This is a genomic window from Lysinibacillus pakistanensis (genome assembly GCF_030123245.1).
Classification (GTDB): Bacteria; Bacillota; Bacilli; order Bacillales_A; family Planococcaceae; genus Lysinibacillus; species Lysinibacillus pakistanensis.
Genome location: NZ_CP126101.1, coordinates 872,229 through 1,102,914 on the forward strand (window position 1 = coordinate 872,229; position 230,686 = coordinate 1,102,914).

At 36.6% G+C, this 230,686-nt stretch carries 214 protein-coding genes, 4 pseudogenes, 1 riboswitch and 1 other annotated feature (2 of these 220 only partly in view); of the genes and pseudogenes, 159 read left to right on the plus strand and 59 right to left on the minus strand.

Features of this window, described 5'->3' with window-relative positions; translation table 11 throughout:
* From QNH24_RS04065 to QNH24_RS04075, 3 genes are all read left to right on the plus strand, one after another.
* On the plus strand, positions 1–883 hold the 3' portion of the coding sequence (locus tag QNH24_RS04065; RefSeq protein ID WP_283870868.1) for a fumarylacetoacetate hydrolase family protein. Its footprint begins 20 nt before the window's first position; the window shows 883 of its 903 coding nt (coding positions 21–903); its start codon lies off the left edge, out of view; its stop codon occupies positions 881–883.
* A 134-nt stretch (positions 884–1,017) separates the two neighbouring features.
* Entirely contained in the window at positions 1,018–1,383 is a 366-nt protein-coding gene (locus tag QNH24_RS04070) for a DUF1516 family protein (protein WP_283870869.1), read from the plus strand.
* A gap of 333 nt (positions 1,384–1,716) precedes the next feature.
* A complete protein-coding gene (locus QNH24_RS04075) occupies positions 1,717–3,186 on the plus strand; it encodes an alpha-amylase family glycosyl hydrolase (RefSeq protein ID WP_283872734.1) in 1,470 nt (489 codons plus the stop codon).
* Positions 3,187–3,234: 48 nt separating this feature from the next.
* Here QNH24_RS04075 and QNH24_RS04080 read toward each other — a convergent pair whose 3' ends face one another.
* Positions 3,235–4,092, minus strand: a complete 858-nt coding sequence (locus tag QNH24_RS04080; protein WP_283872735.1) for a DegV family protein — start codon at positions 4,090–4,092, stop codon at positions 3,235–3,237.
* A 118-nt stretch (positions 4,093–4,210) separates the two neighbouring features.
* Entirely contained in the window at positions 4,211–5,020 is an 810-nt protein-coding gene (locus tag QNH24_RS04085) for a Cof-type HAD-IIB family hydrolase (RefSeq protein WP_283870870.1), read from the minus strand.
* A gap of 121 nt (positions 5,021–5,141) precedes the next feature.
* On the opposite strand from QNH24_RS04085, the gene QNH24_RS04090 reads away from it, so the two are divergent.
* Entirely contained in the window at positions 5,142–5,906 is a 765-nt protein-coding gene (locus tag QNH24_RS04090) for a prolyl oligopeptidase family serine peptidase (protein WP_283870871.1), read from the plus strand.
* 52 nt (positions 5,907–5,958) lie between these two features.
* Positions 5,959–6,267: a metal-sulfur cluster assembly factor gene (locus tag QNH24_RS04095; protein ID WP_283870872.1), complete on the plus strand. Its 309-nt coding sequence runs from the start codon at positions 5,959–5,961 to the stop codon at positions 6,265–6,267.
* Positions 6,268–6,319: 52 nt separating this feature from the next.
* On the opposite strand, the gene QNH24_RS04100 is transcribed toward QNH24_RS04095, so the two are convergent.
* The gene (locus QNH24_RS04100; RefSeq protein WP_347342971.1) at positions 6,320–7,006 is read right to left on the minus strand and encodes a Crp/Fnr family transcriptional regulator; all 687 of its coding nucleotides are present in this window, start codon (positions 7,004–7,006) and stop codon (positions 6,320–6,322) included.
* A gap of 260 nt (positions 7,007–7,266) precedes the next feature.
* Between QNH24_RS04100 and QNH24_RS04105 the strand changes: the two genes are divergently transcribed.
* Positions 7,267–9,393: an ATP-dependent Clp protease ATP-binding subunit gene (locus QNH24_RS04105; RefSeq protein ID WP_283870874.1), complete on the plus strand. Its 2,127-nt coding sequence runs from the start codon at positions 7,267–7,269 to the stop codon at positions 9,391–9,393.
* A 50-nt stretch (positions 9,394–9,443) separates the two neighbouring features.
* Here the strand turns inward: QNH24_RS04105 and QNH24_RS04110 are convergent, their stop codons facing one another.
* Complete coding sequence (locus tag QNH24_RS04110; protein ID WP_054770133.1) at positions 9,444–9,638, minus strand: YjzD family protein; 195 nt, start codon at positions 9,636–9,638, stop codon at positions 9,444–9,446.
* Between the two features lie 495 nt (positions 9,639–10,133).
* Between QNH24_RS04110 and QNH24_RS04115 the strand changes: the two genes are divergently transcribed.
* The gene (locus QNH24_RS04115; RefSeq protein ID WP_283870875.1) at positions 10,134–11,072 is read left to right on the plus strand and encodes a beta-ketoacyl-ACP synthase III; all 939 of its coding nucleotides are present in this window, start codon (positions 10,134–10,136) and stop codon (positions 11,070–11,072) included.
* Positions 11,073–11,102: 30 nt separating this feature from the next.
* Positions 11,103–12,344: a beta-ketoacyl-ACP synthase II gene (fabF, locus tag QNH24_RS04120; protein WP_283870876.1), complete on the plus strand. Its 1,242-nt coding sequence runs from the start codon at positions 11,103–11,105 to the stop codon at positions 12,342–12,344.
* A gap of 381 nt (positions 12,345–12,725) precedes the next feature.
* Here fabF and trpS read toward each other — a convergent pair whose 3' ends face one another.
* On the minus strand, positions 12,726–13,712 hold the full coding sequence (gene trpS / locus QNH24_RS04125) for a tryptophan--tRNA ligase (protein WP_283870877.1): 987 nt from the start codon (positions 13,710–13,712) through the stop codon (positions 12,726–12,728).
* A gap of 114 nt (positions 13,713–13,826) precedes the next feature.
* Positions 13,827–14,051, minus strand: a binding site (T-box leader).
* Between the two features lie 515 nt (positions 14,052–14,566).
* On the opposite strand from trpS, the gene spxA reads away from it, so the two are divergent.
* The 4 genes from spxA (at position 14,567) to pepF (ending at position 19,188) form a co-directional block, all read left to right on the plus strand.
* Positions 14,567–14,962, plus strand: a complete 396-nt coding sequence (spxA, locus tag QNH24_RS04130) for a transcriptional regulator SpxA (RefSeq protein ID WP_025116803.1) — start codon at positions 14,567–14,569, stop codon at positions 14,960–14,962.
* A 430-nt stretch (positions 14,963–15,392) separates the two neighbouring features.
* Positions 15,393–16,061 carry an adaptor protein MecA gene (gene mecA, locus QNH24_RS04135; RefSeq protein ID WP_283870878.1) on the plus strand — a complete coding sequence of 223 codons (669 nt, stop codon included), beginning with the start codon at positions 15,393–15,395 and terminating at the stop codon, positions 16,059–16,061.
* 145 nt (positions 16,062–16,206) lie between these two features.
* Complete coding sequence (locus QNH24_RS04140) at positions 16,207–17,328, plus strand: competence protein CoiA (RefSeq protein WP_283870879.1); 1,122 nt, start codon at positions 16,207–16,209, stop codon at positions 17,326–17,328.
* 48 nt (positions 17,329–17,376) lie between these two features.
* Positions 17,377–19,188 (plus strand): oligoendopeptidase F, encoded by a 1,812-nt coding sequence (gene pepF, locus QNH24_RS04145; protein WP_283870880.1) that lies wholly within the window; start codon positions 17,377–17,379, stop codon positions 19,186–19,188.
* A 411-nt stretch (positions 19,189–19,599) separates the two neighbouring features.
* On the opposite strand, the gene QNH24_RS04150 is transcribed toward pepF, so the two are convergent.
* The 4 genes from QNH24_RS04150 to QNH24_RS04165 all read right to left on the minus strand — a co-directional run bounded on the left by QNH24_RS04150 (position 19,600) and on the right by QNH24_RS04165 (position 22,491).
* Positions 19,600–20,409, minus strand: a complete 810-nt coding sequence (locus QNH24_RS04150) for a DsbA family protein (protein ID WP_283870881.1) — start codon at positions 20,407–20,409, stop codon at positions 19,600–19,602.
* The gene (locus tag QNH24_RS04155; protein ID WP_054770130.1) at positions 20,402–20,809 is read right to left on the minus strand and encodes a globin domain-containing protein; all 408 of its coding nucleotides are present in this window, start codon (positions 20,807–20,809) and stop codon (positions 20,402–20,404) included. Before QNH24_RS04155 ends, QNH24_RS04150 begins: the two co-directional genes overlap by 8 nt.
* Positions 20,810–21,106: 297 nt before the next feature.
* Positions 21,107–21,859, minus strand: coding sequence for a lytic transglycosylase domain-containing protein (locus QNH24_RS04160; protein WP_283870882.1), 753 nt, complete (start codon positions 21,857–21,859; stop codon positions 21,107–21,109).
* A gap of 32 nt (positions 21,860–21,891) precedes the next feature.
* Positions 21,892–22,491, minus strand: coding sequence for a CYTH domain-containing protein (locus QNH24_RS04165; RefSeq protein ID WP_283870883.1), 600 nt, complete (start codon positions 22,489–22,491; stop codon positions 21,892–21,894).
* 187 nt (positions 22,492–22,678) lie between these two features.
* Between QNH24_RS04165 and QNH24_RS04170 the strand changes: the two genes are divergently transcribed.
* The 6 genes from QNH24_RS04170 (at position 22,679) to QNH24_RS04195 (ending at position 27,689) form a co-directional block, all read left to right on the plus strand.
* A complete protein-coding gene (locus tag QNH24_RS04170) occupies positions 22,679–23,062 on the plus strand; it encodes a UPF0738 family protein (protein ID WP_283870884.1) in 384 nt (127 codons plus the stop codon).
* Between the two features lie 62 nt (positions 23,063–23,124).
* Positions 23,125–23,796 (plus strand): GTP diphosphokinase, encoded by a 672-nt coding sequence (gene yjbM, locus QNH24_RS04175; protein WP_283870885.1) that lies wholly within the window; start codon positions 23,125–23,127, stop codon positions 23,794–23,796.
* Complete coding sequence (locus tag QNH24_RS04180; protein ID WP_054770129.1) at positions 23,793–24,587, plus strand: NAD kinase; 795 nt, start codon at positions 23,793–23,795, stop codon at positions 24,585–24,587. Before yjbM ends, QNH24_RS04180 begins: the two co-directional genes overlap by 4 nt.
* Position 24,588: 1 nt before the next feature.
* On the plus strand, positions 24,589–25,512 hold the full coding sequence (locus tag QNH24_RS04185; protein WP_283872738.1) for an RluA family pseudouridine synthase: 924 nt from the start codon (positions 24,589–24,591) through the stop codon (positions 25,510–25,512).
* 346 nt (positions 25,513–25,858) lie between these two features.
* Positions 25,859–27,235 (plus strand): magnesium transporter, encoded by a 1,377-nt coding sequence (gene mgtE / locus QNH24_RS04190; RefSeq protein ID WP_054770128.1) that lies wholly within the window; start codon positions 25,859–25,861, stop codon positions 27,233–27,235.
* 52 nt (positions 27,236–27,287) lie between these two features.
* Positions 27,288–27,689 carry a hypothetical protein gene (locus QNH24_RS04195; RefSeq protein ID WP_283870886.1) on the plus strand — a complete coding sequence of 134 codons (402 nt, stop codon included), beginning with the start codon at positions 27,288–27,290 and terminating at the stop codon, positions 27,687–27,689.
* Between the two features lie 65 nt (positions 27,690–27,754).
* Here the strand turns inward: QNH24_RS04195 and QNH24_RS04200 are convergent, their stop codons facing one another.
* Complete coding sequence (locus QNH24_RS04200; protein WP_054770126.1) at positions 27,755–28,279, minus strand: CotY/CotZ family spore coat protein; 525 nt, start codon at positions 28,277–28,279, stop codon at positions 27,755–27,757.
* Between the two features lie 133 nt (positions 28,280–28,412).
* Here QNH24_RS04200 and QNH24_RS04205 point away from each other — a divergent pair, with 133 nt between their 5' ends.
* The 6 genes from QNH24_RS04205 (at position 28,413) to QNH24_RS04230 (ending at position 31,268) form a co-directional block, all read left to right on the plus strand.
* The gene (locus tag QNH24_RS04205; RefSeq protein WP_283870887.1) at positions 28,413–28,814 is read left to right on the plus strand and encodes a YhcN/YlaJ family sporulation lipoprotein; all 402 of its coding nucleotides are present in this window, start codon (positions 28,413–28,415) and stop codon (positions 28,812–28,814) included.
* On the plus strand, positions 28,815–29,270 hold the full coding sequence (gene spoVAC / locus QNH24_RS04210; RefSeq protein WP_283870888.1) for a stage V sporulation protein AC: 456 nt from the start codon (positions 28,815–28,817) through the stop codon (positions 29,268–29,270).
* Positions 29,264–30,259, plus strand: a complete 996-nt coding sequence (locus QNH24_RS04215; protein WP_283870889.1) for a stage V sporulation protein AD — start codon at positions 29,264–29,266, stop codon at positions 30,257–30,259. Before spoVAC ends, QNH24_RS04215 begins: the two co-directional genes overlap by 7 nt.
* Before the next feature lie 16 nt (positions 30,260–30,275).
* The gene (gene spoVAE / locus QNH24_RS04220; RefSeq protein ID WP_376781232.1) at positions 30,276–30,635 is read left to right on the plus strand and encodes a stage V sporulation protein AE; all 360 of its coding nucleotides are present in this window, start codon (positions 30,276–30,278) and stop codon (positions 30,633–30,635) included.
* A 65-nt stretch (positions 30,636–30,700) separates the two neighbouring features.
* A complete protein-coding gene (locus QNH24_RS04225; RefSeq protein ID WP_283870891.1) occupies positions 30,701–30,892 on the plus strand; it encodes a YjcZ family sporulation protein in 192 nt (63 codons plus the stop codon).
* A gap of 127 nt (positions 30,893–31,019) precedes the next feature.
* Positions 31,020–31,268, plus strand: coding sequence for a stage VI sporulation protein F (locus QNH24_RS04230; RefSeq protein ID WP_283870892.1), 249 nt, complete (start codon positions 31,020–31,022; stop codon positions 31,266–31,268).
* Between the two features lie 85 nt (positions 31,269–31,353).
* On the opposite strand, the gene QNH24_RS04235 is transcribed toward QNH24_RS04230, so the two are convergent.
* From QNH24_RS04235 to QNH24_RS04245, 3 genes are all read right to left on the minus strand, one after another.
* Positions 31,354–31,782, minus strand: coding sequence for a GNAT family N-acetyltransferase (locus tag QNH24_RS04235; protein ID WP_283870893.1), 429 nt, complete (start codon positions 31,780–31,782; stop codon positions 31,354–31,356).
* 3 nt (positions 31,783–31,785) lie between these two features.
* Positions 31,786–32,301, minus strand: coding sequence for a YjcG family protein (locus QNH24_RS04240; RefSeq protein ID WP_283870894.1), 516 nt, complete (start codon positions 32,299–32,301; stop codon positions 31,786–31,788).
* Between the two features lie 83 nt (positions 32,302–32,384).
* The gene (locus tag QNH24_RS04245) at positions 32,385–33,104 is read right to left on the minus strand and encodes an alpha/beta hydrolase (protein ID WP_283870895.1); all 720 of its coding nucleotides are present in this window, start codon (positions 33,102–33,104) and stop codon (positions 32,385–32,387) included.
* 112 nt (positions 33,105–33,216) lie between these two features.
* Between QNH24_RS04245 and QNH24_RS04250 the strand changes: the two genes are divergently transcribed.
* Both QNH24_RS04250 and QNH24_RS04255 read left to right on the plus strand, forming a co-directional pair.
* Positions 33,217–33,798: a phosphatidylglycerophosphatase A family protein gene (locus tag QNH24_RS04250; RefSeq protein ID WP_283870896.1), complete on the plus strand. Its 582-nt coding sequence runs from the start codon at positions 33,217–33,219 to the stop codon at positions 33,796–33,798.
* Positions 33,799–34,161: 363 nt separating this feature from the next.
* Complete coding sequence (locus tag QNH24_RS04255; protein ID WP_430675476.1) at positions 34,162–34,317, plus strand: transcription initiation factor TFIIIB; 156 nt, start codon at positions 34,162–34,164, stop codon at positions 34,315–34,317.
* Between the two features lie 898 nt (positions 34,318–35,215).
* On the opposite strand, the gene QNH24_RS04260 is transcribed toward QNH24_RS04255, so the two are convergent.
* From QNH24_RS04260 to QNH24_RS04270, 3 genes are read right to left on the minus strand one after another with little or no spacing between them, the layout of a single operon-like run.
* A complete protein-coding gene (locus tag QNH24_RS04260) occupies positions 35,216–37,015 on the minus strand; it encodes an ABC transporter substrate-binding protein (protein WP_283870898.1) in 1,800 nt (599 codons plus the stop codon).
* Positions 37,016–37,030: 15 nt separating this feature from the next.
* The gene (locus tag QNH24_RS04265; RefSeq protein WP_283870899.1) at positions 37,031–38,527 is read right to left on the minus strand and encodes an ABC transporter permease; all 1,497 of its coding nucleotides are present in this window, start codon (positions 38,525–38,527) and stop codon (positions 37,031–37,033) included.
* A 13-nt stretch (positions 38,528–38,540) separates the two neighbouring features.
* The gene (locus tag QNH24_RS04270) at positions 38,541–39,971 is read right to left on the minus strand and encodes an ABC transporter permease (protein ID WP_283870900.1); all 1,431 of its coding nucleotides are present in this window, start codon (positions 39,969–39,971) and stop codon (positions 38,541–38,543) included.
* Between the two features lie 224 nt (positions 39,972–40,195).
* Here QNH24_RS04270 and QNH24_RS04275 point away from each other — a divergent pair, with 224 nt between their 5' ends.
* The 4 genes from QNH24_RS04275 (at position 40,196) to QNH24_RS04290 (ending at position 45,380) form a co-directional block, all read left to right on the plus strand.
* On the plus strand, positions 40,196–41,935 hold the full coding sequence (locus QNH24_RS04275; protein ID WP_283870901.1) for an ABC transporter ATP-binding protein: 1,740 nt from the start codon (positions 40,196–40,198) through the stop codon (positions 41,933–41,935).
* Between the two features lie 158 nt (positions 41,936–42,093).
* Positions 42,094–42,309, plus strand: coding sequence for a hypothetical protein (locus QNH24_RS04280; protein ID WP_283870902.1), 216 nt, complete (start codon positions 42,094–42,096; stop codon positions 42,307–42,309).
* A gap of 740 nt (positions 42,310–43,049) precedes the next feature.
* Complete coding sequence (locus QNH24_RS04285) at positions 43,050–43,865, plus strand: thermonuclease family protein (protein ID WP_283870903.1); 816 nt, start codon at positions 43,050–43,052, stop codon at positions 43,863–43,865.
* A gap of 477 nt (positions 43,866–44,342) precedes the next feature.
* Positions 44,343–45,380: a DUF418 domain-containing protein gene (locus QNH24_RS04290; RefSeq protein WP_283870904.1), complete on the plus strand. Its 1,038-nt coding sequence runs from the start codon at positions 44,343–44,345 to the stop codon at positions 45,378–45,380.
* 758 nt (positions 45,381–46,138) lie between these two features.
* Here QNH24_RS04290 and QNH24_RS26230 read toward each other — a convergent pair.
* Positions 46,139–46,225 (minus strand): annotated as a pseudogene (locus QNH24_RS26230) (DUF3231 family protein); the annotation flags it as partial.
* An 875-nt stretch (positions 46,226–47,100) separates the two neighbouring features.
* On the minus strand, positions 47,101–47,334 hold the full coding sequence (gene tlp, locus QNH24_RS04295; RefSeq protein ID WP_036221151.1) for a small acid-soluble spore protein Tlp: 234 nt from the start codon (positions 47,332–47,334) through the stop codon (positions 47,101–47,103).
* Between the two features lie 224 nt (positions 47,335–47,558).
* Between tlp and QNH24_RS04300 the strand changes: the two genes are divergently transcribed.
* A complete protein-coding gene (locus QNH24_RS04300; RefSeq protein WP_054613295.1) occupies positions 47,559–48,203 on the plus strand; it encodes a hypothetical protein in 645 nt (214 codons plus the stop codon).
* Between the two features lie 668 nt (positions 48,204–48,871).
* Here the strand turns inward: QNH24_RS04300 and QNH24_RS04305 are convergent.
* Positions 48,872–49,909 (minus strand): hypothetical protein, encoded by a 1,038-nt coding sequence (locus QNH24_RS04305; protein WP_283870905.1) that lies wholly within the window; start codon positions 49,907–49,909, stop codon positions 48,872–48,874.
* Positions 49,899–50,474 carry a sigma-70 family RNA polymerase sigma factor gene (locus QNH24_RS04310; protein WP_103117924.1) on the minus strand — a complete coding sequence of 192 codons (576 nt, stop codon included), beginning with the start codon at positions 50,472–50,474 and terminating at the stop codon, positions 49,899–49,901. Before QNH24_RS04310 ends, QNH24_RS04305 begins: the two co-directional genes overlap by 11 nt.
* Before the next feature lie 89 nt (positions 50,475–50,563).
* Here QNH24_RS04310 and QNH24_RS04315 point away from each other — a divergent pair, with 89 nt between their 5' ends.
* A complete protein-coding gene (locus QNH24_RS04315) occupies positions 50,564–50,860 on the plus strand; it encodes a hypothetical protein (RefSeq protein WP_347342945.1) in 297 nt (98 codons plus the stop codon).
* A gap of 337 nt (positions 50,861–51,197) precedes the next feature.
* Here the strand turns inward: QNH24_RS04315 and QNH24_RS04320 are convergent, their stop codons facing one another.
* Entirely contained in the window at positions 51,198–52,067 is an 870-nt protein-coding gene (locus QNH24_RS04320) for a LysR family transcriptional regulator (protein ID WP_283870906.1), read from the minus strand.
* A gap of 91 nt (positions 52,068–52,158) precedes the next feature.
* Here QNH24_RS04320 and QNH24_RS04325 point away from each other — a divergent pair, with 91 nt between their 5' ends.
* Positions 52,159–53,346, plus strand: a complete 1,188-nt coding sequence (locus tag QNH24_RS04325) for an MFS transporter (RefSeq protein WP_283870907.1) — start codon at positions 52,159–52,161, stop codon at positions 53,344–53,346.
* Between the two features lie 548 nt (positions 53,347–53,894).
* Here the strand turns inward: QNH24_RS04325 and QNH24_RS04330 are convergent.
* Positions 53,895–55,130 carry an IS110 family RNA-guided transposase gene (locus tag QNH24_RS04330; RefSeq protein ID WP_283870908.1) on the minus strand — a complete coding sequence of 412 codons (1,236 nt, stop codon included), beginning with the start codon at positions 55,128–55,130 and terminating at the stop codon, positions 53,895–53,897.
* 379 nt (positions 55,131–55,509) lie between these two features.
* On the opposite strand from QNH24_RS04330, the gene QNH24_RS04335 reads away from it, so the two are divergent.
* The 4 genes from QNH24_RS04335 (at position 55,510) to QNH24_RS04350 (ending at position 58,318) form a co-directional block, all read left to right on the plus strand.
* Positions 55,510–55,851: a GNAT family N-acetyltransferase gene (locus tag QNH24_RS04335; RefSeq protein WP_054771313.1), complete on the plus strand. Its 342-nt coding sequence runs from the start codon at positions 55,510–55,512 to the stop codon at positions 55,849–55,851.
* A 183-nt stretch (positions 55,852–56,034) separates the two neighbouring features.
* Entirely contained in the window at positions 56,035–56,217 is a 183-nt protein-coding gene (locus tag QNH24_RS04340; protein ID WP_283870909.1) for a hypothetical protein, read from the plus strand.
* Between the two features lie 115 nt (positions 56,218–56,332).
* Complete coding sequence (locus QNH24_RS04345; protein ID WP_283870910.1) at positions 56,333–56,755, plus strand: VOC family protein; 423 nt, start codon at positions 56,333–56,335, stop codon at positions 56,753–56,755.
* A 360-nt stretch (positions 56,756–57,115) separates the two neighbouring features.
* Complete coding sequence (locus tag QNH24_RS04350) at positions 57,116–58,318, plus strand: IS110 family RNA-guided transposase (RefSeq protein ID WP_283870911.1); 1,203 nt, start codon at positions 57,116–57,118, stop codon at positions 58,316–58,318.
* A 181-nt stretch (positions 58,319–58,499) separates the two neighbouring features.
* On the opposite strand, the gene xerA is transcribed toward QNH24_RS04350, so the two are convergent.
* Positions 58,500–59,339: a site-specific tyrosine recombinase/integron integrase gene (gene xerA / locus QNH24_RS04355; RefSeq protein ID WP_283870912.1), complete on the minus strand. Its 840-nt coding sequence runs from the start codon at positions 59,337–59,339 to the stop codon at positions 58,500–58,502.
* A 209-nt stretch (positions 59,340–59,548) separates the two neighbouring features.
* Here xerA and QNH24_RS04360 point away from each other — a divergent pair, with 209 nt between their 5' ends.
* The 6 genes from QNH24_RS04360 (at position 59,549) to QNH24_RS04385 (ending at position 62,899) form a co-directional block, all read left to right on the plus strand.
* Positions 59,549–59,938 (plus strand): hypothetical protein, encoded by a 390-nt coding sequence (locus tag QNH24_RS04360; protein WP_283870913.1) that lies wholly within the window; start codon positions 59,549–59,551, stop codon positions 59,936–59,938.
* A 177-nt stretch (positions 59,939–60,115) separates the two neighbouring features.
* Entirely contained in the window at positions 60,116–60,298 is a 183-nt protein-coding gene (locus QNH24_RS04365; RefSeq protein ID WP_283870909.1) for a hypothetical protein, read from the plus strand.
* A gap of 180 nt (positions 60,299–60,478) precedes the next feature.
* Positions 60,479–60,934, plus strand: a complete 456-nt coding sequence (locus tag QNH24_RS04370; RefSeq protein ID WP_283870914.1) for a YoqH family protein — start codon at positions 60,479–60,481, stop codon at positions 60,932–60,934.
* Positions 60,935–61,471: 537 nt separating this feature from the next.
* Positions 61,472–61,666, plus strand: coding sequence for a thermonuclease family protein (locus QNH24_RS04375; protein WP_283870915.1), 195 nt, complete (start codon positions 61,472–61,474; stop codon positions 61,664–61,666).
* A 67-nt stretch (positions 61,667–61,733) separates the two neighbouring features.
* Positions 61,734–61,967, plus strand: coding sequence for a hypothetical protein (locus QNH24_RS04380; RefSeq protein ID WP_283870916.1), 234 nt, complete (start codon positions 61,734–61,736; stop codon positions 61,965–61,967).
* A gap of 83 nt (positions 61,968–62,050) precedes the next feature.
* Entirely contained in the window at positions 62,051–62,899 is an 849-nt protein-coding gene (locus tag QNH24_RS04385; RefSeq protein WP_283870917.1) for a CPBP family intramembrane glutamic endopeptidase, read from the plus strand.
* Between the two features lie 111 nt (positions 62,900–63,010).
* Here the strand turns inward: QNH24_RS04385 and QNH24_RS04390 are convergent, their stop codons facing one another.
* Entirely contained in the window at positions 63,011–63,874 is an 864-nt protein-coding gene (locus QNH24_RS04390) for a glycine betaine ABC transporter substrate-binding protein (protein ID WP_283870918.1), read from the minus strand.
* A gap of 338 nt (positions 63,875–64,212) precedes the next feature.
* Here QNH24_RS04390 and QNH24_RS04395 point away from each other — a divergent pair, with 338 nt between their 5' ends.
* From QNH24_RS04395 to srtB, 8 genes are all read left to right on the plus strand, one after another.
* Positions 64,213–64,782, plus strand: coding sequence for a manganese efflux pump (locus QNH24_RS04395; protein ID WP_054770122.1), 570 nt, complete (start codon positions 64,213–64,215; stop codon positions 64,780–64,782).
* Between the two features lie 277 nt (positions 64,783–65,059).
* Positions 65,060–65,659: a heme uptake protein IsdC gene (isdC, locus tag QNH24_RS04400; protein WP_283870919.1), complete on the plus strand. Its 600-nt coding sequence runs from the start codon at positions 65,060–65,062 to the stop codon at positions 65,657–65,659.
* Positions 65,659–67,158: an NEAT domain-containing protein gene (locus QNH24_RS04405; protein WP_283870920.1), complete on the plus strand. Its 1,500-nt coding sequence runs from the start codon at positions 65,659–65,661 to the stop codon at positions 67,156–67,158. The genes isdC and QNH24_RS04405 overlap by 1 nt, the downstream gene beginning before the upstream one ends.
* Positions 67,159–67,239: 81 nt before the next feature.
* On the plus strand, positions 67,240–68,505 hold the full coding sequence (locus tag QNH24_RS04410) for an NEAT domain-containing protein (RefSeq protein ID WP_283870921.1): 1,266 nt from the start codon (positions 67,240–67,242) through the stop codon (positions 68,503–68,505).
* A 15-nt stretch (positions 68,506–68,520) separates the two neighbouring features.
* Positions 68,521–69,444 carry a heme ABC transporter substrate-binding protein IsdE gene (isdE, locus tag QNH24_RS04415; RefSeq protein ID WP_283870922.1) on the plus strand — a complete coding sequence of 308 codons (924 nt, stop codon included), beginning with the start codon at positions 68,521–68,523 and terminating at the stop codon, positions 69,442–69,444.
* A gap of 96 nt (positions 69,445–69,540) precedes the next feature.
* Positions 69,541–70,506: a FecCD family ABC transporter permease gene (locus tag QNH24_RS04420; RefSeq protein ID WP_283870923.1), complete on the plus strand. Its 966-nt coding sequence runs from the start codon at positions 69,541–69,543 to the stop codon at positions 70,504–70,506.
* Positions 70,507–70,512: 6 nt separating this feature from the next.
* Positions 70,513–71,283, plus strand: coding sequence for an ABC transporter ATP-binding protein (locus QNH24_RS04425; RefSeq protein WP_283870924.1), 771 nt, complete (start codon positions 70,513–70,515; stop codon positions 71,281–71,283).
* A gap of 12 nt (positions 71,284–71,295) precedes the next feature.
* Positions 71,296–72,066: a class B sortase gene (gene srtB / locus QNH24_RS04430; protein WP_283870925.1), complete on the plus strand. Its 771-nt coding sequence runs from the start codon at positions 71,296–71,298 to the stop codon at positions 72,064–72,066.
* A 15-nt stretch (positions 72,067–72,081) separates the two neighbouring features.
* On the opposite strand, the gene QNH24_RS04435 is transcribed toward srtB, so the two are convergent.
* Entirely contained in the window at positions 72,082–72,492 is a 411-nt protein-coding gene (locus QNH24_RS04435; RefSeq protein ID WP_283870926.1) for a hypothetical protein, read from the minus strand.
* A 519-nt stretch (positions 72,493–73,011) separates the two neighbouring features.
* On the opposite strand from QNH24_RS04435, the gene QNH24_RS04440 reads away from it, so the two are divergent.
* From QNH24_RS04440 to QNH24_RS04480, 9 genes are all read left to right on the plus strand, one after another.
* Positions 73,012–73,539: a YceI family protein gene (locus QNH24_RS04440; RefSeq protein ID WP_283870927.1), complete on the plus strand. Its 528-nt coding sequence runs from the start codon at positions 73,012–73,014 to the stop codon at positions 73,537–73,539.
* Between the two features lie 152 nt (positions 73,540–73,691).
* Complete coding sequence (locus tag QNH24_RS04445) at positions 73,692–74,618, plus strand: NAD-dependent epimerase/dehydratase family protein (RefSeq protein ID WP_283870928.1); 927 nt, start codon at positions 73,692–73,694, stop codon at positions 74,616–74,618.
* Positions 74,619–74,884: 266 nt separating this feature from the next.
* A complete protein-coding gene (locus QNH24_RS04450; protein WP_283870929.1) occupies positions 74,885–75,196 on the plus strand; it encodes an ArsR/SmtB family transcription factor in 312 nt (103 codons plus the stop codon).
* A gap of 152 nt (positions 75,197–75,348) precedes the next feature.
* On the plus strand, positions 75,349–76,521 hold the full coding sequence (locus QNH24_RS04455) for an MFS transporter (protein WP_283870930.1): 1,173 nt from the start codon (positions 75,349–75,351) through the stop codon (positions 76,519–76,521).
* Positions 76,522–76,936: 415 nt separating this feature from the next.
* Positions 76,937–78,214 carry an AAA family ATPase gene (locus QNH24_RS04460; protein ID WP_283870931.1) on the plus strand — a complete coding sequence of 426 codons (1,278 nt, stop codon included), beginning with the start codon at positions 76,937–76,939 and terminating at the stop codon, positions 78,212–78,214.
* Complete coding sequence (locus QNH24_RS04465; RefSeq protein ID WP_283870932.1) at positions 78,211–78,786, plus strand: RloB family protein; 576 nt, start codon at positions 78,211–78,213, stop codon at positions 78,784–78,786. Before QNH24_RS04460 ends, QNH24_RS04465 begins: the two co-directional genes overlap by 4 nt.
* Before the next feature lie 177 nt (positions 78,787–78,963).
* The gene (locus tag QNH24_RS04470) at positions 78,964–79,734 is read left to right on the plus strand and encodes an ABC transporter ATP-binding protein (RefSeq protein ID WP_283870933.1); all 771 of its coding nucleotides are present in this window, start codon (positions 78,964–78,966) and stop codon (positions 79,732–79,734) included.
* Between the two features lie 15 nt (positions 79,735–79,749).
* The gene (locus QNH24_RS04475) at positions 79,750–80,703 is read left to right on the plus strand and encodes an ABC transporter substrate-binding protein (protein ID WP_283870934.1); all 954 of its coding nucleotides are present in this window, start codon (positions 79,750–79,752) and stop codon (positions 80,701–80,703) included.
* A 12-nt stretch (positions 80,704–80,715) separates the two neighbouring features.
* The gene (locus QNH24_RS04480; RefSeq protein WP_283870935.1) at positions 80,716–81,471 is read left to right on the plus strand and encodes an ABC transporter permease; all 756 of its coding nucleotides are present in this window, start codon (positions 80,716–80,718) and stop codon (positions 81,469–81,471) included.
* 72 nt (positions 81,472–81,543) lie between these two features.
* Here the strand turns inward: QNH24_RS04480 and QNH24_RS04485 are convergent, their stop codons facing one another.
* Positions 81,544–81,972: a winged helix-turn-helix transcriptional regulator gene (locus QNH24_RS04485; protein ID WP_283870936.1), complete on the minus strand. Its 429-nt coding sequence runs from the start codon at positions 81,970–81,972 to the stop codon at positions 81,544–81,546.
* Positions 81,973–82,098: 126 nt separating this feature from the next.
* Between QNH24_RS04485 and QNH24_RS04490 the strand changes: the two genes are divergently transcribed.
* The 5 genes from QNH24_RS04490 to ssuE all read left to right on the plus strand — a co-directional run bounded on the left by QNH24_RS04490 (position 82,099) and on the right by ssuE (position 89,109).
* Positions 82,099–82,617 (plus strand): DUF4242 domain-containing protein, encoded by a 519-nt coding sequence (locus QNH24_RS04490; RefSeq protein WP_283870937.1) that lies wholly within the window; start codon positions 82,099–82,101, stop codon positions 82,615–82,617.
* A 44-nt stretch (positions 82,618–82,661) separates the two neighbouring features.
* Entirely contained in the window at positions 82,662–83,720 is a 1,059-nt protein-coding gene (locus tag QNH24_RS04495; protein WP_283870938.1) for an acyl-CoA dehydrogenase family protein, read from the plus strand.
* A 156-nt stretch (positions 83,721–83,876) separates the two neighbouring features.
* Positions 83,877–85,958 carry a catalase gene (locus QNH24_RS04500; protein ID WP_283872739.1) on the plus strand — a complete coding sequence of 694 codons (2,082 nt, stop codon included), beginning with the start codon at positions 83,877–83,879 and terminating at the stop codon, positions 85,956–85,958.
* A gap of 303 nt (positions 85,959–86,261) precedes the next feature.
* Positions 86,262–87,599: a dihydrolipoyl dehydrogenase gene (lpdA, locus tag QNH24_RS04505; RefSeq protein ID WP_283870939.1), complete on the plus strand. Its 1,338-nt coding sequence runs from the start codon at positions 86,262–86,264 to the stop codon at positions 87,597–87,599.
* A gap of 976 nt (positions 87,600–88,575) precedes the next feature.
* Entirely contained in the window at positions 88,576–89,109 is a 534-nt protein-coding gene (gene ssuE / locus QNH24_RS04510; RefSeq protein ID WP_054770117.1) for an NADPH-dependent FMN reductase, read from the plus strand.
* A 63-nt stretch (positions 89,110–89,172) separates the two neighbouring features.
* Here ssuE and QNH24_RS04515 read toward each other — a convergent pair whose 3' ends face one another.
* Entirely contained in the window at positions 89,173–89,325 is a 153-nt protein-coding gene (locus QNH24_RS04515; protein ID WP_283870940.1) for a hypothetical protein, read from the minus strand.
* 210 nt (positions 89,326–89,535) lie between these two features.
* Between QNH24_RS04515 and QNH24_RS04520 the strand changes: the two genes are divergently transcribed.
* The 7 genes from QNH24_RS04520 to QNH24_RS04550 all read left to right on the plus strand — a co-directional run bounded on the left by QNH24_RS04520 (position 89,536) and on the right by QNH24_RS04550 (position 101,661).
* Positions 89,536–90,924: an aldehyde dehydrogenase gene (locus QNH24_RS04520; RefSeq protein ID WP_283870941.1), complete on the plus strand. Its 1,389-nt coding sequence runs from the start codon at positions 89,536–89,538 to the stop codon at positions 90,922–90,924.
* A 332-nt stretch (positions 90,925–91,256) separates the two neighbouring features.
* Positions 91,257–92,723 carry a UDP-N-acetylmuramoyl-L-alanyl-D-glutamate--2,6-diaminopimelate ligase gene (locus QNH24_RS04525; protein ID WP_283870942.1) on the plus strand — a complete coding sequence of 489 codons (1,467 nt, stop codon included), beginning with the start codon at positions 91,257–91,259 and terminating at the stop codon, positions 92,721–92,723.
* A gap of 204 nt (positions 92,724–92,927) precedes the next feature.
* Complete coding sequence (locus tag QNH24_RS04530) at positions 92,928–94,505, plus strand: peptide chain release factor 3 (RefSeq protein WP_283870943.1); 1,578 nt, start codon at positions 92,928–92,930, stop codon at positions 94,503–94,505.
* A 296-nt stretch (positions 94,506–94,801) separates the two neighbouring features.
* Positions 94,802–97,855: an efflux RND transporter permease subunit gene (locus tag QNH24_RS04535; protein WP_283870944.1), complete on the plus strand. Its 3,054-nt coding sequence runs from the start codon at positions 94,802–94,804 to the stop codon at positions 97,853–97,855.
* 18 nt (positions 97,856–97,873) lie between these two features.
* Positions 97,874–98,959 carry an SDR family oxidoreductase gene (locus QNH24_RS04540; protein WP_283870945.1) on the plus strand — a complete coding sequence of 362 codons (1,086 nt, stop codon included), beginning with the start codon at positions 97,874–97,876 and terminating at the stop codon, positions 98,957–98,959.
* Positions 98,960–99,442: 483 nt separating this feature from the next.
* A complete protein-coding gene (locus QNH24_RS04545) occupies positions 99,443–100,207 on the plus strand; it encodes a TerC family protein (protein ID WP_283870946.1) in 765 nt (254 codons plus the stop codon).
* Positions 100,208–100,305: 98 nt separating this feature from the next.
* Complete coding sequence (locus QNH24_RS04550; protein ID WP_283870947.1) at positions 100,306–101,661, plus strand: TrkH family potassium uptake protein; 1,356 nt, start codon at positions 100,306–100,308, stop codon at positions 101,659–101,661.
* 394 nt (positions 101,662–102,055) lie between these two features.
* Here the strand turns inward: QNH24_RS04550 and QNH24_RS04555 are convergent, their stop codons facing one another.
* Positions 102,056–103,795 carry a B12-binding domain-containing radical SAM protein gene (locus QNH24_RS04555; RefSeq protein ID WP_283870948.1) on the minus strand — a complete coding sequence of 580 codons (1,740 nt, stop codon included), beginning with the start codon at positions 103,793–103,795 and terminating at the stop codon, positions 102,056–102,058.
* A gap of 259 nt (positions 103,796–104,054) precedes the next feature.
* On the opposite strand from QNH24_RS04555, the gene QNH24_RS04560 reads away from it, so the two are divergent.
* Together QNH24_RS04560 and QNH24_RS04565 are read left to right on the plus strand one after the other, a co-directional pair.
* Positions 104,055–105,476 carry a PAS domain-containing sensor histidine kinase gene (locus QNH24_RS04560; RefSeq protein WP_283870949.1) on the plus strand — a complete coding sequence of 474 codons (1,422 nt, stop codon included), beginning with the start codon at positions 104,055–104,057 and terminating at the stop codon, positions 105,474–105,476.
* A gap of 121 nt (positions 105,477–105,597) precedes the next feature.
* The gene (locus tag QNH24_RS04565) at positions 105,598–106,044 is read left to right on the plus strand and encodes a MarR family winged helix-turn-helix transcriptional regulator (RefSeq protein ID WP_054770115.1); all 447 of its coding nucleotides are present in this window, start codon (positions 105,598–105,600) and stop codon (positions 106,042–106,044) included.
* A 186-nt stretch (positions 106,045–106,230) separates the two neighbouring features.
* On the opposite strand, the gene QNH24_RS04570 is transcribed toward QNH24_RS04565, so the two are convergent.
* The 3 genes from QNH24_RS04570 to QNH24_RS04580 all read right to left on the minus strand — a co-directional run bounded on the left by QNH24_RS04570 (position 106,231) and on the right by QNH24_RS04580 (position 107,856).
* Positions 106,231–106,908, minus strand: a complete 678-nt coding sequence (locus tag QNH24_RS04570) for a DUF8580 domain-containing lipoprotein (protein WP_283870950.1) — start codon at positions 106,906–106,908, stop codon at positions 106,231–106,233.
* A 61-nt stretch (positions 106,909–106,969) separates the two neighbouring features.
* A complete protein-coding gene (locus QNH24_RS04575; protein WP_283870951.1) occupies positions 106,970–107,587 on the minus strand; it encodes a CPBP family intramembrane glutamic endopeptidase in 618 nt (205 codons plus the stop codon).
* Positions 107,588–107,667: 80 nt separating this feature from the next.
* Positions 107,668–107,856: a YkvS family protein gene (locus QNH24_RS04580; RefSeq protein WP_054770113.1), complete on the minus strand. Its 189-nt coding sequence runs from the start codon at positions 107,854–107,856 to the stop codon at positions 107,668–107,670.
* 125 nt (positions 107,857–107,981) lie between these two features.
* On the opposite strand from QNH24_RS04580, the gene QNH24_RS04585 reads away from it, so the two are divergent.
* From QNH24_RS04585 to QNH24_RS04605, 5 genes are all read left to right on the plus strand, one after another.
* Positions 107,982–108,170, plus strand: a complete 189-nt coding sequence (locus tag QNH24_RS04585; RefSeq protein WP_054770112.1) for a hypothetical protein — start codon at positions 107,982–107,984, stop codon at positions 108,168–108,170.
* A 92-nt stretch (positions 108,171–108,262) separates the two neighbouring features.
* Entirely contained in the window at positions 108,263–108,439 is a 177-nt protein-coding gene (locus tag QNH24_RS04590; RefSeq protein ID WP_283870952.1) for an aspartyl-phosphate phosphatase Spo0E family protein, read from the plus strand.
* Between the two features lie 298 nt (positions 108,440–108,737).
* Complete coding sequence (locus QNH24_RS04595; protein ID WP_283870953.1) at positions 108,738–109,601, plus strand: NAD(P)-dependent oxidoreductase; 864 nt, start codon at positions 108,738–108,740, stop codon at positions 109,599–109,601.
* 633 nt (positions 109,602–110,234) lie between these two features.
* Positions 110,235–110,741: a helix-turn-helix domain-containing protein gene (locus tag QNH24_RS04600; protein ID WP_283870954.1), complete on the plus strand. Its 507-nt coding sequence runs from the start codon at positions 110,235–110,237 to the stop codon at positions 110,739–110,741.
* Positions 110,720–111,580, plus strand: coding sequence for an IS3 family transposase (locus tag QNH24_RS04605; protein WP_283872741.1), 861 nt, complete (start codon positions 110,720–110,722; stop codon positions 111,578–111,580). The genes QNH24_RS04600 and QNH24_RS04605 overlap by 22 nt, the downstream gene beginning before the upstream one ends.
* 266 nt (positions 111,581–111,846) lie before the next feature.
* Here QNH24_RS04605 and QNH24_RS04610 read toward each other — a convergent pair whose 3' ends face one another.
* The gene (locus tag QNH24_RS04610; RefSeq protein ID WP_283870955.1) at positions 111,847–112,239 is read right to left on the minus strand and encodes a DoxX family protein; all 393 of its coding nucleotides are present in this window, start codon (positions 112,237–112,239) and stop codon (positions 111,847–111,849) included.
* A 149-nt stretch (positions 112,240–112,388) separates the two neighbouring features.
* Here QNH24_RS04610 and QNH24_RS04615 point away from each other — a divergent pair, with 149 nt between their 5' ends.
* The 7 genes from QNH24_RS04615 (at position 112,389) to QNH24_RS04645 (ending at position 121,757) form a co-directional block, all read left to right on the plus strand.
* Entirely contained in the window at positions 112,389–112,706 is a 318-nt protein-coding gene (locus tag QNH24_RS04615) for a winged helix-turn-helix transcriptional regulator (RefSeq protein WP_283870956.1), read from the plus strand.
* Positions 112,707–112,856: 150 nt separating this feature from the next.
* Positions 112,857–114,179 carry an MFS transporter gene (locus QNH24_RS04620; RefSeq protein ID WP_283870957.1) on the plus strand — a complete coding sequence of 441 codons (1,323 nt, stop codon included), beginning with the start codon at positions 112,857–112,859 and terminating at the stop codon, positions 114,177–114,179.
* 68 nt (positions 114,180–114,247) lie between these two features.
* Positions 114,248–115,150, plus strand: coding sequence for a chemotaxis protein (locus tag QNH24_RS04625; RefSeq protein WP_283870958.1), 903 nt, complete (start codon positions 114,248–114,250; stop codon positions 115,148–115,150).
* A 190-nt stretch (positions 115,151–115,340) separates the two neighbouring features.
* Positions 115,341–116,894, plus strand: a complete 1,554-nt coding sequence (locus tag QNH24_RS04630; protein ID WP_283870959.1) for a Ppx/GppA phosphatase family protein — start codon at positions 115,341–115,343, stop codon at positions 116,892–116,894.
* Positions 116,884–119,037, plus strand: coding sequence for an RNA degradosome polyphosphate kinase (locus QNH24_RS04635; protein ID WP_283872742.1), 2,154 nt, complete (start codon positions 116,884–116,886; stop codon positions 119,035–119,037). The genes QNH24_RS04630 and QNH24_RS04635 overlap by 11 nt, the downstream gene beginning before the upstream one ends.
* A 29-nt stretch (positions 119,038–119,066) precedes the next feature.
* On the plus strand, positions 119,067–121,073 hold the full coding sequence (locus QNH24_RS04640) for a putative bifunctional diguanylate cyclase/phosphodiesterase (protein ID WP_283870960.1): 2,007 nt from the start codon (positions 119,067–119,069) through the stop codon (positions 121,071–121,073).
* A 156-nt stretch (positions 121,074–121,229) separates the two neighbouring features.
* Positions 121,230–121,757: a hypothetical protein gene (locus tag QNH24_RS04645; RefSeq protein WP_283870961.1), complete on the plus strand. Its 528-nt coding sequence runs from the start codon at positions 121,230–121,232 to the stop codon at positions 121,755–121,757.
* A gap of 81 nt (positions 121,758–121,838) precedes the next feature.
* Here the strand turns inward: QNH24_RS04645 and QNH24_RS04650 are convergent, their stop codons facing one another.
* Positions 121,839–122,465, minus strand: coding sequence for a TetR/AcrR family transcriptional regulator (locus tag QNH24_RS04650; protein ID WP_283870962.1), 627 nt, complete (start codon positions 122,463–122,465; stop codon positions 121,839–121,841).
* 287 nt (positions 122,466–122,752) lie between these two features.
* On the opposite strand from QNH24_RS04650, the gene QNH24_RS04655 reads away from it, so the two are divergent.
* The 15 genes and pseudogenes from QNH24_RS04655 (at position 122,753) to QNH24_RS04725 (ending at position 140,989) form a co-directional block, all read left to right on the plus strand.
* Positions 122,753–124,267 (plus strand): CoA-acylating methylmalonate-semialdehyde dehydrogenase, encoded by a 1,515-nt coding sequence (locus QNH24_RS04655; RefSeq protein WP_283870963.1) that lies wholly within the window; start codon positions 122,753–122,755, stop codon positions 124,265–124,267.
* 22 nt (positions 124,268–124,289) lie between these two features.
* Positions 124,290–125,051, plus strand: coding sequence for a 3-hydroxybutyrate dehydrogenase (locus QNH24_RS04660; RefSeq protein WP_283870964.1), 762 nt, complete (start codon positions 124,290–124,292; stop codon positions 125,049–125,051).
* A gap of 17 nt (positions 125,052–125,068) precedes the next feature.
* A pseudogene (locus QNH24_RS04665) lies at positions 125,069–126,141 on the plus strand (iron-containing alcohol dehydrogenase).
* Between the two features lie 198 nt (positions 126,142–126,339).
* Positions 126,340–127,107 (plus strand): 2,4-dienoyl-CoA reductase, encoded by a 768-nt coding sequence (gene fadH, locus QNH24_RS04670; protein WP_054770761.1) that lies wholly within the window; start codon positions 126,340–126,342, stop codon positions 127,105–127,107.
* A 67-nt stretch (positions 127,108–127,174) separates the two neighbouring features.
* On the plus strand, positions 127,175–127,414 hold the full coding sequence (locus QNH24_RS04675) for a short-chain dehydrogenase (RefSeq protein ID WP_283870965.1): 240 nt from the start codon (positions 127,175–127,177) through the stop codon (positions 127,412–127,414).
* Positions 127,415–127,613: 199 nt separating this feature from the next.
* The gene (gene cbpB / locus QNH24_RS04680; protein WP_054770762.1) at positions 127,614–128,054 is read left to right on the plus strand and encodes a cyclic-di-AMP-binding protein CbpB; all 441 of its coding nucleotides are present in this window, start codon (positions 127,614–127,616) and stop codon (positions 128,052–128,054) included.
* 69 nt (positions 128,055–128,123) lie between these two features.
* Positions 128,124–129,011: a transcriptional regulator CcpC gene (gene ccpC, locus QNH24_RS04685; RefSeq protein WP_283872744.1), complete on the plus strand. Its 888-nt coding sequence runs from the start codon at positions 128,124–128,126 to the stop codon at positions 129,009–129,011.
* 172 nt (positions 129,012–129,183) lie between these two features.
* A complete protein-coding gene (locus QNH24_RS04690; RefSeq protein WP_283870966.1) occupies positions 129,184–131,580 on the plus strand; it encodes a DUF8725 domain-containing protein in 2,397 nt (798 codons plus the stop codon).
* Positions 131,573–132,508, plus strand: coding sequence for an ABC transporter ATP-binding protein (locus tag QNH24_RS04695; RefSeq protein WP_283870967.1), 936 nt, complete (start codon positions 131,573–131,575; stop codon positions 132,506–132,508). The genes QNH24_RS04690 and QNH24_RS04695 overlap by 8 nt, the downstream gene beginning before the upstream one ends.
* Positions 132,505–133,350 carry an ABC transporter permease gene (locus QNH24_RS04700; RefSeq protein ID WP_283870968.1) on the plus strand — a complete coding sequence of 282 codons (846 nt, stop codon included), beginning with the start codon at positions 132,505–132,507 and terminating at the stop codon, positions 133,348–133,350. Before QNH24_RS04695 ends, QNH24_RS04700 begins: the two co-directional genes overlap by 4 nt.
* Positions 133,351–133,362: 12 nt before the next feature.
* Positions 133,363–134,775, plus strand: a complete 1,413-nt coding sequence (locus QNH24_RS04705) for a DUF8809 domain-containing protein (RefSeq protein WP_283870969.1) — start codon at positions 133,363–133,365, stop codon at positions 134,773–134,775.
* A gap of 11 nt (positions 134,776–134,786) precedes the next feature.
* Complete coding sequence (locus QNH24_RS04710) at positions 134,787–135,782, plus strand: AAA family ATPase (RefSeq protein ID WP_283870970.1); 996 nt, start codon at positions 134,787–134,789, stop codon at positions 135,780–135,782.
* Positions 135,779–136,654: a DUF58 domain-containing protein gene (locus QNH24_RS04715; protein ID WP_283870971.1), complete on the plus strand. Its 876-nt coding sequence runs from the start codon at positions 135,779–135,781 to the stop codon at positions 136,652–136,654. The genes QNH24_RS04710 and QNH24_RS04715 overlap by 4 nt, the downstream gene beginning before the upstream one ends.
* Before the next feature lie 11 nt (positions 136,655–136,665).
* Complete coding sequence (locus QNH24_RS04720; RefSeq protein ID WP_283870972.1) at positions 136,666–138,411, plus strand: vWA domain-containing protein; 1,746 nt, start codon at positions 136,666–136,668, stop codon at positions 138,409–138,411.
* Positions 138,395–140,989: a VWA domain-containing protein gene (locus QNH24_RS04725; protein ID WP_283870973.1), complete on the plus strand. Its 2,595-nt coding sequence runs from the start codon at positions 138,395–138,397 to the stop codon at positions 140,987–140,989. The genes QNH24_RS04720 and QNH24_RS04725 overlap by 17 nt, the downstream gene beginning before the upstream one ends.
* A 139-nt stretch (positions 140,990–141,128) precedes the next feature.
* Here QNH24_RS04725 and thiW read toward each other — a convergent pair whose 3' ends face one another.
* Positions 141,129–141,617 carry an energy coupling factor transporter S component ThiW gene (gene thiW, locus QNH24_RS04730; protein WP_283870974.1) on the minus strand — a complete coding sequence of 163 codons (489 nt, stop codon included), beginning with the start codon at positions 141,615–141,617 and terminating at the stop codon, positions 141,129–141,131.
* Positions 141,618–141,730: 113 nt separating this feature from the next.
* A riboswitch (TPP riboswitch) is annotated at positions 141,731–141,838 on the minus strand.
* A 75-nt stretch (positions 141,839–141,913) separates the two neighbouring features.
* Positions 141,914–143,110: an MFS transporter gene (locus QNH24_RS04735; RefSeq protein ID WP_283870975.1), complete on the minus strand. Its 1,197-nt coding sequence runs from the start codon at positions 143,108–143,110 to the stop codon at positions 141,914–141,916.
* 398 nt (positions 143,111–143,508) lie between these two features.
* Between QNH24_RS04735 and QNH24_RS04740 the strand changes: the two genes are divergently transcribed.
* The 8 genes from QNH24_RS04740 (at position 143,509) to QNH24_RS04775 (ending at position 151,891) form a co-directional block, all read left to right on the plus strand.
* Positions 143,509–144,687, plus strand: a complete 1,179-nt coding sequence (locus QNH24_RS04740; RefSeq protein ID WP_283870976.1) for a LuxE/PaaK family acyltransferase — start codon at positions 143,509–143,511, stop codon at positions 144,685–144,687.
* Between the two features lie 14 nt (positions 144,688–144,701).
* A complete protein-coding gene (locus QNH24_RS04745) occupies positions 144,702–145,055 on the plus strand; it encodes an iron-sulfur cluster assembly scaffold protein (protein ID WP_054770764.1) in 354 nt (117 codons plus the stop codon).
* A gap of 9 nt (positions 145,056–145,064) precedes the next feature.
* On the plus strand, positions 145,065–146,234 hold the full coding sequence (locus QNH24_RS04750; protein WP_283870977.1) for a cysteine desulfurase family protein: 1,170 nt from the start codon (positions 145,065–145,067) through the stop codon (positions 146,232–146,234).
* A gap of 15 nt (positions 146,235–146,249) precedes the next feature.
* Positions 146,250–147,206, plus strand: coding sequence for a peptidase U32 family protein (locus QNH24_RS04755; protein WP_283870978.1), 957 nt, complete (start codon positions 146,250–146,252; stop codon positions 147,204–147,206).
* 11 nt (positions 147,207–147,217) lie between these two features.
* Positions 147,218–148,093 (plus strand): hypothetical protein, encoded by an 876-nt coding sequence (locus tag QNH24_RS04760; protein WP_283870979.1) that lies wholly within the window; start codon positions 147,218–147,220, stop codon positions 148,091–148,093.
* Positions 148,090–149,250 carry an acyl-CoA dehydrogenase family protein gene (locus tag QNH24_RS04765; RefSeq protein WP_283870980.1) on the plus strand — a complete coding sequence of 387 codons (1,161 nt, stop codon included), beginning with the start codon at positions 148,090–148,092 and terminating at the stop codon, positions 149,248–149,250. Before QNH24_RS04760 ends, QNH24_RS04765 begins: the two co-directional genes overlap by 4 nt.
* Before the next feature lie 30 nt (positions 149,251–149,280).
* Positions 149,281–151,005, plus strand: a complete 1,725-nt coding sequence (locus QNH24_RS04770; protein ID WP_283870981.1) for an MFS transporter — start codon at positions 149,281–149,283, stop codon at positions 151,003–151,005.
* A 190-nt stretch (positions 151,006–151,195) separates the two neighbouring features.
* Entirely contained in the window at positions 151,196–151,891 is a 696-nt protein-coding gene (locus QNH24_RS04775; RefSeq protein WP_283870982.1) for a transglutaminase-like domain-containing protein, read from the plus strand.
* Positions 151,892–151,989: 98 nt separating this feature from the next.
* Here the strand turns inward: QNH24_RS04775 and QNH24_RS26235 are convergent.
* The 8 genes and pseudogenes from QNH24_RS26235 to QNH24_RS04810 form a co-directional block, all read right to left on the minus strand.
* Positions 151,990–152,364 (minus strand): annotated as a pseudogene (locus tag QNH24_RS26235) (polyprenyl synthetase family protein); the annotation flags it as partial.
* Between the two features lie 240 nt (positions 152,365–152,604).
* Positions 152,605–153,243, minus strand: coding sequence for a response regulator transcription factor (locus QNH24_RS04780; protein WP_283870983.1), 639 nt, complete (start codon positions 153,241–153,243; stop codon positions 152,605–152,607).
* Between the two features lie 5 nt (positions 153,244–153,248).
* Complete coding sequence (locus tag QNH24_RS04785; protein ID WP_283870984.1) at positions 153,249–155,552, minus strand: sensor histidine kinase; 2,304 nt, start codon at positions 155,550–155,552, stop codon at positions 153,249–153,251.
* A gap of 316 nt (positions 155,553–155,868) precedes the next feature.
* Positions 155,869–156,942, minus strand: a complete 1,074-nt coding sequence (locus tag QNH24_RS04790) for an ABC transporter substrate-binding protein (protein WP_283870985.1) — start codon at positions 156,940–156,942, stop codon at positions 155,869–155,871.
* Positions 156,939–157,736, minus strand: coding sequence for an ABC transporter permease (locus tag QNH24_RS04795; protein WP_283870986.1), 798 nt, complete (start codon positions 157,734–157,736; stop codon positions 156,939–156,941). The genes QNH24_RS04790 and QNH24_RS04795 overlap by 4 nt, the downstream gene beginning before the upstream one ends.
* Entirely contained in the window at positions 157,733–158,542 is an 810-nt protein-coding gene (locus tag QNH24_RS04800; RefSeq protein ID WP_283870987.1) for an ABC transporter permease, read from the minus strand. Before QNH24_RS04800 ends, QNH24_RS04795 begins: the two co-directional genes overlap by 4 nt.
* Complete coding sequence (locus QNH24_RS04805) at positions 158,532–159,638, minus strand: ABC transporter ATP-binding protein (RefSeq protein WP_283870988.1); 1,107 nt, start codon at positions 159,636–159,638, stop codon at positions 158,532–158,534. Before QNH24_RS04805 ends, QNH24_RS04800 begins: the two co-directional genes overlap by 11 nt.
* Positions 159,639–159,654: 16 nt before the next feature.
* Complete coding sequence (locus QNH24_RS04810; RefSeq protein WP_283870989.1) at positions 159,655–160,197, minus strand: helix-turn-helix domain-containing protein; 543 nt, start codon at positions 160,195–160,197, stop codon at positions 159,655–159,657.
* 406 nt (positions 160,198–160,603) lie between these two features.
* On the opposite strand from QNH24_RS04810, the gene QNH24_RS04815 reads away from it, so the two are divergent.
* The 7 genes from QNH24_RS04815 to QNH24_RS04845 all read left to right on the plus strand — a co-directional run bounded on the left by QNH24_RS04815 (position 160,604) and on the right by QNH24_RS04845 (position 164,853).
* On the plus strand, positions 160,604–161,146 hold the full coding sequence (locus tag QNH24_RS04815; RefSeq protein WP_283870990.1) for a peroxiredoxin: 543 nt from the start codon (positions 160,604–160,606) through the stop codon (positions 161,144–161,146).
* A 90-nt stretch (positions 161,147–161,236) separates the two neighbouring features.
* A complete protein-coding gene (locus QNH24_RS04820) occupies positions 161,237–161,692 on the plus strand; it encodes a TlpA family protein disulfide reductase (RefSeq protein WP_054770780.1) in 456 nt (151 codons plus the stop codon).
* A gap of 224 nt (positions 161,693–161,916) precedes the next feature.
* On the plus strand, positions 161,917–162,210 hold the full coding sequence (locus QNH24_RS04825) for a transposase (RefSeq protein WP_283868388.1): 294 nt from the start codon (positions 161,917–161,919) through the stop codon (positions 162,208–162,210).
* Positions 162,210–163,088, plus strand: a complete 879-nt coding sequence (locus tag QNH24_RS04830; RefSeq protein ID WP_283868389.1) for an IS3 family transposase — start codon at positions 162,210–162,212, stop codon at positions 163,086–163,088. The genes QNH24_RS04825 and QNH24_RS04830 overlap by 1 nt, the downstream gene beginning before the upstream one ends.
* 316 nt (positions 163,089–163,404) lie before the next feature.
* A complete protein-coding gene (locus tag QNH24_RS04835; protein ID WP_283870991.1) occupies positions 163,405–163,629 on the plus strand; it encodes a hypothetical protein in 225 nt (74 codons plus the stop codon).
* A 75-nt stretch (positions 163,630–163,704) separates the two neighbouring features.
* Positions 163,705–164,367: a potassium channel family protein gene (locus QNH24_RS04840; protein ID WP_054770830.1), complete on the plus strand. Its 663-nt coding sequence runs from the start codon at positions 163,705–163,707 to the stop codon at positions 164,365–164,367.
* Between the two features lie 6 nt (positions 164,368–164,373).
* On the plus strand, positions 164,374–164,853 hold the full coding sequence (locus QNH24_RS04845) for a hypothetical protein (protein WP_283870992.1): 480 nt from the start codon (positions 164,374–164,376) through the stop codon (positions 164,851–164,853).
* Positions 164,854–164,899: 46 nt separating this feature from the next.
* Here the strand turns inward: QNH24_RS04845 and QNH24_RS04850 are convergent, their stop codons facing one another.
* Entirely contained in the window at positions 164,900–166,162 is a 1,263-nt protein-coding gene (locus QNH24_RS04850; protein WP_283870993.1) for a dicarboxylate/amino acid:cation symporter, read from the minus strand.
* A gap of 403 nt (positions 166,163–166,565) precedes the next feature.
* Between QNH24_RS04850 and QNH24_RS04855 the strand changes: the two genes are divergently transcribed.
* The 5 genes from QNH24_RS04855 (at position 166,566) to QNH24_RS04875 (ending at position 173,236) form a co-directional block, all read left to right on the plus strand.
* Positions 166,566–168,167 carry an ATP-binding protein gene (locus QNH24_RS04855; protein WP_283870994.1) on the plus strand — a complete coding sequence of 534 codons (1,602 nt, stop codon included), beginning with the start codon at positions 166,566–166,568 and terminating at the stop codon, positions 168,165–168,167.
* The gene (locus tag QNH24_RS04860) at positions 168,168–168,872 is read left to right on the plus strand and encodes a response regulator (RefSeq protein WP_283870995.1); all 705 of its coding nucleotides are present in this window, start codon (positions 168,168–168,170) and stop codon (positions 168,870–168,872) included. It begins immediately after the preceding gene.
* Positions 168,873–168,957: 85 nt separating this feature from the next.
* Positions 168,958–169,449 (plus strand): GNAT family N-acetyltransferase, encoded by a 492-nt coding sequence (locus QNH24_RS04865; protein WP_283870996.1) that lies wholly within the window; start codon positions 168,958–168,960, stop codon positions 169,447–169,449.
* Between the two features lie 228 nt (positions 169,450–169,677).
* Positions 169,678–172,200: a bifunctional lysylphosphatidylglycerol flippase/synthetase MprF gene (mprF, locus tag QNH24_RS04870; RefSeq protein ID WP_283870997.1), complete on the plus strand. Its 2,523-nt coding sequence runs from the start codon at positions 169,678–169,680 to the stop codon at positions 172,198–172,200.
* Between the two features lie 40 nt (positions 172,201–172,240).
* Positions 172,241–173,236, plus strand: coding sequence for a S66 family peptidase (locus QNH24_RS04875; RefSeq protein ID WP_283870998.1), 996 nt, complete (start codon positions 172,241–172,243; stop codon positions 173,234–173,236).
* Here the strand turns inward: QNH24_RS04875 and QNH24_RS26240 are convergent.
* Positions 173,196–173,538, minus strand: a pseudogene (locus tag QNH24_RS26240) (hypothetical protein); the annotation flags it as partial. The gene QNH24_RS04875 and the pseudogene QNH24_RS26240 overlap by 41 nt on opposite strands.
* Positions 173,539–173,997: 459 nt before the next feature.
* On the opposite strand from QNH24_RS26240, the gene QNH24_RS04885 reads away from it, so the two are divergent.
* The 3 genes from QNH24_RS04885 to QNH24_RS04895 all read left to right on the plus strand — a co-directional run bounded on the left by QNH24_RS04885 (position 173,998) and on the right by QNH24_RS04895 (position 177,665).
* Positions 173,998–174,498 carry a sigma-70 family RNA polymerase sigma factor gene (locus tag QNH24_RS04885; RefSeq protein WP_054770785.1) on the plus strand — a complete coding sequence of 167 codons (501 nt, stop codon included), beginning with the start codon at positions 173,998–174,000 and terminating at the stop codon, positions 174,496–174,498.
* Positions 174,495–175,754, plus strand: a complete 1,260-nt coding sequence (locus tag QNH24_RS04890) for a DUF4179 domain-containing protein (protein ID WP_283870999.1) — start codon at positions 174,495–174,497, stop codon at positions 175,752–175,754. Before QNH24_RS04885 ends, QNH24_RS04890 begins: the two co-directional genes overlap by 4 nt.
* A 342-nt stretch (positions 175,755–176,096) precedes the next feature.
* The gene (locus QNH24_RS04895; RefSeq protein WP_283871000.1) at positions 176,097–177,665 is read left to right on the plus strand and encodes a glycoside hydrolase family 10-like protein; all 1,569 of its coding nucleotides are present in this window, start codon (positions 176,097–176,099) and stop codon (positions 177,663–177,665) included.
* Positions 177,666–177,867: 202 nt separating this feature from the next.
* On the opposite strand, the gene QNH24_RS04900 is transcribed toward QNH24_RS04895, so the two are convergent.
* Positions 177,868–180,957: an efflux RND transporter permease subunit gene (locus QNH24_RS04900; RefSeq protein WP_283871001.1), complete on the minus strand. Its 3,090-nt coding sequence runs from the start codon at positions 180,955–180,957 to the stop codon at positions 177,868–177,870.
* Between the two features lie 99 nt (positions 180,958–181,056).
* Here QNH24_RS04900 and QNH24_RS04905 point away from each other — a divergent pair, with 99 nt between their 5' ends.
* Positions 181,057–181,890: a TetR/AcrR family transcriptional regulator gene (locus QNH24_RS04905; protein ID WP_283871002.1), complete on the plus strand. Its 834-nt coding sequence runs from the start codon at positions 181,057–181,059 to the stop codon at positions 181,888–181,890.
* Positions 181,891–182,242: 352 nt separating this feature from the next.
* Here the strand turns inward: QNH24_RS04905 and rnjA are convergent, their stop codons facing one another.
* On the minus strand, positions 182,243–183,910 hold the full coding sequence (gene rnjA / locus QNH24_RS04910; protein ID WP_283871003.1) for a ribonuclease J1: 1,668 nt from the start codon (positions 183,908–183,910) through the stop codon (positions 182,243–182,245).
* Positions 183,911–183,915: 5 nt separating this feature from the next.
* Positions 183,916–184,125 (minus strand): DNA-dependent RNA polymerase subunit epsilon, encoded by a 210-nt coding sequence (locus QNH24_RS04915; RefSeq protein WP_054770786.1) that lies wholly within the window; start codon positions 184,123–184,125, stop codon positions 183,916–183,918.
* A gap of 598 nt (positions 184,126–184,723) precedes the next feature.
* On the opposite strand from QNH24_RS04915, the gene QNH24_RS04920 reads away from it, so the two are divergent.
* Positions 184,724–185,494, plus strand: coding sequence for a Cof-type HAD-IIB family hydrolase (locus QNH24_RS04920; protein WP_283871004.1), 771 nt, complete (start codon positions 184,724–184,726; stop codon positions 185,492–185,494).
* Between the two features lie 60 nt (positions 185,495–185,554).
* Here QNH24_RS04920 and QNH24_RS04925 read toward each other — a convergent pair whose 3' ends face one another.
* Positions 185,555–186,313, minus strand: a complete 759-nt coding sequence (locus QNH24_RS04925; protein WP_283871005.1) for a DeoR/GlpR family DNA-binding transcription regulator — start codon at positions 186,311–186,313, stop codon at positions 185,555–185,557.
* A gap of 151 nt (positions 186,314–186,464) precedes the next feature.
* On the opposite strand from QNH24_RS04925, the gene QNH24_RS04930 reads away from it, so the two are divergent.
* From QNH24_RS04930 to phnX, 5 genes are read left to right on the plus strand one after another with little or no spacing between them, the layout of a single operon-like run.
* The gene (locus tag QNH24_RS04930; RefSeq protein WP_283871006.1) at positions 186,465–187,217 is read left to right on the plus strand and encodes an ABC transporter ATP-binding protein; all 753 of its coding nucleotides are present in this window, start codon (positions 186,465–186,467) and stop codon (positions 187,215–187,217) included.
* Positions 187,210–188,841 (plus strand): ABC transporter permease subunit, encoded by a 1,632-nt coding sequence (locus QNH24_RS04935; RefSeq protein ID WP_283871007.1) that lies wholly within the window; start codon positions 187,210–187,212, stop codon positions 188,839–188,841. Before QNH24_RS04930 ends, QNH24_RS04935 begins: the two co-directional genes overlap by 8 nt.
* The gene (locus QNH24_RS04940) at positions 188,838–189,824 is read left to right on the plus strand and encodes an extracellular solute-binding protein (protein ID WP_283871008.1); all 987 of its coding nucleotides are present in this window, start codon (positions 188,838–188,840) and stop codon (positions 189,822–189,824) included. The genes QNH24_RS04935 and QNH24_RS04940 overlap by 4 nt, the downstream gene beginning before the upstream one ends.
* A 13-nt stretch (positions 189,825–189,837) precedes the next feature.
* Entirely contained in the window at positions 189,838–190,938 is a 1,101-nt protein-coding gene (gene phnW / locus QNH24_RS04945; protein ID WP_283871009.1) for a 2-aminoethylphosphonate--pyruvate transaminase, read from the plus strand.
* Positions 190,928–191,731, plus strand: a complete 804-nt coding sequence (phnX, locus tag QNH24_RS04950; RefSeq protein ID WP_283871010.1) for a phosphonoacetaldehyde hydrolase — start codon at positions 190,928–190,930, stop codon at positions 191,729–191,731. The genes phnW and phnX overlap by 11 nt, the downstream gene beginning before the upstream one ends.
* A 182-nt stretch (positions 191,732–191,913) precedes the next feature.
* Here the strand turns inward: phnX and def are convergent, their stop codons facing one another.
* A complete protein-coding gene (gene def, locus QNH24_RS04955; RefSeq protein ID WP_283871011.1) occupies positions 191,914–192,471 on the minus strand; it encodes a peptide deformylase in 558 nt (185 codons plus the stop codon).
* Between the two features lie 393 nt (positions 192,472–192,864).
* On the opposite strand from def, the gene pdhA reads away from it, so the two are divergent.
* From pdhA to QNH24_RS04990, 7 genes are all read left to right on the plus strand, one after another.
* Positions 192,865–193,980: a pyruvate dehydrogenase (acetyl-transferring) E1 component subunit alpha gene (pdhA, locus tag QNH24_RS04960; protein WP_283871012.1), complete on the plus strand. Its 1,116-nt coding sequence runs from the start codon at positions 192,865–192,867 to the stop codon at positions 193,978–193,980.
* A gap of 3 nt (positions 193,981–193,983) precedes the next feature.
* Positions 193,984–194,961, plus strand: coding sequence for an alpha-ketoacid dehydrogenase subunit beta (locus QNH24_RS04965; RefSeq protein WP_283871013.1), 978 nt, complete (start codon positions 193,984–193,986; stop codon positions 194,959–194,961).
* A 23-nt stretch (positions 194,962–194,984) separates the two neighbouring features.
* Positions 194,985–196,331 carry a dihydrolipoamide acetyltransferase family protein gene (locus tag QNH24_RS04970; protein WP_283871014.1) on the plus strand — a complete coding sequence of 449 codons (1,347 nt, stop codon included), beginning with the start codon at positions 194,985–194,987 and terminating at the stop codon, positions 196,329–196,331.
* A gap of 5 nt (positions 196,332–196,336) precedes the next feature.
* Complete coding sequence (lpdA, locus tag QNH24_RS04975) at positions 196,337–197,752, plus strand: dihydrolipoyl dehydrogenase (RefSeq protein ID WP_283871015.1); 1,416 nt, start codon at positions 196,337–196,339, stop codon at positions 197,750–197,752.
* Positions 197,753–197,959: 207 nt separating this feature from the next.
* Positions 197,960–198,742, plus strand: coding sequence for an SDR family NAD(P)-dependent oxidoreductase (locus tag QNH24_RS04980; RefSeq protein WP_283871016.1), 783 nt, complete (start codon positions 197,960–197,962; stop codon positions 198,740–198,742).
* A 210-nt stretch (positions 198,743–198,952) separates the two neighbouring features.
* Positions 198,953–199,396 carry a CidA/LrgA family protein gene (locus QNH24_RS04985; protein ID WP_283871017.1) on the plus strand — a complete coding sequence of 148 codons (444 nt, stop codon included), beginning with the start codon at positions 198,953–198,955 and terminating at the stop codon, positions 199,394–199,396.
* Positions 199,389–200,066, plus strand: a complete 678-nt coding sequence (locus QNH24_RS04990; protein WP_283871018.1) for an LrgB family protein — start codon at positions 199,389–199,391, stop codon at positions 200,064–200,066. Before QNH24_RS04985 ends, QNH24_RS04990 begins: the two co-directional genes overlap by 8 nt.
* 49 nt (positions 200,067–200,115) lie before the next feature.
* On the opposite strand, the gene QNH24_RS04995 is transcribed toward QNH24_RS04990, so the two are convergent.
* Complete coding sequence (locus tag QNH24_RS04995) at positions 200,116–200,718, minus strand: class I SAM-dependent methyltransferase (protein WP_283871019.1); 603 nt, start codon at positions 200,716–200,718, stop codon at positions 200,116–200,118.
* Between the two features lie 218 nt (positions 200,719–200,936).
* Positions 200,937–202,406, minus strand: a complete 1,470-nt coding sequence (locus tag QNH24_RS05000; RefSeq protein ID WP_054770791.1) for an aminotransferase class I/II-fold pyridoxal phosphate-dependent enzyme — start codon at positions 202,404–202,406, stop codon at positions 200,937–200,939.
* Positions 202,407–202,551: 145 nt separating this feature from the next.
* Here QNH24_RS05000 and QNH24_RS05005 point away from each other — a divergent pair, with 145 nt between their 5' ends.
* Positions 202,552–203,511: an NAD(P)H-dependent flavin oxidoreductase gene (locus tag QNH24_RS05005; protein WP_283871020.1), complete on the plus strand. Its 960-nt coding sequence runs from the start codon at positions 202,552–202,554 to the stop codon at positions 203,509–203,511.
* A 20-nt stretch (positions 203,512–203,531) separates the two neighbouring features.
* Positions 203,532–203,819, plus strand: a complete 288-nt coding sequence (locus QNH24_RS05010) for a UPF0223 family protein (protein WP_054770792.1) — start codon at positions 203,532–203,534, stop codon at positions 203,817–203,819.
* 274 nt (positions 203,820–204,093) lie between these two features.
* Here QNH24_RS05010 and QNH24_RS05015 read toward each other — a convergent pair whose 3' ends face one another.
* The gene (locus tag QNH24_RS05015) at positions 204,094–204,720 is read right to left on the minus strand and encodes a YktB family protein (protein ID WP_283871021.1); all 627 of its coding nucleotides are present in this window, start codon (positions 204,718–204,720) and stop codon (positions 204,094–204,096) included.
* 126 nt (positions 204,721–204,846) lie between these two features.
* On the opposite strand from QNH24_RS05015, the gene QNH24_RS05020 reads away from it, so the two are divergent.
* Together QNH24_RS05020 and QNH24_RS05025 are read left to right on the plus strand one after the other, a co-directional pair.
* On the plus strand, positions 204,847–205,044 hold the full coding sequence (locus QNH24_RS05020; protein WP_283871022.1) for a hypothetical protein: 198 nt from the start codon (positions 204,847–204,849) through the stop codon (positions 205,042–205,044).
* Positions 205,045–205,285: 241 nt separating this feature from the next.
* Positions 205,286–206,080 (plus strand): inositol monophosphatase family protein, encoded by a 795-nt coding sequence (locus tag QNH24_RS05025; RefSeq protein ID WP_283871023.1) that lies wholly within the window; start codon positions 205,286–205,288, stop codon positions 206,078–206,080.
* A 45-nt stretch (positions 206,081–206,125) separates the two neighbouring features.
* Here QNH24_RS05025 and QNH24_RS05030 read toward each other — a convergent pair whose 3' ends face one another.
* Positions 206,126–206,311, minus strand: a complete 186-nt coding sequence (locus QNH24_RS05030; protein WP_054770794.1) for a DUF5325 family protein — start codon at positions 206,309–206,311, stop codon at positions 206,126–206,128.
* A gap of 137 nt (positions 206,312–206,448) precedes the next feature.
* Here QNH24_RS05030 and typA point away from each other — a divergent pair, with 137 nt between their 5' ends.
* The 5 genes from typA to QNH24_RS05055 all read left to right on the plus strand — a co-directional run bounded on the left by typA (position 206,449) and on the right by QNH24_RS05055 (position 211,421).
* Positions 206,449–208,293: a translational GTPase TypA gene (typA, locus tag QNH24_RS05035; RefSeq protein ID WP_283871024.1), complete on the plus strand. Its 1,845-nt coding sequence runs from the start codon at positions 206,449–206,451 to the stop codon at positions 208,291–208,293.
* A 29-nt stretch (positions 208,294–208,322) separates the two neighbouring features.
* Positions 208,323–208,721, plus strand: coding sequence for a YlaH-like family protein (locus QNH24_RS05040; protein ID WP_283871025.1), 399 nt, complete (start codon positions 208,323–208,325; stop codon positions 208,719–208,721).
* A gap of 151 nt (positions 208,722–208,872) precedes the next feature.
* On the plus strand, positions 208,873–209,865 hold the full coding sequence (locus QNH24_RS05045) for an ABC transporter substrate-binding protein (RefSeq protein ID WP_283871026.1): 993 nt from the start codon (positions 208,873–208,875) through the stop codon (positions 209,863–209,865).
* Position 209,866: 1 nt separating this feature from the next.
* On the plus strand, positions 209,867–210,634 hold the full coding sequence (locus tag QNH24_RS05050; protein WP_283871027.1) for an ABC transporter ATP-binding protein: 768 nt from the start codon (positions 209,867–209,869) through the stop codon (positions 210,632–210,634).
* Positions 210,627–211,421 carry an ABC transporter permease gene (locus QNH24_RS05055; RefSeq protein WP_283871028.1) on the plus strand — a complete coding sequence of 265 codons (795 nt, stop codon included), beginning with the start codon at positions 210,627–210,629 and terminating at the stop codon, positions 211,419–211,421. The genes QNH24_RS05050 and QNH24_RS05055 overlap by 8 nt, the downstream gene beginning before the upstream one ends.
* Before the next feature lie 829 nt (positions 211,422–212,250).
* Here the strand turns inward: QNH24_RS05055 and QNH24_RS05060 are convergent.
* Positions 212,251–212,454, minus strand: coding sequence for a YlaI family protein (locus QNH24_RS05060; RefSeq protein ID WP_283871029.1), 204 nt, complete (start codon positions 212,452–212,454; stop codon positions 212,251–212,253).
* Between the two features lie 11 nt (positions 212,455–212,465).
* Positions 212,466–212,966 carry a molybdopterin-binding protein gene (locus QNH24_RS05065; RefSeq protein ID WP_283871030.1) on the minus strand — a complete coding sequence of 167 codons (501 nt, stop codon included), beginning with the start codon at positions 212,964–212,966 and terminating at the stop codon, positions 212,466–212,468.
* Between the two features lie 183 nt (positions 212,967–213,149).
* Here QNH24_RS05065 and QNH24_RS05070 point away from each other — a divergent pair, with 183 nt between their 5' ends.
* The 3 genes from QNH24_RS05070 to pyc are packed head-to-tail and all read left to right on the plus strand — an operon-like array spanning position 213,150 to position 218,123.
* Positions 213,150–213,431 (plus strand): Fpa/YlaN family protein, encoded by a 282-nt coding sequence (locus QNH24_RS05070; protein ID WP_004224778.1) that lies wholly within the window; start codon positions 213,150–213,152, stop codon positions 213,429–213,431.
* Positions 213,432–213,491: 60 nt separating this feature from the next.
* Entirely contained in the window at positions 213,492–214,676 is a 1,185-nt protein-coding gene (locus QNH24_RS05075; protein ID WP_283871031.1) for an FtsW/RodA/SpoVE family cell cycle protein, read from the plus strand.
* A gap of 12 nt (positions 214,677–214,688) precedes the next feature.
* A complete protein-coding gene (pyc, locus tag QNH24_RS05080) occupies positions 214,689–218,123 on the plus strand; it encodes a pyruvate carboxylase (protein WP_283871032.1) in 3,435 nt (1,144 codons plus the stop codon).
* Between the two features lie 195 nt (positions 218,124–218,318).
* Here the strand turns inward: pyc and QNH24_RS05085 are convergent, their stop codons facing one another.
* Entirely contained in the window at positions 218,319–219,242 is a 924-nt protein-coding gene (locus tag QNH24_RS05085; protein WP_054770797.1) for a COX15/CtaA family protein, read from the minus strand.
* A 336-nt stretch (positions 219,243–219,578) separates the two neighbouring features.
* On the opposite strand from QNH24_RS05085, the gene cyoE reads away from it, so the two are divergent.
* The 7 genes from cyoE to QNH24_RS05120 all read left to right on the plus strand — a co-directional run bounded on the left by cyoE (position 219,579) and on the right by QNH24_RS05120 (position 226,190).
* Complete coding sequence (gene cyoE / locus QNH24_RS05090; protein ID WP_054770798.1) at positions 219,579–220,496, plus strand: heme o synthase; 918 nt, start codon at positions 219,579–219,581, stop codon at positions 220,494–220,496.
* Between the two features lie 100 nt (positions 220,497–220,596).
* Positions 220,597–221,667, plus strand: a complete 1,071-nt coding sequence (gene coxB / locus QNH24_RS05095) for a cytochrome c oxidase subunit II (RefSeq protein WP_283871033.1) — start codon at positions 220,597–220,599, stop codon at positions 221,665–221,667.
* 41 nt (positions 221,668–221,708) lie between these two features.
* On the plus strand, positions 221,709–223,592 hold the full coding sequence (ctaD, locus tag QNH24_RS05100) for a cytochrome c oxidase subunit I (protein WP_283871034.1): 1,884 nt from the start codon (positions 221,709–221,711) through the stop codon (positions 223,590–223,592).
* Positions 223,592–224,218 (plus strand): cytochrome c oxidase subunit 3, encoded by a 627-nt coding sequence (locus QNH24_RS05105; protein WP_054770799.1) that lies wholly within the window; start codon positions 223,592–223,594, stop codon positions 224,216–224,218. Before ctaD ends, QNH24_RS05105 begins: the two co-directional genes overlap by 1 nt.
* Entirely contained in the window at positions 224,218–224,562 is a 345-nt protein-coding gene (locus QNH24_RS05110) for a cytochrome C oxidase subunit IV family protein (protein WP_004224789.1), read from the plus strand. The genes QNH24_RS05105 and QNH24_RS05110 overlap by 1 nt, the downstream gene beginning before the upstream one ends.
* A gap of 207 nt (positions 224,563–224,769) precedes the next feature.
* The gene (ctaG, locus tag QNH24_RS05115; RefSeq protein WP_283871035.1) at positions 224,770–225,693 is read left to right on the plus strand and encodes a cytochrome c oxidase assembly factor CtaG; all 924 of its coding nucleotides are present in this window, start codon (positions 224,770–224,772) and stop codon (positions 225,691–225,693) included.
* Positions 225,694–225,728: 35 nt separating this feature from the next.
* Entirely contained in the window at positions 225,729–226,190 is a 462-nt protein-coding gene (locus QNH24_RS05120) for a DUF420 domain-containing protein (RefSeq protein ID WP_283871036.1), read from the plus strand.
* A 17-nt stretch (positions 226,191–226,207) separates the two neighbouring features.
* Here QNH24_RS05120 and ytvI read toward each other — a convergent pair whose 3' ends face one another.
* Positions 226,208–227,269, minus strand: coding sequence for a sporulation integral membrane protein YtvI (gene ytvI / locus QNH24_RS05125; RefSeq protein ID WP_283871037.1), 1,062 nt, complete (start codon positions 227,267–227,269; stop codon positions 226,208–226,210).
* Between the two features lie 183 nt (positions 227,270–227,452).
* Positions 227,453–227,854: a YugN family protein gene (locus QNH24_RS05130; protein WP_283871038.1), complete on the minus strand. Its 402-nt coding sequence runs from the start codon at positions 227,852–227,854 to the stop codon at positions 227,453–227,455.
* Positions 227,855–228,001: 147 nt separating this feature from the next.
* Here QNH24_RS05130 and QNH24_RS05135 point away from each other — a divergent pair, with 147 nt between their 5' ends.
* Positions 228,002–229,123, plus strand: a complete 1,122-nt coding sequence (locus QNH24_RS05135; protein ID WP_283871039.1) for a CAP domain-containing protein — start codon at positions 228,002–228,004, stop codon at positions 229,121–229,123.
* Positions 229,124–229,282: 159 nt separating this feature from the next.
* Positions 229,283–230,686, plus strand: the 5' portion of a protein-coding gene (locus tag QNH24_RS05140) for a UDP-N-acetylmuramoyl-L-alanyl-D-glutamate--2,6-diaminopimelate ligase (protein WP_283871040.1). 72 nt of this gene lie beyond the right edge of the window; the window shows 1,404 of its 1,476 coding nt (coding positions 1–1,404); its start codon is at positions 229,283–229,285; its stop codon lies off the right edge, out of view.

Below are 230,686 nucleotides of genomic sequence, written 5' to 3' on the forward strand. Positions count from 1 at the left end.
ATTAGGTGGACATGTTAGTTTTGGACCGAAAGTAAAAAAAGAAGAAGCGGTATGGGATGTACTCGCTATTCAAAATGAACTTCAAGTTCTCCCTTCTTTTTCAAGTTCAATCGTGGATGGTATTGCGTTAGGCTTTGATTTTGTTGAACAGATTCGTAAATTAGTAGAAGCGGCTGAAAAATCAGACCGTGCAGATAGCTTTAAACGTGAATTCACAGTGATAGAATGGTTATCACCAATTCCGCGTACGCCGAAAAATATTATGTGTGTTGGTAAAAACTATGATGAACATGCAAAAGAAATGGGGGCAGAGGCAGCTCCGACAGATTTAATGGTATTTACAAAATCTCCAACAGCAATTGCAGCTGATGGTCAAACAATTTCGATACATGCAGGCCTTTCTTCAAAACTAGATTATGAAGGTGAGCTTGCTGTCGTTATTGGTAAACGTGGTAAAAATATACCGAAAAACTTAGCATATGATTATGTATTTGGCTACACAATTGCTAACGATATTACAGCTCGTGATTTACAAGAAAAACATAAGCAATTTTTCTTAGGAAAAAGCTTAGATGGAACTTGCCCACTTGGACCATACCTTGTGACGAAAGATGAAATTCCAAATCCACAAGATTTAACAATTGTCACAAAAGTAAACGATGAAGTGCGTCAAAATGGCTCTACTAAGGATATGATGTTCACTGTAGAATCGCTCGTATCTATTTTATCTCAACATGTAATTTTAGAGCCAGGTGATGTAATTTTAACAGGTACGCCAGCTGGTGTTGGCAAAGGCATGAATCCGCCTCAATTTTTACAAGCAGGAGATACTGTAAAAGTATCGATTCAGGGTATTGGTACATTAGTAAATCATTTTGAATAATTTTTTCGATCCGCGTGAGTTTTTGCTCCGCGGATTTTTAAGTATATTATGTGAACACTATTGTAATGTTTGAAACCCTTTCCATCCCATGATAGGATAGAATTTGATAGAAAAAAAATATGAGGTGAAAGAAAATGAGTTTTTTAATAAGAACAGATTTGCATATTACAACTTGGGTGGTTGCTATTGTCATTTTTTTAATTGCTTCATTTATGGGCAATAAGTCAAAGGGCTTACATATGACATTACGTTTATTCTACATTTTAATTATCATTACTGGTCTCATACTATTTAATGAGGGAAGAAGTTATGGCATGGGTATGCTTTACGGCTTTAAATTCCTAGGCGGTATTTTAGTTATCGGTATGATGGAAATGGTATTAGTTCGCCAAAAGAAAAACAAATCAACAGTTATGTTCTGGATCTTATTTGCATTATTCCTATTCATCACATTGTTCCTAGGCTTCAAGCTGCCAATGGGTCAAGATTTCTTAGCATAATCTTTGTAAGAGTCGTGAAGTTTTCGCTTCCCGACTTTTATTTTTTGTAAAAGTCATAGAAATTGTAGCTGAAAAAACGCTCGAGTAGACTGTAAAACTGCTTAGGTATACCCAAGAAGCGCTCGGATAGAGTAAAGAACAGCGCTCTGATAAGCCAAAAATTTGCTCCGCTAGGAAGAAAACTGCTCAGCTCCTCAATAAAGGACCTCATAAGGGAAAGTTGACACCTTTTTGTCGTAATTCATTTTGCATTTTCAGAAAATATTTTGAAATGATAGCTACGTGACTGTTTTATTTGGTAAAATGACGATGGATTGGTTTGAAAGAGAGGGAATGAAAGTGAAATTCAAGAAGTGGATAAGTGCAACAGCTGCAACGCTTTTACTAGCAACTTCATTTATAAGTGCGATACCAGTGGCACATGCTGATGAAGTGTCAACAAGAACCATTGCAGAAGAAAGCATCTATGATTTACTCGTTGACCGTTTCTTTAATGGTTCGGGCACTAACGATTTTGATACAAATACGCAAGACCCTTCGAAGTTTGCAGGGGGCGATTTTACAGGTCTACAAGATAAGCTGAATTTCATAGGCGAAATGGGCTATACAATTGTTTCTATTGGTCCTATTTTTTCTACAGAGAAATATGATGGTTCAATGCCAACAAGCTATTCAACAATCGAACGACATTTTGGAACTTCGGAAGAATTTCAAAGTGTTGTAGAAGCCTATAAAGCCAAAAATATGGCCATCATGGTTGATTTTCCACTCAATAATGTAAGTCCTAATCATGAGTGGGCAAAAGATTCTACGAAACAAAATTGGATTGCTTCCACAAATAATGGGCAAGTACAGTGGGACTTAACGAACAAAGAGGTGCAAGAAGCGCTTATTAAATCAGCAACAGACTTTGTTTCTACATATGATATTGGTGGAATTCGTTTAACAAATATTGCGGGTGCTGATACAGCATTCGTTGATAAAGTTATAGCAGCATTAAAAGATGTAAAAAAGTCTCTCTATATCATTTCAAATGAAGCAAGTGATGCCAATTTTGATGCAAGTTTTTCACCTGAAACAGCCGATATTTATCGTAATATTTTCAAAAATGTTGATATGGATTCGTCCAAGCTATTGGAGCCTTTTACAGGTGATAAACCAACACAAATAATGGTGGATTCTTTAGAAACACATCGTTTTACATTTGATTCTGCAAATGAAAATATGTTCCCGCCAACTCGATTAAAAATGGCAATGGGTACTTTATTTATGCTACCAGGAACTCCCATTGTGCAATACGGTACAGAAATTGCAATGAATGGTGAAGCGAAGCCAGATACGCATCAAATCTTCAACTTTAAAACAGATGAAGAACTTATCAAATATATTAAAAATGTCCAATCATTGCGCAATAAATCTGCCACATTACGTAAAGGTGATTTTGAAGTCATCACAAATGAAAATGGTTTACTTGTGTTTACACGTACATCTGATGAAGAGAAGTGGGTCATCATGGTCAACAATACGGGGAAAACACAGCGTGTGGATTTAACACCAACCCAGCTAGGCGAAGGTAAAATGCTAAATGGTATTTTACATGAGGAAAAAGTCCGCATTAATGAAAAGGATGTTTATCCAGTTATTTTAGATCGTGAAATGGTTGAGATTTATCAGGTTAAAAATGATGAAGGATTCAATATACCCTATATGATAGCACTTGGATTAGTATGGGTAATATTTATAGGGTTTGTCTTTGTAATCATTAAACGAGGTAAAGTCCGTCGTCAGGAGCAGGATGCATAATATTAAAGACCCCTCTACACAACTTTTCGGTGTAGAGGGGTTTTTGTCTTAAGCATGATAGCTTTTATTCGTAAAGAAGATAGCGATTGTACCTGGTCCTACATGGGAACCGATAGCTGAACCAATCATTGTTACTTGTATTTCTTTAGGAGAAAATCTTTCTTGGATGGCGGCTTTTACATCGCTTGCAAAGGCAGCATCATCACTATGGCTAATACCAACAACTTTCTCAGAGAAATTCCCACCGCGCTCTTGCATTAATTCTAACATGCGAGCAATTGCTTTTTTGCGCCCACGCGATTTTTCAATAGGAACAAGCTTACCATCTTCTACATTTAAAATAGGCTTAATACTTAGAAGTCCACCTAAAAAAGCACTTGCCTTTGATACACGCCCACCCTTGGCAAGATAGTCTAAATCCTCAACTGTAAAAAGGTGCTCTATTTGAGGGGCTAGGGCAGTAATTCTAGCTTCGATGTCCTCTAATGAAGCTCCTAGGTCTCGAAGACGAACCGCTTCTTCGACCACTAGCCCATGACCTAATGAGGCACATTTAGAGTCAATAATCGCCAATTTAAGTGATGGGTATTGCTCTTGTACTTGATTGCGAATCATGACAGCAGTACTATAGGTGCCAGATAATTCTGATGAAAAGGCGATATAAATACCTTCCTCCTCATTTTTTGCTAGATTTTCAAAGTGCTTCAGAAAAAGCTCTGGTGATACTTGAGATGTTTTTGGGCGAGCACCTTGACGAATAGCATTGTAAATCTCTTTTGAATCAATCGACATGACATCATCATATTCATTGTTGTTCAAATGCACTCGTAATGGTAGTAGAACGATATCTTTTTCTTTGTAGTAAGACTTTGGTAGATCACATCCGCTATCAGTAAAAATCTTCATCATTTTGTCCCCCTACATACATTTTTTTACTTTAATAAGAGTAACACTAGCATTTTAATAAATAGACTAACATTGCCCAAATAAATGAGGTCTATACAGTACATGCTTTTGTGAATAACTATGATAATTTTAAGCGTTCAATGAGTATTTTAGCAATACCGTCATCATTATTGGATGTTGTAATTTCATTAGCGATATGTTTTAAGGACGCAATCCCATTCCCCATTGCGACACCTAATCCAGCATATTCAATCATTTCTAAGTCATTATCTTCATCACCGAATGCGATAATCCGATCACGTGGAATCCCTAAATCCTTGGCGACATGTGCAATTCCTACTGCTTTATTTAAGCCACGTCGAACAATCTCAATAATATGAAGTGGTGCACCCCAGCGACGGTGCTCAATAACCTCTGCATGTACAGCCTGCAAATGATCACGTATAATCATTGAGTTTACCTCATTTGCTTGAATCAGAAGGCTTGTTGGATTATCTAATAAGTGTGTATAAAGATCGCCAAGCGTAATTTTTGGATTCCCCATATTAAATATATTTAATATCCGCTCATCCTCTGTATGCACGTAAATATCATCTTTTACTTCAGCAATAATATTTTCGTATTCATAGGTATTGATTGAATCGACGACATCATGTACAACCCCTAAATCGATTGGTGTATGCACAGTCTGCCATGCAGCATTTTTTGGATGATGAACGTAAGCACCATTAAAATTTACGATAGGTGTTGTAAGGCCAAGCTCATGATAGTAAATATCACTTGCACGATATGGTCGACCAGTAGCAATCATAACCTGGTGACCCTGTTCCTTAGCCTGGAATAATGTTTTTTTTGTTTTTGCTGAAATTTGCTGTTGATCGGTTAATAAAGTACCATCTAAATCTAAAACGATTAAATGAGGTTTCATAGCTCGTTGCCCCTTTCCTATAGTTTGAATAGTATCTCTTTGTTATCCATTCGTCAAAATTTTGTCACAGTGAAAAAAGTTTGCTAACATAAAGAGGAGACAAAAGTTGGGAGTGACAAAAATGATTGTAGAAAAAGAAGTGTGGGGAAATATTCCGTTATTGCATATACATAATGATGATATGAATGAAGAAACCCCCGTTGTAATTTTCTTACATGGCTTTATGAGCGCGAAAGAACATAACTTACATTATGCATATCAATTAGTCGAAAAAGGGGTGCGTGTCCTATTACCGGATGCAAAATTCCATGGTGATCGTAGTGAGGGTCTAAGTGAGATGCAAATGAACATACATTTCTGGGATATTGTTTTAAATTCTATTCATGAGATTGAACAATTATATAATGGATTAAAGAATAAACATTTATTAGTGCATGATAAAATTGGTATTGCTGGAACATCAATGGGAGGGATTGTCACTTCTGGTTGCTTAAAGCGCTATGAATGGATACAAACCGCGGCAGTATGTATGGGAGCACCCGGCTTTGTAAAATTAGGTGAATACCAGTTACAGCAGTTTGCTAAAAACGGGGTTCAATGGCCAATGTCAGAGGAAGAAATACAGCAGGCGAATGAACTTCTTGCCACTTATGATGTCACTCTAACACCAGAAAAATTTGCGCATCGCCCAGTGCTATTTTGGCATGGAGAAATGGATAAAACAGTTCCTTTTAGAGAAACGTATGATTTTTATTTAACTTTATGTAAATACTATGAGACAAGCCCTGAAGACCTAAAATTTATTACAGATAAAAAAGCAGGACATGCTGTGTCACGAGAGGGCATGTTAGCAGCAACTGAATGGCTTGCGAAGCATTTGGCATAATAAGATGCATCTGCTATGATAAGGTTAACACTACGCTGAAAGGAGAAATAAAATGGATCAAGATATGAAAGATAGCATGTTAGGTGCATTAGAGAATGTAATTGACCCTGAGCTTGGTATTGATATTGTCAACTTAGGTTTAGTATATGATGTGGAATTAGATGATGAGGGTATGGCAACTGTTACAATGACATTAACATCTATGGGGTGCCCGCTCGGACCAGTCATTGTGGACCAAGTTAATACAGCTCTAGGTGAACTTCCAGAAGTAAAATCAACAAATGTCAACATTGTATGGAATCCACCATGGTCAAAGGATAAAATGTCACGCTATGCCAAAATGGCTTTGGGTGTTCGATAATACAAATAAAACCCCGCTTATAACGGTAAGCGGGGATTTAACTTATAACGAATTAATCGATACGGCATATTTGCAATGGACAATTCTCACAGGCAATTTCATCCTTTAAAAATTGTAAATCGTGAATGGTAATATAGCCTTTATCAAAAGATAAAATATGATGCTTTTTTAAATCATTGAGCATGCGATTAATCATTTCTCGGCTCGTTCCACACAAATTTGCAATTTCTGTATTGGTTAAAGGGCAATCGATAAAAATAGTGTTATTTTCTAAAGGTTTGCCATAGGTATTTGAAAGTCGAATTAGGGTTGAAAATAAAGCACCTTTTTTACCATTTAACACTAAATCGCGTAAACGACTTTGATGCTTTAAATTTTCTGCCTGTAGCCACTTCATATACTCCACCATAAGAGTAGGATGTTCTACTAATAAGAGCTCTAACGATTTCCGGCTTAAAACATATAGCGTAGAAGGCTCTAAAACCTTTGCAGTCATAGAATTATAAGATAGATTACAAAATAATGAACCCTCTCCAATAATGCTGTCTGGACCACATATCCGAATGGTTAATTCCTTACCGCTCTCCGTTTCTTGGCTAATTGACACAACTCCCGTTTTAATATAGTAGATTTCCTTTGCCCGTTCACCCTCTAAAAAAATTTTATTCCCTTTATTTACTTTAATAAATATTCCGTGCTTTTGAAAAAGATCATGAATTTTCTCATGCATATTATCCATTAATACCATATCTTCAACACATCGCTTTCTTTTTGTAATAATTGGCTATTATCACAAAAGAATGGTGGATTTCGATATAAAAACTAAGAAACATACTATTATTATAACGTAATTTCAATTTTTTAGTGTAAATTTTTAGTGCTTTTTCTTTGTCATATTTTATAGGTTCATGTAAAATAAAGTTAGTCAAAAAAGGTCAAACATTTTTAAAGTTAAAGTAGAGAAATTATGCTAAACATTATTGAAAAGGAGTGCTAATTATGCAGTTTCAACAAACAGATAACCAAAAGCCCTTAGAGCAATTTGGACGAAATTTAGTTGAAGAAGTTAAAAATGGCAAAATGGACCCTGTTATTGGGCGTGATGAGGAAATTCGCAATGTTATTCGTATTTTAACACGTAAAACAAAAAATAATCCTGTGTTAATCGGAGAACCTGGTGTCGGTAAGACAGCTATTGTTGAGGGATTAGCACAACGTATTGTAAAAGGGGATGTCCCTGAGGGTTTAAAAGAATGCGTCTTGTATGAGCTTGATATGAGTGCTCTCATTGCTGGAGCAAGTTATCGTGGTCAATTTGAAGAGCGCTTAAAGGGCGTTTTGAAGGAAGTAAAGGAATCTGAAGGACGGATTATTTTATTTATTGATGAAATTCATACCATTGTAGGTGCAGGAAAAACAGATGGAGCAATGGATGCTGGAAATATGCTGAAACCAATGCTTGCACGTGGGGAGCTTCATTGTATTGGTGCCACAACATTAGATGAATATCGAATGTATATTGAAAAAGATCCAGCTTTAGAGCGTCGCTTCCAACAAGTACTTGTGCGTGAGCCTTCAATAGAAGATACAGTTTCTATTTTACGTGGCCTTAAGGAGCGCTTTGAGCTACATCATGCGGTACGTATCCATGATCGTGCCATTGTAGCGGCGGCGGAACTTTCAAACCGTTATATCACAGAGCGTTTTCTACCAGATAAAGCTATTGATTTAATTGATGAAGCCTGTGCTATGATTCGAACTGAAATAGATTCTATGCCTCAGGAATTGGATGCTGTGACACGTCGTATTATGCAGCTAGAAATTGAGGAGCAGGCACTGCGTAAAGAAAAAGATGAGGCAAGTAAAAAACGTTTAGAGCAGTTGCGCGGGGAGTTAACAAAGCTCAAGGAATCCTCAGAAGGCATGCGCAAACAATGGGAAGCAGAAAAAGAAGCTTTACATGGTATTCAAAAGAAGCGTGAAACACTAGACAAATATCGCCGTGATTTAGATGAGGCGGAAAGCAAATATGATTTAAATAAAGCTGCTGAATTACGTCATGGGAAAATACCTACTTTGGAAAAGGAAATTCAGGAAATGGAGAAACAATTAGAGAGTGGTACGGAATCACGCATCTTGCGCGAAGAAGTAACTGCTGAAGAAATTGCTTCCATTGTTTCTCGTTGGACAGGGATACCCGTAACGAAATTAGTGGAGGGTGAGCGTGAAAAGTTATTGCGCTTAAAGGACACATTGCATGAGCGTGTCGTTGGACAAGATAATGCTGTTCAGCTTGTTACAGAAGCGGTATGGCGTGCAAGAGCAGGTATCAAGGATCCGCATCGTCCAATTGGTAGCTTTTTATTCCTTGGACCAACAGGTGTTGGTAAAACTGAGCTTGCCAAAGCTTTAGCAGCTCAGTTGTTTGATTCAGAGGATCACTTTATTCGTATTGATATGAGTGAATACATGGAGAAACATAGCGTATCACGTCTTGTAGGTGCACCCCCAGGTTATGTTGGCTATGAGGAAGGGGGACAATTAACAGAGGCTGTTCGTCGTAACCCGTATTCTGTTGTCCTTCTAGATGAAATTGAAAAAGCACACCCAGATGTAGCAAATATTTTATTGCAAATTTTAGATGATGGTCGCATTACAGATAGCCAGGGCCGTATGGTTAACTTTACAAACACTGTAGTGATTTTAACATCTAATATTGGCTCTAGTTATTTAATGGAGGCGCAAGAAGGAGATGCTGCAGTTGAAGATTTAGTGATGGCAGCATTGCGTCAGCACTTTAAACCAGAGCTGTTGAATCGTATGGATGATATCATTATGTTCCACGCACTATCAGATGAACATTTCACTGCCATTGCTTGGAAATATGTTGAACAGCTGGTCAAACGAGTGGCAGAACAGGAGATTACTCTACAGGTGAATCAAGAAGTAATTGATTGGGTTGTCCAACAGGGGGCAGATGCACAATTTGGTGCAAGACCATTAAAACGTTTCGTTCAACGTTATATCGAAACGGCCGTAGCGAAGGAATTACTACGTGGTGAGGTATTACCAGGAGAAACATTGCATGTTAGAATGCATGATGGCCAATGTGTCGTTGAAAAATAATCAAGAAAAAACCTGTTTCACGTAAATGAAACAGGTTTTTTCTTGTTAAATTAATGATGGTCTGTCGCTTCTGGTGTTGGCTCGTTTGGTAAAATTGCACCAATAATAAAAATTAAAATGGAGAATACAACAGAAACGATTGCGCCTGTTTTAAAATCAAATGGTGCACCAAGTACAGAGCTTACTACGTAGTTTAACATTGATACTAGTATAAATGACCATATGAATGTTATGATATATTGCATTAATTTCACCTCAACCGAACTTTTTATATTATAAAGTTTTACTACATATTCATTATCATATCATAACATAAATCGAAAAAAAAAGAATCTTTTCTGTGAAACATGGCGAAATTGTCACAACAAGTGTTTAGTGTTTTTTTAATAGTATTGATTGTTCAGCTTGCATAGTGTGGTAAGTTACATCATCACATATTTCGTATGCTCAGAAGTGCTAAAAAAAAGAGGAGGTCCCATTTAAATAGAGTGGAGTGGAGCTAATAAAGAGGATTCACTGTTCAAAGCCATAAGGAAGCTACTCAATAAGATGGAGACGACCCACATAATAAAAGAGAGCCACTACAATCAGGACATCCCATTCCAACACCTTCCAGCCCCTTCATTCATATTAGGGCAATGGGCATTAATTTTAATTCATCTTGCACCTCTCCTTCATTATGAGTTATAATTATGACCAGTTACTAATAATTGATAGTAAGAAAGCAGAGGGGTTGCTAAATGAACGCTGGTATTATAGGAATAGGCAAATACGTTCCAGAGAAGGTTATGACAAATTTTGATTTAGAAAAAATTATGGATACTTCTGATGAATGGATTCGAACTCGAACAGGGATCGAAGAGCGTCATTTTGCCGCAGACAATCAGGAAACTTCAGATTTAGCAGTTGCTGCAGCAAAAGAGGCTATTGCAAATGCAGGTATTACACCTGAAGAAATCGGTTTAATCCTAGTAGCCACAGTAACACAAGATCAAACATTTCCAAGTGTAGCATGTATGGTTCAGGAGCAGATTGGTGCAGTGAATGCAGCAGCGATGGACCAGGCAGCAGCTTGTGCAGGATTTATATATAGTTTAGTGACAGCAAAGCATTTTGTAGAAGCAAATGCTTATAAATATGTCTTAGTAGTAGGTGTTGAAAAACTATCAAAGGTTATTGACTGGAATGATCGTAATACGGCTGTGTTATTCGGTGACGGAGCGAGTGCAGCAATAGTTGGGCCCGTATCGGAAGGCAGAGGCATATTATCTTTTGAGCTCGGTGCAGATGGTACAGGAGGAAAGAATCTGTATTTAACACAGCAAGATACTATTGCCATGAATGGTCGCGAAGTGTTTAAATTTGCTGTACGCCAGATGGGTGAATCCGCCGTTAATGTACTAGATAAAGCAGGTTTAACAAAAGAAGATGTGGACTTCTTAGTGCCACATCAGGCAAATATCCGAATTATGGAGTCTGCTCGAGAACGACTGGAGCTACCACCTGAAAAAATGTCAAAAACCATTCATAAATATGGTAATACATCAGCAGCATCTATTGGCATTTCCTTGGTAGAAGAGCTTGAAGCAGGTAAGATTAAAGATGATGATTTATTAGTACTTGTTGGATTTGGCGGCGGCTTAACATGGGGCGCTGTTGCAATGCGATGGGGAAAATAATAACGAAAAATGCTTGAGGGGAGTAAGACAATGAGTAAACGACGAGTAGTAATTACAGGAATTGGCGCAGTTACACCACTAGGAAATAGCATCGAGGAAACTTGGACTAACATTAAAGCTGGAAAATCTGGTATTGGCGAATTAACACGTTTAAATAAGGATCTATTCGCAGCAAAAATTGCCGCTGAAGTGAAAGACTTTGATATTGAAAAATATATTGACCGTAAAGAAGCTCGTAAAATGGACCGCTTTACACATTATGCCCTTGCAGCGTCTATCATGGCAATGGAAGATGCACAATTAACAATCGATGAGGAGCTAGCACCACGTGCAGGTGTTTGGATTGGCTCTGGTATCGGTGGTATGGAGACATATGAACAACAATTTTTAACGTTCCAAGAGCGTGGTGCAAGACGTGTAAGCCCATTCTTTATTCCAATGATGATTCCAGATATGGCTTCAGGTCAAGTGTCGATTCATTTAGGTGCAAAGGGTATTAACTCTTGCTCAGTGACTGCATGTGCTTCTGGTACAAACTCAATTGGTGATGCATTTAAAGTAATTGAACGTGGTGACGCAGATGTAATGATTTCAGGTGGAGCCGAATCACCAATCGTGACGATGGCAGTTGCAGGCTTCTGTGCCAATACTGCACTATCTTTAAATACAGATCCAAAAGCAGCTTGCCGTCCATTCGATAAAAATCGAGATGGTTTTATTATTGGTGAGGGTGCAGGCATTGTTATTCTAGAGGAATACGAGCATGCCAAAGCACGCGGTGCAAAAATCTATGCAGAAGTACTTGGCTACGGTGCAACAGGAGATGCTCATCATATTACGGCTCCTGCACCAGAAGGAGAGGGTGCTGCACGTGCGATGCTACAAGCGTTAGCGGATGGAGGCGTGGAACCTTCACAGGTTGATTATATTAATGCACATGGAACAAGCACACCTTATAATGATTTGTTTGAAACACAGGCAGTAAAAACAGCCTTTGGTGAGCATGCGTATCAACTAGCAATGAGTTCTACAAAATCGATGACAGGTCACTTATTAGGTGCTGCCGGTGGTATTGAAGCTATTTTTACAGCGTTAGCACTGAAAGAAGGTATTTTACCACCAACAATTAATTTACATGAGCCAGATCCAGAATGTGATTTAGACTATGTTCCAAATGAAGCTCGAGAAGCAAACATTGTGTATGCAATGAGTAATTCACTTGGCTTTGGTGGGCATAATGCTAGTCTTCTATTTAAAAAATACGAGGGATAATTACTAAATTTAAAAAACGTCAGCCTAATTTACGAGGCTGACGTCTTTTTTTCTTTTTTTTCGAATAGATGATAATGAGAAATAAATTGAAAGGATGCTGTGACCATGTTCCGTCTCTTTTTATTTTTAATGAGCTACGGGTTAATAATTCTCTCAGTAGGGAATCTTATACTGTATTTAAATTATCGTACACTTGGGTACCCCTGGATCGTTGTCTTTAAATTTATGATGCATACAACAGAATTTTATATAGCTCTAGGATCAGCTATTGTGCTGGGAGCTATTGTCCTTGATCTCCGTTTTGAAAAAACTTCTAGCCAAGAAGATAAAGTATGAACTTTAGTATACCTTAAATTTGGTCAAGCATTAAATCCATTTTTATTAACGTGTACGGCCAAGGCCCATTGCCTCTTCCATGCGTTTTAATGTAGCACTTGCAATAGCATTTGCCTTTTCAGCACCTTCATCTAAAATAATATCTAATTCGGAAGATTCTACCAAATGATAAAACTTCTCTTGAATTGGTGTCAGGTGATCAATAACTGCTGTGGCAACACCTTGTTTGAATCCACCATAGCCTACACCTTCATATTTTTTCACAAGATCCTCAATAGCAAGGCCTGAAATAGCCGATTCGATTGTTAGTAGGTTAGAAACACCAGGTTTATTTTCCACGTCAAATGCGACAATACCATCAGAGTCAGTGACAGCGGATTTAATTTTCTTTTCAATATCTTTTACTGTATCTAAAAGCTTAATAGTTGCTTTTGTATTTGGATCAGACTTACTCATTTTTTTCGTAGGCTCTTGCAATGATTTAATGCGGGCTCCTGCCTTAGGTAATTGGATTTCAGGAATCGTTAAAACGTCACCATAACGTTTGTTAAAGCGCTCTGCAAGATCACGAGTAAGCTCAATATGCTGCTTTTGATCATCGCCTACAGGTACAATATTTGTGTTATATAGAAGTATGTCAGCTGCCATTAATGGTGGGTATGTTAAAAGAGCTGCTGATACACTCTCTTTACCTTGAGATTTATCCTTGAATTGAGTCATACGTTCAAGCTCTCCAATTGATGCGACACATTGTAGCATCCAGCCTGCCTGTGCATGAGCTGGTACCTCTGATTGAATAAATAGCGTAGACTTTTTAGGATCAATGCCAGTAGCGATATACGTAGCAGCAAGATTACGGATGTTTTGACGTAATTCTTGAGGATCTTGTGCCACTGTTATGGCATGTTGATCTACGATACAGTAGATTGCATTACCTTCATCCTGTAATGCAGGAAATTGCTTGAACGCACCTAAATAGTTCCCTAAGGTTACAATTCCTGTTGGCTGTACGCCAGAAAAAATAGTTGTCATGTCGTTTCCTCCTTGAATTCATTACCTCAGAGTGTTGTCTATTACATAATTACTTAGCTGAGGCTCCTTTTTTATTCAATAAAAAAACATCATGCGTCCTCATTAGATTACTAATGAAGGGACGAATGATGTTTGAATCCGCGGTACCACCCAGCTTGCCAATTAAAGGCCACTCTACTTCGTAACGTGAAGGGACGAGCATTGCTAATAAACATACTTAGTCGTTCGCAAAGCTAACTCGGAAGTCCATTCCAGATGCTTACACGATCTGTTTACAGCAACCACAGACTCTCTAAACGTGTAAAATGCATATGTACTACTCTTCGTCAAAGTTTTTACTTCATTCAAAATCAGTCTTTCACTCTCTAAAGACTTATTTGATGTATTTCAAAAAATTATATTATAAAGACTTAGTGAATTGCAAGTATGTAAAGTCAGACTTTTGGCGGTGTTTTTTTGCAGAAAAAAATTATATGCTTACTAAGCATGTTTTTTATTAGAAAATGCAACCAAAATTATGCAATAAACGTCTAATTTGTACACACTGAATTGACAATATTCTCGTTTGAAAATTTTAAATGAGAACAAAAACAAGGGAAAATGGAAGGTTTAAAATGCTTTGTAAATGGGAATATTAATAGTAGTTCGTTAGACATGTAAAGAAGAAGTTCTTATAATGAAAGCTGTATAAATAAACAGAATATTTCGAGATAAAGGTTTGTCTTTTTTTTATTGGAACTATATTCAAACACCATAGAGTACTGTATAATGGTTATGTAGTTTTACATTACATTAATTCTAATTTAACACACTGGTTTATAGATAACGATTAAAAGGAAGGATGTGTCAGTATGATTGTAACTTTATTTACTTCACCAAGTTGTACGTCTTGTCGAAAAGCGAAAGCATGGTTAGAGGAGCATGAAATTCCATATACAGAACGGAATATATTTTCTGAGCCGTTAAGCATTAGTGAAATTAAAAAAATTTTACGGATGACAGAGGATGGTACAGATGAAATTATTTCAACGCGTTCGAAGATTTTCCAAAAATTAAATGTAGATGTTGAAAGCTTACCATTGCAACGTTTATATGAATTAATTCAAGAATATCCAGGCCTATTACGCCGTCCCATTATTTTAGATGAAAAACGTTTACAGGTTGGCTATAATGAGGATGAAATTCGACGCTTCTTACCTCGTAAGGTTCGTGCTTATCAATTACAAGAAGCACAGCGCATGGTGAACTAATTTTTCCCTTTACTGCATAGAATAAATAGTAGATGTTACAAATCCTATTGTGACATCTATTTTTTTGTGTTTTACTTATGTAAAATCCTCTATATAAAGTATAATAAATAGTAGGGAAAAGTCATATATTTCCGTTAAAGTATGTTAAACTTGATTTAAGATAAATAGTTTACTACAATTTCAATAATTCAAATATCTTCTGTGAAACGGTGTATATCCTTTTCATTTTATGACGGAACAGCATACAATAGAATTAGAGACAACTGTGAAATAAAAATTGCTCGATTCATCGGTTGCTCAACAGTTTTACTGTAGTGTAGTCAAAGGTTGAAAAACAAATGGAGTATGAAGGTTAAAAAAGATGAATAAAAGCATACTAATGAAACAAAACTGTTTTTCGACAAATGACAGTGAAGGGAGATGAGGTCTAGTGGACATCGAACGTGTAAATGAAAATACACTCAAGCTCTTTATTACGTACAATGATATAGAGGATCGCGGCTATAGTCGTGAAGAAATTTGGTACAATCGAGCAAAGGGTGAACAACTTTTTTGGGATATGATTGATGAAGTAAATACGGATGATTATTTTGATGTTGAAGGTCCGATTTGGATTCATATCAATGCGTCTGAAGTAGGCTTGGAAATCATTGTCACACGTGCACACATATTAAAAGACGGTGAAACATTAGATGGTCATTCGCATTTTGATGAACAAAAAGATATGTATGCCCCTTTTGATGAAGTTGGAGAGGATCTTCTTAGCCAGCTAACTCAATTTGGTGACATAGATGAGTCAGAATTATTTACGGATACAGATATTTATGTTTATAAATTTAAAGATATTGATGAGTTAATCCCTGTAGCGAAACGTATGACAGACGAATTAGTGGATTCCTCATTGTTCAAATATGAAGGTTGGTACTATTTAGTAGTTGATTTTGCAAATGCGGACGAAGATTTAAATCGTCACGACAGAAATGCTGTTATCAAAGAATTTTTAAGTCCATCAAATTTCACAATTCATCGCTTAGAGGAATATGGTGAAAAAATTATGGAATTTAATTGCTTTGAAACAGTGCGCAAATACTTTCATTAAATAATTTATTAGGCTGTAAACTCTTGAATCAATCAAGTTGTTTACAGTCTTTTTTGAGTCAATTTTTAAATTTCAAGAAAAAGCCGTTAAATAGTTGTTGCTAGATAAGTACTTCCTTACAATTAGGCAAAAAGGAGACGATTTTATGTTAATTGCCTATAATGAGGAGCGTCAGCTTTTTCTCCCATATCAATATACGAGGGAAGATTTACAAAGATATAGGCGATTGATGAAATTTTATTGCCCACAATGTCAGCATCCTGTTCACCTAAAAATCGGTCAATATAATATCCCTCATTTTGCTCATCAATCCAAAAATAACTGTGCCCAGTTATTTGCCGAGGGTGAGTCACAACTTCACTTGCAAGGAAAACTGCAATTATTCGAATGGTTAAAAAAGATAGGGCATACAGTAATGCTAGAGCCTTATTTAAAAGAGCTTTCGCAGCGGCCAGATTTACTTGTAACGAGTGATCGAAGGCAGGTTGCCATCGAATTTCAATGTAGTACAATCACTCATGAAAAATGGTTATCACGTACATTGGGATATAAGAAAAATGCTATCCAGGTATTATGGCTTTTCCAGACATCTCTAAAAAATTCATCCCTACAAGGCATTCAAAAGCTCAACATTTCCCCTATTTTGCAAAAAGTCATTGCGTATACAGCGCAAGACCAGCCCTATTTAATAACCTATGATGCAAAGACTGCCAGATTTATTTATTGGACGAATCTTTTGCCTGTTTATGGACATACTTTTATAGGAAAAGTTCAAGAAATGACTACTAATATGCAGCACTTTCCATTTTATGAGCCTGTAGTGATAACAATAGAAGAATTCAGGCTATATTGGCAGCTTTATAAAAGATACTGTCGGCAATTTGCCTATCAGCGGCTACTACATAATCATAAGGGTGTACAGGATGCATTTTTACGTAGTTGCTATGAATTAGGTTTTACTCTTACTGCTATGCCTGATTACGTAGGTATACCTGTAAAAGCTAGTGAAGCAATTCCAATGTTCTCTCTCGAATGGCAAACCATTTTACATTATTTTTGCCAAGGTATTCAGCAATTGCCTCATGAACTAAATAAAAGCGAGATTCGATTTTTTTTAAGTGAACAAAATATAGATATTACAGATCAAGCAGTGAAGGCTATTCAAAATTATGGAGCCATATTTGCGAAAAATTATCAAAACCATTATATTCCAGATATATGTGGACATGTGTATGCACATTTATTTGCAATTGCCACAATATACTGAGAAAATATGAGAGTATAGGAAAAACTCACATAATAAGGGGGCTGGCACATGGCTAGTAACAAAGTTTTAGTAAGAAATGAAGTTCCAGAAAAGCTAACTTGGCGTTTGGAAGACATATTTGCAACTGACGCTCTTTGGGAAGAAGAGTATAAGGAAGTCTCCGAAATTGCCAAGAAAGCATCTAGCTATGCAGGGACGTTAAAAAATGGAGCAGATGCTTTATTAGCAGTATTATCTTATCATGACCAGATTTATGAACGAGCAATGAAGCTTTACACTTATGCCCATATGCGTTATGACCAAGACACAACAAACAGCGTCTATCAAGATATGAATAGTCGTATTCAAACTCTAGCGACTAGTATCTCAGCTGCCCTGTCGTTTTTAACACCTGAGATTTTATCATTAAGTGAAGAGACGATAGAACAATATCTAAAGGAAAATAAAGACCTACAACTATATAAACAATCCTTAAAAGAGATAACGATGGCTCGCCCTCATATTTTGCCGGCGGAACAGGAAGCATTACTGGCACAAATGTCTGAGGTAACAGGTACAGCTTCAAATACATTTGGGATGTTAAACAATGCTGATTTAGTTTTCCCTAAAGTGAAAAATGAAGAGGGAGAAGAGGTTCAGCTTACACATGGAAATTATATTAAGTTTTTAGAAAGTAAAGATCGCTCTGTCCGAGAAAATGCTTTTAAAGCAATGTACGAAACGTATGGTAATTTTAAAAATACATTTTCTGCTACATTAACAGGGAATGTGAAAAAACACAATGTCAATGCACGTATTCGAAATTATGATTCTGCTCGCCAGGCAGCAATGTCCAATAACTTCATTCCAGAAAATGTTTATGATCAATTGGTAGAAACAATCCATAAACATTTACCAGCTATGCAACGTTATATTTCATTACGTAAAAAGCTATTAGGCGTTGATGAGTTGCATATGTGGGATTTATTTGTACCTCTTGTTAAGGAAGTAGAGATGAAGGTCACTTATGATGAAGCCAAGGATATTTTAGTGAAAGCTTTAGCACCACTTGGTGAGGAGTATCAAAGCATTGTACAGAGTGGTTTTGATAATCGCTGGGTAGATGTTTTAGAAAACAAAGGGAAACGTAGTGGTGCCTACTCATCGGGTGCATATGGAACAAACCCATATATATTAATGAATTGGCAGGACAATGTGAATAACCTCTTTACCCTAGCTCATGAATTTGGTCATAGTGTACACAGTTATTATTCACGTAACAATCAACCGTTTGTCTATGGAGATTATTCCATTTTCGTGGCAGAAGTTGCTTCAACATGTAATGAAGAGTTATTGAATGATTATTTACTGAAGACTATTGAAGATCCTCAACAAAAAATATATTTATTAAATCATTGGTTAGATGGCTTTAGAAGTACTGTCTTCAGACAGACAATGTTTGCAGAGTTTGAACACCGCATTCATCAAATGGATAAGAATGGTGAATCTTTAACCGCAGACCGTTTAACAGAGGTTTACTATGATTTAAATAAACAATACTTTGGTGAGGATATTGCTTTAGATGAGGAAATCGGCTTAGAATGGGCTCGTATCCCACATTTTTACTACAATTATTATGTTTATCAATATGCTACAGGAAAATCAGCAGCAACGGCATTAAGCAAACAAATTTTAGAAGAAGGGGCACCTGCTGTCGAACGTTATATTAATAACTTCTTAAAAGCAGGTTGCTCTGACTTCCCAATTGAGGTATTAAAGGCGGCAGGTGTTGATATGAACGTAGCAAAACCAATTGATGATGCATGTAAAGTATTTGAAGAACGTTTAGATGAGTTGGAAAAATTATTGTTGAATAATTAATTAGAGAGGCTGTAGGAAAATTTCTACAGCCTTTTTTTAATCATCCACCTACCAATAAAAAAGAAGAGAATAATGATTTTTTTTGATTTCTATATGTTTGAAAGTGCACATCTTGGAAAAATACTGTCTGTAATCGCTTTCTATTTGACAAATTTGTGAATCTACTATCGGTATCATTGCTAAATTTATTATTCCATGATAAAGTAAATCTTGTGAAATAAATCACAAAACAAACATACACCCCTTTGTTTGAACGTGAACATTTCTCCCATCCCCTTTGTGAAAAAGAGGCGTCTCTATCTGTCGAGGATAGAGGCGCTTCTTTATTTATATTTAAAAATATTCATTAAAAAATAGGGACCCAACAAAAAATGTCGAGTCCCTATTCTTTATGATAATAGTATAATTGCATTATTTAATACGCCAAAGTGTAGCGTGATCTGTCTGAATTCGTTCAATCTTTTGTTGCAGCATACGTTTCTTTAATTCACGTTCAGCTGCTTGCTCAGTTAATGAGTAGATAAAAGCTACTTCATTTGTTGAGATTGTATGAAATTTCGAAAATAACTCTTCTATTGTTGGTAATGGTTGACGTACAAGTTGTTCATCTAGCATCTCTTGTAAAATATGTTCATAAACTTCATAGGAATAGCTACCGCTAACTTTAAGACCCTCATCTTCAATGCATTCATTAAAAAATACAATACTCGGCACTTCATCTACTTCCATTTCGCGTTTTATATATAAATCGCATTGGAAGGCACGTGCAGCTTCCTTTGAACCAAAATCTGCAGTGAATTCATTCATATCTAATTGAACATCCTCTGCAATTTTTAACAGTGTAGCATAGGAATTTACATCTTCATGGCTTAGTAATACATATTCTTGTAATTTCGACAAATAGCGTGCACCTGAACGTTTGCCCTGTAATTCAGCTGCTTTAATAGCGATAGAAGGCAAAACAGGGTGATTTATGTCGAGTTCAATACCTGAAATACATCCCTTTACACGCTTACTGAGACAATTTAATGATGAAAGCTCTGTGCTTAGGACAAAGCGCCATGTAAAGTAATGGTTGTATTCAAGTTGTAATTTACGAAGAATAGCATGCATACTGTAAGCTTCAGGACAAAGTGGATCTACGAAAATATACAATTCAATAGGCTTATTAGCAGTCGTAATCACTGGAGTTGGCTCTTGCAGCATTTGAATATTATTCACGTAACAATTCCCCCTCATCGTCATTTGGCGTATTAATCATGTGATGAGCTGTTAATACTAAACGTTGATAATAAGTTTCGCGGAACTTCCCTTCCAAGCCAACTTCATCCATTGCTTCGGACATACATTCAAGCCATGCTTGAGCACGATCAGGTGTAATAGCAAAATTCATATGTCGTGCACGCATCATTGGATGTCCATGCTCCTCAGTAAAAAGATTTGGACCACCTAAATACTGTGTTTGAAATTGAATTTGTTTGCGGGCTGTCTCTGTCAAATCTTTCGGAAAGATTGGAATAAGATCAGGATGCTGTGCAACTCTTTTATAGAACGCATGAATGAGTTCTGACAGTTTTTCAGCTCCCAGCTCCTCATAAGGAACAGTGTATTTTCGAGTCATAAGTTAAATGCTCCTTTAATTCTTTATATCGTAAAGTACAATTTTTGTATCTTCATTCACTAGAAGACTCTCAACTCTAAAGGTGATGAGATGAAAGTTTGAACGCAACGTATTATCGCCAAGGAAACTTTGTCATCAGGAAAATATGAAATTCTTGTGACTACCTTCATTCTATCAACGTCTTTTCGTTAACACAAACAAAGCGCTCTTTCGAATGGCTTTTTGCTAGAAAAGCACAAATTTCACCAGCATGGGTGAAATTTGTTGAAAAAGACCGTAATAACAGTGATTATGCTATTAAACTGTAAAGTAATTCATTACTTTTTTGACATAATTCTGTGTTTCTTTGAAAGGTGGAATACCACCATATTTTGTGACACGTGATGCTCCAGCATTATAAGCAGCTAAAGCAAGCGTTGGATCATTATCAAATTTATCTAGCATTTGGCGTAAATATTTTGCTCCAGCCATAATATTTTGCTCAGGATCAAAGGCATTTGAAACCCCTAAATACTGAGCTGTTTTTGGCATTAATTGCATCAAGCCTTGTGCTCCAGCATGACTTAGCGCTAAAGGATTAAAATTAGACTCTTGTTTGATAACAGCAGCAATAAGCTTTTCAGGTACATTATACGTTGCTGCTGCCTTCTCAATGATTGAAGAATATTGATTTGCTCCTGATAATGAATTAGCATACGCTGTTGAACCGATAACATCATCTGAAACATATGAATCAAGCTTTGTACTAGATTGTGAGCTTGCTAATGCCGCTTGCACATAGGGAGGTACGAAAACGGCATTAGAGCCCTTATATAATAAGGCTTGTGCGTTTTCAGATAAGTCATTTGGAAGTGCAGAGGAACCATTTAATCCAAGTAGACTAGAAAGTTTTGCATTACTAGCCGTCGTAGCATCTCCAAGCAATTCCCCAATCATATTAGAGAACATTGAGCTACTGTCTGTTACAGTGTTGGAAGATGTGTTTTCTGTCGCTCCTAGTGTTTGCAATGCTTGAATTTCAAGTAACGTTTTAATTGATTGGATATCCAAGAAATTGGTCACCCTTTCTTATTGATATTGGTTTAGCTATTCGTATTATTTATTTCTGCTTGTAAAGCCTTCATAAAGCGTGCGATTTTCTTATCTGTAGCTTTTTTTTTGATTTGATATTGCTGTAGAAATTCGTCGAAAATCACATTTCCTTTTGTTGCATCTTTTGATTCATATTCTACCTCATAATCGTCACACTGCAAATAGAAAGAATGATCAAAAACTAGAAGACCGTCTTTATACGGTATTTCAACACGATCAGTTGTCAATGATCCAAAAACGGCTAGTTCATCAAGGGAAATATGATATCGAGCAAGTCTTTTTGCTACTTCGTGTGCATAAAAACCTTTACCCTCTATCATTAGTTGGGCTTGCTCAGCAGTTAACACATCCGTTGTTTCTATGTGTGTGTGTGCCGCACTTTTTTCTTTTAACGTACACTCATAATAATTGTCAATTTGTCTAATTCGTAGCCCGCTTTGTCTATTTTTTATCGCTTGAGAGGGCGTGTCGAAATAATGATTTGTTTGACGATGAATAGCATTTTCTTGAATGTGAAATTCTTGTAGTAAATACTCATATTGTTGCTTTGTCAAAAGGTTTTTAAATTCAATTTCAAGTTGTTGTGCCATTTTTGTTCACCTATCTATTTTTATTTTTCTAGTTTTGTTCATAGGGCAATTTAAATTGAATCAAATTGCTGATTAACATAGCTATTTTGAATAAAGTATTATTTCTTGATTTAACATTTACACACTGCAACTATTTACCCTGTATGATAAAATAAGAGGAAGAGTACGACGAAAAGGGGAACCGCATGTGCGTAAAATTTATACAATTGAAACATTGAATTTTGAAAACGATCAGCTTCATTTTAGTTTAAACGACAATGAAGAAAATTTACAGTTAAAACCTGCTGCACAATTGATAGCAGATTCTGATGACTTTGCATTTATTTATTTACTTGATGCAGGAGAGGACTATCATTACTTGCGTTTTCCACCGAGTAGTTGGGAGAATCTTGTACATATTTTACAAAAAAAGCAAAATCCAAAGCTACAGCTAGGTGAAAAAGTGATTGAGCTTACAAATTTCTACGATGAATTAGAAATGCTCGTGTATAATATTGAAGGAAATTACAATTATGGAGCAGAATTTGTCCAAGCAGTGGAGCAACACTTTAAGACAATTCTCGCTGAATAAAAAGACAAAACGAACAGACGGTGTTGGTTTTGTTCGATACCGAATGTCGGGAGGTTTTTGCGATGGGACAATGGGAAATATTTTTAAGTCCTTATAAACAAGCAGTAGATGAATTAAAAGTGAAGTTAAAGGGTATGCGTTCCCAGTTTGGCATTGTCAATGCAAATTCACCAATTGAATTTGTCACTGGACGTGTAAAGCCTTTAGCTAGTATATATGACAAAACATTAGAAAAAGGACTAGCCTTTGAGCCCTCTAAACAATTAGGCGATGAGCTAGGAGATATTGCTGGCCTTCGAATTATGTGTCAATTTGTAGATGATATTTCGACAGTGACAGAACTTATACGCCAACGTAAAGATATGCGTGTAGTAGAAGAGCGTGACTATATTACACATAATAAACCAAGTGGGTATCGTTCCTATCATATGATTGTAGAGTATCCTGTAGAGACGATTCAGGGGAAAAAAGTAGTTTTGGCTGAAATTCAAATACGAACACTAGCCATGAATTTCTGGGCATCTATTGAGCATTCATTAAATTATAAATATAAAGGGATGTTCCCAGAGGAGATAAAAAATCGTCTTCAAAGTGCTGCAGAGGCCGCTTTCCGTTTAGATGAGGAAATGTCATCCATCCGCAGTGAGATTCAGGAAGCACAGGCTTACTTTAGTGAATACAAAGAAGCATCGAATCCTAATTTACTATCTGAGAAGGAGCGTGACACACAATGAAATTTTCCATTCAATCACGTAGAGATGCACAATCGAACGAATTAATGGAGCTAGCCAAAACTTATTTACAGGATTTTGGCCTAACTTATGAGGAGGAATCACCAGAAATTGTTGTTTCTATAGGTGGGGACGGTACGTTATTACATGCTTTTCACCGCTACTCACATTTATTAGATCAAGTTGCATTTGTGGGTATCCATACAGGGCATTTAGGTTTTTATGCTGACTGGAAGCCATCTGAATTAGAAAAGCTTGTTCTCTCTATTGCCAAAAAGGATTTTAATGTAGTGGAGTACCCTTTATTAGAAGTAAAAGTAGAGCATCATACTGCGGAATCCAATACGTATTTAGCATTGAATGAAGCAACAGTAAAATCACCTGATGTCACATTGGTAATGGATGTAGAGTTAAATGGTAATCAATTTGAACGTTTCCGTGGAGATGGCCTTTGTGTGTCAACGCCTTCTGGTAGTACTGCCTATAATAAAGCCCTTGGAGGAGCCATTATCCACCCAACACTAGCGGCACTTCAAATCACAGAAATTGCATCCATTAATAATCGTGTTTTCCGTACAGTTGGTTCACCGTTAATCCTACCAGCGCATCATCACTGTATATTACGTCCTGTTAATGATCAAAACTTTAATATGACTGTGGATCATTTGCAAGTCACACAAGGCGATGTGAAATCAATAGCCTTTAATGTAGCAAATGAACGTGTCCGCTTTGCCCGTTTTCGTCCATTCCCATTCTGGGAGCGAGTGCACGAATCATTTGTCGCAAATGAATAAGATGGATACAAGATTTACGCTACGCTTTATTGCAGAAAAGGAAGGGCAAATATTGCGGGAAGCCTTACAAGAGTGGCGAATCTCAAAGCGAGCGTTAACAGCCATTAAATTTGATGGTGGCTTATTAACTGTCAATAAAGTGGAATGCAATGTCAGACATATCTTACACATTGGCGATCAGGTTGAGGTGAAGTTTCCTCCTGAAGAGAAAAGTGAAGGTCTTGCTGTTGAATATGGTAATCTTTCCATTGTTTATGAGGATGATGCTATTTTAGTACTTAATAAACCAGCCTATCAAAGTACCATTCCCTCAAGGGAGCATCCTTCTAATAGCATAGCCAATCTAGTATGTGGTCACTTTCAACAACAAGGTCTAGCATCTACTGCTCATATTGTGACGAGGCTTGACCGTGACACCTCTGGTTTACTATGCATTGCTAAACATGCTCATATTCATCATTTAACAGGACTTGCACAGCGCAGTGGGGAAATTTCCCGTCAATATGAAGCAATTGTGCATGGACATGTTGGTCAGGATAAACAATCCATTATTATGCCTATCGGACGGAAGGATACAAGTATCATTGAACGAGAGGTTCGTGAGGATGGTCAATTTGCTCATACAGATGTGACCGTTTTACAGCGTTTTAATTTTAATAATATGCCCATGACTCATATAAGATTAAAGCTTCACACGGGTCGTACACATCAAATAAGGGTGCATATGGCCTATCTAGGACATCCACTTATTGGGGACGAACTTTATGGTGGTAGTCGAGAACAGTTAAATAGACAAGCTCTACACTGTGTCTCCTTAGCTATGCTCCACCCGTTGACAGGAGAAAGTCTTCACTTTACAAGTGCATTAAATGAAGATATGCAACGATTAATTCGTGACTCCTTGGTTGACCATAATCAGTCATAGTATCAGTTATTTTCAGTGAAAACTATTGCTGAAACATGTTAAATAATCAAGGAGATGTTCGCGCAAACGGGCATCTCCTTATCGTTTTACTGTAGCGAGTAGTGACGTTGGCTGATGATACAGTGAATAGTATTTTTAACGTTATGTTTACAGAAATTATAATCATTGTAGGGTATAGTAAGATAGAATCTTCTATAAACCAGAATTGAAGTTTTCGCTTGAGATTAGTTTCAATTGTTTGAAATAAAAAAAGGGTTTGCAGAAAAGGCATCATACACTCTATTATATAGAAGGTAGATTTGCGGCAACCTATTAAAGATTAAATGCTCGGAAGGAGGGGACAAGCATGATAGAGGAAAGAAATGAAAAGGATGATGTGCAATTCGACGAAGCACATTTACGAGAAATGCTGGAAGCACATGATATTGACGCATTCCGTGAAGAGTTTTTAGAGCTTCATCCATATGATCAGGCAACGTTTTATGAGAAGGTGGAACCTGATATAAGGAAGATTATCTATTCATTCTTGGCTCCGACTGAAATGGCTGATATTTTTGAGGCAATTGAAATAGATGATGATGAATATACTGCATATCTAGCTGAGATGGAACCTTCTTACGGTGCTGAAATGCTTTCACATATGTATGCAGATGATGCAGCAGACGTATTAAATGAGTTAGATACAGAGCAACGTGAAAGCTATTTAGGCATGATGGATGAGGAAACGGCTGAAGAAATTAATGAGCTTCTTAGCTATGATGAATATACAGCCGGTTCAATCATGACAACAGAGTATGTTGCAATTCCAGAAAACTCGACAGTTCGTTCAGCTATGACCATTCTACGGAAAGAGGCGCCGGATGCAGAGACTATTTATTATATATTTGTTGTCGATGAGGCGCATCGTTTAACAGGCGTTATTTCCCTTCGTGACTTAATTATTGCAGATGAGGATACGTTAATACGTTCTATTATGAATGAACGTGTCGTGATGGTGCATGCGGGAGATGACCAGGAAGAAGTTGCTCAAATTATGAAGGATTATAATTTCTTAGCAACGCCAGTTATTGATGATAAGGGCGTATTACTTGGCATTATTACAGTCGATGATATTATTGATGTTATCGATGAAGAAGCTTCAGAGGATTACTCGAAATTAGCGGGTATTTCCGATATGGATAAATTCGATACGACTTCCTTACAGGCTGCAAAGAAACGCTTGCCATGGCTTGTGATACTACTTTTCTTAGGTATGCTTACAGCAAACTTAATGGGGCAATTTGAAGCAACATTAGAAAAGGTTGCGTTACTTGCAGTGTTTATTCCACTTATTTCAGGTACTTCTGGAAATAGTGGTACACAGGCTTTAGCAGTAGCGATACGAGGAATCGCAACAGGTGATGTAGAAGAACATAGTAAGCTAAAATTGTTAGCACGTGAGGCAGGTACAGGCTTAATGTCTGGGGTCGTATGCGGTTTGATTGTTATTGGCATTATCTATATTTGGAAGCAAGAGCTCTTATTAGGAATGTTGGTAGGGGCAGCGTTATGTGGTTCAATTTTAGTAGCAACACTTGCGGGCTCTTTTATTCCACTTCTAATGCATCGCTTGAAAATTGATCCAGCCGTTGCATCAGGTCCTTTTATTACAACATTAAATGATATTACAAGTATTTTAATTTACTTAGGTTTGGCAACAGCATTATTAAGTCAAATAGGCTAAGAACCAAATCACTCACCTTTGCATATTGTATGAAAAAAGGGAAGTGAGTAATGTGGATCGTGAACCACGCTTATTTATAAAATCACCATCATATTTCCTAAATATTTCTAAGGTGTTGCATGAACTCGATTTGGAAGAAAGTACATCTGTGTATGTAAGGGATGGCTATTTTAGTGTGCAGCCTGTGGAAGAAAAAGAAGAAGTGATTGAAGAAGTCCAAATAGATCCCTATTTACTAAAGCAACTTCAATTTTTAGAAAAACCATTTCGACAAAAAGCGTATCAGCCATTATTAATTTGTTTAAAAGATGGTAGAAAATTAAGCGGTTCAGCGTCAGAGGTACAGATCGATTCATTGAAGCTTACTTCTTTAGAATTGAAGACACAAGAAATTATTTATTTTGAGGATATTGATCAAATATTTTGGCGAGGAAGAAAATTGCCAACCCTATGAAAAAAGTGTACAGCAGAGGATGCTGTACACTTTTTTTATGTGTAGTGTGTCAAAGGAGAAAAGATTTAGTCACATATCCCTAAGTCAACATCAGCGATACATTGTACTGCGCAGAAGCAAGATAAATCTACAGTAATACAGCTCTCAGTAGAATTCCAATCATCTACTTTACAGATTTTTTTCATGTTGACACAGCAGCCATCACGGCTTAATAAATCTACTGTACTTTCACTAGAGTCAAAAGAACATAAAGGCTCTAACACACGTAATGTAGCACAGCACTCATCAAACATATCTTCTACACGGAAGAAGACAGATGTACAAATACATGGATCTGCTGTTGGAGAATTAAAGAATGCTTTAAAAGGAGTACCATCTTTTGTAATTAACATGAATACACGTGTATCTGCATGAGAGCGTGCAGGACTTACAATGCCTCCAAGTGGTTCTAAGAAGCAGTTAGCTGTACATGGTTGACACTCTTCTCTCACCGCTTGATTTTGAATATCTAATATAGCGCGAACTACGTCACAAACGCAGCCTGCTGTATGGATTGGTCCAATAGGATTTGTTGGCTTACCACAACCCATATTGTCACCTCCTTTCCTCGTTACTACTTCTACAATATGTCCTTATGGAAAATGGACACGGGCTTTTGTATGTATCGGCAAATGAATAGTTTTTTTATGTATGGAGAAACTTTAATCAAAAGGAGGGAGAGACTTGAAGCTACTCGGATTAATGTTACCTCTATTAGTCAGTTTGTCACTATTAAGTGGTTGTGGTGAAAAGGAAAAATTCGTTATCTACGGTTCGTCTGAAAAGGACAAAGAAGTTGAATCCATTTTAAAAGAGGACTATGTGGACAAAACAACGGTTATTCAATATGACGATAGTATGCTTGTAGCAGTTCAAATTAAACCATGGGATAAGTGGAGAAAGACTAAATTAGAGAAAAAATTACAAAAGAAATTTGATGAAAAATTCCCAAATAAAGAAGTTTTCGTTTCAGCTGATTATAAAATTTATTATGAAGCCAATAAAATAAAAAAGGATAAAGTTGAAAATAATATACTTAGCGATAAAATCACTGAACTGAAAAAACTTGCAAAGGAGGAGACATAAGTGGAAAAAGAGCAATATAAGCAACTTGAACAAAATGTTACACCAAAGCCACCCATTTTAAAGAATGTTGTTAAGGCATTTTTTATCGGAGGTCTCATTTGTACAATTGGGCAAGCTGTGTCATTGTTTTACATCATTTTCTTTAATTTTACGGAAGCAACAGCAGGAAATCCTACAGTTGCTACAATGGTCTTTTTTGCCATGATTTTAACAGGGGTTGGCTTATATAAAAGAATTGGTCAATTTGCTGGTGCAGGATCTGCTGTGCCTGTCACAGGTTTTGGTAATGCTGTTATATCGGCAGCTATTGAGCATCGATCCGAAGGGTTAGTACTTGGTGTTGGTGGGAATATATTTAAATTGGCTGGCTCTGTCGTGTTATTTGGTGTAGTATCTGCCTTTTTTGTTGCACTTATTAAATATATTTTAGTGACGATAGGAGTGGTTTCATGGTAATTGTTTTTCAGTCGAAGCCATCCTTAATAACAGGTGGTGTTGTAGCCGGTCCACTTGAAAAACGAAGCATATTTAGTCAATATTTTGATGCAGTTTATGATGATGAACGATGGCAAATGAAAACCAATGAACAGGGACACCGAAAAATGGTGGAGGAGGCCTGTGAATTTGCCATAAAAAAAGCAGGGGTACAGAATCCAGATATTGATTATTTAATGGGGGGTGATTTAGTCAATCAAATGACACCAACTAATTTTGCGGCTAGAGATTTAGCCATCCCCTTTATTGGGTTATTTTCTGCATGTGCGACCTCCATTTCTTCAGTTATTGTAGCAAGTCTTTTAACAGAGGTCGGTGCTGCCAATTTATCATTAGCAGGTGCATCCAGTCAGCATAATGCTATAGAGAGGCAATTCCGTTATCCCATTAATTATGGCTCCCAAAAACCTCAAACTGCACAATGGACAGTAACTGCTGCAGGGTATGCATTAATTGGTAAGCACCGTGAGGAGTACCCTTCTATAGAGGCAGCAACTGTTGGAAAATCTATTGACTATGGTATGGACGATCCTTTTCATATGGGTGCAGCTATGGCGCCAGCTGCTTTCCAAACAATCCAATCTCATTTAGAGCAGCGAAATCAAAAAATTTATAATTATGATCTAATTTTAACAGGCGATTTAGGTCAGCTTGGCTTGAAACTACTTAAGGGAATGCTTGTAGATAGTGGCATAAAAAATGAAGAACTAACGATATTGCGTGATGCAGGTGCAGAGTTTTACGGACAGGATGAATCATTCCAATCTGGTGCAAGTGGTGCAGGCTGTTCGGCAGCTGTTTTTTTTAGTTATGTTATCCAACAAATGCGAGCGGGTACCTATAAGCGAGTGCTTCTTGTCGCAACAGGGGCATTACTATCTCCACTTTCATTTCAGCAGGGTGAAACAATTCCATGTACGGCACATGCAGTTGAAATTACAATGAAATGAGGCAAAAACTATGGTAATGACATTTGTGTTTGCATTTATTGTCGGAGGTATTATTTGTGCTATTGGACAATTAATGATGGATGTTGGTAAATTAACACCTGCCCATACGTTAAGTACATTAGTTGTGGTGGGCGCTATACTAGACGGTATGGGATTGTATGAACCCCTTATTGATTTTGCTGGAGCTGGAGCTACTGTGCCAATTACATCCTTTGGAAACTCATTAACACATGGAGCAATTGCAGAGGCAGAAAAACATGGGCTTGTAGGTGTATTAACGGGTATGTTTGAAGTAACCAGTTCGGGTATCAGTGCAGCTATCGTCTTTGGCTTTATTGGAGCATTAATTTTTAAACCAAAAGGAAATATCGACTAGACGAATAACCCTCCCATTTCTACACCGAAAACATATTATAGGTTGTAGAAGGGAGGGTTGCTTTTATGGGATATCAAGGCTGGTGCACTCAACCATATGGAGGTAATGTTGGTAGCTGGAACAATAATTATTGCGGAGGCAATGACTATGGTGGCTATTGCTATGGAGGCTATGGCGGTGGCAATAGTTCAACATTTGTTCTAATTGTTGTTCTTTTCATCCTGTTAATTATCGTAGGCGCTACTTTCGTAAATTAATGTAGCAATTAGAAAAAGGGCTTTAACTTTTCTTTGGAATTTCTAAAATAAGTTAAAGCCTTCACTAGTTGCTTTGACATGCATACAATAGTAAAACTAAACTGATTTTAATGATAGGAGGGGAAACATGAATCGCTCGTTTTTTAATTCAATTGAACAAAAAACAGGAGTATCAATGGAGGAAATCTTCGCATTAGCAAACGCTATTCAACATGCTGATTTTAAAAGTGAAAAACAAGTAAGAAAAATCGTACGACGTGTAGCTAAGGTGTCCAATAGACAAATAACTCAAGAGCTAGAGGATAAATTAGTACAATCTATTATTCAAGATGGAGCTTCACTAGATTTAGATAAAATTACTAGAATGATGAAATAATATGAATGTACTATTAATCAAAGAAATATTTGTAGACAAATAAGGGTGTTACGATATGCCACGGCATTATCGTAACACCCATTTGTTAAATCTCTTTTTCCATAGCACGATGCGGAATGCCAGCATCCATAAATTCAGGTGAAATGACTGTGTAGCCAAGCTTCTCATAAAAAGGGATAGCATAGCTTTGGGCATGAAGCTTTAATTTTTGTTTATTCATGGAAATGGCGTGTTTCTCCATTTCCTTCATAATTAAAGCACCAAGTTTTTTTCCACGTTGGTCTTGCAAAATGCAAACACGTTCAATTTTAGCAGCTTCATTTTCAATACTACGTAAACGTGCAGCACCAACAGGGTTGTTGCCCTCATACATAATGAAATGCGTTGCAGTTGCATCCTCCGCATCACATTCAAGATGAAGCGGAACACCTTGTTCTTCTACAAAAACTTTTTTGCGCACTGCAAACGCATCATCATGTTCTTCCTTAGTCTCCACTATCTTAACGTTGTACAAAACTTACTCAGCTCCAGTCAAACGGAATGTTTCATAAGTTGTCCATGAGCCGTCTTCTAATTGGTAAAGTAAATGAATGCGGTCAATCGTATCTTTTTCATCAACGCCTGTCATACGTAATTGTCCAAAAATATCATCGTGCTCAGAGTCCGTCATTTTTTGTGCAATTGTAATATGTGGTACAAAGACATGCTTTGGTTCACCAAATGGTACTTTTTCTTGTATTGCTTGGTTGAATGCTACTAATTGTTCAGTTGGTTCAATGCGGAAATAAATCGCATTGGTTGTTGGGAAAAACGAACTTATGCGTGATGCATGAATGTTTAAGGGTGCATAATTGGCAGTAAGCTCATCTAATTGCTTTACGATGGATTGAATATCTTCTTCCGTAGCATCAAAGCTGTCTTTTAATGTCATATGCGGAGTAATTTGCGCATAATGAGGATCGTAACGTTTGCGATAAGTGTTCGCTAAATCTTGCAATTTTTTTGATGGAAATGCCACAATACCGTACTTCATAGTCCATTACCTCCCGAAAATAAACAATTTTTCTATTTAAGTATAACAGAAATTTTCCTTTTCGTAATTTGAATCGCCTAAGATTAATTGAAATTTTCTATCAATGCACGTCTTAAATCAGGCTTCCAGTATTTCCACGTATGATTGCCTTCAAATTCATCATAAAATGTAGAAAACCCTTTGCTAAGCAAGAGGTTATGCAGTTGACGATTAGGTGTTAAAAAATCTTTTATAGTTTTGTCCATCGTTACAACCTTATCTTCTCCCTTACCAATAATGTGATAGATAGAGATTGCCCCAGGATCTTTAAAATTCTCTACCGCCTTAAGAACATCCTCATCTACATAGGGTGATTGCATGATGACCTTGCCAAAAATACTTGGATATTTTAATGCCGCCATTAAGGAAGCGGTTGCAGCCAGCGAATCACCAATTACTGCACGACTCATTCCCATCTGGTAGGTTGCATATTCAGCATCTAAATATGGCACAAGCTCATGGGCTAAAAAACGTAGATAGGCTTCGTGCTGTTCTCCACTTGGAATATATTTGTGGCGTCGATCCTTAATATCTTTATAAGGAACGAATGCAATAATTAAATTTTCGATTTCATAGTCATCAATCAGTTCATCCGCAAGTTTTGTAATACCTCCAAGCTGGAAGTAATCCTTGCCGTCAGATGCAATCAAAATGTTATATTTATAAAGTGGTGAATAATTAGCAGGAATATAAATATAAAGCTGTAATTCCTCCTGCAATGCTTCACTATAGAACTTTAAATCCTCTACAGTTCCCTTATCCAATGGTGACACTCCTTCTTGTGTTTGTAACAAAATTGTACCATATTACCAAAGTAAAGGTATAATAGGTTGGGCTAGACCTATACTAGCAATAAAAACGAAATGAGGGTTAGTTATGCATGATAAAAGTATTCGAATACACTCTGATGAGGTAGCGAAGGCAGCTCAAGCTGCACTCATTCGTCGCGGTGTATCACTGGAGGATATTGCAGAGATTGTTTATGAAATGCAAAAATCCTATAATGAAGGCTTAACATTAGAGCATTGTGTTCATTCTGTCGAGCGGGTTTTACGTAAGCGTGAAGTTCAACACGCCTTATTAGTGGGCATTGAATTAGATGAACTTGCTGAGAAAAAATTATTATCAGCACCATTACAGCAAATAATTGAATCTGATGAGGGCTTATTTGGTGTAGATGAAACAATTGCACTCGGATCTGTTTTTACATATGGTAGCATCGCAGTAACAACATTCGGACACCTAGACAAGCAGAAAGTTGGTATTATCAAAAAACTAGACACGGAGCCTGGGCACCATGTCAATACGTTTTTAGATGATTTGGTTGGGAGCATCGCAGCATCTGCCGCATCCCGTATTGCACATCGTATGCGTGATTTAGAAGAAGAGGGCGAGACGTTTGCAGACATTGAACCCGAGGAACTAGGACCAAAACCAAAATCACATAATGAAATTTAACATAGTGTTTACGAAATAATAAGGAGCCTTCTCAAATTTAATTGAGGAGGCTCTGTTTTAGTATGGTTAAAATTTCACGTTGTATGTTTATTTAAAGGAATAAAAAATTTGTTTTAAGAACGCAAGATATTCTGTTCAACAATTGGCTATGTTTTTTAGAAAGAGTAAGAACTAGTAGCAGTAAAATGAAACTCTCAAATAGTCAATTAAAAGGAGCTGTTGAATAAAATGGAACTATTTCATAGGTTATTCGTAATATAGATAGCGGTTTATCAGAAAAATAGTTGTTTCGTAAAAGAGGAGGGCTTCAATTTGAAACATTCTACGAAAATAACGGAATGTCCAAAATGTGGTGGGAAGGAGATGGGGAAAGGCAAGCATAGTGGATATGGAACTATGTACCCAGATGGTAAGATGAGTTTAGGGTCAGATATTGAATATATTATTTGCACAGAATGTGGTTTTATAATCGAGGGCTATGTCAAAAAGCCAGAGAAATTCAAGGGTACACTTTTTTAAGGGAATATCGGAAATAACATAACAAAAATATCGTTGTAAAAAATATTCCCATATCATTCTAAACATAAAGGAATATCCTTAATGGGATTAATAAAGTAAAGAATGCTATTTTTGATAATCTCCAAAGTTAAAGAACTATATTTGAAACCCCGTTCTAAATTTTGAACGGGGTTTGTTGTTGTTGAAATACTATTATGTCAATGAAATCAAGATGACAAATTAAAAAGTATAGCCCTTTTTCAAAACGAGGGGTTGATTTCCGTTCCGACTGAGTGCTTTCCTGGGGGCGTCCGATGAGCCGCTTCACTCGCGTTGTGATCCCCAAGGAGTCACTCCGTCTACACTCCAATCAACCATTGCTCATAGTATTTTCATTGGCATTTCACATAAATGTATAGTGATAAATTGAAGTCTTAACCATCACTATTTTGCGCAAAAATGAAGCTTTGATAACATTTTTCTATACGACAGCAGTAAGTGGCTTTATGTTTAGTTACAAAGTAGTTTTATGCACAAAATGTAGGTTGACAGCTATAGAATTGTACTACTATTCTATCCATTTAATGATGGTGAGTAATATGCTTTTACTTTACTTTACTTTTGAAGGAAGAAAATATTTAAAGTTCTACACTATTGCAGATTGGAGTGCAAGGCTACTCGACTCCCGTGGGATAGCGAGACAGACGAGACCCTGCACGGAGCGTCAGCGTAGGAAGCGGCTCGTCGCTCGCCCACTGGAAAGCGAGTAGCCTGGAACGGAAATCACCTTCATTTGACTTAGTAGTGTTTACAAAGAGTCCCTTGACCATTTAGTTTTTCAACACTATGAAACCCCGTCCTAAATTTAGAACGGGGTTTGAGCTAATTAAATGGCTTATTTAGTTGATAGCTGAAAAATCTACTTTGCATCTTTATATGCTTTTAAAAATTCTTTTACTTTTTCGCTGTCAGCCTTAAGCTCTAATCCAGTGTTAACTAATGTTGAAACAGTGGATACAGCGGGCTTTTTATTGCCTTGATAATAGCTTATAAATTCATCCTGGTTGATCGAGTAAAGTATCGCTTTACGTAAGTCCACTGAATCCGACAAGGCACGTCCTGATGTATTCATTTGTAAATATGCTACAGCGTTACTATCAGCGGTATTTAAAGTTAATTTATTATCAGACTTTACTATATCCAGTTTTGTTTCTGGTACTGTCTGGAGGATATGGATTTCCCCATTACGTAATGCAGATAGGGCACTATCATTATCCGCGATGAAACGAACATTGATTTTCTCAATTTTTGGTTCATATTCACTACCAACACGGTATGCAGGATTTTTCACAAATTGTGCTTCATAATCATTTTTCTTCACAAGAATATAAGGTCCGCTTGCATATAAATGATTGTTATATGTTGCTGTACCCTCTGTTACTGTTGCTTGATCACCATATGCGATATCCTTGTCTGGATCATAGCTAGCTACATCATAAGTATTGATGCTTGTTACTTGTTTCTCAGATACAATACCGCCAGATTGGTGTGCTAAATAATTTAGCACCTGTGGGAATGGTGTCGGTGTTGTAACTTTTACAACCTGATAACTACCTGCTGCATTTTTAACAGCACCTTTATCTTTTGCTAATTTTGTTACAGAAGCAGGTAGGTTTTGAGAAAGTACATCTAAAATAGATTGATCTGATCCTGCCACTTTTTTATTTTGTAATTCAGCTAAGTCTGAAACGATTTCTACAGATTCAATATTTTCATGGATACTATAAGTACGGTGATCTGGTACTGATGTTGAATCTTTTGCACGATTTAATGAGAATACAACATCTTCCCCAGACACCAATTCACCTGTATCAACGGCAGCACCATCCTTAACAGCTGCAAAGTGAATATCATCACGTAAAATGAAGTAATATTCTTGGTTACCTTCAGCAATTGCATGGTTATAAGATAGTGAACCATCTGACACGACTTCATCTGTATCCGTTAAGTTAACAAGTCGAGCATACATATTAGTATTCAATGTATTAATGGAGCCATCATTACCTTTAATTGGATCAAGTGATGTTAAAGAATCTAGTGTTTGGTGTAAAATCAACGGTTCTTTGGCATTTTTAGATGCATCATTAAATGCAATTCTTTCCCAAACCTGTGCACGTGATTTCGGCAAAAGAACAGTTTTTGGATTTACTAATTCTGAATAAATTCCTTGATACTTATTGGAAATATATAAAGGCGCAATATATGCCTGATCGAAAACTAATAGCTGTTCTAATTCTTTATATTTTGCTGCAGCTTCATCACCTGTTAATGTACTTGCTTCATCAATTAAAGCATCTAATTTCGAGTCAGCAACAACACTGTAATCGCCACCCGTTTTAAATAAACCACGTACAGCATAATCAGGATTTCCTGTAACTGTTGTCCAGCTAGAAAGTGCTAAATCGTAATTGCCCGCCTCTTTTTGGGCAGAAAATGAACCATAATCAGGCTGAATGTTGAGTTTTACATCAAAGCCATTTTTCACTAATTGATCTCGCACAATATTCATATCCTCTTCAGAAGCGGACATGCCTAAAAGTTCAATTGAAGTACTGCCTTTCCCTTTTGAATCTTTATTGCCTTCTACGTCCTTTTTTGTTTGAACACAGCCGGATAGTGCTAATACTGCTATGAATAACAATATAAGTAATCTCTTCATGTAAGAACCTCCATCTTAATTTGTTTTTGGATCTAAAGCATCCCGTAATCCATCCCCTAAGAAATTAAAGGAGAGAACGAGCAGCATAATACAAAGACCTGGGAAAATCGCAACATAGGAATGTGTTTCCAGGTACGTACTACCAACCTTTAAAATATTGCCCCATTCAGGAATATGTGGTTCAATGCCAAGCCCTAAAAAGCTTAGACTACTTGTTGAAATAACAGCTCCACCAATTGTTAGTGTTGCTTTAACAATCATTGGTGCTAATGAATTAGGGACGATATGCTTAAAGATGATTGCAGCATCAGAAGCACCTAATGCTCTAGCTGATTCTACAAATTCAAAATTAGTGAGTTGCATAACATTCGCCCGCATCGTACGAGCGTATGTAGGAATAGCTCCAACACTAAGAGCAATGATTAAATTAACCGTATTGGCTCCAAACGCAGCAATTATTGCAATAGCTAGTAAAATACCAGGAATCGCATATAAAATATCAAGGCTACGCATGATGATGTTGTCTGTGGCTTTGCCATAAAAGCCTGAAAACGCTCCAAGCACTCCTCCAATAAGTGCTGGAATAATGGTTGAGAAAAAGCCAACAATCAACGATATTTGTGCACCGAAAATAATACGAGAAAATAAATCTCTACCATAATTATCTGTGCCTAGTGGGTATTCCAGTGACGGTGTTTGTAACAAAGCTCCGTAGTTATTTTCGGTAGCCAAATCATAGTCGAATGTCCACGAGCTTGTGACAGATAATGAAAACATTAAAACTATGAAAAATAACCCGAAAACAGCCATTGTATTACGCAAAATCTTTTCCCAAATGTTTTGCCATTTTTCTATCGATGATGGATTTGTCTTTCGTGCCTTTTGAATAAGGCAATAACCTAGTAATGTGGCAAAAAGATTGCCAGTAAAAGTCGCACATAATAGCAATATACCAGGCAACAGCATCCATTTTGGGGCAGATTTTTGTGTAACAAATTTGGTACATAAAATTAGCATTACAATATAAAAGAGTGCAAGGCATAGGAAAAGCCCCATTGCTAGTAAAAAGGTATCTGTCACATACGGCTTAAACAGATTTAGTGCTGAAATACCTATGATGAATAGTTGTGTAATAAATGCATACGCAGCAAAGGTATATTCAGCTGTCTTTTTCTTAGACACAAGCATAAAAGCAAATGACGCTGAGAAAATATTGCCCGTAGCTACTGTTAAAAATAATGGATATCCAAGAAGACGAGTGCTTTTTGGGATATCTCCTAGCTTTGCTAAATTCTGTTTGATTCGAACAGTAAGAAAACCGACATAAGCGGTGGTAATCGCATAAATTATAAAAATGGCACACACAATTGGGCGCAAGCTTTGGCTAGAGAAATCATAGCTATAAGCTAGAAACAATAAAGAGAACAGGAAGGAAAAGACAAATGTAAAATGAGCATTGACATATTCCTGTGTAATCTTCAAAAGTAGTTTGACATGTAAAATGTTTTTCAAAGATGCTCCCCCTTTAAGACTTCTTCATTTTTGAGCGGATGCGTGGATCGAAAAATGCATACAAAATATCGATAAAAAGGTTAACAATCGAAATTGTAATAGCAATGTATACGACCCCACCTAGAATCGCTGGGATATCGGGGATAAACTGTTTGTCAACGATATAGCTACCAATACCACTAATATTAAAAACCTTTTCTGTAACAGATGCCCCTCCCAACATGCCGCCAAAGAGAAGCCCGATCACTGTAATAATAGGAATCATGGCATTACGAATCGCATGCTTTGAAATGACTTTAAATTCATTTAAACCTTTAGCCCTTGCTGTAATAATGTAATCCTCATGTATAACCTCAAGCATGCTCGATCTGGTCATACGGGCAATTGAAGCAGTAATAGATGTACCCAAAACAATTACTGGCATAATGAGAGATAACCAATTTTGGGGATTATATGTAGCTGGTAACCACTGAAGCTTTAACGCGAACGTTAAAATAAAGATTAATCCCTGCCAGAAGCTCGGTATGGATAGTCCGATTAAAGCGATGAACATAAATGTATAATCCAAATAGGAATTTGGACGTACCGCTGAAATAATGCCAACTGGAATAGCTATGGCAATAGCCATTAATAATGATAGGACGGCAATTTCAAGTGTGATAGGAAATTTATTTGCAATACTATGAGTAATGTCTTCTTTCCCTGCAAAGGATGTACCTAAATCGAAGGTGAATAGGCCAGATAAGGCATTCCACAACTGAGAGAAATAGGGTTGATCTAAGCTGTGAATGCGATTGAAATTGGCAATTTGCTCAGCCGTTGCCTCGACCCCTAATAGATTTCTTGCAGGATCAAAAGGAGACAAATACAAAATTGTAAAAACTAGTGTAGCCACTCCTACAATAACAATGAAGCTTTGTAGTATTCGCTCAATGATGAATTGTAGAAATGGATTCGCAAATAAAAGCAGTACTACATAAAATAAAGCAGCAGGTAAAAACGTTAAAGTCAGAAATTTTCTGTTTTTTAGTTGCTCACTAAAATACTCTAAATAGGAGAGTTCCTTTATGCCTTCCTTTAATAAATCCTGCTCAATAAATTGCTGAATTTTTGCTTGAGCCAATCTAGAAGCTGTTTCCTGTATTTTCTTTTCAGATACAGTTTCGTGAAAAAAGGTAGCCTTTGCTAATTCTTGTTCTGCAAATGCTGATTGCCATTTTGCCAACAAACCTTTTTCCTCGTAGTACAGCCACCGTTGTTCAAAAGCATGTTTGTAATGTTGTGATTGTTTTCCTTTTCGATAGAAATAGTATGTAATTGGATGCACCAAAATACTTAAAAGAAAGAGCAATACATTGTAGAGTTTTTGAGTTTTGAGCTTTTGAAAAACCGTAAAAAAGAATACATGTTCCGTAGTTGCTGAATGATTATTTGATATATCCATGCATTTCCTCCAAACGTAAGTTAAGTAAGGTTAAAGCAATTAAGTCTTCATTACTGATCAGTTTATGCAATATCTTGCTGACTCGTTATTAGAATTGAATTGATCTGCTGACTAATTACGGGATGACATGTTTTGTACAATACTGTATAATTCCTATCAGTATTGTAAAGTATGGATTATACTTGTACTTAAGTCAATCACAAAATTTAAAAAGGGTGGATGGAATGAGTGAAAAGCTTCTAGAAATCAACAATCTTCGTGTGTCCTTTCTGACAGGGGAGACAGAATTTGAAGCAGTTAAGGATGTTAGCTTTCATCTAAATAAAGGTGAAACGCTCGGAATAGTAGGAGAGTCAGGTAGTGGAAAAAGTGTTACGGCTCGTTCAATTATGCGTTTATTACCAACCCCCCCTTCATTTTTGAAGTCAGGCAGTATTTTATTTAAAGGACAAGAAATAACCACTTTAAGTGAAAAGCAAATGGAAGCAATCCGCGGACAAGATATTAGTATGATATTTCAAGATCCTATGTCATCCACAAATCCAACTATTCGAATTGGGGAACAAGTAGCTGAAAGTTTAATCAAGCATCAGTCAATGTCCAAAGCTGAGGCCTATAGACAAACAATTGAGCTATTAAAGCTTGTAGGTATAAGGGAGCCTGAAGAACGCTATAAGCAATATCCACATGAATTTTCGGGAGGGATGAGGCAACGTGTCATGATTGCTATGGCATTAGCCTGTAATCCGTCTTTACTCATAGCAGATGAACCGACAACTGCACTTGATGTAACGATTCAAGCGCAAATTTTAAAATTAATGCGCAATATGCAAAAGAAAATGGGTACCTCGATTATTTTGATAACACATGATTTAGGCGTTGTGGCTGGTATGTGTGATCGACTGATTGTCATGAAAGAGGGGGAGATTGTTGAGCAGGGAACAACAGAGGAAATTTTTTCTAATGCTCAACATCCATATACAAAAAAGCTATTGAATGCTCTACCAAAACTCCATGAGAAAAAGCAGCCAAAACCGCATGTAAATTGGCAAACTAGTAGCAATCAACATAAACCATTAATTGAAGTTACACATCTTTCAAAGGAATTTGAATTAGGTCGTGGTCAAACAGTAAAGGCTGTTAATGATTTATCATTTCATATATACCCTGGAGAAACATTGGGATTAGTGGGCGAGTCAGGCTCAGGCAAATCTACGACAGGACGAACGATTTTACAGCTCCATCAGCCTACATATGGAGAAGTCTTATATCAAGGAATACCCATTACAAGGTTAACGAAGAAACAGCTAAAGGCAATGCGTCGTCATATGCAAATTATATTCCAAGATCCATATTCCTCGTTAAACCCCCGAAAAAAAGTCGTTGATATTATTGGGGAGGCATTAGATATTCATAAGCTGGTCAAAACAAATGCAGAACGACAACATCGTGTCGAGGAATTACTTGAGCTTGTAGGCTTAAACAAAGAACATGCAATGCGTTATCCACATGAATTTTCAGGTGGACAACGACAACGTATTGGCATTGCAAGAGCTCTAGCAGTGGAGCCTAACTTTATCGTTTGTGATGAACCACTATCAGCTCTGGATGTTTCTATACAAAAGCAAATTGTTGATTTGTTAAAGGATTTACAGCAGCGACTGGGCTTAACATACTTATTTATTGCCCATGATTTGTCTATGGTGAAGCATATTAGTGATCGTGTAGCGGTCATGTATGGTGGTAAAATTGTCGAGCTTGCAGAAAGTGAAGAGCTCTATGCAAATCCTCGACATCCTTATACACAAGCTTTATTGCGCTCCATCCCAATTCCTGACCCAGCAATCGAAAAGCAAAAATATGTGGACACTGAAAATGAAGAAACACAACCAAGCTATGAGATTGAAAATAGTCAGCTTGTTGAGGTATCTCCAAATCATTGGGTTGCCGTTGCAGCTACATAGCTTGAATGTAGAAGCTTGATATTTTACAATAGAAGCAACGTGAGACTTTTAATTGATAGGGTTTATGTTTTCCTAGAGATAATGAGTGGAGCTAGTTGTACTTTAGGGAGGTTCCTTAAAGTGTAATGTAAGATGAATAGTTGTGAGGGACCTATAACATGAAGATGCAGGATATAAAAACGTTAATAACGAGTGGTACCATCATTTTAGCTGTTGCACTATATATGATTTTTGGTAGATCACCAGCTGAAGAAAAGGATGCAACATCGACAGACCAAAACGGCATCATTTCCATTGAACAGGTTGAAGAAAAAACCGGAAATAAACGTTTTACAGTCGACTTTATTAAAGCATACGATGGCTTATCACTATAAAACTGTACATTAAAATTTTGTACACATTAAAATCATAAAGTGTTGATATAACTATGGTTTCATGTGAGTCTCCAAAATATACTTGTACACATTATTATTTAGTTAAATATAGATTTTACCCATATCTTGATTAATTATATATGTACGAAAGTGTACATATTAACTGATGTAGAATAATAATGGACCAAGTGTGATATGTAAATATTGCTTAATTATATAGTTATTATGATCTTCGGTTATTGCAACTGAAGATTTTTTAATGAGTAGGGTAATACTTTAATCACTATTGAAAAATTCTTCAGTTGAAAACAAATTAAATTTATTTTGATAGTAGTAGACTATAATATATTTAAATAAAGTATTAATAAATGTTAGAAAAGAGGTATAAAAATGAGTGACAAAGATATTAAGACGTTAATCACTAGTGGAACAATTATTTTGGCTATTGTGTTGTATTTAGTTTTTAGATAAATTTTATGGTCTTCAGTTTATAATTTGACTGGGGATTTTTGATTTTATGAATAGGTAGGATCAGAAATTATATTATTAATAGGGAAGACAATGTTGAAACTTATAAAGTGGTTGGAAGAAATTACTAAAATGTTTGAAGTATTAAAGGTATTAGATTGGTTTATTACGGAGGCATTGTCTAACTTGGAATCATATTATTTAAATTCCTAGAAAAGGGTGTATAGGAATTTAAATAGTATATTTTATCTTTAAGAAAGTAGGATACTGATTTGAAAAAATTCTTTTTAGCTTTGTTCTTTTCCACATTGCTTTTAAGTGCATGTACGGAAGAAACTAACACAGATATTATCAAAACTGAAGATATACAAGGAATTGTAGCTTCAACGAAGGAAACTGCTGAAAAGCACGATGTGAGTAAATTTGAAGAATACGAACTACAAGACATAATTGACGGTGACACAATAAGAATAAAATATAAGGGTAGTTCAGAAAAAATACGTTTTCTTCTTGTGGATACCCCTGAGACTAATCACGAAACGTTAGGAGAGCAACCTTATGGGCCAGAAGCTAAAGAATTTGCAAAGCAGCTACTAGCTGGTCAAGATAAGGTTTATTTAGAATTTGACGTTTCATATCGTGATAAATATAAAAGGTTACTAGCATATGTTTATACTAAAGATGGTATTAGTATTCAAGAGCAACTATTGAAAAATGGATTAGCTCGCGTGGCATATATTTATAATCCAAATACGAAGCATGTAGATTGGTTTAAATCTATTCAAAAAACTGCGCAAAAAGCTGCTATTGGCATTTGGTCAGTTGAAGACTATGTAACGAATCGTGGATACGATAAAGATGTATATTATGCTGCAATAAAAGAAGGAAAGCAGTCAAAAATACATGAGGATAAATCGAATACCAATAACAACAAGGGCAGTTGCGAAATCAAAGGAAATATTAACTCCAAAGGTAACAAAATTTTTCATATGCCAGGACAACGTGACTATGAGAATACAGTAGCAGAGGAGATGTTCTGTACGAAAGAAGAAGCAGAAGCTGCTGGGTTTATTCCAGCGAAGCAATAAATTAGTTTAATTATTTATAATTATTATAGAAAGTTTACCACAAAAAAGTAGTTGTATAATTGTATATTTAAAAATAAGAAACCACCAATCATATTGATTGGTGGTTTCTTAGATGTATATTACTATATTTCTGTGATTTTAAGTATATCTGTAGTTTTATAAAAAAGTTGGATCTGTAGATTTGAAATAAAGTAACGATGTTTATAAAAAATATGCGAAGTTTAAAAAAAAGTTGCGACATTTATAAAAAAGTTTGATTAAAAATCCTGTGTTGATATATGCAGGATTTTTTCTTGTTCTACAAACAGGTCAGATCGTTTGGTGATATTTTTGCTTATAGAAGGGGATTAAAAACTATTGTAAGTGAAAAAACTATTCTATAAATGTAAGGTTGCTGTAAGCTTTTCAAAAAACTCCTGTAAGGATGAGAGGTTATGATAGCCATAGCTCAGTATGAAAGATAAGGAGTTTTTAAGAATGAATTCATCCGTACCTCAAAAAGAAAGAATCGTTTCCTTAGATATTATTCGAGGGCTAGCGTTATTTGGCATTCTGTTTATAAATGTAGCAGCCTACAAGATATTAGTAGAGGGAGGTCCGATGCCTGACTATAGTGGAATTAATGGTATTATTAGTACGCTTATTGGTATTTTTATTGAGAAGAAATTCTTTTCGATTTTTTCATTCCTCTTTGGTGTAGGTTTTTATATTTTTGCTTCGCGTGCAGAAGCTCGTGGCGATAAGCCAAGATGGCGTTTTGCAAGACGTTTACTAGCTTTATTGTTAATTGGCATTGTTCATTATTTTGTTTTCTGGGGATCAATCCTTGCTATTTATGCAGTAATAGGTTTCTTACTGATACCTTTTTATCATGCAAAGATTTCAACAATTAGTAAATGGCTATTTGCTATCATTACCGTTCATGTCCTTAGCATTCTTGGGCAACTATTTATGTCAGATCAAGGAGCATTATCAACTGTTTTTGGGATATTAGGAAATGATGCAGTGACGATTTTCATCATGTTTTTAACTGGTTTTTTAGCGGCAAAAGCTGATTGGATTAGTCGTATTAGTGAATACTCAAAACAAATAAAGTGGCTACAATTTGTGACGTTCCCACTTTTTGTTGGCATTTCAATATGGATTTGGTTTGCAGCTCAAGGTGGATACGAAAATCTAAATTCTGTTATTAGTTTAGGGGTAATTCCGACAACGTATTTTTACTTAGCTTGTCTATTTGTTTTGTTAGAAAATAAGAAAATTGCGAAGCTGCTTAAGCCAATTGGACGAGTTGGGCAAATGGCATTTACAAACTATTTAGCTCAAAGCTTTATTGGCTTAGCTATTATTTCTGCAATGGGACTTGAAGTTGTTTCTCCTTCTGATGCAGTGATCATTGCACCCCTCACTTATGTCATTCAAATTATCTTTAGTGTCATCTGGTTCAAATTCTTTAAAATGGGGCCATTTGAAAAGGTGTGGCGTTTTATGACATATGGAAGAAAGACAGTGTGAAATAAATAAACAATTTTGTGCGAACTCCCTGATGGTAAGATGATTTCAATCTGTCAGTGAGTTTTATGCTAGTATGAAATGTATGTAATTGGCTCTTCACCATAACTCGTGGTTGATTTTCTATTAATTCAATAATTTTACTAAGAAAAAAAGCGAAATCTCACGTATCGTAATTGTTGTCCAGACAAACAATCGGGCGTTTTAATTGAGCAAGGGTCACAAAAATTATCAAACTTTTTTATAAAAGGATGATTCAATTGAATTTAGAAAAAGCATATTTTGATCAAAATTTTTTCAAAACATGCTTTTTCTTTTTGTTCGTTTATCAATATTATAAGTAGTTATTTAATCAAACTTTATTTCAAAGCAACAGGATCATTTAAAACAAAGTTCGATCATTTATAATAAAGTTTGATTAAAAATCCTGTGTTGATATGTAGGCTTGATTCTTATTCCACAATCGGGCCATTTAATTGAATAACACTTCTAAATTAAAAATAAGATTTTATGTTAAGCTTGATGTGAGTTGTGAAACAATGTACTTAAGCTAACGGAGCAGTTTAGTTGAAGAAGTGGAAGATTATTTTAAGCAGGTATACCAAAGTGGAATTTTAAATTTCATCTCTATATTGAATGAATTTTTGATAAAAAATGTGCAGTAAAGATATTTCCTAGAAACTCAGTCATATTGAAAAATCCCCAGTTTTATACTGGGGAACTAATTATTTGACGGTTTAATCAGGCTTAATAAATACTTATTATTTTTCTGGATGATCTACATGTAATGGCGGGGGTACTAGCCGCCAACCTTTATTTTTATTAAGGCGTAATAGTTTGGCGCCAAGCTGTTGCGGATTAAATTGAAGAAAAGCTGCAGCTGTCAACTAGCGCCGCAGCTAAGTGCGTGCGATACACTCAATATTAATATGTGCAATTTAAGGTTATCTATACATAAAAAAGCCGCAGCGAGGGAAGTAGCTGAAGCATAGATATTAACTGAACAATATGAGGAAATTAATAAATATGGTAATCCTCTACCTATTACGAATAACCAAGAATTTGTGAAGAATCATACTTTAACTAACGGAGAGCGATTGCCCAATAAATAGTGGTTGATGATCTCTACGAAATAGTGTTAAGAATCCCCAACACTCATCTTTGTAATTCTTAATTAGTATAGGTTTCGGGAAAGTTACGCAGTTAATCAATAACATGAAGAAAACGGCAACCAGCTCAAAAGAGTTTGGTTTTTTGTCTAAACCTATAAAGCCTTTCTCACATTTTGTGGAAGCGGCTTGATGCTTGACCCCTGGAACATGATTTTTTTAAACCGATGACCGTCAGAGATAGTAAGATAACATGTAATATGCTGATTTTCCCTATGCCTTTTATACGAAAACCCTCTACATTTTTAGATAACATAAGGACTAACAATATCGCGGTAATTTATAAGTCTCCACTTTTGAATAGTCGTCGTCCTACTGTTTGAAAGTATGTAAAGTAACCACTGTGAAACGTTCAAAAGCGGAGAAAAGTAAATGTATCACTTTTCTCCGTTTTATTTCCGTATAATTTCTGTTGCTTTATAAATTAAATATATTATTTTCCGTCTTTTCCCGTACTCACATGAAATGAAACTTAATCAGTGGGGCATTCTTCATCACCCATTGATTATTTAAGGAACTTTGGTACGCGGGATAAAAAGACACTTTACTTAAATTTATGAGTTACCATTTTTTCGAGCAGCCGCTTCATCTAAAATCTCTTCTCGAAAACCACTCATACTTTCTTCCCTACGTGCATTTTTTTGCTTAAGTGCCTTTCGTTCGTTTTCATCAACGTAAGCCATCATTTCTTCTGCAGCTTCCATATTTTCCTTAGTATTTTTCATCATATCTTGAAGCTTTTCAACATTATCTGATCGATCATCTGGCTTTGGGGTATTTTTCTCCATTTTACTTCCTCCTTTTTTAAATAAAGTCACAAGATTTATCGTCCCCGATTTAACTAAAAATATTCAGTGCAATAAGTGGAATTTTCTTCAAAAACAAATCTTTGTAAGTAATAGGTCCTCACGTTAAGTTGTAAAGAATATAATTCACGATAAATGGATATAATCAGCATGAATAAACGGAAAAAAATTATGACTAGATAAAAAGAAAATGAGGCGGTAGTGACATGTCTATGGAATGGTTTAACAGAGTAACTGGTGAGCTTCAAGATCATTTGAAATCGATTTGCGAAGAATATGACCAAATCGGTCATATGAATATCAATCGAGGTTCAAAACATCCCCGAATTGAATTTTTTATCTCGACAGAAGATGACGACAGGGTTTACTTTTGCACCCTCCTCTTTGATCCGTATAATGAAGAATTTTACTTAGAAAGCTTTGATATGACGCTTCAACAACCTACAAGAATTATTTTGGATGATATTACTGATGTGGTTGAAGCTGTTCATGAAAGTTTTCATGAATTTATTGACGAAGATAGTGAAGTCTTTTATGTAGATGATGAAGAAGAATATGAAGTTCTAGATGATGAAATTACTCTTGAAGAAATTGATGTGGAATGGGAAACTCCGGAAGTCACGGCTTATCAAATTGAAGATAATCTTGAAGTAACCTATCAGTTTGGGGTAGATAGAGCTAATGGAGATGGCGTTCTGCGAAGAGTCAATCGGATCTGGACAGAAGACGGGGAACTATTCGAAGATGAAAGTACCTTGTCATTTAAAAAAGAAGAGGCAAGTACCATTATCGCCATGATTGCGAGCCATATGGATACTATGACTGGGTATGAAGAAATTATAAACGAATAAGAATAACTGGGCAAAAAGTTGCCCGGTCTTTTTTTGTCTATTTGACTTCAGAGCTTCATCGTTTAAAGACTTAAGGAAAATAGGTCAACAAGGGAAATTGGATAGCTCTTGGACAAGACAATAAGATATATCTTTACTCACCGAATGAAGAAGTAAATAATTTTGAAACTACACATTTTATCACTTATCTGAAGTTGAGATAGTTATTGGAAACATAGACATGAAAGAACGTAATGATCTTTCATTTTCTGTGGTGTAGTGTTGATTTTACGCGACATGTGGCGCTTTCCTGGAATAAGGAAAGTGCTTTTTTTCATTAAAGGGCCATTTAATTGAATAAAATACAATTGTAGGTTTGTAATAAAGTTTGATTAAATTAATGGATATCAACCTTGATATGAGAATAGATCTAAAAGAGCATGTTTTGAAAAAAATTGATCAAAACATGCTCTTATTTAATATGACAGATTAAATTCTTTATAAAAAGTTTGATTATTTTTTAAACCCTAGTTGTACTATAGGCCCATTTGTTTAAGTGCTGGCTTGTAATGAAGTTTGATTAAAAGCCCCTCATGCCACCACTCAAATTCATATTCCAGAAACAACCATTGAATTAGATGTACTCAAGCGATATTTTGCCAACCTCAGCCGCCTAGGATTTGTTATTACTACCATGGTGTTTCAGTTTTATGTTCAATAACTTGTAATACTTTCGGTTCAACAGCTTTTATCATTTGTTCACTTGAAGAAACATCGTCATTATTTTCACCTTGAATTTGTCCTTCAGCCTGTGTTTTTGCAATCACATCAATCACTTGTTGTTTAGAGACATTTTTAGATGCTGCAATCTCGACAACCGATTTACCTTTTGCTAATTCTTGTTTTAATTCTGTTGGGCTAATTTTTAGTAAAGAAAACAGTTTTTCATCGTTTAAAAAGGAATCAGCAGTATAATCAGGCTTACCATTAGTAGAGAAAAAACCTTCTACTTTAATGTTTGAAGGTGTAGTCTCACCTCCGATTAGAGAAACACTGATTGTATTTTCTTGAACAAATACCTGGTAGAAAGGTGTTTTTGATCCCTTTTTGGCGTAATTCAACATAAACGTTTTTTGATCCGGGTTCTCCATTTGCTCCATAGCAAACTCGTACTCTTCGATGTTGCCAAACATTTTATCAATTAGATAATCTACCTTCGACTTGATTTCCTGATCGGTTAAGGCAGTGAGTGGTTTCTCCTTTGGTTCCCAATTCTCCTGATTCACGTGTTCAATCGCACCCGTAATACTGTTTGTATGAAGGGAAATCTTTTTGCCAATTCCTCCTTTTTCCTGCAGTATGATGCTTGTTTGGACACCTTGAACCTTGCTTGCATTGATAATCTCAAACAATTTTGTTTCGGGAAATGCGTTATACAGCTTCTCAAGTGTTGCTTTGCCAACCTCATCCACCTGGACTTGTTCAACAGTCATTGATGTTCTAGTAAGCATTTCAATTAGGTTAGGGGCCGCAAATGCTGCGGTTGGAATCAAAATCGCAGTAGCAACTAATCCACTCATTAATCGTTTTTTCATGTTTATTTCGCTCCTTTTTCGTTGGAAATATTGAGAATAGGATTGTTCTATTCGTTTGGAAATGGCCGGAGGGCACTCCATAGATTCTGCCTCTTTGTGCAGATATTCACGGATTTTGCGTTCAATTGGCATTGATTTCTTCCATCCTTTCTGGGGGGAGATTACTTAAGTTTTTTCGAAGCACCTGAAGGCCAGCATGATACCTGGACTTGACCGTACCCAGCGGAATTTCGAGCAATGTCGCTATTTCCTCAAGTTTATAGTCGTGAAAAAAGCGGAGGACAATCACCGATCGTTGTTTATCGGTCAGTTTTTGGATTGCCTGTGTTATCATTTGCTTCGTCCCATCCATTAACACAGAAGGTTGATCCCAATGAGGCTCTTCCTGAGAAAAGGCACGGATGCGTTCAAAAATTCGGAATCTCCGCCAGCTCTTGACCCGAAATCTCTGCACTTGACGGATTACCAAGCCGTTTAGCCAGAAGTGGAAAGGTCTGTTCGTATCATAGTTAGCAAGTGAGGTCCACATTTGCATATATATCTCATTCATGACATCTTCCCGATCCTGCTGATGATCCACCAGAAAGGAGACTGTCCGATAGACGTCCTGATAGGTGGCATCATACATCGTACGAAACGCCTGTTGATCACCTTCTTTCATTTTTTGGAGTAATTGGTACATATATTCATTTTGCATTCAGAGGGTCCTCCTAAGTAAGCTTACACACTATATTGTCTCTCTATCAAAAAAAGGTTCGGTTCTTTGTTTTTTTTGCAAGCGGCTGAGTGTCGGCGGTCATCGATCAGGAAGACAATCAGGAGTACAACGACCCGTATGCCAGCCGAGGTTCATTTGCTAGTAAGCAATCAGGGGATAAACCTGGTAATTGGATCGTCGATGGCTATTTCTGTGAGGGGGAAAGAAAAGAGCCTTGGATTGACCAAATAGTGGTGAAGTATCATCGTACAATCGAACATTATTTTATAGCATTTAAACAAGTTGGTTTTTCAGTTCTAGATTTACGTGAAGGTACACCGCGTGAACATTTTAGTAGTGAAGAAGAATTTATTAGAAGACAATGAATTCCGATTTTACTGGCTTTTTCTTGTGTGAAGTAAATAAATTTCCTAATATTGATTCTTGAACTAATAGGGGCTTTAGTCGAATAACGATCTTCCACAATCGGGCGCTTTTCTGAAATAAGGAAAGTGTCTTTCTTCATGAAAAGGGCCCTATTATCAAAAAACATTTTTTAACGAAAGGCTCCAAAACGACGCTTGGGGACGTTCCACTACACTTGTTAGGTGTTTTTAATAAATCTAAAAGGCTATACATAAAAAAATTCCTTTTTTCTTCCCTTTTATCATGAGTTATATGAGTAAAGGAAGTTCTATTTTGAAACGTAATCGCTGCAAATGTTCACTTAAAAACATTTTTTGCCACATGGAGAAATTCCTTAACTGCAGGAGAAGCATTTGCAATAGAATGACAGGCAAGTGCTACTTCACGGCTGTTTTCAATATTTAGTTTGCTGATTTTTATGTTTTGCTGTGTCTTTAAATATAATTCTGGACCTATCGTAATGCCAAGTCCTTCCTGTACCATATTAGCGATGGTTGTACAGTCGTGTACTTCAAAAAGAATAGATGGTTTAATTTGCGCTTCTGCAAATAATTCCTCAACATGTGATTGGTACATCCCTGTTGGCATAATAAAGGATTCATCCATTAAATCATTCATTTCTACTGTTTCTTTAAAATGGAATTGATGATCAGGGTGATAAGCGACTACCATCTTGTCTTTAATCAAAGGAACTAAATCGAAATTTGGATTTGATTTTCCTTTTACTACAAATCCAATGTCAATAATGCCTGAACCCAACCATTCTGTAATTTCCTCATAGGTTCCTTCGTAAAATTTAAAATCTATTTTAGGATGTTTTTTCCGGAATTTCACAAGTAATTTAGGCAATAAGCAAGAAGAAGCACTTGCAAAAGTGCCGATACGAATAATACCTGTTTCCAAGCTTGTCATAAGTGCAATTTCTTGATTAATGACTTCCACTCTTTTCAATATTTCTCTAATATTCGGCAGAATTTTTTGCCCTATTTCTGTAAGTGTTATTCCTTTTTTTCGATCACGAATTAATAAAGAAACTCCCCATTCAGATTCTAAACTCGCAACTGCATGACTCACGGCTGATTGAGTCATATTTAATGTTTCAGCAGTTTCTGTAAAACTTCCTAGCTCGACTACTTTTGCAATGATTTCGTAGCGCACAATAGTCATGAGTAATTACTCATCTCCTTTATTAAAAACATCAATTTTACTTATATTAACATGGGACCTAAAATAAAAACAGCAGTTCAAATATAAGGAGATGTACAAATTGAAAAATAATATAAATCAACTAATCATCATACTTTTAGCTTTAGGAGCTTTTGTAACAGGAACAGCAGAGTTTGTTGTTTCTGGAATTTTAGAACTGATTTCTTTTGAATTAGATGTTTCAATTTCAATAGCTGGCCAGTTGATTACGATTTATTCTTTATCTTATGCCATTGGAGCTTTGATTTTGGTCATACTAACGTCTAAATTGGACCGTAAAAAAGTGCTTTTATATGCTATCTCTATATTTATTCTAGGAAATCTAGTTGCATTTTTTAGCTATAATTTTGTCTTTCTTATGTTATCCAGAGTCATTATGGCGATGAGTGGAGGATTATACATTGTTGTTGCCACCAATTATGCTGCGCAAATTGCAGTTCCAGAAAAAAGAGGTAGTGCTATGGCAACAGTCATTACTGGTTTCACTGTTTCATTAGTACTTGGAGTGCCTATCGGTACATTTTTAGCTGGACATTTTGATTGGCACTATATTTTCTTAATCATTGCGTTTGGCACAGTTTTTTTATTGATAGGACTATACAAATTATTACCATATATAGAAGGAAACCAACCGCTGCCATTTAAACAACAGTTGCAAATAATTAAAGATAAACGAGTCCTTACAGGTTTAATGACAACGATCTTTTGGATTTTAGGATATACTATGGTGTTTGCCTACATTGCTCCATTATTAAGTCATACTGCTGGCTTTTCTATTGAAATGACAAGTATCGCTTTATTTGTTTTAGGCACTTTTGCTTTTATTGGTTCACGCTTTGGAGGATATGCGGTAGACAGATGGGGACCTAATCGAACAATATCATTAAGTTTATGTGTTCATATCATCTCTTTATTTGTACTAGCATTTACACAGTATAGGGCAGTGGGTGTATTTGTCACACTAGCTTTTTGGGGAGTAGCAACTTGGACAACGACACCAGCAAAGCAGTTTTATCTGATTTCACTAAAACCACAATCCTCTGAAACAGTACTCAGTTTTAATACCGCCTTAATGAATGTGGGAATGATGCTGGGCTCTGCATTAGGAGGAATCATTATTCAATATACTAATATAGAAAATTTAAGCTGGATTGGTGGATTATTCGTTATACTCGCACTTATTTTTATCAGATGTTCTTTCTACCTAAATAAAAAAGTTATGAATCACCATCGACTTTAATGAATTAAAAAGTAATTTCTAAACTCAACTGCCTTGATATTCAGTTGGGTTTTTATTTTTTTAATACTCTTCGATATTTGGCATTTTATAAAAAATCTTGTTGAAGGTTATGGAAGGGGGAAATCATCACCCACATTTGCAGTTGCGAAGGGAGAGGAAATGCATGTTAGAACGAACGTACCGAATGGCAAGTTCGCTGTGCATTTTAACGCCTTTTGTAAACGAGTATTGAAGAAGTTAACAAGGAACTTTCATTAGAGTATGACTAATGAGTATAGGATTTAATAAACATCTTAGTTATTCCATTAAAGGGCGCGTTTATTTAGGAACGCGTCTTTTTCTTTTAAAGGGCCATTTAATAGAATAAAATACAATAATTAATGGACGCGAGGATTGTGAAGAGTACTTAAACTAAACCAGCTAATAGTTTGTCAATAATTTTCTGTTAAAAGTTTAATAGGAGAGTGCTATACTAAAAAGTGCATGACAAATAACCTTCCTAAAGTTTGTTTTTGGAAGGTTTTGTTCGATTTAGCTGTACTTACTTATCAAGCTAAATCTTGGTACGCAGTTCTGTTTTTTAGTAAGGCAAAAATCCAATGTATAAGTTTATTAACACAAGCTATAATCGCTACTTTAAAAGGTTTTCCTTCGTCACGTTTTTTATCATAGAATTCACGTAATTTCTTGTTTCGAGGAATGATTGTATCGTCTGTTTTAGTTTTTCTGCAATCTCGTATTGCACAACGAACAGCCATAAACAAGGCATGACGAAGTCTACTTGAACCTCGTTTTGTAATTCGATTCTTGGTCGCTGAAAATTTACCTGATTCGAAAACACTTGGGTCAACTCCAGCGAAAGCCACAAGCTTTTTAGGGTTGTTAAATCGATCTATTTCACCAATCTCAGAAATAATCGTTGCAGCGATTTTTTCACCGATGCCTGGGATAGATTTGATAATACTATATTCTTCAATTTCTTTAGCGAGGGCATCTATTTCTGACTCTAACTTTGATAGGTGCTCTTTGTACTGAAGAAGGATCTTTATATACATATCCAGACTTAAAATATGACTTTGATAAACTGTTTTTTCAAAAGGATTACGAGCTGCAGCGGCTTTAAGCTGTAAAGCTTTTTCATTTGCCCATCTAATGGACCTACTCTTACATAGTTCATATATTTTGTCTGTAATGGATTCCTCACTTGCTTTCAAAATATCTTCTGAAGAAGGGAACTCGGAAAGAGTTAATAGTGAAACCATAGAATATAAGTCTCCGAAAACCCCTTTATATTCAGGAAATATCTGTTCAAGGACTGCCTGAAATTGCAACTTAGTTTGAATCATTACGCCAGTTATATTTTCATGTTGTCTAGTAAGATTACGAAGGTTTAATAATTGCACACCACGTTTTTTATATGGCTCCAGTTCCTCTTTATAGAACAATTCACAAAGAAGATAGGCATCAATGGCATCCGTTTTTACTTTTCTCAAACTGGAACCTCTTGCCTTATATGAAATTAACGGATTAATGATAATCAATAAATATCCTCGTTCTTCTAAATAATGTATGACAGGGGCACCATAATGTCCTGTAGCTTCTAAAATGATCGTAGGCTTCATACCAGCCTCGTTTTTTACATCCTCTAAAAATATAACTAAGTCATTCAGACCTTCTAAAGTATGCGTTACCTTAAAACTTTTACGATATGGTTTGCCTTTATCTAAAAATGCTTGTACCTGGCTTTCTCCTTTTGAAATATCCAGACCAACGACTGGATTCATTATTAATCTCCTCCTAGAATCATAATTTGCCAGTTACCCCTAATCCTCCATGCAGTGTCATAGCTTCGCTTGTTATACGAGGTCTAAGTCCCAACCAGCTTCAATCATGTTTCTGCAAGTAGGGGGCGAACGGTTTAGTTGACGGGGTCAAGCCCCACGTGCAGATACGTTCTACCCTGGCTACTGCTATAATAAAACTATATAAAAAATGGTCAACCAGAAATATCTGGCTGACCTTATAATACGAACGGTGCAGGTTAGTTTAAGAAGACAACCCTGTACTATTTATATAAAATTAAAATAAAAACGAATCGGGGATAACGACTTGGAACTTGAATATTTTAAATTTAATGAAAAACCAATTAAAGCAATCGAACTTATGAAACTTTATAAAGATGCAGGTTGGTGGGAGGAAAGAAAAGAACAAGATATTGAAGAAATGTTAAAAAGGGAAATTTCAATTGGTGTATGGAAAGAGGGTACTCTTATTGGGTTTGCAAGGGCTATAACGGACGGAAATTTTAGGGCTTATATAGAAGACGTTGTTATACATCAAGCATATCAAAAGTCAGGCATTGGAAAGAATCTTGTATCAAAATTGTTAGACGAACTATCTCATATTGATGTTATTAGCTTGTTTTGTGAAGAACATTTAATTCCTTTTTACAAAAAAAACAACTTTAAATACAGTAAATCACAATTTGTATTACATAGAAAATGATAACATCTTATAAAGCTAATGGGGTGCAAGAGTTAAACAAGGTGTTGCAAAGGAGCATCTTTTTTCTTGTTGAGCTAACGAAGCAGGTTAGTTGAAGAGTGATGTTTAACTTGTGTTCAACTATAGTGCCAGATTGTTAGAGGATATAAAATTACAGTTACACGAAGGGGAGAAACATTAGGTGTGAAAAATAAAGATCTAATAAATAGTTTAATACCACTAGGGATGATTTTTGGTTCTGCTATTGGTGTAATTCTTGGCATATTTTTCGAACCAATTTCTCAAGGATTTTCAATTGTTATAGGAGCTGGAATTGGGTTATTACTGGGTTCTATCGCTTATGGATTTTATAGTAAGAAAGGGTAGAATACAACAATTGGGCGCGATTGCGGGGTAGCTTTACTATAAAAGTGTTAGTCAGTAATAAAAGTGCTAAAATACAAAGTGACTTAATCATTCTGTAACAATAGGAGAGACAATAATGATTCAATCAATAGTTCATATCGCATTAGTAGTAAAAGACTACGATGAAGCAATAGAGTTCTATACAAAGAAACTAAATTTTGAATTAGTCGAAGATATTTATCAACCAGAACAAAACAAACGCTGGGTAGTGGTGTCCCCTCCTGGTTCAGTAGGTACCACAATATTATTAGCTAAAGCATCTAAACCTGAGCAGGAACCCTTTATAGGTAATCAGTCGGGTGGTAGAGTTTTTCTTTTCTTAAATACTGACGATTTTTGGAGAGATTATAACTATATGAAATCAAAAGGAATTGAATTTGAGAGAGAACCAAAAGAGCAATCATATGGAATAGTTGCAGTGTTTAAGGATTTATACGGGAATTTATGGGATTTGTTGCAACTAAATGTTGATCATCCCATTGCTCAAAGAATTAAGTAGGATAAACTGGAAATTTCCAATAATTAGGAAAGCTCTTTTTCTATGAATGATAGTGGTGCAACCGTAAAAAGAACTGTTTTTTGTGAAAAAATGTACTTAAACAAACGGGGGCTTTCGTATTATATAGTTCAGCCAGAACTTTCTGGTTGAACTTTTTTTATTTAGATTTAATCTATCAGTAGCCAGGGTAGAACGTACGGGTGCGAGGGACATTGATCCCGTCAACTAAACTGTTCACCCCCTACTTGTAGAAATATGTTTGAGGCTGGTTGGGACTTAGATCTCGTATAACAAGCGAAGCTATAATACTACTTGGAGGTAATAGGGGTTACTGGTGAATACGTTGTAGGAGGAGAAAAAATGAACCCAGTAGTGGGTATTGATGTAGCTAAAGATGAAAGTGAAGTACAAGCTTTTTTAGAAAAAGGAAAGCCATATGGGGAAAATTTTTCAATTAAGCATAATCGTGAAGAGTTAGACAAGTTTATAGGATTTTTAGGAGAGATTAGATCGATAGCAGGGAGTAAGCCTGTTGTCATTTTGGAATCAACAGGTCATTATCATACACCGATTATTCAATGTTTAGAAGAAAATGAAATACTTTATATTTTGTTAAATCCGATCATCTCTTATCAAGCAAAGAAGTCAAGTTTAAGAAAGGTAAAGACAGATGCCTTCGATGCCTATCAATTATGTGTTCTCTATTACAAAGAGGAATTCGAACCTTATAGAATGAGAGGGATTCAGCTTCTAAACCTTCGTAATCTATCGAGACAACAGGAGATTATAACGAATATGTATGTGGAAGCTAAGTTGCAATTTCATACTATTTTAGATCAGGTTTTCCCTGAATATAGAAAAGTTTTTGGAGATCTTTTTTCTAAAGTTTCTTTGTTGATATTGAAAGAATATCCAACGTCAGAAAAAATTCTAGAATCTAACGAGGATGATTTATCAAATAGTATACGTGAATATTGTCCGAGTCGCTCTGCCCTATGGGCAAGAGAAAAGGCAAGAAAACTGATAGATTCAGCCAATCAAAATCCTTTTCAGAAGGTGATGTATCAAAGTCACTTATTTAATCTGAATATGTATATTGATATCCTATTTCATTACCAAGGACACCTTTCGGAATTAGAGGGCCAAATGTTATCCCTGGCAAGTGAAATAGAAGAATATAAGATTATCCAATCAATCCCTGGAATCGGTGAAAAGATCGCTGCAACGATCATTTCTGAAATTGGGGAAATTGATCGGTTTAATCATCCTAAAAAATTGGTTGCCTACGCCGGAATTGATCCGAGTGTTTATTCGTCAGGAAAATTCACAGCGACAACGAATCGGATTACTAAACGTGGTTCTAGTAGGCTAAGGCACAGTTTATATTTAGCTGTTTTGTGTGGAATAAGAAGCTCTAGAAATAAAAAACTCAAAGAGTTTTATGACAAGAAACGGTCAGAAGGAAAACCTTCAAAAGTTGCGTTAGTTGCTTGTATTAATAAACTTCTTCAATGGATATATGCTTTATTAAAGAGGAAAGAAGTTTTCCTTGATTTATCTTAATTTATTAAATTGACCATTAGATGAAAAGCCTTCCACAATACACTTGGAGGGTTATTTGGTATGCCCAAAAACAGTATAACATAAAGAAAAGTGCCATCTTACAAAAAAAAAGATATTGACAACCTATTAGCTGGTTTAGTCAAGTGGAGCAATGTCTTTTAAGACTTTGCTCCTTTTACATTTAAAAGTACTTCTGATAATACTCTTTTCTTAGCCTCCCGTTTAATTGAGCGTAGATCCTAGTTGTTTCGCTTTTCTCATGCCCCATAAGACTTTGTATGACTTCTATGGGAGCTCCATTGTTCAACAAATGAGTTGCATAGCTGTGTCTAAGTTGGTGTGGATGAATTTCTTTATTGATTTCAGCACGATTTGATATCCGCTTGATGATGTATCGCATTTGGGCAACACTCATTTTATGTGGCTGCCTTACTGTCACAAAGATGGCAGGATTATTGTCAGTACGGCTTTCAATATAACGTTTAAGCCATATGTCACAACGCGTATTAAAATAAACCTCCCTTTCCTTATCACCTTTTCCTCTAACGATTGCGGATTGATTGGACCAATTAATATGGTTTTTTTCTAACGCAACTATTTCTCCAATTCGGCAACCAGTAGAAAACATGAATTCGAAAATTGCTTTTTCCATTGCGGAATGACAGGATTCACGGAGGTGTTCAATTTCCCGTTCGGTTAAATACTTGGGTATCCGCTTTCCTACTTTCGGTTCTTTAATTTTGGAAGTTGGATTCTTACTCAGGTAACCTTCTTCATGAGACCAACGAAAAAATGATTTCATAAAACGGATACGATGTGCAAGACTGGCTGGTTTTAAGTGCTTGCCGGATATAGCAAGATATTCTTTCAGTTGATTGGTGTCAAGCAATTCCATCTCTATATCCTTAAAATAACCAATTAATAGAAAAGACTGTAACCGGTAGGCCTTCAGCGTTTGTGGCGAAAAGCCCTCTATTCGTTTATCAGCATCAAACAAAGTCCACGCTTTTGACAGTAACAATTCCATTCCCCCTAAAATAGTAATATAAAAGGGATTATTGCCAACTTAATAGAATTCTAGACATAAGGAGTGATTTAACTAATGAGGTAGTTTAGTGCAAAAAGGTTTTCAAATGAACCCAAAATCTTGCTTTAGGAATCTTACACTCTCTATCTGGCGTCTTTTGAAATAAGGCATGTAAAATTTAGGTATAGAGTGCTTAGGGGCTTATGAAAAAAATAGTTTATGTAGTCTTTATTATTGCCATTATAGGTTTAGCTGTAAATTTATTAGTGAATCGAGCCAGTCAAGACACGGGTTTAGCTAAAGAAATTGACTCCCTTTTAGAAAAGGGAGAAACACAAATTGATTTAACAGGGTTAACTAATTTTAAATGGACCCAAGTCAGTCTATTTGGACCTTATACATCGGATGAACAGATTGAAGATTCAATGAATATCGAGTTTAAAGGGGACAATGGTGGAATTGATTACCTAGACGACCGTTTTTTATTGGTATTTGCTAATGAAAAACATGCCGTCAAAACCGTTGTGCTCTCAAGGATGATACATGGTACCTACACCATTAAAGATAATAAAATTTTAGTTGTTGACCGATAACCTTATTCAACTAACGGGGGCAAGAGTTAAACAAGGTGTTGCAAAGGAGCATCTTTTTTCTTGTTGAGCTAACGAAGCAGATTAGTTGAAGAGTGATGTTTAACTTGTGTTCAACTATCGTGCCAGATTGTTAGAGGATATAAAATTACAGTTACACGAAGGGGAGAAACATTAGGTGTGAAAAATAAAGATCTAATAAATAGTTTAATACCACTAGGGATGATTTTTGGTTCTGCTATTGGTGTAATTCTTGGCATATTTTTCGAACCAATTTCTCAAGGATTTTCAATTGTTATAGGAGCTGGAATTGGGTTATTACTGGGTTCTATCGCTTATGGATTTTATAGTAAGAAAGGGTAGAATACAACAATTGGGCGCGATTGCGGGGTAGCTTTACTTGAAGACCATAGAACTGCTAAGTCAGCTCTTTTTTCTTATTGTACTAACGGAGCAGTTTAGTGCAACAAGGAACGATAGAAATACAATAAATATGGAGTTTTGGGGAATAATGATACTAAACAAATTTAAGGAGAATCAGAAATGAAAAAATTGCTTTTTAGCCTTATCTTCGTTTTAGTAATTCTTCCTTCACAAACACACTCTGAGAATAAAATTGAAGAGTTGCCATCTTGTTCAGCAATACTTGAACCAACAAAAAACGTACCTAAAAATGCCAGAGGAGTAGCACTGATCTATAATATTGAAAGAAAGTTTAATGATGAACGAACAAGTCTCAGTGTTCACGCACTTCATTTACCAAAACCATCTAATTTTGGGGATTATGATGGTTATGAAGTATTAGCATATATTCCGAAGGAAATAAGTTGGATTTTCTCATTGTCCCCTTTAACTAAATATGGAGAAACTATTTGGGCTGGGAATTTAGATGAAGTTTCTCCTGTAATAAGACCTACTCGTATCAAAGTCCGAACAGTCAATACAACGACAAAGAAAACGGGTACTATTGTACTTGAAAAAATACTAAAACCTTGTTGAACTAACAGGTGCTTTAGTAAAAGAAGAAAAGGTTCTACATATTAGTCATATCTAATATGTAGAACCCTTTAATTTTTCTATCTTTTTTTAAAATTAGGTCTTGATAACACAAACGGCGCTGTTAAAATGAATGAATGGTTTTTAATTTTTTTGTATAGCAATTATAACTGAATTATGTACATAATTTTAAATCAAAAATATTAATTGTGTACTCTTAAAATAATATGTACACTAGAAATGATTCTTTAAGTGTTAGTAATGATAGTGCTTTGGATAAAAAAAATAATTATGTACGCGTATGTTTATGGTGATGTGATGGCGATACAATTCAGGCGACAATAAATGGCAAGAAAGAAAAAATCCGCTTATTAATGGTCGATACACCAGAAATGAATTACAACAAAGGTGAAGCACAGCCTTTTGCTGAATAGGCAAGAGACTATACGATTAAATTGTTAGAAAACGCTAAAAAGATAGAGGCAGTTTACGATGTAGGGCCAGAAACGGACAATACGATCGACTGTTAGCCTATGTTTTGTGGATGATGTGTTATTACAGGAATCGTTATTGAAAGAAGGGCTTGCGGCAGTACGTTTTATCCATAAACCAAATAATACGTTTGAGGATGAATTCAGAGATATTCAGCAGGAAGCCGAACAAGAAAAATTAAATATTTGGTCACACGATAATTACTTCCAAAAAGATGGATTCCATCCGGAAATATTGAAGTAAAGGTAACAATCAAGGGACAGTCCCAAAAGGCAATGAATAATGCCTTTTGAGGGCGGTCCTTTTTTGATTGTATGTAGAAGTGATGGATAGAATTGCTGAGGTGAAGAATAGAAACGGAGGACGAGCGGATAGAGCAGTTGAAGTGGCGGATAGAATGATTGAAATGACGGATAGAGCAGTGAGTCGAATGTGGGATGGATCTTTTAAAATGAGAGAATGGGATTTTTTAACAATCCTGTGTTTTTATATTTTCAAAAAACGAGCTTGCAAAATTCATGAAATATGTATATATTGTATATAAAGTATATATACAATATTATGAACAGAGGTACAGAAGTTTTAAAGTATATGTACATTAAAGTTCTCAGGAAAGGAAATTTATTTATGAAATGGATAAAACTTTTATTAATAGGATGGTTAACGTTAGTTGTTAGTCTATTCCTAGCTTCTCTTTCAGGTGATATTTCTGAAAAGTTGTTTGGTTCGTCGAGGGATTTTCAAAATTTTATAAAGGGTCTTGTGATGAGTGGACTGGTCGTTCCTATTGTTTTGTATTTATATCAGCATGTCTATCGAATGACTGGTGTTAAACCCAATGCGCCCGTATATTCATGGAAAAGGCTGTATCACTTTTTTACTGGGGTTTTCTTGGCAATTGCCCTGGCTTCATTGGGTATCATAATTGCTGGTTATCAAGGATGGCTAATCATTGAAGACTGGCATGCCCCTAATCAGTGGTATGGTCCGTTACTGATCAATATTATTTTTGCTTTCTTTTATGAAGCTTTGCCGGAGGAATTGGGATTACGAGGATTATTATATGATGTCTTACGTTTTCGATTCGCCACTTGGCTTTCAGTTTTATTGCAAACCTTACTATTTGTATTAGTTACTATTGCAGTTGCCTTGATTCAAGCACTTGTGGGATTAACCCCAGGAGTATCCATTAACATCGGTTATATTATTTTAATTCTATGCTTTGGATTATGTTTGCAGCTACTTCGTCTATGGACTGGGAGTCTTTGGACATCAATTGGTTTTCATCTAGCATATTTAGAAATCATGAGATTTGCCATCTCACCACATCAATACGGTGTATCACCAATCATAACCTACGACGGATCAATGCCTGAGCTCGGTGCCTTAATCTGTGTCATTATGATGGTTATTGGGGGTATCATTGTCTCACTCGTTATACTAGGTGCTAAGCGTTTTATACGGAAAAGTACATAATTAGAGCGACTTACTACGATTATGACTTAAAACAAATTAAAGAAAGTCGATTCCTTTTTATACAGGGAATCGACTTATTTAGATTATATCTGTTTAGCGAAACAACTATAATTATTTTACATCCTTTGACCACTCTATAACTTTCTCTTCATTATTTTCAATCCATTTTTTTGCTGCTTCTTTAGGATCAGCGCCTTCCATAATATCAAACATCACGCTTTCTATATCTTCTGCAGTCCAGTGGAAGTTTTTAAGAACACTATATGCGCCTGGATTATCCTCTTTTAATCCTTTACGTGCAAATGTGCCAATATATTCTTCGGCACCATAAATACCTTTCGGATCGTCTAAATATTTTAAATCAAAAGCATTAAAAATCCAGTGAGGGGACCAACCAGTAATAATAATTTCCTCGTTTTTAGCTAATGCCTGACTAAGTGCAGCAGTCATGGCACCTGCTGATGAGGTAAGGACATGCCAGCCTTCAAGGTTATGATATTCCTTATAAGCATTTTCTGTTGTAGCCATCATATTTGCCCCTGGCTCAATACCTGTAATTGTTTGATTAGCCTCGTTTGTTAAATCTTCAATAGAATTTACATCCATATAACTTGGGACAACTAAGCCAATCTTAGCCCCTGTTAGATTTTTTCCCAAATTTTCAATTTTATTTTTATACTTTTCAACTTGAGGGGCATGCGTTTGTGGTAGCCATGCTGAAACCATACCATCAACCTCACCATTAGCAAGTGCCTCCCACATAATGCCATTGTCAAGAGGGGTTAATGTGACATCGTATCCCAAATTCTCTAAAACCTGTCCTACTACGTGTGTAGAGGCAACTTCAGTATCCCATTCAACGTAGGCTAAATTAATTGCTTTATTTTTGGAGTCATCGCTAGCTGAGCTACACGCTGTTAATAACAGCATGATTCCCACTGCAAATCCCCATTTTAATAATTTATCGAACTTCATAAAATCTCTCCTTACTATAAAGTTTTATGTTTTAGATAAACTGCATGAATAGTTACTTCTATTAAAATAAAAATAATATAAACTAAAAATTAACAAGTAACAACTTAAAATTAACAAAGAGTTGTTACTTTTGTCAAATCACTAAAATAGAAAGAAATGCAAGTCTACTAGCAACCCAAACTTTTTGTCCATAGGATTTTTAGGAATGACAGGGAGAAAAGTGGAATGGGAGAATATCTAATGACTCTTCATCAAATGCATTTAGAGAAGCCCAAAAATCCAAATTTTGCCCACATATGATAGGTGAAAATGGATACTTGGGTTTGAGGAGGCTTAGAATGCATTGGATATCCATCATTCTGATTGGTATTGCTGCTAATTTAGATAATTTAGGAATAGGTCTTGCTTATGGTGTGAAACGGGTAAAAATTCCAGTCCTATCTAACGCAGTTATTGCTATTATGTCAATGATTGTCACATTTGTTGCCGTAACAGCGGGGGGGACGATTGTTGAATATATATCCCCTCATATCGCAAATTTGTTGGGGAGTCTATTGCTTTGTACGATTGGATTGTGGACATTAGTGTCTAATCGTTTTTCTCAGCAAGGGATTGCAGAACAGCCTGAATTATTTGATGAGGATAAAAACTATATTATTTCATTTAGAGAAGCAATAACACTTGGTTTTATCTTATCTGCTAACTGTTTAGCAGGGGGGATTGCTATCGGTGCTCACGGTATTTCAGTCATCTGGACAGTGATTTCTATTGGAACATTTTCATTTATTACAGTTGCAATCGGCAGCCATTTCGGAAATTTACTAACTAAAACTTTTATTGGAAAATACTCAGCGGCTATATCAGGCTGGTTACTCATAATGATTGGAGTATTGGAAATTTTAGGGTAATAGAGACTTGTTTAAATAGAATTATTTAAGGGATATCACAAATTCTTCTGTGATATCCCTTTTATTGTAGAAAATTTGACATATTAAGGACGAATTTGGTTTAGCAGTTGACATACGTTGGTATCAACGATTATTCTTGGAAATAGAAGTGTAATTGAGAATAATTTTCGTTTACGTGAAAATGCTTTCAATCTGAATATTGTGAACGAAAATTTTTTCAATTATAATGTTCTGTGGAAATTAGACGAATATATTCCAATAAGGAGGAGTTCAGCACATGAAGAAATTAATGATGTTCGTCATGCTAGTAATGGTATTTACCTTCAATTTAGGGTTACCACAAGCATCTGCCCAACTATCTGACGGTACTCATTCCATAAAATATCAGGTTAATAAGCCTGAAAGTAGCTCGGTGTCCATTGCCAATGATTATTTTGTAAAACCAGCAAAGGTCACTGTGAAAAATGGTACGGCGACAGTTCAAATTACCTTGAAAAATAGTAAATGGATTACTAAATTTCAGCCACCTGGTGGAGCAACCGTAGTAAGTGAAGATAAGGCAGCAGATACGCGAATCGTGCAATTCACAGTGAAAGATTTAACGAAACCTGTTGTGACTTCAATGAAAATTGATATTGATGATATTAATTATCACCATGAATATAGTGTTGCACTAGTTTTTGATGCGGTATCTACTGAAGGCTCAGCAGCGCCAAAAACTAATGATGTAAAAGCTTCGACAAATTCAACTGCCGAAAGTCAAGTGCCCAATCCACAAACAAGCGATACAACACCCTATCTATTAATCGTTGCATTAGTGGGATCAGCATTTTTACTTTATAGAAAAAAATTACAATCCAAAACGGAGGGTCAATAATGACTAAAAAACGTCAATCACGCGCAACAAAAATCGTCCTAGCTTCATTGCTAGCAGCATCTTTAACAGTTCCATCATTTGCATCAGCAGCAGAGGTTGTTACGACAAACACGGAAGTAAAGGCAGGGACTACGAAGGCTGAGAAAGCTGATAAGATTGTCAATTTCCAAATCTTTAAACCAGGTACTACCGAAGCTCAACCTGCTATCAGCTCTCATCTTGTCACACAAGGTACAATTGTTGAGAAGGATGGTAAGTTTGAAGCAAAATTAACAGTGGTAGCAAAATCTGCGCCAATGATTGCAGGCTTACAAACTAAACAAGGCGATAAGTATGTAGATGCTACTGAAGTGAAAAATGAAGATGGTACAATTACATATAGTTTCCCAGTGGTAGCTGATAAGTTGTTAGCTGCAAAAATTCATGTAGTAGCTGAAACACCTAAAGGTCCGATGGATAAATGGTATGAATTTGATTTAAAAGCAGTAGAAAATAAAGAAGCAACGACTACAGAGGAAAATGGAAAAACTGAAGAGGTAAAAGAAGAAGTTAAGGAAGAAGTAAAAGAAGTAAAAGAAGAAGTTAAGGTCAATGATGTAGCAATTACTGTTTACAAAAACGGTACTTCTGAAGAATCTATGATGAAGCAATATATTGCACCTAAAGTAGGCATCTCAGTAGTAGACGGTAAAAACATCGTAACGATGACATTCCCGCAAGGTCAATATGTTAAAGGATTTACAGTGGAAGGGAAAGAAGCAACTTTAGTAAGTGAAGACAAAGCAACAAAAGCAAGTACGTACTCATTTGAAGTGAAGGACTTAAAGAAACTTGTGAATGCTCAACTGCGTATTGTTGTGAATGAGCCAGGCGTGAACTATGATACCAACCACCAAGTACAATTTAGCTTTGCTGTGGAAGGTGCAGTGAAGCCAGTGGTAAATCCATTTAAAGATATCAGCAATGATGGGAATAAAGAAGCTATCTTAGCATTATACAGCAAGGGAATTGTGAAGGGGCAAGATAACTTCAAACCATACGACAATATTACACGCTCTCAATTTGCGTTAATGATTGCTCGTGCATTAAATTTATCATCAACAACAGATGCTGGATTTAAAGATACAGCCGCACTTGACGCTGAACGTAAACAAGCAATCAATGCTTTAGCTGAGGCTAAAATTATTGTAAAAGCGGAGAACTTTAATCCAAATGGTACACTTACTCGCCAACAGGCTGCTGTAATGATTTACCGTGCTGTAGCGCATGTTGCAGGGAAAGAAATGAACTATGGTGACCCAAGCCTATCCTATTATGCTGATGGTGCAACTGTAACAAGCGAAGAAGCGAAAAAAGCATTTGCCTTTTTAAATAAAGGTAAAATTATGACTGGCTCTGCCAATGCTGAAGGTAAAACAGTGATTAATGCAAACAGTCCTTTAAAACGCACACAAATGGCAAAAATTTTAAATGGTGCATTACAATACATGAATAAATAGTATTATTACAGCAACTTCCTTTCTCACTTCTTTGAGGAAGGAAGTTACTGTGCTTTTCAAGAATTTGGGGGGATTTTCATAGTGATTAGCAACAAAAAAATATGCCAAGCATTTCTATTCAGCACTATTTTGCTGATGTTTTTCCCTCCCTGTAATTGGCTTCAGGTCAATGCTGAAGAAACTATAATTGAAAATGGAAGCTATCAAGTTGAACTAAGTTTTTCATCTATAGAAGGATTGGGAGAAAATATTTTTAGCGAAGTGGCAACTCTAGATGTAAAGAATGGTCAGTATAAACTAGAGCTAACACTGGAAAAGCCATGGATTGTAACAGACATCCAAATGAAACAGCTAGATGATGAAATAACTTCCACTGTTGTGCGCGAAAATTTAGTTCAGTTTGATGTCAAAGATATACATCGGCCAATTAGGGTAAACGGTGTAGTATACACAACTACAGAGGAGTCCCTCCCTTTTTCGCAGGAACTCCACATAAATGCCCAAACACTTACGCAGCTAAATAAGGAGACTGTTCCAGATACAGATAACGAAAAAGCTACTTCGAAAGATACGGTATCTGAGGAACGGACATTGAATTATGTATTGCTGGTAGATGGCAAAAATGAGCCTTCTATAATGAATACCTATGTAAATCCACAGGCAAAGATAATAGAAAAAGATGGTATATACTATGCCCAAATGACAATATTAAAATCAGCATGGGTGACAGGAATTACTGTAGATCAACAAGGAAATCAGATAGAACCAAAGGTAGTCTCAATTGTTGATAATGTTAAAATTGTTGAATTTGCAGTGAATGATTTTGAGCAACCTATACGTATGTGGGTTAAAGTTGATATTCCTGAGCTCTCTTATTATCATCAATATTTCGTTAATCTAAAGTTTGATCAGCAGCAAGTTGCCAAACTTTTCAGTAAGCCTTCTGAAGTAAAGCCTTCCGAGCAAGTGAACAGCGTGAAACCAGAGGTAGTTCATAAAGAAGTTGAAAAGCAATCTCCAGTAATAATGGTAGAGGAGAGCATATCCAAAGCAGCTCTGCCAACCCAGCCTTCAGTTCAGCCAACTATGCCAAAGGAGGAGCAATTAGCATTTGATCGTACATTTGATGCTCCAACTAAAGACGATGTAAAAGAAGGAGCTGAGGAGGCAGAAATAAAGGAAGAAATCACTACTAAAAAACCAATGCAAGATTCAAAAACTGATCAGCAGCTTGCACAGCTAAACGTAGTAAAGGTTATCTTGCTTATTGGAGTTTGTATTTTATCGGGCTTACTGCTCGTTCGCCGTATCAAATATTCAAAAAAAGATGTGACTGAACAGAAATAAATAGGAGATGACAGTATGCAAAAGAAACTGAAATGGTTGCTGTTAATGGCAGCTTTGATGTCATTGTTATTACTAGTTGTTGGCTGTAATGATAGCAGTAATCAAGAAAATAAGGGAGATTCGAGTGAAAAAGAGCAAGTTTCTGCAGAGGCTACTGAGAAGGATGAACAGCGTATCATCGCTGGTACTGTTGTTATTGCAGAAATTATGGATAGGCTTGAGTTGGACGCTATAGCAGTACCAGAAACGGAGAAGAAATTAGCAAAACGTTTTGATGGACTACCAACTATCGGTAATGCGATGGAACCGGATATGGAAATTGTGAAATCATTAAACCCAACAGATGTGTTATCGGTATCTACGTTAGAGTATGATTTACAAGATAAATTCAAGCAATTAAATATTCCAGTCAACTTTTTAAACTTTCAAAGTGTAGATGCGATGCTTTCTGAGGTTCAAAAACTTGGAGGACGCTATAAACGCGAGGCACAAGCTGAAGAATTAGTGAAGGAACTCCAGAAAAATATTGAGGCTGTTCAAAATGTAGCTGGCAATAAAGAGGGACCTCGCGTCCTCATTTTACTTGGAATTCCAGGTAGTTATTTAGTGGCAACAGAAAATTCTTATGCGGGCGATCTGGTGAAACGTGCTGGTGGTATTAATGTGATGGAAGGACAGGACGCTGAATACTTAGCATCAAATACTGAGTATCTCCATAATAGTAATCCTGACATTATTTTACGTTTATCTCACGGCATGCCTGACGAAGTAGTAAAAATGTTTGATGAGGAATTTAAAACAAATGATATTTGGAAGCATTTTAAAGCGGTTAAAAATGGCAAGGTTTATGATTTAGAGGAGGAATTATTTGGCACTACAGCCTCCTTACAAGTACCACAAGCTTTAGGACAACTGATGGAAATTTTCTATCGAGAATAGCAATCTGGAATTGTCGCTCGTATCACAAGCATAGTCTTGTCATAGAGCGCTTTTCTTATAAAATGATGGAATTTGAAATGATAAAGGAAGTCCAATATGACAAAAAAAATAGTTAGTTTTTCAATTGTAATTGTATTATTACTTGTTTCAGCGGTTTATGCAGCGACAACAGGTAGCATTAAGATGGGCTTTTTCGAATTTATTGCGGCATTGTTTGAGGATGGAAATAATCAAATGGAAGCTATTCGGGATTTACGATTTCCACGCATTATCGTTGCCCTGTTTGCCGGAGCGGCATTATCTGTTTCAGGGGTCCTGTTACAATCTGTGATGCGCAATCCATTAGCAGATGCCGGCGTTATCGGTATATCTTCAGGGGCAGCGTTTGTACAGCTCTTTATAATTTCCTTCTTTCCCGCATTATTTTTCATGACGCCTGTATTAGCCTTTATAGGTGGGGCATTTGCCTGTGCACTTGTATTTGCGCTGTCATGGAAATCAGGGTTAAGTCCTTTAAAACTCATTTTAGTTGGGATTGCGATTAATGCTATGTTTACAGGACTAACAGAGGCATTTATAAGTCTAGGTGGCTCTTTAAATACGTCAGTCTCGGGTGTTATTGGCTCTAACCTAACGATGCGTACATGGAAAGATGTTTCGACAATTGTTACATATGGTACTGTGGGATTAATAGCAGCTTTCGCGCTGTATAGTTGGTGTAATCTCCTTGTCTTACAAGATAAAACAGCGAAAAGCTTAGGCTTTCCTGTTGCACGTGCTCGACTAATCATTGCTGCTGTAGCAGTATTACTATCGGCAGTTTCTGTTGTCGTAGCGGGCGTTATTTCATTTGTTGGTTTGTTGGTACCACATATTGCACGACGTTTAGTTGGACATGATCATAAAGTGCTGATTCCCTTTACAGCATTAGCTGGAGCATTACTGATATTAGTGGCTGATACGATTGGGCGTACAATAGTAGCTCCCATTGAAGTACCAGCTTCAACCATTATGGCAATTATCGGTGGACCGTTCTTAATATTCCTATTACGAAAAGAGTGACGAAACATGGACATACAAAATATTATCGTATCACATGATAATACTCGAAATCATTTAGATGGTGTATCAACAATGATTCAAAAGGGAAAAATCACGACGATTATAGGTCCAAATGGCTGCGGAAAATCAACATTATTAAGTGTTATGTCACGCAATAATATGCCAAAGTCAGGGAATGTATCGTTAGAAAACAAGGATTTGCTGCATTATAAATCAAAAGAGTTTGCTAAAAAATTAGCTATTGTTTATCAGCAAAATGAAATTCCAAAGGATTTAACAATTGAAAAATTAGTAAGCTTTGGACGTCTTCCATATCAAACAATACTGAAAAGAAATCACGAGGAGGACGCTAAAGCTATTGAATGGGCACTTGCTTGTACAAATTTACTTGAAAAACGCAATACCGATTTAGAGGCACTATCAGGTGGAGAGCGTCAGAGAGTATGGATTGCCATGGCTTTAGCACAGCAATCTGAAATTTTATGCTTGGATGAGCCAACAACCTATTTAGATATTTTCTATCAAATTGAATTATTAGAGCTTGTAAAAGCATTAAATAAGGAACATGGCTTCACAATTGTTATGGTTCTTCATGATATTAATCAGGCAATTCGTTATAGCGACCATATTATCCTAATGAAGGCAGGACAAATAGTAGCTGAGGGAGCACCAAGAGAGGTCATCACAAGGGAAGTTATTAAAGAGGTGTATGGGGTTGAGGCGGTTTTTTACGAGGATAAGCAGCTTGGATTCTACATGGTTCCCCTTGGTATTTAAGTAGGTGACAGCATGAAAAAATGGACTTCTAAGTTATTAACAATTGTATATTTAACTATATTTCTATTTTCTGGATTTTCTTTAGCAAAGTATTTATATACGTATTATGAAACCTCTAAATCTCTGGAAGAAGTACAAACGATTTATGAATCTTCATTGGCTGCTCATGAGAAAGTAACTAAAGAAGAAAAGACTGTGGATCCTCTATCGCCCTATACTATTCGACCACAATTTGATGAGTTGCTTGCTGTTAATAAAAATATCGTTGGATGGATTTCTATCGATGGTACAAAATTAAATAACCCCATTCTTCAAAGTAACAACAATGATTTTTATTTAAATCATAATTTTAAAGATAGAGAAAGCCGTGCGGGGAGTGTCTTTATGGATTACCGCAATGATGTACAGGCTATCAATCGAAATACTATTTTGTATGGCCATGCTATGAAGAATGACACAATGTTTGGCAGTCTAAAAAATTATTTAAAGCAGGACTATGCAGATCAATTTCCTATTATTTACTTAGACACATTATATGAAGGATACGATATTGAAGTCTTCGCTGCTTATGAGACAACCATTGATTTTTATTATATTGAAACAGAATTTGATAGCAATGAGGCTTTTCAAACATTTTTACATGATATTCAAGCACGATCTGCCATTGATATGAATGTAGATGTTAGTCCAGAGGATAAAATACTAACTTTATCTACATGTAAAGATGCTGTCTTAAGTGATGATCACCGTTTTGTTGTTCAAGGTAAATTAGTAAAACGCTGATAGATAGAAGTTTTCTCAATTTAAATGGGGGAAGCTTCTTTTTGTTTGACGAAATCCTTTAGAAATAATAAAAATGCTCAGGTCAAACTTGAAACTGCTCGGGTCCCAGAAAAAGTCGCTCAGGCCGAGCCCGAAATCGCTCGGGTCCCAAAGAAAGCCGCACAGGTCGAGCCAAAAACTGCTCGGGTCCCAAAGAAAGCCGCACAGGTCGAGCCAAAAACCGCTCAGGTTCCAGAGAAAGCCGCTCAGGTCCAGCCAAAAACTGCTCAGGTCCCAAAGAAAGGCGCACAGGTCGAGCCCAAAATCGCTCGGGTCCCAAAGAAGCCGCACAGGTCGATCCTGAAATCGCTCGGGTTCCAAAGAAAGCTGCTCAGGTCGAGCCAACAACTGCTCGGGTCCCAAAGAAATTCGCTCAGGTCGAGCCAAAAACTGCTCGGGTCCCAAAGAAATTCGCTCAGGTCAAGCTCAAAATCGCTCAGGTCCCAAAGAAAGCCGCTCAGGTCGAGCCAACAACTGCTCGGGTCCCAGAAAAAGCCGCTCAGGTCGAACCAAAAACTGCTCGGGTCCCAAAGAAAGCCGCTCAGGTCGAGCCTGAAATCGCTCGGGGTCCCAGAGAAAGCCGCTCAGGTCGAGCCAAAAACCGCTCGGGTCCCAAACAATATACAGAAATTCACCCAGCGCAGGAAACTTCCATTACGCAATAAACTCTACCATTCATGATATATTAGAAAAAGTTAAAATAATTACTTGACGTAAATTATTTATTAATATATAGTAGGTTACATAAAGTAATTGATTACTTTTAGTAACTAGGATGTACAAATGAGGTAACTACATATGTTTAATCCATAATTTCTTGGGTAACATAATTAATGTAGTTGCTTCATATTTTAACTTATATCTCGAAATCGAGATAAATAACAACTCAATTGGAGGAAATTTAAAATGGCAAAATGGAATATTGATTTAGGACATTCAGCAATTAATTTTCAAGTAAAGCACATGATGGTATCAAAAGTAAAAGGTGTATTTGATAGCTATACAGCAGATATTGAAGCAGCAGATCTTGCAGATTTAACAACAGCAAACATTAGCTTCACAATTGATGCAACAAGCATTAATACACGTAGTGAAGATCGTGACAATCACTTAAAAGCGGCAGATTTCTTTGATACAGAAACATATCCAACGATTATATTTAAATCAACAAATATTACTAAAAAATCAGCTGATCAATACGCACTTACTGGTGATTTAACAATTAAAGATGTAACAAAACCGGTAACTTTCGAAACTGAATTTAATGGAAAAGGGACAAATCCATGGGGCCAAGAAGTCTATGGTTTTGAAGCTGAAACAACAATTAATCGTGAGGAATTTGGTCTTACTTGGAATGCTGCATTGGAAACAGGTGGCGTGTTAGTTGGTAAAGATATTAAAGTGACAGTTGAATTAGAAGTTAATCCTGCATAATTTTATAAACTGTGTCTGAGTAGTATACTTGGACACAGTTTTTTGATTCATGTTCCCCAAATCTATAAATAAAATAATCCATAAATAAGTTGCTTGCATATTTTTAGCAATAATTGCATATAAAACACCATATTGTTTTTGGGGGCGATGGGATGAATGTGTTAGTGACGGGTGGCTATGGTTTTATCGGTAGTGCTGTGGCGAGGCGATTTTATGATGAAGGTGCAAATATATATATCATTGATAATTTAAGCACTGGTCATTTACGCAATGTCGAATTTGAACATAAATCCTACCTTTTGAATGTAGAAGATGAGGTGTGCGAGCATTTCTTTAAGGAAATTGCGTTTGATGTTGTTGTGCATTGTGCAGCGCAAACGAGTGTTCAAAAATCAATGCAAGAACCAGTGAAGGATATATTGACGAACATTATCGGGCTTAGTCAGATGCTTTTCTTATCGTCAAAATATAAGGTAAAGCATTTTGTTTTTGCTTCATCAGCGGCTGTTTATGGAGATAGTCATTATCCGCCACTAGAAGAAACAGATATAAGTGAACCCATTTCTATGTATGGGCTAAATAAAAGCATTGGGGAAACATATTGCGAAAAATGGCAAAAGGATTATGGCTTGCCAACATTAATTTACAGATTTGCGAATGTATTTGGTCCAAGGCAATATATGCAGGGAGAAGCGGCTGTTATTCCTAGTATGCTAAAAAGCAGTATGGAAGGAAAACCCTTTACGATTTATGGAGATGGGGAACAGACACGTGATTTCGTTTATGTGGATGATATTGCAGATGTGATTTATGCTGGTGTTCAAGCGAAATTACAAGGAATTTATAATGTATCAACAAATGAGGCATGGTCAATTCATCAAGTAATTTTATTACTACAGCATTTAAACCATCCATTAGAAATACAATATGCTCCTGCAAGAGAAGGTGATATCGAGCATTCGTTTTTAAACAATGAAAAGCTTGCAAATGCAATAGGATGGAAGCCTAAGATTTCCTTTGCAGAAGGCATAGAGCGTACATTGCAGGCATTACAAAATGAAAAAATAGTGGAAATTTAATAGAAGAGTCATTTTTATTCATTCAACGCCAAGGAAGCTAGGAACCTTGGCGTTGAGTTTTTATTTACATAACTGAAACTTTATTTGAAATTTCTTGAAGCGCTTTTTTCATCTGTTCGACTAATGGTTACAGGATAGAGAGCGTTAAGTAATACTAACACAGTAATAATTCAAAGGTATAAGACTATAAAATTTCTGAATAGACGAATAATATTAATTTTTAAAGCTCCGTTTACAAATCTATAAAAATAGATATAATGAATTTTATGGAACCTTCACAAATTTATAAAGCATTATCAAACGATACAAGACGTCAAATATTATTATGGTTAAAGAATCCAGAGGAATTTTTTGATGAAAAACTTTATTTACAACAAGGGATTAGTTTTCAAGTTGGAGTATGTGTAAGAGATATTCAATTAAAAGCAGGACTAGCTCAATCGGTTATCTCTAATTATTTATTAACTATGCAACAAGCTGGATTATTACAATCCGAACGTATTGGAAAGTGGACTTATTATCGTAGGAATGAGAAAACCATACAAGAATTTCGAGAGTACATTCAAAAAGAATTATAAATAGAAAGGAGGATTTCTTTTTTTTTGCTCGATACATCTATATATACGGATATATAGATGTATATATAAATTATGGTTTCACATCTATCAATTTTTGTAACAATATTCAACTAATTTTTATTAAATCAATTTAAGATTGGAGATTTTTATAAATGCGAAAAATAAATTCTTTACTTATTTTTATACTAGCAATAGGTGTATTTGGAATTATTACAACAGAAATGAGTATTGTCGGAGTATTACCACAAATAGCTCAAAAATTTGAGGTTTCAACCGCACAAGCAGGTTTGTTAGTAAGTATATTTGCTCTAGTTGTTGCTATCTCTGGGCCATTTTTAATATTACTTGTGTCTGGGATTAATCGTAAGATACTTTTATTAACAACAATATTTATATTTGTTATTTCTAATATTTTTTATGCTTATACGACACATTTTGAAGTTATGCTTATTTTTCGTATTATACCTGCGGCACTTCACCCTCTATTCTTTTCAATAGCTCTTGTAACTGCAGCTAATCTTGTTCATCCAGAAAAAAGCAGTCGAGCAGTTACCAAAGTTTTCATGGGAATTACGGTTGGCTTTGCTTTAGGTGTACCATTAACTTCTTATCTTGCAGAACAGTTTTCACTAGAAATTGCTTTCTTGTTTGGAGCGATTGTAAATGCTGTAGCCTTTATAGGAATATTAATTTTGCTACCTTCTATGCCTGTTAAAGAAAAAATGTCTTTTGGCAAGCAAGTCGGTATATTACGAAAAACAGAATTATGGATAAATATAGGAGCTGTTGTATTTATTTTTGCAGCTATGTTTTCTGTTTACAGTTATTTTGCTGAATACCTTGCAAAAGTCACTCAAATGAATGGCTCCTTGATTAGTATTATGTTGCTAATATTTGGTGTAATTATGATTTTAGGTAATTCTTTATTTGGATTTCTTTTACAAAGAAACATGTTGAAAACTGTAATATCTTTTCCGGTACTATATTTATTCGTTTACTTATTCGTTTATTATTTAGGTTCTTATTTAGTTCCAATGATTTTTATGGTATTCATTTGGGGAATCGTACATTCTGGCGGTTTAATTATTAGTCAGGCATGGTTAATAAGTGAAGCTAAAGAAGCTCCTGAATTTGGTAATAGCCTATTTGTTTCATTTTCAAATCTTGGAATTACTTTAGGAACATCTTTTGGCGGTTGGTTTATTTCTCAATTAGGAATTCATCAACTTATTTGGAGCGGCATTATTTTTTCACTATTTTCTTTTGTATTGATATTAATAAAAATAAAACTTTTCAACTCTAGTATTCTATCGCCATCAAATTAAAATAATTGTGAGACCCAGTACAGAGCGAATGTATTTTGTGCGAAGGCGAAGCGACAGCAACAATAAGGCGGAGGAAGCGGCTCGACGTTGCTCGTAGGACAGCGAGTAGCCTGTAGCGGAAATCATCGTCTTCCAATTAATAAAAATGGTTAATGTATTGTTTGTTCCACGAAAAACGAGAAACTTTAAACTTATAGCGTTTTATAGTCTCTGAAGGTGGCGAAATGAATACGGATGTGGTTCCTTTTCAGTAGGTGTCAAACACCTACTGAATGAAGATAAAGCCTCCGAACGCAATTACGCCAAGGCGAAATCTGCATTTATTTAGTATTATTCTGAGTAATATGTCTTTTTTCACGTCTATAGTATAATAATCTTTTAAAGGAATGTTGTGGAATTGAACGGGGGCTTACACATGCTTGTAGATTTTAGAGTGAAAAATTGTTTAAGTTATAAAGATGAAACACTATTTTCAATGGTAGCGGGAAGCCGCATTCGAAAATTAAAGGACTCACATACTATTCAGCTGGACGCCTTTCGACTTGTAAAAAGTGCCTTTATTTTCGGACCAAATGGCAGTGGAAAATCGAATTTGTTTACAGCTATTAAAGTGTTGCGTACGTTATTGTTTAATTTCGAAAACCTTAATAATGTTAAACAACTTCGCTTGCCCTACCAACCATTTAAGCTCGGGGGACAGCAAGAACAGCCAACTGAGTTTATGATTTCATTATTATTAGATGGGATTCTATATGATTATGAGGTACAGTATAATGCTACACAGGTGCTTTATGAGAGTCTTACGAAGACAACGAAGTCCACAAAGGAGCAGCTCTTTAGTAGACAGTGGGATGGGGCAGAATATTCATATGAAACGGCTCAACACACTGCTCTTGAATTGACAAAATATACGAGGAATAATACCGCTTTTTTGTCTGTCTTAAATGTATTTAATGATCCTGATGCGACGAAAATATTTGATTGGTTTTTACATAAAATTCTGTTCTTAGATGAGGCTAATCGGTTATCAAGTCACCCTCTTATTCGTAAACTTGAAGAGGAGCCATTTAAGAGAGAGGTAATTAAGCTACTAAAAATTGCTGATTTTTCTATTCAGGATGTAACAGCTAGACGAGTTGAACGTAGAGAGAAAAATACTATTGGCTATGAATTTGACTCACCCGAAGTTATCCAAGAGGTTGATATTGATTTGCACTATTTATCGTTTGATGAAGCAGGTGCACCAATTGGAACAGAGACCATTAATTGGACGATGGATTCAAAGGGAACTGTTCGAATGCTACATTTAGCGTGTGTTATGGTCGATGCATACAATAAAGGAAAGACTATTTTTATCGATGAATTTGATACAGCCTTTCATGTATCCATTTGCGAATTTTTAATGGCCATCATGAACAGTAAGAGAAATGTCTGCAATCAATTTGTTGTCACTAGCCATGAAATTGATTTACTAGACCAGCCACTCCGTTCTGATCAAATTTGGTTTGTCAATAAAAGCTTTAAAAATGAATCAGAATTATACTCCTTATTTGATTTTGCGGATTTGCAGAAGAAGCGTGGAGATATTTCCTATGCAAAGCGTTATTTAAAAGGGGAGTTTGGTGCGACACCAGTTATTAATGAATATTTATCAGATCAATATTTAGGTGAAGTGGAGGTATCTGAGCAGTGAGAGTACGTCAACAAGGGAATCGAACACTGCGTAAAACCATTTTAATTTATTGTGAAGGTGAAACAGAGCGCATTTATTTTGAGCAAATGCGTATTTTAAAGCGCTCTAAAATGGTAAGTGTCAAAATAAAAAATGTTAAGCGTTCAGCAATTAAGCTAGCCCAGCATGCCTATCGAGATTCTAGCTATCAATATTTTGATGAGGTGTGGATTGTGTTTGATAAGGATGATTTAACGGAAAGGCAATTAGAGGAAGTTAATGATTTTTGTGAGGAGAAAAACATTCACATCGCTTACACAAATGAAGCATTTGAACTATGGCTACTCTTGCATTTTGAGGAGGTCGATATTACAGAAAAGTATCCTCGTGCTGTATTAAATGACAAAATGGAGCAGCACCTAGGTGTCTCCCGCTATTTTCGCCATAAGGCGGACGAGTCAGTTATTGCACCCATCGCATTGCGTCATGAGATTGCGATAAAAAATTGCACAGATATGATGGCCTTTCGGGGAACACAAAGTCGTGACAATCCATATTGCAATATACATGAAATGATAAAATACATATTTTAAAGTAGAATGGCAGATTTTCTTGAAAATCTGCTTTTTTTTGTTTTCACTACTAAATTATCTGAATACAATTTTTTTTCATAAAATTAGGTTGTAATTTTGGACTAAGTATAATAAAATAACTTAAAACATATTAAACCTAGTAAAATTATAAGAATAAAAAGAGGTGACAAGATTCAAATGACAGCACCGTTAATTTCTATCCAGCAGGTGAGTAAAAAATTTATCGAACAAGAAGTACTTAATCAAATTTCATTGGATATTCAAAAGGGTGAAATAATCGCCATTTTAGGTAAAAGTGGTTGTGGTAAAAGTACACTTTTAAATTTAGTTGGAGGCTTTGAACAACCAACAACTGGACAAGTGTTGCTTGATAATCAAATCGTAACTAAGGCAAGTAAACGTTGCATTATGCTGATGCAAAATTATGGGTTACTTCCTTGGCGATCTGCCCAAAAAAATGTGGAATTGGCTTTAGAAGGGGAGGCATTGTCCAAGATAGAGCGTCAGCAGCGTGCCCAACACTATCTCAAGCTTGTAGGTTTAGAAGATCGTCTTTCGGCATTACCGAGTGAATTATCAGGAGGAATGCAGCAGCGTGTAGCAATTGCTCGTGCACTGGCGATACACCCTGAAGTAATTTTGATGGATGAACCATTTGCAGCGCTTGACACATTTACTCGTTATTATTTGCAGGATGAGCTTCTTGCCATTCAAAAGGAGGAGCGAACAACGATTTTATTGGTAACACATGATATTGATGAAGCGATTTATTTGGCAGATCGAATATTTATCATGAGTCCCAACCCTGGGCGTATACATCGTGAAATACATGTACGAAGTACCAAGCCTAGAGATCGTGCAGATTCGGAATTCCAACATTTCCGAGAAGTTATTTTTAATGAATTCCATTTTACACAACCGCAGGACACGATTGAATACAACATTTAATACGGAGGAAAATTGATGAAGAAATATTTATCGTTGTTTTTGATATTGACTTTATTACTGATTTTATCAGCTTGTGGAAAAAGTGAAGAGAATAGCAGTTCAAACACAGTAGATGATAAAAAAATCGTTAAAATTGGCTACCTGCCTATTACTCATGCGGCACCATTATACATGCAAACAGACAAAGAATACGAGGGCTACGCTATTGAATTGGTGAAATTTGGGTCTTGGCCAGAGCTAATGGATGCATTAAATACAGGTAAAATAGATGGAGCATCGGTGCTAATTCAGCTTGCTATGAAGGCAAAGGAACAAGGAATCGATTTAAAGGCTGTGGCACTAGGTCATCGTGATGGTAATGTAGTTGTTGTGGCACCTAATGTTGAAAAGGTTGAAGATTTAAAGGGGAAAAGCTTTGCTATTCCAAATAAATACTCCACACATAATATTTTATTGTATCGAATGCTTCAGGACGCTGGGATAAATTATCAGGATGTGGATGTTGTGGAGCTTCCTCCAGCGGAAATGCCAGCTGCTTTAGCGGAAGGACGAATTGCAGGATATGTGGTTGCAGAGCCATTTGGTGCGATTTCTGTATCACTTGAAAAAGGAAAGGTTTTATTCCAGTCTGAAGATATCTGGCCAAACTCTATTGACTGTGGTTTAGTATTACGAAATGCATTTATTGAGAAACACAAAGATATTGCTAAACAATTTGTAAAGGATTATGCGGCTGCAGGTGAGCTGATGAATGCTAATGATGACCATGCTCATGAGGTAGTGGCGAAGTATATAAAAGTGGATAAAGAAGTATTAGATCTATCGTTACATTGGATCTCTTATAATAATTTAAAAATTGAAAAAGATGCCTATAAGATTTTAAGAGATTCACTAATAGAAATGGGCTTATCTGAAAATCCGCCGACATATGATGAATTTGTAGATTCTTCATTGATTGAAGAAAAGTAGGGTGATAGTTGAATGAAAAAAATAGGACCTATTTTACTTGGATTAATACTATTACTTTGCATTTGGCAACTAGTTACAGTGATTGGGGGACATGATGCCGCTTTATTTCCTCCACCATTAAATGTTCTGACAGCTTTATATGAAATCATTAAGGATGGCTCTATTTTTGAGCATATACAAATTAGTCTATTTCGATTTTTTAGTGGTTATTTATTAGCAGTGGTAGTAGCAGTTATTTTGGGACTTTTCCTAGGTAGGTGGACGAAAGTTTGGTCTATTTTAGATCCAATTGTGCAAGTGCTACGCCCTGTTTCACCAATTGCATGGTCACCATTTATTGTCTTGTGGTTTGGCATTGGCAATATGCCAGCTATTGTAATTATTTTTATTGCTGCGTTTTTTCCTGTACTACTATCAACGGTGTCGGCAGTGAAAAAAGTGGATAATGTTTATCTACGAGTTGCAGCAAATTTTGAAATGTCTCAGTTCCATTTATTGAAAAAAATAGTTTTTCCAGCTGCCTTTCCAATGATTGCAAATGGCTTGCACATGGCTTTAGGTAGTGCATGGATATTTCTTGTGGCGGGCGAAATGGTAGGTGCACAATCTGGTCTTGGATTTTTAATAGTGGATGCACGAAATTCACTTAGTTTGGATTTAGTCATGGCAGCTATTATTGTGATTGGTCTACTAGGCTTACTTTTAGACAAAGCCATCCGCTATTTTGAAAATTGGGTGACAAAAATCTGGGGAGGACAGGGAGCATAGGATAGCTGCTAGAATTCTGCCGAGGTATGGCAGAATTCCTGGCTATGTAGGGGCTAAAAGTGATTCGATTAGCTATTTTGCAATGGGGCGTATTTGAATGGTATCAATACGTTCACCCGAATTTTTTGCATAATAGCCAATCTCTACACGTTCTCCTGTCTTCGCATCAACAATTTCCTTGTAGCACTGGTCTAAATGTTCACTACCCCATAAAATCATGGCGTTAAATATTGGCTCCAATGCCTTACCTGCATCTGTTAGTGAATAGGCATAGCGAGGTGGATGTGCTGAGTAAAGGGTTGATGCTACTAATCCAGCCTCTTCCAATGATTTTAAGCGTGCAGATAAGAGATTCGCTGAAAGCCCTGGCAAATTTAATTTAATATCATTAAAATTTGATTGGCCAATTAGAAGCTCGTGCAAAATGAGTAAAGTCCAGCGATCACCGATAATATTTAAAGTTTGTGCAATATTGCATGGTAAGTCATAGCGTGTTTTCATTGAATTTCCCTCCATGCAGTAGTGTAGCACAAAATATAATTTTTAGTAAATTCAGTTGTTTTTATTAAGTAAGTATAATAAAATAACTCACATAACAAAAAAACTAACTATTCGGAGGTATTTACTATGAATTTATATTTGGTAGAATCAACAGTAAATGAAATTACAAACAAAGAACAATTTTCAGCATTAGTGGAGCGCATTAGTGATTCACAGGATGTGGCAGTGATTGAGGTGCAGGTAGCTAAAGATTTCAGCCGCGCTTACTTCATTGTAGAAGCTAATGAAGAGGCACAAGCAACTGCGGCATTAATAGCTCAGCATGTACAAGCTGATTTAGTGAAGGAAGTACGTCTTGTCGGTAAAGAGCTGGAAGATGTAAAGCAAAATCAGGAAGTAGTGAATTACTTAGTGGAGTGGGAAATTCCTGCGGAGATTACAATGGATCAATACTTAGCACGTAAAAAGAAAAATTCAGTTCACTACGAAGAAGTACCAGAAGTACATTTTTCACGTACTTATGTTTGTGAGGATATGTCGAAATGCTTATGTTTCTATGATGCACCAGATGAAGCGGCAGTAAAACGAGCTCGGGAGGCTGTACAAACACCAATTACATCGTTAACAGAATTAGCAGATAAGTAAAAGTAAGAAAATAGCAGAATAAGTGAAGGATAGGAGTGGAAGCCATGGCAGAAGAAGCGGTAGTTTTACAGGCTTTAATCGATGAAAAATTAAAACCGTTGGTAAAAAAGATTGATGAGGAAGCTTATTATGCGGAGGAATATTTATTTGCCCTTGGAAAAGCAGGCTTTTTCCAATCAACACATAAGGATGAAGAAAGTACACTTCTTGATGAGCTAACAATTGTACAAGAAACGGCAAAGGTCTGTATGACAACTGCATTCTGCCTATGGTGCCACCTTGCTGCATTAACATATATTCGTAAAACGAGCAATTCTGAGTTACGTGCAGTAGTATTACCTTTACTTGAGGGTGGAGAGTTACTCGGAGCCACAGGTTTATCGAATCCTATGAAGTTTTATGCAGGTCTAGAAAAGCTTCATTTATCAGCTGAACGTGTTGATAGTGGCTATGTTTTAAACGGTGTGTTACCTGCCGTTTCCAACTTGGCTGATAATCATTGGTTTGGAGCTATTGCCTGTTATGAAGGAAAAGAAGTAATGCTATTCGTCAATACAAATAATTCAGCAATCACTCTAAAAGAAAAAGTTCATTTCTTAGGGGTAAATGGTAGTGCCACTTATAGCTGTAAATTTGATAAAGTCTTTGTAGCTGATGAATATGTAATAGCACATGATGCAAGTTTATTTGTTGATACGATTCGACCAACATTTGTCTTGTATCAAATACCACTAGGCTTTGGTGTGATGGAGGCATGCATTGAAGGAATTGAAAAAGTAAAAGCAAAGCAGAATGGCTGTAATGAGTATTTACAGGTTCAGGCGGATGAACTTGCAAAAGAGCTTCAGCAATTACAAGAAGCTTTACAATTAAACGTACTAGCAGGTGGAACGGATTTATATGAAATTTGTCAGCTTCGCTTACAGACAGTCTATGCCACATTGGCAGCAGTACAGGCAAATATGCTGCATAATGGATCTGCTGGTTATATCGTGGGTAGTACACCTTCACGCAAGCTTCGAGAGGCCTATTTTTTCGCTAATTTAACACCAACAGTTAGACAGCTTGAGAAAATGTCAAAAGTTTTAAAAATCGCAGAATAACAATGAGAAACCTTGAGAGGCATATGACCAATCAAGGTTTTCTTGCATTTGATAGGAAAAATGCTGCTGTGCTTTGTCATTCTTTGTGGAATGTAATTGAAAGCATGATTATTCCAGACAGACATATAGTGTATATTGAGAATTATGAGTATGGAAATGAAAGGGGATTGTGTGGATAAATCTAAGTCGAATCAACGCAAAAATTTGGAGGAGAATGCAAAGGATCAGCAGCTAGAGCAATTTCGTGTCGATAATAAAGGAACAAAGATGACGACAAATCAGGGACTTAAAGTTTCAAATGATGAGGATTCGTTGAAAGCCGGGGTACGTGGCCCAACGATAATGGAGGATTTTCATCTTAGAGAAAAAATAACCCATTTTGATCATGAGCGTATCCCGGAGCGTGTTGTTCATGCAAGAGGCTATGCTGCTCACGGTGAATTTGAATTGTACGAGTCGATGAAAGAATATACGAGAGCTAACTTTTTACAGGATACTAGCAAGAAAACGCCTGTGTTTGTTAGGTTCTCCACGGTCGTTGGAAGTCTAGGCTCGATGGATACAGCTCGCGATGTACGTGGGTTTGCCACAAAATTTTACACAGATGAGGGCAATTATGATTTAGTTGGAAATAATATACCTGTCTTTTTTATTCAGGATGCCATTAAGTTTCCAGATTTAATTCATGCAGTAAAACCAGAGCCTCATAATGATATGCCACAGGCTGCCTCTGCGCATGATACATTTTGGGACTTTGTCGCGAATAATCAAGAAATTGCACATATGGTGATGTGGGTTATGTCGGATCGAGCAATCCCTAGAAGCTTTCGGATGATGGAGGGCTTCGGTGTCCATGCATTCCGTTTCGTCAATGAAAAAGGAAAGTCAAGATTTGTGAAGTTTCATTGGAAGCCTGTGCTAGGTGTTCATTCATTGGTTTGGGATGAGGCACAAATTATCGGTGGGAAGGATTCAGATTTTCAACGACGTGATTTATGGGAGGCAATTGAAATTGGTGATTACCCTGAATTTGAGCTAGGTGTGCAGATGCTTGAGCCAGAGGATGAATTTAAATTTGATTTTGATATTTTAGATGCAACAAAGCTTTGGCCTGAAGAAATAGTGCCTGTGAAAAAAATTGGCAAAATGACCTTGAATCGTAATGTGGATAATGTTTTTGCTGAAACAGAACAGGTCGCCTTTCATCCAGGAAATGTAGTACCAGGTATAGATTTTACCAATGATCCACTTTTACAGGGACGTCTATTTTCTTATTTAGATACACAGCTTATTCGCCTAGGTGGACCTAACTTTGCAGAAATACCGATTAATCGACCAGTTTGCCCAATTCACAACAATCAACGCAATGGCTTTAGTCGACAAGCCATCAATTTAGGAAGGGTCAGTTATCATAAAAACTCTTTGGCAAATAATACTCCTTCACCAGCTACTGCAAAGGAGGGTGGCTATGTCCACTATGAGGAAAAGGTGGAAGGCCGAATTACACGAGCGCGAAGTAAATCCTTTGATGATCACTTTTCACAGGCAAGGTTATTCTGGAATAGTATGTCGCCTCCGGAAAAGCAGCATATTATAGAAGCTTTTAGCTTTGAGGTAGGAAAAGTAAAAAGTAAATCCGTACGTCAGCAGGTCGTCAATATGTTTGTTCGAGTGGATAAAGCGATGGCAACAACAATAGCAGATAATGTTGGTGTCAATCGACCAACCGGTGAACAAATAAATGTTACAGCATCCTCCCCAGCATTGAGCCAAGCTAATACTATAAAAGTACCTCAAACACTAAAGGTTGGAGTTCTAATTGGTGATGGTTTTGATGCTAATGAGGTGGGAGAAGTGCTGAAGTATTTAACGAGACAAGGCGTGCGATATAGTATTATTTCAGATAGGTTAGGGGTAGTGACTAGTAGTAATGGAGTACAATTAACCGCAACTGAAACATTTATCACAACTGATGCAGTATTATTTGATTCATTATACGTTGTAGGTGTAAAGGCAAATAATCAGGCAAAGTTCAATACACATATTGTTAACTACATGAACGAATCATATCGACATTATAAGCCAATTGGTATTGCTACAACGGGAACTACATTTTTTAATATGTCTAATGCAAATGTAGGACCAGGGATTGTACTGGCAACAGGTAATAAAGATTTTGCTAAAAAATATGTAGATGCCATTGCCCAGCAACGTTTTTGGCAGCGCAATATTTATTAACATATTGAGATTAATCCACAAGAACTTATTTATTCAATACATGAACGCTAGGTCGAGTAAATCATATTTGCATGATTCTTTTTTTCGATTATCTCCTAATTCAAATAAAGTCTCTCATGTTCTATTGAGGAGATGAGGGACTTTTTTTACTACTACTTTTCCTATTCCTCACTCTTTGATCGCCAGTAAAAATTCGTCTATCCTTACAGTCCTAATAAAGGAAATATTAATAAGTTTTCTGCAAAAGATATGCCGTTGCATTCAAATTTTGTAAGTGATATGGTGGTACATGAGGTGAAATTTATGGAAAAATTTGATATTGCAATTATTGGCGCAGGTCCTGGTGGCTATGTGGCAGCTATTTATGCAGCTAAAAGTGGCAAGAAAGTTGCTTTAGTGGAACGTCATAAAGTAGGAGGGGCCTGCTACAATGTTGGATGTATCCCTTCAAAGATTTTGCTGGAGCATAGTAAGCTTGTGCAGGAAATAAAACGTGGTAATGACTGGGGAATTGAAACATCTAAGGTAAATGTGAATTTTACACGGTTAATGCAGCGAAAGGACTCCTTGATTGAAGAACTTTTGGCCAATATTGAGGGTTATATTTTAAGCAATCATATTACGTTTTACCGCGGTGAAGCTTCAGTTGCTAAAGACATGACCGTAACTGTCGGAAAAGCAATCTTTACTGCGACGGATATTATTTTAGCGACAGGAAGCAAACCATTTGTACCACCATTTAAAGGTCTAGAGTCAGCTAAATACTATACGACAGATACTTTTTTTAGTATTGATGAACTACCAAAACAGTTAACTATTATTGGTGGCGGTGTTATTGCAGTAGAAATGGCATTTAGCTTAGCGCCACTTGGAACAAAGGTAACAATGCTGAATCATAGTGAGGATATTTTACAGACAGAAGAGCCAGACGCAAGACCTCTAATTCGACAAAAAATGAAAAAGCTTGGAATTGAGCTTGTCATAGATTTTCAATTTAACCATTTTAAAGACAATGAAATTCATACATCTAAAGGAATTTATACATATGAAAATCTTTTATTTGCGACAGGTCGACGTCCAAATACAGAAATAGCTCAGCAATTGGGACTAGCATTTGATGGTCGTTTAATTGCAGTTAATGAACACCTAGAAACAAGTCAGCCACATATTTACGCAATAGGTGATTTAGTTGGTGGCTATCAGCTAGCTCATTCAGCTAGTGCAGAGGGTATTCATGTAATCGATCATATTTTAGGGAATAAACCGTTATTAATTGACCAAGATGCTATTCCTCGTTGTGTTTATACACATCCTGAAATCGCGACATTTGGTTTATTAGAAAATCAGGTGAAGGTGCCATGTACGGTTATAAAAATACCTGTTCATTCCAATTCTAAGGCACTAATGGAGGGAAATACAGAGGGCTTTGTGAAGCTAATTGCTACAAAAAAAGAAGGACATATTTTAGGTGCATGTGTAGTCGCTGATGGGGCAACAGAAATACTAAACTCAATTTTAGCAACGAAAAATGCTGGTGGTACTGCACATATGCTTGCAAAAATGATTTTCCCACATCCAACCGTATCTGAGCATATTGGTGATGCGGCAAAAGGTATTTTTGATAAAGCTATACATCAATAACTTATAAAATCTAGATTCTTTAAAAAATCATAAATGTAGATTGATGTTGTTGAAATACTATTTTGTCAAGGAAATCAAGGTGGCAAATTAATAAGTATAGCCCTTTTTCAATACGAGGAGTTGACGACTGTGTGCTTTCCTGCTGAATCCCCGAGGAATCACTCAGTCTACACTCCAATCAACCATTGCTCATAGTATTTTCATTAGCATTTCACATAAATTTATAGTGATAAATTGAAGTCTTAGCCCTCACTATTTTGCGCAAAAATGGAGCCTGATAATATTTTTCTATCGACTGCAATAAGTGATTTTTTATAAAGTTAGAAATTAGTTTTATGCATAAAAATAAAATGTAGGTTGACAGCTATAGAATTGTACCACTATTCTATCCATTTAATGATGATGAGTAATATGCTTTTGCTTTACTTTTGAGGGAAGAAAATATTTAAAGTTCCACACTATTGCTGATTGGAGTGTAAGGCTACTCGACTCCCGTGGGATAGCGAGACAGACGAGAAACTGAGGCCAACACGATGTTGGTCACGAAGGCATTGTCACAGGAAGTGACGCACTTAGCCTTCGTTCCTCCAGCGCAGGAAGCGGCTCGTCGCTCGCCCACTGGAAAGCGAGTAGCCTGGAACGGAAATCACCTTCATTTGACTTAGTAGTGTTTACAAAGAATCCCTTGACCATTTAGTTTTTCAACACTAAAATCTACATTCATTAAAAAATAATGAATGTAGATTTTTTTGTTAAAAAAGCCTATTGACTTTGTAGGTTTTTGTGATAAATTAAATTTATAGGATTACTAGGTATTTTAATTTAAGTTGACTAGACATCTAGAGGCTTCTAATACAAAGCGAATTTTCACTTTGTAAATATAGAGGCTTTTTTATTATTTTAAGTCATTTCCATTCGATATAGAGGAAAAGTTTAGTCAACATGTTAGGAGATATTATTAAGGGGAGTGGTCAGGGTGACAAAAGCAGTGATTATTAATGGAAGTAATTCAAAAAGTTCTCGTTTAACGGCAATTCATGATAAAGTAGAGAACTATTTTAAAGCACAGGGGATAGCTGTCCATAATAATTTTATATACGAATTACCTGCAGAGGATTTGATAACAGCCAATTTTACAAGTAAGGCTATTATTTCTGAAAATAAGCAAATAGAAGAGGCGGACATCATTGTAGTTTTGACACCGATATATAAAGCTTCATATACAGGTATTTTAAAAACGTATATTGATTTGTTACCACAAAAGGCATTGCGTGGAAAGCTTATCTTGCCGATTGCTGTGGGCGGCTCTATTGGTCATTTACTTGCATTAGAATATGCGTTAAAACCCATTTTATCAGTTTTAGGGGCGACAACTATTGCACATTCTGTATATATTTTGGATCAACAAATTATTCGACTTGAGAATGGAGGCTTTGCAATTGAAGAAGAAGCCATTCAGCGATTAGATGTAGAGTTAAAGCAAATTCAGCAATTAGTGATAGTTAATTAAAGAAAATGTATGAAGTACGAAAAATAGCGCATTATAGGAAATAAATCCTATAATGCGCTATTTTTAATTTACTTCAGACTCATCATCTTTCTCTGTCGGTGTTGTAGAGAGATATAAGAAAGCCTCATCTTGCAATAGCAATATTTTTTCTTCACAAATACCGTGTGCCAATGGTCCTGAAAAAATTGACTCCCACCATGTTCCTGTTGTTGTCATTCATCTACGCCCCCGTTTCAATTTTCAAATATGTAGTTGTATATTTCCAAAAATCAATAAAGTAAAACATCCTCACTCATCAAATCATTTAACACCACCTTTTTAGAAAGAGGAATTTTTGTCTTCAATGTTGTATCGTATAGACAATGATAGTTTGTTTCGAAATGAAAAAACTATGTATGACATTTTAAAAAAAAGGGGTGCGTTAAGATGAATTTTACGACACAAGATGTGGAAAATATGATTACAGAGCAACGTCAATTTTATTTTTCACGAGCAACGAAAAGTGCTAAATTTCGAAAAGAACAATTAATTAAACTAAAGAAATCTATTTTAAAATACGAAAAAGAAATTTTAAATGCGCTATATTTAGATTTGCGAAAAAGTGAATTTGAGGCATATGCAACGGAAATTGGTATTGTGTTAGATAGTATTTCATATATGGTGAAGCATGTGGAAGAATGGATGGAGCCAGAAGCTGTAAAAACACCCATACAATATCAGATGGGAAAAAGCTTTATTGTGCGAGAGCCGTATGGAGTAACCCTAATTATTGGTCCATTTAATTATCCATTCCAGCTTGTTATGGAGCCATTAGTAGGAGCTATTGTTGGAGGGAATACAGCAATAATAAAACCATCAGAAACATCTGTGCATACGGCGGCAATTGTAAAGAAAATAATTGAAGAAACATTCCATCCCTTTTATGTTCGTGTTGTGGAGGGGGAAAAAGAGGAAGTAACTGCCTTAATTCATGCCTCATTTGATTATATTTTTTTTACAGGTAGTGTGGCAGTAGGTAAAGTGGTGGCCAAGGCAGCAGCAGAAAGATTAACACCAATTGCCTTAGAGCTTGGGGGAAAAAGCCCTGCGATTGTCGATCAAACGGCTAATTTAGAAGTGGCGGCTAAAAGAATTGCTTGGGGGAAATTTACAAATACTGGACAAACATGTGTGGCGCCAGATTATCTGCTAGTCCATAAAGATGTCTATGATCAATTTATGAAAGTATTGAAGGATACCATTCGTTCTTTTTATGGGAAAAATGCATTGAAAAGTCCCGATTATGGTCGTATCGTAAGTTTAAGACAATTTGACCGCCTTCAGAAAATTTTAACGGAGGAACGAGATGCTATAACATTTGGGGGAAGAACAGATCGTGATGATCTATATATTGAGCCTACCATTATCGAATACGTGAAGTGGTCAAATCCTTCCATGCAAGATGAACTATTTGGTCCCATCCTACCTGTCATGATGTATGATGATTTACCACTGGTCATTCATCAAATTCGTCAATTACCAAAGCCTTTAGCCGCCTATTTTTTCTCGGAGCATGACAAGGCTATCCAGTACTTCTTAGAGGAACTGCCATTTGGGGGCGGTTGCATTAATGATACAATTACACATGTTGGAAATTTACATCTCCCATTTGGTGGTGTTGGACCGTCAGGAGTAAAGGCTTATCATGGCAAGGCTAGCTTTGAAAATTTTACACATGCGAAATCTATTCTAAAGAAATCTTCAAAACTGGAAACGAACGTTCTCTTCCCTCCTTATAAACAAAAAGTTAAGATTGTGCGAACAATTATGAAATAGTAGATGGAGGTGTCAGACTATAGAATCTAGACACCTCACCTCTCTGCTTTATTTGTTCAATCCTCCAATGACCATATTTTTCTTGTTGATTTGAATTATTGTTGTCGATAAATGGCGATTCTTAATAAGAAAGGCTAATTTCGACGGATTATTAACTTTATATTGAAATGATAGCGTTTTCATTGAAAAAACGACTCATGAGACATTTTATTTATCGAGAAATAAGTAGTAAAATAAATTCAATAGAATGTGGGGGAATTCATCTTGTCATTTTTTGTCGAAAAAACAAAGGATGATAAAATGAGTGTTGAGATTGATTGGAGGACTATGAAATGTATGCAGAGGAATTGTTAAGTGCATTACCTTTGAAAAAAATAATTGGAGTGTTGCCAGACCAGGTCTGTGATATTGTGGTGGATTCTCGAAGTGTACAACCGAATAGCATGTTTGTTTGTATAAAGGGCTACACAGTGGATGGTCATGACTATGCACAAAAAGCAGTTGAAGGTGGCGCGACAATAATAGTGACTGAACGTAAATTACCATTAGGAGAAGCAATAGCACAGGTCATTGTGAAAGATACCGATAGAGCTGTTGGCTTACTTGCTGCTAAATTCTTTGATTATCCCTCAAAGGATATAACGATGATTGGAGTAACAGGTACAAATGGCAAAACATCAGTGACAGGGATTATTCAGAATATTATGCACGGTATGGGCGAAAAGTCTGCACTAACTGGAACAATTGGCTTTAATTTAAATGGTATTTTATATGAATCTGCTAATACGACAAGTGATGCTTTATCGACACAGCAAATGATTTTCCGAGCCAAAATGGAAGGCTGTCGTCTTATGACAATGGAGGTTTCTTCCCATGGCTTAGCATTAGGGCGTTTAGCTGGCGTTGATTATGATGTAGCTATTTTTACAAATCTTACACATGATCATCTTGATTTCCATGGTACGATGGAGGAATATGGCCATGCAAAAGGTTTACTATTCTCTCAACTTGGACAAGATTTAGAAAAAAATAAATTTGTGGTGTTAAATGCTGACGATGAATGGTCAGAGCGCTATGCTGCAATGACACCCTTCCCAGTATGGACATATGGACTCATAAATGAAACAGCTGATTTCCGAGCTATTAATTGTGAGTATCATGATTACATGACTTCCTTTGATGTCGAAATGTCGGAAGGGATATTCCGTGTAAAAATGAATTTACTTGGTGAATTTAATATTTACAATGTACTTGCTGCAATGGTTGCTTTCTATGGTCGAGGTTACTCTATGGAAACGATTATTGAGCAGATCGAGCAATTGCCACCAGTAAAAGGACGTATGGAGAAAGTTTGCTCAGATTTACCAGTGCAAATTTTTGTAGACTATGCCCATACTCCAGATGCAATTGAAAAGGCGATTGCAGCAGCACAGCCGTATAAAAAAGGGAAGCTTATTTTCCTTGTAGGTACAGGTGGTAATCGTGATAAATCGAAGCGCCCGGCGATGGCGGAAAAGGCATCAGCAGCAGATTATGTGATTTTGACGACAGATGATCCACGCTACGAAGACTACGATAGCATAACAGGTGACCTTGCCAAAGGGATGCTTCATGAAAATTATGCTTGTATTGGAGATCGTGCAGAGGCAGTCCGTCATGCTATTGAAATTGCTGAACCAGGAGATATGATTATTTTTGCTGGTAAAGGTCATGAGGATTACCAGATTATTGAGAATACAAAATATCCACATAGCGATGCAGAGATTGCTATTGAAGCGGGTCGATTAAAATTCGTATAATGGATACCCCATTATCGGTTTTGTTTTAGATTATCAAAACGATTATCTGCAAATTTCAATATTTTAGGCATACTGATGAATGTTAAAGGAACCCTTTTAGTAGTCACTAAAGGGTTTTCTTTTTCGGGAATTCATGTAAAAAGCTTGTACGAAAGGCAAGTCTTCTTTTATTATTAGTAAGTATGAAAAAAGGAGAATGACGAGATGAATTCAAATTTAGAAAAAGATATAGTATCGCGTCGGACATTCGCCATTATCAGTCACCCTGATGCTGGGAAAACGACGATTACAGAAAAGCTTTTACTATTCGGTGGTGCGATTCGTGATGCTGGTACAGTAAAAGGGAAAAAAACAGGTAAGTTTGCAACATCTGACTGGATGGAAATTGAAAAGCAGCGTGGGATTTCTGTAACTTCCTCCGTAATGCAATTTGATTATAATGGCTCTCGTGTCAATATCTTAGATACTCCAGGTCACCAAGATTTCTCAGAGGATACGTATCGTACATTAATGGCTGTAGATAGTGCTGTTATGGTTGTCGATGCTGCCAAAGGGATTGAAGCACAAACTTTAAAGCTTTTTAAAGTTTGTAAAATGCGTGGTATTCCAATTTTTACTTTTATCAATAAACTGGACCGTCAAGGAAAAGAGCCACTTGAGCTGATTGAAGAGCTTGAGGAGGTACTGGGCATTCACGCTTACCCAATGAACTGGCCAATTGGTATGGGTAAAGAGTTTCTAGGTATTTATGATCGTTATAATAAACGTATCGAGCAATTCCGTACTGATGAAGAAGAACGTTTTTTACCTATTGATGATAATGGAGAACTTGCAGTTGAGCATCCAATGAAGGTGACTTCTTATTATTCGCAAGCAATGGATGATATTATGCTGCTTGACGAAGCGGGTAATGCTTATTCTGAGGAAAAGATTCGTCGTGGTGAATTAACGCCAGTTTTCTTTGGATCTGCTTTAACGAACTTTGGTGTCCAAACATTCCTTGAAACCTATTTACAATTTGCACCGACACCTCAGCCTAGGATTACTGAAGATGAACAGTTTATTGATCCTGTTGAACATGAGGAATTTTCAGGTTTTATTTTTAAGATTCAAGCTAATATGAATCCTGCCCATCGTGACCGTATTGCTTTTGTTCGTATTGTATCTGGAAAATTTGAACGTGGTATGAATATGACACTATCTCGTACAGGTAAATCGTTCAAGGTGACACAATCTACACAATTCCTTGCAGATGATCGTGAAACAGTAGATGAAGCTGTAGCTGGCGATATTATCGGTTTATACGATACTGGAACATATCAAATTGGGGACACTGTTGTAGGTGGAAAGAAAACATTCCACTTTGAAAAATTACCACAATTTACTCCTGAGTTATTTGTGCGTGTAACAGCGAAAAACGTGATGAAATCAAAGCAATTCCATAAAGGGATTTTGCAATTAGTTCAAGAAGGCGCTATTCAATACTATAAAACATTGCATACCGAAGAAGTCATTTTAGGGGCTGTTGGTCAGTTACAATTTGAGGTTTTTGAACATCGCATGAAAAACGAATACAATGTTGAAGTGAAGATGGAGCCAATTGGTTCGAAAATAGCACGATGGATTGAAAATGAAGAGGATGTAAAGGAGTCTATGTCTTCAGGGCGTTCAATGCTTGTAAAAGATCGCTTTGATAATCTTGTTTTCCTCTTTGAAAATGAGTTTGCTATGCGTTGGTTTGCTGATAAAAACGAAAACATTAAACTATATAGTCTCTTATAAATTACTAACACGAATCGACAATTTTGCGATTCGTGTTTTTTTACAAGGAAAATTAGAGCAATGTGTAGAATATATACAGTATTAGGAAATGTAGTTTATCACTAAAAGTTGAGCTGACATATTTTTAGACAAAAATTAACCATCCTTTGTAACTTCTAGCCATTACTAACCCTTACATAGTCATCTGTAAAATATACTAGAATTGTCAAAAATAGGTTTATGTTTTTCTGATTTATAAAATATTCTCCTTTTCGGTTATCATAGGAAGGAAGAGATAGAGAAGGAGTTTGTAAAAAATGAACATTAGTGATTTTTCAATTAAAAGACCCGTTTTTACAATTGTTACGATGCTATTTGTCATTATTTTAGGTGGGGTTTCATTATTAAAAATACCAATTACGCTAATACCTGAGCTACATCCACCTATAGGTGTCGTTGTTACTTCTTATCCTGGAGCGAGTCCAGCAGAAGTCAATGAAAAGATAACCAAGCCTTTAGAAACAACGCTCGCAACCCTACCAGGTATAAAAAAACTACAGTCTACCTCACAAGAAGGATCCAATTTAATTGTACTTGAGTTTAATTGGTCAACCAATATAGAAGATGTACAGCTTGATATTTTACAGCGAATTGATATGACCCCCTTACCGAGTGATGCTGAAAAGCCTAGCTTTTTAAAGTTTGACCCATCCCAATTTCCGATTATACAGCTTTCGCTTCGTGCAGAAAATGATGATGTAGACGTACGATTATTGGCGGAGGACTTAGAAAAAGAGCTTCGTCGAACAGCAGGAGTCGCAAGTGTAAATGTTTCTGGTAAGCTTGTAGAAGAAGTTCAACTAACTTTAGATGAATCAAAGCTAGTTGAAAAAGGCTTAACGCAAGCGGATATAATACAAATCATTCAATCGAACAATGTATCTCTTCCAGGAGAGCCCGTGTTAACTAACGATGGGAAAATGCTAACTACACGTATCCTGAGCACATTAAGTACAGCTGAAGACATCGCTGATTTAATTGTTTCAGTTAATCCATTAGATGGTAAAGCCTTGACAGTTGGGGAGGTAGCAACTGTTGAACGTGTAGAACAGATATCCATGACCACAACACGAGCAAATAACCATCCAGCTGTATTAATGTCTGTTTTACAGGAGTCAGGTGCGAATACAGCAGAGGTATCGAAGGCCTTTCAAGATGCGTTAAATGAATTATTGGCAAAGAAGCAGTATCAGGGCATTGTTGCTGATGTACTAACAGATCAAGGAAACTATGTAGATTTAGCGATTAGCAATATTGGATCCTCGTTATTATTAGGTGGCTTATTCGCAATGTTCGTGCTTTTTGTCTTTTTACGTAGCGTGAAAAGTCCTATTATTATAGGTATTGCTATTCCATACTCAGTAATTGTCACATTTGTTTTAATGTATTTTGCGAATTTCTCCCTCAATATTATGACATTGGGAGCATTAGCGCTTGGGATTGGGATGCTTGTAGATAATGCCATCGTTGTGATTGAAAATATTGAGCGTCATCTAGGAATTGGCAAGAGCCCTATAGTAGCAGCTAAAGAAGGAACGAAAGAGGTAGCACTTGCTATCACCGCGTCCACTCTTACTACAATTGCGGTATTTATTCCTGTCATGTTTATTGAGGGATTAATAGGACAGATTTTCACAGAATTTGCCTTAACCATATCCTTTAGTTTAATTGCTTCTTTAGTGGTTGCATTAACGGTTGTTCCAATGCTTGCAAGCCGTCTTTTAAAAATAAAAGCTGTTAGCATTTATGAGAAACGTAATGAGTCAATCTTATATAAAAACTATAGAGCTTCCATTGTTTGGGTATTGCAACATCGCATGCTTGTCCTTATCTCAACAATCGTCTGCTTTGGCATCGCACTGTTTGGTCTTATGCGAATCGGTACAGAGTTTTTACCACCGACCGATGAAGGATTTACTTCAATTAGTGTAAATCTAGAGAAGGGTGTTGCTGTATCAGAAACAGAGAAAATAGTTGCGAAAATTGAAGATCGGCTAAAACAGGAGAGGGATGTGGATGTATATGTCAGCTTAGTTGGTGGTACACAACAATCACAGGCTCGGGGACAAACAAGTGCAAATCAGGCAGAGCTTTATGTAAAGCTAGTTCCTTTAGCAGATAGAAAACGTTCAATTTTTGAATTTGTTGAGGAGCTTGAGCAAGATTTACATACTGAGCTTGGTGAACAGGCGGAAATCACCTTTAATGTCTCCACATCAACTGGCTCATCCCCAAATACATTGACATTTAGATTAACAGATTCTGATGAACAGCGACTCCATAGTGCAGTCGATAAAGTACAACAGGAGCTTTTGAAGGTAAATGCTGTTACAAACGTCTCCACAGATTTAGATAACACTGTAAAAGAAATTCAAGTGGAGGTGGACCGAGAAAGGGCAAAAGATTACGGATTTGTTCCTGCACAAATAGCACAAATGGTCAATCAAATGACTAAGGGTCAACTTACAACACAAATCATTGCAGAGGATGGTGCGGTACTACCGGTTTATACAGGCTTTGGACATGTCTTTAATAATAGTATCGAATCTTTAAAATCTATGCAGTTACGTTCTCCTGCAGGCTTATTTGTAAAGCTTGAGGATATAGCTACTGTTGCTGTTCAAGAAGGACCCGTATCGATTAGACGTTCTGATCAAGCGGCTGCTGTAGCATTTTTTGTGGAGTATGAAACGAAGGAATCTTTAGGCGGTATTTCGGCTAAAGTCGACCAAGCATTGCAAAAGGCTAAGTTACCTTCTGAAACCCAGGTAGTCTTTAGTGGAGATCGTGAACTTTATGATAGTGCCATCAATGATATGCTTTTAGCCGTTGCATTAGCTGTAGTGCTCGTATATATCGTAATGGCAGCACAATTCGAATCATTTAAGCATCCATTTGTAATCATGTTTACGGTACCGTTAATGATTATTGGTGTTGCCATAGCAATGTTTATGACAAATACGCTTATTGGGGTGACCTCTGTTATCGGTATATTAGTCCTTGTAGGGATTGTCGTTAATAATGGAATTGTGCTTGTAGATTATATTAATCAGCAAAAGTCTAAAGGAATGGGGACCTATGATGCGATTTTACTTGCTACTCAGGATAGACTTCGCCCAATTTTAATGACGGCGCTCACGACCATTTTAGGTTTGCTGCCACTTGCACTGGGCTTTGGTGAAGGAACAGAGATGAATCAGCCCATGGGTATTGCAGTTATTGGCGGCCTTGTCACATCGACTTTGCTGACATTATATATTGTACCGACTGTTTATAGCTTAATGGATAAAGAAACTCGGAAGATACGGTAGGCTCAGGGGGAGTGAGAGATGGGGGTTCATTTTTTTACAGGTTTTCCAGGATTCATTTCAAGTCAATTGATAAGGGAGATATTTCGAAAAAATCAGGCACAGGAAGTTGTAGTTATCGTTTTAGCAGGAGAATTAGTAAAGGCTAATATTGAAAAAGATTCTATTATTGTGGAGTTTCCAAATTGTTTGATTCGTATAGTAGAGGGAGATATTACATTACCGAATCTTGGACTAGAAAATCAAACAGTACAGGAAGTAGTGCCTCAAATAGAAGTGCTTTGGCACCTAGCAGCCATATATGATTTAGCAGTCCCACGTGACATAGCCTGGAAGGTAAATGTGCATGGTACAACGATGGTCAATGATTTTGTTCGAAGTCTTCCAAATTTAAGACGTTATATGTACTTTAGTACAGCCTATGTGGCAGGTACACGTGAAGGTGTTTTAAAAGAAAATGAACTCGTTCGTCCTCCTGCATTTAAAAACTATTATGAGGAAACAAAATATGAAGCTGAGCATCGTGTAGAAGATTTAAAATCAGAAATTCCATTAACCATTATTCGACCTGGTATTGTGCGTGGTCATTCTGAAACAGGAGAAACAATCAAATTTGATGGACCTTACTTCTTTTTAAATATGGTAGATAAATTAAAATGGTTACCCTTTATTCCGTATATCGGTCAATCTACATCAACAATTAATGTAGTTCCAGTAGATTATATTATTAATGCTTCAACGTATCTTGTTGATGAAAAATGTGCTGAAGGGAAAACCCTGCATTTAACAGATCCGAATCCGCATCCTGTTCAAGCAGTATACCGGACAATGGTGAAATTATTAACGAGTCAATCTCCTAAGGGACAATTTCCATTGATTCTAGCAAAAGTATCCTTGCGAGTACCACTTATTCGAAAAAAACTTGGAGTAGAGCAGGAAACGTTAGACTATTTAACGTGGAATGCTCACTTTGATACAACGGAAGCAGTAGCAATCTTGACAAAGGGTGGGATTACATGTCCTGATTTTATAGATACGATGCCCATAATGATTGATTTCTATTTAGCGCATAAAGAAGAAAAAAACTATCAAATTCAGATAAAATAGAATTATTCTTTTATCTTTTTTGCTATGAAGATGAATTAGTGGATAGATCATTTTGCCACGCTTTCATGTTAGTGCTATAATAATTTTTACAGAAGAACACCTTCGACATTTTGTCAAAGGGGAGTAGCTAACAGATACGAGCGTTGTAGCTGGTTTCACATTCGTCAAGACATGGTATTTACCATCGGGTGTGATAGTAAATAACTTTATGCTTTCTAGCCTGGAGTTGAAATTTTCTGATAGAAGGGATTTATCTTCATTCAGCAAATGTTTTTTGTATCGAAAGCATGGCGGCTGATACAGAAAACTCCCACCTCTAAAGGTGGTGAGATGAAATGAAAATCCGTGACATCCGCCAATTACGCCAAGGCGTAATTGATTTACTTAGCGAGACCTTTGCCTTTTCATAGGGCAGAGGTCTTTTCTTTTGTACCTGTATAGTAATGACTAATTTGGGTATACAGAGGTAGAGGAGGCACTTATATGGAAGCAATTTTATTACAGTATGGGTGGGTACTTATTGTACTGATTATTTTAGAAGGATTATTAGCAGCAGATAATGCAGTTGTAATGGCTGTAATGGTGAGACATTTACCGCGTGATCAACAAAAAAAGGCTTTATTTTATGGATTATTTGGTGCATTAATTTTCCGATTTTCAGCGCTTTTTATTATTACAGTGCTAGTGAATTATTGGCAGATTCAAGCACTAGGAGCAGCATATTTATTATTCATGTCAGCTAAAAATATATATGATTTACGCCATAAAGAGGATTCAACAGACGAAACGAATGAGAAAGTAGCAAAAAGAGGTAGTGGTTTCTGGATGACAGTGCTTAAGGTGGAGGCTGCGGATATTGCATTTGCTATTGATTCTATGCTTGCAGCAGTAGCTATAGCGGTCACACTACCAGAACTAGGGCATTTTGATATTGGTGGTATCAATGGTGGTCAATTTGCAGTGATGCTACTTGGAGGATTTATTGGTGTTATCATGATGCGATTTGCTGCACAATGGTTTGTAAAAGTATTAAATGACTATCCTTCACTTGAAACGGCTGCATTTTTAATTGTTGGTTGGGTAGGTGTCAAGCTTGTTGTGTTAACATTGTCACACGAAAGAGTAGGTATTTTACCAGTAGAGTTCCCTCATTCTACAGCGTGGGAGGTAACTTTTTGGGTTGTACTAATAGCAATTGCACTAGTTGGTTACTTAGTAGGTGTAAGGAATAAACAACATACACATTAATTTTTTGAGGAATAGTCATATCTATTCCTCTTTCTTTTTTGACGTATTTTTTCTATACTAATATCTATCGAGTTTAGAGTATGGAAGGAGTTAAGAAAGTGCCTTGGAAAAAATCATCGAATAGGCTTGTAACGCCGTTTCAGGTACTAGTATCTTATTATTTTATAGCGATAGCCATTTCCTTCCTGTTACTACGACTTCCGGGCGTTCATCAAGAAGGTGTGAAAGTTTCGTTATTAGATAGCTTGTTTACAGCAGTAAGCGCAGTAAGTGTAACGGGTTTAACAACATTTAATATTTCAGAGACGTATACAACCTTTGGACTCGTAATGGTGCTTGTTATTCTGCAGCTTGGAGCCATTGGCATTATGTCACTCGGTACCTTTGTTTGGTTATTGGTTGGGAAAAAAATAGGCATGCGTGAGCGACAATTAATTATGATAGACCATAACCAATATAATTTATCTGGCGTAGTTCAATTAATACGGGAAATATTAAAAATCTTAATCGGTATTGAGGTTGTAGGTGCATTTATACTAACATTACACTTTACGAATTATTTCGATACGTTAGAGGAAGCTTTTCTACATGGTGTCTTTGCTTCTATTTCCGCCACAACTAATGGTGGTTTCGATATTACAGGAATGAGCTTGCTACCGTTTCATAACGATTATTTTGTTCAATTGATTACGATGGTATTAATTGTCCTTGGCGCAATAGGCTTCCCGGTACTTATAGAAGTAAAAACTTTTTTAATGAATCGGCATGCAAATTTCCGATTCAGTTTATTTACAAAAATTACTACCTCCACGTATGCAATTTTATTTGTAGTTGGTGCTGTCGTAATTTTTCTGCTTGAATCATTTCATTCATTTAAGGGAATGGCTTGGCATGAGGCGCTGTTTTCTGCTATGTTTCATTCGGTTTCGACACGCTCAGCAGGGCTTACAACATATGATGTAACAACATTTAGTGAAGCAACAGATATTTTTATGAGTTTCCTAATGTTTATCGGTTCTTCACCTAGCTCAGTTGGTGGTGGGATACGTACAACAACATTTGCCATGGCTATCCTATTTCTTATTACCTTTGCAAGAGGAAGAGAGGATATTCAAGTGTTTGGACGTGAAATACATTTAATTGATGTCTTTCGCTCGTTTGTTGTTATTTTGTTAGCTTTCTTTATGGTCTTGGTTGCGACTATTATTTTACTTATTACCGAGCCGCATGCATCACTGATACAAATCATTTTTGAAATTACCTCAGCATTCGGTACATGTGGCATGTCATTAGGAATTACTTCTGATTTATCAATAGTCGGCAAAATTATCATTATTATTTTGATGTTTGTTGGTCGTGTTGGCTTAATTTCCTTCCTTTATACTCTTGGTGGAGGAGGAAGAGGTAAAAAATCAAGCTATCATTATCCAAAGGAACGTGTAATTATTGGGTAACAGGGTTTTGTCATAACCTGAGTATACGTTAAAAAGTATATTTAACGTGTATTCGGGTTTCTTTTTAACTTGGTAAAGGCAATAGAAAAATCGCTAAAAAAACAATTTTCGTTAAAATGTCAAAAAATTTAAAATTATTTATCCCGAATGTATTATTATCGAAATGGGTATTAATTACAAGATGATTATGTTCTTCAGCTAAGAATTTAGCACTAAGAATTTTTGGGTTATTTGTGCTACCATTACTAAGGGAAAGTAACAGAAGTGAACTTCCTGTTTGTCTGTTCATTATGGTTACTTTTGAAGAGTTAAATAGGTTTGGGAAATTTAAGAATTCTTTAAGAATAGAAAAACGCCAATCCTAACGTTGATTTTATAGGATTAGCGTTTTTAATTATATAGAATGGATGGACGCAAAGTACGGGGCTTGTCCATGACGGAAATATGTGAATAGATAGCCGTTTTTTTGTACAATTTTGCCTTTTGTGAAATTTTGGTAATCCAAGTGGTGTGGTACTACAAGTGTATGTTTAAATAATTCTTTTTCTGATAAATTGAAATTAGCGAATGTTTCGCCCGCTATTGAAGGGTTTTCACGCAAGGCATTGTAAATTGCTTTTTGCTGTTCTTCAGTAGGACGTTCCTTCCACCATAGTTTGCGAGGCTGGAATTGCTGTACCATCAGATAATCTAGTTGCATTAAGCTTTTAACAATATCTATATTCACACCCTCTATCGTTTCTAAAAACATTAATAAACGATGGAATAAATCCTCAAGTTGATGACCAATTCGGGACCATCCCTTCGATTCCCAATAAGTTCCAAAGTTTTGGAAGAAATCAAAAGGTGTTTCAAAAACTTCCGTTACTAGATATTCAACTGTATGATCCATACGATGATCATTCCAATACTTCTCAAGTACATCCTCGGCATGTTTAATACGGACAATATCGTCGAAGTTTAAGACATTATTAGAGAAAATCTCATAGGGCGCTAAATCAACATAAGTATAGCCGAATTTTTCAGCTTCAAGGCGAAGCCCTGTCCCGCGCAGCAGCTTTAGGAACCCAAGCTGTAATTCCTCAGGTCTCATTGCAAAAACATCATTAAAGGTTTGTCTGAAGCTACCATAGTCCTCTTCAGGCAGACCAGCAATTAAATCTAAATGCTGATCAATTTTCCCTCCATCTTTTACCATGGTCACTGTACGCATTAGCTTTTCAAAATTTTGACGGCGTTTGACGAGTGTATTTGTTAAATCGTTTGTGGATTGTACGCCTATTTCAAAACGGAATAAACCTTTTGGGGCGTTATCATTTAAAAATTGGATGACCTCAGGGCGCATAATATCTGCGGTAATCTCAAATTGAAAGACAACACCTGGCTTATGCTCATCGATTAAAAATTGAAACATTTCCATAGCATAGCTACGACTAATATTAAAAGTACGGTCAACAAATTTAATTGTACGTGCACCATTATTCATTAGAAAACGAATGTCTTCTTTTATTTTTTCACGGTTAAAGTAACGAACCCCTACTTCAATAGAAGATAAGCAAAATTGACAGCTAAACGGACATCCTCTGCTTGTTTCAATATACTGAATTCGTTTGCTGAGGTGTGGAATATCCTCTTCAAAACGAAATGGACTAGGCAATTCTCGTAAGTCTATCTTTGGAGGCTGAGCGTGAATTCTTACTTTACCATCCTCTAAATAACATATCCCTGGTACATCCTCTAATGAAATATCTCCATGTAAATAATGAAGTAATTGTTTGAAAGATGTCTCGCCTTCACCCATGATAATAAAATCAATTTCTTCAATCCTACGTAACCAATAGTGGACATCATAAGAAACTTCAGGCCCCCCCAGCAAAATTTTAACATCGGGGCAGACAGTTTTTAACATTTTAATAACATGAATAGTTTCTTCAATATTCCAGATGTAGCAACTAAATCCTACAATATCAGGTTTTTTTTGAAATAAATCTGATACAATATTAAAAGAGGGATCTTTAATTGTGTATTCTGCAATAATTGGATTGAATTCTGGTAAAGCAGCTCCTTTTAAGTAACGCAATGCTAAATTTGTGTGAATATACTTTGCGTTTAAAGTAGTTAAAATAGTATTCATTCAATAATCTTCCTTTCAACATCTAATTGTAACAGTCAAGTAGCTATCATACAATATAATCCTTTTTACCTATTTATTTTGTGAACGGTTCGTGAAATAATTTTAAATACTTAAATTTACTAAATTTTGTAATAATAGAATCGTACAGTCATAAAGTATAGTAAAGGCTCAAAATTCAATTTAGAGGTTTTTTACTCTTTTGAAAGGTTCGGTGAGAAAGTTGAAGCAAAATGATATTAATCAATGTTTTGGAAATCTTATGAAAAGTACTTCGTCACCAACACTTATTCTGAATAAAGCAGGAAAAATTTTAAACGTTAATGAAGCTGCTATAAAACTTTTTAACCTGAATTTAACGTATATTGGCTATTTAGCAATGGACGAGCCATCCAATTTAAAATGGGCGAAGTTTGTCAAACAACTACAAAACGACCTGAGATCTGAAGAAATCTTTAATATTCGTATTGCAGGTAACGAATTTGAGATGATGTCCTTCAAATGTTTTTATGATCCAAATACAGGGGAAATCGTTGCCCAAATATCAACATTAAATAATGATGTTGCCCATAGGTTATATGTTAGTCAGGAGCAGGAAAGGTCACAGTCTTTCAATGCATACGATCACTTACCATATGCTGTCATAGTAAGTGATGCTAGCGGGATAATTCTTGGGCTCAATAAGTATGCAGAAATGTATTTAAAATTAGAAAAAACGCAGCTTCTTCATAAAGCACATCAGCATATTTTTGACTCATTTACAATGAAAAAGGGACAAATTACATCCTATCTTTCAAAGTTAATGGGTGAGAAACATGCAAGTATTCATGTTGTTGATGAAACGCAAGTTAGTAGAACATGTTATTATGAAATCTCTAGTGTTTTTGATGAATACAACAATATTATTATCACAGTTATTAATGATGAAACAGAAAAGAAACAACTTCAACATAAAGTTGAGCATCAGCAGGCTTTAAATGTGGTTGGTCAAATGGCAGCAAGCATTGCCCATGAAATTCGGAATCCATTGACTTCACTCAAGGGCTTTACGGAATTATTAAAGCTAAATGCTGATGAAGAATCGCGAATGTATTTATCTGTCATTGATAGTGAGCTACAACGGATGGAACAAATTTTATCCGAGCTTTTAGTATTGTCCAAGCCAACAAGTATGAAGGTGGAATTATTAGATTTGGACAATATTGTGAAGCAAGTGATTGAATTTATGCTTCCGGATGCTTTGATGAAAAATATTATGATTCAATATATTTCTTCTACTAATCAAGCAGCTTATATTGGTGGTAATGAAAATCGTTTAAAGCAAGTTTTCATGAATCTCATCAAAAATGCGATGGAGTCCATGAATAATGGTGGAACAATCACGATAGAAATGAATGTCATTGACTGCACGATGGTTGAACTAATGATTAAAGATGAAGGCAACGGTATGGATAGCAGTACCCTTCAAAACTTATTCCAGCCTTTTTACACGACTAAATCAACAGGGACAGGACTAGGCCTTGCTTTCGTGAAAAAAGTGATAGAAGAGCATGAAGGGTTAATTGGTGTGAATAGTGAATTACAGAAGGGGACATGCTTCCACCTGCAATTCCCTATTTACACATTTAATCAAATGGATGCAGTGGATGTATCGTCGAAGGACTCCGCTTATTTAGTAACATAAGGAAAGTATAAATGGTTGCATAAATGCTTTAAAATGCACGAATTTAGATATTGCTTTTGACAATGCTTTTCTAAAATCGCTATAATGGCATGTATAAAGAGCGAATTGAGAGGAAAAGGATATGACGTCAGAAGATTTAAAGCAATCTTTAAAATTATATATTGTATTATCACGTGCACATAAAGCGATTAATGAGACAACTCATTCATTCTTTCAAGAGAATGGATTAAATCCTACTGAATTTGCTGTATTAGAGCTTCTTTATCATAAAGGAAGACAACCTTTACAGCAAATTGGCAATAAAATTTTGCTAGCCAGTGGGTCTATTACGTATGTCATTGACAAGCTTGAAAAAAGAGGATATTTATTACGTGTCTCTTGTCCAGCAGATCGCCGTGTTACCTATGCAGAAATTACTGAGAAGGGTGAGGCGTTTATGAGTGAGTTATTTCCAAAGCATGAGCGTCATTTGCATGAGCTAGTGAGTGTGTTATCTGTGGAGGAAAAAGATCAAGCCATCAATTTGTTGAAAAAATTAGGGCTGTCCATTAAAGATTTATCTTATTAAGAAGTACCCGATTGTTAAGGGCACTGAAAAAGTCGATTTGCCGTAAAAAATGCGGTGCAAATCGATTTTTTTAGTTTTAAAAAAGATAAAAAGTGAATTTTTTAGTTCTTTATTGCTTTGGGATGTTTTTATGAACAAAAAGACTGTAGGCAACTTTTTAGTTCGTCTACAGTCTTATTTTAATATTTATTGTTTTGAAATTGTTGCCGCCATATTAAGCATAGCATCTGTTAAGTCTAATTCATCATTATCATGGATTATTAGTTTTGTAATTAAGCCATCTTTTTCAAAAACAACCCCAACTACTTTTTCTGTATCGAAATCAACCACATAGCCTTCGATATTTGTTACATTCTTAAATGCTGAAAGTTCCTCAGATGTTAATGCTACTGTTTCCCCGACAGCATTCATATGATCTTGCAAAGAAGTTTTAACATCATTAAAGTTTGCCTGAGAAGCATCTACAGTTTCAATACGCATAAATACTTCATCATTTTCATTTGAGACTAGCATATCTTTACCTGGTTCTTCTTGAGTAAGTGTGAATCCTGGTAGCTGCTGCATTTTATAGCCTTGTTCAACGCTTTTAGATTCACTTGCCTTTTCAGTTTTATCTACACCTTTTTGGACGTATTTAACCTCTTGTTGTGGACTAGTAGAAGTATCTGCGTTTGAATCATTTGATGTAGGCGTTTCTTGCCCTTCACCTGCAGTGTTATCCTCAGATGGTTTTTGTTCATTGGAAGTATTTGATGGCTCATTATTTTGAGCACCTGAACTCTCTGATTTGTCAGTAGTATTACATCCTACAAATAAAACGGCTGTTAGTAATAATGCAAGTAATGAGAATAATTTTTTTTGCATGAAATGCCCTCCTTTTCTAAATTAAACGTTGGTAAAGATAAAATGTTTCCAATTTTTAATGTTATGATGTTAAAGGTAACACTAAAAATAATAATAGTACAAAAACTACATGGGCTACAATAACAAGTGGCATACTTTTACGCCATTCATATAAAAAGCCCCATATGAGGCTAGCTATGAGTGCGGCAACCATACCAAGCATAAAACCGCTTAAGGCAATGGAGATGGCACATAAAATAGCTGTTACAATAACTGCTACAGCAGGACGCATAAAGCGTTTTAACTGTTGTTGAACATATCCGCGCCAAAATAGTTCTTCACCAATAGCTATAATGAATACAAGTAAAATATAGTGCCAAATATTTTGTGGTCCATAGTTTGTTAAAAATTTTTGAACAGATTGTACTAACGAATCATTGATGTATGGTGCAAGCCAATAACCAAAGCGAATGATACCATATGTGATTGTACCGTATCCAATACCAAAGAGTAGGAATTGCCATGTAGGTAATTGATCTTCGATTTTACCGGCTAAAATGGAGATTGCAATACATACAAGCAAAATAAATGCATACAAGTACCAAAATACTGCTTGATTAGCAAAGGTAAAAGCTAGCATGCCATAAACGAATAATAAAGAAAGGAGAAATAATATTGTTTGTTTCGAATTTGTAAGCATAATTCGACCTCCATGCTTTAATTTTATCAAAAAAAAAGTCCCATATCATCTATAAAGACAAATAGGGACTATTCAGACTATTAAGCTTCATTAGTATATAAAATTTTGTATCGTTTATGGTTAACAACTGTTTTCTCTTCGATCTCTAGAGAATCGAAATTCTCCATGTATGTTAAATCTACAATTACCGAATTTTCATTTACCTTTTCAACAATACCTTGCAGACCATTTTTAAACTCGATAATATTTCCAACTTCAGCTATTTTCACAGACAGTCAGCTCCTTCATCGACTAATAATATACAGTTTGCATTAAAAAAAGGGAAACGTAAAGCTTTTTTTGAATAATTCATAATTTATTACACAAAATGATTTAGAAGAAAGGAATAGAATAAATGGATAAATACGAAAATATGCTTAAACAATTACAAAATGGGGAAATTAACAGTATAGAAATTGATAAGGAACAATTTTATGAATTCCGAGAAGTACTGGTAAAACACCCTTTATTCAAACATTTTCGTGGTGAGGCCAAACAAAATGGGCTAGTGATTTACACTTATCAGGAAATTCCTAGAAGTTAATTTGTCGAACATTGTCGGAAGTTAATGCTGTAAGAAATGAAATATAAATGTATAATAATGGTATGATTATTTGTATGTGGAGGGTTGTATGAATGGTCAATCTACTCTTGAAACAAATGGAACAAACTCGTGAGATGATGATTCGCTCAGGTGTAGAAAACGGGTTACAAAACGCAAAAACCATTCAACTGAGTCGCAGATTAGATCAGTTAATGAACACTTATTATAGACAGACAGCATTTGAGGAAGAAGAAGATCAAGAAGAATAAAAGAATGTTCCAGTATTCAGAGTATAAACTTAAAAAAAGATGTTTAAAAAACATTTAACGGGGAATACTTAAATTGAACACAGCAACATTCTCATTTCCCCCTTTAGAGCAGTGATACCCCATCACTTGCTCTCTTTTTTGTTTATTCGTATAATTTTTTAACCATGACATTTTAGTATAAGTCATAAGAAGAGTTTGAATTATTGCACTTATTCCACTACACTGAAAAGACAACAATTAGTGTTAATCATTCATTTTCAATTGATGGCTAGCATGGAATAAGAAGGAGTCACTACATATGGGAAAAGAACGTATTGCATTTATTGGTACAGGCGTTATGGGCGCTAGTATTGTTAAGCATTTATTACACAATGGTCATGAAGTAACGGTTTATACTAGAACTAAAGAAAAAGCTGAACCACTTGTAGCATTAGGTGCAACTTGGGCTAGCTCTCCAGCAGAGGCATTTAAAAATAAGGATTTAGCTTTCACAATGGTTGGATACCCTTCAGATGTAGAGGAAGTATATTTTGGAGACAATGGATTATTTCAATCTGCTGAAACAGGCAATATCTTGATTGATATGACTACTTCAGAGCCGACATTAGCAAAGCAAATTTTTACTCATGCTCAAACGCTTGGGGTAGAAGCGTTAGATGCACCTGTTTCTGGGGGGGATATTGGTGCCCAAAATGGTACATTATCCATTATGGTTGGCGGCAGCAAGGCTACATTTGATAAAGTATTAGCAGTTATGAAACATTTTGGTGAGAATATTGTTTATCAAGGTGAAGCAGGTGCAGGACAGCATGCTAAAATGTGTAATCAGATTGTTATTGCTTCTGGGATGATTGGTGTATGTGAATCATTAGCTTATGGTTTAAAAGCTGGACTTGATTTACCAACAGTATTACAATCGATTGCTTCTGGTGCTGCTGGATCCTGGTCTTTAAGTAATTTAGCACCTCGCATGATTAATGATGATTACGCCCCTGGTTTTTATATTAAACATTTTATCAAGGACATGAAAATTGCTTTAGATGAATCTAAAAAAATGGGGATATTGTTACCAGGTTTAACACTTGCTTATGAAATGTATGAGAAGCTTATTGAAGAGGGCTATGGTGAGTATGGTACGCAGGCACTTTTAAAAGCTTATTAGTAATATTATAGAAAACCCGAAGTATAGGTACTTCGGGTTTTCTCATGTTGTTGAAATACTATTATGTCAAGGAAATCAAGGTGACAAATCAAAAAGTATAGCCCTTTTTCAAAACGAGGGGTTGATCTCCGTTCCGACTGAGTGCTTTCCTGGGGGCGTCCGATGAGCCGCTTCACTCGCGATTGCTCGCTCCAGGGTCTCATCTGTGACGCTGTGATCCCCAAGGAGTCACTCATTCTACACTCCAATCAACCATTGCTCATAGTATTTTCATTGGCATTTCACATAAATGTATAGTGATAAATTGAAGTCTTAACCATCACTATTTTTCGCAAAAAAGAAGCTGATTACATTTTTCTATTCGAAAGCAGTGCGACAGTAATAAGTGGCTCTATGTTTAGTTATAAAGTAGTTTTATGGACAAAATGTAGGTTGACAGCTATAGAATTTTACTACTATTCTATCCATTTAATAATGGTGAGTAATATGCTTTTACTTTACTTTTGAAGGAAGAAAATATTTAAAGTTCTACACTATTGCAGATTGGAGTGCAAGGCTACTCGACTCCCGTGGGATAGTGAACTGCACCCAAAATATTGGACTTAAAAAATCTAATATAAGGGGGTGCAGTTAGTGATTTCTGATGAACAAAAATTAGCCGCTGTTATTGCTTACTTTGAAGAAGATGAAAGTACGTATCAGATTGCAAAAAGATTACAGATTGACCGACATTACATTCGATTATGGATTGAATTATATCGATATCATGGCATCGAAGGAATTATTCGTCCTCAGGGGTACACGAATTATGAAGATTCTTTTAAAATAAAAGTAATTCAACACCTGATAGAGACGGGCGATTCGCTCTTACAGACCGCTGCGAAGTTTAATATTCCTTCTCGTGAAACCGTTCGAAGATGGAAAAAACAATGGATGTCAAAGGCTGGAGAGGTGCTCTATCAAGTAGAAAAGGAGTGCCAATCGATGCCAAAAAAACATACCCCTGCGACCGATTTAAATGAGAAAACGATGGATGAGTTAAAAGAAGAAATTGAATATTTACGTATGGAAAATGCCTATTTAAAAAAGTTGAAAGCCTTAGCTCAAGAAAAGGATGCATTCAAACCAAAGAAAAAGTAAGAGCTGTATATGAGCTAAGGCTGGATTTTCCTCTTCAAGCTCTATTAAAGGTGGCAAAACTAAAGAAAAGTACGTATTATTATCACCTTCAAAAATGGACAAAACCAGATAAATATCAAGAGATCAAAGAACGAATCCAGACGCTTTTTCATCATCATAAGGGGCGTTATGGTTATCGTCGTATTTGTTTAGCCCTCCGTAATGAAGGATTTTTCATCAATCATAAAACGGTTCAACGATTGATGCAGGAATTGGGCCTAAAAGGGACGGTACGCCCTAAAAAATACCGCTCGTATAAAGGGACAGTGGGCTATGTCGCAGAGAATCTAATTCAGCGCGATTTTGAAGCCACTGAACCAAATCAGAAATGGGTAACCGATGTAACTGAATTTAAAATGAATGGCCAAAAAATCTATATTTCAGCTGTATTAGATTTATTCAGTCGAGAAATTGTTGGATATGAGGTATCGAAGTCACCTAATTTTGAGTTAGTTCAACAGTCTTTTAAAAAGGCGTTTACGTATACAAAGTTACTGGAAAAGAATGACTTAATCATTCATTCTGATCAAGGATGGTTATATCAAATACCGCGTTTTCAAGAGTTATTAGCAACTTATGAAATCAAGCAAAGTATGTCACGGAAAGGAAATTGTTTAGATAATGCCGTGATAGAAAGCTTTTTTGGCATAATGAAATCAGAATTTCTGTATACCACTACGTTTAAAAACTATGAAGAATTCAAAAAAGCGTTAGCAGACTATATCTATTATTACAATCATGAACGGATAAAAATAAAACTCAATGGAAAAAGTCCAGTTGAGTTTCGAAAGGTTTCTTAAAAAGTTCAAATTTTTGGGGTCAGATCATAGCGAGACAGACGAGACCCTGCACGGAGCGTCAGCGCAGGAAGCGGCTCGTCGCTCGCCCACTGGAAAGCGAGTAGCCTGGAACGGAAATCACCTTTATTTTGGCTAAATATTCACATAGAGTCCCTTGACTATTTAGTTTTTCAACACTATGAGAAAACCCGAAGTATTGGTACTTCGGGTTTTCTTTTTCTAAAGCTGCTCACTACCACACAGAAAATAGAGAGCTGCGGAAAACATTACTCTTTTTTGAAAAGTTTCGCATCTAAAGAGTAGCTAGATGCTCCAGCAAGGGCAAAGTATAAAGCAATGGCACCTAAAGCTAGGTCTAATTCATAGCCTGCCAATCCATTCTCTCCGATAAAACCAACACTAAGCTTCGCTGTAAAAATAGCAACTACCATTGTTGCAGTCAATAAAGCCCCAAAAAGTCTTGTACCCAAGCCTAAAATGATCGCAGCACCACCTACTAATTCGATGATAGCTACAACATAAGCCATAAAGCCGGGGATTCCAAGGGAACTAAAATAATCAGCTGTAAAGCTAATACCACCCTGAAATTTTTGATATCCATGAACTGCAAAAATAATGCCAAGTACGACACGTAAAATAGTTGATCCAATATTTTGCATTTTTAATGATCTCCTTTCGCTTACATTTCGTAACTTAGTTTATTTTTAAAAACGACTTTTGTCAAGTAACTAAGTTTTATTTTTTAAAACTGCTTTTGAAAAAATGATATACTATTAAATAAGAAAAAATGACGATGGAGGCAGGTAGATTGGAGCAAAAAAAAATTTGTCCACGCTTTGAAAGGGCGCTAACCATATTGAATCATCGCTGGAACACCTTGCTTATTTATCAGTTATTAGAAGGTCCTAAAAGGTTCTCAGCTATCAAAAATCAACTAGGAATCAGCAGCAGAGTGTTAACAGAAAGATTAAAGGAATTAGAGATTGAACAAATTGTCACACGGACAGTTATTCCTTCAACCCCAGTAGTGATTGAATATGAGCTAACAGCAAAAGGGCATGCACTTGCGCCAGTTCTTCAGGCAATTGAAGAATGGTCTTCCATGTGGGTAAATATCAAGGAATAGTGGAGTGAATATCCAAGCGAGGGGGCTTGGATATTCTTTTTGCTAGTCGATAATAATTTGTAAATAATATTATTTTTTTTTAAACAAAAGGTATTTTTTATTACAGAGAGAAATTAATTTAATATTATAGAGAATAGGAGGAGGGGGTTTATGAAGAGGGGCTCAGCAGTAGACACACAACATAGAAGTCAATTTGCACTTTATTTATCGCTGCCAATACTTTCATGGGCATTTTATGATTTTGCAAATACAATTTTTTCTTCAAATATTAATACAATATTTTTCCCGTTTTATATGGATGAGGTTTTAGGAACAAATGAAGTTATGCAGCAAGTTGCAAGTACATTTATTTCTTATGCAAATGCCATTGCAAGCTTTTTACTTGTTGTGTTTTCACCATTGTTTGGCGTATGGGTTGATAATACAGGCTATAAGAAGAGATTTATCGTATGGTTTGCATCCATTTCTATATTCTTTACCTTTATGATGGGGATCTTTGCGAATCTACAGACGACCACGAATTTTTCAGGTGTGTCACTAAGTTTATTTTTAGTTGTAGCTAGTTTTGTCATTGCAAAATTTTTCTTTAATTCTAGTCTAGTATTCTATGATTCAATGATGGCAGATTTAGGAACAAAAGAGGAGATGCCTCTTATTTCTGGCTATGGTGTAGCAATTGGTTATTTGGGGACAATTTTCGGCTTACTCGTTTATTTGTATGTAGGAAACAGTGATTTTCATCGAGCATTTATTCCAACCGCAATTTTGTATTTATTATTTTCATTGCCTTTATTTTTTATTAATAAAGATACACCGTTTCCAAAATCTCAGCGGAAGTCTATAAAGTTCCTAGAAGGCTATAGGGAAATTATTCAGACCTTTAAGGATATGAAGCAATATAAGGCAATTTTCACCTTTATGATTGCTTATTTCTTTTTAAATGATGCTATTGCCACAACGATTGCTATGATGGCTGTTTATGCCACAACAATTGTCGGCTTTACATCAGGTCAGTTTATCGTTCTATATTTAGTATCGACTGTTTCAACAATTATTGGCTCACTTGCGTTTGGTTATATTACAAAGGCAATCGGAGCAAAGCGTGCCATCACTTTAGTTGCGATATTAATGATTGTCGCTTTAGCATTTGCTGTCTTTGCTACTGCACAATGGATGTTCTGGATTGCTGGTAGTATGTTTGGTATATCTTTAGGCTCAATGTGGGTGACCTCGAGAACCTATATCATTGAACTTTCTCCAGATGAAAAACGTGGACAATTTTTTGGGTTGTTTGCATTTTCAGGTAAAGTATCCTCCATCATTGGACCAGCAGTCTACGGGACAGTTACATTATGGATGAAAGATTATGGAACATTAGCAAGTAGGGTGGCACTTTCCACATTAATTGTAATGACGGTAATCGGTCTATTTGTACATTTAAAAGTTCATGATAAAAATGGAAATAGCAAGTAGGAGAAATGTATTGCCTATGATACAATTGAATTATAAAAAGAAGTTGAACAGAAAGGAGCGGGGTTGCTTTGGAACAAAAAGGTATATTATTAGAAAGTGGCACAAATGAGCTAGAAATCGTTGAATTCGAAGTGGCTAACAATAAATTTGGTATTAACGTTATTAAAGTAAAAGAAATTATTCAACCGATTCCAGTAACATTTATTCCACACGCGCACCCGCATGTAGAGGGGATTATTCAATTACGAGGAGAGGTATTACCAGTAGTTGATATGCTTCGTGTTTTAGGGATTCAACATTCAGAGCGCAATCCTCAACAAAAATATATAGTTGCAGAATTTAATAAACAACGCGTTGTATTCCATGTTGATAATGTTACACAGATTCATCGAATTTCATGGAATCAAATTGAGAAACCTTCAGATATGTATCAAGGAGGTACCTCACAAGTAATTGGTGTTATTAAACAAAATGAGCAGATGATTCTGTTACTAGATTTCGAAAAAATTATGGTGGACATTAATCCAGATTCAGGTATTAGTGTAGAATCTGTTAAAAAGCTTGGTCAACGTGAGCGCTCTGAAAAACGTATTTTGATTGCGGAAGACTCACCATTATTACGGAAGCTATTATTTGATACGATGAGCGAAGCAGGCTATGTTAATGTCGAATTTTTCGAAAATGGTCGTGATGCCTATGAATACTTAGAATCCATTGTCAAAGGTGGAAGCGATGTATCAGAGCATGTTCAATTAGTGGTGACTGATATTGAAATGCCACAAATGGATGGGCATCATTTAACACGAAAAATCAAGGAACATCCGGATCTTAAAAAGCTCCCTGTCATTATCTTCTCAAGCTTAATTACAGATGATCTTCGACATAAAGGTGATAAAGTAGGCGCGGAGGATCAAATCAGTAAACCTGAAATTGCTGAGCTTATTTTACGTGTAGACCAGTTGATTTTATAGATTTACTGTCAATATTGGATAGAGTAAAAAGGTACTTCACAATATTAATAATGGGTATCCTGAACGTATCATTAATAACTGAAAGAAAGTCGGATGCCCGTAAAGGAGTCCGACTTTTTTGTATAGATAAATGTGCCAAAAACAAAATAAGACTGTGCATATGCATGTAGGCATTTAAGGAAGTGATTATTTGAATGAATTAAAAACGGCAATTATCGATATTGGTTCTAACACCATTCGATTAGTACTGTATCTATACGATAAAGAAGAGGGACTTCGTGAACTTGGGAATATTAAAACAGTTGCACGTTTACGTACCTATTTACAACCCTCTGGAGAAATGTCTGAAGAAGGCATACAAGTATTGACCGAAACGTTATTAACGTTTAAAGCAATGCTTGACGATTTTGAAGTAACTGATGTTAAAGCTGCTGCAACAGCTGCTATACGCCAAGCTACGAACAGAGCTGAAATTATTGACCGAATGAAGGCAATAACAGGTATACAAATAGACCTTTTATCTGAGGAAGAAGAGGCTTATTTTGGCTTTGTTGCTGTAGCCCATTCAATGGGTACTAAATCTGCTGTAACTATTGACATTGGCGGTGGAAGTACTGAAATTACACTATTCGAAAACAAAGAACTTCAGAAATCTTACAGTTTCCCATTCGGTACAGTGTCTTTAAAGCAGCGCTTTGTTAAAGGTGACATCATTAATAGCAGTGAAAAAAAGGAGCTCATTGCATTTATCAAAGAGCAATTTAAAGCACTTCCATGGATTCAAAACGTTGGATTACCGATTATCGCTATTGGTGGAAGTGCACGAAATATTGCTCAAATTCATCAACAAAAATGCGACTATCCAATTGCAAGTGTCCATGGCTATGAAATGTCAAAGGAAAATTTAGATGACCTTAGTGAATTTTTAGGAGAATTGAGCTTCCATGATTTGAAGCAATTAGATGGGCTTTCAGCGGATCGAGCAGATATTATAGTTCCAGCTTTGGAAGTTTTTCGCGTTCTAATGGAGGTAGCTGGAAGTGAAGTGTTCCAACTAACGAAAAAGGGCTTACGTGAGGGGCTTACTATTCAACGAATTTTACAGACGGACCCAAGTGCTTATGATAAATACAATGTATTTGAGGGAAACGCTAGAAGATTAGCTCGTCAGTATGGTCGAACAGAAGACGAGGTCGACTATTTAATGCATTTAGCTGATCAATTATATCGTGAGTGCTGCCATTTAAAATATTTGCAATATAATCCAAAAGATTTGCAATTATTGACGAAAGCGGCGAAAGTATTCAATATTGGCGAATATATTGAGTTAAGCTCTGCAAGTCAGCATACTTTTTATTTACTAGCAAACCAAACTATAGACGGATTAAATCACAAGGAACGCGTAAAATTAGCACTTCTTGCTTCTTATAAAAATCGAGATTATTATCAGCGATTTGCAGCTCCATTTGAGGACTGGCTGGGACGTGAGGAATACCGGAAAATACGAGACTTTGGTGCACTTTTAAAATTTATTTATGCTTTGAATGTCTCTAAAAGAAGAATTGTACATGCTATTGAAATGCACAATGAAGAGGATTATGTACAGCTTGGTATATACGTAAAAAATCATGCTGCTGCCGAAAAATATCAAGCAAATCGACATAAAAAACATCTTGAACGTGCATTAAAGATACCAATAAAAATAAACTTTATTGAAGAAGGGTTGATTAATGATGACAACTGAATTGACGAATAATCAGCTAGAGGAGGAAGTTTCAGAAACACAAAGTCGATTATTAGAGGAAATTGCCAAGCCTCAATATTATAATAATCGTGAATTAAGCTGGCTTGCCTTCAATGAACGAGTTTTAGAGGAGGCAGAGGATGTTAATAACCCTCTGCTAGAACGTCTAAAATTTTTAGCCATTTTTAGCTCAAATTTAGACGAGTTTTTTATGGTTCGTGTAGCAGGTTTGCAGGATCAGGTACGTGCAGGATTCCATAAGGCTGAAAATAAGTCTGGTTTAACACCGAAAGAGCAACTTGCTAAAATTGCAGAGCGTACTCAAGCATTAGTGCGTCGCCAAACGGAGGTATACAGACATTTAATCTATGATTTATTACCCCAACACAATGTACATATTGCAGACATCAAAGATTTAAATAGTACACAAAAAGCATTCATCAATGAAATGTTTGCAGAAACAATCTTCCCTGTGCTGACACCTGTTGCAGTAGATGCCTATCGTCCTTTCCCAACATTGCTTGGTAAAACATTAAATTTACTTGTATTATTGGAGCAAGATGAGACAGATCTAGAAAGTCGCGAAAAAGTCGCGATTGTACAGGTACCATCTGTATTAGATCGTTATATTAAAGTTCCTTCAGCAGAAGGAGAATCAGTAGTTGTTCTTTTAGAAGACGTGATAGTAGCCCATATAGAGAAGCTCTTTTATGGCTATAGTGTTAAATCAGCACAGGCTTTCCGTTTAACACGTAATGCTGATTTAACCATTCATGAAGAAGGGGCAAGGGATTTACTGGTTGAAATTGAGAAAGAGCTGAAAAAGCGTAAATGGGGCGTTGGAAGTCGCCTAGAAGTACGTGAGGGTGAAATGAATGAAGAAGTTCTCAATTATCTGCTAGATGAATTTGAAATAGAGGAATCAGATGTCTTTCATATTGACGGACCATTAGATTTAACATTTATGTTTTCCTTTGTAAAGGGCATAGCAGTTGGTAGAGAGCATCTGGAATATGAGAGTTTTATCCCGCAGCCTCCTTTAGATCTACAATCTGATGAAAATATTTTTGAAAAGGCATTGCAGCAGGATATCTTTTTCCACCATCCATATGAATCCTTTGCACCTATTGTTGATTTTATCTCAGAGGCGGCAATGAATCCGAATGTATTGGCTATTAAACAAACATTGTATCGAGTAAGTGGAAATTCTCCAATTATACAGGCATTAAAGCTCGCAGCTGAAAACGGCAAGCAGGTAACGGTTTTAGTTGAATTAAAGGCTCGTTTTGATGAGGAAAATAATGTGCATTGGGCAAAGCAACTGGAGCAAGCTGGCTGTCTCGTTATTTATGGTATGAATAATTTAAAAACACATTCTAAAATAACGCTTGTTGTGAGTCGCCGTAACGGAAAAATTGAACGCTTTGTCCATTTAGGTACAGGAAATTATAACGATGCTACTGCAAAAATTTATACAGATATGGGCATAATAACGACAGATAAGGAATTTGGTATTGATGCTACTAACTTCTTTAATTATTTAAGCGGCTATACAGAGAAGCCTACTTTTAATCATTTAGTTGTGGCACCGTTTGATATTCGAGATGAATTTATACGATTAATGGATGAGGAAATAGCCTGTCATAAGAAGTATGGAAATGGTTTTATTCGTGCAAAAATGAATTCACTCACAGATAAAGATTTAATGATGAAGCTATATGAGGCGTCCATTGCAGGTGTCAAAGTGGAGCTAATTATTCGTGGCATTTGTTGTATTAGACCTGGAATTCCTGGCATTAGTGACAATATCACTGTAACGAGTATTGTTGGCCGTTTCCTTGAACATTCCCGTATTTATTGGTTCCATCATAATGGGGAAAACAAAGTCTATTTATCTTCAGCGGATATGATGACACGCAATATGATTAAACGTGTAGAAATTTTATTCCCTGTATATGCAAGTGAAGCAAAAGCTCGTATTATTAACATCATGAATACACAACTTGAGGATACTGCCAAAGCACGTATTCAAGATTCTAATGGCAAATATCATTACAAAGAGTTTGATCGAAGTGAAGATCCTATTAATAGTCAAGAAATGTTCTTAAAGGATGCACTAAAGCCTACGCTAGACGAAGAATAAAGCAAACACGCTACTTAGTGAGGGATATAATGGAAAAATATAAAGAGAGTGTAGCGCCATTTGCAGACTATCACCAAGTCATACAGCTTAATCCATTTGATGCAGTTGTATGTTTAAGAAAAGTTGATACAAAAGCATTTGAAATCGTTAATTTTAACGATAAACTACCATCATTAATTGAGCTACAGGATGTGGATGCCACCAAAGCCGAGAATTTTTTTCCAGAGGAATGTTGGCTACAAGTAATAAAAATATTACAGCAAGAACTAAATACGGATCATAAGCTAGAGATTTGTACAGGGAACAAAGTAAAAACATTAATAGCCAATGTACAGCATCTAGAAAAATCAGTTGTTGCAGTTATTTTACGAGAGACACATAATGATGTGGCACCTTATTTACAATTTGTGGAACAATATGTAAGTCCTGTGTTAACAACTGATGTTCAAGGTCGTATTATACATCAAAACTTTGCCGCCACTACTTTATTATCAAGTGGACATCACAACCTGATAGGACGAAATATTTTTTCATTATTAGATAGTAAGTATAGCGATGAATTCAAATTATTATTTGGAAAAACTATTGAGGGTTCTGCTTTTGGTATGCCTAAATGTTTGTTTAAAGACCAATTGCTTAGTCATGAACCTTTTTACTTAAAGACTCATCCAACCTACTTTAATGGTGAAATTATTGGTGTCCATTTATTTGTAAAAGATGCCAATAGCTTTATGAATGATCAAGAATCCTTTTATTATTTAGCCTTAATGGATGAACTGACAGGTATTTGGAACCGTAAAGCATTTAAAGAGCATTGGCTTCATCATTTAAATGATAAAAAACATGAAAGTAAACAAGCAGCACTTATTTTAGTGGATATTGATCGCTTTAAAAAATTTAATGAATCCCTTGGTGAAAGTAAGGGAGATGAGCTGATGCGCATGTTTAGTCATAGACTTCGTGAACTGTGCTACTCAAAGTGCTCTCTTTATCGTTATAACAGTGATGAATTCATATTTGTTCTAAAAGATGCAACCATCAATAAAATAGAAAAAACAGCAAATGCTATATTAGATGCTCTCAAACAGCCGTTTATGATTGATGGGCAGGAATATTTTATTAGTGTATCGATTGGTATTTCTCTTAGCCCTGCGGATGGCAAGGACTTAGAGACGCTAGTGCGTAAAGCGGATAAAGCGTTATTTTCTGTAAAGGAACATGGACGTTCACACTATCGCTACTATCGAGAAGATATGATCACTGTTTTTCCTAATGAGGCATTAATGGAGGCACACTTAAGACGTGCTATTGAATTTAATGAGCTAAGTATTCATTTACAGCCGCAAATGGATTTAACGAATAATAGTATCAATAGTTTTGAGGCATTGTTACGATGGAATAATCGTAAATTTGGCTTTGTATCACCTGCGCAATTTATACCTATTGCAGAGGCATCAGGCTTAATCATTGAAATTGGCGATTGGATAATTGATGAGGTATGTCGCTATCAAAAAGAGTGGCAAATGAAAGGCTATCGTCCTGTACGAATTGCCGTGAATATTTCACCAAAGCAATTTAGAAAAGAAAATTTTGCACGAAAAATTGAGGCAGCCCTGAAAAAATATAGTGTCCCACCTAAATTACTCGAAGTAGAAATTACGGAAAGCTCCATGACCAATGTTCATGAAACATTTTCTATATTAACCGAATTAAAGCAATTAGGTGTCTATGTATCGGTGGATGATTTTGGTACTGGCTATTCCTCTTTGAGTTATTTAAAGCGCTATCCGATTGATATTATAAAGATTGATCAATCATTTATTGCTGACATTGCCAAGGATGATAAGAACGAGGCCATTATCAAGGCTATTATTTCAATGTCTCATAATTTGGGCTTAGAGGTCATCGCAGAAGGAATCGAGGAACCATCTCAAGTCGATTTCCTCAAGCGCCATCGATGTCAAAAGGGGCAAGGCTATTTATATAACAAGCCTTTACCTGTAGAAACCATAGTTGAACAATATTTTGTAAGCTAATAATTGTCATTAAGTAGCACTTCATGAATTGTGAAGTGCTACTTTTTTTAGGTTAAGGGAAGCAGAGATGTTGGTAGGGATGAACTCATAAAAAAGTGGGAGCCAAGGGAAAAAGGTGAAAAACAAGCAAAAAATGTGTGGATTGGGTAAAAAAGGGTGGGGTGGGGGCAGGAAAGAGGTCAAGTTGAGAAAAAAGGTATTGAGGCGGAGCAGAAAAGGAGCAAGCCGAGCGAAAAGGTATCGAGACGGAGCAGGAAAGAGGGCAAGCCGAGCGGAAAGGTATCGGAGCGGAGCAGGAAAGAGGACAAGCCGAGCGAAAAGGTACCGAAGCGGAGCAGGAAAGAGGGCAAGCCGAGCGGAAAGGTATCGGAGCGGAGCAGGAAAGAGGACAAGCCGAGCGAAAAGGTACCGAAGCGGAGCAGAAAAGCGAGCAAGCCGAGCGAAAAGGTATCGGAGCGGAGCAGGAAAGAGGGCAAGCCGAGCGAAAAGGTATTTAGCGGAGCAGGAAAGAGAGCAAGCCGAGCGAAAAGGTATTTAGCGGAGCAGAAAAGCGAGCAAGCCGAGCGAAAAGAGATGAAAGCGGAGCAGAAAAGCGTCAAGTCGAGCGAAAAAGTACTGAGGCTGAGCAGGAAAGAGGACAAGCCGAGCGAAAAGATACCGAAACAGAACTGTAAAATGGGGTAAACCATCAATTTAGTAAAAATAAAGCTCAAGCGAAACTGAAGTCCAGAGACGCCTGAGCTTTCTATGACAGAGATGTGATGACTAATCGTTTTTTAATTTCATTCCATCCAAGACGATTGCTGTGAATTGTGCCATTTGAGTAGCTAAATCAAAGTTTTCATTATGGATTAACCAATCGTAGACATTTGCTCGCATGCAGCGTTGAATGATTGCCTGCATTTGTGTTACTTGTAAATCAGGTCGGAACTCCCCTTGCTGAACTCCTTCTGCAATGTATGAATTGATAATTTGAAAAATTTTTCGCTGTGGACTGATTAAATAATGTTCTTGTTCTACATGATTTGTCATCGCAGCAGTATATACTGTTCGTAGTAAATCTTTTCCTACCACATTTGTTAAATAGTTCATTTGCTCTTCATACAGTATTAATATTTTTTCGCTTGCTGGTAAGGAATGGTTAATGGTCTTCTCTACAGTACTATAAAAACTATCCAGTTCTTTAAATTTTTCTAAAATCACATCATATTTAGATGGGAAATGCGTGTAAAATGTTCCTTTTGATACATGACATGCCTTTGTTATTTGATCAATGGAGACGTGCTCAAATCCATGTTTATTAAAGAGTTCTAAAGAAGTTTTTAATAATTTCTCTCTTGTTTCCAGTGCCTTTTTTTGTCTATTAGTTAGTGATTCCATAGCTTCTTGCATTTCCTCCGTAAAATATGTTTCGTCTAAAAAGTCAGAAATATTAAATTTATAATTGACGAAGTGGGATTTATTTGATTATGATTTAATTGACCGCAGTCAATGACTTTGGTCATCTAATATATCTTGTTATTCATGTTACGATAAATTGTTTGAATTGGCTAGTGCCCAACGAACAACAAGATAGTGTAGAAAAAGTAATATATTGAAAAGTCAATCTAACACTTTTAGTTTTTGAATTTTTTAAATAATCTGAAATAATGAGCGGGATTTTAAAGGAGGATAACAATATGACAAATGTACAAGAGGTTAAAACATTAAAGCATTTTATTGGTGGGGAGCTAATTGATGGGAAAAGTGGTCGTTTTGGTTCAGTATTCAATCCAACTACTGGAAAGGTCATTGCTAAGGTGCCACTAGCGAATGCTGAGGAAACGCGTGAGGCTATTGAAAAGGCACAGGTAGCATTTCCGCAATGGCGAGATACGTCGGTGTCTAAGCGTGCTGAAATTGTCCTAAGATTCCGTAATCTTATTACAGAAAATATTGAGGAGCTGTTGCAAATTATTTGTACAGAAAGCGGAAAAACTTTGGAAGATGCCAAAGGGGAAATTACACGAGGTTTAGAGTCCGTTGACTTAGCAATCGGTGCACCACAGCTAATGAAGGGGGAGTATTCCGTAAATGTGGGCGGCCAAATTAATGCTTATTCGGCAAAGTACCCTTTAGGTGTAGTGGCGGCAATTTCACCTTTTAACTTTCCAATTATGGTGCCTTTAGCACAAACAAGTATGGCTATTGCTGTTGGGAATGCTGTTGTGTTAAAGGCATCCGAACGTGTTCCGATGACTGCCTTATATGTCAGTGAGCTGTGGAAAAAGGCTGGATTACCTGATGGGATATGGACTGTGGTAAATGGTGATAAAGATGTAGTGAATGAACTATTAGAAAATCCGGCTGTACAGGCAATTTCTTTTGTTGGATCAACACCAGTTGCTAAATACATCTATGAAACAGGTGCCAAATACGGAAAAAGAGTGACAGCACTAGGAGGTGGTAAAAATAATATGGTTGTTATGCCAGATGCTGATCTTGAGCAGGTTGCGAATGCCTTTATTGGCGCTGCATATGGAGCAGCCTCTCAACGCTGTATGGCTATCTCAACAATAATGCCTGTTGGAAAGGATACGGCAGATCGACTTGTCGAAATTCTAAGGGAGAAAATTGCTAACTTAAAGGTTGGATCCTATACAAATCCAGAAACAGATTTCGGTCCAGTTATTTCACAGCAATCAAAGGAGGCAATAATTGCTGCGATTAATCGAGGAGAAGCGGAAGGTGCCACAGTAGTTTGTGATGGGCGAGACCTTGATATTGTAAAAGAATCAGAAGGGTTTTTTGTTGGGCCAACATTGCTTGATAATGTAAAACCAGGGATGGAAATTTATGAGCAGGAAATATTTGGACCAGCTCGTAATGTTGTACGTGTTGATTCTTTAGAGGAGGCTATCCAACTTATTAATCGACATGAGCTTGGGAATGGTGTAACAATTTTTACGAATGATGGGCTTGCAGCACGAAAGTTTACAACAGAAATAGACGTTGGAATGGTCGGTGTAAATGTACCAATTCCAATCCCTGTTGGATATCATAATTTTGCTGGATTTAAAGGCTCTCGCTTTGGTGAAGGGCATATGTTTGGACCAGATCAGGCACGTTTCTTTACAAAAACAAAAACAATTTCAGAGCGTTGGATGACTGGCCATACTACTTCTACATTTGCGTTCCCAAGCAATAATGATTAGAGCAGGAATTGGAGGAGCTACATTGAAAGAAAAGACTGTCTTTATTACAGGTGCAGCTCGTGGCATTGGTCTAGCAATCGCGCAGGCATTTGCAGAACAACGTGCGCATGTAGTCATTACTGATAAGAATACAGAACTTCTACAAGAGGCAATCCAACAAAATCCTCAATTGACAGCCTTCACATGTGATGTGACAGATGAGCAGGCAATATGCGATGCGATTGATTTTACTGTTAAAAAATTCAAGACTATAGATATTTTAGTGAATAATGCTGGGTTTCAACATGTTTCTTTAATAGAGGATTTCACTACAGAAATTTTCGAATCCATGCAAAAAGTAATGCTAGTTGCACCGTTTGTAGCTATGAAGTACGCATTACCACATATGAAGAAGAATAATTATGGACGTATTATTAATATGGCCTCTATTAATGGTGTTATTGGCTTTGCAGGTAAAGCAGGATACAATGCAGCAAAGCATGGTGTGATTGGTCTTACGAAAGTAGCAGCGCTAGAGGTAGCTACCAATGGGATAACAGTGAATGCAATTTGTCCAGGATATGTGGATACAGATTTAGTACGTCAACAATTTTCGGATTTAGCTAAAACGAGAGGGATAAAAGTAACCGAAGTATTGGAGCAAGTGCTTTATCCACTCGTTCCTCAAAAACGTCTACTCGATGTAACTGAAATTACAGGTCTTGCCCTTTATTTAGCGAGTGATATGGCAAAGGGTGTCACTGGGCAAGCACTAATCTTAGATGGTGGATATACAGCACAATAGCATAGGGAGGGAGAACAATGATTCAAACAAAAACAATCTTTACTGTCCATTCGCCAGCAACTATTGTATATGGACGAGATGCCTTTGAGGAAGTTGGGGTGTATGCAAAAAAATTGGGAAATAAGGCACTTATTATAAGTGACCCTATTATGGATAGCTTAGGTTTTGTCAACCAATGTCGCACATATTTAAAGGCGCAAGGATTGGAAGCTGTATTGACACGGGGAAAGCGGTTGCCGTTGTGGCGACAAATGGTGGCTATATAGGCGATTATATAAAAATGCAAAAAATCGCAGAGCAAGCACCTATCCCTCATATTGCAATCCCAACAACAGCAGGCACTGGCTCTGAGGCAACGGATGCAACAGTTATTACAAATACGCAAAATGATGTAAAAATGATGATCAAGCAACCTGCCTTTATGCCTACCATTGCGATTGTTGATCCCGTATTAACGGTTACCTCTCCCCCTGCTATTACTGCAGCAACTGGTATTGATGCTTTGAGCCATGCGATTGAGAGTTACTTATCTCGCTTAGCACATCCCTATTCGAATGTGCTAGCATTATCAGCTATGGAATTAATCGTCAATAATCTGTTTAGGGTATATGAACATGGTGATGATATTGATGCTCGGGAGGCCATGTCGCTAGGCTCCTTGCAGGCGGGCCTATCGTTCTCTAATGCGTCTGTTGCTTTAGTGCATGGAATGTCTCGACCAATTGGAGCTTTATTCCATGTACCTCATGGAATATCCAATGCTATGCTTTTACCAGTAGTTTTGGAGTTTTCTAAGGATGCCTGTATTAATCAACTTGCAGACCTCGGCGAATTTTTCAATAAGGATGGTAAATTATTAACGAAGGAAGAGCTTGCAGATTTAGCGATTATTTCTATTAAAGAGATGTGTAAAAAAATGAGCATCGGTAATTTAAAACAATGGGGAATTGAGGAAGATGCCTTTTATGCGGCTATCCCAAAAATGACCGTTGATGCAATTGCTAGTGGAAGTCCAGGTAATAATCCTAAAATACCTACAGAAGATGAGCTAAGAGAACTTTATAACATAGCCTATCATTATGAGTTTTAGTTAATCAAGTGATTAAGGGAGTTTTAAATAATTAATTGCTGAATGACGAACTATTCAAGAGTCTTGAATGGTTCTTTTTATGTAAAAGAAAGGTTTATCAATTTTTCCTGACTATTTGCAGAATTAATATGACATATACGAGAAAATATAGTAATATTTATATGAATCATCATTCATTTTTGTGAAGGGGGAAATGGTATGTTGCAGGGGAAAACAATTATTATTACGGGTGGATCAAGTGGAATGGGACTATATATGGCTAAGAACTTTGTTGCCGAAGGAGCGAATGTTGTTATCACAGGCCGCAATGAAGAACGTTTAGCAGAGGCAAAGGCCTTTATTTTAGAGGCTGGAACTTCAATTGAGACTTTCCAAATGGATGTTCGAGTTCCAGAGCATGCAGAGGCGATGCTAGCATTTGCTGTTGAAAAATTTGGACAGGTTGATGGGCTTGTGAATAATGCTGCTGGGAATTTTATCGTACGCGCGGAAGACTTATCACCGAATGGCTGGAAGGCTGTTGTTGATATTGTGTTAAATGGTACATTTTTCTGTTCTTCTGCTGTTGGTAAGTATTGGATTCAGAATAATATAAAAGGATCCATTTTAAATATGGTTGCAACTTATGCATGGAATGCTGGCGCAGGGGTTGTTCATTCAGCGGCTGCTAAAGCGGGCGTCTTATCTTTAACGAGAACACTAGCTGTTGAATGGGGAAAACAGTACGGGATTCGAGTGAATGCAATTGCACCAGGTCCAATTGAGCGTACAGGTGGTGCAGAAAGGCTTTGGGAGTCAGAGGCTGCAGCTGCTCGTACATTAGATTCTGTACCGTTAGGGCGTACAGGAACCCCTGAGGAGATTGCTGACTTGGCAACATTCATGCTGTCTGCTAAAGCTAGCTATATGAATGGTGAATGTGTGACGCTTGATGGTGGACAATGGCTTAATCAGTATCCATTCTAAACAAAATAATTTGCATAATGAAGAGTCGGATTGACGCATACTAAGGGTAAAGAAAGGAGTTTTGCCAATGGGTATGTGGTTAATACCGGCTCTTATTGCCATTACAATCATTTCAGTTATTTCTTTTGTGTCAACATTAAGGATTGCGAAAATGACCTCTGAACGAAAGTCAGAAAATGATACACCGATTTCAGAAACGGTTGAAGAGTATGCAACAATGCTAAATCCTATTGTATGGGTTTATCTCATTTTTTTACTTTTTTTAGGTGGTATGATTTTTTATTACTGGAGTCAGGCAGGCTATTAAAATTGGTATCTTCATTCAGATGCATGTCTGAATGAAGGTCCCCAACTTACGACTTAGTTTAGTTCAAAACATTAAAATCATTCGTGGTTCTTTAAAAACTCTTCTCTACCTTGTCGTGGTCATAAAAGGAAAAGTTATGATATGATAAAAAGGAAGCACCCTGTTCTTCATAGTAAGAACAGTAAAGGAGAAGAAGTTCATGATTTCAACTAACAGCAAAGACTTATTAGCAATGCCAATTAGTGATTTTATTATTTCATCTGAAAAGGTTGCACATGTACAAAGTGGGAATAGTGCAGAGCATGCACTCCTTGTACTTACACGTACAGGGTATTCGTCGATACCTGTTTTAGATTTGAAATACCGACTTCAAGGGCTACTAAGCATGAAAATGATTACAGAATCCATTCTTGGACTCGAACATATTGAATATGAAAAGCTTCCTGATATTAAAGTGGATACAATTATGGAGAAAGATATTGCCGTATTAAAGTTAACAGATACTTTTCAGCGGGCTCTCGATTTAGTGATTAATCATGCCTTTTTATGTGTTGTGGACGAAGAAGGTACATTTGCAGGGATTTTAACGAGACGTGTAATTTTAAAGCAATTGAAAAAATATATTTATCTAAAAGAGTAGTAGGGTAAGAGGGGGACTCAGATGAAAATCATGAGACCCTCTTTGCTTGTATTGGAGGTTTACTGATTGATGGCAACAGAAGCTGAAATCTTAAAAGTATTAGCTGAGGAACGCAATATGCGAAAGGCAGCAGAACGTCTATTTTTATCCCAACCAGCGCTTTCTCAACGTTTGCAAACGATTGAAAAGGATTGGGGAGCGCAGCTATTTATTCGTTCGCAAAAAGGATTGACGGCAACACCTGCTGGAGAGCTAGTGATTGGCTATGCTACAGAAATGCTAAGTAAAAAAGAAGAGATTTTTGAAACAATCCAATCATTGACAACAAAAGTAAATGGGACATTGAAAATCGCCTGTGCTTCGATTGTTGGGCAAAACTGGCTACCTAAAATATTGAAGGATTTTGTAGCAAAATATCCTGAGGCGAAGATCTCGCTTATGACAGGCTGGAGCTCTGAAATTGTGAAAGCACTGTATGAAGGAGAGGCTCATGTGGGGATTGTTCGTGGACAGGTTGATTGGAAGGGAGAAAAAATTCATCTTTTTCGGGATACCCTTTATTTAGTTGATAAGGAATTAAAAACAATTGAAGATGTACTTTCTACAGAGCGACCTTTTATTCAATTTAAAAGTGATTCTAATTATTATCAAGAAATTCAACAATGGTGGCAGCAGCATTTTGCTTCAAATCCTAGACGACAAATTTTGGTTGATCAAATTGAAATCTGTAAACAAATGGCATTAGACGGCATTGGTTATGCAATTTTACCCTCCATCACTTTAAATGATCATGATGGTATTAATAAAATAGCTCTTACAAATAATGAAAAAGAATTTGGTTTAACGCGCGATACATGGTTAATAGGGTATGAATCCTCATTTGAATTGCGGCAAGTAGAGGCTTTCGTCGAAGTGGTACAAGATCATGCACGATGCTTGTTTGATTACTTGAAATAGAAAATATAAAGGCAATCTAGAGTAATAGCGAAATTACTTTCTGGATTGCCTTTTTAATTCTTAAGAGTTTATGAATATTCATGAAGATGTCATAAGAAATGGAACAAAATTCAATTTTAAACGTATAATTATGTAACCATTAATATTTATAGACAAAAAAGGGGTTGAGCTTTTGAAAAAAACGAATATCACGGCACTCGTATTCCTATTTATGCTTGTTATTAGCTTTCTTCTACCTGTGGAGCAGGCAAAAGCAGCTGCAACGTTAGAGGTACAAGCTAAGGTAGGAATTACAGGAAAAGCAAAATATCAATCACTAGTGCCGCTTCAAGTAACCGTAAAAAATAATGGTGCAGATTTTTCAGGAGATATGGCTATTAATGCTTCTAGCTCCTATGCAGCTGCATCCGCACTAGTATTGCCGATTGATATCGCAGCAGGAGAAGAAAAAACATTTGATTTTTATTTAGATGGTTTAGCTGATTATTCAGACGCAGATTTATTTGCCTTTTATGAGGGAAGCATTGAAAAGGGGAAAAAAGTTGATTATAAAGGAACAAAACGAATACAAGGTAACTTTTTAGATCCCTCTTCTGTATTTATTTATACGCTAACAGATAAAAGTGATCGCTTATCAGCATTTTTACGCCTGTCTCAATTTGCTGCTCAAAACAATGTAGAGGTTTTTAATTTAAAGCAAATAAAAAATTTTACATTACCTGAAGATGCGCAAGGCTTTGCGATGGCGAACATTATTGTCATCGATGAAATTGCCATCGCTGATCTATCGGAAAAACAACAACAGGCTTTATTTAAATGGGTACAGGACGGCGGTACTTTGTTAGTGGGAGCTGGTGATCAAGTAAATGCAACAGCCGGCATATTTAAGGATTATTTACCACTCACATTATCACAGCAATTGACAACCGTTTCCGCAGATAGCTTATCAAAAATATCAGGTGGGGGTATTTTTTCACAACCGATATCTGTTTTTGCAGCTACTGGAAATGAAGGAAGTTCACCGATATTAACAGACAATAATACCCTTCTAGCATCTAAGAAAAAGATTGGTAGTGGAGAAATTATTCAAACTGCCTTTTCATTAGGAGATCAACCGCTCGCTTCAATGGATGGCTATGCAACATTAGCAGCAAAATTACTGGATATTCAAAGTCTTTCTCAGCAAGGTATGATGGGGCGCGGTCAGTCAACAATGGATCGACTGTCTTATGAACTGAATGATGTAAACGAAATATTCCCATCCTTTGAAGTATCTGTTAGCTATATGTTAATCGTTATCATATTATATATTTTAATTATTGGACCGATTTTATATTTTATCCTAAAGAAAATAGACAAGCGTGAACAGGCGTGGTGGATAATTCCAATTATGTCAGTTGCGTTATCGATTGTTTTGTTCATTTTCGGTGCGAAGGATCGAATTGTACAGCCACAAATTCAGCAATCAGCATTTTTTAAAGTGAATGAAGATAGTAGTTTAAATGGCTATTATGTAGAATCCCTACTAACAAACAGAAGTGGTAATTTTGTTGTGAATGCAGATAAGGATACTAGTGCATTTGCGCTTCGTCGAAATAATGGTTTCACAGGAACAAGTGGAAATTTACATGAATCATCTTACATTAAAGAAAATGCAAATGGCTCTACTTTAACTTTACGTGATTTAAACTATTGGTCCGTTCAGTCCTTTGCAGGAAAAACATCGGCGCAAAATATTGGCAAACTGGATATCGATATAACGTTAAAAAATGAAAAATTAACAGGGACAATTAAAAATAATTTTCCGTTTGCTTTAAAGGATATTACCTTAATCTCTGGTATTAAAGAAGTTAAGCTGGGCGATATAGAGGCGAATGGAACTCTTAAAGTAGATAAAGAGTTTACGGCGACTGTTCTTCAAAAGCCATCTACATTTACGAGCTACAATTATAATTATCCATCGAAGAAGGAAGAAGTAAATCCACTACGAATTGAGCGGATGCAAACTTTAGCACTGCCACTAGTTGAAAATGATAAGAGACCTGTTATAACTGCATGGGCTGAACAAGCCATTGCTGGTGTGGAGCTTGAAACAAGTGCCAAAATGTCACCTATTTCTTATTTTATTCAGCCGTTTGATGGCAAAGTAGAGCTATCAGGGCCATTTACGATGAAACGTAATAACTTTTCGTATTCAGTAAATCCTCAATCCGCTAATGCGTATTACGATAAAATAGATGAGCAATTAAATAATTGGTATATGTCAGATGGTTTATATGAGGTATCCATTGCAATGCCAGATAACTTTATGAGTTCAGTTCAAACATTAAATGAACTAACTGTTTCAAATAAGGATGTTAAGCGTATGCAATTGTCGATTTGGAATAATGAAACGAAAAATTATGAGCCATTAGTAGATACAAAACAAGTGTTTACAGAGAACATATCAAAGTATTTCAATGAAAATGGCGAGTTGCTTATGGAGATTAAATTTGGGCCAGATCAAACAGGTGAGCAAACAAAATTACCAGATGTAGAGCTGAAGGGAGTGGCGAAAAATAATGATTGAAATTCGTGATTTGACGAAAAGATATGGCTCCTTTACAGCTTTAGATCATCTAAATCTAACATTAGAAGAAGGCGTTGTTTTTGGATTTGTTGGTGCTAATGGAGCAGGGAAATCCACTACTTTCTCGATATTAGCGACCCTGTTGTCTCCAACTTCTGGTGATGCACTTATTAATGGAAAGAGTGTCATTACAGAACCAAAAGAGGTACGAAAGCAAATTGGCTATATGCCAGATTTCTTTGGTGTGTATGATCAATTAAAGGTGGATGAATATCTAGATTTCTATGGTGCTAGCTATGGAATAGGTGCAGCTGAACGAAAGGTTCTTATTCCACAGCTACTTGAACTTGTGAATTTAACAAGTAAACGTTATGAATATGTAGATTTATTGTCGCGTGGGATGAAGCAACGTTTATGCCTAGCACGAGCTCTTATCCATGACCCAAAGGTATTAATATTGGATGAGCCTGCCTCGGGATTAGATCCACGTGCACGAGTAGAAATGCGAGATATTTTGCGAAATCTAAAATCAATGGGCAAAACGATATTAATTTCCTCGCATATTCTACCAGAGCTTGCAGAAATGTGTGATGAAATTGGCGTTATTGATAATGGAAAGCTTATTGCTCATGGCAATGTCTCTTCCATCCAGGCCCAGCTACAAGGTGAGAAACGTATTGTTATTAAGGTTACAGATCGAGTAAATGAGGTACGTGCTTTCTTAGAGGAGGACCCTTTAATCTCCTCGATAGATGTAATAGATAATCGCCTAGAAATAGCCTTTAATTATCGGGGAACAGATGCAGATCAAGTAGCACTCTTAAAAAAGGCAATGCTAGCGAATTTACCTATCTATGCATTAAGTGAAGAGGAAAAAGATTTAGAGGATGTCTTTATGGCGATTACGAAGGGAGCGGACAATCAATGATGGAACGATTTTATAATCCGGTACTCGTAAAAGAATTGAAGTTACGCTTCCGTTCTTTTAAAAGTTTCTCAGGATTGATGTTTTATTTAGCAGTACTTTGTATTTTTATAGCAGGATTTCTTCTACTAACTACTGGATTCACCGGTAGAGGCTTCTTTAGACCAGATACAAGCTTTATGATGTTTGCTGTATTAACTATTTTACAGATGGCTCTTGTCCTATTTATTACACCGAGCTTGACTGCTGGTGCTATTAGTAGTGAAAGGGAAAAGCAAACATTAAATATTTTACTAACAACAACACAAAGCTCTACACAAATCATTATTGGTAAACTTCTCTCTTCAGTAGCATTTTTAGTATTAATGCTAATCGCAGGGCTACCTTTATATAGTTTAGTATTTTTATTTGGTGGGGTATCACCATCTCAGTTAATTTCAATATTTTTATTTTATCTAGTAACAGTAGTTGCAATAGGTAGTATTGGGGTAATGTTTTCAACCATTACCAAAAGAACAATCGTTGCCATGATTGCAACATATGGTTCAATTATCTTCTTAGGTGGTATTACGGCATTTTTCTTCTTTTTAACAATGGCCTTCCATCAGTCGGGGAATACCATAGGCACGAATACCTCCTATATGACATATTTCTGGGCGTCCATTAACCCAGGTGCATTGATGTTAACACTTATTTCACCAGAAATGGGAGACGCGCTTAGCGAACTTTCAGGCGTCAAATTACCTGTTTGGATTACGTATTTAATAGCGTATATCTTGATTATCGTTTTATGCCTAACAATCGCCATTAAAAAATTACGTGCCAACATGAAAAGTAACCGATGAGGAGGAAATCTTATGGAGCGTCGTAAGCAATTACGAAAATATATTCAACGTGCAAAGACGAGTTTAACAGTTGAAAGAAGTATTCCCATTGCACAATACGGTCTGTTTTTTGCTTTGCTTTCGAGTGCTTCTCTTGTCCTCGTCTCCAGATTATTTGTATGGCCATTTTACAGACAAACAGCATTAATAGTCTTTTTTGTGGTTGTACTAGCGTCAGGCATATTTATGTGGTGGAAGCGTGCTAAAGAAAAGGAAGCATTGCATAGACTGGACGATTATTTTTTACACAATGAACTAGTGACAGCCTTATCGTTTCAGGATGATAAGGATCCACTTATCCAATCACTGCTCACAAAAGCAGTACAAAACGCTGAAATATCCTTTGCAAATTTTAAAGCGAGAAAAAAATATTTATTCCGTCCAAAGGCACTAAGTGGAATTTTTGTGTCGACAGTTGTACTGGCAATTTTATATTTGTTTCCATCAGCCACACAAATGGAAGCCATCGAGGTAGAACAAGAAAAGGCTGTTATCGAGGACGTTAAGAAGGAAGTTGCCAAGCTTGAGAAAAAGGCTCAAACAAAAGACGTGAAAGAGCAGCTAAAAGAATTACAAAATACGTTAAAAGAGGCAGAAACGGCTGAAGAAGCGTTACGTGAAGTCGTGAAAAAACAAAAGGAGCTTGCCTTAAAGGAGCAGCAATTAAAAGACAAGCAAACGACTAGCCAGGATGGTACCACGGAAGGCAATCGTTTATCGGAGGAAGATGTTGAGCAGTTGAAGGAGCTTGCCCAAATGCAGCAAGAGCTAACACAAAATGCTAATGCTACTCAGACAGCGATGAGCAAGCTTGGAAAACCAGCAAGCAATACATTGCAAAATGCTATTGCGAGTGCCAATAATGCTAATAACAGTCAGCAAAGTAATCCCAATTCGAGCCAAAATCCATCGGGGAATTCACAGTCAAGCAATCAACAAGGGCAGGCAAGCCAGCAAAGCCAAAGTAATTCTCAAAGCAATTCCCAGCAGTCTAGCAATAGTCAGGGACAAGGACAGGGTCAAGGAAAAGGTCAAGGACAGGGTCAAGGACAGGGTCAAGGTCAAGGACAGGGTCAAGGACAAGGACAAGGAAAAGGTCAAGGACAAGGGGCAGGAACGGGCCAGGGTAGTCGTTCTTTATTAACGACACCAAATCGAATTGGAGGCTCTAGTGAGACATCAGTGGACGGTGGTGCACTAGGAGATGGCTCACATGTATCAGAGCAGCAAGGAAATGGGCCAATAACTAAGGGAACTGTCCGCCCATATGAGGAAGTAATAGGGTCCTATAAGGATAGCTATATTGAGAGCTCGGAACGATTACAATTACCGAAAGATTTACAAAACGTCGTGCAATCTTATTTCACGTCAATAGAGTCGCAGTAGGAGGAAAAGAAATGGCATTTACAGAGCAACAGTATGTTGAAATGAGTATGAAATTGCAGCAGGTGAAGGAAGAAATTCATCGCTTTATTGTCGGTCAAGAGGAAGCAATCGACTATACATTGTACGCGGTTCTCGCTGATGGTCACGCATTACTAGAGGGGCTACCGGGCTTAGGAAAAACGATGTTAATTCGTACAATTTCTGAGGTACTTGATTTATCGTTTTCACGTATTCAATTTACACCTGATCTTATGCCAGCAGATATAACCGGAACAAGTATGATTGAACGTACAGCAGACGGTAAACAGCAGTTTACATTCCAGTCTGGTCCGATTTTTAGTCAGATGGTATTAGCCGACGAAATAAATCGTGCAACACCTAAAACTCAAAGTGCATTGCTTGAGGCTATGGGAGAAAAGACGGTTACGATTTTAGGGGATACAAAAAGGATGGCTAAGCCCTTTTTTGTGCTAGCTACGCAAAACCCGATTGAGATGGAGGGAACTTATCCATTGCCTGAGGCGCAAATGGACCGTTTTCTATGTAAAATACTTGTACCCTATCCTGAGAAAAGTGAGCTAATGGAAATTATGAAGCGTACAACAGGTGCTCAGGAAATTGGCCTACAAAAAATAATGAATACAGAGGCACTTATTGAGGCACAGCAAATGGTAAAGGAAATACTGGTTGCTGATGAAATGCTTGAATTTGCAACGGACTTAGTTGTCGCTACACATCCTGAAAGAGTCGATGCTATTGACGAGGTCAAGCAATATGCGATGTATGGTAGCGGTCCACGTGGTTTGCAAAGCTTAATAAAGCTAGCGAAGGCTAGAGCACTCATGAATGGGCGCTTCCATGTTTCTGTAGCCGATATTAAATCTGTAGCGAAGCCAGTATTACGTCATCGTATGCTGCTGAATTATGAAGGGGAGGCTTCAGGAAAAACAGCGGACGATGTGATTGATGTTATTTTAGAAAAAGTACAGCAAGGTGTTAGCAAGTGACGCAAAAAATAATATTGCCTGAAGATTGGTTAGCGAAAATTAGTCGCTTCCAATTAGCGACGGCCTCCAAATTGCGAGGGCAGCATAAAGGCTCGCACCGTTCGCAGCGCTTCGGGGCATCACTCGATTTCTCAGATTTTCGTGAATATCACTTAGGTGATGATGTACGGCAGGTCGATTGGAACGTATTTGCAAGAACGGATAAATACTTTATAAAAAGATTTTTAGATGAACAAGAGATGCGTGTACACATTTTGCTAGATACCACTAAATCCATGGGGGATGATACTAAATGGACATTTGCTCGTCAAATTGTTGCTTCTCTTGGTTTAATGGTGCTTGGTCGTGACGATCGTTTATCCTTTTCTTTTGTACAAGATGAGATAAAGCCGCCATTTCGCCGTAAAGGCGCTATGTATCGACGCGCTTTTTTACAAGTCATAACGGAAATACAAGAAGCTGATTCCACAGGAAGCTTTGCACAGGGAGCTTTAAGAGCATTACCAAAAGATAGTACAGTGCTATTTATTGTTACAGATGGACTAGAGTCAATTGAGGAATGGGAGCAACTGTTAAAAAGATTACCGCGATATGCAGGGGATGTCCGTATATTACAAATTGTCACGGAGGAGGAGCTCTCTCCTAATTACACTGGTGATGTCCGCCTATTAGATCGTGAGACTGGCAAAGATGTCAACGTTACAATGTCCTCTAAAGTTTTAGACGCATATATGGCACGACGTTTATTGCATGAAGAGGAATTCGAAGCTATTTGTCGACGCTTTGGTGTTCGAAAATTACAGCTTAAAGTGGAGGATGGATTACAGCATGCCATCTTTCAGCAATTATTAAAAGCACATTGGATTAGGTGAGGTGAGCCGTATTGGGCTTTAGTCAAATACTTTTTAGCTGGACGGCCATCATCCCGGTCATTGTCCTACTATATTATTTCTTTCGAAAAAAATATATCGATCAAACCGTATCTTCTACACTTTTTTGGTCGGAAATTATGCAGGAAACGCGTGTATCACCATACTTAAAGCAACTACAAAAAAATGCTCTGCTCTTTTTGCAACTTCTAGCACTTCTTTTATTGGTACTAGCCCTTATGAACCCTTATGTTAAAAAATCAACAATTGTAGGTGCACAGACAATTTTTATTGTGGACACGTCTGCAACAATGCTTGCGGGGAAAGAGCAGTCAACATTTGATGCACATAAAAAGGAAATGTTATCTTTGGTGGGTCAACTGAATGGTAGACCTGTGACGCTTATTACAACAGGCAATACACCGAAAGCTGTGCTACAGCAGGTGACAAACACGAAAGATATTGAAAAAGCGATTCAAGAGCTGGAAGTTACCTATGAAACAGCGCAAATGAATAAGGCACTTGATGTGGCACAGGCTTTTGTTGGAGATATACCAACATCCATTTATGTATTTACTGATGCGCTTGATAAAAAGCACTTACCAATGGAAAAAGATACAGTGAAATGGATTGTAAAAGGCTCTGCTAAAGATTTAAAGAATGTTGCGATTACTCGTTTTGCTGCAACTACAGATGGTCAAACCACGATGGCATTAGTGCAGCTACAAAATGATACTGATTTGGAGCAAAGGGTTACTCTTTTGTTACAAAATGCAGAGAATAATAAGGTAGTGTCAGAAGATATTACATTGCCTCCAAAAGAAGCTGTGACCAAAACCTTTAAAGATTTACCATTAGAGGATACATTGATGGCTACCATTGCTGTAGATGATGATTATACAGTCGATAATTCACAAACTGTTTTACTACAAACGACTACCTCAAAAATAGTGGTCGATCAAAGTATGCATCAACTCATTCAAAAGGGCTTTCAAACAATTAATAGCAGTGTCAAGATTATTCCCTCTTTACAGATAGCTGATAATCAAGAAGCGACTGTAGTAACTAACCAAACAGCACTGCTCAAAAAGATGGACAAACCTATAGTATTATTTGGTCGTGATGATGCCGAAAAAATTGAAGCAAAGGGCGAAGTAAATACAACAAGTGATGCATTGTTTGCATTTAGTGAGCTAAAAGATATTTATGTTAGCACTGTATATCCTGGGTTTGATAATTATAAAACAATTGCATCGGTTGGAGATCATCCCTTTATACAACGTTCTCCTAAAGGTGATCTTGTCATATTAGCTGATATTGCAGATACAGATTGGCCTCTGCACCCTTCATTTCCATTATTTTTGTGGAGTGCGGAACAGCAGCTTTCAGAATCGATTGGTTCACTTGGTATTTTTACGCCGAACGAGCAACGTGCAGTTGCTTTGAAACAGGGCGATTGGAGTGTATATTCGCAGGACGATCAGTTTTTATCGTCCATAACGAATGGCTTATTAACAGCTCCAATGAAGCCGGGTATTTATACAGCACGCTCAGAAGATGAAGAAAAGCGCTTAATTGTCCAGCTTCAAGCACAAGAGCGTGTTATCCAAAAAGGAACTAGCTATACATTAGGAGAGCTCAAGGAAAATGGCAAAGAAGAAATAGCAAAAGCTTCACTTGTACCTTGGCTTATTCTTCTTATTTTACTAGTACTTGTAACAGAGTGGGAGGTGCAACGACGACGTGGATTTACGAATTGATATGCCATTAGCATTGTTGCTTTTACTCCCCATATTTATGTATTTTGGCTGGACCTATTGGCGAGAGCGGCAGCGCTTGAAAAAGAGCCATATCACAGTGCTAGGAATTCGTATTCTAGCAGTCATTTGCTTAGTTTTTGCACTTGCAGGTCCTTATATTTTATTACCTATAAAGGAAGAGCAAATATTATTTATGGTAGACCGTTCTGCTTCTATGAATGGCACAGACGGTGAGATGGCTAATTTTATAGAGGAAAGTTTACAGTCGAAAAAGGATGAACAGCTTGCAGGGATTTATTCTTTTTCATCAACACTGCAGACAGAAGCAATATTATCGAATTCATTAAAGGAAGTGCCGAAGTTTACAAACATAGAAGCAACAGACCAAACAAATATCGAACAAAGTCTACAGCTTGCTTCGGGGATTGTTAATTCGAAAAAGGCAACACGATTGGTACTTCTAACAGATGGCAATGAAACAAAGGGCAATGCCTTAGAGTTTGCCTCGAAATTTAAAGGGTCCAATATAAGCGTTGATGTTGTTCCATTTCATCAACCAGTTTCTACAGATGTATCATTGAAAAGCTTTGTAACCCCACAGGTTGCATATGTGGGTGAGCAGCAGCAATTAGTTACTGAAGTTCATGCAACAGCGGCTAATAAAGGTGAGCTTCTATTATATGAAAACGACAAACTTGTTCACCGAGAGGCTGTAGAGCTTGCACAAGGCTCCAATGTATTTACCTATAAACATACCGCTACAGCAGAGGGGCTTGTAAAGTATGAAGCTGTTGTACAGGTAGAGCAGGACGCCATATTTGAAAATAATAAACTAACCAGCGTTACAATGGTCCAAAGTGAACCACATTTATTAATTGTTAATGGTTATGATAGCGCATCACCTATAGCAGCCGCTCTTGGTAAACAATCCATTTCCTTTAATGTTGTAGATGCTCAAAGTTTGCCAAATGAGCTTTCAAGTTATCTACAGTACAATGCCATTATTTTTGACAATGTGCCAGGTCATTTAGTGGGCGAGGCCAAAATGAATGTGATTGAGCAGGCAGTCAAAAACTTTGGCGTTGGCTTTACGATGGTAGGGGGCGAAAATAGCTTTGGCTTGGGCGGCTATTTTAAAACACCAATTGAAACTTTACTACCTGTTGAAATGGAGATTAAAGGGAAGGAACAATTGCCTTCATTAGGACTAGTTATCGTGCTTGACCGCTCTGGCAGTATGTATGGTTCGAAGCTAGAGCTAGCTAAGGAGGCGGCGGCTCGTTCTGTTGAAATGCTTCGAGATGAAGATACACTCGGCTTTATTGCCTTTGATGATCGACCTTGGGAAATTATCGAAACAGGTCCACTTACCAATAAGGAAGAGGCTGTGGATACGATTTTATCCGTAACGCCAGGCGGTGGGACAGAGATTTATGGATCTCTCGCTAAAGCCTATGAAAACTTAGCAGATTTAAAGCTACAGCGTAAGCATATTATTCTATTAACAGATGGACAGTCACAGTCAGGGAATTATGAAGACTTAATCGCTGAAGGAAAAGAGAATGGTGTAACATTATCTACTGTAGCGATTGGACAGGATGCAGATGCCAATTTACTTGAAGCGCTTAGTGAAATGGGTAGCGGACGATTCTATGACGTTGTTGATGAGCAGACAATACCTTCTATTTTATCCCGTGAAACGGCAATGATTTCACGCACATATATTGAGGATAATCCTTTCTATCCAACCATCTACAATGCATCTGGTTGGAACACGTTATTTGCAAATGGTGTACCTCAAATGAATGCTTATATTGGAACAACAGCAAAGCAGGGGGCCTCTGTCATTGCTGAAAGCGAGAAAGAGGATCCAGTACTAGCGCAGTGGCAATATGGCCTTGGTAAGACATTTGCCTTTACTTCTGATTCGACAGGTAAATGGACAGGTGACTGGGCAAGATGGCAGGATTGGGGAACATTTTGGCAAACGCTTATTTCACAAATGCTCCCAAGCTATAATGATGTTGCCTACGACGTACGTTTAGAATCGGATGGTTCATTTGTTATTACAGATCCTACCAATGAAGCAGCTTTTTTAGATGTTGTAGCTGTCAATGAAGCAGGAGAAGAACTTGAAACACAGCTTGAGGCTATTTCAGCCTCACAGATTCGGGCAGTTGTGCAAGCGGAGCCAGGGTTAATTTTCTTCCGTATCGCTGATGAAGATCAAGCTATTTTTCAAGCGGGTATAAGTGTACCTTATAGTGCTGAATATGAGTTACGACCTGTAAATGATAAGCTGGTGGAAGAACTGACAAAGCAAACGGGCGGCTCTGTTTTGAAAGAACCGAAGGAGGTATTTCGTGAATTTACGAAGAAAGGCGCAGATCGTCAAAATATAGCAACATGGCTTATATTAGCAGGTATGCTATTGTTCTTCATCGATATTACAATCCGACGCTTTGGTTGGAGCTTCTTTACTAAGTCGAAGAAAAAAGAGCAGCTTGTTGAAAATAAAACCACACAGGCAGAGGATACAAATGTTGCTCAGCTATTAAAGGGCATGAAGAAAAGATAATTTGGATTAAATGACAGTGCAAAATAAATGTTTATTTTGCACTGTTTTTGCGTTTTAATAGTGAAAAGGAAGAAGCTCTAGTTCAAAGGGAAACCCCCTGCTCAAAAATGGACAGGAGGGAATCCTTACTCTGGAAAATTTAACGAAAATTTTTAATAAGTGCAGTATTTCGTAAACTACTAGCAATTGCCACACCAAAAATAGCACCAATAATACTAGAGGTTAAAAAGGCAGGCATGAAAAACATTGCTGCTACGGATGTCCCCATTAAGATATATGCATATGGTACTGCAATGAGGGAGGCGATAATCCCAGTTCCTACTATTTCACCAACACCTGCTAGCCAAGGCATACCACTGTATTTATAAGCCAGTGCTGCACAAAATGCGCCAATGACACTGCCAGGAATGGCTAATAGGGAGCCTGTCCCTGTTAGAATACGAATAATCGCTGTAACAAGAGCAATGATAACAGTTGGTATTGGTCCGAGTAGAATGGCACCGATGACATTGATGGCATGTTGTATCGGATATGCGCGCGCAATCCCTGTTGGAATTGAAACGAAGGTAGAACCTGCTATGGCAATTGCCACTAATAAGGCCATGATTGTTAATTTTCGAACTGACATAAGTTACACTCCCTTGAAATATAAAATGAATAGTTATCGCCGCTAAACTGGCGAGCACAAAAAGGCCGCTCCCTGAAAACAATAGGAAGCGGCCTTGCATTTACATTTCAAAAAGCAAGATGTCGCCACTTCCCTCCGCTAGTATGAACTAGATCAGGTTCAAAGGGTCCGTATATAGAAATATACGTCTCAGCCTTTTAAAGACTCCCCTAGTGGTAATAATTATTCAATTTCTGTTTAGTATTGTAACAACATAAATGTATCATACTACTAATAATAGTCAATAACTTTTCAGGTTATTTAGAATTGGGCTGCATAAGATGCGGCGCTTTTTTCATTGTCCAGATAAGGGCAAGGAAGAAGCAAGCCATCAAAATAATAGCACCAAATATATAAGGGCTATTCATATTCCAATCAAATAAAATACCTGCCAATGCTGGACCAATCATATTCCCAAGACTCATATAAGCATTATTCAGACCTGCTGCAAATCCTTGCTCATTTTCAGCAAGCTTGGAGATCAGTGTGTTAACAGCAGGACGAATTAATGTTGTGGCTGTCGAGAAGATTGTCGCAACAACTAAAATAAGGGCAAACCCAGATACAAATAATATTAAGTAGATAGATATGGCTGCTATAAATAAATTGACTAATACGACCTTCATTTCACCGTAGCGATTAAAGAGTGGTGTAATGACAAACATTTGTACAACTACACCAAAAGCACCACCCACCACTAGAATAATAGCAATATCCCCAGGTGTATAATGAAACTTTTCTGTAACAAATAATGATAAAGTTGTTTGGAAATTAGCAATTCCGAACGAGAATACCATCATAATAATGAGCATAACAAAGTAAGGCATATGTACTGAACGTACCATTTGTTTCGCGAGATTGTCTTGCTTATGCATTTTTTGTGCTGCGTTTGGTTTGGTAGATGGTAATAAAAAGAACGATAAAATAGAAGCCAAAATAGCCGCAGCTCCAGCTGTATAAAATGGAAAATGTAAGCTAACATGTGATAAGAAACCACCAATACCGGGTCCTATCATAAAGCCAAGAGACATGGCAGCACCAAGCATCCCCATCCCTTTTCCTCGTTCTTCATATGTTGTAACATCTGCGACAAATGCCATAATAGGAGGTGCAACAAAGGCTGATCCAAGGCCACCTAAAAAGCGTGCTAAGAAGAGCATCCACACTTCTGTAGAAAGTCCAAAGCCGATTTGAGCAAGTCCAGTTAGTATAAGTCCGAAAATAATAAGATTTTTTCGACCATACTGATCCGAAAGATTCCCAGCAATTGGAGAAAAAACGAATTGAGCGAAGGCGAACGTTGCAATAAGCATACCTAGAACTTGTCCCGCAGCACCAAATATTCTTAAATACTCGGGCATTACAGGAATAATAATCCCAATACTCCCCATTACGATAAACATATTAAACATTAAAATATACAAAGCCGCCTTATTAGACTTCTGCTGGGTCATCGAATACCCCCTTTTCTATCAAATATAGTACAGTCTATCACAAAGAAAAATGGTTTGCTAATAGTTAGGATTACACGAAAAAGTGGACCAATGGTTTATTCTTAAACTACTAAATGATAAGTATTTTGCAATAATAATGTAGTGTTCAATTTGTAAATTCCACAAGTTTTTTTGTGGAATTTACTTTTTTTCTTGTATTGAATTAGGGGTTACATCATTTGTTCTTATGTTAATCTTTTTATGTCAACTATATTACAAAATTTGTAATAATTAGTGATTGGTATATGGTTGATGTTCCTTTAATAATTCCTGTGTAACGGCTTACTATTGGTTCTTTATTAGGCAATCAAAAGCCGAGAATCCGAGAGAAATTGATATTAAAAAGGAGAGGAAATGAAATGGTAACTATTCAAGCAGCAATGGAAAATTTAAAAGAATTAGGTATTAATCCAGTTACAGCAGTCATTGGGTCAACTCAACAGTTATTTCAGTGGGATGAAGAAAAAGTTAATGAATTAAAGGGTTATTTAATCTCCCAAAATTTTAAATATCATTATGAAAACAATAGCTTTTATCGAATGCTATGCGAGGATAGCGGTGTTACACCTGCAGATGTACAAAGTTTAGATGATATACAAAAAATCCCACTTATCCCAGTAACAAGCTTTAAAAGACCTGACTCTCATTTATTACTATCAACATCTTTAGAGAATATTGAATTTGAAATGCGAAGTACAGGAACTAGTGGTATCCCAAGTATATCAAGAAGGGATGCGGAAACATTAAACAATTGCGTATTTAGTATATATGCAATGTATAGAGAGATGTTCGCTTTCTCTCGTGGTGCTGGTCTCTTCTTATTCCCATCTCCAGAAGAAATGCCAGAGATGGGAATGGTAAAAGTACTAAACATGCTCTCAGGCTTGTTTGACGCAACACGATGTCTTGTTAAGAGAGCATCCTTCAAACCTAAAGAGGCAATAGAAACTTTAGAAAAATGGCAAAACATTCATACGCGGCACATCATAGGACCACCATTTTTAATTTATAAATTGGTTAATTATTTAAAAACAAATAATATTCATTTGAAGTTGGATCAAAAGACGATGATTATCAATCTAGGGGGCTGGAAACGCTTCTCTGGTATGGAGATACCTCGAGAACAATACAATAAAGAATGTGCTGAATTTTTAGGTATTCCTGAAGAAAATATTAGAGATATGTATGGATTGGTTGAATCTAATATCTTAGCTATCGAGTGTGAGAAGCATTCTAAGCATGTACCACCTTGGGTTCATTTTTCATTAAGAAATCCCAAAAATTTAGCTGAAGAGGTGCCACAAGGAAAAAGAGGTGTTTTAGCTATATTTGACCCTACGTCCTTGTCATATCCAGGATTTATTCAAACAGAGGATTTAGTGTATTTAAAAAAGGAAAATACGTGCGAGTGCGGAAGAAACGGTCAAAAGGTGGTATACCTTTCTAGAGTAGCGGGTGCAGAAATTGGTTGCTGTGCTATTAATTTAGAGAAGCATATGGATGCCGCAGAAGCTAAAAGTGAAATGGCCGAAGTTTAAGAGAGGATCTAAACATGTACAATTCTATCATTGTTGATTATTTTAGCAACCCTCGACATTCAGGTGAACTGACTGATGCAAATATGGAATTAAAAATTGGTAACTCTGTTTGTGGGGATACAATTTTCATGAGTGTAAAGGTAGAAGATGGGGAAATACTCGATGCAAAATATAAAGCATATGGTTGTGCAACATCTTTAGCAACAGCTGATATATTTGCAGAATTTATCATTAATAAATCAATAGAAGAAATTAAGCAGCAACCACAACATGAGATTGATAAAATGCTAGGGGAGTTGGAGCCTCCTCAAATGCATTGTTTAAATATTTTACATGAGTTATTTGAGCAAATACGTTCGGCAGCTTAGGAGGCTTTTATGATAGGAAGGTATTTTGATTATAATGCCACTACTCCTCTTCGGGAGGAAGTGGCTTCTACTATGATAGAAAATATAATGCTATTTGGTAATCCCTCTAGCACCCACTCCTTTGGGCAGTTAGCGAAATTAAAAATGGAAGAGGCACGCTTACATGTTGCCACATTAATTAATGCAGAAGAAACAGATATATTTTTTACTTCTGGTGGTACAGAGTCGATTAACACTGCATTGAAAGGACATTTCTTGTCAAATGATAAGTGCCCCTTTCATATCATCACTTCTAAAATTGAGCATGCTGCAACCTTAGAAGTATGTCGATATTTATCTACCCTTGGTGCTGAAATTACCTATTTACCTGTTGATACTAATGGCTTCATAGCTATTGAAGATTTAAAAAACGCTATACAAGAGAATACAGCGCTTGTTTCAATCATGTTTGCCAACAATGAAATTGGCTCAATTCAACCAATTCAAGAGATGGTGAGAGTTGTTAAAAATATCAATAGCAATATTATCTTTCATGTTGACGCTGTACAGGTGATAGGCAAAATCCAGATTGATGTACGGGACTTAGGAGTGGATGCATTATCGATGGCTGCCCATAAAATATATGGTCCAAAGGGCACAGGTGCATTGTACTTGAAAAACGGTGAACGTAAATTAGATCAGCTTCTTCATGGCGGTGGACAAGAAAAAGGTTTTCGTGGTGGCACAGAAAATCTATTAGCTATTATTGGTTTTGGTAAAGCCTGCGAAATGGCAAAAGAAGAGCTAAAGCAAAATGCTAATAAAATAATCGCATTAAGATCCTATTTCCTAGATAAATTAGAAAATTCGATTGAACACTATGAAATTAATGGGCCTGTGTTAGGTGAGGATTTATTACAAAATACTATTAATATATCTTTTCTGAATATACGAGCAGAAGCATTAGCGGTTCTATTAAGTCAAACATATGGTATTGCAGTATCTATTGGCTCTGCCTGTAGTGCTGATAAGGCTAATTTATCTCATGTATTGTTAGCACTCGGCCTGTCTGAAGATCGAATAAAATCGTCTATTCGTATTAGTTTTGGTAATTACACGGATTACAAGGATATTGATTATTTTATGGAAAGTCTTAAAGCATCTGTTAACCGTCTACGAAGTATGCTCCCTGTTGGATAGAAAGGAAGCGATAAGATGGAGAATTTAAAAATCGTAGCACCTGTGCGATCAAAATTTATGATGGAAGAAATGATAGAGGCCGGTGCCAATGAAATATATTTTGGCGTTTCAACTCCGCTTTTTCAACAGCTATCATTTGATAACAAATTTCAAACAGTAGCAGATTATCCTGCTCACTTTTCAGATTGGGAGGAAATAGACGACATAATTGCTTTAGCAAAAGCAAACAATCTTAGAGTTATATTTATGGCCAATACTCCATACATCCCAACAGGCTTTGAAAAAGACTATCAAAAGCATGTTAATAGAGCACTTGAAAAAGGTGTAGATGCTATAACAATATCTTCAATACAATCCTGTCATTTACTTAATTCTTTGGAAAAGAACATCCAAATTATTTCAGGCTCACAATTAGCACCAGTTAATAAATATGGAGCCGAGCTATTGAAGGAATCAGGTGTCAAAAGGATATCATTGTCGCAATCAATGACATTAGAAGAAATTCACGAACTTCGGGATTTAGAGATGGAACTGATGATTACAGGGAATTTTGGCACTGGCAGTATGGCTGGGAACTGTCGTTTATGGGAAAGCCCAAATAATCTTGAAATTGGGGAAGGGATCAGAACTCTATATCGAGTTTTATCTCCATTAAACACACACAGTAATCAGCAGCATTTTTTAGATAGTGCAACTGATTGTAGTTTGTGTAATCTAGAAGATCTAGTTTCTGCTGGTGTTACTGCCATAAAATTTCTTGGAAGGGAAGCCCCTAATCCAGTGACATTAGCGATGGTTGTGAATATGTTTAATGAATGGCGAGAAATGGGTATTTCAGGCTTAACAATAGATCAAAAGATGAAAATAACGGAGCAGGAGCAGCTCATGTGGGTCATGAAATGGGTGCCACGCTTTTGTGAAAAATGTCGATGTACTTATAAACCAACTGCAATTACAAAAACATACATTTAGGTGATGCATAATTGAAAACGCCAGTAAAAGAGCTAAGAATTCATCATGATTATTTATTTACATTATCAGATGAAGTATTAGACAGTTATCAAATTGTTTCTTTTGGGCATTCAGGCTGCCATTATAAAATGGTTGGTCTTGAAGATCAGCATATACAATTTTTATTGGAACGCGATAAAAAAATGAAAATTGAAATGCCTATGTTGTTTGAAGCCTCGATGAAAAGATTTATTGCAGAAATGCAGCGCTTTTTCCATTATGAGCTAAATTTGATTGTCAATGATTGGGGAACAATGCGTTATTTAGCTCAACAGTCTTTACCTCCAAACATCTCTTTATCATTAGGTAGGCAACTAATTTTTAGCTATGGGAACTGCCCATGGTATGAAGATATATTGCAATATGAAGAGCAGGCGACGAAGGAACAATTTTTACAATTAAATATTGCCAATCCATCTATGATCAGGTTTATGAAAGAAAATGGTGTAACGGAAATTGATGTAGATGTCAATATTCATATGGAAAATTCTGTGCAATTGCTTAGAGATGAAGGAATTAAAGTAAATGGCTTTTTAAATTATCCATTGGTGTCTACTTCTAGATCCTGTCACACACTTCGACTTCATGCAGAGCAAATTGGAAAATGCCAACATTTATGTAATAGTGGTATCTTAATCGAGCCAAGAGAACGATGGAATCGATTTGAGGATACAACCATTAAGATTTCAAGAGAAGGTCGAGAAAAAATAGGGAATCTTATTATTTATGGAAATATGGTAGTTCAGGATATGAAGAAACTAAACGAAAGCATACCTTTTGAAGTGGATTCATTATGCGATGATGCGAGATTTTCACCCATACTATTAAAAGAGGAGGCAATAAATTGAGTACTATACAAGAAAAAAATTTTACGCAAGATCTTTTGACGAAATTGGATGATATTATCGTTGATTTTGTTGCCCCAAATGCTGCACGAATTGATAGAGAACGAGAGTTTCCAAGAGAAAATATTACCGAGCTTGGACGGGAGGGTTTTTTAGGCTTAATCATTCCTCAGCAGTTGGGCGGTTTAGAGGCTCCATTATCCCTTTATAAAGAAACAGTGATTAGGCTGGCTCAAGCTTGTGCTTCTACAGCACTTGTCTATGTGCAACATATGTCAGCAGTTTCTATTTTATTGTATGGAAAAGAAAATGACTATATAAGAAATATTTTAAGTAATATAGGTAAAGGTCAATGTCTTACGACAATTGCACTAAGTGAAGCTGGATCTGGCTGTTATTTTTTCTTACCAGTTAGTCAGGTAAATGAAACTGACAAAGGGCTTCGATTAAAGACCAATAAAATTATGGTGACTAGTGCTGGAGAGGCAGATGTGTATGTCATTAACTCTAAAGCGACTTTCGCGAAGAATTCAATGCAAAGTAATTTCTTTGCTGTAGCTAGCGAATATAATGGCATTGAGGTTGGTGGGAAATGGGAAGGTATGGGACTAAGAGGAAATCAAAGTGCACCATTAACTATAGATACTTACTTAAATAAACAGATGCTAATTGGTGAAGAAGGAGAAGGCTTTAAAATTACCCGTGAGGCACTGCTTCCAATGGGACAAATTGGAATTTCAGCAGTCAATATTGGGATCGCCAAGGCAATATACAATGAATCGGTAAATTATGTGAAGAAACGATTTTATACACATATCAATACAAATCTTTCTGATTTTCAAAGTATTCAGCAAATGATTGGAGAAATAAAGGTACTATGCGATCAGGCAGAGACAGCGTTAAATGTATTTGTTCAACGGATGGAGAACAAGGAAGTTGATATGGTCAGTACATTAGAGGTTAAGGTAATGGCCTGTCAAACAGTATTACAGGTGGCAGAATTAGGGTTAAAAGTTTGTGGAGGGCATGCCTATTCCGCTAATACACCGATTGAGAGGTATATTCGGGATAGTATGGCAGGAACAGTCATGGGACCGACGCCAGATGTTCTTAAGGAATTGATTGGGAAAATTGTATTGGATGTCCCGACCCAATTATAAATTCATGGAACAGATGAAAGAGGGTTGACAATGACAAATCAAAATGAGCCTATATACGGGGGTATGAAGCAGGTATTAGCGGTAAGCCTTGGTTTATTTTTAGTTTTTTTAGACAGTACCGTAGTAAATATTTCACTCCCTAATATTATGAATGATTATGAAATTAATTTAAGTGTCGCTTCTTGGATTATCAATTCTTTTGTGCTAACGCTCGCTATTTTATTAATTACTTTAGGAAAAATTGCAGATTTTTTTGGCAGAAGAAAAATCTTTTTAATTGGCGTTATCATATTTGCCATAAGCTCATTATTATGTGGAATGGCCCCTACTGTAGAAGTTTTAATTGCTGCTAGAGTTTTACAAGGCATTGGAGGGGCAATGATTATCCCAACTAGTATGATGCTAGTAAGGACAGCGGTACCAGCAGAAAAAATGGGGCTTGCCATGGGAATATGGGGAGCTGTTGGTGCACTTGCTGTAGCTATTGGTCCTAGTCTTGGAGGTGTAGTGACAGATTTTATTAATTGGCGTTGGATCTTTTATATCAATGTTCCAATTATTATTGTAGCCTTTCCATTTATCCTATTAGCTTTTAAAGGATTTAAAGATATCAAATCTCCATTTAAATTAGATGTGCTAGGTATGTTAGTCATTAGCGTGGCACTCTATTTTTTAACTTATGCAATATTGCAGGGTGAGAAATTAGGGTGGAATTCAACGACAATATATATATACTTTTCAATAAGTATCTTAGCCACACTATTATTTATTTTTATAGAAAAGCGGGCAAAGGTGCCATTAGTAGATTTTTCAATATTTAACAATAAACATTATTTGGGTGGCATTCTATCAAATTTCTTAGGTGGCATTTTGTTAATGGGTACTTTAATTTTGTTACCTGTTTATCTGACACAAGTAAAAGATTTCACAACTCTTTATGCATCATTTCTTATTACACCTTTATCGGCAGTCATGTTAATCGTAGCACCAATCGTCGGGAGAATAATCGATAAAATTGGCTATCAAGTCCCAATGCTTTTTGGTTATGTTTTTACTGTCACAGGTTTTATTTTCCTCTTAAAATTAACACCAGATACTGAATTCCCAATGCTTATTACGATGATGTCCTTATTAGGTACTGGATTGGGTATCATCATGGTTACAAGTGTAACAGTGTGTACGGTTTCTGTTTCAGAAAAGCATGTCTCTTTGGGATCGGGTATATTTGCGACAGCACGAAATCTTGGAGGTGCCCTAGGTGTATCTTTATTTGTTTCTATTACTCTAAGTTTTTTAAATCAATATGCAAACGATATAGTGGATGATGGTGTGGCACGATTTGAAAATAGTGAAATACCTGATGCCGTCAAGACGGTCGCTATTGACAATCTAAAGGGAAAAAAAGATAGCTTTTTTGAAGGAGAGCAGAAAGTAGAGGATTTTAAGGTCTCTAAGGAAATGTCTGATCAATTTGTCGCAATGAAAATGGAAGAGGCATTAAAACAAAAGCCTAAAACCGTGGAGGTTAATGCTTCAGCAGATTTAGAAAAGAAAATAACTGCTATGGTAAATACTGAAATTGAAAATATAGAAAAAGAAGTTAAAACTATTCAAAGTAATATCCGAAATGATGCGCAAGGGTATATTGTTGAGGCAATGACGAAAGCATTTTGGTGTGGATTATTGTTAACATGCCTTTTTAGTTTATCCTTGATTTTTTTAAGAAAGAAGCATATTGAAGAAGGTAATGTATAACTAGTAATCGGTAGGGTGAAAAATCCCTACCGATTCAAATTTATATCTTCTCTTAGTGACTAATCAATTTAATATACATACTTTGAATGATTAAAAATTATTAATCATAAGATATTCTAGTGTAAGTGGATAATTATAGATATAATAGTAATATAAGGGTATTTAGAGAAGAAGAAAAGGGTGAATACTGATGATGAAATATTTGGAACCGACAGCCATGCTAAATTTTCAAGATGAAGCACTCCAGCAATTAGTAAAACAAAGAGGATGGAGTGACTTTGCGTATGAAGATCGAATTAAAGAAATTTATGATTTTGTAAGAAATGAAATTAAGTTTGGCTATAATCGGACAGATGATATTCCCGCTTCTGAAGTATTGCGCGATGGATATGGGCAATGTAATACAAAAAGTACGCTTCTAATGGCTTTACTTAGAGCAGTTGGGATTCCTTGTAGAATACATGGATTCCTTATTGATAAAAAAATGCAAAAGGGAGCTTTGACTGGCATTACTTATCTATTAGCACCAAGTAAAATTGTTCATGCTTGGACGGAGGTTCAATTACATGATGATTGGATTGTGTTAGAAGGTGTGATTATAGACGATTCGTATTTAAAGCAAGTGAAAAGTCGACTATGTAGCTTTAATGAAGGATTTATCGGTTATGGAATTTCAGTTAAGGATAAAGATAATATAAATCTCTGTTGGACTGGTGAAAGTGTATATGTCCAAAGCTTTTCCATAACAGATGATTTGGGAATATTTGATAACCCAGATGATTTATTTAAGAAATATAACAATACGGATAGTAAGCTGAAAGAGATATTGTTTAATAAAAAAAGAAAGAAAATAAATAAAAGGTTAGATATGTTGAGAGATCAGTGAAAAGGACATACTCGCTTGAAATTGAAAGCGAGTATGTCCTTTTTTATGCTTTAAATATCTATATTTAATAACTGCTCACGTGCTGCACTAGTGAGCGTCTAATCATTAATACTGACTTGGAATTTATAGTAGAATAATTTTTCTGGAGCATGACAATAGGGGATAGCTCCACCATTACGTACAATATCCATTAAATTTGCTTTTTCATATGCTGTTAAATGCAGATATTGGGTTTTACTATGATAGTAATTTTTAATCGGTTGAAAATTATTATCCTCTATGCACAGATAGTAGAGAATTGGCAAATTAACCTTTTTAATATGTAAATCATTGATAGTATGGTCTGCTAACAGATCATGTACATCGTTACGAATTTGGGCTACGACACCTAAGTAATTTGCATATGTTTTAATCGTTTCCAAGGTTTTTTGTGGAATATCTACGGCACCTAAAATACAAGCCAGCTTTATAAGAGAGCCAGATTTTAGCTAACCATTTCTAAATATTCGGATTCATTAGAAATACGGTTATACATATCTTTTTGTTGTCCATTGATTGATTGGATCAATAATAATTGAATTTGCTGACTGATAAAGTTTCTAGCTTCCACGCTGCCATTTAATAGAGTCACTTTATGAAAAACACAATAATAAAATTTTTCCCTAAATTAACGTTTGATCAAGGATAGATCAATACATCCCCGTCCTGTAATATTAAAATTGAGCCCGACTGTTACTTAAAATTTTTGCAACTGCCTCAGAACGAGAATTCACACATAACTTTTTATATATTTTAGTTAGATTATATTCAACAGCACGAATGCTCATAAAAAGTTCATCTGCAATTTCTTTATTGCTGGCGCCCTTGGCTAAACTCTCTAAAATATCCATCTCCTTTTGTGAAAATTGTTGTTGATGTTCAGCGACTAATAATCCTTGAGATATGTTAGACGGTAGCGAACGAATTAACATTTCCCTTGGAATCATTACATAACCATTTAGTACAGCTTGAATATTTATCACCAATTCCTGATAGGATGCAGATTTGCTTATAATGCCGCAAATTCCCAATTCTATTAGAGTGTTCAACTCACAGGAATAATCAAATCCCGTATAGAGTATGATTTTAGCATCCGAATGGGTAAGTAAGATTTTTTTCGATAATTCGATGCCAGAGCAGTTAGGCATATTAATATCCAATAAATAAAGATCAAATGTTTTTTTCTTAATGTCTTGTATGACCTGCTGCCAATTTGATAAATAAGTAATATTATAGTCTGTTACTTCCTCCAGTATATTCTTAGTACCGAGACCAACCATTGGATGGTCGTCTACAATTAATAGCTGAATCAATGTTCTCACCTCGGAATTGTTATTAAAATTTGTAATCCTTGAGTAAGTTCCGTAATAAATTCAATCTCTCCATCTAAAATATGAATACGTTCTTTTATACCGATTAATCCAATATGATCTTCATTATACTGCTCACTAATTTTGTCCATCCCTACACCGTTGTCTTTATAATCTAAAAAAATAAAATGATTATCCTCCCACATTTCTATGGACACTAATGTGGCATTAGAGTGCTTTTCAGCATTGGTAAGCAGTTCTTGGAGCACACGGTAGATAGAGACTGTTAAATTATGATTGTTTGCGTAATTAGAAAGTTGAAATTCATATCGAAGGCTAAAACTAGCTTTCGCCTGTTTCTTTTTACAAAGATCCTCTAAAGATGCAGTAAAATTAGTATTTAATAAAAAGTTGGGACGTAACTCACTACAGGTGTCTCTAATTTGCTTAATAACATCCAATAAGCCGTTCTTGATTTTATTTAATGTCTCTAAGTCTCCCTTCTGTAAAGTATTTGAATTTTGTATAAGTTGATCTAATTTCTGATACCAAATTGTTTGATCTTGTAAAGCAGAATCATGTAAATCTGACGCTAATCGTTTACGTTCTTGTTCACTCAATTGCAATAAAAATCGAGTAAGAGTGTTGGATGATTGATGATTAGTTGTGTCTCTATTTTCGATGGTTGCAATTATATTTTTTACGATATTTAAATTTTCATAGACTAATCTTACGTATTTAACAATATTTATTAACCACATTTTTTCATGTAAATTAAACGTCGTATTATTTCTTTTTTTGCTAATCCAAATATACGTGCCTATATGATGATGTTCATAAAGCTGAATGCCAAGATAATTCGGATGATCAATTAATATATCTGAATGATTATTCCTCAGCTTAAGTTTAATAGAATCTGCTAGTATACTTTCTTCATTATTTTGCATGAAATCAAAACATTGGTACTCATTGGTTTGATAATTTATGCGTATCAAGAGTAAAACTTTAGGATCTAAGGTTTCTTTGATTTGATGAAGTAATAAGTCTTCTAAATCATCTTCTTTCATAACAGAAGCTAGTTCTTGTGAAAACTCATTTAAATTATTAGAAAAAAAGGACTGTTGATAAAGAAAACTATCTTTTAAAAGAAAATCTAGTTTTTCTTTTAAAAATAGTGTCACAATATTGATAGTAAGAATGACGAAAAATAAAATGAAAGAATACAAAACGATATTATCTATGTAGAATCTTTCACTAATAACGAAAATCATCAAAATCACTGTGGGAATAAATGTTAAAAATGTATAATATGGAATTTGTTTTAAAATAAAATTAATATCTATTAAGCGATTAGTCAACACAATATAAGTATACCCAATAGGGATAATAAATAAGGTGAAAGTTGCCAAATCATCTTGTATATAAGGTAGTCTAAAGATAAATGGAACAGCGTGAAAAAAAATAAAAGGTATAAATGCACAAACATGAATTAATATTAACCATTTTAAAAAAACTTCATGATATGTACTTTTAGTAGTCAAGTAAAAATAAATCAGTAGCAAAATAGAAAAACAAATATTGAGGCAAAAGTAACTTAAAATTAGTATGGTGTTGATAGCACTAAAATTATAATCTGAGAAAAGTGTCGATAATTTTAAAATAATAATTATAAAATAAAGGAATCTATTTATTTTAAAGAAGGTTAACCATTTGTTTTTGATAATTCCTTTTTCGAATAACAGTATATGAAAGAACTGTATTAAAAAAAGAGAGCATAATGGGAAAAATATTCCAATTAGGAAACTTGATACAATATCTCCTCTTCCAGATTCAGTCGAAGCAAAAAAACTAAGAGACATCGACAATAGGAATCCTGTTAAATAAAATGCAACTTTATTATTTTGTTGGTAAATAAAGAGAGTCAGAATAAAAACAGTTAGAGAAAATAAACTTGGAATTATGATTTCCTGAAAAGTGTCTTTCAGAGAATCAGGTGGAGCTTGTATGTAATGTATTTCTTGGTTTCTTATAATTTTTATTTTAGAACCATGAACAAAGCAATTATTGTGTTTGAAATGCTTATTGAACATCGTCACATCAATATCATCTATTTCTAAAATGGCATCACCGATAGCGAGATTGGTATAGCGTGCCCAGCCATCATTTTCATAAATATTGGAAATAATAATTTTACCATTTTTATTATACTGCACATCTATACCGATATAGGGGGTTGACATAACGAATATTAAAAAGAAGTGGGCTATTAGAAATAGTAATTGCAAAAATAGTATTTTTCTTTTATTACTCATAGTTTAACCCTTTCTAGGAAAAAGTTTATAATTACCTCTTTAATGTTATTATAAATTGTAAACAAATTGAAAGAAAGGGAATACTATGATGATAGATAAGATTCATTCATTAATTTATAATAATTAAAGCTAGCTGATTATCTTTCAATTTCTAAGCTAAATATTATCCAAAAGGTATTACAAAACTAATAAAGCAGATGTTATGCAAAAATCATCAACATGGCTACCACGATAAAAATGTTTCTTTCTTTAGACATCGCATTCTTCAACAAAAAAAGTGATGAAAAACATTTTGTTTTTCATCACTTTTTTAAATCTATCGAATACTCATTTTAAATTCTAAAAATAATTCATTGTATTTACCTAAGTAATCAGGACCTAAGTTTTTATATACTTCTAATGTTTCTCGTTGCTCTTCAGAAGGATAATAGCGTTCATCAGATACAACTTCCTTATCCATTAATTTCATTGCTGCAATGTTAGGGGTAGAGTAGCCAACATAGTCAGCGTTTTGGGCACCAGATTCAGCTTTTAGCATAAAATTAATGAATTTATGAGCACCCTCTATATTTTTAGATGTTTTCGGGATGACCATATTATCAAACCACAAGTTTGAGCCTTCCTCTGGAACTGCAAAATCTAGCTCTTCATTTTCTGACATCATGTCTGCTGCCTGCCCAGACCAAGTGAGGGCTACAGTAGCCTCATTATTGATCATTAAAGGGGTAATTTCATCACCAATAATGGCCTTAACATTTGGGGCAAGTGTAATTAATTTGTCTGTAGCTTTCCGTAATTCATGATTATCCAATGAATTTAGCGAATATCCTAGGCTATTTAAGCCCATCCCGATTACCTCACGAGCACCATCTACTAAAAAGACTTTTCGTTTTAATGAAGGGTCCCACAAATCATCCCATGAAGAGAAATCTAAATCACCAACAAGGTTTGGATTATAGACAATACCTACTGTTCCCCAAAAATAAGGTACGGAATATTTATTGTCATCATCGAATGGTAGATCCAAGAAGTAAGGGTCGATGTTTTTTAAATTAGGAATTTTCGATTTATCTAAAGGAATCAACAAATTTTCTTCCTTCATTTTTTCAATCATATATTCTGAAGGGACAGCAATATCATAAGCTGTTCCGCCCTGTTGAATTTTTGTCATCATGGCTTCATTGGAATCAAACGTCTCATAAATTACATGAATACCTGTTTCTTTTTCAAATTGCTTTAGCAAATCAGGATCTATATATTCTCCCCAGTTAAAGATCGTTAACGTGTTTTTTCCACTTTTTCCACCACCGGCGCTTAAGGCATCAGCAGCATAGAATAATAGGGCGGACACGACAAGTATCGCAATCGTAGCTTGAATTAATTGCTTCATTGTTGTCCCTCCGTTCTTTTACTAGCACGACTTGTGATGAAATAATAGCCAACTACGACAATCACCGTAACGAAGAATACTAAGCCAGAAATAGCATTTACCGTTAAGGAAATACCAGCACGTGCCATAGAGTAAATTTCCACAGATAATGTACTAAAGCCATTGCCGGTTACGAAAAACGTCACTGCAAAGTCATCTAAAGAATACGTAAGAGCAAGAAAGAACCCTGCAAAGATACCAGGCTGAATATACGGTAAAATAACACGCATCATCACATCTTTTTTTGTTGCACCTAAATCTAATGCAGCATCAATTAATGATGTATTCATTTCTAGCAGCTTTGGTAAAACCATCAGTACAACAATCGGTACACTAAAAGCTACGTGTGCTAATAATACAGAAGCAAAGCCTAATTTAATACCAACCATTGTGAACAAAATTAAAAAGCTCGCACCAATAATAACATCAGGACTTACAATTAATACATTGTTTAAGGAAAGTAATGTATTACGCATTTTTGCATCTTTCACCGTTACAATGCCAATTGCACCTAATGTACCGATAATTGTTGAAATTAAAGCAGAAAGTAGAGCTACGATGACTGTATTAATTAAAATAACTAATAGGCGGGAATCCTCAAATACAGCCTTATAATGTTCAAGCGTAAAGGATTCAAAATTATTCATGGAGCCACCACTGTTAAAAGAATAAAAAATTAAGTAAAAGATAGGTGCATACAGGACGATAAAAACAATCGCTAAATACACTTTTGCGGAAGCTGATAATTTATTCATCGTACGCGACCTCCTTTATCCTTTTGTCCTGTAATAAGCATAATAATTACCATGAACAAAATTAAGAATACAGCAATAGTTGAGCCCATTCCCCAGTTTTGAGTCACTAAGAACTGTTGTTCAATAGCTGTACCAAGAGTAATTACGCGGTTTCCAGCAATTAAGCGTGTAATCATGAACAAGGATAGTGCAGGAATAAATACAACCTGTATGCCCGATTTAACACCATCCATAGTTAGAGGCAGTACAACGCGACGGAATGTCGTAAAGGCAGATGCACCCAAATCACGTGCTGCATAAATAAGAGTAGGGTTTAAACGATCTAAAGAATTAAAGATAGGTAAGATCATAAAAGGTATAAAAATATACACTGATACGAATACAAAGCTAATATCTGTAAATAACATTTGCTTTGGATCAAAGCCAAATACCTCAATAAATGCGTTTAACGGACCGTACAAGCCAAAAATTCCGATAAAAGCGTATGTTTTTAACAAAAGATTAATCCAAGAAGGAATAATGATTAGCAGGAGCCAAAGCTGCTTATACTTAGTTTTTGTTAAAAAATAGGCTGTAGGATACGAAACTAATAATGTAAAGAAGGTAATTAAAAACGCATACCAGAAAGAGCTTAATGTCATTTTTAAATAAACGGAAGTAAAGAAAGCTTTATAGTTATCAAACGTAAAATTGCCATGTATATCTAGTAGGGAATAGTATACAACCAGTGCAATTGGTGCGATAACGAAAAATGCGATCCATAAAACGTATGGAAATAAGGCTGATTTCGATGTTTTAGCTTGCATCGTCTTCATCTCCATATGCTTCTAAACGTTTGTCAAACTCTTCTTCGGTTTCATTTAAGCGCATAACATGAATCGCCTCTGGATCAAAATCTAAGCCAATTTCTGTCCCTACCTCAGCTTTTTTTAAAGAATGGACAAGCCACTCATTACCATCCTTATCATATGTGGATAATTCATAATGCACGCCACGGAATAATTGCGTATCCACTTTTACAATAAGTTTACCTTTATCAATAGTTGTCATTTCTAAATCCTCAGGACGAATAACAATATCGACTTTTTCATTTGGCTTCATCCCTTGGTCAACACATTCGAACATTTTGCTGGCAAATTCTACCTTGAAATCTTCAATCATTACACCAGGGACAATATTTGATTCTCCTATAAAATCAGCTACGAAGCGATTAATGGGTTCATCATAAATATCAACAGGTGTACCTGATTGTTGAATTTGTCCTTCACTTAGTACAAATATTTCATCGCTCATAGCGAGTGCCTCTTCTTGATCGTGTGTTACGAAGACAAAAGTTTTGCCAAGACGTTGCTGTAATTCTCGAAGCTCATATTGCATCTCAGTACGTAGCTTTAAATCTAAAGCTGAAAGAGGCTCATCTAATAAAATTACTTCTGGGTCATTCACAATCGCACGAGCAATTGCTACACGTTGACGTTGACCACCTGACATTTCAGAAATTTCACGATTTCCGTATCCAGCAAGGTTAACAAATTTTAATGCTTCAGCCACTCGTTCCTTAATTTCGTTTTCAGACAGCTTTTTAATACGTAGTCCAAATGCGACATTTTCAAAGACATTCAAATGAGGAAATAGTGCATAATCCTGAAAGACTGTATTTACTTGACGTTCATTTGCTGGCACTGAGTTGATTTTTTTATCGTGGAAATAAACATCTCCTGTAGACGGTTCAGTGAAGCCTGCGATAATTCGTAAAATGGTTGTTTTACCACAACCGGAAGGACCTAATAATGTGTAAAATTTCCCTTTTTCTAGCTCTAGATTAATATTTTTTAGGACGATTGTGCCGTCATTATAAGACTTTGAAACATTTTCAAAGCGGATAATTGAATTCGTTGTCATAGATGCGCCTCCTTAGCTATAAGTATGAATCCGTTGCGACAAGCAAAATCTTTGTTTCAGCAGCATGTGCATTAAAAATTTGATGATGATCTGTCGCATCAAAATAGAGAGCATTGCCTTCACTAGCGATATACTGTTCATTCCCCAAAACAAGACGGATACGCCCTTTTACTACATATATAAAGGTTTCGGAGAGTGAGGGTTCAAATTGCTTAAATTCACCTTCAGCAGCAAGCGTTAGGAAAATAGGCTCCATTTCTTTTTCATTTGATGTTGGAATAAGCCATTGAATTTCATATTTTCTTTCTTCATCCGTATAGGTGGATTGATCTTCCTCTGTATAAACAACCTTTTGTTCAGGTGATTCATCATCAAAAAATTCCTTAGGTGTTGAACCTAACACTTCTAATATTGAAAAGAGTGTCTCAATGGAAGGTGAATTCAAATCACGTTCTAATTGGGATATATAACCTTTACTTAAATCTGTACGTTCTCCAAGTTCCTCTTGGGTAAGACCTTTTTTTAAACGAAGCGCTTTAATTTTTGCTCCTATTTGCATCTTTTCCCTCCTAGAAGAAGTTTAGCAATCATAAACTTTAGAAATATGAAGTTTACTTTAACGAAACTTTTAGTTTACTAAAATCATTACAATTATACATAATAATTTAAGATATGCAATCGTTTTTATTGAAAAAAAAGAAGAAAAAATTTTTAGAAATTTAACATAAATCACAGGTAGAAAAAGTTTGTTTATTTTAGAATAAAAATGTTAAAAATAGTTAATAAATAGGCTGTAGCTGCTATTCCATTTTGGGATTTGACAAAAATTTGTCAGATAATTTGAAACATGTCCTTTAACGAAGTTTACTTGTTTGAAAAACTACGATTACTCTGCTATCGTAGAAGACGAGTTCGCTAGTGCGAATGGAATATATACACTACATATTTAATCGGAGGGATTTATTATGGCAGAACGCATGGTAGGTAAACAAGCACCTGACTTTACAATGGAAGCTGTACTTTCAGACAAATCTTTTGGCAAAGTATCATTAGAAGACATTAAAGCACAAGACAAATGGACTGTTCTTTTCTTCTATCCAATGGACTTCACATTTGTATGTCCAACTGAAATCACTGCGATGAGCGATCGTTACGACGAGTTCGAAGACTTAGATGCAGAAGTAATTGGTGTGTCTACGGATACAATCCACACACACTTAGCATGGATTAACACAGACCGCACTCAAAATGGTCTTGGTGAATTAAAGTATCCATTAGCTGCTGATACAAACCACCAAATCTCAAAAGAGTATGGTGTCTTAATTGAAGAAGAAGGTATCGCACTACGTGGTTTATTCATCATCAACCCAGAAGGCGAATTAAAATACCAAACAGTTTTCGATAACAACATCGGTCGTGATGTTGATGAGACTTTACGTGTACTTCAAGCTTTACAAACTGGTGGTCTTTGCCCAGCAAACTGGCGTCCAGGTCAAGCAACTCTATAATTCAAATAGAGTCAATTATCAACTTTGAATTCCCCACGACACGTTTGTGGGGATTTTTAAACTTAGAAGAGGGTAAAGGAGGATATAGACATGAAACTTCGTGAACAAATGCCAGAATTAGCAGGCGCAACAACTTGGTTAAATGGTGAAGTAACTAAAGCAGATTTAGTAGGTGAAAAGCCAACATTAATTCATTTTTGGTCAGTTAGCTGCCATCTATGTAAGGAAGCAATGCCAGATGTAAATAATTTCCGCGACCAATTCAAGAATGAGCTAAATGTTGTAGCAGTACATATGCCGCGCTCAGAGGCAGATACTGATTTAGACACAATTAAAGCAGTAGCCGCAGAGCATGATATTGTACAACCAATCTTTGTAGATAGTGAAATGAAGCTAACAGATGCTTTTGAAAACCAATATGTGCCAGCATATTTTGTGTTTGATAAAGATGGTCAGCTTCGTCATATGCAAGCTGGTGGTAGCGGTATGAAAATGCTAGAAAAACGTGTAAACCGTGTATTAGATGAAATGCGCAATGCTGAATAAGATTATGATGGGACGAGAATAAATACACATTCTCGTCTTTTTTGTTTTTTAAAGTGGCTCAGGGTTAATTGAAATGTGTTTGGATTTGAAAAGAGCTAGGAGCTGAGCGAGAAGTGGCTGGAGCGGATCAATAAGTGGGTAGACCTGAGGTTAGTATAAAAAGTGGACACGGAAAACTGAGAGTAGCTATGATAGAAATAACTATTTTAAAGGACGTGTACCGAATGACTAAAAAAATAACCCAAGAATATCGTGATTATGTTGTGAAATTAGTAGTAGAAGAAAATCGAAAAGTAACAGAATTATCGTATGAATTAGGGCTTGGGGAATCTTCTATTCACCGCTGGGTAAAAAAGTATCGTGATGGAAAAAAGCAAGAAAATGGCGACGTGAGATATATAACCCCTTCGGAGCTAAAGAAGCTAGAAGCAACTTATGAAAAGCAACTTCGTGACTTAGAAGAGGAGAATGCAATTCTAAAAAAGGCGATGCACATCTTTGCCAAAAACCCGCAGTAGTGTTTGAATTTATTGAAGCGCATAAACAGGAGTTTTCGATTGTAAAGATGTGCCGTGTTCTAAAAGTATCGACGAGTGGCTATTATAAATGGTTGGCAAAACAGGCAGCACCGATAACAGAAAAAGAAGAATATAAAATGAAAGTCACACAAAAAATTAAACAATCGTTTCATGAAAGCTATGGTACGTATGGCAGCCCGCGAGTACATAAAGATCTGTTGGAATGGGGTTATCCTCTTTCACAAAAAACAGTGGCAAACATCATGCGAGGACTGGAACTGTGCGCAACACAGCCGAGAAGCTATGTGACGACAACAGATTCAAATCATGATGCACTGGTGTATCCTAATATACTGAAACGCATGTTTTATGTGGAAGAACCAGATCAAGTATGGGTCGCTGATATTACCTATATCCGAACGCTGGAGGGATGGGTGTATTTAGCGAGTATTATGGATTTGTATTCTCGTAAAATTGTAGCGTGGGAAATGGCCGATCATATGAAAGTAGATTTAGTGTTAATAGCTTTGAAAAAAGCGTTCTTCATACGCCGACCAAAAAAAGGACTCATTCATCATTCAGACCGTGGGGCGCAATACTGTTCAACGGAATATATCGAACTTTTAAAAAAGCATGGTTGCCAAATTAGTATGAGTAAAAAAGGTGATCCGTATGACAATGCCTGCATTGAATCGTTTCATGCGACCATAAAAAAAGAAATGATTTATCGCCAAAAATTCCAAACAAAGAAAGCAGCCTTCAAAGCGATAAATGGTTATATTTCAAATTTTTATAATGAACATAGAAGACATTCGACCCTTGGCTATCGTTCACCGAACCAATTTGAACGCTTGACGTTTCAGAAACACGCAAGTTAATCTCAAAACCGTTTCAAGCGATGGAAATCAATTGTTCAAGCTCTTTGAACAATTGACTTCCATTGCCCACCAAACGCAGTGCGGTAGCTTTGAAGCTCTCACTTTTTTATGTCCACTTTCTTGACAGAAGACCAGACCAGAGCGGAAAAGGGGTGAAGCTGATCAAAAGGTGGGCAGACCTGAGCGAAAAAGAGCTGAAACTGATCAAAAAGAGCACCAACCTGATCAAATAGTGGGTAAACCAGAGCGGAAAAGAGTTGGAGCTGATTAGAAAGAGTGTAGACCGGAGCGGAAAAGGGCTAAGGCTGATCAAAAGGTGGGTAGACCAGAGCGAAAAAAGGGTGGAGCTGATCAGAAAGAGTGTAGACCGGAGCAGAAAAAGGCTAGAGCTGATCAAAAGGCGGGAAGACCTGAGCGAAAAAGAGCTGGAACTGATCAAAAAGAGCACCAACCTGATCAAAGCGTGCAGTTCCCTGAGCAAAAATCAATTAAAACGATCTTTCGCATTTTCAACCAAACATCTCCAATGTTGCCGAATTGAAACCTTCTTTGACGATACATATAATCAAGAATACGTTACAATAATGTTATAGTAGTTTTCGGAGGGATTTTTATGATGAAAAAAGAGTTTGCTGTCATTGGACTTGGGCGTTTTGGAGGGAGTATTGTTCGCGAGTTAATGAGTCAGGGTGCACAGGTTATGGCGATTGATCATTCCTCGGAGCGTGTGGATGAGTTTGCTTCCATCGCCACTCAGGCTGTTATCGCGGATTCGACCGATGAATCGGTCCTAAATTCATTAGGTATTCGAAATTTTGAGCATGTAATTGTTGCAATTGGTGAAGATATTCAGGCCAGTATTTTAACAACTATTATTTTAAAGGAAATTGGTGTACAGCAAATTACAGTCAAGGCCCAAAATGATTATCATGAAAAGGTGCTACGCAAAATTGGTGCTGATTTTGTTGTTCACCCTGAGCGTGATATGGGGATACGGATTGCCAATAATATGCTATCTAATACAGTTCTTGATTATTTAGAGCTTTCGGATGAACACTCGATTATGGAGTTAAAGGCAAATGATGCAATTGCAGGCTACTCCATTATGGATTTAGATATTCGTGCAAAATACGGTATTAACATTGTTGGCATCAAGCGTGGCCCAGATATAATTGTCTCACCACAGGCTAGTGACAAAATTTTACTAGGGGATATTATGCTTGTTATTGGGGCTGATGTAGATATTAACCGCTTTGTGAAAAAGGCATTAAATGGGTAGTGTCCAATGAACAAACGTAGATGGAGATTAGTCATTTTCGCAGCAATTATACTGATTATTGCGTTTACCATGCAGTTTCAAGAAAAAAATAAGGAAGCAGCCATTTCAGCCATTTTGGATCAGGCAGCACAAATAGATAGCATCGAGCTTTTTAAAGGAGAGCAATCTATCATTCGCTTAACAGGTGAGGATGCAGCTACCTATCACGAAAAATATCCGCTAAGTCATGTTAGGAATTTGAGCAAAAAAGAAAGAGCTATCTTTGAAGAGAAACCAGCCTATCGGATTGTTTACAACATAAAAGATAAACCGCTATATGAGGTAGACATTTTAAAGGTAGCAATTAGCTCTGAGCTAAATGAAGAACTCCAGCAAATGGTTTTTCGTGTGGAGGATCAGCAATATTTAATATACTGGGCAAAAGAGAAGAAAGCACTTGAACAATCTACAAGCACGCAGCTTTTACTCGAACAATATGGAAAATAAAGAGGATAGTGACACAGCTATGGCTGTCATCACTACCCTTTTTTTCTTAGGATACAATAGTGGCTTTTCCTTGAAGTGCACGTTCTTGCATAGTTACATCAAACTCTTTTTCAGATTTTGACACTACAACACAAGCTACACCATTCCCAATTAAATTTGTTACAGCACGAGCCTCAGACATAAAACGATCAACACCGATTAAAAGTGCTATTCCTTCCACAGGAATCATTGGGAACGCAGCTAAAGTTGCTGCTAATGTGATAAATCCTGATCCTGTTACACCAGCTGCACCCTTAGAAGTAATCATTAAAATTCCAAGTAGTGTAATGATTTGTATCCAAGTGAGCTCCATTCCATATGCTTGTGCAATAAACAATGCAGCCATTGATAGGTAGATGGAAGTTCCGTCAAGATTGAAGGAATACCCAGTAGGAACAACTAAACCTACAACCTGCTTCGAGCAACCGAAATTTTCAAGCTTTCGCATCATAGATGGTAAAGCTGATTCAGAGGAGGATGTACCGATAACTAAGAAAATCTCATCTTTGATGTATGCGATAAATTTAAAGATATTAAACCCAAAGAATTTTGCAATGGCTCCTAAAATAAAGACAACAAATATAAACATTGTAATATACACAGCAGCCATTAATAGACCTAGGTTACCTAGTGATTTTAAACCAAAATTTCCAATCGTATAGGCCATTGCACCAAAAGCTCCGATTGGTGATATTTTCATGACCATACTTACAATTTTGAAGAAAATCTCTGCCACTTGCTCAAAGAATGAGATTACTGGTTTTGCGGGTGCACCAATTGAGGCAGCAGCTAAACCAAATAAAATAGCAGAGAATAAAACAGGTAATAGTTGACCAGTTGCCAGTGCACCTACTACATTTTCTGGAATAATACTTGAAATGAATGCACCTAAGCCTTGCTCAGTTTCAGCCGCAGCTGTTGTATATTTGGAAATATCAGCTTCAGATGCACCTGATGTATCTAAACCTGTACCAGGACTTACAATTAAAGCAACAGCAATTCCGATTGCTAGGGCAATTGTTGATACTATTTCGAAGTAAAGTAATGCCTTCCCTCCAATTTTCCCTACCTTTTTCATATCTCCCATACTGCCGATTCCAATAACTACTGTTAAGAAGATAATTGGAGCGATTAACATTTTAATCAATTTAATGAATAGATCTGCTAGGATTTTTAAGCTGGCACCAAACTCAGGGAACATTGCCCCTACAATAATTCCAAGGATGATAGCCGCTATAACCTGAACAGTCAAATTTTTCAGTAATTTCATTTTACGCTACCTCTTTTCTAAATTTTCTTTTTGATATCGTTTTCACTAGAGATATCATAGCGAATACTTTTAAAAAAAAGAGATTTAGAAAATAAGAAACATATCGTTCATTAAGTACATTTGCTTGCATTCACATGTAAATGTAGTATTTTCAATATCTTTCACTGTTATGGTACGCTAGTGTTAATTAATTATTGTTATAATACAAAAGTAAAAAGTGATAAAAAAACATGTTTTGTATCATTTTTTTGTAATATTGTTCATTAAGTTCAATATTTTCTCCTACTTATGTCGACTAAAGGTGTTGTCAAAAGAATTTATTGCAGATAATCTTAAAAACATATCATGAATATGGTGTGCTACTGATTATGAGAATGCAGATTGGAAAGGAAGGAATTTTTAAATGATGAAAATGCCTGTAAACGGCAAGATATTGTTAGTGACATTTTTAATCATTGCACTCTCCTTTTTACTAGGTGGTATTTTTGTACTCGGTAACTTATTATCTGAGCAAGAAAAAGATTTTGGTCAGCGTGCTATGCTTGTTGCACGAACTGTATCAAATGTACCAGAGCTAAGTGTACATTTGAAAAATGACAATATGAAAGAAGCTGCCAAAAATATTAATAAAATTGTAGATGGTATTAGGGTCATTAATAAGGCAGAGTATATTGTTGTGATGAATATGGAGCGCATTAAACTATCCCATCCAGTAAGTAAAGAATTAGGGCGGCGAAGTGAGTCGCAGGATTTGAATGCAGCATTTAGTGAGCATTATTATGTATCGAAGGCACGTGGAGAATCGGGTGTCATGATACGGGCATTTGTTCCGATTATCAATGACAAAAAAGAACAAGTGGGCATTGTAGTAGTTGGCTATTCATTACCAACGCTGCTAGAAATGCTGCAAAGTTATGAGCGAGAAATTTTTATTACGATTGTTATTTCGTTGATTTTCAGTATTTTAGGCGCATATACACTTGGACGACATATAAAAAAACAAATGTTTGGGCTTGAACCTCATGAAATTGCAAAGATGTATGTGGAAAGAACAGAAACCTTTAATGCGATGCATGAGGGAATAATAGCCGTTGATAAGGAAATGAATATCACCATTTTTAATGAAAAAGCGGCTGACATATTAGGCGTCACTAGGAATATAGAGGAATGTATTGGTCAAAAGATTTATAATGTTTTGCCTGATACTCGTCTGCCTGAAATTGTTGAAACGGCAACACCTGTTTATGATCAGGAGCTTTACATTAATCATCATAGTATTTTAAGTAATCGGGTACCAATTATTGTGAATAATGAGCTAGTCGGTGCAGTTGCCATGTTTAAGGATTTAACAGCAGTGAAAAAGCTTGCGGAGGAGGTAACAGGTGTAAAAGCCTTTGTTCAAGCATTACGTGTACAAACCCATGAGCATAAAAATAAGCTTCATACGATTGCAGGACTTCTGCAATTGGGACATACAAAGCAAGCTCTTGAATATGTAACAGCCACTACCGAAAATGAAGCATCTTTAACGAAGTTTTTGAATGAACGTTTTCATAATGAAAATATTTCAGGTTTATTATTAAGTAAGGTAAGCTATGGCAAAGAACTAGGGATTGAGGTTGAAATTGACCGAAAAAGTCATTTTAAACGCTTTCCGCCTCTTTTAGATCATCATGATTTTGTTGTTTTACTCGGAAATTTAATCGAAAATGCCTTTGAGGCTTTAAATGTCCTTTCAAAGGATGATAAATATGTAGCTATCTCTGTAGATGAGCATGATGGTGTATTAGCAATAGGCGTTTCTGATAATGGGATCGGAATGTCCAAAGAGGTGCAGGCTCGTATGTTTGAAAATGGATTTTCGACAAAGGCTAGTGAGAATCGGGGCATTGGCTTGCATTTAATCTTTGAAATTGTAAGAAAAGGCAATGGAGATATTGAAGTAGTGAGTGAATTTATGGAAGGAACAAGTTTCTTAATCTTATTTGAGTTAGGAGAAGAATAGATGGATGTAATAAATGTCTTACTAATTGAAGATGATCCAATGGTACGAGAAGTGAACAGACAATTTATTGAGCAAATCAAGGGCTTTTCATTAATCGGCTATGCTTGCAATGGTATTGAGGGAATTCAAAAGATTAGGCAATTAACCCCGCAGCTTGTCTTTATGGATATTTTTATGCCAGAGCAAGATGGCATTATTACGTTAGGGAAAATCCGAGAGGAGCATCTTCCTGTTGATGTAATCGCTGTAACTGCTGCAAATGATATGCCCACTGTGCAGCGTATTTTACACCTGGGTGTCTATGATTATATTATGAAGCCATTTACGTTTGAGAGAATTGAGCAGACTTTGAAAAATTATCAAAACTACAGAAAGAAAATAAGCGATATGCAGGATTTAACCCAACATGATGTCGATCATTTAATGCAGCAACGTCTTCCAGTGCAAGTGGCAGTTTCAACAGGGAAGGGTGCTATTCTTATAGAAGAGCTACCAAAAGGGTTTAATCGAGCTACGTTAGATAAGGTGCTTGCATATATTCAAGAAAGTGGTGGAGCAGTATCTGCGGAGGAGGTATCAACTTATATAGGTACAGCACGAGTTACAGCTCGACGCTATCTAGACTTTTTGGAAAAGCAAAATCTATTGAAAGTAGATATCCAATATGGAAGCGTAGGACGTCCTATTCATCGTTATTATATTTAATGCTTATTCCCTAATTTCGTTAAATATTGATTGATTTCCCTTTAATAGTTGTATTAAACTTTGATAAAAACAAGGAGATTATGAAATGAAAAGGTTGACAAAAAACTGTACAATTGAGCTTTTAAAGCTGGAACACTATTATGCTATAAATGCACTCTACTCAAACGTAAATGTCAGAGCCTATCTGGGAGGCGTCCCAAAAGAAAGCTATATCGAAGCTTCATTTAGAGGAATGCTAGAAGCCCCATTTCCCAATACATATCTTTATATCTCGTTAAAGGCAACGGATGAATTTATAGGACTTGTCTCAATAGATGAATATCATGATAAAGAGACATACGAGCTTTCATATCAATTTTTACCGCAGTATTGGGGGCAAGGGTATGCATATGAGGTACTAACAAATGTTATAGATTATGGATTGAATGTTTTAAATTTGCCGTACCTAGTAGCAGAAACACAAACAGCAAACATCGCGTCCTGTCGCTTACTTGAAAAAGTAGGAATGCACAAGGTTCAGGTATTGGAGAGATTTGGACATGAACAAGCTGTTTATGAATTAAGAAAAAATGTATGAAAATTTTAAATAGGGTCATTTTTACTTCTCTATAATATAGAGGAGTGAAAATGACCTTTTCTTTTGGCTGAGAAGCTTCGTGTGAATAGTAGTCCCTTGCTTTGACGATACATATAGCAAAGAATACGTTACAATAGGGAAATAGTCATTTACCTGCAAAAATAGAACTGGTTTCTAGTGTCGGTAATTTAAAAATTTAAGAAAGCTTATGGGGAGTAGGTTTGGCATATGTTTAACGTTCGAAAAGAGTCACTATTGAAATTTTTGAAGATTCTATTTCCAATAGTACTTTTGGCGATAGCTATTTATGAAATTCAACAATCAGTGAGTGGCGTCGATGTTCATTTACTACGAAAAGAAGTGAATGAGCTACAGCTATGGGAGCTTTTATTAATTTTTCTCATCACCTTTTTTGCGATTACACCAATGATTTTTTATGATGTTATTTTAGCGAAAATATTAGGAATTAACATCAATAAATATAAATTGCTTAATCATTCGTTTATCGTCAATACTTTTTCAAATCTTATTGGCTTTGGTGGTCTAGTCGGTATATTTTTGCGTAATTACTTCTACTCCAAATATAAAGCGGATAAGGAGGGCTTGCTAAAAAATATTGCCTCGGTAACACTGTTTTATTTAACAGGGATTTCTCTACTAACGTGGATTATGTATATATTCTTTTGGGATTTTCCTTTGCTGAAAGAAGAACGATGGTTATCAATTGCAGTTATTCTTGTTAGCCTATATGTACCAGTTTTTTTGGCTATACATATTATTCGCTATAAAAAGGAAAGTTCTCTAAAGCCAAAAATATCACTTCAATTGATGGTAACTTCAGTAGCTGAGTGGCTTGCAGTATTTTTAGTGATCTGGATATTAACGTTTATTTTGAAGATCCCAATAGAATTATCTGCATTAATTCCCATATTTTTAATTGCTTCTAGTGCAGGAATAGTGAGTATGATACCTGGTGGGGTTGGCTCATTTGATCTCGTTTTTTTATGGGGGACACAGAGCATTGGAATTGCTGATGAAAAAGTGTTGTTTTTATTAATTTTGTACCGTATTGGCTACTTTGTGCTACCATTTTTGATTTCCTCTCTGTTATTTATAAAAGAATATTGGATACGCTGGAATCAATCTTGGGATAACCTACCCAATATAATTTTTCAGAAGATTAGCCATATGCTATTAACAATATTGGTGTTTATCTCTGGCATTATTTTATTGCTATCTGCAGCCTTGCCAGGGGTTTTAAGTCGCCTAAAAATAGCTCAGGAATTTTTATCCTCACCAATTATGAATGTCTCTCATCAAATGACGGTGGCAGCAGGCTTTATTCTCTTAGGCTTATGTAGGGGGATAAAATATAAAGTAAAGAGGGCATATCAGCTTACCATCGTTGTGCTAGGCAGTTCAGCGCTGTTTTCTATTTTTAAAGGCCTTGATTATGAGGAAGCAATTTTTTTAGTGATTGTCGCAGCGTTATTAATGGTGTCCAAAAAGCAATTTTATCGGGAAAGCTATGTGTTGACATGGGGAATCATCATACTAGATCTTGCTATAGTGACGGTCATTACTGCCATGTATGTGCTGATTGGTTATGTAAATTTACCCTCTGCCAAAATTCATTTTCCTAGTGCTCTGCAGGACTATATGATCACTGATTATCAGGACCTTTTTTATAGTGCTTTAATCGGCATTTTTATCGCCATTGGTATTTTTTATATAGGTTATTTTATTCGTGCACCTAAGAAAATGAAAAAGCTATTGTCTAGTGAGCAGGAGGAGGCTATCAAAAACCATTTGATGACCTATAAAGGGACCGAGTATTCACATTTAATTTTTTTACATGATAAATTTGTCCATTGGAATAAAAAAGGTACGGTTTTATTCTCTTATCAAATATATGCGGATAAAATTATTGTCCTTGGAGACCCAGTAGGAAATGAGTCTGATTTTTTACCCGCTATCCAAGAGTTTTTGGAATTGGCGGATAAGCACGGTTATACACCAGTCTTTTATGAAATTAACAATAAAATATTTTCAGCTTTACACGAGTATGGGTATAGCTTTTTTAAGCTTGGCGAGGAAGCCTTTGTAGATTTAGAGAAGTTTACATTTACAGGTAAAGAGATGAAGGGAAGTCGAGCGATAAAAAATAAATTTGAACGAGAAAATTATAAAGTGGAAATACTAAGCCCACCTTATTCTCAGGAAGTTATGAAAGAACTGCAAGAGGTGTCAACAAAATGGTTGCAGGGGAGGGCAGAAAAGGGTTTTTCACTTGGTTTTTTTGATGAACACTATTTAAGCACCTCAAACATTGCCGTTTTACGTGGCGCAGAAGGAACGTTTGGCTTTGCTAGTATCATGCCGACGTACGATAATGGCGAAAGAGTTTCAGTAGATCTTATGCGTTTTAAGCCAGGTTCACCATCTGGGACAATGGATTTCATTTTCCTATCATTATTTGAATGGGCAAAAGCAGAAGGTTATCGGGTCTTTAACATGGGGATGTCGCCTTTATCAAATGTCGGACAGTCTAGATACTCCTTTTTAAGTGAAAAAATAGCTGCACAAATATTTTTACATGGACAGCACTTCTATCATTTTAAAGGATTAAAAAACTTTAAATTAAAATATGCCGATTTTTGGGTACCGAAATATGTTGCGTATCGGAAGAAATCATCATTACCATTTACCATGGCACAAATCACCTTGTTAATTGGTAATAAGAGAAAATAGGTCCAACGAAAAATTATAATAAAATGAAAGGAGAGACTATATGAATTTAGTAAACAATAGCAGTCCTATTAACATCGGTATCTTTTCACCTTCATCACCTGCTTCTGTTAGTGCATTTACCCGTTTTCAGCGAGCAAAAGCGTTTCTTGAACAAAGAAATATAAACATAATTGATGGAAGTCTGACTAGCCAATCTGATTTTTATCGCTCGGGCACCCCAAAAGAGCGTGCTGCAGAATTTAATGAGTTGCTACGAAATCCCAATGTTCATATCATCATGTCAACAATAGGTGGTACAAATTCAAATAGTATGCTGCCGTACATCGACTATGAGGCATTTAAAAGCAATCCAAAAATCGTTGTTGGCTATTCTGATGTAACAGCTATTTTACTAGCACTGTACGCAAAAACAGGAATTACCACCTATTATGGACCAGCTCTAGTTCCTTCTTTTGGTGAGTTTGAGCCATTAGTCAATGACACATATCAGTTTTTCGAAAATTATTTCCTTAAACCCCAGGTATTACCTTATGAAATAATGATGCCTTCATATTGGTCAGATGAACCTATTAATTGGCTAGAAAAAACTGTGGAAAAAAAGCTGTATCAAAATAAATGGCTGACGGTTCAAGAAGGTGTTGCGGAAGGTGGATTAATAGGTGGTAACTTAAATGCAATGTATGGATTTATTGGGACATCTTATTTCCCAAAAATTGATAATGGGGATATTTTATTAATTGAAGATAGTAGTAAAAATATAGCCATTGTGGAGAAAAATTTTGCGATGCTAAAATTGCATGGAGTATTTGAAAAAATAGGTGGCATTATTTTAGGCAAGCATGAATGTTATGATGATTTAGGGAGTACGCGCAAACCATATGAGGTATTGCTTGAGCAATTGGGTGGTATGAACATTCCTATTTTAGCGGAAGTTGATATTTGTCATACACATCCAATACATCCAATTGCCATTGGAAAAAAAGTAAGGCTAGATGCTAAGGCACAAAAAATTTATTGTATCGAGCAATGGTTATAGACGAAAAAGCCCTGCATAACAGCAAGGCTTTCTTAATATCAAAAAAGTAGCACAAACCTGCTTTTTTATAACCATTCAATTGCGAAAATATCAGCATTTCTAATGGCATCATAGAGGTAGAAATTATTCCAAGTACACCGAAAACTCTCCCAAAAAGTCTCCTTCAACTTTTTCTTGAAGTAAAACAGTAGCGGGCGTATTAAAGATAGGCATTGCCAAGCCTGTTACCCCATAAAGACTAAATATAGCTATATACCGTGGACAAACGTACAGCCTCCAAACAAAAGAGTAGCCAATGTCATCATGCCATGCCTAATTGTGTTGTTAATGTAATATACCAAGCAATAGCATATTGTACGAGCGATGAACCAAAAAATGAAATGGTTTGGCTAAAAAGTAAGACAAATCCAAAAAATCTCCCAAGCTACCACCTATAATTCCCCCAAAAGCTACTAGATAATTTTAGGACAACTACCTGTTTAATTCTTGTTGAAACAGCAAAAGCGAACGGGTTAGATCAATACATAGAAAATCTCTGCTCTTAGTTCCCTAGTCAACATATATTCAATCGGTCTGTGAAAATAATCGCAGTATTTCTGATAATAAAATCAAAGATACAGCTTATGGGCGTATCCAGAAGTTCTTATATTTTTTTGTCGGGATGTAATTAAATAAAGCATAAAATTGGATGCAAAATAATTTTAAAATTTTTGAACGAAAAGAAACATCGCTCCGTCTAATGGAGGAAGGAGGCGAAAAGGATGGAATTTGAAATCGTGCAGCGTGCTATTCGTGGGGATCATCAAGCGATACTTTCTCTTATTGAAATGGATGAAGAAATTTTATTTCGCATGGCTTTTACATATCTAAAAAATGAACAAGACGCTCTAGACGTGATGCAGGACCTGGTTTACAAGGCACTAAAAAAAATGCATACCGTTAAACAGCACGAATATGTCAGAACATGGCTCGTGCGCGTCTTAATCAATTGTTGTAAAGACCATTTACGAAAACGCCAACCAACCATTTCAATTAAGGAACATCATCAAGTTGAATGGGTCATCTACTCTGATATGGAGCGGTTATTGGAGCAATTATCCTTGTCGGAGCAGCAACTTGTCTATATGAAATATTTTCAGCAACTAAAAAACAAAGAAATTGCCGAGCTAAATCAAATTCCCGAAGGAACTGTAAAATCTAAGCTTCATCACATATTAAAGAAGCTTAGAAACTTCGCTGGAGAAAAGGAGGACTGGCTATGAGTAAACTACCGATTGACGTTCCAAAGGAGAAACTTCAACAAATAAGGATAGATATGTTTCGTAAAGTTCAACGAGAAAAAAGAGCAAAGAAGCGCATTGTTTCGGTTGCAATAGCCTCTTTGTTTTGCCTAAGCCTTTTATTTTCAATTCGTGTTTCCCCTACGATTGCTAGCCATATTGCAAAAATACCGGGCTTTGAAGCACTTGTATTAGCGGTTGGAAGAGATAAAGGGATAAAAGATATTGTGGATAGTGACTACTATGAAGAAATCAATGTGAAGCAGTCTAAAAATGGCCTATCACTTACACTACAAGGCGTGATTGCAGATAATACGGGATTAGTACTTTACTATGACGCCGATGCAACATTTGATATGTCGAAATTACACTTGGAGAAAGTTCAATTGTTCCAAGGAGACGAAGAAATTAAAGGCGGGGGTTCATTTACAAACAAACAATCAAGTCAAACGCGCTTCTCTTCTTCAGTAAATTATAGTTTTTCAGAGCCTTTCGCTTATACTTCAAAGAATTTTAAAGTGGTTTTTCATTTCTATGAAAAAGATAAGGGGAACATTGAAATTATGATACCGTTTTCACTACAAAACGAAATCGCAAAGGAAAAAATTATTACTGCGAATCGTACTGTAGATGTCAATGGTCAGAAATTTACGATTACACAAATTCGCCGTTCACCACTAAGAACGGCAATCGATATTGAATTAGATAAAGCGAATACGATGCAAATTTTAGAGCTTGAAGATATTGCGGTCGAGACGGAAAATGGGGAGCGAAGAGAAGGCATTAAATATGGCTTGTCATTAGGTGGTGATATTCGCGACGGCAAATTCACGCTTAAGTTACAAAGTAATTATTTCCATGATTCAGATTCACTCAAAATATTAATTGGAGCTGTTCATGCCGTGCCAAAGGGCGAGGATTTTATCGAAGTTGATTTTGGCACAAAAGAAGTACTCACGAAGCCTGATTATTTGGATTGGGATATTTCTGTCACGCAGCAAGGTGTAGCAGTTGCTGCAAAGAAATGGGATGATAGGACGCGACATTCGTTTCTAAATAATGCTGTAAAAGCAGATGGCTCGAAGTTAAAATACACAAGTGGCTCTTTCTCGGATGATGAGCAGTACCTATATGCGACAGAGAACTTTGAAAATTATGATGGCAAAGCAAAAATATATTTAAACTATTACTTCAATCCTATTGGAAAAAATATTGAACTGAATATTCCAATGCAATAAAGTACAGATGAATCTATCACACGTCCGCCATTGGGAATGATGGAAAAATGGGAAGCTGCCGAGAAAGTAAGTATTTACTGCTTTTTCGGGCAGTTTTTCATATTTTAATAGATACATATTTTGGTTGGAATTAACTAGAGCATTTGATAAAATAACAAATGAACGTCAACGAGAGGCGGGACTCCGTAATCATCCTACTTTCTTAGAAAAAATTTTTGATGCTTTCATAAAAAAGAGATTACTTATACTGCATTTCAATCATTGGGTGAAGTAGCTTCGTAGAGGTACATATAGCGAGCACTTATCATATACAAAAATAGAAAAAGAGCATATGGAGGAAACATGAGCAAGAAAAATAGTAAATGGAAACTTATCACTTTAGTCGCGATGATTTTTATGTTATGCCTACCGACAATCCCTGCAAATACAGCGCTAGCTAGTACGACACAGCCAAAAAGGGAAATGCGGGCAGTCTGGATTTCAACGGTTCAAAATATTGATATGAAAGCAGGCATGACTAAGGAGCAATACACGGTTTGGACACGTCAAACATTGGACAAATTAAAAGCCAATAAATTGAATACTGTTATTTATCAAGTAAGACCAACAAATGATGCAATGTATGCGTCTGACCTAGCACCATGGTCGTCCTACATAACAGGGAAAAAGCAAGGCACTAATCCTGGTTACGATCCTCTTACGATTATGGTAGAGGAGGCACATAAACGAGGTATGGAGCTACATGCATGGATGAATCCCTATCGTGTAACAATGCCAGGACAAAAACTTACAGACCTTGCTGCTGATAATGTGGCAAGAACAAATCCAAACTGGGTTGTTAAATATGGCAAGCAGTATTATTTAAATCCTGGTTTACCAGAAGTACAAAACTACTTAGTTGATATCGTAAAAGAGCTAGTAGCTAATTATGATATTGATGCAATCCATATGGATGATTATTTTTATCCATACAAAATTGCTAATGAAGCCTTTCCAGATCAAGCTGCTTACAAAAAATATGGTGCTTCCTTTAAAAAGGTGGAAGATTGGCGACGAGACAATGTCAACCAGCTTGTAGAAAAAATTTACACAGCCATTAAAGACACAAAGCCATATGTTCAATATGGTATTTCACCATTTGGTGTATGGCGCAATAAATCTCTGGATAAAACAGGAAGCGATACACGAGCTGGTGTCAATAATTATGATGATTTATTTGCAGATGTCAGAACATGGATTCAAAATGGCACGATTGATTACATTACACCACAAATTTATTGGTCAAGAACATTAGCTGTAGCCAAATATGGTACGTTACTGGATTGGTGGAGCCACGAAGTACAAACCTATGCACAGACACATCCTGTTCAGTTGTATATTGGTCTGGCTGACTATAAAGTAGGGAATGACAGTGATGGGGCTTGGAAAAATAAGATGGAGCTACCTAACCAAATTATGGCGAATCGTTCGGAGCAGGTAGCAGCCAAGGGTCAAATGCACTTCTCCTTAAGAAGTATTCAAAACAATAAACTGGGCTATGCAACGATTGTAAATCAGCAACTATATAATTACACAGCTCTGACACCAGATACACCTTGGCTTGATGATACAGTGCCAAATGAGCCGACTTTTGTACAAGTGACAAAGGAAGCAGATGGTCGCCAGATTAAAATAATTGACGAAAATAAAACGCAACCACGCAAGTATGTCATTTATCGTTTTGCAGGGAATGGAGAAGGTTCCTATAATGATCCTCAAAATATAGTAGATGTAATTTATAATAAGAATGGCATCACTGAATTTGTGGACAAGACAGCTCTAGCTAAGCGTAGCTACACATACGGCATTACAGCTGTATCTGCTACAGGGGTGGAAAGCAAAGAAGCTTTTGTGGTGAAAGAAGATCAATAATTATTTTATGATGAACAAAACAGCCACTCATGCGATTATCGCATGAGTGGCTGTTTTTATCCCGCATAAACGGGCAGTAAGACAAAGATTTAAGTGAAGCAAAAAATATAAGTGGGAGATAAACTGCCCGTAAAAGCCCGATTGGTTCAACTAACAATCAATGGGGATGAGGAAAACCCCCACTGATTGAAGTTTCACTTTATTAATTTTCCTCAATATCTTTTCGGTTTTTCTTTAACATTTTTGATAGCATTTCATATACGATTGGTACTACAACTAATGTTAATAATGTGGAAGATAGTAAACCACCGATAACGGTAATTGCTAAATCTTTTGAGATTAATCCACTACCACCAGTACCAAGTGCCATTGGAATCATCGCACCAATTGTTGCAATAGCAGTCATTAGAATTGGTCTTAAACGAGTTGCACCAGCCTCTAAGATTGCCTCACGCATAACGAGTCCGTCACGTTCCATATGAATTATTCTGTCTACTAATACGATGGCATTTGTAACAACGATACCTATGAGCATTAATAAGCCCATCATAACCGAAACAGAAATTGTTTGATTTGTTACAAATAGGCCAACAAACGCGCCAATTACTGCAAATGGAAGTGAGAACAGAATGGCAAATGGAGCTAAACCTTCACCAAATGTTACTACTAAGATAAAGTAAACGATAGCGATGGCAGCTAACATAGCAATACCAAGCTTTGTAAATGTTTCTTGCATATCGGCAGCTACACCTGATACACCAGTTGTTACACCTTTTGGTAAATCTAATTTATCGATTTTTTTATCTGCAGCTGAAGTAGCCTTTGAGATATCTTCGTCGATAACCGTACCAGAAACTGTAGCGAAATATTCACCTTTTGAGCGAGATAATGAGTTAAGCGTAGTGCCTTTCTCTACATCTACTAGTTCACCGATAGTCATAGTTGTACCTAAGGCTGTTTTAACCTCAGTAGCTAATACATCATCGATAGATAGAGCAGCTACTTTTGCGTCACGTTGCACAATTACATCAATATCTTCACCATCATATCTTACGGATGTTAAGACTTCTTTAGAAGTATTGTTGCTCAATGCCATGACGATTTGAGCCGTCGTTAAACCGTATTGTAAAACATTCTTCTGCTCTACCTTTAGGACATGCTCAACATATGGATCTTCGTTGTCAGATTTAATGTCCTCTAAACCATCCACTTCTTTTAATGCACCTTCTACTTGTTTCACTGCATCTCGAAGCTTATCTAAATCTTCACTATATAACGTATAGCTAACTTCGTTTGAAGACATCGACATAGAAGAGAAGTTTTGAGATTTCCATTCTCCAGATTGACCGATGTTAAATACATAGTCTTCTACTTCTTCACGAGCTTTAGGGAAGTCCTCCATATCTTTATCAAAGATGAGGTACATTAATGCACCGCCTGCACCGCCGCCCATCATCATAGCAGAAGGATCAACATTTTGCGGATCATTGATAGAGACTTGTAAAATATCAATATCTTTTCGTTTCATTAATTCTTTTTCTACTTTAGCAACATTTGCTTCTGTTTCATCCATTAGCTCGCCAGTTCCAGGTGTGTAAGTTAGGTACATGACCTTTTCTTCCTGTGAGCCCATGAAACTAAAGCCAATCAATGGTGTTAAGGCAAGAGAACCAACTAGCAGTAAAATAGCGATTACAGAAGTAATGATTTTATGGTTTAATGCTTTTTCAAGCACACCTTTATACCAAGTAGCTAGTTTACCAACTTCCTTATGCTGACTTTCTTTTTTCTTACCATACAGTTTTTTACGGAACAGGAAGTGCGATAAAGCTGGAACAATGGTAATTGCCACTAATAATGAAGCCCCTAAGGCAAATGACATTGTTAATGCAAACGGCATGAATAATTCGCCAACCATACCGCCTACAAAAATAAGCGGAGCAAATACTGCTACAGTTACTAAGGTTGAAGAAAGAATTGGTTTGAACATTTCGATAGTCGCTTCACGAATTAGAGCGCGACCTGTTACTTTTTCTTCTTTTAAATGAATACGTCGATAAATATTTTCAACTACTACAATGGAATCATCAATAACCCGACCAATCGCTACGGTTATCGCACCAAGAGTCATAATATTTAATGTAATATCCATCCAATTTAATAATAGCAATGCCATAAAGATAGAAACTGGAATAGAGATTATTGAAATAATCGTAGATTTGAAATCTCGTAAGAACAGTAAAATAATTAAAACGGCAATTGCGCCACCAAAAACGGCTTTTTCAATCATTGTAAAGACTGAATCTTCAATTGGGGCACCTTGGTCTAACGAAATATCAACCTTTAAGCCATCAATTAATTTTTCTTCATCCTTAATTAGGTCTTTTACTGCATTTACGACTGTCACCGTATTTGCATCCTGACCCTTCACAATTTGAATAGCAATCGCATCTTTGCCATTTGTGCGTGATACAGATTGCACTTTACCCTCTACCTCAATCTTTGCAATATCGCCTAAGCGAACGAATGGAGAGGGGTTTGTAGCTGAAGGTGTGACTGGAATTAATAAGTCTTTTAATTCATCTACAGATTTTACTTTACCATCAACGGAAACAGCTTGTTCACCAACAGTAAATTGATATAAACCAAGTGAAAGTGACATATCACTAGCTTGAATCATTTGTTTGACGGTATCTTCTGTTAAACCGAGCGCAGCCATTTTCTCCTCATCATATTTAAATGAGATTTGGTTAATGTGCTGACCAGTAATGGTTGCAGATGCAACACCATCAATTTTTTCGATTTTAGGAAGGAGAATGTCTTCTACTGTTGATGTTAAATCAACAATATCTTCCTTAGAGCTACTAACTGATAATGCAACAACAGGCATCATATTCATGCTAATGGCCATAATTGTCGGTTTTTCTGCACCCTCAGGTAGCTTTACATCATCTAAAGCTGATTCTAATTGTCGTTTTTTCTCATCCATATCAATTCCATAGTCGTATTCAACTTGAACTTGTGATACGTTGGATGAGGATGTTGAATAAACGGCTTTTACATCTTCTAAGCTTTCTACAGATTTTTCAAATGGTATGGAAAGCTCATTCATGACTTGTTCAGGAGTTGCGCCAGGATAGACACCCATCACAATTAAGTATGGAATCGAAATATCAGGAATGGATTCCATTTTCATTCGTGTTCCCGAATAAATACCAGAGACAGTGATGATAATTGTTAGTAACCATACTGCCAATTTGTTTTTCAATACGAAATTAACTAAACCTTTCACCTTCACACCTACCCTTTATTGACTAACTAAATTCAATTATTTATACTAATGACTAATCGGTCATTTGTCAACGAAATGCATTAGGAGAGAGAAAAAAATATGTTAAAAAAGCAATTAATAATGGAGAAAGCATTAGAATTGTTTTCTGAGCAAGGCTTTGAAGCTACATCTGTACAGCAAATAACGGAACGCTGTGGTATTTCAAAAGGAGCATTTTATTTGTCCTTCAAAACAAAAGATGAGCTTGTTTTTTCAATGGTAGACTATTACTTACAACAATTTCTCATAGATATTGACCAGGTAGTCAGAGGCTCTTATAACAAAGATACTTTATTGGTTGAATTTTACAAAAGTATCTTCCAGGCCTTCAAAGCGCATTCAGCTTCTGCGCGTGTCTTTTTTAATGAGAAAATCTTTTTGTCAAAAAAAGAACTTTTTCATAAAATAACGGCTTATGAAGCAGAAATGTCTAAATCGATTATCTATATGCTGGAGCAGCTCTATGAGGATAAACTTCAAGAGACAAAATACGATGTTATGTATTGCATAAAAGGATTTATGAAGAGTTATGCAGAACTCTTTATTTTTTCTAATATGCCCCTTGATTTAGATCAATTAGCTAAATCTCTAGCTGAAAAGACGGATATTATTGCACGTTTCACGACGATTCCCTTTATAACAGAAGACCTTGTTCAATTTGTATCCAAGCCTTGTGAACAGGAAATTTCAAAGGAAACCCTATTACAGCTGATGGAGCAACATATAAGTAATATGGAAGAATCCATTGAACGGGAATCGATGGTGCTTTTAAAAGATCAAGTAGAAAACCCAACTTATAGTATGCCGATACTAAAAGGTTTGGTTGAAAATATACGTGTTGAACCAGCGTATAATTGGGTTGCCTATGTAATAGCCAAATATTTTAAAGTGTAAGGAGAGAATTGTTCACTTTTATTGTGAACAATTCTATTTTTTTATTTTGCACCTTTATTTCTAACGGAATGGATTGCAGTGCCTCTGGTGGACTATGAAAGTGTTCTTTATGCTACCAGCAAATTTAATTCTTATTGGTATTTCCCCTGTTATTGAAGTCGAGGTATTGCTTGAATATTTAGTATTTTTAGTTGCTACTAGATGAAGAATACTATTTAAGAATGAAGGATTTTAACTAACATAAAGATGCTCCTTTATCATGCTTTACTACTATATACGTAAAACGAAAGAAGAGGTTTCAAAAAATTAAAAAAAGAAGCTACGTAAAATTTACATAGCTTCTTTAAGAGGTTTAAACCTCCATAATAATAGGTAAAATCATTGGTCGACGTTTTGTCTTTTCAAATAGGTAAGGCCCTAAGACGTCTGTAATTTCATTTTTAAGCTCAGTCCATTGAGGTGTTTTGCTTTGAATTGTGTCGTTTAGATGACGATTTAGCATTTTTTGAGCTTCGTTAATCATCGTTCCTGACTCACGCATATAAACAAATCCTCTTGAAATAATATCTGGACCAGAAACAATTTTTTGATTTTCCATATCAACACTGACAACAACAATGACCAAGCCTTCCTCTGAAAGAATGCGTCGATCACGTAGCACGATATTGCCGATATCTCCAATACCATTGCCGTCAATGTATACATCGCCAGAAGGGATACGTCCTGCTATATGAGCTTCATTGGCGCTTAATGCAAGGACATCACCATTTTCCATAACGAACGTATTTTCAAGTGGAACATCACAATCTTCTGCAAGATGTGTATGCATTTTTAACATACGGAATTCACCGTGGATAGGCATAAAGAATTTAGGCTTCATCAAGCGGAGCATCAGTTTTTGTTCTTCCTGAGAACCGTGTCCAGAGGTATGGATGTTATTTAGTGCACCATGAATAACCTCTGCACCTGCACGGAACAGTAAATTAATAATTTTGTTGACACTTACTGTATTTCCAGGTACTGGTGAAGAAGAGAAGACAACTGTGTCACCAGGTTGAATTTGAATTTGACGATGTGTACCATTGGCAATCCGTGATAGAGCTGCCATTGGTTCACCCTGAGAGCCTGTACATAAAATCATGACTTCATTAGCAGGAAGGCGATTAATGCTTTGGGCATCAATAAAAGTATCCTTTGGTGCATTTATATAACCGAGCTCACGCCCAATTGTAATAGCATTATCCATTGAACGTCCAAAAACGGCTATTTTTCGTCCGTATTTTATCGCTGCATCTGTAGCCTGTTGTAAACGATGTATATTTGATGCAAATGTTGCAAAAATAATACGACTATCCACCTTACGGAATATTTCATCAATACTTTTTCCAACTGTACGTTCAGACATTGTGAAATTCGGTTTTTCAGCATTTGTACTATCTGAAAGTAAGCAAAGTACACCATCACGACCGATTTCTGCCATTTTTGTTAGATTAGCTGGTTCTCCTACAGGTGTAAAATCAAATTTAAAGTCACCAGTATGCACAATGTTTCCAGGTGGAGTTTTTACGACAATACCATAGGCATCAGGAATACTATGTGTTGTTCTAAAGAAGCTAACAGAGGTTTTTCTAAATTTAACCACATCTTCTTCTTTAATTTCAATTAGCTTTGTAGTACGTAGCAAGCCATGTTCTTCTAATTTATTACGTAATAGGCCAAGTGCAAGCTTACCGCCATAAACAGGGATATTTACTTGGCGTAATAAATAGGGAATGCCACCAATATGGTCTTCGTGGCCATGTGTAATAAATAAGCCTTTAATTTTGTCGACGTTACGTACTAAATACGTATAGTCTGGAATAACATAGTCAATGCCGAGTAAGTCGTCTTCTGGGAATTTTATGCCAGCATCAATCAAAATGATTTCATCTTGAAATTGAACGCCGTAAGTGTTTTTGCCGATTTCGCCCAGTCCGCCAAGTGCGAAAACAGCTGCTTGGTCATTTTTAACAAACTTCATGTTTGTTAAATTTCCTCCAAGACAAAGTTCGGACTTGCTTGTTCATAGGCTAAATAATTACCTTCAAGCAGTTGGATGAACTCGATATTGTAGTCTCGGTCTTTTAACTTTTGACGTACTTCACGTTCTGAAGTAGCTTCAAGGTATAGACTTTTAGTGTTTTCGCGAACTGGAATTTCATTTGCATTTTCTTGATAATAAACTTTGTAAATCATAGTTTGCTCTCCTTTTATTGCGTACAATTTTATTGCACCTTTGACTAATACCACACACGTACTACAAGAAAAAACAACGAATTTCTATTATTTATAACCAGAAATAAGGCGTTTGAAGTTCTTGTATCTCAGTGCTTCAAATGAGCACAAATTGCTTCAATCAGCAAGGTAGTTGTAGCTGATAAAAGCTAAAGCCTCTGGTAGATATCACGAATTTTGATCAATTGTGCCTATAATTCAAAATTTGAATGTTTCGTTTCTTGCTATGAAAGCAATATGCTAAAGAAACAGCAACAAATATACCAAGGCGTTATTGATAAAAAGCAATGAGACAGTGGTTGCACATAGCCAAATAAATGCATTTCCTTTATATTATCATGCAGTTACTCTAAAATAAAGAAAAGCCCTTCAAATAATGAAGGGCAAATGTTAGGCAATTGATTTTTTTCCGAGTATGCCGCGAAGTTGCTTCAATAATTTCCGTTTGAGTTTCTTCAGCATGGCACATCACTCCTTAGGATCATTATAATAAAAAATTGTGTCTATGTAAAGTAATGAACCTTGAATCAATTATGCATTTATAGAAAGGAATTAAAAAATGAAAAAAATTTTGTTTTTTGACGTAGATGGAACCCTCTATAATAGTAAAAAAATATTACCTGCATCCGCTAAAGAAGCGCTGTTTGAAGCACGTCGCCAGGGGTATGAAATTGCTATTGCAACAGGTCGTGCACCGTTCATGATTGAATCTTTGTTAGAGGAATTGGCTATTGATACATACGTTACCTTTAATGGACAATATGTTGTTTACAAAGGTGAGGTTGTCTATACAAATGGTATTGAAAAAGATGAGCTTGCTAAAATTATTGCCTTTGGTGAGGCACGAAATGAGCCAGTAGTTTTTTTAGATGAAAAACGCATGATAGCGTCAGTTGGAAATAATCATATGGTAGCGGAGTCTTTAAATACTTTAAAATATCCATATCCAGCATTAGACTCAACTTATTATATGCAGAATGCTGTTTATCAAACACTAATATTTATGGAAGAAAAAGATGAATCTTTATATTGTGAGACATTCCCGAATGTACAATTTGTCCGATGGCATCGTTATTCGTGTGATATTTTACCAAAGGGTGGCTCTAAGGCTGCTGGTATTGAAAAAGTACTTGAGAGAATGGGGATTACATTTGAGGATGCTGTAGCTTTTGGGGATGGTATTAACGATATAGAAATGCTTCAGGCTGTGGGGACAAGTGTGGCGATGGGAAATGGACATGAAAAGGTAAAGGCGATTGCTACACATATAGCTGATCATGTGGATCATGATGGCTTGGCAAAAATAATGCGTAAGCTAGCTATTATTTAATGAAGAATTAAAAAGCAACTAGTTGGTGGAAGTAGTCTCAGCTAGCTGCTTTGCTTTGTTTTATTTATCTGTTTGAACGAGTTTTATCTGTACACCCTCTTTTGTAAAATGCATGATAGTTTTTTTAGACAATGCACTATCGGTAATAATCGTATCTATTTCTTGCAGTGGGCAGACTTGAATGGCAACGTCCTTATTAAATTTTGTTGAGTCAGTTGCCAGAAAAACAGTTTGAGATATGGAAATAATTTGTTTTCTCGTGATGGCCTCCTCTAAATTAAAATCAGAAATACCTTTTTCGATAGAAACGCCACTTGCACAAATAAAGGCTTTATTAATATTAAGATGATCAAAGCGGAAAAGGAAGTCGTTAGATGTAACAGATTTCTCAGAGTGTCGAATTTTCCCGCCAATAATAATTACTTCTACTTTAGAGCCAATCAGCTCAAAGGCTACAGGTAGTGAATTTGTAATGACTGTTAGTTTTTCTTTTTCTACTAGGAATGGAATCATTTGATATGTAGTTGTTCCACTATCTATAAAAATACAATCCCCATCCTGTACGTAGGATGCACAGGCTTTTGCGATAGCTATTTTTTCTGGTAGCTGTTCATGAAGTCGTTGATCGATTATTCCCTCAACTGGCTCAACATATTTTACACCTCCATAAAACTTCTCAATTTTCTTCTCCAGCACAAGCTGTTGGATATCGCGACGAATTGTTTCCATCGAAACGTTAAACTCTTTTGTGAGTGTTACTAATTTCACAACTTTATGTTCCCGTATAAACTGCAAAATATGTTGTTGCCTTTCTATCATAAACATCACATCACCTCTACATTATATTTACTCAAAATAATCATAACTTTGTCAACAGTTGGTCAGAATTTACTCAACATTTACACAAAAACGCATTTTCCTTTACAAATTGTCACTATACTAAGGCTAAGAACTGAGAGAGGTGACCAATTTGTTAGTACTAAAAAATATCTCAAAAAGCTATAAAGATAAGAAAGTTTTAGTAGATATAAATATAACCATTGAATCAGGCGAAATTATTTCGTTATTAGGTCCAAGTGGTTGCGGTAAAACTACTTTGCTCAATATTATTTTAGGACTCACAGAGCAAACGGCTGGTCAACTTATCTACAATGGACAAGATATATCGAAGAACACCATGCAAGAAAGAGGGTTTAATATTGTGTTTCAGGATTTTGCATTATTTCCTCATTTAAATGCATACGACAATATTGTCTATGGATTGAAAAATAAAAGCGTGCAAATGTCCAAGGAAGAGGTTCAGGAATATATTGATTTTCTAGAGTTGACACCGCATTTACACAAAAAGATTCACGAATTATCAGGTGGTCAAAAACAACGTGTCTCCATTGCAAGAACACTTGTTATGCAGCCAAAAATTCTTCTGTTAGATGAGCCATTAAGTGCTCTAGATGGTGTCATTAAGGAATCTATAAAGGAGCGCATTAAATTGATTGCTCGTGAATTTAATTTGACGACTATTATTGTGACACATGATCCAGAGGAGGCACTAACTCTATCAGATAAAGTTTTAATTATTAATGAAGGAACAGTTGCTCAATTTGGTACACCACAGGAAATCGTATCAGCTCCCAAAAATCAATTTGTTGAGGACTTTATCTTAAGACAGCTTCATATTAAGCGACACAACATCTATCAATTATTTGGAGAAACGTATGCTTAAAACGAATAAAATGATGAAAATAATTTTTCTGCCAATTCTATTATTTTTTCTATTCTTTTTAATAGTGCCATTACTTTATATGTTTTGGCAGTCTATTAAAATTGGAAATATTATTACCATTCAAAACTATTTAGATGCATTGAAAAATATAGAAATCCGTAGATCTTTCTTCAATAGTTTTAAGGTTTCCTTTGCTGCATCGGTATTCACGACCATTTTAGCTTTTTTATTGGTCTATGCGATTCATTTTACAACGATGCATCGCCATACGAAAAAGCTAGTACATATAGGAATCACGTTGCCCATGCTGTTACCAACCATCACCTATGGCTTTGTGTTGATTTATACATTTGGAAATCAAGGAATTCTTACAAAATTAATTGGACAGCCACTATTTACTGTTTATGGGTATAACGGCTTAGTTATAGGTTACGTATTATATACATTGCCAGTCGCTTTTATTTTAATGCAAAATTCTATGCAATATATAGATAAACGATTTTTACTAGTCTCCATGTTAATGCATGATCGTCCATTGCGGCGTTTTTATCATACAGTTTTCCGTCCGATGCTAGGGACAATTGGTGGGGCATTTATTTTAACGTTTATTTTAAGCTTTACGGATTTTGGGATACCTGCATCAGTTGGCGGAAATTACAGGGTGATTGCCACCGAACTCTATCAGGCTATGTTAGGTTCTATCGTGCATTTTGAGCGTGGAGCAGTTATCTCCGTGTTAATGCTGGTACCAGCTGTAATTGGAGTAGTTATGTTAACGATTTTAGAACGCTTTAATTTTCAATATAAACAGGCTGGACAAAGTGAACTTGTAAAGCACCGTCTACGTGACGGGTTGTTTACTGCTTATTCAATTGTCTGTGTAGTAGTGGTGTTTATTATTTTTTCAACAATGTTTATTGTTCCTTTTACAAAAGGCTATCCATATAACTTTAGCTTTACATTAGAGCATGTTCAAAATGTACTGTCGGAGCAAGATTTAACCAAGGTATATGCCAATTCACTTATCGTGGCAGTATTAACAGCCGTTTTAGGTGTAGCTATCACTTTTCTGTCCGCGCTTCTCAATGCAAGGACACCATTGAAAGGAAGAAAAAGCTTAGATCTTGCTTCCATGATTACGAACACAGTGCCAGGAATGGTGCTTGGTCTATCATACCTGTTTTTCTTTAATGGAAGTTCTTTAAAAGGGACATTCCTCATCATTATTGCCTGTAACATTGTGCATTTCTTTACAACACCTTATTTAATGGCAAAAAATTCATTGCAAAAGATGGACCCTACATGGGAAGTGACTGCGGAGCTATTAAGGGATTCATGGTTAAAAACCGTTATACGGATTATATTGCCGAATATTAGACCAACTATTTATCAAATGTTTAGCTACTATTTTTTAAATGCGATGGTCACAGTCAGTGGCGTTATTTTCCTTGTTAGCACAAAGACAATGCTTGTATCTACAAGAATAAAAGAGCTCCAGCATTTCGCTAAATATACCGATATTTTTGTACTTTCTATATTTATTTTATGTACGAACCTCATTGTGAAATTAGGTTGTGACTATATAACAACACATAAAGAAAAAGTGAAGGAGATGTCAAAATGAAAAAGTCAACAAGTATGATGCTAGGGACAGTTAGTGCAGCGGCGATGGTTTTAGCTGCATGTGGAGGGGCAGAAGCAGATTCCAAAGACCAAGTGATTATTTATTCAAATGCTGATGATGAAGCAATAGAGGTAATGGAATCAACATTAGATGACAAAGGCTATAAAGGAAAGTATTTAATACAATCTTTCGGTACTTCTGAGCTAGGTGGAAAAATGATGGCTGAAGGGAAAGAAATAGAAGCAGATGTCGTAACAATGGCTTCTTATTTTATAGAAAGTGCGCAAACCTCCAAATCGATGTTTGTGGATATCTCTTCAGACCTTAAGCCTCTTGATGGTGGTGTTACGTATGCATTGCCGATTTTAGGAAATGTCGGCTCGATCTTTATCAATACGGATGTTTTACAACAGAAAGGGCTATCTGTACCAAAAACGATTAAGGATTTTACAGATCCTGCCTATAAGGATTTAGTGTCATTTCCAAATATAATGGATTCATCAACTGGCTGGCTTTTAGTACAGGCCATTATCAAAGAATATGGAGAGCAGGAAGGGAAAAAAGTTTTAGCAGATTTAATTAAAAATGCTGGACCTCATATTGAGAGCTCAGGCTCAGGTCCTATTAAAAAGGTGAAAACAGGTGAAGTAGCAGCTGGCTTTGGCTTACGAATTCAAGCTATTGATGCTAAAAATGAAGGATTGCCAATCGATTATATTGATCCAACAGAAGGAAACTTCACACTTACAGAGTCTGTGGCTGTTGTGGATAAAGAGGGAGATGAAGCGCTAGCCAAAGAAATAGCGAAAGTAATTGTAACAGAGGCACGCGGTGGTCTATTAGAGCAATATCCTGTAGCGCTTTATGAAGGAGAGCAAGTAAAGACTGAGCATGTGCCAGCTCACCTTAAAAAATGGGATACAACTTTAACGGTAGATTTGTTAGAAAAACACCAAGCATTCTTTAAAGAAGCCCAACAATAAGGAGTTATAGAAAATGAGTAGCTATAAATTATTGACACCAGGACCATTAACGACAACTGAAACGGTTAAACGGGAAATGTTAAAAGATCGCTGTACATGGGATGATGACTATAAAAATGTTACACAAGTCATTCGTAAGCAGCTCTTGGATTTAGCACAAGTTGATGAATCTGAGTACACGGCAGTGCTTATGCAAGGGAGTGGAAGTTTTGTAGTAGAGTCTGTTCTAACAACGGCTATAGGTGAAGAGGATAAAGTGCTAATACTAACAAATGGTGCTTATGGAGAAAGAATTGTTGAAATGGCCGAAGTGTTAAAGCTGCAGCATGTTGTTTATAGTGTTCCCTATGATGAACAGCCCTCTTCATTAGAAGTACAAGCTTTACTTGAAAAAGACCCGAGTATTACACATGTAGCTGTCGTTCATTGTGAAACGACCACTGGTATGTTAAATCCAATTAAAAAAATTGGAGAAGTTGTTCATTCGTTCAATAAAATGTTCATCGTGGATGCTATGAGCAGTTTTGGTGGTGTACCGATGGATTTATCAGGCTTGTATATTGATTTTTGCATTAGTAGTGCCAATAAATGTATTCAAGGTGTCCCAGGGTTTGGATTTGTTATTGCTAAAACAGAGGTATTAGAAAAATGTAATGGACAGGCTCGTAGTGTGGCATTAGATTTATACAATCAATGGGAAGTCATGAAAAAAGACGGTAAGTGGAGATTCACCTCACCTACTCATGTAGTAGCTGCTTTTGCGAAGGCATTAGAGGAGCTTATGGAAGAAGGCGGAATCAGTGCCCGCTATGAACGTTATGCAGAGAATAATCAACTACTGCGCTCTCGTTTGTCAGCACTTGGATTTAAAGCGTATATTACGGAAGAACTACAATCGCCAATTATTACAACATTTTTGTTCCCACATAAAGAGTTCTCTTTTGAGCATTTTTATCATGAAATGAAAAAAGCGGGCTTTGTTATCTATCCAGGCAAGCTGACAGATGTGGATACATTCCGTATAGGTAATATTGGTGATATACATGAAGAAGATATGCTTGCGTTATGTGAAGTCATTGAAAATTATATGGTGGTGAAAAACAATGAAAATTGAAACAGTTATTTTTGATTGGGCTGGAACAGCAGTTGATTTTGGTTGCTTTGCCCCTGTAAATGTCTTTTTGACCATTTTTGAGGATGCTGGTGTAACAGTAACGCTTGAAGAGGCTCGTAAACCAATGGGCATGCTGAAAATCGATCATATTCGTACAATGCTAGAAATGCCAAGAATTCAAGAAGAATGGAAACGAGTTCATGGTCAATCCTTTACAGAAGAGGATGTACAAACACTATACAAAGAATTTGAGTCGAAGCTATGGGAATCTTTAGCGGCCTTTACAAATCCTATTCAGTATGTGAAGGAAACAGTACAACAATTAAGAGAAACGGGTATTCGAATTGGCTCTACAACAGGCTATACAGATTCAATGATGGAAGTAGTCACACAGCATGCAGCGATGAAGGGGTATCAGCCTGATTTTCTAGTAACTCCTACCCAAGTTGGAGATAAAGGACGTCCTTATCCATATATGATTTTCAAAAATATGGAGGCGTTAGGGTCAAAATCGACGAAGCAGGTTGTGAAGATTGGTGATACAACGTCAGATATAAAGGAAGCATTGAATGCGGGCGTCTGGGCTGTTGGTGTTATTATTGGAAGTTCTGAGATGGGTCTTTCTGAAGAGGAATTCAACTCATTATCTGTGGAGGAACAACAAATCGAAATTCAGAAAGCGAAGCGTATTTTTGAGGAGATAGGTGCTCATTATACAATTGAAACTATGAAAGAGCTACCTGCGTTAATTGAAACTATTAATAATGGTTTAAAACTAGAATCAGTGGTGTAAACCTCTGGAAAGAGCCTTTTAGTTGTGGATAAACAATTAGAAGGTTTTTTTATGGCTTAGAAAGGGAAATGGTAGATGGACACAATAAAATGAAGAGTAAAATATGATTAATGAATGGGTTACAAAAAAATAACCTCGGCAGAAAGGAAATAACTGCAGAGGCTTGTTTGCTTGATGGATTTTTAGTCACGCTCAAAAGGAATTGAATCGGGAATTTCCTCAAATGGATTTTTTTCATTAATTCGGTCGTAAAACATTATACCGTTCAGATGATCTAATTCATGCTGGAATGCGATAGCAGGTAAGCCTTTAAGACGCATTTTTTTCTCTTCTCCGTCGATTGTTTTAAATTTTACTGTAATGCGAGCATGACGAGGAACATAGCCAGGGACGTTGCGATCTACAGAAAGACAGCCTTCGCCAGCAGTAAGATACGTATTTTCTACAGAGTGACTAACAATTTTAGGGTTAATTGCTACAAAGCTTAGTTGCTCACCATCATCATCTTGCAAATGTAAGGCGAACATTCGATGTAGACTATTGACTTGATTGGCAGCTAATCCAATGCCGCTACGTAAATCATATTTATCTGCCATTTCAGGATCTTGACTGTTGATGAGATATTGAAGCATATCTGCTGCAAGCTGTTTCACTTCTTCGGTTAACGGAAATTTAACTTCCTCAGCTTTCGTGCGTAAAGTCGGATGACCTTCGCGTATAATATCATCCATTAAAATCATATGTGAATCTTCCTTTCAATCTTTGTGTGCCTTATATATAAGTATACATCACACATAATAACAATCACATGAAAAAAGATCTTATTTGACTATACTTAAAAAATTTTTCTATAGCTATTAGATTATCTATAACTGGGCATTCTACTATTGGTATGCATGGAAGAAAACCTAATGTTTATGCATGTTATATGAGTTGTTGTAATACAGATGGTGTTAATAGGTGGTACAGTATAAGACAGCTTTATTGAATTGTTATTTTAGAAAAAATCTTTGTTTGGACGCATAATATATGATTGACCGACAGTATTTTATTCAGTATACTGAGTCCTAAGAACAAGTTGTACTAGTTAAATAGTGATTTATTTTAATACAGTTGAAAGGGAGATGTGACAAATGAGCAAGAAAAACAATAATATTTTTGATGCAAAACAAACGCTAACTGAAATCGAAGATAAGTTTGAAATGTTTCAAATTTTGAATACAGAAGGCGAAATTATAAATGAAGAGGCAGACCCAAAATTATCAGATGATGAATTAGTTGAGCTAATGACACGTATGGTTTATACACGTATTTTAGACCAACGCTCAATCTCACTGAACCGTCAAGGTCGTTTAGGTTTCTATGCTCCTACGGCAGGACAAGAAGCTTCACAACTTGCCTCACACTTTGCATTAGAGCAAGAAGACTGGATTTTACCAGGGTATCGTGATGTTCCACAAATCGTATGGCACGGCTTACCATTAGATAAAGCATTTTTATTCTCACGTGGTCACTTCGTTGGCAACCAAATCCCTGAGGGCGTTAATGTATTACCTCCTCAAATCATTATTGGTGCTCAATATATTCAAGCAGCAGGAGTTGCGCTTGGTATTCAAAAGCGTGGTAAAAAAGCTGTTGCTGTAACATATACAGGTGATGGTGGTTCATCACAAGGGGATTTCTATGAAGGCATTAACTTTGCAGGTGCATTTAAATCACCAGCAATCTTCATCGTTCAAAATAACCAGTATGCAATTTCTACACCACGTGAATTACAAACAGCTGCTAAAACAATTGCGCAAAAGGGTGTAGCAGCAGGTTTGCCAAGTATTTTAGTAGATGGAATGGATGCGCTTGCAGTTTATGTAGCAACTCGTGATGCTCGTGAGCGTGCGGTTAATGGGGAAGGCCCAACATTAATTGAAACAATGTGTTACCGCTATGGTCCTCATACAATGGCTGGGGATGACCCAACACGTTACCGTACATCTGATACAGATAATGAATGGGCTCAAAAAGATCCTCTAGTTCGTTTCCGTAAATATTTAGAGGCAAAAGGTTTATGGAATGAGAAGAAAGAAGAGGCAGTAATCGAACGAGCAAAAGAAGAAATTAAAGAAGCAATCAAAAAAGCAGATGCTGCTCCAAAACAAAAAGTAACAGAGTTAATGGAAAACATGTATAAAGGCGAAATGCCATCTAATTTAAAAGAACAGTATGAAATCTACAAAGAGAAGGAGTCGAAATAACCTATGGCACAAATGACAATGATTCAAGCAATTACAGATGCACTTCGCACAGAATTAAAGAATGATGATAACGTTCTTGTATTCGGGGAAGATGTAGGTGTCAACGGTGGGGTATTCCGCGCAACTGAAGGCCTACAAAAAGAATTTGGTGTAGACCGCGTATTCGATACACCATTAGCAGAATCGGGTATTGGTGGCTTAGCTATTGGCCTTTCTCTTCAAGGATTCCGTCCAGTTCCTGAAATTCAGTTCTTCGGCTTTGTTTATGAAGTAATGGATTCAATTAGTGGTCAGTTAGCACGTATGAGCTATCGTAGCGGTGGTGTCTATAATGCACCAGTAACAATTCGTTCTCCATTTGGTGGTGGAGTACATACACCAGAAATGCACTCAGATAGTTTAGAGAGTTTAATGACAGCGCAACCAGGGTTAACTGTTGTTGTACCATCTACTCCATACGATGCGAAAGGCTTACTGATTTCATCTATTCGAAATGATAACCCAGTCATTTTCTTAGAGCATTTAAAACTATATCGTTCATTCCGCGAAGAGGTGCCTGAGGAAGCATATGAAATTCCACTTGGCAAAGCGGATGTAAAACGTGAAGGTAAGGATTTAACGATTGTTGCTTATGGTTTAATGGTACACGAAAGCTTGAAGGCTGCAGAAGAGCTTGAAAAAGAAGGTCACTCTGTAGAGGTTATAGACTTACGTACGATTCAACCAATTGATATAGAAACAATTATTGCATCTGTTGAAAAAACAGGTCGTGCAATCGTTGTACAAGAAGCGCAAAAACAAGCAGGTATCGCTGCAAATGTAGTAGCAGAAATCACAGAACGTGCAATTTTAAGCTTAGAAGCTCCTGTACTTCGTGTGGCTGCACCAGATACTGTGTACCCATTCCCACAAGCTGAAGGTGTTTGGTTACCGAACTATAAAGATGTAATGGAAACAGCGAAAAAAGTTTTAACATTCTAATGAACTAGAAAGGATGGGTACACATGGCATTTGAATTTAGATTACCAGATATCGGTGAGGGTATTCACGAAGGCGAAATTGTGAAATGGTTCGTCAAGGCTGGCGATACAGTAAAAGAAGACGATATTCTTTGCGAAGTGCAAAATGATAAAGCGGTAGTTGAAATCCCTTCACCAGTTGAAGGAACAGTAGAGGAAGTTTTAGTAGGAGAAGGAACAGTTGCTGTTGTGGGCGATGTCTTAATCCGATTTGATGCACCCGGCTATGAAGACTTAAAGTTAAAAGGTGACGATCATGCTGAGGCGAAAACAGAAGCACAAGTTCAAGCAACTGCTGAATCTGGTCAGAACGTAGAGAAAGCTCCTGTTAATGAGGAGAAGGCTCCAGTAAAAGATGAGGCAGCACCAGAAAAAGTGGAGACAGTTGTCGATGATACTAAACGTGTAATTGCGATGCCTTCTGTACGTAAATTTGCACGAGATAACGATGTAAACATCCGTGAAGTAAAGGGAACAGGCAAAAACGGTCGAATCTTAAAAGAAGATATTGAAAACTTCTTAAAAGGTGGCGGTACTATTGAAGCTGAAGCATCAACTGTAGAAACAGCAGAAGCAGCAGTTGAGCAAGATAAAACTACTTCAGTCGCACCAGTAATTCTCGAAGGGGAATTCCCAGAGACTCGTGAGAAAATGTCAGGTATTCGAAAAGCGATTGCCAAAGCAATGGTACACTCGAAACAAACAGCTCCTCATGTTACACTAATGGATGAAGTCGATGTAACAGCTCTTGTAGCACATCGAAAAAAATTCAAAGATATCGCTGCCGAAAAAGGTGTTAAATTAACATATCTACCATATGTAGTCAAAGCACTTATTTCAACTTTACGCGAGTTCCCAGAATTTAACCGCTCCTTAGATGATGCAACACAAGAAATTATTCAAAAGCATTACTATAATATCGGTATTGCTGCAGATACTGAAAAAGGCTTACTAGTACCAGTTATTAAGCATGCAGATCGTAAATCTGTATTTGCAGTGTCTAATGAAATCAATGAGTTAGCGACGAAAGCCCGTGAAGGCAAGCTTGCGCCACATGAAATGAAAGGTGCTTCCATGTCCATTACGAATATTGGCTCTGCAGGAGGACAATGGTTCACACCAGTTATTAATCATCCTGAAGTAGCAATTCTAGGTATTGGTCGAATTTCAGAAAAACCTGTAATAAAAAATGGTGAAATTGTAGCCGCACCTGTGTTAGCATTATCATTGAGCTTTGATCATCGTATGATCGATGGAGCCACTGCGCAAAATGCTTTAAATCACTTAAAGCGTTTGTTAAGTGAGCCAGAATTATTATTAATGGAGGCGTAACAAAAATGGTAGTAGGAGATTTCCCAATCGAAACAGATACTCTTGTCATTGGTTCAGGTCCTGGAGGATATGTAGCAGCAATTCGTGCAGCTCAAACTGGCCAAAAAGTAACAATCGTTGAAAAAAATGTACTTGGTGGTGTGTGCTTAAACGTAGGCTGTATCCCATCAAAAGCATTAATTTCAGTAGGTCACCGTTTTGAGCAAGCTAAACATTCAGATGACATGGGAATCATCGCTTCTGATGTGAAATTAGACTTCTCAAAAGCACAAGCATTTAAAGACAGCGTTGTTAAAAAATTAACTGGCGGTGTTGAAGGCTTACTTAAAGGAAACAAAGTTGAAATTGTACAAGGTGAAGCTTATTTCGTTGACGCTCATTCAGTGCGTATCATCAATGGTGAATCTGCTCAAACTTACACATTTAACAATGTCATTATTGCAACAGGTTCTCGTCCAGTTGAAATTCCAACATTCAAATTCTCTGATCGCGTGCTAAATTCTACAGGTGCACTTTCTTTACAAGAAGTTCCTGGTAAATTAGTTGTTATCGGTGGAGGTTATATTGGTACAGAGCTAGGCTCAGCTTACGCAAACCTGGGCTCTCAAGTAACAATTATTGAAGGCGGAAAAGATATTTTAGCTGGCTTCGAAAAACAAATGACTCAAATCGTGAAAAAAGGCCTTAAAAAGAAAGGCGTTGAAATGGAAGTTAACGCATCTGCAAAAGGCGTTGAAGAAACTGAAAACGGCGTAGTAGTAACTTATGAAGTTGGCGGAGAAGAGAAAAAAGTTGAAGCTGATTACGTATTAGTTACTGTAGGTCGTCGTCCAAATACAGATGAAATGGGCCTTGCTGAAATCGGAGTTGAATTCGGTGAACGTGGTCTAATCAATGTTGACAAACAATGTCGTACAAATATTCCAAATATCTATGCAATTGGTGATATTGTAGCTGGTCCTCAGCTTGCTCATAAAGCATCTTACGAAGGTAAAGTTGCTGCTGAAGCAATCGCTGGTGAAAAATCAATCGTTGATTATTTAGCTATTCCTGCTGTATGCTTCACAGATCCAGAAATGGCAACAGTTGGTTATAACGAAGATGAAGCGAAAGCTGAAGGCATTGAATACACTGCAGCGAAATTCCCATTCGCAGCAAATGGTCGTGCACTTGCATTAAACCAAACAGAAGGTTTCGTGAAGCTTGTTGCTCGTAAAGAAGACGGCTTATTAATCGGTGCTCAAATCGTTGGTGCTGGTGCATCTGATATGATCGCTGAAATGGGCTTAGCAATCGAAGGCGGTATGACTGCTGAAGATATCGCATTAACAATTCACGCTCACCCAACATTAGGTGAAATTACAATGGAAGCTGCTGAAGTATTACTTGGCAACCCAATCCATATTGTTACAAAAAAATAATTAGATAATATGAAACGGTTATAAAGCATTAGCTTTATAGCCGTTTTTTGTATATTGCTTCTAATTTTGATAAAGTTACTATATCGAATGAATATTCGAAAAGTATAATTCGACAACTGTACCAAGATCTAGCAGAGATAGAATTTCATCGCTAGATATCAATGCCTACAGAGCAATAGAAGTGAACAATAAACTGGGGTGATGAAAATGGAACTAGGATTAAAGGGAAAAGTAGCTATTATTACAGGCTCAAGTAAAGGTATTGGCTATTATACAGCAATGCAACTTGTCAAAGAGGGAGCAAAAGTTGTGCTGAGTGCGCGTGGTGAAAAACAGCTCCAAGTGGCAGCTGGCTGTATTAAAAATGAAACAGGTGAGGATGTTTTAATCGTACCGACAGATATTACAAAAGAAAAAGATTGTAAGTACTTAATTGAGCGCACAGTTGAGCATTTTGGAGGCTTGGATATACTTATCAATAATGCAGGTACAGCCTCAGCAAACCCATTTGAATCAGTTAGTAGTGAGCTATGGCAGGCTGATTTAGATTTGAAGGTATTTGGTGCTGTCCATTGTTCAAAATTCGCTGTTCCTTATATGCGTAAGGCTGGAGGCGGAGCGATTGTCAATGTAACGGCTGTTATGGCTAAAACGCCACCTGCTAGTTCCCTCCCTACTACTGTAAGTCGAGCAGCTGGTCTTGCATTAACAAAAGCGATGAGTAAGGACTTAGGAAAAGATAATATTCGTGTGAATTCTGTATGTATAGGGCTAATTCGTAGTGACCAAATCGAAAAAAAATGGAAGAAGGAAGAACCTGAGCTTGCTTGGGAAGCGTATTCTCGCAAAGTCGGTCAAACAATTCCCCTTGGTCGTGTAGGGGATACAGAAGAAGCAGCAAATGTCATTACTTTTTTAGTATCAGATGCAGCAAGTTATGTAACAGGTACTTCAGTGAATATTGATGGTGGGTCTGGACATGCATTATAGGATTTTGAAAAATTGAGCACCTTAAAATTTTTTGAGAAAAGAAATATGTATCGATGTCCAAATAAAGACGTGTTTAATTATTGTATAAAGAGAAGATGGCTTAAATTGTGTAAGAGCTATCTTCTTTTTCTATTGTTTTTCTAAAATTATAATAGACAGAAAATTCCTACAGATGTAGAATAATCGTTATAGGGGGTGAAAAGTGGCGAAATGTTGAACGAAAATTTTGCTGCATTGTTCTTGAAGGTTGTAAGGATTATTGTCCAAATTGGGATACTCAATATTTATTACTACATGGGCGTGGGCATTGTAACTTTATTACATGTACCTCTTCCAGGAAGCGTCATTGGTCTACTTTTATTAGCACTATCACTTCAATTTAAAATAATTAAAGTAGAATATATTCAAGATGGAGCGGGTTTTTTAATTGGGGTTTTAACCTTATTTTTCATTCCTGCAACAGTAGGGGTAATTGACTATCCAGAGCTTTTATCAACAACGGGACTGCTAATTATTTTGGCTGTTATAGCTAGTACATTAATTTCTATTTATATTACTGGATTGCTTACTCAAATGATTGAGAAGAAAGAGTTAGCCAAGAAAGAAACTGAAGCTGTTCTTGAAGAAGGAGAGGGGAAATTAACTGTTGATTGATATAATTGTTGTGATTGGCACCATTGTATTGTTTATGCTATTTACAAAGCTTTATCAGCGATTTCCGCATCCTATCATGATTCCACTAGTAACAACAACTATCGTCAGTGCTGTTATTTTAGTAGTATTTCAGATTCCTTATTCGACCTATATGCAGGGAGGAGAATGGCTTCAAAAAATGCTTGGCCCAGCAGTTGTAGCACTCGCCTATCCTCTTTATAATCAACGTGCCATTATTATGAAGTATAAATACTCTATTTTATCAGGTATCTTTATAGGCATGATTACTGGCTTAGTGACGATTTTTGTCATGCTAAAATGGATTAGAGTAAGTGATAACTGGATGCTAACAGCTTTACCTAAGTCTTTAACAACACCGGTTGGTATGCAGGTGAGCGAAACAATTGGAGGGATTCCCCCGTTAACAGCTGTATTTGTTATGCTAGCAGGGTTTGTAGGCGCAATAATTGGACCGTTAGTTATTAAATTTGGAAAAATTGATTCTGCGGTTAGCAGAGGGGTTGCAGTAGGTAGTGCATCACATGGCGTTGGACTAGTTAAATTAAGAGAGTATGGAGAACGAGAATTATCAGTTGGTTCATTATCAATGGGGTTAACGGCAATTATTGGTGCATTTCTTTGCCCACTTTTTGTGTATTTGTTTATGTAAAACGAGCAAACCCTTTACAAATAATTGTAAAGGGTAAAAATCTGATATTTTAAGACTCTTTTTCAATAATAAATTGAACCGTATGGGCAAGACCAGTGTGTAAAGTACCTTCATTTCTTATTTGTTCACCTGTGGAAAAATGGATAATTTTATAAGGCTGACACCAAGTTAGGACATGAAGAGGATCGTATAAATTATCTAGCTGCTTTGGGCCACCTGATGCATATGGAAGCTGATATATCGAATATAGCTCCATCATGATTCGACCACCTGGCTTGACTGAATTTACTATACGCTCAAAAACGGCGTGCTGCTGCTTCATTGGAAAATGTCCAAACACCATTATAGCAGCATCAAACTTTTCTACTGGTAATTCATCATGTAATAAATCAGCAAGCTGTGTAACTACAGTAACACCCTGTTTTTTTGCCAGCTGTTGAGTCTTCTCTAGCCCATTTCTAGCATAATCAAAGGCAGTAACTAAATGTCCTTTGGAAGCTAAAAAAACCGCATTTCTTCCTTCACCTTCTGCATATGCAGCAACATTTACATAACCCTTTATAAAATCTACATAGTCCTTGATAAAGGCATTTGGTTGTTCACCATAAACATATTCGGTAGTGCTAAAATGTTGATCCCATATATTCATCAAATTCCCTCCCTTTTTAATATTGTAGAAAAAGTAACATAGTTAATCTAATTTTTTGTACTAATGTCTAACCAAAACGTTACTAGTCGTTACGAATATACAAATAAAATCTTCTAAAATTAGCCAATAGAAGGTTCCATTTTTCATGACAAGATGTATCGAAATTGATAAATTATGAAAAAGCTACCTCATCAAAATTTTGAAGAGGTAGCTTTCCAGTTTTAAATAATTGGCTTGCGTTCTTTTATAACACGAATTGTTTTTAATGTTGAATCTTCAGGTCCTTGTACTGGTAAACCTGCTTCAATATTCATTTGAATATAATGAATATTTTCTTGTGTAATTATTTCCCCGGGAATAAAAATCGGAATTCCAGGAGGATATACCATAATAAATTCTGCACAAATACAGTTATCTGCCTCTGCCAATGGAACAACCTCAGTATCAGCATAAAAAGCATCACGAGGCGACATAGCAAGTGCTGGAATTTCCGGAACATTAACTACTGCTTCAGTGATTGCAGCTTCTGAATCAAAAGCTTTGGACATGCGATTAAGCGCATTAATAAGAAGATTTATCTCCTTTTTCGTATCTCCCAAAGTTACTAAACATAGAATATTGTAAAGATCAGAAAGTTCTACCTCAATATTCGCATTATAACGTAACCATTCCTCAGCTCGATGCCCAGAAATACCCAAATCTTTCACACTAATTAAAAGCTTTAGAGGATCCATATCATATGTGGCAGATGAATGTAACTTTTCCTTTCCAGCACATTTTAAATGTGGTATCTGATTAATACGTTTACGTGCATCCTTTGCCAAGCGAAGGGCATCATCAATTAAATCAACGCCATGTATTGCTAGCTGACGTCGCGCCGTATCAAGTGATGCTAACAATGGATAAGATGTCGATGTTGTTGTCAGCATAGAAAAGACTGCTTGTACACGTTTTGCTGAGACAAGTCCTTCACGTACATTTAAGATCGATGTTTGTGTCATAGATCCACCTAGCTTATGTACGCTTGTAGCAGCCATATCAGCTCCTGCCTCCATCGCTGAATAGGGAAGTTCATCATGGAATTTAATGTGTACGCCATGAGCTTCATCCACAACAACTGGAATATTACGACCATGCGCAATTTCGACAATACGTTTTAAATCAGCTGTAAAGCCATAATAAGTTGGATTAATAACTAGAACTGCTTTTGTGTCTGGATAAGCATTTAAAGCCTTCTCGACAGCTTCAGGGGATATTCCGTGAGAAATACCATATTCACTGTCTACTTCAGGATGAATAAAAATCGGAATTGCACCAGCGAAAACAATCGCTGACATAATTGATTTATGAACATTCCGTGGCACTAGAATCTTATCACCTGGACCGACGACGGTCAGAATCATCGTCATGATGGCGCCACTAGTACCTTGAACGGAAAAGAATGTATGATCAGCACCAAAGGCCTCAGCAGCAAGTGCTTGTGCTTCTTTTATGGCGCCTTTTGGTGAATGTAAATCGTCTAGTGGAGCAATATTAATTAAATCAATTGATAAAACGTTGTCGCCGACGAATTCTCGGAAGGCTGGATCCATACCTTGACCTTTCTTATGGCCTGGAATATGGAACTGAATTGGATGTCTGTTCCGATGTTTAAGTAATACGTCGAACAATGGAGTCTCTAATTGTGACAACGCAGGTACCACCTCACTTTATAATATCTAAGAAAACAAATGAATTATAGCACCTTACGACATGAAAGAATAGACTTTACTTAAAAAAATAAAAGGGTTTTTTGATCATTTCGAGAAGTTAATAACGTACGAAAGGGGAGGTACTATGAATTGGAATACACGTGTGACAGAACTTTTAAATGTGAAATACCCAATAATACAAGGCGGGTTAGCCTATTTAGCTTATGCTGATTTGGCAGCGGCAGTGTCGAATGCTGGCGGACTTGGGCAAATAACAGCGATGAGTTTACGTGATCCTGACCTATTGCGCGCAGAAATTCATAAAGTACGAACATTAACAGATAAACCGTTTGGTGTGAACTTTGCCATTGGCATGTATGGCACTGGCTACGAGGATATGTTACGTGTGGCAGTGGAAGAAAAAGTGCCTGTAGTAACAATGACTGGAGGAAATCCTGCACCTATTTTTGATATTTTGGCAGGAACCGACATTAAAAAATTGGTGCTTGTAGCCGCACGTAGACAAGCTCAAAAAGCGGAACAACTTGGAGCAGATGCTGTGATGGTTGTTGGACAAGAGGGAGGTGGTCATCTTGGACGTGACGATGTCGGTACAATGGTGCTTGTTCCGCAAGTTGTCGACAGTGTAAAAATACCGGTTATTGCTTCTGGAGGCATAGGTGATGGTCGGGGTTGGATGGCAGCACAAGCGCTTGGAGCAGAGGGGATTGAAATGGGCACACGTTTTATTGCGACTAAAGAGTGTGTAGATGCATCAGAGGCTTATAAAGAGGCGTTACTAGCAAGCAGTGAGGCAGATACAACAATTATTAAACGCTCTATTGGTGCACCAGCTCGAGCATTACGCAATGATTTCACTGCGAAAATTTTAGAAATCGAGGAGAAAACGCCAACATATGAAGCTTTAAAAGATTTCATTAGTGGTGCTGCCAATAAACGTTTTATTTATGATGGTAAGAATGATCAAGGGTTTGGTTGGGCTGGTCAAGTAACAGGAATGATTCATGACATTCCAACAGTTCAGGAGCTAATCAATCGTATGGTTGCAGAAGCTGAAAGTATCCGAGTAAAATGGGGACAATAACGTAAAGGTGGTTATGTCTAATGGAATATTCCTATCCGTTTTCAACAGATTGGTCTACAGAAGAAATTGTTGATGTTGTTCAATTCTTCGAAGGGATTGAGCAAGCTTATGAGAAGGGCATTAAACGCGAAAATATGCTGGCAAAGTATCGCCGTTTTAAACAAATTGTCCCATCCCAGGCAGAAGAAAAATCTATTTTTCGTGAATTTGAAGAAGCTAGTGGCTATGTAAGTTATCCTGTTGTTAAGCTAGCGAAAGAAGGAACGGATGGTACTTTGATTAAAGTCGTTCCCAAACAACGTCATTAAAAAAGTGGATGTGAGTTATTCTCACGTCCACTTTTTCATTTAGAGCTTTACACTATCTTGGTGTTAAAAAAGAATGTTTTGCATATATTACATCAATATCATTATTACTTAATATTGGAAAATATGCCAATAATAATTTTTAAACGCGAAAAATTTTTAATAAAAATAGGAATAAAATCGGAAATTTTCCACAATATATAAGCATCCTATAAATCAATCTATTACATCATCTGCATTATTATGTTACATGGATAAAAACACTATACATCGAACATTACTTTCCAACAATGACGTTATAGATTGGGAGTAAATGACTGAAGGTTTCTTCCGTTATTTGATGGATTTGACTAGCTGTCAGTTTGATTGCTTGCTCTTTTGGAATATGTCGACCTACTAAAAATTCACCTTTTTTAACATCCCGCAAGCGAAGGAGTAACTCATCTAGCTTGTCCTCCTTTGCCGTTTGTAAAGGAAAGGCCTCTGGAGACATATGATCTCCAGACACAATAAAGTCTTCGGGAAGTTGCCCTAGTATTGCTTTATTGGCCATTAAACGCTGTGCCATTACATTTTTTTCAGGTGCTTCGTAAATAATAGCCAAGACGATGAATAAATGTGTGCTCCAAAGACCAATCTGAAAGTGAGGTAATGATTTATAACCTCTTTTGTACGGAGCAAAGGCTACCCAGCTATCATTTGGAGGATTCACAGTTCTCCGTGCGTGTTTTGCAACATGAGGATAGAATTCTTCCCCAAGATGACTGGAAAAGTACGCAGAAAAGTCCTCTCCTAGCAGTTGGAATTTCGGTCGTACAGAAGAATTTAGTGCATCCATTCTCTGTTCTAAACCGTCTATATGAAATACATTAAAGTCTTTATTCGTCCACTTTATTTTTGGCAATGGTAGTAGCTCCTTTCGATTTATAAGGTTTATTTTATAAGAAAAATGGGAAAAAATCTTATAACAAGAACTTTCTCAGTTCTACAAAATGTTCTTGTGAAAAATTAAAAAAAGGAAGTGATTTTTATGAAACCAATCGTAAAAATTATACGTAAAGTTGACATTGAAAAGCAATATGAACACATTTTACAGTTGGAATTAGATTATGAATTAGCTTCTCTCTTCGACGCTATGAATGAAAAAAATGAAGCTGAAATTGAAAAAAGTAAAAAACGTCTGACTGAAATTCAGATGGAACTTGAAAGTTTGCACGCCTATGCGTAATAAAAATTTTATACCCATTTGAAAATCACTTGCTGAATATTCCGACAGCAGGTGATTTTTATTGTTATAATGGGTAAAATAGACTTTATATCATAATGAAAAGTTTTAAGTACCTATAATGTGCAGAATACACCATGCTAACATCGAGAGAAAAAGATATCATATACTTAAATGGTGAGAACATGAAAAATCAGTCCAATAGCATAGAGTTAGAGTTTTTTTAATCGAAGGGTGGGTTTTTATGGACATACAACAATTGGATCAATTTGCGAAAAGTATTATCTTTGAGGCAGGCAGCCGTATTAGACAAGCCTTTTCGTATAATTTGGTTATCGAAACAAAATCAGGTGCTAATGATCTTGTGACGAATATCGATCGTGAAACAGAATTATTCTTTATCGATAAAATAAGAGCTTTTGATCCATCTCACAAGATTTTAGGGGAAGAGGGAATGGGAGAAAAAGTAGAGTCCTTAGATGGTATTGTGTGGATAATTGATCCTATTGATGGCACAATGAATTTTGTTAAGCAACACCGCCATTTTATGATTTCCATTGGTATCTTCATCAATGGAATAGGCAAGCTTGGTTACATATTTGACGTGATGCGTGAGGATTTATTTTATGCAATAGCTGGAGAAGGTGCCTGGTACAATGAATCTCCTTTACGAAAATTAACGTCAGTAAAAATAGAAGAAGCTGTCATTGGTATTAATGCTCATTGGGTAGCACCGAATCGGCATATTCATCATGAAAAGGTTATTGATATGGTTCGTAAAGTACGAGGTACACGATCATACGGATCTGCAGCTATGGAAATAGCATTTGTTGTGAGTGGTAAGTTAGATGCATATGTCTCTATGCGTTTATCACCATGGGACATTGCTGGAGGTACTATTATCGCGCATGAGGTTGGCGCTGTTGCCACAAATTTACATGGGGAAGGATTTGATTTCCTTCATCAGGATACTTTTATCATTGCGAATCCATCGATACACAAAGAATTATTAGATAAATATATTGTGCCTTATGAATAATAAAGGAGCCGTCTTTTTTAGACAGGCTCCTTCTTTGTAACATAATTAAAGTAATCCTTGCTCACGCAATTTGCGTTTCATTTTAAAGGCTGTCATAAAAATGACACAAGTAGCCAAAATGCCTGCTATAATACCAAACACACTTTCAGCAGCTACAGAATATCCGATAGAACACATTGCTAAAACAGCTGCTAATGCATAAATGGCCATTACGAATTTTGCACGATTCATAACCGAGCCCCCTATATTAAAATTTGTAAATCAAATATATTTTTTAGAATGATGGAAATTCTAATAAGGACATTTCTATCCCTCTTGTGCTATAATATCACAGTTAAACATTCGAAAAAAGAATATGGAGTGGAATAATGACAAACTTACGTCAAGATCTTCGCAATATCGCAATTATCGCCCACGTTGACCATGGTAAAACTACCTTAGTTGACCAATTATTAAAACAATCTGGTACATTCCGTTCAAACGAACATGTTGAAGAACGCGCAATGGACTCTAATGATATTGAACGCGAGCGTGGTATTACAATTTTAGCAAAAAATACTGCGGTAAACTATAACGGAACACGTATCAACATCCTTGATACGCCTGGACACGCCGACTTCGGTGGTGAGGTAGAACGTATTTTAAAAATGGTAGATGGCGTTTTACTAGTTGTCGATGCGTATGAGGGTTGTATGCCGCAAACACGCTTCGTGCTAAAAAAAGCATTAGAGCAAAAGTTAACACCAATTGTTGTTGTTAACAAAGTAGACAAAGATTCTGCTCGTCCACTTGAAGTAGTAGATGAGGTCTTAGAGCTATTTATTGAGCTTGGTGCAGATGATGATCAATTGGACTTTCCAGTTGTTTATGCTTCAGGTGTCAATGGTACAGCCTCACTTGATTCAGATCCAGCAAATCAAGAGGAAAATATGCAATGCCTATTCGAAAAGGTTATCGAATCAATTCCAGCACCAGTGGATAATTCTGATGAACCATTACAATTCCAGGTAGCTTTACTTGACTATAATGACTATGTAGGTCGTATCGGAATCGGACGTGTATTCCGCGGTACAATTGAAGTAGGTCAGCAAGTAGCATTAATGAAATTAGATGGTACAGTAAAACAATTCCGCGTAACGAAACTATTTGGTTTCTTTGGTTTAAAACGTGAAGAAATTCAGTCAGCAAAAGCTGGAGATTTAATTGCTGTATCTGGTATGGAGGACATCAACGTTGGTGAAACGGTATGTCCAGTAGAGCATCAAGAAGCATTAACACCATTGCGTATTGATGAACCAACATTACAAATGACTTTCTTAGTCAACAACTCGCCATTTGCAGGACGCGAGGGTAAATGGGTAACTGCCCGTAAAGTGGAGGAACGCCTACGTTCACAGCTTCAAACAGATGTATCTTTACGCGTAGAAGATACAGATTCACCAGATGCATGGACTGTTTCTGGTCGTGGTGAACTGCATTTATCAATCCTTATCGAAAATATGCGTCGTGAAGGCTTCGAGCTACAAGTATCAAAACCTCAAGTAATCATTCGTGAAATTGATGGTGTAAAATGTGAGCCATTTGAACGCGTACAAATTGATGTTCCTGAGGAAAATGTCGGTTCTGTAATAGAATCAATTGGTACTCGTAAAGGTGAAATGTTAGATATGGTGAACAATGGCAATGGTCAAGTTCGTTTAACATTCTTAGTTCCTGCTCGTGGTTTAATCGGTTATACGACAGAGTTTATGTCAATGACAAAAGGCTTTGGTATCATTAACCATACATTTGATTGCTACCAACCATATATTCCAGGTCGTATTGGTGGACGTCACCAAGGTGTTCTTGTTTCAATGGAAACTGGTAAATCCACAACTTATGGTATGATGCAAGTAGAAGACCGTGGTACACTGTTTGTAGAGCCAGGTACTGAAATTTATGAAGGTATGATCGTTGGCGAAAATACACGTGACAATGATATCACTGTAAACATAACAAAAATGAAGCAAAAAACGAATGTTCGTTCTGCGACAAAAGATGCAACAAACGTTATTAAAAAGCCACGTTTATTAACACTAGAAGAAGCATTAGAATTCTTAAATGATGATGAGTACCTAGAAATTACACCAGAATCTATTCGCCTTCGTAAACAAATTCTAGATAAAAATGAACGTGAAAGAATAGCGAAAAAACTTAAAAACGCTGAACAATAATTTTTTGCTCCACGAAAGGAAGAGGAGTCTTGGATATTAAGTCCGCTTTAATGGGGGAACTGAATGTTATTCAAGTAGCTGCACAGGTAAATGCAAAGGAAACAGAAGATGCCTATGAAAAAATGGCTGGAATTACGCGTTTTTTATATGAGAATATGCCTAACTATGACATTGCTGGCTATGTTCTATTTTTCCTGGTGTTTCTACTTTCGGCAATTGTCTATAAATTAGGCTTTGCAAAGAAATTAAAACGATCACAAAATATTATTATTTATATTTTCCTATTTTTAGGTTGTATCCTGTTAACATTTTTTGCTTTATATCTTCCAATGGTTGAAGGGCTTATTGTAGCGGCATTAATTTTAATTGTCTATAAAACACGTATGTGGCGTGAAAAAAGAGAAGAGCAACAAGCTACTAATCAGTGAAATAACTATATTTGAGAAACAGTCTTAGTGTTGAAGCTAAGGCTGTTTTTTTGTTGCCTAAGAGAATTGTCAAACCATAGGCACAGAAACCTTCTAAAGTGAATAAGTTAATGTCGATAGACTTATTTTCAACAAACAAGGAGGAAAAGGAATGCGGTGGTTTAAAAGAAGCTTGTTTTTTAGTGTAATTGCTGTACTTCTCCTTTCTTTGGCGGCGTGTAATAAACATGAGCTTGAAAAAGTCAAAGTTGGAGAGGTGACGCGCTCAATTTTCTATGCGCCACAGTACGTAGCTCTTGAAAAAGGATTCTTCGAAGATGAAGGACTTTCTGTAGAACTTCAGACAATAGCTGGTGGGGATAAAACAATGACGGCATTGCTTTCAGATGGGATTGATATTGCCCTAGTTGGATCAGAGACCTCTATTTATGTAACGCTTCAGGGCGCAAATGATCCAATTCAAAATTTTGCTCAGCTTACACAAACAGATGGTACATTTTTAGTTGCACGGGATAAGATAGATAATTTTTCTTGGGATCTATTAAAAGGCTCCACATTTTTAGGACAACGTAAGGGTGGAATGCCACAAATGGCAGGAGAATTTGTATTGAAAAAGCATGGCATAGATCCTACTCAAGACTTAACACTTATTCAAAACATTGACTTTGCAAATATTTCTACGGCTTTTGCTTCTGGAACTGGAGATTTTGTACAACTGTTTGAACCGACTGCAAGTGTGTTTGAAAAAGAAGGAAAAGGCTATATTGTTGCTTCATTTGGTACAGAATCTGGCCATTTACCTTATACCTCGTTTATGGCAAAAAGTAGTTATTTAAAGGATGAACCGAAGACAGTCCAAGGCTTTACAAATGCATTGAAACGGGCACAGGATTTTGTGCAAAAAGAGAGTGCTGCCGAAGTAGCTAAAATTATTCAGCCATACTTTGAAAATGTGGATGTAGACTTGATTGAAACAGTGGTAGAGCGTTATAAATCTCAGGGCTCTTATGCGACAGATCCTATATTGGAGAAGGGGGAATGGGATAACTTGCAAACGATTATGGAGGAAGCAGGTGAACTTCCTCAACGGGTGGATTATGAAGAATTGGTGAATACAACTTTTGCAAAAAAGGCTGCTGAGTAATATGGAATTTTTAAACCTAGAAAATATTCACCATAGCTATTTTTCAAGTACACAGGCAAAGGATGTATTATGTGATATTAATTTAGGCATTCGTGAAGGAGAGTTTGTCTCATTTATCGGACCGAGCGGTTGTGGGAAAACAACTTTATTATCCATCATAGCAGGCTTATTTCCTCCTACTAAAGGCAAGGTATATATTGATGGTGAGGAAATATCGACACAAAACCAATCACTTATTGGCTATATGCTTCAGCAAGATTATTTATTTCCGTGGAAAAATATTGAGGACAATATTACGATCGGCTTGAAGATTATGGAGCGTAGCCAAAAAACGCATAAAGTAACCGCAAATGCATTGTTACAAGAAGTGGGGCTAGCAAATGTCAGCGGCAATTACCCACGAGAGCTGTCCGGTGGGATGCGGCAACGTGTTGCACTAGCCAGAACGCTGGCAGTAAATCCTAAAATTTTACTGCTGGATGAACCATTTTCAGCACTTGATTATCAGTCAAAGCTAAAGCTTGAGGACTTGGTTGTTGAAACGTTAAAGGCCTATCAAAAAACAGCAGTTCTTGTCACTCATGATATTGGAGAGGCGATTGCGATGAGTGAACGGGTATTTCTCTTCTCAGCTAATCCAGGTACATTACACAGAGTTTTTGAAATACCTGAAGCATTACAACAGCTATCCCCCTTTGATGCACGACAACATCCAGCATATTCAGATGTATTCCAAGCTATTTGGAAGGAGCTGGAGAGCCTTGGATAATACACCTTTTAAACAGTATCAACAAATGTTAAAAAAGGAAAAACGTTTTGTTCGACTTTATCAGCTCATCATCTTACTCATTTTTTTTGGTGGATGGGAGCTTCTTTCTAGATTCGAATGGATTGATCGGTTAATTTTTAGTTCGCCAACACATGTATGGCAAACATTTATTGGAAAAGTAAGTGATGGTTCGTTAACTTTGCACGTTGGTGTCACGCTGATGGAGACGATTATTGGTTTTATTGCGGGTACTTTACTTGGTACATTAATAGCTATTATTTTATGGTGGTCCCCATTGTTATCTAAGGTATTGGATCCTTATTTAGTGATTTTAAATGCCATGCCAAAAGTAGCGCTAGGACCTATTTTAATTGTTGCACTTGGACCAGGGTATTTTTCGATAATTGCTATGGGTGCCCTAATTTCGATAATTATTACAACTATTGTTGTTTATACAGCCTTTAAAGGCGTAGATCCGAACTATAGCAAAGTTTTACAAACTTTTAGGGCTACGAGGTGGCAGATATTTAAAGAAGTCATATTACCAGCCTCTTTTCCAACGATTATTTCTACTTTAAAGGTAAACGTAGGATTATCATGGGTAGGGGTTATTGTGGGGGAATTTTTAGTTGCCTCAAAAGGTCTTGGCTATTTAATCATCTATGGCTTCCAAGTATTTAATTTTAATCTAGTTCTGATGTCACTGCTCATCATTGCCTTTTTTGCGACAATTATGTATCAGGTAGTCGAGCTGATTGAGAAGGTAATCATAAAGAATAATGCATAAGATAATGTGGCTCCTAAGTCGGATTAAAAGAATGGAAGCGAGGTTAATCTCAGCGTTGTGGGATGCCTCGCTTTTATTGTTATGGAAAATATTATTGATATCTTCAAACACCTAAAAAAACAAAATCATTCCGAGAATATTCATACTTCGGAATGATTTTGTTTTCATGTTGTTGAAATACTATTATGTCAATGAAATCAAGGTGACAAATTAAAAAGTATGCCCTTTTTCAAAACAAGGGGTTGATCTTCGTTCCGACTGAGTGCTTTCCTGGGGGGCGTCCGATGAGCCGCTTCACTCGCGCTCCAGGGTCTCATCTGTGACGCTGTGATCCCCAAGGAGTCACTTCCAATCAACCATTGCTCATAGTATTTTCATTGGCATTTCACATAAATGTATAGTGATAAATTGAAGTCTTAGCCATCACTATTTTGTGAATAAAAATGGAGCTTTGATAACATTTTTCTATGTGAATATGAAAATTGAAAGCTATAGAATTGCACCACTTTTCTATCCATTTAATGATGGTTAGTAATATGCTTTTCTTTACTTTTGAAGGAAGAAAATATTTAAAGTTCTACACTATTGCTGATTGGAGTGGAAGGCTACTCGACTCCCGTGGGATAGCGAGACAGACGAGACCCTGCACGGAGCGTCAGCGCAGGAAGCGGCTCGTCGCTCGCCCACAGGAAAGCGAATAGCCTGGAACGTAAATCACCTTCATTTTGACAAAATATTCACAAAGGGTCCCTTGACTATTTAGTTTTTCAACACTATGAAAACAAAATCATTCCGAGAATATTCATACTTCGGAATGATTTTGTTTTATTTAAAAATCTTTATCCATTTGTGGTGAAGTGCGATAAAAGCGGAAATTTCCCGTTTCTATTCGTGCAAGCGTATTGTCTTTAATACGATCATGACATATGTCACACATATACGTATGAATTGGTCGATTGCGTAATTTTTTTGCTAACGGTAAATCATCGTCTAAATTGTTAATTGTATCGCAAATGACACATTTTACACGCATTGTATTCCCTCCTATTCAACACGAATGGCTGATACATTTTTAATAGGGTTGTCTACATTTGAACCATCTTTAAACAGCACATGGACAGGGCCATCTTCAAGTAAAGGTTTACCGTCCTGGCTATATTTTAAAATGAGTCTTTGTGCCTCTGCAATGGAGAATGGATATTCTTTGCCATCTTCACATTCAATAACGATCGTTGTCGCTTCAGGTTTAATTTCGGCATTTTTCAAGAAGGGGCTCAATTCGATACCGAAAGTACCTGTTTCCATCCCTTTACGATCAAATTTACGTTCAGATTTTAATGTTGGAGGGAAAGTGGCTCCTTCCATTATTTCGCGTGACCAATGAGCGCCTACCTCACGCATATATTTAATATCCTTATCTTCCTCCACTTCTTGTGATGTGAAGTATGTTTTTAAATCTAATTTACGATCATCGAAAATCCAAACTGTAGGATCTAATGTTAGTTGAAATGAAACTGCACCCTTGATAGGAATTATTGTTTCCATAATAGAAATCCTCCTTAAATCTTGTATATCCATGAAATAGTATAACGCTAATGACTAGAGATAATAAAGAAATATAATTTGAATTCGTTATTTTTCCAACGAAGACACTTGCAATTTTAACGACTAAAAGATAAACTTTATTAAGATAGAATCGAAGAAATATCAGATAATGGGGGCGTCCTCATGGATACGAAATCACAAACTTCTTTTCAGGAGAAGGCTTTGGAGCTTTTAGTTGCTGATGCAGACAAAATTGCTCGCCTTATTCGAGTACAAATGGATCATTTAACAATGCCACAATGCCCTTTATATGAAGAAGTATTAGATACACAAATGTTCGGCCTTTCACGTGAAATTGACTTTGCTGTGAAGCTTGGACTTATTGAGCGCGAAAAAGGCAAAGAAATTCTCGATTCACTCGAGAAAGAACTTTCTGTACTACATGACGCGTATACAGACAAATAAAAAGAAAAAACTCAAACGCAATCTGCGATTTGAGTTTTTTTTCTAGAACGAGGTTTTTCGATGAGACAATACTTAAAACGTTATGCACAAAATTTTGATTATCCATTATTTTTTACGGTCCTATTGCTAAGTTTATTTGGTTTGGTGATGATTTATAGCTCCAGTATGATGGTGGCTATTGTGTTCAAAGAACAAACACCCGATTTCTATTATAATAAGCAAGTGACCAATTTAATCGTAGCGTTTTTAGGATTTTTAGTGGCAGCATTTTTCCCTTATAAGCATTATGCAAATAAAAATATTATGCTGTTGCTGACGATTGTACTTGCTGTGTTATTTACTTGGGTAAAGATAGATGGAAATGGTGCTGAAGAAGGAATCGGATCTCAGAGCTGGATAGCTGTTCCTGGATTGGGGAATTTCCAGCCCTCTGAATATGCGAAACTATTTATAATTTTATATTTTGCTGCCGCCTTTCATCGAAAAGCACAAAAATATACATTTGAAAAGCTACAACCGACTGAAATATTTTATCCAATATTTCTTTGGATACTTGTAGTTGCGGGAGTAGCTTTTGAAACAGATTTAGGAGCCAGCATTATTTTATGTGGTATAGCTGTCTCTGTTGTGGCAGCTAGTGGAATTCCGTTTAAAACATTTTGGAAGTTTTTTGGTGTGTTAGGGGCATTTGGTGCAGCTATCATTGGTATTCTATGGATGTTTAAAGGCGAGCTGTTAAAGGGGAATCGGAAAGGTCGTATTTTATCCTATTTTAACCCGTTTGATTATGAAAATGATGTTGGTCATCAAGTTGTAAATAGTTATTATGCAATTGGTGGAGGCGGCTTAGAAGGAAGGGGACTAGGTCAATCCATTCAAAAATTAGGGTATTTGCCTGAACCACAAACCGATTTTATTATGGCGATTATTATGGAAGAGCTAGGTATTTGGGGAGTGCTAATCGTCTTAGGTGGTCTAGGGTTTATTATATATAAAGGATTCTCGATTGCTTTGCGCACGAAAGACCCACTAGCGCGTATGATTGCGGCTGGTATTGCAAGCTGGATTGGTTTTCAGTCGTTTATCAATCTTGGGGGTGTAACTGGGTTAATCCCGTTAACCGGTGTAACGCTACCTTTTATTAGCTATGGCGGGACATCTATAATTATTCTATCTTTGGCTATGGGGATATTGATTAATGTTTCCATGTTTGAAAAGGTAGAAAGGAAAAAATCACAATCATAAAGGGGGATATCAATGGTGTCAATCAACAAAATTCTCGTAGCCAATCGGGGAGAAATTGCGATTCGTATTTTCCGTGCCTGCACGGAGCTTCATATCCAAACGGTAGCCATTTATTCACGAGAGGATAGTGGTGCCTTCCATCGCTTTAAAGCAGATGAGGCCTATTTAGTAGGGGCGGGTAAAAAGCCAATTGATGCTTATTTAGATATCGAGGGTATTATAGCGATTGCTAAAGACGCGGGCGTAGATGCCATTCATCCGGGGTATGGTTTTTTATCGGAAAATGTAGAATTTGCACGTCGTTGTGAGCAGGAGGGCATTGTGTTTATTGGTCCTACTTCTGAACATTTAGATATGTTTGGAGATAAGGTCAAAGCACGTTCGCAAGCTATTGCCGCTGGAATTCCTGTTATTCCGGGTACAGATGGCCCTGTCGCTGATTTAGCAGAGGTAGAGGCATTTGCTAGCACCTATGGCTATCCAGTTATGATTAAGGCAGCACTTGGGGGTGGTGGCCGTGGGATGCGCCTAGTCCATACATCAGAGGAGCTTGCTTCTTCTTATGAACGAGCTAAATCAGAGGCAAAGGCTGCTTTTGGCTCGGATGAGGTATATGTTGAGAAGGCGATTATCAAGCCGAAGCATATTGAGGTTCAAATTATTGGCGATCAGCAGGGCAATATCGTGCATCTCTATGAGCGTGATTGTTCGATTCAACGTCGCCATCAAAAGGTCGTTGAAATCGCCCCTTCGCATTCTATTTCAGAAAGTTTAAGAAATCGAATTTGTGAGGCGGCCGTGCAGCTCATGAAAAATGTCTCGTACATAAATGCTGGGACAGTGGAATTTCTAGTAGCAGGTGAGGATTTTTATTTCATTGAGGTTAACCCTCGCATTCAAGTGGAGCATACCATTACGGAAATGATTACGGGTATCGATATCGTGCACACTCAAATTAAGGTGGCGGCAGGCTATGCGCTGCACAGTGAAGAAATTCATCTGCCAAAGCAGGAAGAGATGCCGATGATTGGCTATGCTATTCAGGCCCGTGTAACAACAGAAGACCCTGCCAATGATTTTATGCCTGATACAGGTAAGCTGATGGTGTATCGTTCGAGTGGTGGCTTTGGGGTTCGTTTAGATGCAGGGAATGGCTTCCAGGGTGCTGTGGTGACACCGTACTACGATTCCTTATTGGTGAAAATATCAACATCAGGAATGTCGTTTCAAGAAGCTGCTGCGAAAATGGACCGTAACTTAAAAGAATTCCGTATTCGTGGGGTTAAAACGAATATTCCGTTTTTAAATAATGTCGTGACACATGAGAAATTTTTAACAGGTGCCTTCGATACAAGCTTTATCGATACTACGCCTGAACTATTTAATTTCCCTGTGCGCAAGGACCGGGGGACAAAGCTGTTAAGCTATATTGGCAATGTGACATTAAATGGCTTCCCAGGGGTAGAGAAGAAGGCAAAGCCAATTTTTGTACAGCCAAGCATGCCGAAAATGGACCCATTTATCGTGCCACCAGCAGGTACAAAGCAAATTTTAGATGCCCAAGGAGCAGAAGGGCTTGTGAAATGGATTCAGGCACAGGAGGATGTACTGCTTACAGATACAACGTTCCGAGATGCACACCAATCCCTACTGGCAACACGTGTGCGTTCACAGGATATGTTCCAAATTGCCGATGCCACGGCGCACTTGCTGCATAATTTCTTCTCGCTCGAAATGTGGGGAGGGGCGACGTTTGATGTGGCCTACCGTTTCTTAAAAGAGGACCCATGGGAGCGCCTTGCAAAGCTACGTGAACAGGTGCCAAATGTGCTTTTCCAGATGTTACTGCGTGGGGCAAATGCGGTAGGCTATACCAACTACCCGGATAATTTAATCCGTGAATTTATCTCAGAATCAGCAGCATCAGGGATTGATGTGTTCCGTATTTTCGATAGCTTAAACTGGATAAAAGGCATGGAAGTAGCCATTGATGCGGCCCGTCAATCAGGGAAAATTGCCGAGGCAGCAATCTGTTACACAGGTGATATTTTGGATGACACACGTGCAAAGTATTCAGTGCAGTACTATAAGGACATGGCAAGGGAGCTAGAAGCAGCAGGTGCACATATTTTAGCCATTAAAGATATGGCTGGTTTATTAAAACCGGAAGCCGCGTATCGTTTAGTTTCCGAGTTAAAAGAGACGTCAAGTCTACCAATCCACTTGCATACACATGACACAAGTGGAAACGGCATTTATCTATATGCCAAAGCCATTGAAGCAGGTGTAGATATTATCGATACAGCCCTCGGTTCGATGGCGGGCTTAACATCACAACCAAGTGCGAATTCCCTGTATTATGCGATGAAGGGCAGTCAGCGTAAGGTACGTGCTGATATTGAAGCGCTAGAAAAGCTATCCTACTACTGGGAGGATGTACGCCATTATTATAAGGATTTTGAAAGTGGCATGATGAGCCCGCATTCTGAAATTTATGTACATGAAATGCCAGGTGGTCAGTACAGTAATCTTCAGCAGCAGGCAAAAGCAGTTGGCCTTGGCGATAGATGGGAAGAAGTGAAGCGCATGTATTCCCGCGTGAACCTTCTATTTGGTGATATTGTCAAAGTAACCCCATCCTCAAAGGTAGTTGGGGATATGGCATTATTTATGGTGCAAAATGAATTAGACGAACAGTCCGTCTTAACAAGAGGACAAACGATCGACTTCCCGGACTCTGTTATTGAGTTCTTCCAGGGATATTTAGGACAACCACACGGAGGTTTCCCTGAGGCGTTGCAAAAGGTTGTATTAAAGGACCGTGAAGCCATTACAGTACGCCCTGGTGAACTACTAGAGCCTATCCATTTTGAGCAGCTGGAAGCAGTGCTAGAGGACAAATTAAATCGTCCTGTTACAAAGAAGGATATACTCGCTTATGCACTCTATCCGAAAGTGTTTGAAGAATACGCCAAAACAGTGGACTCCTTTGGCAATATTTCAGTATTAGATACACCGACCTTCCTTTATGGATTAAAGCTAGGGGAAGAGATCGAGGTCGAAATTGAAAAAGGAAAAACGCTGATTATCAAGCTAGTTTCCATTGGAGAGCCACAGCACGATGGGACACGCGTGATGTATTTTGAGCTAAATGGTCAATCCCGTGAGCTTGTGATTCAAGATATGACGGTAGAGGTGGACGGTAGCTTGGCGTTAAAGGCAGATCCAAGCAATCCAAACCAAATCGGCGCCACGATGCCAGGAACCGTGTTAAAGGTAGTGGTATCGAAGGGGAGTCAAGTAAAACGAGGAGATCACCTATTAATTACCGAGGCCATGAAAATGGAAACAACTGTCCAAGCACCAAAAGACGGTATTGTAAAAGAGATTTATGCAAGTGCAGGAGATGCAATTTCCACGGGTGATTTGTTAATTGAAATAGAATAATCGTTAATAAAAGAGGGTTAATAGAAAGCTTTTACTAGCTATCTATTACCCTTTTTTGTGTCTTTATGTCTATTTTTTGACCATTCTATTTGATTCATCAAATAGAATGGTCAAAATGTTAGCTGAGGTGAGGAAATGATTTAGATAGATAAACAAAAAAGATTCGTCATTAAATAGCACGAATCTTTTCTAGAGTTATTTATTTTTTTCATTATAATTGCTACGTGCAACTAGCATTATCATGTAGCAAAGTAGACCGAATAAAATTGAGATAAATAATGAATGTAATAATGCGACAATTAAATTCAATTTAGTTAGGACTACTAACATACCAGCAATTACCTGTAAGATTACTATAATAAAGGCAATCACCCAACCATAGTAAATAACGCGTTGATTTTTGTATTCTTTTACAGCGTGCCAAGTTATGTATGCAATCCAAATGAAAAAGATTAGAACAGCTAAGCGATGCCCCATCTGCACCCATTCATACATATTATTTAGAGGTGCTAGAGGTGTATCGTTGTAACAGAGTGGCCAATCAGGACATATTAAACTAGAATCCGTATGGCGTACAAGCGCACCTGTATAAACGACTAAATAAGAATAAATTGTGACAGCAATTGTGTGCCAACGTAACTTTTTTCCAATAAAAACTTTATCAGCATCAAATTTTCGATCCACTTCAAATACAATCATAGAGAGAAGAAGAACAGCAGCAAAAGAAATCAAAGAAATTCCAAAGTGGAGAGCTAATATAAAGTCGCCTTGTCCCCACAATACCTGAGCTGCACCAATGAGAGCCTGAGCGATTAAGAAGAACATCGCTAGGAAACCTAACAGTTTTACTTCACGAATATGACCGAGTTTACGCCATGTCCAAATTGTTAACACAAGAATTGAAATAGATACGACCCCAGTTACAAGACGGTGCGAGAATTCAATTAAGACTTCTGGTGTAATTTCTTTTGGAATAAGAGAACCATTGCAATCAGGCCAATTTCGACCACAGCCTAAGCCACTATCTGTTTTGGTAACAAGAGCTCCACCAAGTAAAATAAGGAGCATTCCAACCGTAGCGGCAACAGCAAACCACTTCATAAACCTGTTGTGTTGCATAAAATGAGTCACCTACTTTATCTATCAACATTACATGAAAGTAATGTTTCTGCTACTAGATAATATCTAAAATACAGGTAAAAAACAACTTGTAAAGAGAACGGAGTTTTAGATGTCGAATCCATTTCACAAATTGTTCATAATTTCGTGCTTTAACCTTCACAATTGATTTTAGAAAATGTTTTACTATAGATATGTTGTTTTTAATTATATTTCTAGACAAAGCTAATTTTTACAACTTCATCTAAATTTCACTTAATGTCTAGAAATCAATCGCAAATTTCGCTATAGTAATTGTTAGCGGAATATGCTTACAAAAATGAAAGGAGAGGTAACATGTCAAACGGTCGTGCATTGTCGGCTACTAGAAATACTGGACCAGAATCAACATCTGTTGTAAAAGATTTCTTAGCTCTGATTAAAATTGGAATCGTTAACTCGAATCTTGTCACAACGTTTACAGGGATGTGGCTGGCATTTCAATTTACTAGTAGACATTTCTTGCAAGAGTTAGATGTCATATTGTTTACCATGCTGGGAGCGGCACTCATAATTGGTGGTTCAGGAGCAATGAATAACTTCATTGACCAGGATATAGACCCAATCATGAAACGAACGAAGGCAAGACCGACAGTAACAGGTAGATTTAAGCCGAATTTTGTATTGACCATTGCCCTCTCATTTTTAATTGTAGGTGAAATTTTGTTATTTGCGGCATCGTTTGCGGCCGGCATGTGGGGACTAGTAGGAATATTTACTTATGTTGTTCTATATTCAATGTGGTCTAAAAGGAAGCATGTTAGTAACACGGTTGTAGGAAGTATTTCAGGAGCAATTCCACCAGTTATTGGGTTTGCAGCTGTTGAACCTGCATTAGGTCCAGGAGCACTTGCTTTATTTCTGATCATGTTTGCATGGCAGCCACCGCATTTTTATGCGCTTGCGATGAAACGTACTGAAGAATATCGTGCTGCTAATATACCGATGCTACCTGTCGTAAAGGGATTTAAACGAACGAAATACTCGATGTTATTCTGGATTCTTTTATTATTACCGTTACCTTTCCTTTTACCAGAGCTTGGGGTTGGCTTCTTAATTACTGCAACTGCATTGAACTTGGGCTGGTTAATTCTAGCTTTTAAAGGCTTTACCACAAAAGATGATATGAAATGGGCAAATAAAATGTTTATCTATTCGTTGAATCATATGACAATACTATTTGTATCCATCATTATTTTTGCGTTGTTTAGCTAATTTTAGGAATTCTTTCTTTTCCTTAAGAATTCAAATAGACAGCACTAATGTCCTAGGTACACATGAAAATACAACAAAGAAAGAGGGGTTTAATTAAGCTATGATGAAAGGGCTTAAAAAATGGCGTCTTTTTTCACTTCTAGCAGTGATGATGGTTTTCCTTTCCGGTTGTGGTGAAGATTATATTTCTGCACTAAAACCATCTGGTCAAGTAGGTAAAGAACAATTCAATCTATTAATGTTAGCTACTGGAATTATGACGTTAGTAGTAGTAGTCGTATCTGTTATCTATTTACTTGCATTCTTAAAATTCCGCCGTTCAAAAGTTGGCGAAAATGTGATTCCTAAGCAAGTAGAAGGAAGTCACACTCTTGAAGTGATTTGGACAGTTATTCCAATTATTTTATTATTAATCTTAGCTGTACCAGTTGTTACTGCTACTTATAAATTCGCAGATGTTGCTGCAATGGATATAGTAGATGAAGATGGTAACAAAACAGCACTTACAGTAAATGTAACTGCAAAATTATATTGGTGGGAGTTCGAATACCCTAACCAAGGTATTGTAACTTCACAAGAATTAGTAGTACCAACAGGTCAAAAGGTTTACTTTAACTTAAAAGCTGCCGATGTAAAGCACTCATTCTGGATTCCTGCTGTGGGCGGTAAAATGGATACGAACGTAGAAAACTTAAACAAGTTCTACTTAGAATTCGATAAAGAATCGAAAGACCTTAAAGATGGCGTTTTCTATGGTAAATGTGCTGAGTTATGTGGTCCTTCACACGCATTAATGGACTTCAAAGTTAAAGCTTTAAGCCCAGAAGCATTTGATGCATGGGTAACTGCAATGAAAGCAACAGAGGGTAAAGTTGCTGACAAAGCTTCAACAGATCTTGGAGAAGCAACATTTGCTAACAGCTGTTTAGGCTGTCACGCAATTTCTGGTACGGGCGTTAGTGGTGCACCAGGTCCTAACTTAACAACATTTGGTGACCGTAACCGTGTTGCTGGTTTCTTAAAACATGATGAAGAAAGCCTAAAAGCTTGGATTAAGGACCCTGAACAATTTAAACCAGGTAACTTAATGACAGGAAAATATGGTGAACTTACTGATGAAGAAATTGATGCTCTTGCAACATACATCATGAGCTTATCTGTTGAAAAATAATTTTAAGTTTTATGTAACAAACTTTGAGGGAGGTAAAAGTTGTGAGCTCATACACACAGAAAAAGGGCTTTGGAGCAACTGTCTGGGATTACATTACTACTGTTGACCATAAAAAATTAGCAGTGATGTATTTATTAGCCGGTACATTGTTCTTCGCTATCGCTGGTTTTGAAGCGTTATTAATGCGTATTCAGTTAATGAAACCAAATAACGATTTCGTATCAGCAGGTTTTTTCAATGAATTATTAACAATGCACGGAACGACAATGTTATTCCTAGCAGCGACTCCATTACTATTCGCATTTATGAACATGCTAGTACCATTACAAATTGGTGCGCGTGACGTTGCATTCCCATTCCTGAACTCTTTAGGGTTCTGGTTATTCTTCCTAGGTGCAGTATTCCTTCACCTGTCATTCTTTATGGGTGGCGCTCCTGATGCGGGCTGGACTTCTTATGCATCATTATCATTATACTCTCCAGGACATGGTATTGACTTCTATGTACTTGGTTTACAAATTTCAGGGGCAGGTACATTAATTTCAGGTCTTAACTTTATCGTTACGATTATTACAATGCGTGCTCCTGGTATGACATTCATGCGTATGCCATTATTCACTTGGACATCGCTTGTATCAAGTGCTTTAATTTTATTCGCATTCCCTCCACTTACAATTGGTTTATTAATGATGTTATTTGACCGTATGTTTGGTGGTAACTTCTTTGACCATACTATGGGTGGTAACACAATTATTTGGGAACACTTATTCTGGATCTTCGGGCACCCAGAGGTTTATATCTTAGTATTACCAGCATTCGGGTTATTCTCTGAGATTATTCCAGCGTTCTCTCGTAAGCGTTTATTCGGATACTCATCAATGGTATTCGCAACAATTTTAATCGGTTTCTTAGGGTTCATGGTTTGGGCTCACCATATGTTTACAGTTGGTCTTGGGCCAACAGCAAACGCAATCTTTGCCGTTGCAACTATGGCAATTGCCGTACCAACAGGTATGAAAGTATTCAACTGGATCTTAACTATTTGGGGCGGATCTATTAAAGTTACAACACCAATGCTTTATGCATTAGGCTTCATCCCGTCATTCGTTGCGGGTGGTGTTACAGGGGTCATGCAAGCATCTGCACCTCTTGACTACCAATTACACGATTCTTACTTTATCGTTGCTCACTTCCACTACGTAATCGTAGGTGGTATCGTAACAGCTTTATTTGGTTCAGCGCACTTCTACTGGCCAATTTTCTTCAACCGTATGTTAAACGAAACATTAGGAAAATGGACTTTCTGGGTATTCTTCATTGGATTCCATTTAACATTCTTCGTACAACATTTCCTAGGTCTGATGGGTATGCCACGTCGCGTATTCACTTACATGGAAGGTCAAGGTTGGGATCAGTTCAACTATATTTCAACAATCGGTGCGGCAATGATGGGTGTTGGGGTTATCATGATGGTAATCAACTGCTTAATGTCCATTAAAGGCAAACCAGCAGGTCGTGATCCATGGGGCGATGGACGTACACTGGAATGGTCAATTCCACAACCAATTCCATTCTATAACTTCCGTCAAACACCACTTGTTCGTGGTTTAGATCCATGGTGGATTGAAAAACAAGAAGGTAATAAAGAAGTTACATTTGCTGAGCCATTAGGTGATATCCATATGCCAAACAACTCTGCAATTCCTTTCGTAATTTCTATGGGTCTGTTTATCGCAGCATTCGGTGCTCTTTACAATCCAGATGCAGATAAACCATGGTCAATCTATATCTTAATTGGTGGTCTTGCTATCACATTCGGTGCTATGATTTTCCGTTCTATTAAGGACGATCATGGTTTCCACTTACACAAAGAAGAAATTATTGAAATTGAAGAAAAACTTTACGGCAAAGGAGGAAATAAATAATGGATTTCAATACTAAATTTACTCCTCATACTTGGCCAGATCATCCTGAACAAGCTACGATGGAAGGTAAAAATAAAGTCGTTGGTTTCTGGATTTTCCTTGCCTGTGAAGTTGTACTTTTCGCAAGTTTATTCGCTACTTACTTAGCGCTTAAGAACAAAGGTCCTGCGGGCATGGAGTTCACAACACAAGGTTTATTTGAATTACCTTTAGCATTTGCTATGACGATGTTACTTTTAACATCATCTCTAACATCTGTATATGCGATTTACCATATGCGTAACTTTAACTTTAAAGGCATGCAAACTTGGTTAGCAATTACATTAGCTTTAGGTCTTGGATTCTTAGCACTTGAAATCTATGAATTCCAACACTATGTGCACCTTGGTTTTACATTTAACCAATCTGCATTCGCAACTGCGTTTTATTCATTAGTTGGTACACATGGTTTCCACGTATGTTTAGGACTTGTATGGATTGCAACATTAATGATCCGTAATGCTAAACGTGGTTTAAACTTGTACAATGCACCTAAATTCTTCGTAGCTGCTTTATATTGGCACTTTATTGACGTAGTTTGGGTATTCATCTTTACAGTAGTATACTTGATGGGAGTGATCGGATAATGTCATCACACGATACACCTATAGTTGCTAAGTCACAGGCACAATACGAGTATGATCGTCATCATAATGCCGTTCATATGCGTAAACAAGTAATCAACTTTGCGATTATGATTTTCTTTACATTTATCGCGTTCGCAGTAGTTGCAGCCGATTTTTCTAAATACTTAATCATGCCATTCGTATTATTGCTTGCTGGAGTGCAAGTTGTTCTTCAACTTTACTCTTTCATGCACTTAGAAGACAAAAAAACTCACTTCGGTGGTGTAATTGGTTTCTTCATGTGGATGGGAATTTTAATCGCATTTACATTCTTCTTAGCATTCTTGACTATCATTTGGTGGTAATCATCAAAGAAGCACGTTCTCTACTTTATGTAGGAACGTGCTTTTCTTGTTGACTAATTGGATTTAAAATATACGCTTTCAATATATTTATCGTTAGTATTTATGTACCTAGACTATCAATAGTAATTTGTTCACCTTTCGTTCATTGCAGTATAATTGTAAGCGTTCTATAATAGGAGTACTGAAGTTTAAAGGAGTGCGTTCTGTATGCCACTTAGTATATTTGGTTTCCAAGCTTTATGGAGCCCATATTTAATAGGGGTTCTCGTTTTCATAACAGTCATCTATTTTTTAATCACAACAAAATGGCGCAAGGATTTTAAAGAAAGTGAGCCTCTGAAAAAGGGAGAGGCAATTTATTTTGTGCTGGCAATGGTAACGATTTATATTATTAAGGGATCTCCAATAGATTTAATGGCGCACATTATGTTTACAATGCATATGGTGCAAATGGCTATTTTATTATTGTTTGTTCCAATTTTCATAATTAAGGGAATTCCTTGGTGGGTATGGAAAGTTGCAATAGAAGCACCTGTTGCTAGAAAAATATTTAAAGTGTTTACGTTACCTGTTGTAGCAGTATTTGTCTTTATCGGGTTATTTTCTTTCTACCATTTACCATCAGTTTTAGATTACATTAAACTAAACGAAACTTTACACGGTACATATACATTTGTGTTATTTGTATCTGCTGTTTTTATGTATTGGCCATTAATTCAAAATATGCCTAATCGTTCACAAATGAAGCCTTTGTACAAATTAGCTTATATAATTGCTAATGCAGTATTAATTACACCTGCATGTGCATTAATCATTTTTGCTCCTGATGCCATGTATGAAACATATACAAATGGTGAGGCATGGTTAAAAGCAATGGAACTTTGTGTACCAGCCTCTACTTTATCTGGCTTATCTCTATCAGGACCAGAGCTCTTTACAGATATGAAGCCTGTTGCCGATCAACAGCTGGGTGGTGTTCTGATGAAAATATTACAAGAGCTTATTTTCGGTGTATTACTTGGATCAATTTTTATAAAATGGTATCGCTCAGAACAAAAGGATCCAGATAAAATTACTGCCGATGCATTAAAGGCGCATCAACAAAAATGGGAAAGTCAACAGCAACATTAATTGAAAGTAGAAATTTTCTATAAGGAGTTTTGTGAATGGAATTGCAAATTTTACCAACTCTAAGTACTTCATTCATCGTGATCAGTGCAGTACTTGTAGCGATTGGCTGGGGCTTAATTATAAAAAGAAAAGTTGAAGCACATAAAAAAGTAATGTTAGCTGCTGGTGTTGCGGCACTTATTTTCTTTATCATTTATGCTTCACGTACAGTATTTATTGGAAATACAGCATTTGGTGGTGGAGAAGATTTAAAACCATATTATACTTTCTTCTTAATTTTCCACATTATTTTAGCGACTACTGGAGCTGTGTTTGGAATTGTGAGCATTATTTCTGGCTTAAAAATGAATATTAAGCTCCACCGTCGTATTGGTCCGATTACAAGTATTATTTGGTTTTTCGTAGCTATTACTGGGGTATTAGTGTACGTTTTACTTTATGTTTTATTTGAACCAGGCGAAACAACTTCTGTTATTAAAGCTATTTTAGGGGTTTAATAAAAATCTCCCACTTTTTATTGAGAAGGTGGGAGATTTTTTATGGATGTCTGATTAAATAAAGAAAGAACAACAACAACTAGTAAAGGGCCAATTAAAATTCCAAGAAACCCGAATATTTTAAAGCCGATAAACATGGCGATAAATGTTGTAAGAGAGGAAAGGCCAACTTTATTGCCAATTACCTTAGGTTCAATCATACGTCGAACCAAAAATAGGACGATGGTTAGCACCACTAGTGCAATAGCAAAGACATAGTCACCTGTAAAGACTTTATAAATCGCCCAAGGTAGAAGCAATATAAATGAATCTAAAAAAGGAATAACATCTAAAATCACAAGCAAAAGTGCTAAGATAAGCGGGAATGGTGTTTTAAGTATAAAAAATGTTCCAAAGGCTATTGCAAAAATGCAAATACCAACTAAAAATTGAGCTTTCATAAAGCCGAACAAAGCAAGTTTCACTCGTTGACCAATAAATAATATTTTCTGGTGATAGTGAAAAGGAAAGGGTGCTAACATTTTACGATTGATGGCTGGCAGCTCTAAAAGTAACATGTATAGCACAATCCAATAAACAAATATATCAAATAAACGTGAAGGAATGTAGGTAAGCAGTGATGACCAAACATTCACGTTTGTTAAAGATAGGGCAAATTTTTCAATGGATGTTAATGCTCGTGAAATGAGTAGTTGAATTTGGATGACAAGATCTACTGGTAAATGATACGTATAGTTAGAAAGCTTGGATTGCATTTGAATCCATAGTGCTGACAGTTGATTGAGATACTCAGGAATGTGAATGATAAATGTTGAAAATTGTTTCCAGCCTATAAATATTATGAGGCTACATAATAATATGGTTATACTTAAAAAGAATATAAAAAAAATGGATACAATAATTTTACGCTTTTTTCGGAATCGTTTGCTAATACGAATGATGATAGGCTCTAATAATATGGCGGTGACGTAGGCAAGTAATATTGGTAATGATAGCGATATAAACCAAAGAAGTGCTATTCCTAATGCAATAACAATTATTGGGTGGCGAAAAAAGGGGTGTTTTAAAAATTGTAGCATTAATTTCACCTACATCCTATTGAAAGATATCATTAGTATGAGACGAAAAAATATTTTTACTCAAAATAAAAAAGACTGGACCACCAGTCTTTTCAAAACGATATTTGAAGCTGTTGTCGCAGTGGAGAGTTTGATTCTTCCCATTTCCTAAATTAGGAACATAGCTATCACTAAAAATATAGATTAGCGTGCTTTAACAGGTTCAATATTGTTTTTATTTGTCGTTTGGATTGCGAATTCATCTAAGTCTAATTTAACCTTTTTTAAGATTTCTTCACATTTTTTTACAAGGTGTGCTGGATACACTTCATCGTCACCATATTCAACACCATGTGGGTAATAGTATTTACCAAGTGCTGGTTTCATTAACGTTAGGATTGCGTCGTGTGCACCAACGTCACCAGAAATTGCATATGCGAATACACGAAGGTAATAACGGCCTTCACGAGTATCGAAACGCTTATCAAATGTCATACGTTCATAGTCCCAGCCGCCATCACATTCTAAACCATTTTTTTTCATAATGCTTTCAATAAGTTCTTGATCAGCTGTTAAATTTTCAAGGTTAGTATTTTCAAAATACATGTAAAATCCTCCTTTAGGTTCTCGTACAAAGTATACGCTCATTTTTATAATAGAGCATATTCGACATTGTTGCAATGACAACATTGTGTCAACCCAATTACAATTGATATAATAACTTACAATAATGGTGATGAAAAGGAGTCATGTATGAAAGCTTTATTCCGTATTCTTATGGCATGTGCTGCAATAGCATTAATCGGCTTTATGTTTTTTAATACACCACGTGAAAATGAGCCACTTGAAGGACCGAATGCGAATTCTAATATTATACCAAAAACAGAATTAAAGCAGCCAGAAGTTGGAGCAATGACAAGGCCAGAAACTGGATTATCGACATTCATTGGTCAAGGTGTACAAGCAGTTGTGAAGCAATACGGAGAGCCAGCACGAAAGGAACCATCGTCCTTTGGATATGATTGGTGGGTCTATAATACGAGTGCCGCTACATTTTTTATGGTAGGTGTCCAAAATAATATAGTTACGCAAGTTTACATAGCCGGAGAAGATTTAGACGCCTATCCTTTTAAAGTTGGACAAAAACGTGATGAGATTTATCGAATGACAATTATTGATTATGAAGTAGCGGCAAATGTTGATGATAATATTTTTGTTTTTTCAATGAGTGAAGAGGATATGCAGACTCGTTTACTTGTGAAATTCGATGGACTTTTTGCACAGCTTTATATAGATAGAGAAACTAGTGAGCTACAGGGTATACGCTTCACTAATAGCGAAACACTTGTTCTTCATCAACCATATGAAATGACTTATCAAGGTGAGCTTGTTATACCTACACCTCCGTCTTCTTTTTTACAGCAGGAAATCAATGAAGCAAATGCTGAACAGCTTGACGATTTACTGAATGTAACTAGGGTACATCATAATCTACTTCCACTACAAGTTGATGTAACACTAGAAGAAGCAGCTAAAATGCATAGTGAGGATATGAAAGTTCAAAACTTTATTGGGCATGAATCACCTACAAATGGGGATTTAAAAAAGAGATTAGAAACACAAGGGATTGAATATAGTGAGGCAAATGAGAATCTAGCGACGGCTTATTTTGATGCTATAGAGGCCATGCACGGTTGGCTCAATTCTGCTGAGCATCGAAAAGTTATTTTGAATGAAAAATATGCAACAGTTGGCTCCGGTGTCTTTTTAAATTATTATACACAAATTTTTATTGAGCCTTCCTCACAAAAGATGGATAGTGAAAATATTGACTCAGAAGAACCTGTAGAGACTATCGATGAATCAACACAATAAAATAGTATCTGTAACTGAAGATTAACTTGGCCAGCCGAGTTGAACTTCAGTTTTTTCATTTTCTAAACGATCTGTTGAGAGTAAAGCCTCTACCTACATTTTTCGTCACACCGTTACAGACGCCGTCATATGATAGAGAACTGAAAGGGGGAATGAGGCATGCAATTAGCTGAGCTTTTAAAGGATTGGCCATGTAGTGTGACTGGTGGGTCTATTCGAACTATTGTTACAGGTGTTGAGGACTATGCACAGGCTGTAAAACCAGGAGATATTTTTATAGTAAGAAAGGGCAAGAAAACGTCTGGTAGTCGCTTTGTAAAAGAGGCATTGGCTCGTGGGGCTGTAGCCATTGTTTCAGAGGAAAGTATCTCACTACCAATTACTGATCAAAATATACCTTTTGTTTGGGTTCCAAATACAGCCTTATTTTTATCGTATGCAAGTGCAAAACTTGCGGCCTTTCCAGCAGAAGCATTGACGGTAATAGCCATAACTGGGACAAATGGAAAAACAACAGTGAGTCATTTTGTAAGCCAATTGCTAAGAGCTTTACATAAAAATGTAGCTGTTATTGGTACTGTTGGATTTTTTATAAATGGTCAAAAACAACAAACTATATATGAGCAATTAACGACATTGCAGGCTAAGGAATTGCATCCGATTTTAAAGCAATGTGCGCGAAATGGTGTTACACATGTTGTTTTAGAGGCTTCATCAATGGGTTTACAGCAGCATCGATTAGATCATTGTGATATTGATTGTGGTGTCTTTTTAAATTTATCAGAGGACCATTTAGAGGATCATGGAGGGCTTGAGGCATATAAGCGAGCGAAAAAGAGATTGGCGGATTTATCTAAAAAGCTAGTGTTAAATGGAGATGATAATTTCTGTCGTTCTGTTGGTATTTATGATAAGAAAAAATCCTGCTCATTTGGCTTTGACAATCACAATGACTTACATATCCAAATTGTCAGTGAATCCATTGGCAAAACGGTACTCTGTCTACAAACATCATCAAGTGAGCATATCGTAGAAATTCCCTTCATTGGAAAATATCATGTGCAAAATGCTGTAGCTGCGTTGATGGCTATATGGCGCTTAGGTTTTTCAATTGAGGAGATAGCCGAGCATATGTGGTCATTAAGGCTCCCAGAAGGCAGACTTGAGAAAATCGATAATGCATTTGGCATTGATGTGTATGTGGATTATGCGCATACTGCAGAGGCATTACAGGCTGTTTTACAGACATTTGATCGATCGAGGACACTTTATCTAGTATTTAGCTGTGGAGGAAATCGGGATAAGGCAAAACGTTTTGCGATGGGTGCTGTAGCCAGTAAGTATGCAGATATTATTTTTTTAACAACTGATAATCCACGTGATGAGGATCCAATCCTAATTAATGAAAGTATCATAGCAGGTTTTACGGAACAGCAATATTATGAAATTTATTTAGATCGCAAGGTTGCAATTCATAAGGCATTAGAAAAAGCTGAAAAAGGTGATATTGTCCTTGTTGCCGGAAAAGGGCATGAACAAACTCAACAAATAAAAAATGAAAAA

What these genes read in the sequence shown, in the direction of transcription:
- QNH24_RS04260 (WP_283870898.1), bottom strand. Translation starts at nt 37,015, where the DNA reads ATGAAGAGATTACTTATATTGTTATTCATAGCAGTATTAGCACTATCC.
- QNH24_RS04790 (WP_283870985.1), bottom strand. Translation starts at nt 156,942, where the DNA reads ATGAAGCAATTAATTCAAGCTACGATTGCGATACTTGTCGTGTCCGCC.
- QNH24_RS04345 (WP_283870910.1), top strand. Translation starts at nt 56,333, where the DNA reads ATGATTCAATCAATAGTTCATATCGCATTAGTAGTAAAAGACTACGAT.
- QNH24_RS04640 (WP_283870960.1), top strand. Translation starts at nt 119,067, where the DNA reads ATGGAAAAATATAAAGAGAGTGTAGCGCCATTTGCAGACTATCACCAA.
- QNH24_RS04785 (WP_283870984.1), bottom strand. Translation starts at nt 155,552, where the DNA reads ATGAGTAATAAAAGAAAAATACTATTTTTGCAATTACTATTTCTAATA.
- QNH24_RS04860 (WP_283870995.1), top strand. Translation starts at nt 168,168, where the DNA reads ATGGATGTAATAAATGTCTTACTAATTGAAGATGATCCAATGGTACGA.
- phnW (WP_283871009.1), top strand. Translation starts at nt 189,838, where the DNA reads ATGAGTAGCTATAAATTATTGACACCAGGACCATTAACGACAACTGAA.
- QNH24_RS04845 (WP_283870992.1), top strand. Translation starts at nt 164,374, where the DNA reads ATGAACAAACGTAGATGGAGATTAGTCATTTTCGCAGCAATTATACTG.
- QNH24_RS04070 (WP_283870869.1), top strand. Translation starts at nt 1,018, where the DNA reads ATGAGTTTTTTAATAAGAACAGATTTGCATATTACAACTTGGGTGGTT.
- QNH24_RS04770 (WP_283870981.1), top strand. Translation starts at nt 149,281, where the DNA reads ATGACAAATCAAAATGAGCCTATATACGGGGGTATGAAGCAGGTATTA.
- QNH24_RS05030 (WP_054770794.1), bottom strand. Translation starts at nt 206,311, where the DNA reads ATGAATCGTGCAAAATTCGTAATGGCCATTTATGCATTAGCAGCTGTT.
- QNH24_RS04705 (WP_283870969.1), top strand. Translation starts at nt 133,363, where the DNA reads ATGGAGCGTCGTAAGCAATTACGAAAATATATTCAACGTGCAAAGACG.
- QNH24_RS04795 (WP_283870986.1), bottom strand. Translation starts at nt 157,736, where the DNA reads ATGAATAAATTATCAGCTTCCGCAAAAGTGTATTTAGCGATTGTTTTT.
- QNH24_RS04890 (WP_283870999.1), top strand. Translation starts at nt 174,495, where the DNA reads ATGAGTAAACTACCGATTGACGTTCCAAAGGAGAAACTTCAACAAATA.
- QNH24_RS04385 (WP_283870917.1), top strand. Translation starts at nt 62,051, where the DNA reads ATGAAATGGATAAAACTTTTATTAATAGGATGGTTAACGTTAGTTGTT.
- QNH24_RS05025 (WP_283871023.1), top strand. Translation starts at nt 205,286, where the DNA reads ATGGACATACAACAATTGGATCAATTTGCGAAAAGTATTATCTTTGAG.
- QNH24_RS04850 (WP_283870993.1), bottom strand. Translation starts at nt 166,162, where the DNA reads ATGAAATTACTGAAAAATTTGACTGTTCAGGTTATAGCGGCTATCATC.
- QNH24_RS04215 (WP_283870889.1), top strand. Translation starts at nt 29,264, where the DNA reads ATGGTAATTGTTTTTCAGTCGAAGCCATCCTTAATAACAGGTGGTGTT.
- QNH24_RS04230 (WP_283870892.1), top strand. Translation starts at nt 31,020, where the DNA reads ATGAATCGCTCGTTTTTTAATTCAATTGAACAAAAAACAGGAGTATCA.
- QNH24_RS04755 (WP_283870978.1), top strand. Translation starts at nt 146,250, where the DNA reads ATGGAGAATTTAAAAATCGTAGCACCTGTGCGATCAAAATTTATGATG.
- QNH24_RS04200 (WP_054770126.1), bottom strand. Translation starts at nt 28,279, where the DNA reads ATGGGTTGTGGTAAGCCAACAAATCCTATTGGACCAATCCATACAGCA.
- cbpB (WP_054770762.1), top strand. Translation starts at nt 127,614, where the DNA reads ATGATTTCAACTAACAGCAAAGACTTATTAGCAATGCCAATTAGTGAT.
- QNH24_RS04515 (WP_283870940.1), bottom strand. Translation starts at nt 89,325, where the DNA reads ATGACAACAACAGGAACATGGTGGGAGTCAATTTTTTCAGGACCATTG.
- QNH24_RS04325 (WP_283870907.1), top strand. Translation starts at nt 52,159, where the DNA reads ATGTACAAATTGAAAAATAATATAAATCAACTAATCATCATACTTTTA.
- QNH24_RS04610 (WP_283870955.1), bottom strand. Translation starts at nt 112,239, where the DNA reads ATGCAAAATATTGGATCAACTATTTTACGTGTCGTACTTGGCATTATT.
- typA (WP_283871024.1), top strand. Translation starts at nt 206,449, where the DNA reads ATGACAAACTTACGTCAAGATCTTCGCAATATCGCAATTATCGCCCAC.
- QNH24_RS04920 (WP_283871004.1), top strand. Translation starts at nt 184,724, where the DNA reads ATGAAAAAAATTTTGTTTTTTGACGTAGATGGAACCCTCTATAATAGT.
- QNH24_RS05070 (WP_004224778.1), top strand. Translation starts at nt 213,150, where the DNA reads ATGGATACGAAATCACAAACTTCTTTTCAGGAGAAGGCTTTGGAGCTT.
- QNH24_RS04490 (WP_283870937.1), top strand. Translation starts at nt 82,099, where the DNA reads ATGAATTTATATTTGGTAGAATCAACAGTAAATGAAATTACAAACAAA.
- QNH24_RS05135 (WP_283871039.1), top strand. Translation starts at nt 228,002, where the DNA reads ATGAAAGCTTTATTCCGTATTCTTATGGCATGTGCTGCAATAGCATTA.
- QNH24_RS04480 (WP_283870935.1), top strand. Translation starts at nt 80,716, where the DNA reads ATGAAAAAAATAGGACCTATTTTACTTGGATTAATACTATTACTTTGC.
- QNH24_RS04500 (WP_283872739.1), top strand. Translation starts at nt 83,877, where the DNA reads ATGAAAGGGGATTGTGTGGATAAATCTAAGTCGAATCAACGCAAAAAT.
- QNH24_RS04855 (WP_283870994.1), top strand. Translation starts at nt 166,566, where the DNA reads ATGATGAAAATGCCTGTAAACGGCAAGATATTGTTAGTGACATTTTTA.
- QNH24_RS05065 (WP_283871030.1), bottom strand. Translation starts at nt 212,966, where the DNA reads ATGGAAACAATAATTCCTATCAAGGGTGCAGTTTCATTTCAACTAACA.
- srtB (WP_283870925.1), top strand. Translation starts at nt 71,296, where the DNA reads ATGAAAAAATGGACTTCTAAGTTATTAACAATTGTATATTTAACTATA.
- fadH (WP_054770761.1), top strand. Translation starts at nt 126,340, where the DNA reads ATGTTGCAGGGGAAAACAATTATTATTACGGGTGGATCAAGTGGAATG.
- QNH24_RS04165 (WP_283870883.1), bottom strand. Translation starts at nt 22,491, where the DNA reads ATGGCACAACAACTTGAAATTGAATTTAAAAACCTTTTGACAAAGCAA.
- mgtE (WP_054770128.1), top strand. Translation starts at nt 25,859, where the DNA reads ATGATAGAGGAAAGAAATGAAAAGGATGATGTGCAATTCGACGAAGCA.
- QNH24_RS04475 (WP_283870934.1), top strand. Translation starts at nt 79,750, where the DNA reads ATGAAGAAATATTTATCGTTGTTTTTGATATTGACTTTATTACTGATT.
- QNH24_RS04255 (WP_430675476.1), top strand. Translation starts at nt 34,162, where the DNA reads ATGGGGAAAGGCAAGCATAGTGGATATGGAACTATGTACCCAGATGGT.
- QNH24_RS04330 (WP_283870908.1), bottom strand. Translation starts at nt 55,130, where the DNA reads ATGAATCCAGTCGTTGGTCTGGATATTTCAAAAGGAGAAAGCCAGGTA.
- QNH24_RS04805 (WP_283870988.1), bottom strand. Translation starts at nt 159,638, where the DNA reads ATGACAACGAATTCAATTATCCGCTTTGAAAATGTTTCAAAGTCTTAT.
- QNH24_RS04115 (WP_283870875.1), top strand. Translation starts at nt 10,134, where the DNA reads ATGAACGCTGGTATTATAGGAATAGGCAAATACGTTCCAGAGAAGGTT.
- QNH24_RS04140 (WP_283870879.1), top strand. Translation starts at nt 16,207, where the DNA reads ATGTTAATTGCCTATAATGAGGAGCGTCAGCTTTTTCTCCCATATCAA.
- QNH24_RS04080 (WP_283872735.1), bottom strand. Translation starts at nt 4,092, where the DNA reads ATGAAGATTTTTACTGATAGCGGATGTGATCTACCAAAGTCTTACTAC.
- QNH24_RS04425 (WP_283870924.1), top strand. Translation starts at nt 70,513, where the DNA reads ATGGACATACAAAATATTATCGTATCACATGATAATACTCGAAATCAT.
- QNH24_RS04815 (WP_283870990.1), top strand. Translation starts at nt 160,604, where the DNA reads ATGGCAGAACGCATGGTAGGTAAACAAGCACCTGACTTTACAATGGAA.
- QNH24_RS04445 (WP_283870928.1), top strand. Translation starts at nt 73,692, where the DNA reads ATGAATGTGTTAGTGACGGGTGGCTATGGTTTTATCGGTAGTGCTGTG.
- QNH24_RS04155 (WP_054770130.1), bottom strand. Translation starts at nt 20,809, where the DNA reads ATGACTCGAAAATACACTGTTCCTTATGAGGAGCTGGGAGCTGAAAAA.
- lpdA (WP_283870939.1), top strand. Translation starts at nt 86,262, where the DNA reads ATGGAAAAATTTGATATTGCAATTATTGGCGCAGGTCCTGGTGGCTAT.
- yjbM (WP_283870885.1), top strand. Translation starts at nt 23,125, where the DNA reads ATGGGACAATGGGAAATATTTTTAAGTCCTTATAAACAAGCAGTAGAT.
- QNH24_RS04360 (WP_283870913.1), top strand. Translation starts at nt 59,549, where the DNA reads ATGAAAAAAATAGTTTATGTAGTCTTTATTATTGCCATTATAGGTTTA.
- QNH24_RS04745 (WP_054770764.1), top strand. Translation starts at nt 144,702, where the DNA reads ATGTACAATTCTATCATTGTTGATTATTTTAGCAACCCTCGACATTCA.
- QNH24_RS04970 (WP_283871014.1), top strand. Translation starts at nt 194,985, where the DNA reads ATGGCATTTGAATTTAGATTACCAGATATCGGTGAGGGTATTCACGAA.
- QNH24_RS05110 (WP_004224789.1), top strand. Translation starts at nt 224,218, where the DNA reads ATGTCATCACACGATACACCTATAGTTGCTAAGTCACAGGCACAATAC.
- QNH24_RS04565 (WP_054770115.1), top strand. Translation starts at nt 105,598, where the DNA reads ATGACGTCAGAAGATTTAAAGCAATCTTTAAAATTATATATTGTATTA.
- QNH24_RS04675 (WP_283870965.1), top strand. Translation starts at nt 127,175, where the DNA reads ATGGGTATGTGGTTAATACCGGCTCTTATTGCCATTACAATCATTTCA.
- rnjA (WP_283871003.1), bottom strand. Translation starts at nt 183,910, where the DNA reads ATGAAGTTTGTTAAAAATGACCAAGCAGCTGTTTTCGCACTTGGCGGA.
- QNH24_RS04775 (WP_283870982.1), top strand. Translation starts at nt 151,196, where the DNA reads ATGATGAAATATTTGGAACCGACAGCCATGCTAAATTTTCAAGATGAA.
- QNH24_RS04915 (WP_054770786.1), bottom strand. Translation starts at nt 184,125, where the DNA reads ATGATTTACAAAGTTTATTATCAAGAAAATGCAAATGAAATTCCAGTT.
- QNH24_RS04485 (WP_283870936.1), bottom strand. Translation starts at nt 81,972, where the DNA reads ATGAAAACACGCTATGACTTACCATGCAATATTGCACAAACTTTAAAT.
- QNH24_RS04320 (WP_283870906.1), bottom strand. Translation starts at nt 52,067, where the DNA reads ATGACTATTGTGCGCTACGAAATCATTGCAAAAGTAGTCGAGCTAGGA.
- pepF (WP_283870880.1), top strand. Translation starts at nt 17,377, where the DNA reads ATGGCTAGTAACAAAGTTTTAGTAAGAAATGAAGTTCCAGAAAAGCTA.
- QNH24_RS04075 (WP_283872734.1), top strand. Translation starts at nt 1,717, where the DNA reads ATGAAAGTGAAATTCAAGAAGTGGATAAGTGCAACAGCTGCAACGCTT.
- QNH24_RS04270 (WP_283870900.1), bottom strand. Translation starts at nt 39,971, where the DNA reads ATGGATATATCAAATAATCATTCAGCAACTACGGAACATGTATTCTTT.
- QNH24_RS04310 (WP_103117924.1), bottom strand. Translation starts at nt 50,474, where the DNA reads ATGCAAAATGAATATATGTACCAATTACTCCAAAAAATGAAAGAAGGT.
- isdC (WP_283870919.1), top strand. Translation starts at nt 65,060, where the DNA reads ATGAAGAAATTAATGATGTTCGTCATGCTAGTAATGGTATTTACCTTC.
- QNH24_RS04305 (WP_283870905.1), bottom strand. Translation starts at nt 49,909, where the DNA reads ATGCCAATTGAACGCAAAATCCGTGAATATCTGCACAAAGAGGCAGAA.
- QNH24_RS04460 (WP_283870931.1), top strand. Translation starts at nt 76,937, where the DNA reads ATGCTTGTAGATTTTAGAGTGAAAAATTGTTTAAGTTATAAAGATGAA.
- QNH24_RS05020 (WP_283871022.1), top strand. Translation starts at nt 204,847, where the DNA reads ATGAAACCAATCGTAAAAATTATACGTAAAGTTGACATTGAAAAGCAA.
- lpdA (WP_283871015.1), top strand. Translation starts at nt 196,337, where the DNA reads ATGGTAGTAGGAGATTTCCCAATCGAAACAGATACTCTTGTCATTGGT.
- pdhA (WP_283871012.1), top strand. Translation starts at nt 192,865, where the DNA reads ATGAGCAAGAAAAACAATAATATTTTTGATGCAAAACAAACGCTAACT.
- QNH24_RS04710 (WP_283870970.1), top strand. Translation starts at nt 134,787, where the DNA reads ATGGCATTTACAGAGCAACAGTATGTTGAAATGAGTATGAAATTGCAG.
- QNH24_RS04840 (WP_054770830.1), top strand. Translation starts at nt 163,705, where the DNA reads ATGAAAAAAGAGTTTGCTGTCATTGGACTTGGGCGTTTTGGAGGGAGT.
- QNH24_RS04740 (WP_283870976.1), top strand. Translation starts at nt 143,509, where the DNA reads ATGGTAACTATTCAAGCAGCAATGGAAAATTTAAAAGAATTAGGTATT.
- QNH24_RS05060 (WP_283871029.1), bottom strand. Translation starts at nt 212,454, where the DNA reads ATGCGTGTAAAATGTGTCATTTGCGATACAATTAACAATTTAGACGAT.
- QNH24_RS04545 (WP_283870946.1), top strand. Translation starts at nt 99,443, where the DNA reads ATGGAAGCAATTTTATTACAGTATGGGTGGGTACTTATTGTACTGATT.
- QNH24_RS05120 (WP_283871036.1), top strand. Translation starts at nt 225,729, where the DNA reads ATGGAATTGCAAATTTTACCAACTCTAAGTACTTCATTCATCGTGATC.
- mprF (WP_283870997.1), top strand. Translation starts at nt 169,678, where the DNA reads ATGTTTAACGTTCGAAAAGAGTCACTATTGAAATTTTTGAAGATTCTA.
- QNH24_RS04555 (WP_283870948.1), bottom strand. Translation starts at nt 103,795, where the DNA reads ATGAATACTATTTTAACTACTTTAAACGCAAAGTATATTCACACAAAT.
- QNH24_RS04905 (WP_283871002.1), top strand. Translation starts at nt 181,057, where the DNA reads ATGTTAAAAAAGCAATTAATAATGGAGAAAGCATTAGAATTGTTTTCT.
- QNH24_RS04965 (WP_283871013.1), top strand. Translation starts at nt 193,984, where the DNA reads ATGGCACAAATGACAATGATTCAAGCAATTACAGATGCACTTCGCACA.
- QNH24_RS04370 (WP_283870914.1), top strand. Translation starts at nt 60,479, where the DNA reads ATGAAAAAATTGCTTTTTAGCCTTATCTTCGTTTTAGTAATTCTTCCT.
- QNH24_RS05045 (WP_283871026.1), top strand. Translation starts at nt 208,873, where the DNA reads ATGCGGTGGTTTAAAAGAAGCTTGTTTTTTAGTGTAATTGCTGTACTT.
- QNH24_RS04575 (WP_283870951.1), bottom strand. Translation starts at nt 107,587, where the DNA reads ATGCTTACAAATTCGAAACAAACAATATTATTTCTCCTTTCTTTATTA.
- QNH24_RS04540 (WP_283870945.1), top strand. Translation starts at nt 97,874, where the DNA reads ATGGGGGTTCATTTTTTTACAGGTTTTCCAGGATTCATTTCAAGTCAA.
- def (WP_283871011.1), bottom strand. Translation starts at nt 192,471, where the DNA reads ATGATTTTAATGGATGATATTATACGCGAAGGTCATCCGACTTTACGC.
- QNH24_RS04655 (WP_283870963.1), top strand. Translation starts at nt 122,753, where the DNA reads ATGACAAATGTACAAGAGGTTAAAACATTAAAGCATTTTATTGGTGGG.
- QNH24_RS04520 (WP_283870941.1), top strand. Translation starts at nt 89,536, where the DNA reads ATGAATTTTACGACACAAGATGTGGAAAATATGATTACAGAGCAACGT.
- cyoE (WP_054770798.1), top strand. Translation starts at nt 219,579, where the DNA reads ATGTCAAACGGTCGTGCATTGTCGGCTACTAGAAATACTGGACCAGAA.
- QNH24_RS04590 (WP_283870952.1), top strand. Translation starts at nt 108,263, where the DNA reads ATGGTCAATCTACTCTTGAAACAAATGGAACAAACTCGTGAGATGATG.
- QNH24_RS05130 (WP_283871038.1), bottom strand. Translation starts at nt 227,854, where the DNA reads ATGTATTTTGAAAATACTAACCTTGAAAATTTAACAGCTGATCAAGAA.
- QNH24_RS04405 (WP_283870920.1), top strand. Translation starts at nt 65,659, where the DNA reads ATGACTAAAAAACGTCAATCACGCGCAACAAAAATCGTCCTAGCTTCA.
- QNH24_RS04090 (WP_283870871.1), top strand. Translation starts at nt 5,142, where the DNA reads ATGATTGTAGAAAAAGAAGTGTGGGGAAATATTCCGTTATTGCATATA.
- QNH24_RS05085 (WP_054770797.1), bottom strand. Translation starts at nt 219,242, where the DNA reads ATGCAACACAACAGGTTTATGAAGTGGTTTGCTGTTGCCGCTACGGTT.
- QNH24_RS04925 (WP_283871005.1), bottom strand. Translation starts at nt 186,313, where the DNA reads ATGATAGAAAGGCAACAACATATTTTGCAGTTTATACGGGAACATAAA.
- tlp (WP_036221151.1), bottom strand. Translation starts at nt 47,334, where the DNA reads ATGGAGAAAAATACCCCAAAGCCAGATGATCGATCAGATAATGTTGAA.
- QNH24_RS04095 (WP_283870872.1), top strand. Translation starts at nt 5,959, where the DNA reads ATGGATCAAGATATGAAAGATAGCATGTTAGGTGCATTAGAGAATGTA.
- ytvI (WP_283871037.1), bottom strand. Translation starts at nt 227,269, where the DNA reads ATGCTACAATTTTTAAAACACCCCTTTTTTCGCCACCCAATAATTGTT.
- QNH24_RS04280 (WP_283870902.1), top strand. Translation starts at nt 42,094, where the DNA reads ATGAAGATGCAGGATATAAAAACGTTAATAACGAGTGGTACCATCATT.
- thiW (WP_283870974.1), bottom strand. Translation starts at nt 141,617, where the DNA reads ATGTCAGTTCGAAAATTAACAATCATGGCCTTATTAGTGGCAATTGCC.
- fabF (WP_283870876.1), top strand. Translation starts at nt 11,103, where the DNA reads ATGAGTAAACGACGAGTAGTAATTACAGGAATTGGCGCAGTTACACCA.
- QNH24_RS04800 (WP_283870987.1), bottom strand. Translation starts at nt 158,542, where the DNA reads ATGCAAGCTAAAACATCGAAATCAGCCTTATTTCCATACGTTTTATGG.
- spoVAE (WP_376781232.1), top strand. Translation starts at nt 30,276, where the DNA reads ATGACATTTGTGTTTGCATTTATTGTCGGAGGTATTATTTGTGCTATT.
- QNH24_RS05005 (WP_283871020.1), top strand. Translation starts at nt 202,552, where the DNA reads ATGAATTGGAATACACGTGTGACAGAACTTTTAAATGTGAAATACCCA.
- QNH24_RS04595 (WP_283870953.1), top strand. Translation starts at nt 108,738, where the DNA reads ATGGGAAAAGAACGTATTGCATTTATTGGTACAGGCGTTATGGGCGCT.
- QNH24_RS05010 (WP_054770792.1), top strand. Translation starts at nt 203,532, where the DNA reads ATGGAATATTCCTATCCGTTTTCAACAGATTGGTCTACAGAAGAAATT.
- QNH24_RS04825 (WP_283868388.1), top strand. Translation starts at nt 161,917, where the DNA reads ATGACTAAAAAAATAACCCAAGAATATCGTGATTATGTTGTGAAATTA.
- QNH24_RS04420 (WP_283870923.1), top strand. Translation starts at nt 69,541, where the DNA reads ATGACAAAAAAAATAGTTAGTTTTTCAATTGTAATTGTATTATTACTT.
- QNH24_RS04560 (WP_283870949.1), top strand. Translation starts at nt 104,055, where the DNA reads ATGAAAAGTACTTCGTCACCAACACTTATTCTGAATAAAGCAGGAAAA.
- QNH24_RS04865 (WP_283870996.1), top strand. Translation starts at nt 168,958, where the DNA reads ATGAAAAGGTTGACAAAAAACTGTACAATTGAGCTTTTAAAGCTGGAA.
- isdE (WP_283870922.1), top strand. Translation starts at nt 68,521, where the DNA reads ATGCAAAAGAAACTGAAATGGTTGCTGTTAATGGCAGCTTTGATGTCA.
- QNH24_RS05050 (WP_283871027.1), top strand. Translation starts at nt 209,867, where the DNA reads ATGGAATTTTTAAACCTAGAAAATATTCACCATAGCTATTTTTCAAGT.
- ccpC (WP_283872744.1), top strand. Translation starts at nt 128,124, where the DNA reads ATGGCAACAGAAGCTGAAATCTTAAAAGTATTAGCTGAGGAACGCAAT.
- QNH24_RS04885 (WP_054770785.1), top strand. Translation starts at nt 173,998, where the DNA reads ATGGAATTTGAAATCGTGCAGCGTGCTATTCGTGGGGATCATCAAGCG.
- QNH24_RS04935 (WP_283871007.1), top strand. Translation starts at nt 187,210, where the DNA reads ATGCTTAAAACGAATAAAATGATGAAAATAATTTTTCTGCCAATTCTA.
- QNH24_RS04495 (WP_283870938.1), top strand. Translation starts at nt 82,662, where the DNA reads ATGGCAGAAGAAGCGGTAGTTTTACAGGCTTTAATCGATGAAAAATTA.
- QNH24_RS04570 (WP_283870950.1), bottom strand. Translation starts at nt 106,908, where the DNA reads ATGCAAAAAAAATTATTCTCATTACTTGCATTATTACTAACAGCCGTT.
- QNH24_RS04110 (WP_054770133.1), bottom strand. Translation starts at nt 9,638, where the DNA reads ATGCAATATATCATAACATTCATATGGTCATTTATACTAGTATCAATG.
- QNH24_RS04225 (WP_283870891.1), top strand. Translation starts at nt 30,701, where the DNA reads ATGGGATATCAAGGCTGGTGCACTCAACCATATGGAGGTAATGTTGGT.
- QNH24_RS04535 (WP_283870944.1), top strand. Translation starts at nt 94,802, where the DNA reads ATGAACATTAGTGATTTTTCAATTAAAAGACCCGTTTTTACAATTGTT.
- QNH24_RS04290 (WP_283870904.1), top strand. Translation starts at nt 44,343, where the DNA reads ATGAATTCATCCGTACCTCAAAAAGAAAGAATCGTTTCCTTAGATATT.
- QNH24_RS04470 (WP_283870933.1), top strand. Translation starts at nt 78,964, where the DNA reads ATGACAGCACCGTTAATTTCTATCCAGCAGGTGAGTAAAAAATTTATC.
- QNH24_RS04750 (WP_283870977.1), top strand. Translation starts at nt 145,065, where the DNA reads ATGATAGGAAGGTATTTTGATTATAATGCCACTACTCCTCTTCGGGAG.
- QNH24_RS04100 (WP_347342971.1), bottom strand. Translation starts at nt 7,006, where the DNA reads ATGGATAATATGCATGAGAAAATTCATGATCTTTTTCAAAAGCACGGA.
- QNH24_RS04085 (WP_283870870.1), bottom strand. Translation starts at nt 5,020, where the DNA reads ATGAAACCTCATTTAATCGTTTTAGATTTAGATGGTACTTTATTAACC.
- QNH24_RS04980 (WP_283871016.1), top strand. Translation starts at nt 197,960, where the DNA reads ATGGAACTAGGATTAAAGGGAAAAGTAGCTATTATTACAGGCTCAAGT.
- QNH24_RS04440 (WP_283870927.1), top strand. Translation starts at nt 73,012, where the DNA reads ATGGCAAAATGGAATATTGATTTAGGACATTCAGCAATTAATTTTCAA.
- QNH24_RS04810 (WP_283870989.1), bottom strand. Translation starts at nt 160,197, where the DNA reads ATGCAAATAGGAGCAAAAATTAAAGCGCTTCGTTTAAAAAAAGGTCTT.
- QNH24_RS04940 (WP_283871008.1), top strand. Translation starts at nt 188,838, where the DNA reads ATGAAAAAGTCAACAAGTATGATGCTAGGGACAGTTAGTGCAGCGGCG.
- QNH24_RS04300 (WP_054613295.1), top strand. Translation starts at nt 47,559, where the DNA reads ATGTCTATGGAATGGTTTAACAGAGTAACTGGTGAGCTTCAAGATCAT.
- QNH24_RS04275 (WP_283870901.1), top strand. Translation starts at nt 40,196, where the DNA reads ATGAGTGAAAAGCTTCTAGAAATCAACAATCTTCGTGTGTCCTTTCTG.
- QNH24_RS04240 (WP_283870894.1), bottom strand. Translation starts at nt 32,301, where the DNA reads ATGAAGTACGGTATTGTGGCATTTCCATCAAAAAAATTGCAAGATTTA.
- QNH24_RS04250 (WP_283870896.1), top strand. Translation starts at nt 33,217, where the DNA reads ATGCATGATAAAAGTATTCGAATACACTCTGATGAGGTAGCGAAGGCA.
- QNH24_RS04585 (WP_054770112.1), top strand. Translation starts at nt 107,982, where the DNA reads ATGGATAAATACGAAAATATGCTTAAACAATTACAAAATGGGGAAATT.
- QNH24_RS04700 (WP_283870968.1), top strand. Translation starts at nt 132,505, where the DNA reads ATGATGGAACGATTTTATAATCCGGTACTCGTAAAAGAATTGAAGTTA.
- QNH24_RS04335 (WP_054771313.1), top strand. Translation starts at nt 55,510, where the DNA reads ATGAAACTTTATAAAGATGCAGGTTGGTGGGAGGAAAGAAAAGAACAA.
- QNH24_RS04820 (WP_054770780.1), top strand. Translation starts at nt 161,237, where the DNA reads ATGAAACTTCGTGAACAAATGCCAGAATTAGCAGGCGCAACAACTTGG.
- QNH24_RS04635 (WP_283872742.1), top strand. Translation starts at nt 116,884, where the DNA reads ATGACAACTGAATTGACGAATAATCAGCTAGAGGAGGAAGTTTCAGAA.
- QNH24_RS04395 (WP_054770122.1), top strand. Translation starts at nt 64,213, where the DNA reads ATGCATTGGATATCCATCATTCTGATTGGTATTGCTGCTAATTTAGAT.
- QNH24_RS04695 (WP_283870967.1), top strand. Translation starts at nt 131,573, where the DNA reads ATGATTGAAATTCGTGATTTGACGAAAAGATATGGCTCCTTTACAGCT.
- QNH24_RS04525 (WP_283870942.1), top strand. Translation starts at nt 91,257, where the DNA reads ATGTATGCAGAGGAATTGTTAAGTGCATTACCTTTGAAAAAAATAATT.
- QNH24_RS04895 (WP_283871000.1), top strand. Translation starts at nt 176,097, where the DNA reads ATGAGCAAGAAAAATAGTAAATGGAAACTTATCACTTTAGTCGCGATG.
- QNH24_RS04180 (WP_054770129.1), top strand. Translation starts at nt 23,793, where the DNA reads ATGAAATTTTCCATTCAATCACGTAGAGATGCACAATCGAACGAATTA.
- QNH24_RS04620 (WP_283870957.1), top strand. Translation starts at nt 112,857, where the DNA reads ATGAAGAGGGGCTCAGCAGTAGACACACAACATAGAAGTCAATTTGCA.
- pyc (WP_283871032.1), top strand. Translation starts at nt 214,689, where the DNA reads ATGGTGTCAATCAACAAAATTCTCGTAGCCAATCGGGGAGAAATTGCG.
- QNH24_RS04350 (WP_283870911.1), top strand. Translation starts at nt 57,116, where the DNA reads ATGAACCCAGTAGTGGGTATTGATGTAGCTAAAGATGAAAGTGAAGTA.
- QNH24_RS05075 (WP_283871031.1), top strand. Translation starts at nt 213,492, where the DNA reads ATGAGACAATACTTAAAACGTTATGCACAAAATTTTGATTATCCATTA.
- QNH24_RS04185 (WP_283872738.1), top strand. Translation starts at nt 24,589, where the DNA reads ATGGATACAAGATTTACGCTACGCTTTATTGCAGAAAAGGAAGGGCAA.
- trpS (WP_283870877.1), bottom strand. Translation starts at nt 13,712, where the DNA reads ATGACAACTATTTTTTCTGGCGTACAGCCAACAGGAATTGTAACCTTA.
- QNH24_RS04390 (WP_283870918.1), bottom strand. Translation starts at nt 63,874, where the DNA reads ATGAAGTTCGATAAATTATTAAAATGGGGATTTGCAGTGGGAATCATG.
- QNH24_RS04530 (WP_283870943.1), top strand. Translation starts at nt 92,928, where the DNA reads ATGAATTCAAATTTAGAAAAAGATATAGTATCGCGTCGGACATTCGCC.
- QNH24_RS04450 (WP_283870929.1), top strand. Translation starts at nt 74,885, where the DNA reads ATGGAACCTTCACAAATTTATAAAGCATTATCAAACGATACAAGACGT.
- QNH24_RS04105 (WP_283870874.1), top strand. Translation starts at nt 7,267, where the DNA reads ATGCAGTTTCAACAAACAGATAACCAAAAGCCCTTAGAGCAATTTGGA.
- QNH24_RS04455 (WP_283870930.1), top strand. Translation starts at nt 75,349, where the DNA reads ATGCGAAAAATAAATTCTTTACTTATTTTTATACTAGCAATAGGTGTA.
- QNH24_RS05105 (WP_054770799.1), top strand. Translation starts at nt 223,592, where the DNA reads ATGGATTTCAATACTAAATTTACTCCTCATACTTGGCCAGATCATCCT.
- QNH24_RS04650 (WP_283870962.1), bottom strand. Translation starts at nt 122,465, where the DNA reads ATGCAAGAAGCTATGGAATCACTAACTAATAGACAAAAAAAGGCACTG.
- QNH24_RS04985 (WP_283871017.1), top strand. Translation starts at nt 198,953, where the DNA reads ATGTTGAACGAAAATTTTGCTGCATTGTTCTTGAAGGTTGTAAGGATT.
- ctaG (WP_283871035.1), top strand. Translation starts at nt 224,770, where the DNA reads ATGCCACTTAGTATATTTGGTTTCCAAGCTTTATGGAGCCCATATTTA.
- QNH24_RS04735 (WP_283870975.1), bottom strand. Translation starts at nt 143,110, where the DNA reads ATGACCCAGCAGAAGTCTAATAAGGCGGCTTTGTATATTTTAATGTTT.
- phnX (WP_283871010.1), top strand. Translation starts at nt 190,928, where the DNA reads ATGAAAATTGAAACAGTTATTTTTGATTGGGCTGGAACAGCAGTTGAT.
- coxB (WP_283871033.1), top strand. Translation starts at nt 220,597, where the DNA reads ATGATGAAAGGGCTTAAAAAATGGCGTCTTTTTTCACTTCTAGCAGTG.
- QNH24_RS04875 (WP_283870998.1), top strand. Translation starts at nt 172,241, where the DNA reads ATGAATTTAGTAAACAATAGCAGTCCTATTAACATCGGTATCTTTTCA.